Genomic DNA, 230,686 nt, shown 5'->3' with positions numbered 1-230,686 from the left:
CATGGTAAGCCGTTACCTTACCATCTAGCTAATAGGACGCATAGTCATCTTGTACCAATAAATCTTTAATTTAAAAATGATGCCATCTCTAAACATTATGGAGTATTAATCTTCATTTCTAAAGGCTATCCTCCTGTACAAGGCAGATTCTATACGCGTTACGCACCCGTTCGCCGGTCGCCGACATCTAGCAAGCTAGATTCGCTGCCCCTCGACTTGCATGTGTTAAGCCTGCCGCTAGCGTTCATCCTGAGCCAGGATCAAACTCTTCATTGTATAATCTTTAATATTATTAATGTTAAGTTCCAAAAGAATTTTATAATAGCTTAATCTCTTAAACTACTACCGGTAATTCTACTCTTTAATTACGCTGTCAATTTCAATATTTTCAATGAACTTGTGGCGAGTCACCAATGACAAGTTTTTACTTATCTTACGACTCATCCTCTTGTAGAAACACTAGACTCGAACTAGTAACTTATCGTCTTCCAAAATTTCTGTGATCGTACCGCTTTGTGAAAGCGGATGCAAAACTACAAACTCTTTTTAATCTGACAAAACTTTTTTTAAAGTTTTTTTTTCGTTTGATTTGCTACACTATTTTAATGAACTGCTTCCCTAAAATTCGGACTGCAAAGATACTTACTTTATTCCCTAATAAACAAGAATTTGTTAAACTATTTTTTAACCTTTTCTTTAAATATCTTACACCCCTATCTTAATGAACTTTTGCTAACTTTAAAACTTAGCGCTTCTCCGTTGGCGGGTGCAAATATAGATACCTTTTCCCACTTAACAAGCAATTTTTAAACCTTTTTTTTAAAATATCTATTAATACGTTATTATATAATTAGTTACACCCGAAAGTTTTTCTAACCAATCAAAACAATACCTACTCTTTTACTCTAAACACTCTATTACAAACCGTGACATTATACTTACTGCACTTACCTACATGAGCCCTAAAATAACTTGTATATACTATATATAATGTAACAAATCGCGTTAGGGATTGAAGTGACATCCTTTGTTTTTAGGTAAATTTAACTAATGTTATGATAAAAAGTATTTCAAATTTAGAGGGAGCAACAATTCTTAATCAAACAGCATGAGAGTTACTTATAACATTAAGACCACTCATATCTCTTCGAGGTGACAGTTACCGAAAAAGATTACTTAGTCATACCTCTTTTCTAAATAATCGAAATCAATAAACACCAACCACTTCGGAAATCCACATTTTTTTCTGCATATATCACCTTTTAAATCATTATTCCAACAAGTAATTTTGCATATATAAAATCATGAATTATGGAAGAAGTAGTTTTTAAAGCCTTATTAACTGATACTAAATTTAATAGAATAGATAATTTTATTCAAGAAGTAATTAACACTAACAAAAATAACGGAGCTACCTACGAGTCAGTAAGAGAGTCTATTATAAAATTGGTTTTATACCGATTTATTAAAATAGACACTAACGCTTCTAACGACTGTATTCTACGAGAGAATAATTTTTATCAAGCTCGTGAACTTGGTAGTGTGAGTTCCTGGTTAGAAAAAAGACGTACTTACGAGTATTCTTAATAAAGTTACTTACACACACTAAAGTCAAATTGGATAACAACCTAATCCAGTAAATCAAAAACGGTCATTTCGAACGGATACTGAGCGAAGTCGAAGTGGAAATCGACGTAATCCATTGAATGTGAACTAATCACAAACATACACTTTCATTTTGTCTTGATACAAAACGAAACAAAAAATCAAGACTTATTTTTCCTTTTTTGAATTCTACGTTGTATTCCGTATTCGAATCCAGACCGTAAACTCTTTGGATTCTCTTATACTCCATAACCTTGAATTCTAGCAAAATAAAAATAGGTCGGTTTTTACTCATAAGCCTTCTTTACTTTACAATGACAATAATAAAACGTCATTACGAACGGACACTGAGTCTTTCGACTATCGCTCAAGATAAACTATGATCGAAGTGGAAAGTGATGTAATCTCATGAATTAGGAGTTACTCATAACTTTAAGATTTCTCGCTATCGCTCGAAATGACGGGAAACAAAAAAAAGATTGCTTCGTCATACCTCCTCGCAATGACGATAATAAAACGTCCTCAGGAAGCAAGCCAAAAATTACATCTAACTGTCACTTCGAGTGAAATTCATAAAACATAATAAAAAGGAATTTTGTATCGAGAAGTATTTGGTAGTAACAAGGTTCTCGATACTATTTTGTTTCACTTGGTTACACAAAATCACTCGAACTGACATTTAAAACGTTATTACGAACAAACACTGAGCACAATTAAAGCGGAAAGTGACGTAATCTCATAACTTTAAGACCTCTTAACTTACTTCGTAAGCTATCTTCGAGGTGACTGAAACCAAGAAAAAGATTTCTCAGTCGTAACCTCCTTCGAAATGACCGTTATCAAGAAACTCCCCTCCTTTTGTTATTGCTTGTAAAAAACTCTTACGTCTTCTGCTTGTAATTTTAATAAGTCGTCTTTCACTCTAACTCTTATTAAATGCATTCCTTTTGAAAGGTTTTCAGATATTTTAAGCCTCCATAGGTGTTTACTTTTTGTAGTTGGTTTGGGCATTTTAGATAGTTTTTGTCCTTTATACCTTTCTAATTCTTGAAGTAAATAAAATCTTTTTAACTCTGGTGCTACTCCTTGATAATACTCCATAGATTGCCATGTTGTACCATCAAAAGAAACCTCAACTTTTGTAGATTCTCCTCCTGCAAACACATTCGCATATACATAAGGTTCATTTAAAATGTTCATTTCTGTATCCCATTCTTTGTTCTCTGGAACCCAAATATACATTTGCTTTTCTATAGGTGCTCCTGAAACCTTATAACTAAGATGATAATCTTTATCTTCTGTTTCTAAGAACCAATATCCTTTTGGAGTACCATCATACATCATCGCAAATGGAACTCCATGAATATCGTGCGCTCCTTGCCACCAAGCACCACAAACCGCTCCTCCTACTAACTGATGAACTGCTGGTTTCTGATTTCTTTGAAAGTAGCTATGGTATTGTGTATGTGTATGCCCCGCAGCAATCAATACTTTGTCAAAAGGATTCATTAATGATATGAATTCTTCCTTATTACTTGTATACTCCAAAGGGATATGCGTAAAAACTTTTATCGAGTTATACTTGGTTGCAAACTTCTTAGTAATGTGAGACACAAATGTTAATTGATCTTCATCAAACTTACCTATATACTCACGATTATTTATTGGGAAATTGTTGTTGAGCACCAAAAACAGGTTGTTTCCGTATTCAAAAGCATAGTACGAAGGTCCAAACGAAGCTTCGTAAGTTTTGTCTCTATTAGAAAGTTCTTGTTCTCCAAAGTTTAAATCGTGATTCCCTATTACATAAAACACAGGTACTCCAATCAACCCTAATGATTCTGATAGAGGTTTAAATATGTTAAGATTATCAAACGAAAGATCTCCTAATGGAATTATTAAGTCTGGTTTGTTTTTTACTAATTCTTCTGTTACTAACTTATTAACATGATGAATATCATCAATTACATCTGATTGAGGATCTCCTAACAACGCTATTTTCACCTTGTCTTTTTCCTTATTAATATATAACGGAAAATCAAATGATTTTTTATTGGTTAACTCTTGAAATAGATAGTAAAACTTCAAATTATTTTGTGGGGTACGTGGTGAAACGTACCCCTTTGGTTTGATAATAAATAGTGGATTATTCTCTAAAGTCTTTATTTTATAAATCCCTTTAGTATTTGTTGCTACAACATCTTTTCCATTGCTTACAAGTATACCTTTAAGGACTTTATCTCCTTTGTCATAAATTCCATTTTTATTCTTATCATGATAAACTCTTCCTGAAATTTTAGGCAATTGCCCTAAAGCTACTTGTACTATAAGTACTAATAAACCGAAAAGAAATCTTGATCTATTCATTAGTTTTTACCTTTAAGATTTCTAGAACCTTCCCTAAAAGATCGCTATTTTCATAAACTCCTTGTAATTTATCTGATTGTGGACCGTATGCAAACAAAGGCACCATTGCTCCTGTATGATCGTGAGTAGTAAAGTCTCCTTCAATCATATGGTTTTCTACATTTCCTTGTGGAATAGAAAACCCTGAAGTTTCATGATCTGCTGTAACAATTACTAAGGTATTTTTATTAGCATCTGCAAATTTTATCGCTTCAGTTACCGCCTTGTCAAAATCAATTCCTTCTGCTATAATTCCATGGGTATCGTTAAAATGTCCATAACTATCTATTTGAGCTCCTTCTATCATTAATAAAAATGGTTCTTTTTTCGACTTTAAAAAAGACAAACTACGTTGAGTTGCTTTTGCTAAAAAATTACCTCTTCCTTGCTTGATTCCTGGCATACCTCCTTCTGCTGTAAAAACTCCTACTTTTTCTTCATCATTAGCAATTTCTTCAATAGTATTTTTAATACTGAAGGGCATCGTTTGTTTATTTAAGAAGTGTTTTGCTCCACCACCTATAAACAATGAAATCTCACTTTTTTCAAGATCTCTTGCTATTTGTTGCATATGTGATCTATCTTTTTGATGTGCGTAAAAAGCCGATGGAGTTGCTCCTGTAATTTCATCAGTAGTAATTAAGCCAATATTATAATTGTGTTCTACTAATAACTCACTGATGTTTTTTACTGGTTTGCCATCTGGTCCTACACCAATTGCTCTATTGTATGTTTTAACTCCAGTTGCTATAGCAGTACCTCCTGCAGCAGAATCTGTTGTAAAATCGTCTGAAGATTGTGTTTTTAAAAACCCAACACTTCTTAATTGAGTTAATGTTAAATTTCCACCATTTGCTAAAGCTGCTGCTGAAATTTGAGATACTCCATTTCCATCACCAATTAATAAGATGATATTTTCTACTTTTTTGTTTTTTTGATCGTAGGCGAATGTAGGTTTGTAAACTTCTGATTTTTCTTTATTGAAGCTCACTCTTTTTGATAAGCTTTTTAGGTATTTAGTAGCTTCAAAAGGTTGATCGGTATTTATAAAATCAACTTTTAAATCTGTAAAAACTTTCCAAGCTGACTCTGAATCTGGTGCTCCCCAAAAACGAAAAGGCTTGTTTAAATTGTGTGCTGTTTCAATTACTTTTTTTACTCTTTTAAGATCATCTGCAACCATTCTTCCTTTTCCGTTCCATACAGAATAGTTTTTATAATCAACACTAATTAACCCAACCTTATTCCAAGCTTCTTGGTTTAAAATCTTAGTTAATTTTTGATGGTCGAATTGTATATAATCCGGATAGTCTACATAATCTTTGACCTGTGGTTTTCCACCTGAAATAACAAACTGTATATTTTCATTTTTAGTTAAATCAGGATACTTCTTTAATATTTTTACTAAACGATTTAGTGTACTATAAGGTTCTGACTTTACATCTATTAACAACTGTATTTTATGTGTAAGTTGAAGATCATTCTTTAAAGCAGTTCTTAAAGGATCTAAATAAAGCGACTCTATAGTGTGTTTGCTGATAATCTCAGCTGTTTCGTGTGCTACAAATAGGGTATTATCTTTGAATATTACATCTATTTCTAAAGAATGAACTCCCGCTGCATAGGCTTTCCAAAAAGGAACAGATTGTTTATAATCGTTGTGAGAATGTACTTTATAAGTATAGTTTGAGGTTTGTGCTTGTATAGCTCCTACCCCTAATATTAGGTATAAAAATATCTTTTGAATAAATTTCATTTTATGCATTTATAAAAAAGATGCCGCCTCAACGACATCTTTTTGTTAAACTTAAATTAAACTAAAAAAATGACTAAAATTACCATCCTATGTTTTGCTTGATTCCTGAAGAGATAATTGCTTCATTAGGAATTGGCCATACATGCATATAACTAGGGTCAAAATTTCTTGCTTGCCACACTTGTTCAACAGTGTAGTCTGAATCTGGGTTTGATCTATCTGTATGAATTCTACCATATAAAGGTTTACTATATACTTCAGCAGCATCTCCCCAACGTACTAAATCGTAATGTCTGTTAGCAAACTCACCAGCAAACTCAACTCGTCTTTCGTGCTTTATATCTTCTAATGTAGCATTGGTAACTGGAGCTAATCCTGCTCTTTCTCTTACGCTGTTTAAATCAGCATCTCCGTTTCCTCCTTGTTGTATTAATGCTTCCGACTTCATTAACAATATTTCTGCATAACGCAGTATTGGAGTATTATATAGTGTTGTTGGTGAGTTACCGTTGGAATTTATATACGTTCCTACTGGATTTTCAAATGTATACTCATACATGTATTTGTTGAACTGAAACCCTGATAGTGAGTTTTCTGATTGGTATCTTTTTGTTTCTCCAAAAAATTCAAACTCGTCTCCAAATTTTAAGATGGTTACTTCTCTTCTTGCATCGTTAGGTTCAAATTCGTTATACAAGCTTTCTGTTGGTGTATAATATCCCCAACCGTTATATTGCCCCCAGCCTTTATTTTCTAACATTACACCTGGTAAAATACTTCCGCCTTCAACACCTGAATTAGCAGACCAAATATATTCACTCGTCCAGTTATTAAGATGACTGTGTAACAACCTGAAATCTTTTTTAGGGTTATCTGTATCAATAAGTGCTCTACCCGATCCTGAATTTGTTACTGCATCACAATAAGTTACCACATCAGCATATTTAGAACTGTCGTATTGTGCCCAATACAAATAGGTTTTTGCAATGTAAGCTAAGGCTGCATCTTTATGTGCGCGTCCGTAATCACCTTCTCCCATTTCTGTAAAAAGAGGCAATAAGTTTGCCGCTTTTTTTAGGTCTTCAACAACAAATTCATAATTTTCTATGACGCTTTGTGGTCGTTTATAACTTCCTGCTTCATTGTTCATATTATCTTCGGTAACAATAGGGATACCTCCATTTTTATCATTATCTCCATAGGTATGTGCTAACCAGAAATAATGAAACCCTCTCATAAAGTAAGCTTCGCCTAACAAACGATTTTTAGTTGACTGACTAATATTCATTTGCGAAACATTTAAAATAACATCGTTCGCTCTCCTTATTATCTTATAACTTTGAGGATACATCCAAGAGGTATAACCTTCATCTCCAGTTATATTAAAATTTTTCACATTATCTGCTGTAGCATTTAGTCGTCCTGTTACCATATCGTCTGATGCATTGATATACCAAAAGAACCCTCTTCCAAACATATCATCATCTTTCATATAATAATATAAACTGTTTACTGCTTCCAGAGCATCTTGCTCTGTTTTCCAAAAGTTTTCATATGAAGTACTTCCTAATGGATCTAGATTTGTAAAATCATCTGAACAGGAAACAAATCCTACTTGAATACTTACGATGTATGCAATTAGTTTTATATATGTATTTTTCATCTTCTTATTTTTTATTTTGTTATAATGACAATGATATTCCTGCAGAGATAGTTCTTGCTGAAGGATATCTACCTACATCTAATCCCTTACCTCCTACTTCAGGATCCATTCCACTATAGTTTGTGATTGTAAACAGATTTTCTCCTGAAACATAGATTCTTAATGATGATTGACTTAATACAGAACTCATTTTACTTGTTGGTACTGTATAACCAAGTGTTACGTTTTTAAGTCGTAAGTAAGAAGCGTCTTCTAAATACCAACTAGATGTAGTTCCATAAGTTTGATTATTATCTTGTGTTGATAATCTTGGAATATTTGTGTTTGTATTTTCAGGAGTCCAAGCGTTTAATACACCATTATCTAAATTATATCCTTGTTGAGAAGCATTGAAAGCTGTAAACTTATATGCATTAAATACTTTAACACCTCCTACTCCTTGGAAATTCATATTTAAATCAAATCCTTTATAATCTAAATTTAATCCTAAGTTATAGGTTACTTCTGGTAAATAACTATCCATAAAAACACGGTCGTTATTATCTATTTTACCATCGTTGTTTGTGTCTTGAAACTTAAAATCTCCCGGTACTGCGTTAGGCTGTATTAATTGCCCATCTTTACTATGTGCATTGACTTCTTCTTGTGATTGGAAAATTCCTAAGTAAGGCACTAAGTAAGTTGAGTATAATTCTTTTCCTACTACAGATCTGTATGGGTATAATGTGCTTCTAACATTATCTGAGTGTGCTATATAATCAATTCCACTACTGTTATACCCATTAAGGTTCTTTAATTCATTATCAAGAAAACTAGCGTTTGCACTAATACTATAATTTAAGTCTCCTACATAATCTTTATACGAAACTGCAAATTCATATCCTGTGTTTTTAACTTCTCCTCCATTTACATCAGCAGCCGACGTTCCTTGGTGAATATCTTCTAGTCCAGGAATAATCATTCCTTTTGTGGTTTTCTCAAAATAATCAGCAACAATAGAAAGTCGGTTGTTGAATAAATTCATATCAATTCCAAAGTCTAAAGATTCTGAAATTTCCCATTTAAGGTTAGGGTTTGATTGTCTTCCTACATACGTACCTTTATCGTCTAAAGAACCATCTGCTCCTAAAATAACATTTGTGGTGTTTAAAGGAACATCAAAAGAGTAATACCCTACAGAGTTTATATTTCCTATTTGTCCCCAAGATGCTCTTACTTTTAAATTATTAATAGCTTCAATATTAAAGAAATCTTCTCCTGATATTTTCCATGCTGCTGAAGCTGATGGAAAATAATCTGCCTGATTTTCTTTAGCTAAACGTGAGGTTTCATCTCTACGAATACTTCCTGATAAGAAATACTTACCTTTATAGTTATATAGCACCCTTCCTATTGCAGAAGTTAAAGCATCCTCGTACACATCTGTCTCTGGAGTTCTAATTACTGATGCATTAGACATGAATTGATTGAAAGGTTCTTCACTACTAAATCCTTCTCCTTGCTGGAAATAGTATTCGTAATCGGTAAACTGTGACGAGTAAACAGCGGTAAGATCTAAATTATGATTTCCAAAACTCTTTTTATAGCTTAATTGATTATCCCATACCCAACGCTTAGTATCTGAGTAACTCTGATATAAATAATTATTTAAATTCGTTCTTCCTAACTCAGGAATTTTTGGAGAAAACTTTTTATATTTCGTATCCGTAGTACTATAGCTATAACTCGTTTTAAACTTTAATCCGTCCGTAATGTCGTAGTTAAGGTATACGTTAGCGTTTAAGTAATTAACAGGATTACTAATATCTGGACGTAACAACAAGGCTACAGGATTATATACGTCTCCGTAAGCTCCTGCATAATTTGATAAATTTTCTGGTACTACTCCACTAAAATTTCCGTTTGCATCACGTATTGGTGCTGATGACGGCATGTATAATGCATTTACAATACTACCTGAGTAAGAACTTGTTGAGTTTGTACCTACTGCTTCACTTCTTGAATAATACACATTTTCACCTATAGTAATATTATCTGTAAGGTGTATGTCTGTTTTTACTCTAAAAGAAAAACGTTCTGAATAGGTATTTAGTAATAATCCTTCTTTTTTATGATAACCAAAAGAGGTCATATAATTCATCTTATCAGTAGCACCACTTATATTCATATTGGTATTGTACATAGTTCCTGATCTAAAAATAGCATCCATCCAGTTAGTACGTGTTACTTGACCCCATGGATTTTGTTCTGCATCGTGAGCAGACTGTCTTGGAGCACCTGCATTATCTGCCGCCATATTGTATACATCTGCTTGTTGCTTTGCATTTAAAGGCGTAGGTAATTTAGCTGCTGATTGCACACCGCTATAAAAGTCAAAACTAATTCTTGGTTTTCCTTTTTTCCCTTTTTTAGTTTCAATTACAATAACACCAGAAGCTGCTTGTGCTCCGTATATTGCAGCAGCAGCTGCATCTTTTAAAATAGATACCGATGCGATGTCGTTAGGGTTAATTGCTGGCCCGTAATACGGTACACCATCTACAACTGTAAGAGGTTCTTCATTCGCAAAAGAACCGTACCCCCTAATTACTACTTTACCGTCTTCAGATGGATCTCCTCCTTGTTGTAAAACAGTTACACCAGATACACTTCCTTGTAAAAAATCATTCAACGTAGATACTGGCCTACTAGACATAGATTCTATGTTTTCTACTGTTGAAATGGCTGAAGTAAGATCTCCTTTTTTTGCACTACCATAACCAATTAGTACTACCTCATCTAAAACGCTCGACTCTTCATTAAGTGCTATTGAAAACTCTTGGCTTCCCGAGAAAGGAAGTTCTAGTGTTTGAAACCCTATAAAAGAAACTACTAAGGTTCCTTGATCTTTATTTACACTTAGCGTAAACTTACCATCAAAATCGGTAGCTGCTCCATTCTTACTTTGCTCTTTAATAAGAACAGTTGCTCCGGGAATGGGTTCTCCGTCTGTTTTAGACACAACGGTACCTTTTAAAATAGTTTGTGCTACCGTTCCGGAGACTACCCCGAAACATAATAACAATATAAATAAATAGTGTTTTTTCATTTGATAATTTAGGTTTTGATTCTGAGACGAATCTATTTCAAGATGCTTTTTAAAGAGGGTCAAATGGTTTCAAAAAGGAGTACTTATATTTCAAAAAGCCTCATAAAAACACCTTAATTCTTACACTTTTGTTTCAGTAACCTTCTGCTAACATTAGCCTAATCTGAAGCTAACTTTTATGCTACTACTTTTTGTTCTTTGTAAGCTTTAGGACTCATATTAAAATGCTTTTTAAATTGCCTGCTAAAGTATTTTGGATTGGCAAAACCGCACTCAAAACTAATTTCTGAAATGTTTAATACATTTTGACCTAATAGGTGTTGTGCTTTTTGAAGTCTTAGATTAATTAACACTTCTGAAGGAGATTGTTTGAGTATTTCTTTAAAAACACGGTAGCATTTTACTTTAGATATTTCTAATTTTTCTTGAAGACTTTCAATATTAAAAGTATGATCGTGCAAGCATTCATGCATATAAGTAAGTGCCTTTTTTACTAGCTTTTCGTTTGGTGATAGTAATTGCTCGTCTTTATGATTCTCAATCCAACCGATGTGACTTTCTGTTTCAAATAGTTTTTTTCTGCTGCTTAGTAAGTTGGTTAGCTTTGCTTGCAAAAAAGTTTTACTTACTGGAAGCTGAATGGTAACATCTATTCCTAATTTAGTAACTTCTTCCATTTGAAAGTATCCAATTTCTTCTGATAGGTATAATATAGGACAGTTAGATAGTTTTATATTTTCTTTACGGTTTTCTAAGAACTGTACTACTTTATTTGTAAGTTTTACATCATAAAAAACTATAGTATCTACATTGAGACTTGAAAGTGCTGAAAATAATTTATCTACATTGTTTTCAAATATTAAATGATAAGTTTCTTCTCCCAATAATGATTGTAATATCCCATAGTTCATTTCACTAGTCAATACCAACACTTTATGTTTGCCTTGTGGGAGCTCATTTATCATCCCTATATGATTCCACTGTATCATTGAGGCTTTTTCTGAGGTTACTTTGTGAAAGGGTACTTCTACTTTTATTGAAATAATTCCTTCTTCAGAATTATTTATATCCAACTTTCCATTTAATTCTAATAGTAAATCTTTCGCTGCTTTAAAATAAGGACTATAGCGTTGTAAACTTTTTATATTATTAACTAAAATACCACTATCAGAATTTACTTTTAGTATTAGTTTGTTTTCTTTTTCGGTATAGGTTATTTGTATGTTACTACCTTGATTACTATACTTTATAAAGTCATTGAAAATATATTTATAAAAAAGTTTAAAACGAAGTAAATCAATAGTTATCCACTTGTCTTCTACTTGGGTTTGATAGCTAAGATTTATTCCTGATTGTAGTAATTTTCGTTCTAAATTTTGGGTTAAATGATGTAAGAATGTATTGATTTTTATTACCGATTTTTCTGTAGTGTTTATTCGGTTTACTTGTTCTAAAAAATCCCACTCCGTTAATACATCTATCATGGTTTTCGCTTGACTAACTAATTTTGTTTGTATTTCATTTGGAATGTTATTTTGCTGACTATATTGTAGCATTTGCATTAATGGCTTTTTAAACTCTGCCAATACAAACGTTTTAAATTTATCTATTTCAAAATCTTCGTTTTTTAATTTGTGATGTAAAGCCAGTACTTCTTCTTTTTGTTTGATAATTTTTCGGTTTTGATCTTCGAGCTTTACATTAGCTTTTATTAAGTCTTTCTTCTGCTTATTAATTATAGCTGTTCGTTCATTAATTTTTTGTTTAAGTTTTTCTTGGTAAATTTTATCTTTACGAACTTTATACCCTAAACCTAAAATGAGTATAATTACCCCTCCTGATGCTAAACTCCATGCAAACCAAGAGGTTTTATAAAAGGGTGGGGCTATTACTATTTTTATAGAAAATATATTTGTTTTAGAAGCACTTAAACTATTTTTCACTTCTAAAACATATTCTCCATGTGGTATTTTCTTATATAAAATAGGGGTTGTTCTATACACTCTCCAATCTTTATCAAAGCCTTTCAACTTATATAAAATTAAATTTTCATGATTTTTTCGGTAGGATACAGGAGTTATACCTAGGCTGATATTATTTTCTGAAAATGTTTTTTCTACTACACTATTATTATTTTCTACCCCATCTATTTCTACAACTAATTGAGGGAGATTCTTATTAAACTCTATTAATTCAGGAGCGAAGTAATTAACTCCATTAATACCACCAAAATACAACACCCCCTTGTTATCTTTATAATAAGCTCCTTCTGAAAACTCTGGAGCTTGCCATCCTTCTTCTGGATGTAAGACATTTACTTTATAGTTTTTTCTATTTATTGAAGCAAGACCTTTAGTTGTACTCACCCATATGTGTTTTCCTTTAAGAATTACACTGTAAACCATATGGCTTGGTAAGTTTTCTTTCTCTGAAATAGTTTTTACTACTCCTTTTTTACGATCAAAAACTGTTACTCCCCCCAAAGTTGCTATCCAATACAACCCTGTTTCTTCATCTTTATCAATACTATATACACTATTACCTGTTAAACCATTTTCTGTAGTAAGGTGATGTTTTTCTCCATTATTCCTATTAAATAGGATCATTCCATTATTTTCTGTTGCTAAAGCCAGTTCTTCACCATTAACAAAAACGTCTCGAATATGATATGCTTTTAAAAACTCGCTTCCTTCAACATTTTCAAACTTATTTTTTTTTGTGTTGAACACTGCAATTCCTCCCCAACAAGCAAACCAAATTCTACCATTGTTAGTTTCTGTCATTGCATAAATCCTATTTGCTGGTAGTAAAGGATTCTCTTTTGCTTCGTAATAAGACACTTTTGTTTTATTTATGTGAATTAGTCCTGCATAGGTACCAACCCAAATAGAACCGTCTGTAGCTGTATATAAACTACGTATTCTTTCCCAATCTTTATTTTCTTTTGCTTTCTCTAATCGTTTTTTAATAAAACATTTGTCTGATTTACTATAGTTATATAATCCTTTGGTATAATAACCTAACCAAAGATTATTATCGTTGTCCATTGTTATAGCTCTTACAGTTTCATTAGGCAAATGCCTATATTCTACAGGATGGGGAGCAATAGTGTTTATATGTTCAGACCCAACGTAAGCCATACTTAATCCTCCATCTTTATGACCTAACCAGATGTTACCAAAGCTGTCTTCATAAATTTTTTCAATTTCATTTCCTGTAAAACTGTAAGGGTTATATAAATCGTAGGTATAGTGCTCTATTTTTGTTTCGTGAATATCTACCTGATTATTTCTTATTACATAAAGCCCACTTTTTCTTGTTGCATACCATATATTTCCTTTTCTGTCTTGATAAGATTCATTAATAATTACTTCAGGAAACTTGTTAAGTAATAATTGATCATTAATTAGTTGTTTGTTTGTTTTTACTTGTGTTTCGTTTACCTTCAGGAAACTCATTCCATCAAACTCTAAATATTGTCCACTTTTAGTTTCTACTATAAGATTATTTTTCTTTGACAGCTTTAGGTTAACGGGAGTTTCAGAAAAATAAAAATTTTGAAAGATTGATTGATTTACAAACCTACTTACGGTATTATTATCTGTTAAACACCAAATTGTTTTAGTCCCATCTCTTTGTAGACTATAAATTACATTTCCTGCAAGAGAAGTTGAGTCGTTATTTATATGTTTGAAAACTTTAAAATCTTTACCATCATAACGATTAAGTCCATCCCAAGTGGCAATCCATAGTCGTCCTTTAACATCACTTATAATATCATTTACTGAGTTATTGGAGAGTCCATCTTTTGTAGTTAATGTTTTAAATTTTAACGATTGACTAAGACTTGTAGTAACAATTAAAAAAAAGAAAAAAAACAACCTCATACCAAACAATTTCATCTTTTATAACCGACAAAACTACTTTAGAGAAAACACAGATTAACCATAGTAAAATTAAGTTTTGATTACCTAAATGTTAATATTCCAACCTACCATATAACTAAGGATTGTTAACTAATTATAAATTCTATTAATACTAAATTTTAGCCCTTTTTTATATAAATATAAAAAAGGGAAAGCCTTACTTATTTTACGGTTTTTAAAAAGTTTAAAGAGTACTAATATCCTATTTTTAAGAAATTTAAAACAACTAATTATGTTACAACACATTTCAACCTTAGGATTGACATTAACAAAAAAAGAACAAAAACTTGTTCTAGGTGGTGCATTACCAACATGTAGAGTGTGCTTTGATTATTGTAAATCTCAAAACTTTCAGACTAAAGAAGAGTTTAGTGCTTGTTTTCATGATTGTAAACAAGAGCTTTGTTAAATTTTAAAAGCGGACTTTCGTCCGCTTTTCTTTTATCTACATCTTTTAAAACACTTTTCTTATAAGTTTTTTATGTACTTATAAGGTAGTACTAAATTTGATAATTGTATTAATGGTAACTGAGTTTCGGTTACTTCAGAGAATACCGACAAATCAAATGAAAAATAGGCTTCTGTTGTTGTTGGTTTTTTATCTTCATACCACTTTTCTAATGCTTTTGCTAACTGACATACAAAAGGTGTATCAAAAGTAATTTCTTCTGAACATCCCTCAGTCGGTATTGTATAGTCTTCTGGAATTTTAAAAGAAAAAGGTGTGTATAATAACACTGGTAATTGAACCGGTGGTAAATCACTTTTAGCTGTTTCTTGTAAATAGTAATTCCAATAGCCTGTTATCTTAATTGTTTGTTGATGTAATTGATCGTACGTAAAAAATGTTTTAAAGAATGTTGCCAAATGTTCTGACAAAGACATACTGCTTCCATTCTCATCTAAGATTTTAGCTATATTAATTTTAGTATTATTACTTAACAACGGTATTAGTTTATTAGAAAATCTAATTAAAGGAGTTCTGTAAATGAACTTAGGATTTGTAGGGTTGTCTTCCACCAATCCTTCATTTCTAATTACTGCAATTCCTGCCCATGTATTTTGGAACTGCAATACATTTAACCCGTTTACCTCAACAGTTCTATTTGGTATTTCAAAAGAGCAAGGATATCCTAAATACTCCTTTACTTTGGCTTTAGGGTCTTTTACGTACCAATACGAATTTTCAATTGGTGCTCCAGATTCATCCGTTGCTTGTACTCTTGTATAATTATTTATGTTAATTAATGGAGCACTAGGAATCTCCGCCAGCTTAAATTCATTCATAAACAACTGCTTGTCTATTTCAGACATATCTTGAGGAAGCACTATACTTACTACCAAACGCTTACACTCTTCACCTCCTTGGCAATCACAAGTAGTAGTAAAATGTGGATCTTCTTTTTGTTGTATGATAAAATTATAAGCACTTGTAGTTTCTGTATCCCCCACTTGAGAAGCTTTATAAAGCATTGCTTTTTTATTATGTTCATCCCAAGCTAATGATAAATTATTAGTTAACTGCACCATAGCTTGCATTGCATAAAATGCTTTGTCAAGATTTGGATCAGTCTCATCAGATGTAGGAGATATTAGGGTTAAATATTTAGTCATATCATTTAATACTGATGACCATACGTTTACCATTTGAGCCATATCGTTGAATAGATTACGTGTACTACCACGTTTAGCTTGTAGGTTATTATCCTGACTATCAAAAGTATTAAACCTAACATCAGAATAAATTTGGTCTTGTGCTGCTTGATCTTCAGAATAAGTGTACGTGAAATTCCATTCTGAAGCTTTCTCTAGAACTTCTTTCGTTGTATCACCTACTACTGACACTGCTTTACCTTCTTGAGTTGTTAGCGTTGGTGGTTTTGGATAATTACGAAGAACTATAGGAATATCTACAGTACCTAAAGACTGCTGTAATGGAGATTTATCGAAATCAGGTCCTACTGTTTCAGCTAAATTAACAGGCACTATAAATGTTAACCATTTTGATGCTTGATATCCTTTTACATCTGGCACATCTGTAATATCAAATTCAACATGAGTAATTTGATAATCCATTCCTAGAGGCACTGTCGTAAACTCTTTTGTGTTTTTAGTAGAAAAGATAAAAGATATATCAGATGTTTTTTCTCCATCTTCGTAATCTAACTGTATTTTGGCATTAGAAATTGAATACAGTTTACTATCTCCTTCTGTACTACTAACAATACTTGGAGTACCATATAAACGAGGAGCTATCTGATTTTGACCTTCTCTTGCTATTCCTGATTCGGCAGTAACTTCCATTTGTACCACTGCATTAACAGAATAAGTATTTCCTAACTGAATAAGTAGTTGTTGTTTAAACTTTTCTTGAGCATTTAATTTTCTTGTTTCATTTACTTCTGGTGCTGTAAGAATTGGCTCTACCTTAGTTGAAATAGTTTCTGCCAGTAATGATTTAGCTTTGGTTATGGCTTCAAGGTAAGATGTAGCATCACTATTTAAAGATTTTAAAAACTCTTTTTCTTCTTCAGATTTTAATTCATCTACCAAAAATGCTGGCACTGCATATTCTGAACTTAAGAAAAGGTCAATTGCATCTAAACATTGTTTTCCCCAAATATCCATATCTACATCCGTAAAGTTCTTTACTGTACCTTTTTCACAATCTAGCCCTTTACCTGTTACATAAGAACATATTGGAACATCCTTTTTAGATACTAAGCTAGTGGAAATTGGTAAAGGCGCATAAAAAGATGCATTTAATAAACTATAAATATAGATCTGTATCTTATATGTGGTAAACTCTTCTTGGGTAAGAACTCCTTGTAACGCTTCATCAAAACTAGCTTTACTCATATATATAGTTCCTACTAACGGAGTAATCTTATCTACTACAGAACTAGGAACTCCTAGATTTGATAGTTTAGAAATTGAATCGTTTGTAAGTTCATAAGAACCTGCTGGCTCAACATTCCAATAAATACCATTGCCTGGTTTTAGTCCCATTCTTACAATGTAAATAGCTTCATTTTTCTGACTTCCAACCAACTCTTTATCTATACCTGTAGCTATTTTAAGTACGTATTCATTTTCTTGATAGAATGTTTTTTCAAAATTGACCGCAAATTTTGTTAATGAATGATTTTGAACTTTCTCACCTGTACTATTTTCTTGTTCAAGATTAGGAACATAAGTATTTGGCTGAACAACTGTATTGGTTGAAGTAACCGATGGGCTATCTTTAAAATCGTTGTTAACAAAAGAAAGATCTCTTTCCATACGTAATGCCACTGTTAACTCAAAAATAGAAGCTGTTTCCAAATTTTCTATTGCAACTGGTTGTTTTATTGAACTCATTGTTGGAGCTGTAGGAACCGATTGACAGTAAGCAATAGCATATAAATAAGCGTAAATTTCTTTTACAAAATTATTGATTGGTGCTAAGTCTACATCTGTTTCAATTCCTGGCAGCAATGAAGTGCTTAATGAAAGTGTAACCGTATTTTGATCTTCTACATAAGGATTAAATTGATTAATTTGATAGTATATGTTGGTATATACAGCTAAATCGTGTAATGCATTTTTTTGATACTCTGGTGCATCTGGATTATTAGGGTCAGATACGCAAGGTTTACCATCTGTATTTAGGTATCGTGTAACATCAAAAGAGAAATTTAATAACAATTCTCGGTCTGTATCATTTTCTAAGGTTACATCATAAGTGATAAACAAACTTGGCCATTGCGAGAACCCTTTTAATTCATCAAGGTATCCTACTTGCACTGGTGGATTATTAAGAGGTGATTTTGTATTCAACTCTGGATTACTAAACGGTGTTACCGTTTCATTACCGTAATAATCAACCCAATCAAAATGTATTTGTAATGTGTTACCTATACCTCTATATGGATTGTCTTCTTTTTGAGGGAATCCTACCGGGTAAGAATTATTAGGGTTATCAACCGCATACTGTGCAATAGGCATTACTTGATTATAAGTCCAAGGCGAATTAGTATTCTCTTCATTTTGGTCTTTATCATTCGCTGGACCCGAAGGTAAGCCTACAATACTTTTGTTAAAATATCTGTTAGCAACTACTTGGTAGCTTAATAAATTGTATAAGTTATTCAAATAGGTTTCTGCATATCCAGCATCACTTGGATTATCTGGAGGAGTTCCCGGATTTGTTCTACTTAACTCAAAACCTGCTGTACCTTGTTGTATTGATGATACTTTATGAACTACCTGATCAACTATAGCAAATGTTGTATTGACATTAAAAACAGCTGCATCTTTAATTATAAAAGATAATGTATCAACATCAATAAAATAATAATTAGCAATGCTCTGCATCGTATTACCTGGTGTACCTTCTCCTGTTGTTATTTTATAAGTAACTGTAGGTATTTCTACCAATTGCCACACAGGTAAACTATCCCAATTGTCAATACTTGGATTAAGGCTCTTAACATCATCTGGATTTACATTAAAATATTCTGCTATGGCTGTTAAGTTATTAGACGGTGTATCTGATGAAAGACCAACCTCATATTGCAATCCGTCCAATACAATTGGTTTTGCTGAGGTATTAAGTTTCACATCTGTTTCATTAAGGTTAGCGAGCTCGCTAATTAATATATTGTATTGAGATGAAATGCTTTGTAGCGTTTCATTTGCTGAAGTAGTTGTATAGCTTAAATCTTTTTGGGCTTTAGATTCTGCATAAACGATAGAAGATGATGTATCAATTTTGTCTCCCGTTATAGCACAGTTCATAAAATCTTTAAGAATATTATTATATGAATTGCTATAAGTAACCAATAATGATATTGTTCCATTTCCTGAACTATCAAAAATAGTATCAGGGAAACCAGTATTTCCTTCAATTTCGTTGTATAATAAATAGTATCCTCCAGATCTTGTAATACTACACTCCCATAACAGTTTTACAAAATCGTATAATGAATTTAAAACTCCATTAGGTTTTTCAGCTTCTTCTATTTCAAGACTTTTTTGTAATGATTTTAATTGTACTGGATTTGTTTCTGTTGATAAATTAGATTGAACTATAAATGTTTTCATATTTAGATTTCCAACAGAAAGTAATCCATCACTTCCTTCATACAACCATTGTATATCTTCAATTACTCCTTGATTATTAGAAGAAGAATTAGGGTCTAAAACTCTTAATAATCTTTCTAAAACCTGTGTTCCTGATTCATTCGCTCCTATTAACTCATAAGTAAATGCACTTGTACCCGGAGCAGTATCGTCAGCCTGCTTTTTAATGTCTATTTCTAAAAGTGTAGACCATCCATAATACTCAGAGTTTTTATAATCCATTGCTCCAGTTGTGGCATTATATGTTCCTATTTGAATATCCATAGCTGAACCAGCTCTTTTAGGTATGGCTATCTGTTGTAAAAGACCTGATGGGAAATTCCAAATTAGTGGAGATATTTCAGTTTGTCCTCCCAAACTACCATAAGGAAGGGTTACCTCTCCTGAGGTACTCCATTGGGTAACTGTTTGAAATGTATATTGAACAGGAATTAAGTTATAAGGCTTCATAGCTGCCAGTTTTAAAATATTTGGCTCAATACCTGTTTGCTGAGCATAAGTAACCACAGTAGCTATTTGTGATATGTCTTCTGGGGTTAACTGTATTGGTAGTGTCGCTTTTTTAGGATCTCCTGAAGGAACTTCTCCGTTAAATTGCAACCAACTTAATGTAGTGTTGATTAAATTAATCGTAAACCCTTCTTTAACGTCACTTGGTATTTCAAATTGCTGTCCAGTTAATCGATATAATGCACAATCATCACCTGTACATGGAGAGTTTGCATCGAGTGTTAAACCTGGTAAGGTAGTTGGCAACCTCATTCCATGAAGTTGGTATCTCGATACCATACCTGATAATTGTGTATATGATTGTTTTGCTTTGAAATAATCTAATATACTTTGTACATCTAAGCATCTTAATTCTGGTATGTTTGTTGTACTGTAATTATCTGAATCATAAAATAAATTATTGATTTGTTGGTTATGATAATTTGTTCCTAAAACCTCAGAGGTTGTGTTATATTTTTGAGCTATTTTACCTAAAGTTTCTGCATCATCTGGATTACTAAAAGTAGCAGTTGTGTGAACAAAAGGTTGAATTAATAATACCCCTAATGGTTGTACTTGCAATGATTGAACTTCTGCATCATTAGCAAGATCATTTACTGTTACTGTATTAGTAGGGGTATTTAGTTTTTTTGCAATCCCTATTAGAGTATCTCCAGGTACAATTTCATAGGTAATACTATCATAAACAAATGAATTACCTGATATAAATAATCCTGGAACAGATTGGTTTTGTAATAATAAATCAGCTACTGAAATATTATTAAATGTGGCACTAGCTATACTAGTAAAGGTATCTTCGCTTTTTGCTGTATAATTTGCAGCTGCAATAATCAAGTTTGCTTCCGTAGTTAAAAGTGTATTTTTCTGAAAGCTTGAATCATTCGCTAAATCTGCTACGGTAGTTTGCAATCCTGTAGCTACCTCGTTAATAGTATCAGTCGCTTTTACCGTATAAGTCTTGGCATCATACGTAATTTCTTGAACTTGTAATAATCCTGGAATGGCTGCATTTTGTGTAATCAGTAATGCTGTTTCTAAGGCGTATTTAGCTCCGATAGAAATAAAATTGTCGCCATCAAGAATAGTGTACATTACTCCAGTAATTTGAATGTCAATTCCACCATTTAAAGGATGAGATTGATTGGCCTTAGAAAGGTTACTTACCTCAACAGCATTAGTTGTTCCATCAGAAGTGCTTATACTATTAGCCCAGTTTGCCATGGCATTTAGACTGTTACCCTTAGATAATGGATATGTGTAATTTTTTAATGCATCTTCTGCGTATCCTATAAGTTGTTTTCCTATAAGTACAAAATAGTCTTCAAATACAAATGTTGATAAAGAATGTTCTACTGAGGTGCTTTTTTTCAGGGCTGCATTCGTGTTTTCTTCAGATACTTTTACAGCTAATTCATTAAACCACTTTTTAACTTCAGATAAATACGCATCTGTTGCCATATTATATGTGCTAAAATCAATATCAACTCCTGCATCTGGAACAGATAACTCTAAATCGAAAAACATTGGGAATACGGCTGCTGTTTCAGGTTTTGAACTTTCTGTAACGTTTTGAATGTTCACTGCCTCAAATGTATCTTCAAGGAATGATAATAGTTTATCTGTAGGAATTGGTAATGGAGTATCTTCATTTGATAACAAAGCTAGTAATAGCTGTAAATCGGCTTCAGAAACTGCTAATTCGTTTGCTGTAGCTCTCGTACTTTCTGTAGCTGTTTCATCTGCATAGTTTTGTATTAACCATCTAAAAAAGTCTTGACTTAAATATTCAAACGATGAAGTAACTGTACTATCTGGGTTTTCTGCATCAGGAGCATCAATCCAAAGTGAAGTGACATACTGAGCTGTTTGACTCTTTAAATCCCCACTTTCTGATCCAGCAACAGTTAAATGTGGAATAAAATAGATATTTAGTGTAGGTGACTTCTCTTCTGTACTTACCATTAATTTAGAGCTGTAATGCATGTCTTTGATCGGTAACTCCGATAATTGGCTTGATTTTGCTGCATATACCAAAGCTCTGTCATCAACAGAATCTGAAAGTTGTCTGTTCCATGGAGCCATACTTGTTTGATCTGTACCAATGGTAAGATCTGTTCGTATTTCTGCCTTGAAGCTAAAGTTAATTTTAATAGAGAATAACCCTAAGTTTATTTTTGCTGAAACTTGTACATCTACTGAAGCTACAATAGCCAGAGGCATTTTGTTATAAGCTTCTAAAGTTGCTTGTGCATATACTTTTACTGTTATATTTACAGATGCCGAAATAATTCCAAAATCTAAAGAACCATATAATTTACCAATTAACCCAAGAGTTCCTTGTAACCAATAGTAATAAGAAGTTTCGACTTCTGTCTTATTATTCTCTTGAAGAGTTCCTTGATATGGATGATATGTAGCAATTACCCCTTCTAAAATACCAAAAATTGTAATGCTAAATCCAGCTTTTAATACTCCGTAATTAATACTATAACCAACACCTACCTGTAAACCTATTCCAAAAACAATTACTGGATTAAAATTACCATAATTAGTTTGTGGTACTTTTTTGGTAGTAGCACTGCTCAGTTTTCCGAAGTAAAAACCTCCTGATCCCATTGCTGGAATTCCTGGTGGTACAATAGCCTGTAAGGTAAAAGATCTTGAAAAGTCAAGTTTATACGGAAATCCTATATCTACCATAAAATCACCATTAGTATAAATGGCTAATGCAATAGAAGGAAGTGTAATATTAACTGCTCCGAACTGCAAATATCTCAAGGCGTCTGGTAGTGTAAGTGCTATTTGGTATACTCCTACTCCATCTGAGATTTTTTTATACATAATCTCAAAATCTAAGCCTGCAAAAATTTTAGCTTTATCACCTGCCATGGCAATTCGTAAACCATATAAGTTAGGGTCATTGAATACGGCTTGCATTTCTAATGTCCAAACTGGTTTTTCTTTGGTACCAACATTAAGGATTCCAAAATCGGTACCTATTAACCAATTGGAGTTTTCATTAAATGAAAGTAACGAGTTTCCTGAACCAGGACCAATAGGTACTTTGCCTTTTTCTGGAGTTTCAAATGCTTTTTCCATAGCATCTGTAACTTCTTTTATTGATTGGTATTGAGCTGCATTATTTAGCTCAACATGTTGCCCCATAGCTAATAAACGTAGCTCAAAATATTGCGTTCCTTGTCCAGGAACCTCTGGCATATTTTTTACATCTTGTCCTTTTTCTTTATTAAAGACATTACTGTCGTTAACAGCTGGTACTACTGAACTACCATCAAATGCTATTTGAACACCTTGTGCATTTTTTGTTAGCTTAATACCATTGATTGTTATGAATATTAAATCAAGACTTTTTGGTAATTTATAATCTACTACTACCTCCTTAGTATCTAAATTATAAGTAACCTTAAATCCATCTAAACTTATTTTATTGAGAATATCCCAAGGAGCATCTAATTCAAAGTTAGGATCGAATAGCATTTTCATAAATGAGGTAAGTAACGATCCTACACTCCAATTTTTAATCTCAAAAATGATCGTTCTACTTTCTCCTGCAACATTATATTTCGCTATAAATCCTTCCCATTCAATCATTAATAATTGGTCATCACCATCAAAATTATAACCAATTTTAACTTCAGCATTAAAGTATTCAAGTAAAACACTTCCCATTACACCGCCAGAATATTGCTTTCCTGCTGCTTTGGTTGCATCATATTTTAAGGCTAACGCCGCTGCAATATCAATTTTCTGATTAATAATAGGGAAAGTAAACTTCCACTCCACACTCGTTTTAACTTCATAAGAGCCTTTTTCTGCTCCATTTGGAATATCTGCGGTTAAATCAAAACTAGTAATTGACAAATCTGCTGGTAAAAAACTAGTAGGCAACTCAAAGCCCACTTTTTTAAACAAACCGTCCATCAATTGTCCTAAGTTTAACTTGTCACCTGCAGGCATGTTTATACTTAAATCCCACCCTCCATCTTCTGTTGAAGAATTATAATTTACTGCTGATTGTAATCTTAAATCTCCTATAGAGAAAAGACCACTAATAGCAGCTGTATATACATTTGAACCTGTTCCTGTTACTGGAGAAGTAGAGGTAAGTTGTAATGCTGCATCAGTTAATGATATATTGGTAATAAGGTTCATTTCAATATCTCCTGATGCAAAAAATGCATAGTATTTACTATTGATATCCATATCAATACCAAACCCTGTAAATACTACACTTACCAAACTTTCTGGTATTTTTATAAAACCGCCTGTTATGGCTGCTAATAAATCATTAATTGAAACGGTTCCATCAAAAGCTGCTGATAAAGTAAGATCAGAAGTAATTTCTACATCAAAACCTCCTTTGAATATGGTTGGAAAAAAATTTACTCTTGATGTGAAAAAAATACTCTGAGCATTGATTGTTCCTGGTCCTAATATCCACCAATTTACATCAAACTCTTCAACCGAAAAATTATCAAAGAGGTTCCATGTACCAACTGACCCCACTTGTGCTGAAACACTATTTATTTGTACCCCATTAGTAAAGTTTAAGGAAGTTGTAAACCCTTTGAATGCAATACTATTTAAATACTGTTGCAATGTTGGAGGAATATTACTAAACCAATTATTACCAGCCATTAATGAGAACATATTTAATGGCGTAAGTGGTTTTTGAGGATCTGACGATATTGCAATATCAAAAGCTGATGATTTTGGAGCAACTGAAGTAGTGAAATCCATTTGAATATCTGTCCCAAGATGCAACTGTAATTGAAAAAATAAAGAAGGTGTTTGACTTATTTCTGTTGTTGATTCTGAATCTTCTTCTAAAACATCCTCTACAGATTCTATCTTGAAACCTACAGCAGGGTTACTTACTTCTAAAAACAAAAGAGATACAGGAGTAGCATTTATAGGTACAATAAGATTCATATCTGGATATAAATACTCCTTATTATCTACTTTTGATGGATCTAACATCCCTGTTAAAGGAAGTTTTGTACTTACCGACCATGATGTTAAAAAATCAACAACATCAGCTAACCAATCTGTAAGAGTTATCATAGCAGAGAAATTCTGCCCTTCAACTAAAGGGATGTCTGAATTTTGCCATTTAAAATTATCCTTTTGTTCTGTACTAAACATAAAAGATGGTGAAGTATAAGGTAACCCATCAAAAACACCTCCTGTCATATATTCCCAACTAGTCTTAAAAGTCCAATCACTTAATGCGATTTGTATAGTAAACTGAGCTTCTCCTTTCTCATCAACAACAACCTTTAAAATAACATCTGTATTAGTTTTTTCTACATTTAAAATGTTTGCTTTAGCATTACTTATGGTCAATGTATTCCCTGCTGGATCTGGAATAGATGTTTCTGACGTATCTATCAATAAAAAAGTTCCTTCAGCTAACTGATATCCTTTAGACAATAACTCATCTAAGTTTTCTGGAGGTGTTAATTGAGAAGCAGAAAAAGTAGCAGCATTAATAGTGATATTTCCATTATTAGCAGCTGCCTGATCTCTAAAAGTGGTTGTTAAATTATAAAGACTCATAATACGAGGTGTATATATTGTTATATATCTATAATTAAAGGAAGATGATCGCTGGTACTTCTTATATGACCATAATTTGACCATCCTTTAAACTGGCTAAGGCCTCCAATAGTTCCAGGTGCTATCCCTCCATTTCCTCCCGGACCATTAGGAGGAAGAGGTAACGCTACAGGTAATCCAGCATTTGGTGCTCCAATTGGTATTTGACTCATATTTGTAGCATATACATAATGACCTGCAGGAGCTCCTCCAGGAGTTGGCATCACCCTATTATAAGGGCTTCCAGTAACCCTATTAATTATGGTTATGTTTGCTGCGGGTCCCCCTGCTGCAGCTCCATATCGAGTTAAAATATTGTCAATACTATCATAGCCTTGAAAATTAGGATTACTTCCAACGTATTCATATCCAGGATATCCATTCGTAAACCAAGGTTTTGCTTTATTACTAGTTTTTATATGTGTAAAAACATACCCTTTATCTGGCCATCCGTTATTAGCTGTTGGATTTATGGCTCTAGTATATCCTGCACCTGCAGGTAAAAAACTAATGAGGTTATTATAGGCTATAGGCTCAAAGTAAGCATTGAAAATATTAACATTAAAATCTCCTACAATAATTCCTACTTCGTCTGCATTTAGATCATTTGTTATTTCTCTTACGTTGGAAAGCTGATTTGTACCATTTGCTGCTGCTACATTATTAGGAGGTGCATGATATGACAATAATTTTATAGTTCTATTATTAGCTGCCTCCCAAAATGTTGTTAAATATGGTGGTCGATTTCCAACTCCAGGAAATTGTAATCTATTCGGAGGCATTGCATTATCTGTAAAAAGCCATTGCCCTGCTAACCTATTAGAATTTATTCCTGCATTGATATTACCTCCAGGAACAGCTACTGCAGGTAAACAATTGTTCCAAGGAGCTGCGTAGGTCGCTAGATTTGGCGCTCCAATATTAGCTATAGAATCTGACGAATTTCCTCCACCTTGCCAACCCCACGGACCGCTAAAATTAAGATTAGCACTGTTATAGTAGACAGATATTCCTTCTGAAACACCTCCTACACCAAGAATCAGAGGAGGTACTAGCATCCAGTTTACCCCAAGTGCAGCTCTAATTCTATTTAATAAATCCAAAGCTCCTTGGCTACCTCCTGCTGTCACAAGAGTTCCTTCAGCTCCTCCTCCAGTAGAAGTCTCTACTATTACCAGAATATCTGGAGGATGGGCGACAATAGTATCCATAATATATTGTCTTCTATTTACAGATGCTGCTTGACCAGACAAAGAGCTTCCACGTTGCCTTTTTCTACTTGGGTTATTTATTTTATTAATACCAAACTGCTGTATATTCCAATAGAGTACTCTTGCCATAGCTTAAGGTTTTGTTTTGTTATATGCTGCATACCATCCTAAACTTTTGGCAGTAGCTCCTGGGTTTGGGTTACCAAAAAGTAAAAAATTGGTACTTCCTCCTGGTGGTAGTTTGAGAATTCCTAAAAACTTCAATGCTATTTTACTCAATGTCATTAAATATGATTGTTGAGCTTCTACATATTCTAATTTTAAAGTATCAATAGATAATTTTAAAACTCCTTGTAAACTAAGAAGTTTAGCGTTGCTGCTGGTTCCTGGAAGTTTTATTCCTACAAATGCGTTATAGGTAGTATCGGTAGCTTTATTCCCTGGGCTCCATGCAATCAATAAACTAGCATTAAAATCTAATGACGCCGCTAATTCACCGGGAGTTCCCATATTTAAGGTCATTTCTAATCCATACCAATTTTCTGAAAGCCCAGTAGTATTGATTCCTGGCAAACTTAAATTAAGATATCCTAAACTAGAAGGTTTGGTATCCTTATCTCCACTAACAAGGTTATTGATTTGTAGTGCAAAGTTAGGGTATAAACTTAGCTGTCTAGTTGTACTAAGATCTGAGTTAAATACTATTTTTGAAGCATCAAAAGCGTAATCTACTACTGTTGGTGTACTGATATCAAAAGCCATATCAATATATAAGTTGCTATAACTTAAACCATCTATGATGTCTGTATCTTTACCATTACCAAAAGAAAAAGCGTCCATGATAATTGTTTTTTCTTCAGTTTCATTTGTTTCAGGAGTGGTTGTTTGCATTACTGCATAGTTTAAATACCCCCACATAGCAAAACTAGATTCTATATAAGTTGCTTTTGGATCGGTTGTTAATGTATTAAACTGAATTTTGGTAATTTCTACATTTTTAAGAAGGTTGCTATCAAAATAAAATAAGTTATCATCCGTATTTTCAAACACATATACTGGTGTACCATCATGATCTTGATATGTACCATCAAGCACTACTGTATTTAAAGTTTTAGAACCATATTTATTATTGGTACCTATGACGGTATCAGAAAATAAATTGTTCATTGTTAATTGTACCTTACTCTGGAAAAATTTTATCGTTGTATTTTCAAAAAGAACTTGTAATTGAAGTACTTTAAAATCGTAAGTAGCTCCCGCTAAAGGAGGTACAGGCTTATTAGTATTTAACCCTTGTAATAATTGTTGCTGATAAGCTGTGTCTAGATAATTAATGAGTCCGAAAAGAGAACTCTTTTTTTGCATTTGAATTTCACCGTCAGCATTTACTTTATTGACTTCTATTCCAAAATGATGCGCATTAAATCTAGTCAAGTCAATACCAGAGATCAATCCTTTTAATTGTTGAGGAAATTCTTGTAAATCAATATCAGCTTTGAGCACCAATATTCCGTTCCAATCTTTATTGTTTATAATATTATGGAACTTTTCATACAGAATTGCCTGATTACTTTCTGGGTGTTCTAAACCATATTGATAAGCTTTTTCAGCATCTTCTATATAACTCTGTATCCATGATGAAATAGCTATTAACTGTTGATAAGCATTGGCTGGATCTTCAACTCCTTCTGTATTGAAAGTATTGGGTTGAGTCCAAGTTTTTGGATTTTTAACTCTATCTAATAAAGTCCCTTTACAAAATTTAAAAATAACTACGTTATTATAATCAGCATAAGTATTTGTTGTTCCTACATTAATATCAAATGGCCAATCTTCAATTGACATTTTGTTATTAAATATAGCCTCTGATGTAGTCTGCCCCCCTTGTTCTCCACTTTTAGAAAATAATGCTCCCAAATGATTGTTTTGAGTTGCTACTAAAAACTGCTGATTGGTTAAAAAAGCACTCTGTAATGTAGTGGATAGATTTACAAAGCTCATCTGGTACTGGGCTGGGTCAGTTGGTGTCTGGTTTTCAGGATACAAATATTCAGGTGTAGCCCCCTGATGAATATCATTTTGTCCTAAGTTGAGTAAACTCCAAGCTCCATTATTATTTACATTTGCTATTAATCCTTGCGGAGTTGTAGAACTTGTATAACTACCATCTACGTTACTCAAAAGTCTTTTTCTTTTGCTTACACTTTTTGATGCTCTTTGCGTAGTTAATTGTGCTGCAATAAGTGTTTTTCGTTCTTTACTAAGTACTTCAGATTCAAAACTAGTTAAATTATCGTTTCCTGGTTTTTGAGAATCTGCTTCTACTGCCAAGTATGGAACAATAGGAACATAAAAATTTTGTTGAGGCATATCTACACTAGGTTCATAAAAGCCTAGTAAATTAGATTTACCCGTAATAACTTGGCTTACTCCATGATCTTTAGCAAATAAAGAAGCGCCTTCAGGCTGAGAAACATATTGTACATTCTCAGCTACATCAGATATAATATTACACCATCCTGTTAAATATTTATTTTCTAAAGTTGGACTATTGGTTCCTGGGTTTACCAGTGAAAGTTCTTGTGCAGGAAAATTTGGAGCGTAAGCTGATTGTTTACTTTTAAATCGTAATACATCTCCTACAGGAGTTCCATCTTTAATGGAATAAGGTGTAAAAGAGATAGTTTCTGTTCCTGACAACCCTGGTAGAAAGTCAAATTGTCCATTTTCATCTACTTGATCTGATTCTGGGTCTAGAAAAAAATCGCCCTCAGGTTGTAAGTAAAATCGCTCTGTTTCATTAATATCTCTGGGAGAAATAAGTAACAAGGAACTATTAGGTAATGGAGTTAAATTGTTAGACGGATTCGTGTTTTCAATTAAATTAACTTTTGGCCATAAAGTAATAGAGTGCCCTGTATTTATTGAAAAAAAGCTAGGTAAATAGCAAGGTGTCGATTTTCCTGAAGTACTATTAAAAATGCTTCCTGTAAACGCAAAATAGGTATTTAACCCTTTTTTATTTCCTATATCTAAAGGATCAATAGCCGCTTGGGTCATTGCATACTCTACATCAGATTGAGGTTTAAAAATAGGATAACTATATTTTTCAATACTCTTGTCTGTTGGTTCTGTATGGTAATAACAAGTTTCTGAATAAAAGGCCTTAAAATCACTTTCTAAATTAAATCCTATTGGAAAACTAAATGCACCACAATTATATTGAGTAAATGCTATAGATATGTCTTTATTAAGCAACGTATCACTTCCAAATTCTTTACTGTTAAAAGATATATTGGGACTGTTTAAATCGTAACTTAATTGTATTTGTGTAGCTGCACCTTCTGGAATGAAAGATACTTCTGTATTATTTCTAATTGATAATGTTGCAAAACCATTTCCCATAGTGTAATTAAAAGTTTGGCTAACCTTAATTACATTCTGAGAGTTCACATAAAAATTAATTGCAATAACATTTTCATTGGTTGGTTTTGAATTTACATCTAACAACCAAGCAGTGGTAATATTATTTGAAAAGTTTTCTCTATACTTTTGTAAATAAGCTCTTACTTCGTTTATATATTTAGTAATATTTTCAGCATCAGGAGCATTTTCAGCAAAAAGAAAATAAACAGAAAGTTTTTTTGCTTTTGATAAAGTAAGTGTAGATTCTTTATAGGTAGAATCTTCTGGTAGTACTATGGCAGACCATTCATTAAGTTCTGGTGTTACGTTAATATACAATAACGGATCTCCAGAATTCACATTACTAAATAAAGTACCCTCAGTATCTTGTAGAGTTGAACCCATAGCATTAGAATAATATGTGTGTAAAATAACTTGGTAGTGCAATAAAGTATGAGTATCAAAACTGAGGAATTGACCCCCCCTTAAAAAAGCATCGTGATACACTATAAACTAATCATCCTTAGGACATAAAATAGATACAATTACTATTACATCGTAAGGTGATAAATTGGATACAATCAGTTGACTCCCTTTAAAATCAGCGACAGCTATAAGCTGCTGTCTAATCTTTAAAATATGAATACCATTAAACGAGGTACTGTCATTAAATTTTACATTATTAGTATCTCCTGTGTTAACAACAGTAGCTTGCTGAGCTTTACTAATATTATTAATATAACAAATACATTGAGACCCGTTATTGGTATCTAATACAGCATATTCATTCTTTAAAAGCACAATTGTATCCAGTTTGGATTTTGTAATACTTTGAGAAAATGCTGCATTACTCGCTAATACAAAAAAAGCAAGGATTGTACATACTATATACAATCCTTTTTTTTATTAACCTTGTGTAGTTTGTGCTTGAATTTCTGCAGTTGCATCATTCTGAGCATTAGTAATATTAGAAACGGTTACTTGCGAACCTGCAAAATCTCCATTACACACCACACTATAAGATGGTGAGTTTGGCGGAATATTAAATAATCCATTAGCTGGTTTCGTAGCTCCATTATCATAACAAGTAACACCTGTAGGTGCACCTGCTATTGTAAATGTTAGTGTATTAGCTCTACTAGAATTTGTAATAGTAAGAGTAGATTGTGAACCATTCGCTGTATTCCAGGTTGCAAACTGACCTGAATCTATAGCTGCTGAACCTTGTTGGTTAATTACTGGGTTTTGTGTTGCAGTAGTTGCCATAATTTAAAAGTTTAATTAGTTAGTGGTAACGAAGTTAAACTCTTATTTCCCTTTTTCTTTGAAAAAAACTATAAACGTAATAATACTAAGTATTAATGACTATAATTTTGATACAAGTGTTTTTTACCTATCCATACAAAAAAACATAACACACTGAAATAAATGGAATTAAAATAAAAAATCTTATAATAATTTAAAAACTCATTTTATTATATAAAGTATGAGAATACCTTACTTATTTTATGGTTTTTTACATAGTTTCCTTCTATTAACTTTTTATTTTTAGATTCTAAAAACTGGAAATATGATTAAAAACATTTTGAACTTAGGTTCTATCTTAAACAAAAATGAACAACAATTTATCAATGGAGGCGGTGATGATCCTGTAAAAGATTTATGCATTCCCGCCCCTAAAGAAGCTACTACTTGTCTGATGCCTATTAATGATGAGTGCTGTGGTTTATGGGCTTAAAACTAAAAGCTATAAAAACTGTTTTTGAACAGTTTTTATAGCTTTCTAAAATTAAGCTTAAGATAAAAAGTCTTCTTAAATTTAAAAAAATCTTGGTTTTTTATAAGTATCTTCTCTTAATTTAAAATCGAATAATAGTAAAAACTCGTGCGACCCTGAACTAAATTCTCCTAAGTTAGATATAGTATGATCATACGCATAACCTATTTGTAGATTTTTCTTTATTTTAAAATTAACTATTCCACTCCATGAATCATCTAACCTATGAGATACTCCGAATTCCACTTTATTATTCCACAATAGATTTAATGATAAGTCCAATGACAAAGGTGTCGAATCTGCGTACTTAACTAATGTTGATGGTTTTAACTGAAAGTTATTCTTTAAATCCACCACATATCCTACTGTTAAAAAACTGTGCATCTTTTCGGATGCTTTAGTTATTTTCCCGTTCGATCTTTCAAAATGTAATGTTTCTAATAAGTTAGGTATAGAAATTCCTACATAAAATTTTTCTTGATAATAAAACGCTCCCACTCCAAAATTTGGATGTGTTTTATTACTGTTCTGATTAAACTTAGGATCATTAGATTCTACTTGATTTAACGTTAACAGTCCTATTTGTTGAAAAGTTGCTCCTCCCTTTAACCCAAAAGCTAACTTGGCTTTTTCTGATGTGTTTATAGTAAAAGAAAAATCGGCATAAGCATGTGTTTCACTTACGGGACCTATTTTATCATGAAGTAAAGATAACCCCAACCCAACTTTTCTACTTACAGAACTATGTACAAATCCACTAAATGTCTTTGGAGCTCCACTAACACCTACCCATTGTGACCGTGCCAGTAGTCCTAAACTTATCCCCTCTTTACTACCTGCATAGGCAGGATTAATAACTGCCATATTATAAATATATTGAGTGTATTGAGGATCTTGCTGAGCTAAACCTTTACTACTTATGTTTATTAATAAAATGAGTAGTATTACATATGCTTTCTTTTTCATATAGCTATTTATTTAAATACAGCCAACCTTGGTAAGGCTTTGTTTTTCCGTCATTAAAATCTATTACATACCAATAAGTTGCAGCTGGCATGACTTCTGTATCTCCAGTTAATGTTAATTTACCTTGTGACTTTCCATTCCACCAAACTGGATTCAACTCATTATTATTACTATAATTATATACTACATTTCCATACCTATTGTATATTTTCATCTTAAATTTAGGGTATTTCTCTGCTAAATAAGGGATTACAAATTCATCATTAACACCATCGTCATTGGGAGAAAAAGAGTTAGAGGTAGAAAAATCTATAACAGGATCAATTGTTCCTCTTTTTTCTTCACAAGCCAATGTAAAAATGCCGTAACCAGAAACCCTGGCAGTTATACTTTTATCTGAAACATTTATGCTAATATTTTTTCTTTCTCTTATCCATTTCTCTCCGTTCCATCGTACTATCATTATTTTACTTGGATCTGAATAAATATCTTCTGGCGTGGTCACATCACTCCATGTTAGAGTTAATGCTACCAACTCGTTGTTTGATTTATTTTGAACTTCCCAGAACTCATTCATATCTATTAAACCAATATCTTCTTCTTTTTTATCGAAATTAATGTTTGCCTTTTCCCAATTAAAACAGACATAAAATTTTGTAGTTGGATCTGAAGGAGCAGAAATAGTTACCGTTCTTGGTATAAAAGTTTTTGACTGATAGTCTCCTACAGGAAAAGTAAAGCTTTCGTTTCCTATTTTTTGTGCTTTATTATTCACATAGCTTTTATTACTTACCCCCATGTTCGTTGCTCCATTTAAATAAGTAACTATCCCATTTTCTTCAACTTTCAAAATACCGTTTTCAAAAAATGTAGTTCCTACTATTTCTATTTCTTTACCTAAATTAAAAACTAATCCCTCTAATTCATTATTGAATTCTACAAACATAAAACTAGAGGTTCCTCTACCTGAAATAGCTTGATTTTCATTACCTACAAAACTTGTAAACCCAGTTATTTTGTTATTAGAAAACTTAAACTTTCCATTATTTGTAAAGTTTTTAAACAAGTACAAATCGCCATCGTTTGTAATTGCTCCATAATCATTTATAAGTACATCTTCATGAATACTTACCAATGTATTTTCAGAAACATAAAGAGATCCAATACTTGTTACTTGAGCTTTAACAGCCATAACAAAGCACATAATTATTGATGATATTATTTTTTCTTTCATAATTATCAACTTATTATAAAGAAGTACTATCAATTTTATACCAATAGTAATTGGTTCCATCAAAACCACATTGTATTGTTATAGAAGAGTTAATTCCTAACAAGGATATACCTAATGAGCTTAATCCAGACCCTTTTATAGAGCCACCTCCTATTATATTTAAATTTAAAGCTACTGAAAGTCCTATTAATAAGCCATTACCTGCTCTGTTTACAATCACCAATTTATTTCCTAGGTTACTACTATTGGGAGTTGGTATTGTTATATCTTCACCTAACCCGAGATTTAGTAATCCTGTTTGTTCAATAATTACTGTACCATCTGAATTAGTAATAGTTGTGGTGCTGGTAGGGTTCTTAACAACTCTTATACTATTTAATCTTGCTAAGTAAGAATTAATGTTTGCAATATTTGTTTGATTTGTTGTTGCTAAAGTATTATTTCCTGCTACATTTCCTGCTAAAGAAGAAGCTCCTATATCTACAGTTCCTCCGTTTACTAAACTAATAGTATTCCCACTTAAACTTAAATCTTGCGTGTCTGAATTTACAACACTCCATGTTATTCCATCACTAGTTTTATATAATATTCCTGAAGCTGTATCCGTATAAACTTGACCAGCAACACCTGTAACTGTTCCATTAGGGTTTCCCACCCCTGATAAAGTAGTATCCTGTCCTGCCGCTCCAGTATCTCCTTTTAATGAAGTGATAAAGTCGGCTTCGGTTCCACTGTTTCCAGCATCCAACCAAACTTGATAGGCTGATTTTCCGTCTACTCCGTTGGTTCCATTCGTTCCAGCAGCTCCGGTATCTCCTTTTAATGAAGTGATAAAGTCAGCTTCAGTTCCACTGTTTCCAGCGTCTAACCAAACTTGATACGCAGATTTTCCGTCTACTCCGTTCGTTCCTGCCGCTCCGGTATCTCCTTTTAATGAAGTGATAAAGTCAGCTTCAGTTCCACTGTTTCCAGCGTCTAACCAAACTTGATACGCAGATTTTCCGTCTACTCCGTTCGTTCCTGCCGCTCCGGCATCTCCTTTTAATGAAGTGATAAAGTCGGCTTCGGTTCCACTGTTTCCAGCGTCTAACCAAACTTGATACGCAGATTTTCCGTCTACTCCGTTCGTTCCTGCCGCTCCGGCATCTCCTTTTAATGAAGTGATAAAGTCGGCTTCGGTTCCACTGTTTCCAGCGTCTAACCAAACTTGATACGCTGATTTTCCGTCTGCCCCATTGGTTCCATTCGTTCCCGCAGCTCCGGTATCTCCTTTTAATGAAGTGATAAAGTCGGCTTCAGTTCCGCTGTTTCCAGCATCCAACCATGTTTGATACGCGGATTTTCCGTCTACTCCATTTGTTCCCGCAGCTCCAGTGTCTCCTTTTAATGATGTGATAAAGTCGGCTTCAGTTCCACTGTTTCCAGCGTCTAACCAAACTTGATACGCTGATTTTCCGTCTACTCCATTCGTTCCTGCAGCTCCAGTGTCTCCTTTTAATGATGTGATAAAGTCGGCTTCGGTTCCACTGTTTCCAGCGTCCAACCAAACTTGATACGCTGATTTTCCGTCTGTCCCATTGGTTCCATTCGTTCCAGCAGCTCCGGTATCTCCTTTTAATGAAGTGATAAAGTCGGCTTCGGTTCCACTGTTTCCAGCGTCTAACCAAACTTGATACGCTGATTTTCCGTCTACTCCGTTCGTTCCTGCCGCTCCGGCATCTCCTTTTAATGAAGTGATAAAGTCGGCTTCGGTTCCACTGTTTCCAGCGTCTAACCAAACTTGATACGCTGATTTTCCGTCTGCCCCATTGGTTCCATTCGTTCCCGCAGCTCCGGTATCTCCTTTTAATGAAGTGATAAAGTCGGCTTCAGTTCCGCTGTTTCCAGCATCCAACCATGTTTGATACGCGGATTTTCCGTCTACTCCATTTGTTCCCGCAGCTCCAGTGTCTCCTTTTAATGATGTGATAAAGTCGGCTTCAGTTCCACTGTTTCCAGCGTCTAACCAAACTTGATACGCTGATTTTCCGTCTACTCCATTCGTTCCTGCAGCTCCAGTGTCTCCTTTTAATGATGTGATAAAGTCGGCTTCGGTTCCACTGTTTCCAGCGTCCAACCAAACTTGATACGCTGATTTTCCGTTTGCCCCATTGGTTCCATTCGTTCCCGCAGCTCCAGTGTCTCCTTTTAATGAAGTGATAAAGTCGGCTTCGGTTCCACTGTTTCCTGCATCTAACCAAACTTGATAGGCTGATTTTCCGTCTACTCCGTTCGTTCCATTCGTTCCCGCAGCTCCTGTATCTCCTTTTAATGAAGTGATAAAGTCGGTTTCAGTTCCACTGTTTCCAGCATCTAACCAAACTTGATAGGCTGATTTTCCGTCTACTCCGTTCGTTCCATTCGTTCCCGCAGCTCCGGTATCTCCTTTTAATGAAGTGATAAAGTCGGCTTCGGTTCCACTGTTTCCAGCATCCAACCAAACTTGATAGGCGGATTTTCCGTCTACTCCATTCGTTCCCGCAGCTCCAGTGTCTCCTTTTAATGAAGTGATAAAGTCGGCTTCGGTTCCACTGTTTCCAGCATCCAACCATGTTTGATACGCGGATTTTCCGTCTACTCCATTGGTTCCCGCAGCTCCAGTGTCTCCTTTTAATGATGTGATAAAGTCGGCTTCGGTTCCACTGTTTCCAGCGTCCAACCAAACTTGATACGCTGATTTTCCGTTTGCCCCATTGGTTCCATTCGTTCCCGCAGCTCCAGTGTCTCCTTTTAATGAAGTGATAAAGTCGGTTTCAGTTCCACTGTTTCCAGCATCTAACCAAACTTGATAGGCTGATTTTCCGTCTACTCCGTTCGTTCCATTCGTTCCCGCAGCTCCTGTATCTCCTTTTAATGAAGTGATAAAGTCGGCTTCGGTTCCACTGTTTCCAGCATCCAACCAAACTTGATAGGCGGATTTTCCGTCTACTCCATTCGTTCCCGCAGCTCCAGTGTCTCCTTTTAATGAAGTGATAAAGTCGGCTTCGGTTCCACTGTTTCCAGCATCCAACCAAACTTGATACGCAGATTTTCCGTCTGTCCCATTGGTTCCATTCGTTCCAGCAGCTCCGGTATCTCCTTTTAATGAAGTGATAAAGTCGGCTTCGGTTCCACTGTTTCCAGCGTCTAACCAAACTTGATACGCAGATTTTCCGTCTACTCCGTTCGTTCCTGCCGCTCCGGTATCTCCTTTTAATGAAGTGATAAAGTCAGCTTCAGTTCCACTGTTTCCAGCGTCTAACCAAACTTGATAGGCTGATTTTCCGTCTACTCCGTTGGTTCCATTCGTTCCAGCAGCTCCGGTATCTCCTTTTAATGAAGTGATAAAGTCAGCTTCAGTTCCACTGTTTCCAGCGTCTAACCAAACTTGATACGCAGATTTTCCGTCTACTCCGTTCGTTCCTGCCGCTCCGGTATCTCCTTTTAATGAAGTGATAAAGTCAGCTTCAGTTCCACTGTTTCCAGCGTCTAACCAAACTTGATACGCAGATTTTCCGTCTACTCCGTTCGTTCCTGCCGCTCCGGCATCTCCTTTTAATGAAGTGATAAAGTCGGCTTCGGTTCCACTGTTTCCAGCGTCTAACCAAACTTGATACGCAGATTTTCCGTCTACTCCGTTCGTTCCTGCCGCTCCGGCATCTCCTTTTAATGAAGTGATAAAGTCGGCTTCGGTTCCACTGTTTCCAGCGTCTAACCAAACTTGATACGCTGATTTTCCGTCTGCCCCATTGGTTCCATTCGTTCCCGCAGCTCCGGTATCTCCTTTTAATGAAGTGATAAAGTCGGCTTCAGTTCCGCTGTTTCCAGCATCCAACCATGTTTGATACGCGGATTTTCCGTCTACTCCATTTGTTCCCGCAGCTCCAGTGTCTCCTTTTAATGATGTGATAAAGTCGGCTTCAGTTCCACTGTTTCCAGCGTCTAACCAAACTTGATACGCTGATTTTCCGTCTACTCCATTCGTTCCTGCAGCTCCAGTGTCTCCTTTTAATGATGTGATAAAGTCGGCTTCGGTTCCACTGTTTCCAGCGTCCAACCAAACTTGATACGCTGATTTTCCGTCTGTCCCATTGGTTCCATTCGTTCCAGCAGCTCCGGTATCTCCTTTTAATGAAGTGATAAAGTCGGCTTCGGTTCCACTGTTTCCTGCATCTAACCAAACTTGATACGCAGATTTTCCGTCTACTCCGTTCGTTCCTGCCGCTCCGGCATCTCCTTTTAATGAAGTGATAAAGTCGGCTTCGGTTCCACTGTTTCCAGCGTCTAACCAAACTTGATACGCTGATTTTCCGTCTGCCCCATTGGTTCCATTCGTTCCCGCAGCTCCTGTATCTCCTTTTAATGAAGTGATAAAGTCGGTTTCAGTTCCACTGTTTCCAGCATTCAACCAAACTTGATACGCTGATTTCCCATCTGCTCCATTGGTTCCCGCAGCTCCAGTGTCTCCTTTTAATGAAGTGATAAAGTCGGCTTCGGTTCCACTGTTTCCTGCATCTAACCAAACTTGATACGCTGATTTTCCGTCTACTCCGTTCGTTCCTGCCGCTCCGGTATCTCCTTTTAATGAAGTGATAAAGTCAGCTTCAGTTCCACTGTTTCCAGCGTCTAACCAAACTTGATACGCTGATTTTCCGTCTGCCCCATTGGTTCCATTCGTTCCCGCAGCTCCGGTATCTCCTTTTAATGAAGTGATAAAGTCGGCTTCAGTTCCGCTGTTTCCAGCATCCAACCATGTTTGATACGCGGATTTTCCGTCTACTCCATTTGTTCCCGCAGCTCCAGTGTCTCCTTTTAATGATGTGATAAAGTCGGCTTCAGTTCCACTGTTTCCAGCGTCTAACCAAACTTGATACGCTGATTTTCCGTCTACTCCATTCGTTCCTGCAGCTCCAGTGTCTCCTTTTAATGAAGTGATAAAGTCAGCTTCAGTTCCACTGTTTCCAGCGTCCAACCAAACTTGATACGCAGATTTTCCGTTTGCCCCATTGGTTCCATTCGTTCCCGCAGCTCCGGTATCTCCTTTTAAAGAAAGGATAAAGTCAGCTTCAGTTCCACTGTTTCCAGCGTCTAACCAAACTTGATACGCTGATTTTCCGTCTACTCCATTCGTTCCTGCAGCTCCAGTGTCTCCTTTTAATGAAGTGATAAAGTCGGCTTCGGTTCCACTGTTTCCAGCGTCCAACCAAACTTGATACGCAGATTTTCCGTTTGCCCCATTGGTTCCATTCGTTCCCGCAGCTCCGGTATCTCCTTTTAAAGAAAGGATAAAGTCGGCTTCAGTTCCACTGTTTCCAGCGTCTAACCAAACTTGATAGGCGGATTTTCCGTCTACTCCATTCGTTCCCGCAGCTCCAGTGTCTCCTTTTAATGAAGTGATAAAATCGGCTTCGGTTCCACTGTTTCCTGCATCTAACCAAACTTGATACGCTGATTTTCCGTCTGGTCCTGACGATGCAACTGAACTCCATAAACTACCATCAGAGCTATAAACATCTCCGGAATTAGTATCTACATATAAAACTCCTGTAACAGGATCTACAGAGTTATTAATAGGTGATCCTATACCAGTTAATAACTCATTCTCTTGCAAAAGAGATGATAAATCGACTGATTTAGAACTTGCATTTTCCAACTCAAGAGTAAGAATATTAGAGCTATTTAAGAAGAATTTTTCTATTTGTTGATTATCTACTTGTGTAGTAATCAGGTTTGAGACCGTGGTTATATCTACTAATTGTTCCCATAGCACTCCATTCCAATAATAAAATCCTTTTCCAGAATTTTTATTAGTGTTATAAACTAATAAACTTTCTTTAATTGTATTATTATTTACTGGTAATGATGTACTTAAATCATTAATATTTAATCTAGGTATTAATAAGCCTCTGGAATCTGATTTAATATCTAACTGAGCAGATAGACTAGGTGTTAAGGTTCCAATGCCTACTTGAGCAATAGTAGCTGTGCTTAAAACTAAAAGTATGAGGGTAGCTAATTTTTTCATTATTTACTTTGTTTGGGTGGGACTTCTTGATTATCATGTATAATATTTTATTAAATTGACTTTATTTTTTCTTAAGTATGATTAAATGCTTTTACTAGCACTGTATTAATAGTTAAAAGGTGACACCTGTAAAAAACACTTAAAGTAAACTGATTTACAATACTCTAACCTCTTACAATTTAATAAAAAAAAATAATTTAGGTAAATATTACTTTTACTCTTTTTAATTATCAGGTAAATTTCCCTTAAGAAATAACTCTTTTGAATAAAGAAATAATTGAACTTTTAAGTAGTTTGATAATTATAAAATGGAAATATTAATGAGTCATCCTAAAATAGGTTTACCTATTAAAAAATATATTTAAACCAGAGAAACTAGTTTATCTTATTTTTTGTTGTGTATAAAATTAAGTGTTTTCATATTCAAACCCACGTGTGGTCTTAGATTATTCTAAATATTTATTGACTTTTTAATGAGTTTTTTTAATTCCTTTTCTCTCTTACATTTATAAATTAAGGATTAATGTTTCAAAATTGCATTAATCCCTTCTGTTAAAGTATTTTGACGACAGTCGTATCCGTATAATCATTTATGATTGTATTCCTTTTCCAAGAACTTTACATCAATAACTCAGCATTTTTTCTCTATCTAAGAAAATGATTAGTCATTATTTTTTTTACTTGATATGTCAAATAAAATTATATCTTTACTTGATATATCAAACAAAATGAATTTTAATACACCAACCACCACAGTACTATACTCTATTGAGGAAGCTATAAAAGCATACCGCAAATTAAGTCAACATAATATCTCAGAAGTTGTACCTAGTATTACTGTAGATCAGGGTTTGATTTTATTATTACTTGAAAATAATGACAAGTCACAAACTGAAATTGCCGATTTAATTTTTAAAGACTACGCTTCAATGACACGAATTGTAAAATTGATGATAAAGAAAGATTATCTGATAAAATTTACAGACAATGAAGACAAACGAAAAGCTAAATTAGAAATTACAGAAAAAGGAAAAGAAATTATCAAGAAACTAAAGCCTGTAATACAAAAAAATAGAAAAACTGCCTTAAATACCATTTCTATTAAAGAGCTAGAACAGCTTTATAAAACCTTAAAAAAAATAACTAAAAATTGTAATCATTAAAATGAAAAAATTAACCTATTTACTTGTACTTTTAATTACTATCTCCTGTGCCAAGGAACAAGCTACTACTTTAAAAAAACCTAAAATCACTCAAATTGTAAATTATTTAGATTCTTTAGATAGATTTAGTGGAGCTATTTTAATTGCTAAAAACAATAACATTTTATTCAAAAAAGCATACGGTTACGCCCACATAGGTCATAAGATTAAAAATAATACAGAAACAAAATTCAATCAAGGTTCTATTGGTAAGTCATTTACTGCTGTAGCCATATTACAGTTAATACAAGAAGGAAAATTATCACTTCAAGACAATATCGGAAAGTTTATTCCAAATTACCCTAATAAAACTGTTAGAGATTCTGTAACAATAGCTCACCTTTTAACACATACAAGTGGACTAACTCATTTTTTTGTTAGGAAATCTTTCATTGAAGGATCAAAAGATTTATATAGGTTTTCAAAAGATTTTAGCTCTCTTTATGAAAATGAACCAATGGAGTACAAGCCAGGTGAAACATTTTCATATCGTAATACCAATTACGTTATACTTGGTAGAATTATTGAAGCCATATCTGGTAAAGAATACAATACTTATTTAGAAGATAATATCTATTCTAAAGCTTCTATGAAAAATACTGATAATTATGACTTGGATCATCCTATTGAAAATGCTGCTGAAGGTTATACCGTTTCTGATATTTATCCAAATAAACTAAAAATAAACTTTCACACGTATCCCGTAAGAGGTGGTGCTCATGGGGGCGGATATACCACCTTAGATGATTTGTATAAGTTTTCTAATGCTTTGAAAGACTATAAACTACTTAATAAAGAATACACTAAACTATTCACTATTCCTTTAAAAAAAGACAGTTACTATGGTTATGGAATGCAATTTCCAAACCCAAAAGAAGGTAATATATATGGTCATAGTGGAGGACATTATGGTGTGGGTAGCGAATGGCGAGTTTATAAACAAGAAGGATATACTGTAATAATTCTTACAAATAAAGATGCCAATAAAGGCTTTTTAGATGTACGCTATTTTATAGAAAAAACTATTTCTGGAAACACTCCCAAACTAGACAATTACTTTTTTACCAAAAAGGTAATTAAAACCTATTTAAATAGTGGCTTTAAAAAAGCTAAAGCCATGATTAAGGGCTCTAAATTTAAGCTTTCAGAAATTGAGCTAAATACTAAAGGTTATGAAATGATTAAAAGAGGTTTTTATGAAAAAGCTATTGACTTATTTACACTTGAAGTATTTTCTTTTCCCGAATCATATGACGCATACGACTCTTTAGGAGAAGCATATATGAAAGATGGACAAATAAGAAAAGCTATAAAAAATTATCAAAAGAGTTTAGAAATAAACCCTGAGAACTTAAATGGAAAGGAGAAGTTACGCGAATTATTGGCTATGAATAATTAGCCATAACAAAAACTCCGCCTTTCAGCGGAGTTTTTATTTTTATTCTTCTTCATCGTTAAATGAAGAATTCTTCTTTGCTTTTTTACTACCTTCATACAGTTCGTACTTTACAAAACGGCAATCTAAATCTGCATTTTTAAGCGGTATTCTTTTCGACGTTCGTAACCCTACAAACTTTAGCGCTTGAATATCCGACGTAATTAACCACGCAGTTGAATTTGGATAGTTATTCTTTAAGGTGTCTCCTATTTTTCTGTAAAATTCTTCTACATCAATATTTAAACGCTCTCCATAAGGCGGATTGAACAAAATTGTAGTTTTACCAAATACTTCTTTTTTAGAATTGAAAAAGTTTACGTGATGTACTCCTATAAACTCATTCAAATTAGCATTGATAATATTTTGCTGCGCTTTTCTAACTGCCGATGGAGCCTTATCAAACCCCATAATTTTGAAATGAGAACTTCGTATTTTCTTTAATAACGAATCTTGAATAACAAAGTATAAATCTTCATCATAATCCTTCCAGTTTTCAAAAGCAAAGTGCTTACGGTTGATATTTGCAGGAATTTGATTCGCAATCATTGCAGCTTCAATCAAGATAGTTCCTGAACCACACATCGGGTCAATAAAATTTTCTTCCCCTTTATATCCTGAAAGTAAAATTAATCCTGCTGCCAATACCTCATTAATCGGAGCAATATTCGTAGCACTTCGGTATCCACGTTTGTGTAACGATTCACCTGATGAGTCTAACGAAATAGTTAGCCATTCTTTGTGAATATGTACATGAACTTTTACATCTGGATATTTTAAATCTACATTCGGACGCTTTTTATACTTATGCATAAAATAATCAGCAATGGCATCCTTTGATTTTAAGCTAATATAATGTGAATTTGAAGTAAAGTTCTTTGAATTTACTACCGAACCTATCGCAAACGTTCCATCAACATCCAAAAAACGTTCCCATTTTACACGTTGAATTGCTTCGTATAAATCTTCTTCATCAAAAATTTTACTGCGTTTAATTGGTTTTAAAATACGAATAGCAGTACGTAAAGCTATATTTGCTTTGTACATAAAACCTTTATCACCTCTAAAAGTAACACTCCTTACTCCTTCTTTCACTTCCATTGCTCCTAGTTGACGTAACTCATCTGCCAAAACACCTTCTAAACCTGCCATGGTTATGGCGGTCATTTTAAAATCTTTTTCCATGTAACTGTAAAATTTCATTGCAAAAGTACAGCTAATTTTGGGTTGTTATGAATCTTTTCTACTTTGAATGTAAAAAACGTAAGTTTTGCGTATTTTTGCAGACCTTTATAATTATGAATACAACAGATTGGTTTACTTCGTGGTTTAACACACCATACTATCATATTTTATACAAGCATAGAAACGATGCCGATGCACAGTTTTTTATGCGTAATATCACTTCTTTCTTACAACTGCCTAAGTTAAGTCGTATTGCTGATTTACCCTGTGGAAAAGGACGTCATGCAGTATACTTAAACTCGTTAGGATATGACGTTGTGGGTGGTGATTTAAGTAAAAATAGTATTAAACATGCCAAACAGTTTGAGAATGACACGCTTCATTTTGAAGTTTGGGATATGCGAGAGCCTATTGAAAGTAAATATGATGCTATATTTAATCTCTTTACTAGTTTTGGTTATTTTGAAGATGATAACGAAGACATTGCTGTTTTAAAAAGTATTAAAAACGGATTAAAAGAAAACGGTGTATTTGTCTTGGACTTCTTAAATGTTGAAAAAGTAAAAAATACACTTATAAAAGAAGAAATAAAAACTATTGATGGTATTGAGTTTAATATTAAAAAAGAAATTAAAGACGGATTTATATTAAAACATATTTCTTTTACAGCTGAAGGAAAATCACACTCGTATACAGAGCGTGTAAAATTTTTAACTTTAGAAAAACTACAATCATATTTTAATAGTGTCAATTTACAAATAACACATGTTTTTGGCGATTACAGTCTTAATGAGTTTAATTCACAATCTTCTGATCGCTTAATTATTGTTGCTAAATGAGTTACTTTTTACTAATTGTTTCTGTTTTAGTAGGTGTTTTATTCGTTTTTACACTAAAACCTAGTAAAACCTTCGTTCGCTTATTATTAGCATTTAGTGGCGCTTATTTACTATCAGTAACTATCTTACATTTATTGCCAGAAGTATATCTCTACACTAATAACACAAGATTAGTTGGTATTTTAATTTTAGTGGGAATCATCATTCAATCGGTATTAGAGTCTTTTTCTAAAGGTGCTGAACACGGACATATACATTTACATTCTGACTCGTCTAAGTTTCCTTGGTTATTATTTATTAGTTTATGTGTACACGCTTTTTCAGAAGGATTACCTATTCATCATGCAGATGACAACTTATTATGGGCTATTGTTGTACACAAAATTCCTATTGCAATAGTTTTAACTACCTTCTTATTACATGCTAAGTATTCTAAAAAAACAGTCTTTTTATTTTTAACCTTATTTGCATTAATGAGTCCCTTAGGTATTTTAGTATCTAACAACGTTCTTTTAGTGAAACAATACCATACAGAAATTACAGCTTTAATAGTTGGAGTGTTTTTACATATTTCAACCATCATTCTTTTTGAAAGCACGGAAAACCATAAATTCAACTACCAAAAGTTTGCTGCTATTATTTTAGGAATATTGTTAACTATCTTCTCTATGCACCAACCCCATTGAGAAAGCAGGTAAACAAACTGCTAAATACTCACAGGGTTCTGTAAATGGATTAGAATATTGAACACGTGTCTTTTTTTCAATTTTAATCGATTGTCCTGCTTCTAACACCACAATTTCACCATCAATATTAAATTGCTTTTTTCCTTTGATTATATAAGTATATTCTTCAAATTCTGGTGTTTGAAAAGGCTCACTCCAGCCTGGAGGTGCTATCATGTGTGCTATACTTACTTTTGAATTTCCATCAGTAGCATTTCCAAAATGCTCTTCAATTAGTTTTCCATCTGTCGTTGGTACTACAAACGGGCTTTTTTGAATCTTATATTTTTTACTCATAAGTATTCTATTTATTATTATTTTTAGATTGGACTCAAATAACTTTTCGATTTATAGCTTAAAATTGTCTGTTCTTAAAATATATAAAAACACTTGAAAGAAATTTTCTTAATATGCAAAATAAATTTAATAGATAATTTAGCGATAAATCTTTTATAAATAACAATAACTAAAATAAAAAACTGTGTGTTAAATTATCAATCATAATATTAATATGTTTACAAGCTATAGTAACAACTTCATCATTAACAATTAGAACTTCACACAGAGAGTACTTTGACTTTCTATTCTTATAAATTTTCAAAAAAACAGATACTAAAAGTGCTAAAATCTTACTACTTTACACAACTAAAGTCTAGATTAAACGTATCTTTAAACTTTAATCGCAAATAATATTAATATGAATTTAAGAGGAGTTGTTTTTTTTATTTTTATACTCTCAAACTATTTGGCTTTTGCTAATGATACAATTATAAAACACCTACTTTTTACACCTCAAAAAATATCTATTAAGAAAAATACTATTGCTGTAGAACAAGCACAAATAATGTTTTTAGATAATTTTTTAAAAACAAGTAATAATGAAGCCTTTACAGGTAAACATATTATACAAACTAACAGAGGAAATTTTAAAGTTTGCTTTGAAATAGATAATAGTCTTCCAAATATAGATGCATATGAGCTAGAACTTAAAGCTTCAGAAATTAATTTATCTGCTAAAAATATAAGTGCTTTACGTTATGGTAAACAAACTTTAAACCAATTAATATCTTACGCTAAAGATAAGCACAACTCATTGCCTACCCTTAAAATTAGTGATTGGGCTGATTTTGAAAAGAGAGGTTACATGTTAGATATAAGTCGGAACAAAGTACCTAAAATGGAAAGTTTATATCAGTTAATAGATCAATTAGCAATATGGCGAATTAACGAGTTACAACTTTATACAGAACATACTTTTGCTTATCGTAATCATCCCATTGTATGGAAAAATGCGAGTCCGCTTACAGCCAGCCAAATTCAACAACTCGATTTTTATTGTTTAAAAAAAGGAATAGATTTAGTACCTAACCAAAATTCTTTTGGACATATGGAAAATTGGTTAAAACATGATGAATACTTAAGTTTAAGTGAGTGTGAAACCAATTGTAAAACAAAATGGGGTAATAAAAAAAGGACTGCCCTCGCCCCTACAAACCCTGAATCATTTAAATTAATACAAGAGTTATATGCAGAGCTTTTACCCAACTTTTCTAGCAATTATGCTAATATAGGAGGTGATGAAACTTTAGAGTTAGGTTTAGGTAAATCAAAATCATTATGCGACTCTATTGGTAAAGGAAAAGTATATTTAAATTTTTTAAAAAAGTTAAACACTGAGATTATAAAAAATGGAAAAAAAACTCAGTTTTGGGGTGATATTGTACTAAATCATCCTAAATTAATAAAGGATATTCCTAAAAATATGACTGCTTTAGTTTGGGGTTACGATGCTACTTATCCTTTCGATAAAAATTTAGCTAAATTCCATAAAGCTAACTTAAATTTTTACGTGTGCCCTGGTACGTCTAGTTGGCGTTCTGAAATTGGTAGAAACGCCAATGCCTTTATAAATCTTAAAAAAGCTGCAGTAGCAGGAAAAAAATATAAAGCCAAAGGTTATCTCATAACAGATTGGGGAGATTTTGGGCATTTTCAACCAAAATCTGTCAGTTATCCCTCCTTAATTTTAGGAGCTAATTATGCATGGAATTACTCTGATAAAACAGAAAAAAATTTAGCCTTTCTTTTAAACAAGTTTGTATTTAAAGATGCTACAGGTTATGCTGCCAAAGCTGTCTTAACTTTAGGAAATTCTTACTTAAAAGCTAAAATACCTGAAGGAAATGCTAACGCTTTTCATTTAATGATTAGACGATTTAGATGGACTATAAAAGGACATTACCAAACCAAACATATTACCAAAAGTGGTTTATTAGCTTCTAAAGTTGAAATTAAAAAAGGACTCGCATTATTACATAAAGCACAACCAACAGCTTTAGATTCTTTAATCGTTATTAAAGAACTAGAACAAGCTTCTAAACTGGCTCTTTTTGGAATTGATTTAGGTTTAGCAAGATTAACAGCTAAAAATACGGCTACAAAAAATATTCCACAGAAAAAAAGAAAGGAATTAGCTTCTGAACTTACAACTTTAATAGAAAACCATAAAACAATTTGGTTACTTAGAAACCGAAAAGGAGGGCTACAAGATTCTACCGAAAAACTAGAAGACTTACTAAATTATTTAAAAGGATGACAGAAAAACAAAAAATGCTAAATGGTGACTACTATAATTCAAGAGATCCTGAATTAATTAAAGTTTACCACAAAACCAGAAAGTTATTAAAAGAATATAATTTCTTAAATTCAGAGTTAACACTAGAACGAGATAGAATTTTATCTGAACTCTTTGCTTCAAAAGGTAATGGAGTTTGGATAGAAACGCCTTTTTTTTGTGATTATGGTGAAAATATTTCTATAGGAGAAAATACTTTTATAAACACTAACTGTATGTTTTTAGACAATAATAAAATTACCATTGGTAAAAATTGTTTAATAGCTCCTTATGTACAAATTTATACCGCTACACACCCCATAAAAGCTTCTGATCGTATTATTAACTCCAATAACACAACTCATTATCTAACTTCAACCAAACCAGTAACTATTGGAGATAATGTTTGGATTGGTGGTAATTCTATAATTTTTCCTGGAGTATCTATTGGAAATAATGTAACTATTGGTGCTGGTAGTACTGTTACTAAAAACATCCCCAGTGACGTGCTCGCTTTCGGCAACCCATGTGAAATAAGAAAAAAGTTAGATAGTTAACTATTAAAAAATAAAGAAGTTTATTCCTTAATATATTACGAAATCAATATTTTCAATATCTGATCCTCTAAAAGCTCCAGTAATACTATCTTCTAATTTTTGAGGTAAAGTTACCTTTTTTAACTTTTTGCTATCCTTAAAGGAGTCGCTCCCTAAGGTTGTTATGTGCTCTGGAATTGTAAGTTCTTCAAAATTATTTTCAGCAAAACAATCATTACATAATTTAGTGACCGATTTTGGTAAATCTATACTCGTAAGTGCATTTCCTACAAAGCAAAACATATGAATTGTTGTTAATGATCCTTTTATAATGAGTTTTTCAATTTTATTTCTTCCAAAAGCTCCACCTCTTATTTCTGTAACTTTTGACGGTATAACTAACTCTTTAATTTCATTTTTATAAAAGGCATCCTCGTCTATATATTCTAAAAATTTTGGTAAGATTACTGCTTTGAGCCCTTTATCATCAAAAGCCTCCCTTAATATATACGTTACAGGTTTATTGTTTATATAGTCGGGCATCACAACACTTGTTGATTGTCCTATATAATCTAAAATTGCAATACCTCCGTTGAACTCTCTAAAAGAATACTCTTCATTTTTTAAAATCGTAACCTGCTCTTTCATTCTGTTTATTTTGTTTTATTGATAATTACAAATACTAAAATTATATAGAAGAAAGTGATTTTTGAAAAGTAATTTGTTTTCGTTGCTATTGTTTTTATATTCGTTTCAAAAAATATTGTTTTATAGTATGAAAAAACTGCTCACAACAATATTTCTTATAATTTAAATTTTTCTTTTAGTTAATCCAGGAATCAGGCTCTGTAATAACTGATAGTAAAACAAAGGAAAAAATCCGGTATGTAAATTATTTAAATAGTTTAAGTAAAACACCGACACATTGTTAAAAAAGAAATAATAAACTTTTATCTATGAATAAAATTGAAATAGCAAAAAAATATATAATGCATCTCCTAAACGGAAACATAAAAGAGATTATTAGTTTATTTAATAGTAATGGGATTGTTGAATCACCTATTTATGAAATAAGAAAAGCCGACGAATTTTATCTTGAATTAAATAATGACACTTCTAACTCTGAACTTTTCATAAAAGGAATTTTTGAACAAAATAACTCTAATAATTTAGCACTCTACTTTACTTACAAATGGACTTTAAAGAATAATAAAAAAGTAGAATTTGATGTTGTTGATATTATTGAGTTTGATTCTGAGTACAAAATAATGAAACTAAAAATAATTTATGACACAGTGACTTCTAGAAAATTAGTCAATGAATTAAAAAAATAAAAACTATGAAATGAATACCATGATTTGCGGAATTGGAACGTCTAAAATTTTAAGTACTGAAATAGAAATAGTAAAGTACCCCTTTAAACCTTCATTAGTATTTCCTAATAAAAAAATTAAAGCTTGTGAAATAGACGCTATATGCTACCAATCTTATCCTCCTTTAATCAAAATTAAGGATGAAGTAATTTTTATCCAAAAAGAAAAAGCTGAACTTTTAAAAAGTTTTGTTAAAAAAAACAATATTACAACCTTTAAAGAGTCTAAAAACTGGAATTGGCTGTTAGAGCCTTACCTTGACACAGTTTATACACATGAAGATGATTTAAATATAATTAACTTGTTAAATACAAACGGTATTTCTACCCCTGAAATCTTGCAAATAAGAAATGAAGTAGGTAAACAAATGTATAAATACAATTTTAACACCATGCTTTGGAATTGGTTTACCTTAGGGCTGCCTGATGTTTTAGCTGCAATGAGAGTAAAATATAGAGAAAAAGAGTTTGCTAACTTTTATAAAAGAGCAATGGAAATTGAGTTAAGAAAGCCCTTATCTAATTAAATAGCATACCAAACTTTTAGGAACTAAATTAGTTAATACTATTTTCACGTAATATTAACACAATTAAATTGCGCGCAATTTAATTGTAAGGTATTTTTGTGTTGTTATTTAAGTAAATTATGTCAGAACAATTAAAATTAAAAAATCAAGTATGTTTTCCTGTATATACACTTGCCAAGGAAATTATTAGTTTATACAGACCTTTATTAAAAGAGGTAGACTTAACCTATCCTCAATATTTAGTAATGATGGTTTTATGGGAAGAAGGCAATCAAAGTGTATCTGAAATTGGCACTAAACTAAACTTAGACAGTGGCACTCTTACTCCTTTATTAAAAAGACTAGAGCAAAAACACCTTATAGAAAGGAAAAGAGAAACCACCGATGAACGTGTTGTAAAAATTAACCTTACAGATAAAGGTAAAAGCATACACAAAAAAGCAACTTGTATTCCTGATCAAATGATGACTTCATTAAATGTTTCTACAGAAAAATTAATAGAGCTTAAAAACACAATAGAATATATTTTAAATCAAATTAATAAATAATGAAAACAATTTATAATATCAGCGCCAAAGCAACTGGTGGAAGAAATGGACATGTAAAAAGTGAAAACGGAGTTTTAGAACTTGATGTTAGACACCCTAAAGCCCTTGGAGGCGCTAATGACGACTATCCAAATCCTGAAATGCTTTTTGCAGCAGGATATTCGGCTTGTTTTGACAGTGCATTAAACCTAGTTATTAAAAAATCTAAAATTAACACTGGTACAACTACCGTTAAAGCAACAGTAAGTATTGGCCAAATAGAAAATGGAGGCTTTGGACTTGCAGTAGCCTTAGATGTAAATATTCCTGAAGTTTCTTTAGAAGAAGCTAAAAATTTAACCGAAAAAGCACATCAAGTATGTCCTTATTCAAATGCTACAAGAGGAAATATTGAAGTAACATTAAATACAACAAATAATTAAATATTAATACAATGTCATTAATAGAAAACCTTAACTGGAGACATGCTGTAAAAGCTTTTGACCCAAATAAAAAAGTAAGCGAAGAACATATTGAAAAAATTATAGAAGCTGCTAGATTAGCACCAACCTCATCAGGACTACAACAGTTTAGAGTCATTTCAATATCTAATCAGGAAGTTAAAGAAAAATTAGTACAAGGAGCCTTAAACCCTGACTCTATGAAAGACTGCTCACATGTATTAGTTTTTGCTGCTTGGGATAACTATACCGCAGAAAGAATAGATAAAGTATATGATTTTACTACTGATGAAAGAGGTTTACCTAGAGGAAGATTTAGCAGTTATACAGATATGCTTAAAAAAGCATATTTAAATCTTCCTAATGAAGTTAATTTTGCACACACCTCAAGACAAACTTATATTGCTTTAGGCTTAGCTCTAGCACAAGCAGCAGAGTTAAAAGTAGACACTTGTCCTGCTGAAGGATTTGACAATAAAGTGGTTGATAAAGTTTTAGAGTTAGATAAAATAGGCTTAAAAAGTGTATCATTGATGTACATTGGGTATGCCGATGATGAAAAGGACTGGATTAAACCAATGAAAAAAGTTAGAATTCCTAGAGATGAGTTTGTTATTGATGTAAAATAGTACAGCAATAAACACCATTTTATTAAAAAGTAAAACACTTAACTAAATGCTTTTCTTACAGCTTTGCCTGTTTATAGAAAAGCATTTGTTTTTTATTAATATAAATTACATACTTCATTTTACAATGAAATAAGATATAAAAACGCCATGTACTTTTACACTCAAATAAACACGTAAGTAACTATAAACACTATAGAAAACACATTATTAATCTATTCAATAAAAAAAACGCTTTTTTGCTCATCAATATTTAGATTGGAGCAAAAGAGGACATCATATTGCAGGAGCATTAGGAGCTTCTCTTCTCGAAGCAATGATTAAAAAAGATTGGTTACATAAAAAACCAAACTCTAGAGAAATTATTATTACCTCTTTTGGTAGAATAGAATTGAAAAATAAGTTAAATTTAGAGGTATAAAACATAATACTAACTTCTTTGAAAAAACTACTTTACTTACTTCTCTTTCTTCAACTTCCAGTTCAAGCACAACAAATATTATTCGTTGGAAATAGTTTAACCTATATGAACAACATGCCTAAAATGTTGGAGTATATTGGTAAACAACATGGTGTTACTATTAAAACCAAGAGCTTATGTTACCCTAATTACGCTATTATTGATCATATTAACGAAGGAAAACTTCAAAAATTACTAGCTAAAAAACAATTCGATTATCTAATTATTCAACAAGGTCCTTCCTCACAAGCAGAAGGAAAAAGAATGCTAGTACAAGATGGGGCTACAATAAAAGCCTTTTGCGAGCAATATAACACCAAACTTGGTTACTTTATGGTATGGCCATCCGTTAGATATTACCATACTTTTGATAAAGTAATTAAAAATCACAAATCTGCCGCCAAACAAAATAATGCTTTGTTATTTCCTGTAGGTAATCTATGGAAAGAATACAATACTTATAAAGGCAAAGAGTCTTTATATAGCTTAGATAACTTTCATCCTTCAACAACTGGAAGTTTTGCAGCTGCCCTTACTATTTTTCATCAATTATATCCAACAAAAAACCTTCAACAACTCCCTTTTAAAAAGTATAAAAAATGGGTAGCTAATGAAGATTCTTTTAACTTGTTAGTTCAGTTAATAGAAAAGTATTAGGACTTCATACACTTTTTCAACACCTGTTCTGCCCTTTGTATATTAAATTTAGGATAAAATTTTTCTTTTATTTTTTCTTCCTTTCCTAGTTCAATGGCTCTTTTTACATTATTACAAAAAGGCTCTGTAGATTGTCCAAAAAAACGAGCTGCTCCCATATCTGACTCTGCTTTACTTAAAATAACTCTCGGATTATTAGGAGCTATTTTCAATGCTTTTTCATACAACGCCGCATTTTTCATAGACATCGTCATTCCATATTTCTGTCCATCAAAAGCCATATATGAAACATGTAATAATGCCTGTGTAATTAATATTTCAGGGTTTTCTGGTGAAATGGATTTTGCGATATCTAAAAACTCTTGTGCATTATTTAATTTAGCTATTAACGTTGCTTCTTCTTTTATTTGAAAACTTTCTAAAATGTTAATCATTCCTGCGTAATAAGACGGCAACCAGTTGTCTTTTTCTGCTTTAGAAATACGTTCGAATAATTGAGCTGCTTCCGTTGTTTCATTTGCTCCCCATAACTCAAATGCCTTTGTCATTCCTTTTTCGTATTTACTTTGTGCTGAAACACTTATTGTAAATATTAATAGTACTAATGTGATTATTTTTTTCATCTTTTAATCTTAATTGTTTTGTTTTTATTACTCTACAGGAAGTAGGATATCTTCAATACTCTATCAAGTAACTAATTCTTCTTTTGTTAATTTATATTAATTACTAATGATATGTCTTTATTTACCAAGAATTTGGCGTCTTTATATTTTGGAGGTCCCATAAATCCTTTTGCATCGTTAGAAACTCCTATTGGCTCTTTTGGTATTCCTATAAAGTTTGTATCCATTTTTTTATTATTATTTGTATCATGAAAGCAAGAAACCGCATATGTGCCTTTTGGAATATCGTGAAACTCAACCCTAGCCTTTTTATTAGTAATCTTTACGATCTCTCCCTTATACCCTTCTTTTAAAAAACTTTTCTCCGTATTGTATAATGCCACAAATAATGCACCTTTATCTGATTTTATCCCTTTAAAATCAATTGAAACTGTATGTGTATTTTGAGCTACCATAGCTGTTAAGCACCCAAATAAAATTATCATTGTTAAAATTGTTTTTTTCATCTGTCTCGTATTTATTTTAGATAATATTGATTATTATTTTGACTATTCAAATATCTTTTGATTTTCGTTAATTATATAAAAAAGAATACTGAATCGTTATTTTTAATTACTGAATTGTTGTTATAAGTTATTTAACTGGTTGTCCTTTTTATTATCACTAATCGTCCAAAAGAACCCTACAAAGAAGAAACTATCCGCTGATGGTATTATAGCTTGTCGATTAAAAGTCCCAGCTGGATTTGGTGTGTTTTTATAATTATATCCAAACACATTTTGTGTTCCTAAAACATTATTTACTGAGAAATACAAGATTTTTTGCTGACTAATTAAGTATGCCCAATTTAAGCTTACAGAATTATAATTTTTAGTTTTCTGATTCAGAAACCCACCTTTATTAGGGTTTGTATAACTTCGTCCAGATGCAAAATTATAACTCATTCCTACTTGACTTTTCCAATCTGCAATCCAATGTTTTGCTACGACTGATAAGTTGTGTTTTGATGCAAAGTTTGGTGTAGCTTTTACTGGGTAGTTTTTATAATCTCTTTCAGTATCTAAAAACGAATAGGAAACCCAATAATCTGTGTTTTTTACATTTTTATTATCTCTCCAAAAAATATCTATTCCTTTTGAATACCCTTCTCCTAAGTTTGAGAAATTTGAATAGGGTAATGCTCTATCAGTATCATATTTTACTAAATCTTGATACTTTTTATAATATCCTTCTATTCTTAAAATTTGTTTGTTTTTAACATACTGATAATTTGCTATAAAATGAGAAGTATTCTCTGCTTTAAATTGCGTGTTGAATTTTAGGTATTCATTTTTAGGATTTTGATAAAAGCGTCCGTAAGCAAATGAAAACTGTGCATTTTCTCCTGGTTTATAAGCTATAGAAGCCCTTGGTGAAATGGTGAACTCATCTAACAATTCAGAGTTTTCCATGCGTACTCCTACTTTCGTTGCTAACTTTTTACTAAAAAAGATATCTGCTTCAATAAAACTTCCAAAGATATTATTGTCAAATCCGTACGTAGTATTTCCATTCGTTTCACTTCTATAATCTTCAGAGAAATCGGTTATAAAATATTCTGCACCAAAATTCAGTTTAAATCGGTTTGAAAATCTCTTTTTCAACGTTGCCTTAACATGAGCTGAGTTTTCATTATCTACAACCTTATCATCCAATATGTTTATCTTTGAATTATCATTAGTAAACGATACTCCTCCTGTAACTGTCCAGTTATTAGCTAAATGTTGTTTATAAGATCCATTGAAATACAAGTTTCTATTTTTCAACCCAAAACGAAATCCATCTTCATAATTAATATCCTCTTGAATCATATCAAAATCAGTATAACTATAAGCTCCGTACAACTTCAACAAAGACTCATTTTTAAATCTAAAACGATATACAGCTTCACCGTTTAATGATTGCACTGGCTTATTCCAAGTATTCCTATCGGGAAATAATTTTTGATAGGGTGCTAAATTGATATAGGATGCGTTCACACTTAGTGAGCTTTTTCCAAATATCTGAGTGTTTCCTACTCCTAAACCAACTGTCATTAGTGAGATATCTGTCTTCTCTTTTACTGCTTCGTCATTCGTGTTTAGTAATAAAACACTTGACAATGCTTGACCGTATTCTGCTGAATATCCTCCTGTTGAAAACGTAATTCCTTTAAATAAAAACGGAGAAAATCGACCACGTGTAGGAATGTTACGTGCCGAAGGACTATACGGAGTAAACACTCGAACTCCATCTATAAAAATTTGTGTTTCCTCCGCCTCACCTCCACGCACAAACAAACGTCCATCTTCACTAACCGAAGAAGTCCCTGGCAAGGTTTGCAAGGCTCCAACAAAATCTCCCAGTGCGCTTGCGGTGGTTACTACATCTAAAGGTTTTAACGCTGTTACTTTGGCGTTATCTCCGGCTTCAAAAGTTCCAGCATTTATAGTTACTGCATCCAACGTATTTACATCTTCACGAAGTATTATTTTTAAATTTTTAAACGTTGATACTTCAGCTGTTTTTATATACGTTTCAAAAGAAATAAAAGACACTGTTAATGTTTGTTCTCCTTCTTCTGAAGTTGTAAAAGAGAAGTTTCCTTTTTCGTCAGACGAAGTTCCGTCATAAGTTTCCTCTAAATATACATTTGCTCCTTCAATAGGATTTCCTTTAGTATCAGTTACTTTTCCTTTAATAGTAGTTTGTGCAATTAATAATGTATGCGTTAAAAAACATACAATAAGTAATAAATGTTTCATTTTGTTCGTTTTTGACACCACAAAACTGCTTTCTTTTCAATCTTTAACACAAAAAGAAATACTCAACTGTATAATTTTACGGATGAATTGTTTTGCAAATCAAAACTAAGATTACTTAACTCTCCTTATTTTACCTTTCTTGCTTTTATTTATTCAAATCTTGCTAAATTTTAATATGTAAGGCCTACAATACTTTTGATAAAGTTGTACTTTTACATAGTATAAATTAACAATAATGGCACACGATTTAAGTGACTATAGAAAATCTTACGAAAAAAGAGAGTTACTAGAGAATAATTGTCCTAAGAATCCTATTGAATTGTTTAGGGATTGGTTTTTTGTTGCAGATGAATCTGAAATGGTAGAGGAAGCAAATGCTATGACGATTGCGTCTATCGGGTTAGATGGCTTTCCAAAAAGCAGGGTTGTTTTATTAAAAAAATACACTTGGGAAGGTTTTATTTTTTATACCAATTACAATTCAGAGAAAGGAAAGGCTATTTTAAATAACAATCATGTATGCCTATCTTTTTTTTGGGCTGGTTTAGAACAACAAATTATCATTAAAGGAAAGGCTGAGAAGCTTGCTGAGAATTTGTCTGACGGGTATTTTGAATCGAGACCAGATGGAAGTAAATTAGGTGCTTGGGCTTCTAATCAAAGTGAAGTAGTTACCTCTCGTAATGAGCTGGATAACAATCTTGCTTCTTTTGAAAAAAAGTTTGAGAATCAAGAAATCCCTAGACCTAAACATTGGGGTGGTTTTTTAGTAAAACCAGTTTCTATTGAGTTTTGGCAAGGGCGCCCTAACCGTATGCACGATCGCATTCGATACACCTTACAAAAAGATTTTTCTTGGAAACTTGAACGTTTAGCTCCTTAGTTTTATATTTACATAGCTTTTTATAATTAAATGAAAACACTTTATATTGTTCGTCACGCAAAATCATCATGGAAATATGAGAGCGTTAAAGATATTGACAGACCTTTAAAAGAACGTGGTATTAACGATGCCCATCTTTTATCTAAGTACCTAGCGGAAGAAATAAAAAGACCTGACGTATTTCTTTCTAGTAGTGCCAACAGAGCACTTCATACAGCTGTTATTTTTTGTGAGAACTTTGGATATCCTTTATCCAATCTTAAAATAAAACGTCAATTGTATAGCTTTAGTGATGGTTATTTAGTAAAAACAGTAAAAGCTCTTGACGATAGCTTTAACAGTGCTATTGTTTTTAGCCACGACCATGGTATAAATAGTTTTGTAAATAAATTTGGAAACAAACCTATTGCACATGTAACTACTTGTGGGGTTGTTGGAATAGAGTTTGATACAAAGCATTGGAAAGATATTAAAAAAGGAAACACAGTTTTAGTCGAGTTTCCTAAAAACCATAGATAAATTAGTACATTTTGAAGATAAAGAAGTACGGCGCTATTGATATAGGATCTAATGCAGTAAGGTTATTAGTAGCCAACGTTATTGAAGAAAAAAATAAAGAACCACAATTTAAAAAATCATCCTTAGTTCGTGTTCCTATTCGTTTAGGAGCGGACGCTTTTGTTTCTGGAAAAATATCAGAGGCGAATACTCAAAGAATGCTTGATGCAATGCAAGCCTTTAAATTAATCATGAAAATTCATGGTGTTGAAAAATACAAAGCCTGTGCTACCTCAGCAATGAGAGAAGCTGAAAATGGAGAAGAAGTTGCCGCTACTATTTTAGAAAATACTGATGTTAAGATTGATATTATTGACGGAAAAAAAGAAGCAGCTATAATTTCTTCAACAGATTTAAATCAATTAATAGAATCTGATGCTACTTACTTATATGTTGATGTTGGTGGGGGGAGTACAGAGTTTACTTTGTTTTCTAAAGGAAAAATTATTAACTCTAAATCTTTTAAAATAGGTACTGTACGTTTACTTAATAATACAAAACCTGAAAATAAAGCGCTTTTTAAAAAGGTTCAAAAATGGATTGAAGAAAATACTGGTGACTATAAACGTATTTCTTTAATTGGTTCTGGAGGAAATATTAATAAGCTATTTAAAATGTCTGGTAGAGATAGTGGTAAACCTATTTCATACATTTATCTTAATGCTCAGTACCAATTCTTAAAAAAGATGAGTTATCATGAACGAATCTCGGAATTAAGTTTAAACCCTGATAGAGCCGATGTAATTATTCCTGCTACAAAAATATACTTATCTGCCATGAAGTGGAGTGGTGCAAGAAAAATATACGTTCCTAAAATTGGGCTTTCTGACGGAATAATTAAAAGCCTATACTTTAATAAACTTTAGATTTACTATTACTTTTTATTTGTGACTCTTTTGGAATTATAGTGTCTTAATAAGTATAAGTAATATTTTATTTACTATACTTCTCTAACAAGTAATCAAAAAAAACCGAGCTATTTGCTCGGTTTTTTATTTTAGTTTCTTCTTATTTGTACTTTGTCTGTTTTCAACTCTTTCTGTATCCAACTTCTCAATTCGTTTTCATTTTTTACAAGAATAGAGTCCTTTAACTTTGCATTCCATTTTACTGATACTACTGTTGCTGTATCTACTTTTATAAAGTCGCTTGAAGATAGAACTTTAGCTAAACTCATTTCTTTTATATCATTGAATCTAATTTTTGCCTCTGTACTAATTTTACTAAAAGGAATTGAATTCTTATCTCTATATAAAGCTTGTTGTTCAATCGTTTGATTTAAATTAGATATGGTTCTTTTTAAATCATCAATCTCCATATGTAAACCTTTTATAACATTGTCTTTTTCATCCAATTCTTTTACAGCTCTATCATAAGCATCTACTACTCTATCAACACTTTTAGCTTTATTTTCATTTATAACTAAAGAATAAGAATCTATTTTAGGAAAAGCCTTTAATTCGTTACGTAAAAATGACTCTGTTGCATCACTTACATCACCATTAAAAAACAAGCTTATTGTTTTATCTTTAACTTCTAGTCTTTCACGCTGTAGCCATAAGTTAGGATTATCGTATACTTTTGCTTTTAAAAACCTTTTATAGTTTGCGTCTATTACACTCTCATTATACACTCCTACAAAAGTAAATACCGCTGGAACCATTACTAAAAAGGCTATAAAAGATGCTATTTGCGCTATTCTTTTACGTTTAGCTGAGTTTACATAACGAATCATAGTAAAACCTAACAGTTTTAATACTAAGAAAGTTGCTAAAGCGATAAAAATAGTATTAATTGTAAACAAGTACATCGCACCAAGAAAGTAGTCAAAATTACCTATTGCCAAACCATACCCTGCAGTACACAAAGGCGGCATTAAAGCTGTTGCAATTGCTACACCAAAGATTACAGAAGCAATTGTTCCTTTTTTGGTTCGTGCAATAATTAATGCTAAACCACCAAAAAAAGCTATTAATACATCTCGAATATCTGGTCTTACCCTACCTAATAACTCCGAAGTTTCTTCACGAAGTGGAAATATAAAGAAAAATAGAAATGCAGTTAATAAGCTCAATACAATCATAGTTGCTAAGTTTATTAACGATTTTCGTAATGTGTCAATATCATTAATAGCAATAGACATTCCTACTCCTAAAATAGGTCCCATTAGTGGAGATATTAACATGGCTCCAATTACTACTGCTGTTGAGTTTGCATTTAAACCAATAGATGCCACAAAAATAGAACAGATTAAAATCCAAGCTGTGGCTCCTTTAAAAGAAATATCACTTTTTATTGCTTCTATTGTTGCTTCTTGGTCTGTATCATCTCTAAAATCGAGTAACTCTAAAATAAACTTTTTTACTTTTTCCCATAAACCTTTTGCATCTTGCTGTATCGCTTGCTTCGATTGCTCCGCTGCTGCTTCTTGTTTATTTTCTTCCATAAATTCTAATTTTTGTTAACTTTGGAAAGATACGAAATTCAGTAATTAGTAAAGGCTAAAAAACTCTGAGAGACAAACTATTTTAGTTTACCTAAATAATTTCGTAACAAAGACTAATCTTTTTTAATAACCTCACTAAAAAAATTAAGGTTACTCTAAAATAAATAAATCGTTATTATAAACTATTTCTCTGATACCCAGTTTATATGGTAATATTTGTTCAGAGTACTCTTTGTATAAGCTAGGGTTTATTTCTCCTGTAAAGAGTAGCTTTCCTTCCTCGTTATATGTTTGTATTGTTATAATTTCGTCTACTTTACTCATTTTTAAGTATACTTCAGATTGATATCTAGAGTTGGCTTTTAAATATACTATTCCTGTTACTAATTTACCTTTTGAGAAAACTGCAGTATATTTAGGTTTGTTTTTTTCATATTGAACAACTTCTCCTTCTAATTGGTTATTTAATTCCTTATACGTTAATAGCAGCTGGTTTTGCATATTGTAAACAGTGGTACTCGTTTCTTTTTCTGATATATATTCGGTAATTATTTTTTGATTTTTATTTTGTTCTATTTTCTTTACTAGAGCACCATTTTTATATGTTTTTTTGGTTCCATAAAGGTCATTCTTTTGCCCTTCAAAAGGCTTTCCTTTCTTATATAATAATCGAGATATTTCTTTACCTTTTTCATCATAATAAATACTATATCCTTCTTTTTTATTTTCGTAATAATTTTCTTCTTTTTGTTTTTTACCTCTTTTATAATAAATAAAAGTTCCATGCTTTTTATCGTTAACGTAATTTCCAGTTTCCTTTAAAGTTTTTTCGTCGTATTCAAACTTTTTATAAACTCCTTCCTTTAATCCATTTTTTACATTTATTTCTATTCGATCTTTATAATCATACATAACCCCTGTAGGTTTTTGATTGGTAAAAGTCGCTTGCCCTATTAATTTTCCTTCTTTAGAGTAAAATTTAGCTTCCGAATTAACATCTATATCTTCTCTTAAAACATATTCATTATTCCTTGAGTTATATACTTTTTGATATCTTTTTGATTTTATAAGTTTTCCTTTATTTAACTCTTTAACTTCTTCTATTTGATCTGTTTTATAGAAATACTTGTATTCTGTTCCTGTTTTAGTTATAAAGTTATAATTAGCGATAACTTTTCCGCTTTTATCGTAATAAATTGCTGTTAACTTTTTTCTGTACGAATTAAGTTTATAGATTACTTCACTTTTTTTTCCTCCATTAATATAGTAGCTAATGATTTTTGATAAACTTCCATCTTCGTAGAATCTTGTTTCTTTATAAAGAGCGTTATCTTCTTTATAATCATACTTTGTTCTTTCTACTACTTCTCCATCTTTAAAGCTCTCTTTTTCTGAAATTTTGTTTCGATAGTTTTTCTTATACAGAGTACCTTCAATAGGAGTTGGCGAGTAATAACCTGCTTCTAAAGCTCTAGAGTTATAATAACCTTCTTTTAGCTTTACTTTTAGTCTTCCTAACTTCTTTCCTGAAATATCATAATAGGTAATTTCCGAATTTTTTAAATGCGAAAATACCAATGTAGTATCTTTATAATATTCTACTACTTCTTCTGCTATTCCATTTTTGTAAGTAATATCTTGTTTATTACCTCCTTTATTTTTTACAACTCTACCTTCTAATTTATCATTTATTTGTTCTAACACCCCTATTTGAGTACCTTGATCATCGTAGCTTATTACCTTAACAAGGTTCCTTTTATCTCCAAATTCTTCTTTTTTAATTAGAATACCTTGTTTGTTAAATGTTTCAACCTTTTTTAATTTTCCTTTTTCATAAGTATTTATTTTTTTTACCACTGCTGTCTTGGTGAAAAAAAACAAGTATTTCTTTCCTTCATAAGGAGTTTTATAATTTAATTCTTCTTCATACTTGTATTGTATAGCCCCTAACTTGGTGTTTTGTTCATCATAAAATGTTTCTGTTAAAGTACTTTTATTAAAACGATTACGAGTAATTCCATTATGATAAAAGTATTGTGTAAAAACTGGATTTCCTTGTTCATATTCTGCAATATATTTAACACTCATTGGGTTATAATAATAGCTTACTTTTTTCCCTTCTCTATATGCTCTTTTATCATAAGTTATCTGTCCTATTTTTTTTCCTTTTTTACCATAATATATTTCTTTAGTTATTTTTCCTTTATCATAGTAATGCTCATAACGAATATCATTTTTATCTCCTTCAAAAAATATTCTTTTTGTTATTTTTCCATTCTCGTAGGTAACCTCTTCGATTGCTATAGTCGTTTTTTTGTCCTTACTTTCTGTATAATAAGTAGATATTCCTTTTAGTTGCTTATCATCAAAACTCATTTTCTTTATAAGTTTTCCTTCTTTAGTATACCAAAAGGCTTGTTGCAAATAAATACTATCTTTATACTTAGAAAGTCCTGTCATTTGTAATGTACCATCAATATAAAAGTCATTAACACGATATAGTTTTCCCTCCTTTTGTATAGGGTTTCTATAAAAAGAAGCATTTTCTTTATTGGTTTCTTTCCAGTTTTTATCTAACCAAAGTGTGTCTTTTTGAGCTTTAGCTATAGTTATACAACACAATAATAAAGCAATTGTAAAAAAGGATTTCATATATTAATTTTATATGTTTTTAATTTAAATGTTAGTTGTGACGTGCAACATTTTTTTTGAGTTTCAAAAATACAGTAATTTCAGAACGTTATTAAAATATACGTAAACCATATTTAGTTACAAATCCAAAAATATAGGGCTTTTGAGTATTACCAAAAGCCCTATATTTATTATTGAAGTTCTACTAATTTTTATAGTAATGTTTAAAAACTATTAAATCTTTAACTTACTTTTTAAATTCGGTGAAACTGCATCTTTATGTAATAAAACAGATATTGTTTTTAATTTAAAATAAGGAACTGACATATATACATACCCCTGATTTCCTTGATTTTTACCCCAAGAGTTCTTTACTTTAAAATAGGTATTTCCTTTTTGATCTTTTACCAAACCTACAATATGCATTAAGTGATCGTCCGTTGTATTAAAGTTTTCAAATTCTGCTTGACGTAAACTTGGTGTAACAGTTCTTTCTTCAACTATTTCTGTTAGTGCTTTTTCATTTTCTGTACTACTTGCAGGAATTATTGCTACTCCATTTTTTGATGAAAATGTTTTTTCTGAAACATCACAGTCTAACTCTACGGTGTATCCTTTTTTAATTGCGTTTTCTGTTACTGCAACTAATTCATCTAAAGAAACATTATAAAATGCTCCGTTTGAAAAATTATCTGGAATATTTAAGATGAATTGATCATATTTTTTTGCATGCTCAAAAGAACTAATCGTTACATAGTTTGAAGGATCTATTTTTACATACTCTGCAAACGTTTTAGGAGTATATTTTTTTCCTTCAAAAGTAAATTCCTTTTTATTTTTTCCTAAGTATACATCCAAAACACTTTCTACTGATTGCTTCCACTTTGGACTTAATTCTCCTGCTGGATTTTTGATATAAGCATCCAACATCGATTTTAATACCGCAATCATTTCAGCGTGATTATGTCTATCTTGTCCTAAATCTAAACCAGTAAAAACTTGCTCAGGTACTAATCCGTATTTTTCTACAGAATTAATAACATCATGTGCCAAACCTCCTTCGCTAAATTGTGCTTTTCCTTGGCGGTATAAGTAATTATTTGCTTTATCTGAATACGTGTTGCGAACCGTATACATTTCAGATAAATCAATGCTTTTACCTGTCAATCTAATAATTTCTGATTCTAAAAAAGAGGTTGTAGAAAAGCTCCAACATGTTCCTGTTCTTCCTTGGCTTTTTACTTCTGTATCTTCAATGTCTTTTATTGTTGAGAATTGATATTTTTGTGCTGAAGTTGAAGTTATACTTAAAAAAGTGAATGCTGCTCCTAATAGAATTTTTTTCATATTTAAAAATCTTATGATAATTTAAGCAAGCAATTTACTCTTTTTAAAAGACTATTAAACTTCAAAACTGTTAAAAATCTACAATAACACCTACACGAGGTAAGGCTCTACCTGTTGTACTTTCTATTTCTTCTAGTAAATATCTTGAACTATCGTTAGGATCGGTCACTCTTCCATTTCCATCTTCAATAGGTAATAAAAATGGTTGCTGTTTAGAGCTACTAGCATATATATTTTGAACATCTAAATACAAGTTTATAGCCGCTTTTTTTAAGAACCATGTTTTATCTACACGTATATCTAATTGTGTATACGTATCTAATCTTTCTGTGTTTAGTTTGGTATAATCTAAAATTCCGCCGTTTTGCACATCATAATTATCTTTTAAAGAAGAAGCGTCTAAATCGTATGGCGTATAAGGTTTACCGCCAACTAATCGAAATTTCGTTCCTATTTCCCAGTTTCTATTTAATTTTTTACCTGCTGTAATTGTTAGTAAGTGCTTATTATCCCATGTTGAGGGAATATAGGCTCCTTGTGCATCTTTAAATTCACTTCTCACAAAAGTATACGACGCTATTCCGTACAATCCACTATACGATTTCTTTTGTGCTAACAACTCAAAACCATATGCTCTACCCTCAGAGGTTGAACTTACTGCTTCGTTTCCTATAATACCAAAATCAGCACCTAAGTTTGCTAGACTTATTTGGTTTCTTATTGAAAATGGATAGTTTTTATATCCTTTATAAAACCCTTCAAAAGTTATTTTTGAACTTGTATCAGGCTTATAACTCAATCCACTTACAAAATGATCTGATTGTATGTACTTCAATCCATTTATATTCTCAAACTCTCCTATATCGTTTTTATATCCTAATACTGTATACGATGGTAATTGATAATAACGACCTACTGAAGAACTCACCGTCCATTTTTCAGATAAATTATAACCTAACGACAATCGTGGTGAAAATTGGTTAAATGGATTTTTCATTTCTGAATTGTAATCAATCCCGTCCATTCTAAAACCAAAAGAAACTCCTAACTTTTCATCTAAATATCTTTTTGATACTTGTCCGAAAACTCCATATTTCACAAAGTCTATGGCTGAATTAAAATTATAAATAATAACTCCATCTGAATTAGCATTTTTTTGATAATTACTATTCGTATACCTCGCTGTTTCTAGATTAAAACCTAAGTTAAAATCAATTTTGTTAACAGTTTCAAAGCTATTTTCATATCGTAATTTATTCTCTATCTCTTTAGATGAATAATCTAACAATAAGTTTGCTGGTATTTCTTCATTTAAAAAATATTTCACCGCCTTGTTTTTCCACTCATTCCTACTTAACACAACCAAGTGTGTTGAGTTTGGTGCAAAGTACTTATAACTTGCTCCTACCGTATAATTCCATTGGCTGTTTACGGGAACAGCATTTAAAATAACTTTATTTCTCTTTATCGTTTCTAAATCTGTTTCACCATCATTTACCTCTTTATTAATTTCAAAATCATCAATAGCACCCAAAGCAACTATTGATAATTCACTGTTTTTTGATAATTGCGATTTAACATTTACTTGAAAATCGCTGTATGTTGGTAAAAAAGGAAGTTTTATCAACTTAAATAAAAACTGTAAATACGATTGACGTGCAGAAAACATAAAAGTCGTATTCTTCCCTAATGGACCATCTAAGGTAATTCCTGCGTCTGAAGTTCCAATAGTTGCTCTTGTATTTAGTGAATTTGGGTTTCCTCTTTTTTGAGTAAACTCTATAACAGAACTTAAAGAGTTACCCCTATTAGCAGGAAAAGCACTTGAATAAAAATCTACCTTACGAATTAAATCTGCATTCATAATTCCAACCGGTCCACCAGTTGCTCCTTGTGTTTGAAAATGATTTATTACAGGAACTTCAATTCCATCTAAATAAAACTTATTTTCAGAAGTTGCTCCTCCTCTAATAATAATATCATTTCTAAATCCAGGATTAGAGGCTACACCAGGAAAAGACTGAATTACTTTTAACACATCTCTATTACCTCCTGGGTTCTTTTCTATTTCTGCTATACCCAAACTTTGAAGCGATAAAGGGCTATCTACAGACTCTTTAAATAGTGGTGCTTGTATTTGAACTTCTTTTAACTGTGTTGCATCTTCAATTAACGCTAAGGTTATATATGGCGAATTATCTTTAGTAACTAAATACTCGTCAGAAATTAACGTTTTATAACCTACAAACGATGCTTGTATTTTATTGTACCCTAAAGGAACATTACTCAATACAAACTCTCCATTTTCATTTGAAACTGTCCCTATTTCTGTTCCGTGTACTAAAATATTTACAAAAGGAAGCACTTCTCTTGTTTTAGAATCAATAACCTTCCCTGAAATTCCTCCTTCATTTTGGGACATTCCAGTAAACGACTGAAGTAAAACTAAGAATATCAACACTTTTTTCATATCAAAATATTTAAGATTTAACAAAAATACACATTATGTTTAACAAAAAACAAAAAATATTAAACAACATAATTATACAAACAAAAAAACTCAATCGATATGATTGAGTTTTCGTGGGGAGAGCAGGATTCGAACCTGCGAAGTCGTAAGACAACGGAGTTACAGTCCGTCCCATTTGGCCGCTCTGGAATCTCCCCAAAGCTTTTTAAAAAAAGCTTCTCATTTATTAAGAGAAGCTTTATAGTGACCGGGCTGGGGCTCGAACCCAGGACCCTCTCCTTAAAAGGGAGATGCTCTACCAACTGAGCTACCCGGTCATTTTTTGCTTTTGCTATTCTGCGTTTGCGGGTGCAAATATAGAAGCTTTTATTGTTCCCACAAACATTTTTTAGAAGTTTTTTTGAAAATTTTTTAATGTTTTTTGTTACCTATTAATTAACAGAAAGTTACCTAAACATCATTTAAGTATGCTTTTCTTACTTTTTTAAATAAATTAGATGAATACACAAAATCTACCACTGCTTCATTATCTGTTTTGAAGATTTCTTTATGTGATCCTTCCCATGCTTTGACTCCATTTTTTAGAAAAACAATCTTATCTCCTATTTCCATCACCGAATTCATATCATGTGTATTTATTACTGTAGTAATTTTATACTCATCGGTAATTTCTTGAATTAGGTTATCTATAACAATAGACGTTTGCGGATCTAAACCTGAATTAGGTTCATCACAAAACAAATATTTAGGCTTCATTACAATTGCACGGGCAATTGCTACACGTTTTTGCATTCCTCCAGATAATTCAGCAGGAAACTTTTTATTTGAATTTTCTAAGTTTACACGGTTCAACACAAAATTCACCCTGTCTAGCATTTCACTTTCGGGTTGTTTGGTAAACATTTTTAAAGGAAACATTATATTCTCTTCTACTGTTTGAGAATCAAACAAGGCACTTCCTTGAAATACCATTCCTAATTCTTGACGAAATTGACGTTTATCTTCTATCGTCATATCAGTATTCGCAAGTCCATCATAAACAATGGTTCCTTGCTCTGGTGTGTGTAAGCCAATTAATGATTTTAAAAATACTGTTTTACCTGAACCACTCTGACCAATAATTAAACTTGTTTCTCCTGGTTTAAATGAAGTTGTTATCCCCTTTAAAATCTCAACACCATTAAATCCTTTGTGTAAATTGTTTACTTCTATCATTAGGTTAATAACATTTGAGTTAAGAAATAGTTCGCTATAACAATAAGCACTGTAGTCCAAACTACAGACTGTGTACTTGCTTTTCCAACTTCTAATGAACCTCCTTTTACATAATATCCATGATAGGAAGGCACTGTGGCAATTAAAAAAGCAAAAACCACTGTTTTTATCAACGCATAGGTTATAAGAAACGGATCAAAATCTAATTGAACTCCTGCTATATAATCTGCTCCGGAAAACAAACCCGATAATACCCCTGCCATCCATCCGCCAAAAATTCCTAAAAACATTCCTAGAATTATTAAAAACGGATAAAAGAAAACTGTAGCTATTATTTTAGGAAGCACTAAATAGTTTAATGAGTTAATTCCCATCACCTCAAGTGCATCAATTTGCTCTGTAACACGCATAGTTCCAATACTTGAAGTTATATACGAACCTACTTTACCTGCTAAAATAATAGAACAAAATGTAGGTGCAAACTCTAAAACTACTGATCGTTTTGCTGCAAAACCAATCAACGATTTTGGTATAAACGGACTTTCTAAATTCAATGCTGTTTGCAAGGCGATTACCCCTCCAATAAAAAACGATATAAAAGCTATAATTCCTATCGACTTATGCCCCAACTCATCTACTTCTCTAAATAAAGCTTCCCGAAATACTCTTGCTCTTTGTGGCTTTGAAAAAACCTGTTTTAGCATTGAAAAGTATTTACCTATATGCTCAATGTAATTCATTAAATGAAATATATTTTTTCTTTTTGCTAAAGTATTAAAAAACCATTAACTCATCGCCTTATTTATAAGTTTTAGCTTGCTTTTTATGTACCTTTGAGTTTTAATTTTCAAAAAACAAAATGAGAAAAATAGCTTTTTTAGCAGCTATAATATGTTTAACCAGCTGCTCTGTTAATAAAAAAACAAATACTCAAAAACCAAAACTAGTAGTTGGTGTTGTTGTTGACCAAATGCGTTACGATTACCTTACTCGTTTTGCTAATAGATATGGTAACGACGGTTTTAAACGTTTACTTAGAGAAGGATACTCTTTAGAAAACGCTCATTACAATTATATTCCTACTTACACTGCTGTAGGGCATACTTCTATTTACACAGGAACAACGCCTACTAATCATGGAATTATTAGCAACCATTGGTATGATAAATATTTAAAGAAAACTATTTATTGTGTTGATGATAATAACTACAACACTGTTGGTAATAACGGTGAAGGAGGTAAAAAGTCTCCTTACAGAATGTTAACTACTACAGTAACCGATCAGTTGAAACTAGCTCAAAACATGAATGGCAAAACCATTGGTATTGCCATAAAAGATCGCTCAGCTATTTTACCTGCAGGACACACAGCTAATGCTGCTTATTGGTTTGACGGTGGTGATAAAGGGCAATGGATTTCTTCTTCTTTTTATTTGAATGAATTACCAACTTGGGTACAAGAATTTAATGCTTCTGGAAAAGCTGATGAATATTTAAGTAAACCATGGGAAACTTTATATGATATTAGTACGTATACCCAAAGTATTGATGATGATAATAACTTTGAAGTAACTTTCAAAGGGGAGGAAAAGCCAGTTTTTCCGCACGACATTCCAACGTTAAGAAAGAGTAATAATAATTACAGTATAATAAAAGGGATTCCTGCTGGTAATTCTATCACAACTGATTTTGCTAAAGCGGCTATTATTGGTGAAAACTTAGGAAAATCTGAGTACACCGACTTTTTAGCGGTTAGTTATTCTTCAACCGATTATGTTGGACATCAGTTTGGAGTAGCTTCTAAAGAAATTGAAGATACGTATTTACGCTTAGATCAAGATTTAGCTGATTTATTTAAGTTTTTAGACACACAGGTTGGAAAAGACAACTACACATTATTCTTAACTGCCGATCATGCTGCCGTGCAAGTTCCTTCATACTTAGAATCTTTAAAAATACCTGCTGGTTATGTAAAGCCTGTTGCTTTCAAAAACTTTTTAAATGAAATTACCTTAAAACATTTTAAATCGGATGAAATCATTGAAAACTTTTCTAACTTCCAAGTTTTCTTAAATAAAGATAAGATTAGAGAGTTAAACCTTAACTATGAAAACGTAGCACAAACCATAGCGGATGAAGCTATTAATCATAAAAAGATTTATAAATCGGTAACTGCTAGAACCATGCAAACTACTACGTTTACTAACGGAATTTTACATGTTTTACAAAACGGTTATAACCAAAAATTTTCGGGTGATGTTATTTTAATCCCTAATCCGTCAACTATTGCTAGTAGTTCAAAAAAAGGGACTACGCATGGTTCTGGATACTCGTACGATACACACATTCCGATGATTTTTTATGGAAACGGAATTAAGCAAGGTGTTTCTAAAAAGAAATACGAAATTGTAGATATTGCTCCAACGATTTCTAATTTATTACAGATAGAATTCCCTAACGGATGTTCTGGAAAGATTATTGAAGAGGTTCTTGAATAGGAAACTTAGAAATGAGAAAACAGAGACTAGAGAATAGACCGTAAAAAAAACTCCAATTTGATTTCATCAAATTGGAGTTTTTTCATTGATACATTTTCAAATTACCAAATTGCTACATTACACAAAACTAATTTGGATTGTTTAATATAATTAGCGCTGCTATAACTCCTGGGACCCATCCACAAAGTGTTAATAAAAACACTATTATAATTGATCCACAACCTTTACCTATCACTGCCAACGGTGGAAAAAATATTGCTAATAAAACTCTTAATAAACTCATAGTACTTTTTTAGTTAGTATACTTAAAAGACGAGTTAATTAGAATTTTGTTACACTTGTGTTAAAAACATATAAGTTTACTTAATCTAACTAATATATTCTGCTAATGCATGCAAACTGCTTTAAAAGGAAATTATTTGCTGTGATATAGGAATGTCAATATATTTGAGAATTATTTAAATTTAAATTCAAAAAAATTGACATTTTCGAAAAAGAATATTTTGTATCTATTAAGAGTATTTTGTAGGTACTACATTGCCCTTCAAATGTTTTCTTATGCATTTGCTAAAATCCTTAAAACACAATTTAATTTAGGTTTTTCATCAACCATTGATGAGAATGTAAACAGCTTTAATGGTTTAATGCTCACTTGGCATTATTATGGTTATTCTAGAACTTATGGATTAATCATTGCTGGCGTTCAAATAGCATCAGCTTTATTCTTATTATTTAGAAAAACTGAACGTATTGGAGTCATACTTTTTCTCAGTTTCATGGTTAATATCTTATTGATAAATTACTTTTATGAAATTGATGGCGCTAAACCTATGTCAATTAGATTGACAATCATGGGGTTCTTCCTTTTGCTTTCAGATTGGAAAGCCTTGACAAACTACTTTTTAAAATCTACCTCAAAAGAGTCTCTTATTCCTGAATTAATACCTACTAAACTAAAAGTTTTTTATTGGGGTAAATTTCTAATCATTCCTTGTATGATACTATATGGGTATATACACATCAATAACCTCAAAGAAGAATACATGGTTAAAAACGAGCTTTTTGGAGTATGGGAGATTACCCCAAGAAATACTAAAACCAAAATTGACAAACTTTATATTGAATTTAACAATAGAGTAAAGGTTAGGGATACATCTGATAATTTCTATTATGGAAAAATAGAACTCGATGATAAAAACAAAAATTTAAAGCTAAAAGTAAAACATTACTCCGATAGAGCCTATAACTTTATTCAAGATAGTTTAAAAAAATTGACTATTAAAGAAGATAATCTTAAAGAAACTAAGAGTAATATTCGAGAGTATTATAACTCCAGAAAAAATACGCTACCCATAGAACTGTGTTTTAAATATGAGTTAAAAAATGATTCTTTGAATTTAATTGGAAAAAGAAGAAACACTTATTTAAATATTACTCATAAGTATAAAAATTAATACTTTATCAACATAAATAATAGCTGCTTAATTTTAAGCAGCTATTACACTACTAGTTTATATCCACCTAGCCTACACAAACCACTACATCAACTTTCCAAAGAAGATCGCATTTATCAATAGTTTATTCGTTCCAAACCAAAAACCTCTAAAATTGGTATTGTCTGTAAAAACGATTACCCTTCCACTACCTAAGCGTCCTGCTTTAAATGGAACGGTGTTTTTCAATTCCTTTAAATTTTCTTTTGAAATATAACCACTCAATAACGGATTGCTTGTATACTGAATTGGATTGTTAAAACTCTTCGCATCTGGTTGAATAAACTGTTTTGTATTTCTAAACAAAGCTATTTTATCATTTTTGTATCCAAAATTGATTGGATGTGAACGATCAATCTTTGCTTCAAAAATTGCTCCTCCAATTACTTGCGCTCCAAATTGTAACGAACGATTTTCAAATGATACATTATTTACAGAATCTATTTTAGCTTTATTAAACTTTACATTAATAAACCCTCTGTTAGACAACCAATTTACTGTATTTCTATACCCGATTAGCACTCCTCCATTACGTACCCATACTTTTAGTTTCTCTACTAAATTCTTATCAATAGAGCGACTATTCGGAACAATAATCGTAGTATACTTATCTAGATTTACTCTCGAAGCATAATCGGTATCTAACTTTGTTAGTTTCATGTCGTAACGTTGATCTAATAAATGCCAAATTTCTCCTGCATCATAACTTGTTACTCCTTTTCCAACCAACATCGCTACTTTTTGCTTTTTTACAGCTTCAAAGTTTCTACTTCCTAAATCAATTCCTTCATTTAATCCTGTAGACACACCTTTAATTTCAATATAATTTTCATTGGCTACTTTTCCTAAGAAATCGAACAACTCATTTCCATTTAATTTTTGATTTTGAGCTGGAATAAAAATAGTTCCGTAATCATACGAATTACCATCGTTTACAAACTCTTTCATCGCTACCTTCGCTCGCAATCCTTTTTCTAAAATCGTATTTAACGCTTTAGGTGTACTATACTCATTCCAAGAAAATAAGTAGCCTACACTACTTTTTTGTTGAATTGTTCCTTGTTTTGGTTGTAATTGAGTCACCTCAGCTCCTGCTTTCGATAATGATACATTATCCGCATAATCAACTCCAAATGCATAATTAAAGGTCCAAGCAGATACATCATAAAACAAACTATCTTTAAATGTAGTTCGTACATCAAACATTGCTTTTACCAACCTGTGATTTTTTTGGTTCATAGGTACTACGTAGCTATACCCTTTTTTGAAACGTTTTCCATTCGATGTAAAATCTTCTTTTAACTCGTGGAGTTTTATTTGATGACGTTGTAAAACCTCAGCTAAGTGATTTGTTTTCGTCGCATCTTTTTCATCACCAAATACTATCGCTTTGTTTGTTTCTGAGCTTCTTGAATTTTTATAAAAACCTTGTTGATACTGTAAGATTTTAGTTCGCATGTTTTTAGCAGCTTCTAGTGTTGACAATGCTGCTGTAAACTGATTTCGAATAGTAAATGGAAACGTTAAAACTCCGTTTTCACTTTCTTGTGCATGCCCACGAGAACTTCCTTGTTCAAACAAAATCCCGATTCCTCCATTAATATCTGGAAAAGTTGACCCTTTTCCGTAGTAAAAATCATCAAAACTTTCCTCTGAATAATAGGTTGAACCTATTTTATCGAATGCTTTTGCATGATAGGTTGCTATTTCTTTAGTTAACTCCTGATTCATTTTTGGAGTTAACGGATTTGTTCTACTCGGAATTCCTGGTTGGAAAAAAAAGGTAGAATTTGTTCCCATTTCATGATGATCGGTTAAAATATTAGGCAACCACTTGTGGAATGTTTTAATTCGTGCTCTACTCTCAGGTAATTGAACTGGCAACCAATCACGATTCATATCAAACCAATAATGATTAGTTCTTCCCCCTGGCCAAACTTCGTGATATTCTCTATCATTTGAATCTGGATTAATATTATTTGCCTTATTTGTATTTGCCCAATATGCAAAACGTTGTAAACCATCTGGGTTCATTGCTGGATCAAAAAGTATTACTGAGTTATTTAATAATTCCTCTATTTTTTGTCCTTCTGCTGCTGCTAAATAATACGCTGCTGCCAAGGCTGCATTTGAACCACTTGCTTCATTTCCGTGAATTGAAAACCCTTGATATACCACAATTGGACTATTAGAAACATCTATAAAAGCATCGTTTGTTGCTTTTATATGATTTTCTCGTATTTCTTCTAAATTTTGATGGTTTTTAGAGGAAGTAATTGTTAGCAATACTAAAGGTCTTCCTTCATAAGTTGTTCCTCTGTTTTCAAGCACTACTCTATCTGAAGCATTCGCAAGTGCTTTCATATATTCTACCAACTTATCATGTGTAACATGCCACTCTCCTACTTCATGTCCTAAAACAGATTTTGGAGTAGGAATGTTTTGGTTATAAGAAACATTTTTTGGTAAATAATAACTCAAATCGACAGTTTGAGCTGTTAATGTAGCACTGATAAATAGTAGTGATAGTAAAAATTTCTTCATTATTTTCTTGGTTTCATTTTACGATTCGTTATAAAATTAGGTAATTAATAGCACTAATAGACAAAATCCCGCATAAACCGCGGGATTTATTAGTTTTAAATATTTAACTGTTAATTATCTGTTTCTTTTATCTTTAATAGAGCAACCTATTGCTCTTGTATCAGTCTTTGTTGGTTTTTCTCCTTTTATCAAAGCATCTACAGCATTTTCAACAAAACGTTCTTTTACATTCTTTTCATCTCGAGAATTATCGTCAATAGCTCCAATATATTCTACAATTAATTTATTATTTACTTTATTTAAAATATAAACATGTGGGGTTCTTGTTGCTCCATATTTAGGATATACTTTTTGTCCTTCATCAAACAGATAAGGAAATGTAAATCCTTTTTCTTTGGCACGTACCTTCATTGCTTCAAAACTATCTCCTTTTGATACTTCTGGGTCATTTGGGTTGATAGCTATGACAGGAAAGCCTTTCTTTTTATATTTTTTATCTAGAGCAATTAATCTATCTTCATTAGCTACAGAATACGGACACATATTACATGTAAACACAACAATAAATCCTTTTGCGTCTTTATAATCTGCCAAAGAAACCATTTTATCATCTATATTTTTTAATGTAAAATCAGAAGCTTCATCTCCTACTTTATAACCTCTAGAGTTATTACTAGTAAATGCTGAAATAGATGCCACCACCAATAACATCAATATTATTTTAATTGTCTTCATAATTATTTAGTTTAAAAAGGTTTGTAATTCGTTTTGTAACTCTACATAGCTAAAAGTTCGTTCATAAAATTTTCTTTTTTGCTTATTGTAAATTAGGGTTGCTGGTATTGAACCTGACCAGCTTTCTGCAATATCTCTAATCCAAAACTGCTCATTTGAATCTTCAAAATGAAGTATTTTAGATTGTAGTTTTTTCTTTTTGATAAATGGTATCAAATTCGTTTCTATTTGCTTAGAAAAATCTAAACTTACCAAAACAACTTCAACATTTTTATCTTTATATTTCTTATGAAGTTTTTCAAAAGCAGGTAACTCTTTTACACAAGGCATACACCATGTAGCCCAAAAATTAACTACATACGTTTTATCGTTGCTTTTATGTAAAAATGGTTTTAACTCTTCGTAATTTAACGTAGTAATTTTAACTTTTTTAGATGTGTCCTTTACCTGAGCTTTGGCTGTTGTTCCACTAAAAAAAGCGGTTATTATAAGTATGAGTAAGAATTTACTTCTATGCATTTTAAAACGATTTCTCTCAAAATTAACTGTTTATCGTATTAAAAAGATAGAATTAACTAAATATTAACAAGAAAAAAGCTCGGAAAATATATTTCCGAGCTCTTTATTTTATCACTGTATTTTGTTGTACTAACTAAAAATTTCATTTAGTAATTTAGCTAAACGCAAACCTCCTTTTTGTAACTGTTCTCTCACTACAGGAAAGTATACATACGAATAACGGTAACGTAAGTTCTCTCCTACTTCAGCAGATTTGTATACTTCTTTAGTAATCTTATGTGTATCATGTAGCCAATCTACAACAGTTCCTTTTTGAATTACTTTGATTTGTTCTTTAGATAAATCTCTTGCATTATCAGCTAATTCAACATAACTCATGTCCCATTTATTAATTAAATCTTCATCCCAAACTCTGTGTAAATTAGAGCCTTTTCCATGCCACTGAACCTGAATTTTATTGCCTCCTAAATCTTCTTTTTGCCCAACATGCATGGGTTGATGTAAATCACCTACCAAGTGTACTAGCATTTTTAAGTAAAAACGTTTGTCTTCAATTGAACTATTTTCATCTTTTAATACTTTTACACATTGCTCTATACCAGTAATCATATCTCCTTTCGGATTTTTTTCGGTATCTTCATAACGAGCGTCTAATGGCATGTTTACATAATGCCAAGTATAAAACTTTCCATATTTCTTTCTATCAGACTTTATTTCATCTGCAAAAGTAGATACAAATGCTAAGCTCTCACCTTGTAGTAATTTTTCAATTTTCTTTCTAGCTTTCTTAGTCAAATGTTTTTCTGCAATTTTTCCAGTAGCTCTGTGACCTGTTGGGCCCCAAACATCTTCGTTATTAGCTATTGATGAAATACTCACTAACAATGCAACTAGTACTATTAAAAATTTTGTTTTCATGAATGGTTTAAATTATAATCGGAAGCTAAATTATAAAATATAATCATCAAAAATTTGGATTTAACAAAATTTAATTTATATCTTTATGATATCATTTTAACATCAATTTAATTAAAACAAATATGAAGGCAGAAAAAATTATCAAACCAGCAAATGGGTACCTAATGTTTTTTATTGTACTTATTCTTTTTATTGGCGGAATTGCTTTAACCGTTAAAACCGAAAATCCAATATTTATATTAATGTCTGTAATAGCATTTATTTTGGCATTGGGCTTTATTTTAGTAAACCCTAATTCTTCAAAAGTTTTGTTATTCTTTGGAAAATATGTAGGTACTGTGAAGCAAAATGGTTTATACTGGGCTAATCCATTATACAAAAAGAAAACTGTTTCGTTAAGAGCTAGTAATTTTGATAGTGAGCGTTTAAAGGTTAATGATAAACTAGGAAACCCGGTAATGATAAGTACTATTTTAGTTTGGAGAGTTACCGAAACCTATAAGGCTGCTTTTGATGTTGATAATTATGAGAATTTTGTTCGTGTACAAACAGATGCTGCTGTACGAAAACTAGCTAGTATGTATCCATACGACAATTTCGCAGATGAGGGGCACGAAGAAGATATTACACTACGATCTAGTGTAAACGAAGTAAGTGAAGCTTTGGAAAAAGAATTAGAAGAACGATTAGCTATTGCAGGTATTGAAGTTTTAGAAGCACGAATTGGTTATTTAGCCTATGCACAAGAAATTGCAAGCGCTATGCTAAAACGTCAACAAGCTACAGCCATCGTTGCTGCTCGACATAAAATTGTGCAAGGTGCGGTGGATATGGTGGACATGGCTTTAGAAGAGCTAAACAAAAAAGAAATTGTGGAGTTAGACGAAGAACGCAAAGCTGCCATGGTTAGTAACTTATTAGTTATTTTATGTGGAGACAAAGAAGCGTCTCCTGTGGTAAATGCTGGTACTTTAAACCATTAAGTTATCAACACAAAATCAATTAACGTGGTACAAATTATAAACACTATTATAGTATATATCTTAATTTTTATGAGCTCTTTACTATAAACTAAAAGAATTTTGAAATTGTATTTTTGTAACCATTTTTGCGTTTCAAAAAACACTATTATAAAACACAACATGGCAAAAAAGAAAGCTTTTGCACTCCGTATTAATGAAGAAATGTTAAAAGCCATTGAAAAATGGGCTTCCGATGAATTTCGATCTACCAATGGACAGATTGAATGGATGCTTATGCAAGCCCTTAAAGAAGCTAAAAGAGAGCCAAAAAAGAAAGAAGAAGAATAACAAATCTTAAGAACTTGTTAAAAAAAACGTCCAATTTTATTGGACGTTTTCTATTTTGTACATTGTACAACCTTAAATTACAAGCAACTAACTCTTATGAAAAACCTTTTTTATCTACTATTTATAACCTTCTCTTGCGCTACTTTTTCTCAAGAATTCTCAATGGATTTAGTCAAAAACATGAAACCGAGAAACATTGGTCCAGGTGGAATGAGTGGACGTGTCACAGCCATTGATGTTGTTGAATCCAATCCTGATATTATGTTTGTTGGTACAGCTTCTGGAGGTATTTGGAAATCTACTTCAGGAGGCATTAAATGGGAGCCTATTTTTGATAAAGAAGTTACAGCCTCTATTGGTGCTTTGGCCATACAACAATCAAACCCTAGTGTAATTTGGGCAGGAACTGGTGAAGGAAATCCTCGTAATAGTTTAAATGGTGGTTATGGAATTTTCAAATCTCTTGATGGAGGAAGATCGTGGAAATCGATGGGGTTAGAAAAAACACGTCATATACATCGTGTAGTGATACATCCAGACAATCCAGACATTGTTTACGTTGGTGCTATTGGATCACCTTGGGGTGAACATAAAGAACGTGGTGTATACAAAACTACCGACGGCGGTAAAACTTGGAAACAAATTTTATTCAATAATAATAAAACCGGTGCTGCAGATTTAATTATGGATCCATCCAATCCAAACAAACTAATAGCTGCTATGTGGGAACACAAACGTGATCCTTGGTTTTTTAAATCAGGAGGTAAAGGAAGTGGTTTATACATTACCCATGATGGTGGAGAAAACTGGAAAAAAATTACCGAAAAAGAAGGTTTTCCAAAAGGAGAATTGGGGAGAATTGGAGTAGCAATCGCTCCCTCTAACCCAAACACTGTTTATGCTTTGGTAGAAGCAAAGAAAAACGCTTTATATAAAAGTGAAGATGGTGGTTTTTCTTGGAAAAAAATTAATGATAAAAAAGGCATTGGAAATCGCCCTTTTTATTATTCAGAAATTTATGTAGATCCTCAAAACGAACATAAACTATACACTGTTTTTACCTATGTAAATGTTTCTATTGATGGAGGAAAGAACTTTAAGCAACTCATGCCTGCTTATGGTGTTGATAATGGTATTCACCCAGACCATCACGCTTGGTGGATTCATCCTAAAAATGGAAAATTCATGATTGATGGAAACGATGGTGGAATGAATGTTACCAAAGATGGAGGTAAAACTTGGCGTTTTATTGGGAATTTGCCTGTTGCACAATTTTATCATATTAATGTAGATAATGAGTTTCCTTACAATGTGTATGGTGGTATGCAAGACAACGGTTCTTGGCGTGGACCTGCTTATGTATGGAAAGACCAAGGAATACGAAATTCTTATTGGCAAGAGATTAGTTTCGGTGATGGTTTTGATGTTATTCCTGACAAAGACGACTCGCGTTATGGTTGGTCTATGAGTCAACAAGGTTATGTATCTCGTTACGATTACAAAACAGGTAATAATTACACTGTTCGTCCAACACACCCTGATGCTACTATAAAACTACGCTTCAATTGGAATGCAGCTATTAATATTGACCCGTTTGATAACAGCACTTTATATTTTGGAAGCCAATTTGTACACAAATCAACCGATAAAGGTTTAACGTGGAAAGTAATTTCTCCAGACTTAACTACAAATGATAAAAGCAAACTCAAGCAATCAGAAAGTGGTGGGTTAACCATGGACGCTACCGGAGCAGAAAACCACTGTACTATCTTAGTAATTGAACCTTCTCCCCTAGAAAAAGATATGTTATGGGTTGCTACGGATGATGGACAAGTACATATTACTAAAAATGGAGGTACAACTTGGACAAATGTTGCCAAAAACTTGAAAGGTTTACCTGAAAATAGTTGGATTACGCAAATAAAAGCATCTAATAAAAATAAAGGAGAAGCTCTACTAGTTGCTAACGATTATCGTCGTTTTAACTATAAACCTTATGCATACAGAACAAAAGATTACGGAGCAACATGGGAACGTATTGTTGATGAAAGCGATGTAAAAAGCTTTACACAATGTATTATCGAAGACCCAATTGAGCCAAATTTAATGTTCTTAGGAACTGATGACGGTTTATATATTTCTATCAACGCAGGAAAAAAATGGACAAAATGGACGGAAGGGTTCCCTACTGTTCCTGTAAAAGATTTAGTAATTCACCCAAGAGAACACGATTTAGTTATTGGTACTTTTGGTAGAGCTGCTTGGGTGTTAGATGACATTCGTCCGTTAAGAGCAATAGCTAAAAACAAAAACATTCTTACCAAAAATATTGAGTTATTCACACCTCCAACAGCATATCAAGCAGCATACCAACAACCCACTGGTAGCCGATTTGGTGCTGATGCTATGTTTAATGGAACTAATAGAAGTCGTGGTGCTTTGGTTCAATTTTATGTGAATAAACCGAAATCAACAAAAAAACCTGAAGTAAAAGGCAAAGATTCTATTAAAAAAGAAGACGAGAATACCATAAAATGGGATTCTATCAAATTTGAAGTTTTTGATGGTAACAGACTTATTAGAACCTTTAAAAGAAAAACTCCCAAAGAAAATGGTATTCATAAAGGTGTTTGGTTTATGAGTGAAAAAGGTGTTGCCAGACCTTCTAGAACTATCAGGAAACAAAAAAGAGAACCTAGAGGTGTTAGAGTAAAACCTGGAATCTATAAAATAAAAGCTTCGTTTGGTAACCAAACATCAGAACAAAATATTACTGTAAAGTTTGACCCAAGACTGCATATTTCTCAAAATGCAATCGATCAAAAATATGCAACAGCCAAAGATCTAGAGGCTCTGCAAAAAATTATAGCTGATGCAGTAAAACAGTTAGTTGAGAGTAAAAATATTGCAAATAGTTTCAACCAAAAACTATCTAAAAAAGACAAAAAACTTTATAAAGAATCAATTAAAGATTCTAAAGATATTATTAAGAAAATAGATACACTTTTAGCTGTTTATTTAGGAAAGGTAGATAAAAGACAAGGGATTACACGAAACCCAGAAGTAAATGTTATGCAGCGTTTAGGGACTGCTAATAGATATGTGAATAGTAGATTTGGCGAACAAACTTCTACAGAAAAACAGTTAATTATTCAATTTAAAGAAGCATTAAAACCTGCTTTAGAAAAAACCAATGCTTTCTTTAATAAAGATTGGAAAGAGTATAAGGCAGAAGTTGAGAAAATAGATTTATCTCCTTTTAAAGAAACCAAGCAGTTTAGCTTAGAATAACAAACCCTATCAAAAAAACGAAATTAATAACCCAAACACACACTTATGAAAAAACATTTCTTATTACTTGCCATTGCCGTTTCGGTAATTGCTTGTAAAACGGATAAAAAAGAATCTGTTAAAACCAGTACAGCTCCCAAAAAATATTCTATTGAGCAAATGATGGATAACGAAAACGTTTTTGGTGGAAGCTTTTCTCCTGACAACTCTAAATTACTAGTAACTAGTAATCGTTCAGGAATCTATAACATGTACACCGTTTCAACATCTGGAGGAGAATTTGAACCTATTACAAAATCAGATAGTTCTTCCGTTTTTGCAACATCTTATTTTCCAAAAGATGAAAGAATGTTATTTAGAATGGATAATAATGGAGATGAAATTTATCATATCTTTTTAAGAGAACTTAACGGTGATATTAAAGATTTAACACCAACTAAAGGTGCCAGAGCAGGCTTTTTTGGTTGGGCTAAAGATGAAAAGAGTTTCTTTTTTACTTCAAACGAAAGAGACAATCGTTTTATGGATCTCTATGAGATGGATGTGGAAACGTTTACTCCAAAAATGATTTATGAAAATAAAGAAGGTTATAACGTAGCAGCAATATCAAACAATAAAAACATACTAGCCCTAAGCAAAACGGTTAATACTAACGATAGTGATTTATTTTTATTTGATAGGACCACCAAAGTAATCACCAAAATTAACCTAAGATTAAGTGGTAATTCTGCTGCTGATTTTTCTATTGATGATACAGAGTTCTACTATACAACAGATGCTGAAGGTGAATTTGCTACTTTAATGAAATATACAATTAGTACTAACGAAACAGAAAAAGTATTAGCCAAAGATTGGGATATTTCCGGAAGCTACTTTACAAACAATGGTACCTATAGAGTAACATACATTAATGAAGATGCTAAAAATGTAATTGAAGTTTATGATGTTAAAGCCGGTAAAAATATTGAGCTTCCTAATGTTGATGGAAAAAGTATTACTAGCGTTGGTTTTTCTAGAGACGAAAGTATAATGCGTTTTTATGCTGGTGGTTCTAATACTCCTTCAAACTTATATGTGTATGACTTAAAAACAAAAAAACAAACGCAGCTAACCGATGTGTTAAATAAAGAAATTAATCCTGCTGATTTAGTAAAAGCGAAAGTAATTCGTTACCCTTCTTTTGATGGAGTAACTATTCCTGCAATTTACTATGTACCTCATCAAGCTTCAGAAGATACTAAAGTTCCTGCTTTAGTTTGGGTTCATGGAGGTCCTGGAGGACAATCACGTCAAAATTTCAGTTCTAGAATTCAATATTTAGTAAACCACGGATATGCTGTTTTGGCTGTTAATAATCGTGGAAGTAGCGGATACGGTAAAACCTTTTTTACTATGGATGATTTAAACCATGGAGAAAAAGATTTGCAAGATTGTGTAGAAGGGAAAAATTGGTTAGCAAAACAACCAGAAATTGATGCTGAAAAAATAGGTATTATTGGAGGATCATATGGTGGTTATATGACCATGGCTGCTTTAACATACACTCCTGAGGAGTTTGCTGTTGGAGTAAACATTTACGGAGTTACAAACTGGATGCGTACCTTAAAAAGTATTCCATCTTGGTGGGAATCTTTTAGAGAGGCTTTATATAAAGAACTAGGAGATCCACACTCTGCAGACTCAGTAAGGTTGAAAAGAATTTCTCCTTTATTCCATACAGACAAAGTAACCAAACCATTAATGGTATTACAAGGAGCTAAAGACCCAAGAGTTTTGCAAGTAGAATCTGATGAAATTGTAGCTGGAGTTAAGAAAAATGGAGTTCCTGTAGAATATGTGCTGTTTGATGATGAAGGGCATGGTTTTGTTAAAAAGGAAAATCAAATAGAAGCTAATAGTAGAATCTTACAATTTTTAGACACCTACTTAAAGAAAGAAGAACCTATAAAAAACGACCAATTATAAATAAACTCGAAGAACTTTAACAATATAACTTTTCATAAAAATTATTGAGTTTATATTTTTGTCAATACAACATAAAATCTCCCGTATATTTATTTATGTGGGAGATTTTTAATATGACAAAGAACTACAACACTATTATTATGCGAAAATTATTCTTATTAATTGTCTCTTTACTTTCATTAAACAGTTTTTCACAAAATCAACCTGATCCAACCAAAGAATTAGGGGTTTGGTACATGTATAACGGATCACACCAAATTTCAGATAAATTTGGTTTAAAATCTATGGCACATTTTCGCTTTTTTGAAGTTGGAGATGACATGCAGCAATTTATCGGGCGTTTGGGAGCTAATTATAAGTTCAATAAAAATATCAACGCTACTATAGGGTATGCTTTCTTAAACACTGATGAAACTTTTAATGTTAATGCAGGCGACTTTAACGAACATCGTATTTATGAAGACCTAAATGTAAATCATAAAATAGCTAGTTTAAACCTGGCACATCGTTTTAGAGGTGAACAACGTTTTTTTAAATCAACTACCAGTAATTTCTTTCGATATCAACTTGCATTGGGACATCCTATCAATGAAAAATGGTCTACATACCTATACAATGAAACCTTTTTAGATTTTGAGGGAGAAGCTTATAATCAAAACTGGTTTGGAGCTGGTTTTAAATATAAAGTATCTGACGTAGTTAAGCTTCAAGCAGGATATCAACTAATACATGTAAACGAGGTTGGTAACTTTAATAGAATTCAATTAGGAGTTGCAATAAGTACAGATCATAGAAAATAGAACTAACTAATATTTCATACTTTAGCGACAAATTATTTTTAAATGGAAGCACCTCTTTTTACAAACGATGCAATCGTATTTGGTATTTTAATGATTTCGTTAGGTTTTGTATTTTATACAGAATCAAAAACCTCAGGATTTTGGCCTAAGTTTTATAAAATAGTCCCAGGTTTATTCATGGCTTATTTTATCCCTGCAATATTTACTACTTTAGGAGTTATTTCTCCAGAATGGGAAACTACCAGTGCTGCTGGCGAAGTCGTAAAAAACAAATCACAACTATACTATGTTTCTAGTAGGTTTTTATTACCTGCTGCCTTAGTTTTAATGACATTAAGTATTGACTTAAAAGCTATTTTCAACTTGGGCTCAAAAGCTTTAATCATGTTTTTTACAGGAACTGTCGGTATTGTTATTGGAGGACCAATTGCCATTTTATTAATTTCTGCTGTTTCACCAGAAACAGTAGGAGGAGCTGGATTTGATGCTGTTTGGAGAGGACTTTCTACCTTAGCTGGTAGTTGGATTGGTGGTGGAGCTAACCAAACTGCTATGCTAGAAATTTATCAATACAATCCAGCTAAATATGGAGGAATGGTGTTTGTTGATATCGTAGTAGCTAATATTTGGATGGCTATCATTTTAATTGGAATTGGTAAAAAAGACAAAATAGATAAATGGTTAAAAGCTGATACTTCAGCTATTGAAGATTTAAAACAAAGAGTTTCTAACTTTACACAAAGTGTAAAAAGAACTCCTACTTTAACCGACTTTATAATTATGCTTGCCATTGCTTTTGGTACTGTTGGTTTTGGTCATTTTGCAGGAGCGTATTTAAGTGACGTTTTTGCTTCGTTAACAGCAACTATGGAATCTCAAACTACAAAAAACATTTTCTCTTTCTTAGGATCAAACTTTTTCTGGTTAATTAGTATATCAACAATTGTTGCTGTTGTTTTATCTTTTACGAAAGCTAAAAATTACGAAGGTGCCGGTGCTAGTAAATTAGGAAGTATTTTTATTTACGTACTAGTAGCAACTATTGGTATGAAAATGGACTTAACGCTAATTTTTGATAATTTCAATTTAATTTTTATTGGTTTGGTATGGATGGCAATTCATGCTGGATTATTAATCTTAGTAGCTAAATTAATTCGCGCTCCATATTTCTTCTTAGCTGTAGGAAGTCAGGCAAATGTTGGTGGGGCTGCATCTGCCCCAATCGTAGCGCAAGCTTTTCATCCTTCTTTAGCAACTGTAGGTGTTTTATTAGCTGTTTTCGGATACGCTATCGGTACCGTAGGCGCAATCCTATGTACAATTTTAATGGAAATAGCCTCAAAAGTTTAGGAGAAATCTGCATATTTGCAACAGACAAATTTTGAATTCAATGAAGAAAATTATTGCTCTTTTCGCAATTGCACTTGTTGCTTTTGCTTGTTCCTCTAAAAAAGAAGGAAACATGGTTGTTAAAGGTCAGATTAAAGGATTAAAAAAAGGTACTTTATATCTTCAAAAGATGAAGGACACATTATTGGTATCTGTTGATTCTATGGCGTTGTTAGGTGATGATAAATTTATATTAACAGATAATGTCGAGTCTCCTGTAATGTATTACTTAACTTTTGATGGTAATACAACAGATAAACACATTATGTTTTTTGGGGAAGAAGGTGAAATTACCATCAACGATAAAATTGAAGAGTTTGGTTTTAAACCTGAAATTAAAGGTTCTAAAAACCAAGAAGTAATGAATGAGTATCGTAAAATAAACCAACGTTTTATGGAGCAACGTCTAGATTTTGTAAAAAAAGAAGTAGAAGCTCGTCAAGCTCAAGATGAGGTACAATTAGAACAAGTAGAAGCAGATTATAAGAAAATGGTACGTCGTCGTTTCTTATTCTCTACAAACTTTGCTATTGCAAACGCTGATAGTGAAGCTGCACCATACATTGCATTATCTGAACTATATGATGCTAACATTCAGCTTTTAGATACTATTAATAATAGTTTAACTGATAAAGTTAAAAATTCTGAATACGGTAAACGTTTACAAAAGTTTGTAGATGATATAAAAACTAAAGAAGGAAAGTAAATATTCTTTTCTTTAAAAGAAGTAAAAAGCTCATTCAGTTTGAATGAGCTTTTTTACTTTTATATTCTAAATTTTAAAAGACAATACTGGTAACTTACTGTGATTGGCAATATCTTCTGAAATACTACCTTCAAAAAAGTGTGCTATTCCCTTTCTACCATGCGTAGCTACTACTAAAACATCTGAGTTTATTTTGTCTGCGTAATAGAACACTCCCTTTTCTACAGAATAATCAGAAATTATTTTTACTTTATAAATGTTTTCATCATAGCTTTCATTTGTTTGATTAAAAAAATGCTTCATTCTTTCTTCTAACTCTTCGGTACTTTTAAACTTAGACGTTGGTGTACTTACATATACCAGCTCCATATCTGCATTAAACTTCTTAAGAAACTCTTTCGCTTCCATATATGGTTTTACATCGTCATCAGAAAAATCACAAGCAAACAGTATCTTTTCTATCTGTTTTACTATCGGTTCCTCTTTTATTACTAATACAGGTACATGCGCATAACGGATTACCTTTTCTGTATTAGAACCAATAAACATTTCTTTTAAACCACTAGCTCCTTTAGATCCCATAACAATCAAATCTGCTCCTTCATTTCTTGCCAACTGGTCTATTTCGCTAAAGATTTTAAAATGCTTTATAATTGGAGTTACTTTTATACCCGATAAATACTCTTTCTCTAAAAATTCTGCTAACTTTTTCTCAGACATTTGTAAATAAAACAACATTTCTTGTTGTAAATAACTTTCTGATCTACTTAAAACAGCATTAGATAACTCAAGCATATGTACTACCAACACCTCAGCATCTGACTTTTTTGCTAAAAAAGCTGCTGTTTGTAAAGCATTTTCAGAATATTCAGAAAAATCAACTGGGACTATAATTTTTTTCATGATTAATTACTTTTAGGTTCTACGTCTTCTATAAAGTTACCTAAATTTTGTCAGTAAAGCTATGATTTTTGTCACTTTATAAACCACTATATATTCTATACATTTGCTTTCTTAAATTTTACATTTGTTATGGATAAAAACTCTTCTAAATTTGTAGGCGTTGTTGTACGTGCCTTTATTTCTTTAATGGTCGTTTCTATTTTAGGTATTTTATTAAAGTTTTTTATTACCATACCCAATCGTATTTTTTTTAATAGATCTATAGCATATACTAGTACACATTATTCATATAAACCAGGACAAAATGGATGGACTTTTGATTTTTTTGTATTAAACAATGATGGTTTATATGTAGCCTTACCCTTACTTCTAGTGATTTTTATTGCTTTAGTTTTTTACTTTGGAGTATTTTCTGCTATTGCAACATTTTTAAATTTTAAAGCACAAAACACGCAATTAGCCAAAAGAGATTTTATTTTAACACTACTTGTTGTTAGCTTCTACTTTATGCCCAAATACATAAATATTGATTCTTTTTTAAACATCAATGAAAGAGGTGATTATGTACTTAAAGAGCGCATATATAATCCTAATAATGAAATTTGGGAAATAGGTGTTCAAAAAATAAGAGGTAACTATATTAAAGAACATAAAACCGTAAGCAATGACTCTTCATTTTTAGTTGTAAGAAAATTTAACACTAAAAAAATAGATACAGTTTTATTTGAAAAATTAGTTATTCCAGGCAATAATGTTTACGTTTTTAGTGCAAAAGATACCTTATGGTTATTTGAAGCTTCTAATAATTATATAAAAGCTTTTAACATGGTTAACAGCAACATGGTTATAAAAAACAAAGAAGATTTAAACCGTATGATGCCCAAAAAACATCAAAAAAGTGGTATTGCCGAATTAAGTTATTCTCCTGCTCAAAAAAATAGTGTCTATGTAAAAACTAATTACGGTGAGGTGTTATACTTGCATACAGATGATAATTTAATTACTGATAGATACAAATACACTAACAGCACATACTATCTAAGACGCATAAACGAACATAGATATAAATTATATGCAAAAAAGAAACAGCTAGCTACTACCTTACAAGAAACTATCTTTTTAAATGCTGAAATTATTTCTTACAGAAATAATGTTGTTGTTATTAGACACAAAGTCAACATAAAAAAAGAAACTCCTTATATCATTTCAGCATATGATACTATAACAGGAAATAAACTATGGGATTTTAATGAAGAAAACAATCCTTTTTTAAATAATGCTTATGGTAAAGTTACTGTGAATGCAACTTTTTTACCAAACAAAACAATTCTTAGTTTTTATGATGTTTTTACATTAAAAGGAAATGTAATAATAGACAATCAAGGAAACTATATAAAACAGGAAATTAACATAACCAACTATTAAACAAGTTTTTTACACTTTTCAAAATTATGATTAATGGCAACCTTCAACTGAATTATGAAGATCAGATACAGGAAGTGGAGAAACATAAGGTATTCCTAACCCTAGTCCTCTAAGAATAAACAATACTCCAATAATAATTACAACATAAGGTATTGCTTGTTGAATTCTTTTTCGCACCAAACCATTTGCAAAATTCCCTACATAAACCACTGCCGTCATTAATGGTATTGTTCCTAATCCGAAGAGAAACATATATAGGCTTCCTGATAACATATTAGTTGTACTCAACGCTCCAAAAACTGCCATATAAACTAATCCACAAGGCAAAAATCCATTTAGAAAACCGATGGTAAAAAAAGTATCGTTTCCTTTTTTTTTCAACTCTTTTCCTAAAGAAGATTTTACTTTCATTACCAACCTATTTATTGGATTTGAAAAGTTATACCTTTGAAAGGTTTTTGGTACAAGGATTGCCAAAATCATTAACACTCCTACAATAATAGAAAGTTGTTGCTGAAACCCGAAGAAATAAAACCCTTTACCTAGTAAACCAAATAAAAAGCCTATTAAACTATAAGTAAATAAGCGTCCTAAATGATAACTAGTTATTTGAAAAAACTGTTTTACTTTATTCGTTCTGTCTACAGGTAACATAAAGGCTATAGGACCACACATGCCTATACAGTGAAAACTACCTAATAAACCAAATATGATTGCTGAAAGAAACATTAAAACACTAACTCTTTCTGAAATAAATAATCTTTATTTTTGTAGTTCCAGGAAACTGTTATGTTCCAACGACCACCCAACAAACGTTTCTCAGGCACGAGCAAATATGTTTCGGAAATCGAAATAGGTATTTCGAAATCCAATTGTTTATCAGATGGTCTGTATAGGAACACTTTTCCTTTTATATCTTTAGGGTTAAAGTCCGTTGGAAAATGGACTTTAATTCCTTCAGTTACTTTTTCTATTTTAATATTCTTTTTTAATGCTTTCGCATTTTTAGTAGCATCTAATTTGTTCTGAAATTCTAATTCTTGTTGGTAGTATTTTTCAGTTACTAAATCGTGATTAAAGTTTTTACCTGTACTCATCGTAATTACGAAATACATAATAAAGCCTATAAATCCTATTATTGCTATTACTATACCCGTGCCCCAGTTTAGTTTCATTTTAATTTGTTTTTAGTCTTTGGTTCTTAATCTTTATTCATACTTACTCCTAAAAGCTAATGAACTTTAGACTGATTTATCTATAACTTCTTGGTCCTAAAAAGTTGGTTGTAGTAGTTTCAATAAGTTTATCACCACTATACACTCCTATTTTTAGTTTTTCTTTTTCATTTTTCATTTCAGACTGATGTAACTCTATAAATAAGGTTCCTTCTGCTAATCCTTGTTTAGGTACTTCAAAATCTTGATGTGTTACTGTTTCTATTTTTCCTTTATGAGATAACAATTTATAACTCACATTATCTATTTGTTTTGTTGTTTTATTTACTACTTTAAAAGTGTAAATATTACTAATAACTCCGTTTTCTTTGTGTTGATACAACTGCCCTGGCAATCGTAAAATTGTTGCTTCTACATCGTTCCTCAAAAACAGCATCCCTATTAAAATTCCTATTAAAATAAACAAAACTGCTGAGTACCCTTTCATTCTTGCAGTGAATTTAAAAGGTGCTTTCTTTACAATATTTTCTTCACTTGCATAACGAATAAGTCCTTTTGGCAATCCTACCTTTTCCATTATATGGTCACATTCATCAATACAAGCTGTACAGTTTACACATTCTAATTGCGTACCGTTTCGAATATCTATTCCTGTAGGACATACATGCACACATTGAAAACAATCTATACAATCTCCTTTTCCAGACGCTGCTCTATCTTCTTTTTTATTAAACTTTCCTCTCCCTGCTTTTCCTTCTCCTCTTACATGATCGTAAGCCACATTAATAGTTTTATTATCTAACAGCACTCCTTGCAGTCTACCATAAGGGCAAGCTATAATGCAAACTTGCTCTCTAAACCATGCAAAAATAAAATAGAAAACTCCTGTAAAAATTAGCAATGATATTAAAGTACTAATATGGTCTAATGGGTTACCTGTTATGTAACTTATTAATTTATCACTTCCTATTAAATATGCTAAGAAAACGTTTGCTATAATAAAAGAGATGATAAAAAAGACTATCCATTTTAAGACTCTTTTTCTTATTTTTTCTGCATTCCAAGCTTGTTTTGCTAAACGAATTTGTTTTCCTCTATCTCCCTCTATTAAATATTCAATTTTCCTAAAAACCATTTCTAAGAAAATAGTTTGCGGACAAATCCAACCGCAAAAAATTCGACCAAAAACAACAGTAAATAGAATGATAAACACCACTCCTATTATCATTGAAATTACCATTAAATGAAAGTCTTGTGGCCAAAAAGGAAATCCGAAAATGTTAAATTTACGTTCTAAAACATTAAATAGTAAAAACTGATTTCCGTTAATTTTAATAAACGGTGCTAGTAATAAAAACGCTAATAAAAAATAGCTTATATAACTTCGATACTTATAAAACTTTCCGCTTGGTTTTTTTGGAAACACCCAAGCCCTTTTTCCTTCATCATTTATAGTACCAATACTATCTCTGAATTGTTCGTTTTTGGGTGTTTCCATAATCAACTATTAAAAACTAATTTGTAACTTCTATTTTTTTATTGAATACTATCTTTTACTTGCTCTTCTACTGGTTCTGCAACAGTTGATGCTTGACCTTCTTCTTTATATAACTCTCCTTGAGGTTCTTTTGGTTTTGCTGGAGTAGTTCCTTGTAAAGAAATTATATAACTCGCAACCTTTTGAATGTCTTTAGGTTTTAATGTTTTGTTCCAAGCAACCATACCTTTACCGTCTCTACCTCCATTAGCAACTGTATTAAAAATATTCTTCATTCCTCCTCCTAAAATCCAATACTCATCTGTCAGATTAGGTCCTATACCTCCTCCTCCATCAGCCATATGACATGCTGCACAGTTTAAATTAAATACAGCTTTACCTCTACTTAAATCGGCATCAGAAGTTAATACTGTAGCAGTTTCAGCATCAATAATAGCTTCCTTTGAGTTTGATTTAAATGCTGCTAATTCTCTTTTAGCTTCTGCTACTGCTTGAGCATACTCCATTTCTTGGTTATCTGCTCCTAATACATGATATCTTACTAAATATACTGCTGCAAAAATGATTGTTGCATAGAACATATATAGCCACCATGGTGGTAAGTTATTGTCTAACTCTTTAATTCCATCATAATTATGATCAAGAATAATTTCATCTTCTTGCTCAATTGCTTTAGCCTCTGTCCATTTACTAATAAGTTTTTTAGCCCAAGCCCATTTATCAACTTCTTCTGGTTTAATTCCATCTTTTTCCATTTGAAGTTGCTCTGCTCTTTGCTGAGCCACAATATTTAAAACTTCTTTTAAAACGACAACAGTTATAAGCCCTACAATCGCTATCCAAACTAATGGGTGTTCATATAGACTAAATGGATTTTGATATGATTTAATTGCAGTAGCAATAGCAAAAAAGGTTACTGCAACAAAAATGATATATACTATAGACTGAAAATATTTTTTCATCTTTTTAAATTTTACTAATTATCTAAAGGCAATTCACTTACCCTACTTATATATTCTTTCTTGGCTGTAAATACCCACCAAAACAACACTACAAAAAATGTAAAGAATATGGTTAGTGAAATAATTGGGTATATTTCAATACCTGCAATAGTTTCCATATGATTTTTTACAAACTTTAACATAATTTCTAGTTTTTAGCGCTTAATTGGTCTTGAACATCTTTAATCTTAATATCGGTACCTAATCGTTGTAAATAAGCGATTAAGGCTACGATTTCCCTATCTTTCATTTCTATGAAAGTTTGTCCATTTTCTTGAGCATACTTTTTATCTGCTTCATAGTTTGTTGCAAAGTCTGGATCAGCATACAAGTTCTCTTGAATTTTAGCTCCTTGCTCTTCCATGCTTGTTTGTGCATTTGCAATATCTTCTTCCGTATAAGGAACTCCTAAGCTAACCATTGCTTTCATTTTGCTTTCGGTATCACTCTTATCTAACTTATTTCTTACTAACCATTGGTATGCTGGCATAATAGATCCTGGAGATGTACTTTGTGGATCATACATATGATTTAAATGCCAACTATCGTTATACTTTCCTCCAACTCTTAATAAATCTGGACCTGTACGTTTAGAACCCCATAAAAACGGATGGTCGTATACAAACTCTCCTGCTTTTGCAAATTCTCCATAACGTTCTACTTCCGATCTAAATGGACGTACCATTTGTGAGTGACATCCCACACATCCTTCACGGATATAAATATCTCTACCTTCTAATTCTAGAGGAGTATAAGGTTGTACGCTTGTTATTGTTGGAATATTAGATTTTACTAATAATGTTGGAATAATTTGAACAACTCCTCCTATTAAAATCGCCACTGTAGCATATATAGTTAATTTTACAGGCCTTCTTTCTAACCAAGTATGCCAACCTTCTTTAGAAGTTCTGTATTTAGATACTTTTGTTAATGCCGCTGCTTCTGCTAGTTCATCTGTTACTCCACTTCCTGATCTTACCGTTTTAACAATGTTATATAACATTACAAATGCTCCAAGGATAAATAAGCTTCCTCCAATAGCACGCATCCAATACATTGGAATAATTTCGTTTACTGTTTCTAAGAAGTTACCATAAGTTAACGTTCCATCTGGATTAAACTGTTTCCACATTGAAGCTTGTACAAATCCTGCAACATACATTGGTAGCGCATACATAATAATACCTAAAGTTCCAATCCAGAAATGGAAGTTAGCCAATGCTGTAGAATATAATTTTGTTTTGAACATTCTTGGTACTAACCAGTATAACATACCGAAAGTTAAGAATCCGTTCCAAGCTAAGGCTCCTACGTGTACGTGAGCGATAATCCAATCACTAAAGTGCGCAATTGCATTTACATTCTTTAATGATAACATTGGTCCCTCAAAAGTTGCCATACCATAACCTGTAATTGCAACTACCATGAATTTTAATACTGGATCTACTCTTACTTTATCCCAAGCTCCACGAAGAGTTAACAATCCGTTAATCATACCTCCCCAAGATGGTGCAATTAACATTACTGAGAACGCAACTCCTAAATTTTGAGCCCAATCTGGTAATGATGTATATAATAAGTGGTGAGGCCCTGCCCAGATGTAGATAAAAATTAATGACCAAAAGTGCACAATAGATAATCTATATGAATATACTGGACGATTAGCCGATTTAGGAACAAAGTAATACATTAATCCTAAGAACGGAGTCGTTAAGAAGAATGCCACAGCGTTGTGTCCGTACCACCATTGTACCAGTGCATCTTGAACCCCTGCATACACAGAATAACTTTTCATGAAACTTACTGGCAACTCTAAACTATTAAAAATATGTAATACTGCTACGGTTACAAAAGTTCCTAGGTAAAACCAAATTGCTACATATAAATGACGTTGTCTTCTTTGTAAGATTGTCCAAATCATGTTAGCACCAAAAGCCACCCAAACTAGGGCTATGGCAATATCGATTGGCCATTCTAATTCAGCGTATTCTTTTGAAGTGGTATACCCTAGCGGAAGTGTTATGGCTGCTGCAACAATTATTAACTGCCATCCCCAAAAGTTAAAGTTACTTAAAAAATCACTCGCCATACGGGCTTTCAGTAATCGCTGTAGTGAGTAGTAAACTCCTGCAAAAATGGCATTTCCAACGAATGCAAAAATTACTGCGTTCGTATGTAATGGTCTTAAACGTCCAAAACTTAACCACGAAATACCGTCAGTTAAATTTGGGAATAAAAACATAAAAGCCAATAACAATCCCACTGAAAAACCTACTATTCCCCATAGTAAGGTTGCGTAGATGAATTTTTTTACGATCTTATTATCGTAATAAAATTGTTGCATTTCCATAATCTATTTGAATTTAATATCTATTGTTAATTGTTAGTTCTTTGTTTCCTCTTTTACCAATTCATCATCAAACAACATGCGAACCGACGGCGTGTACGAATCATCGTACTGCCCTTTTTTTACTGAAACAATAAATGCTATAAAAAAAATAATAGCCACTAAAATACTTAGTGATAATAGTAAGTAAATAACGCTCATATCTTGCCTGATAATTATAGTTCAAAGATACTTGTGAAGATTTTCTTAAAATATGACTTTTGTCATGTTTCAAGTTTTTTACACAAAAAAACTCGAAGAAAAATATTCGAGTTATTTGTTGTTTAAATTGTCATTGAAAACAGTTGGGTTTCAGGTTGTTTTTTGTGTAACTTTTTATCAAATGCCATACAAATATTACGCACATAGGGTCTTGCCTTTTCTGGAACGGTTAACTTACTCCCTTTTATAGAAACCAAACCATCAGCCATCATTTCTTCTAATTTTTCTATATGTGTTTCTATATTTTCAATCTGTAACTGCTCTTCTTCCCACGAAGTGGAAAAGTGACACATGATATTTAAAATATGTTTTCTAATTTTTAAATCTTCTTCAGATAATATATGCCCTCTAAACACAGGAATTTCTCCTTCGTTTACAACGCTTTCATACTCTTTTACCGTTTTTACATTTTGTGCAAACCCGTACCAAGAATCAGATATTGACGACATTCCTAAACCAATCATTAATTGTGTTTTATTGGCGGTATACCCCATAAAATTACGATGCAACGTTTTCTTTTTTGTGGCTTCATACAAGCTATCAGTAGGTAATGCAAAATGATCCATTCCTATTTCTATGTAACCCATTTCTGCAAACAATTTCTTTCCTATTTCATACAACTCTCGCTTTTCTTCATTTTTTGGTAGGTCATCTTCATTAAATCCTCGCTGTCCAACTCCTTTTACCCACGGAACATGCGCATAACTATAAAACGAAATTCTATCAGGTTCTAGCTCTTTTGTTTTATTAATAGTATGAATTACATTTTCCTTGGTTTGAAACGGAAGTCCAAATACCAAATCGTGACTGATAGATGTATATCCTATTTCTTTTGCCCAATTATGTACGTTTTGAACATTTTCAAAAGGCTGAATTCGATGAATTGCTTCTTGTACTTTTGGATTATAATCTTGTACTCCAAAACTTACTCGTGTAAATCCTAAGTCATACAAAGTTTGTAGGTGTTCTTTTGTGGTGTTGTTTGGATGCCCTTCAAAACTAAATTCATGATTGGGATGTTTTTCTGCGTTCATAAAAATCCCATCAATTAATCTTTTTAATTGTTTTTCTGAAAAGAATGTTGGAGTCCCTCCTCCTAAATGGATTTCTTTTATTATAGGTGTTTCATCTACCAAATTAACATATAACTTCCATTCTTTTAAAACAGTTTCTATATACGGATCTTCCATTTCATGACGTTTTGTTATATGTTTATGGCATGCACAAAACGTACATAAACTCTCGCAAAATGGTAAGTGAATATATAAGCTAATTCCTTCTGATGAGTTACTTTCGATAAACGATTGTTTAAAAGTTTTAATCCATTTTTCTTTTGAGAAGCTATCATTCTCCCAATACGGAACGGTTGGATAACTTGTATATCTTGGTCCTGGAATATTATATTTTTGAATAAGTGAATTCATATTCTATGCTACTGTTTTGTTTCATTCTTCATCAAAACCTTTTAAAATGACGATTAAGCCAATTCTAAAGCGATTTCAATCATTTCTTTAAAGGTTTGTTCTCTTTCTTCAGCGGTTGTTCTTTCTCCAGTAACTAAACTATCTGAAATGGTTAAAATTGACAGTGCATTTACTTTGTGTTTTGCTGCAACAGTATATAATCCATTTGTTTCCATCTCAACACAAAGCACCCCATAATCTGCCCACTTTTTATAGCTTTCAAATTCATCAGCATAAAACTCATCTGAACTTAAAATATTTCCTGATTTTAGCGGAATTCCTTTGTTTTTTGCTACATCAACTGCTTTTTGGAATAGTTCAAAACTTGCTGTCGGCGCATAGTCGGCTCCGTTGAAACGTATGGTATTTAATCCAGAATTTGTCGATGCTGCCATGGCTATAACAATATCTCTAATTTTTACATCTTCTTGATAAGAACCAGCTGAACCTACTCTTATTAAATTTTTAACTCCATACTCTGTAATTAATTCATGACAATAAATTAATGTGGAAGGAATTCCCATTCCAGTTCCTTGAACAGATATTCGCTTTCCTTGATACGTCCCTGTAAAACCTAGCATTCCACGAACATCATTGTAACACGTTGGATTTTCTAAAAATGTTTCTGCTATCCATTTTGCGCGCATAGGATCACCTGGTAATAAAACAGTTTCTGCTATTTCTCCTTTCTTTGCTTCTATATGTACGCTCATTCTTTGTTCTTTTAGATTTTGAGTTATTAAAAACTTATTTTAATACTGATTCTTATCTGAAATACCACTCGTTACTAATGAAACACCTGACGAGGTTCCTAAACGAGTTACTCCCATTTCTATGTACCTCTTAGCTGTTTCAATATCTCTAATACCACCAGCTGCTTTTATCTGTGCTTTTCCATCTACAACACTATCCATTATCGCTACATCTTTAAAAGTAGCCCCTCCAGTACCAAAACCTGTAGATGTTTTTACAAAATCAGCCCCGGCTTCTACCGCTAATTGACTTGCTATTTTTATTTGTTCCTTAGATAGATAACAGTTTTCAAAAATTACTTTTAATATATTTTCTCCTATTTCTTCTTTAATCAATCGAATTTCTTTTTCTACATAATTTTCTTCACCATCTAACAACTTACCAATATTAATAACCATATCTATTTCAGAAGCTCCATTTTTTATACATTCTTTGGCTTCAAAAATTTTAGTTTTGGTAGTCATTGCTCCTAAAGGAAAACCTACTACAGCTGCTATTTTTACATCCGAATCTTTTAACTCTTTAGCTGCCAATTCTACATAACATCCATTTACACAAACTGCATAAAAGTTATATTTTTTGGCCTCATTACACAGCTTTACTATATCTGCTTTAGTTGCTGTAGGTTTTAATAAAGTATGATCTATATATTTATTAATCTGCATCTTTTTATTTTATTTTTCTACCTAAAATATTGGTAGCTATTGTTGTAAATACTACTACACTAATTGAACTCAACGGCATCAAAATAGCTGCTATTACTGGCATCAACTGCCCCGTTACCGCAAAATAAAGTCCAACAACATTATACATTAAAGATAATAAAAAACAATACTTAATAATTTTTATCGCTTTTTGCGATGCTTTTATATAGTTTCCTATTTCACTAAACTTTGTGGCATCTAAAATAGCATCGCAAGCAGGTGAAAACACATTGATATTTTCCGATAAAGCTATTCCTACATTGCTTTGAGCTAACGCTCCTGCATCATTTAATCCGTCACCAATCATCAATACACTTTTGTTTTTTTCTTGTAGTTCCTCTACATAATGTAGCTTATCTTGCGGTTTTTGATTGAATAAAAATGTTGTTTCTTTAGGTAATAACTCTTCTAAAAACTTCTTTTCCCCTTCATTATCTCCAGAAACTACAGATAATTCATATTTTTTATTTAAGCTTGAAAACAGGTTTTCAACTCCTTTTCTATAAGCATTTTTAAACACAAACTTTCCTTTATACTCTTCGTTAACACTAATATGAACAGAAGTATCAAAATTTAATCGTTCTTCTGCATTTTTTACAAAAGAAGACGAACCTATTTTTAATCTTGTTTGTTGATAACTTGTCTCAATTCCCTTTCCTACATACTCTTGGTAATTATCAACTGGTAACATTTCTTCTTCTAAAGAAGCATATAACATTCTACTTAGTGGATGATTTGAGGCTCTTAATGAGCTTTTTAATATCGCTTTTTGGAGTTTATTTAGATCTTCACCTTTATATGTTATCGTATTTTCTTTATTGGTGGTAAGCGTACCTGTTTTATCAAAAATAATTGAGTTTATAGCTGCTAATTGTTCTACTACTGTAGCATTCTTTAAATAAAATTTCTTTCTCCCAAAGATTCGTAGGATATTCCCTAAAGTAAACGGTGCTGCTAAGGCTATGGCACAAGGACATGCAATAATTAGTACTGACGTAAATACGTTTAATGCTACACTTGAATCATAGTATAACCAAAATGCTGTAGACAAAAACGCTATTGACAATACGATGATGGTAAAATTCTTACTGATTTTATCAGTTAGCGTTTTAAACGATGAATTTTTATCTTTTTGAAATACATCATTACTCCACAACTGTGTTAAATAGCTTTGTGAAACCGAAGCTAGTACCTCCATCTCTATACTTCCTGACAGTTGCTTTCCTCCTGCAAATAATTTATCTCCTGACTTTTTATTTACAGGTACAGCCTCACCTGTAACAAAGCTGTAATCTATTTTCGCTTCTCCATTAATTAAAATTCCATCAACAGGAATTAATTCTTGGTTTCTAATTAATAATCTGTCTCCTTTATTGACATCATAGATTTGCGTGTTTTCTTCTTTTTTATCCGTAGTTATTCTTGTTACTGCAATTGGGAAGTACGATTTGTAATCGCGTTCGAATGACAAGAAATTATAAGTTTTTTGTTGAAAAAACTTCCCTAGTAATAAGAAGAACACTAGCCCTGTTAAACTATCAAAAAAGCCTGTCCCTAAATCCAACATAATCTCTGCTGTACTACGTACAAATAGCACTAAAATTCCAAGAGCAATAGGAACATCAATGTTTAAAATTTTAGAGCGAATTCCTTTGTATGCTGAAATAAAATAATCAACTCCAGCATAAAACACTACAGGTAACGAAAATATAAACATTAACCAACGGAAGATTCCTTTGTATTGCTCTAACCAATATTCTGATACTTCAAAATACTCCGGGAATGATAAAAACATAACATTTCCAAAAGCAAAACCTGCTATTCCTAGTTTATAAATTAAACTACGGTCTACCTTCTTTTTCCCTACCTCATAATCTTCAAGGCTTATGTAAGGTTCATAACCAATAGAACTTAATAGTAATACTATTTCTTTAAGTGATGTTTTTTCGGAATTGTAAGTAATTCGTACTGTTTTCTTTGGGAAATTAACTTGAGATGAAGATACAAACTCTTGTAGTTTGTGTAAGTTTTCTAATACCCAAATACATGAACTACAATGTATATGTGGAATGTATAAATTTACCACTTGTACATTACCATCGTTAAACTCTAATAGTTTATCTACAATGGATTCATTATCCAAGAAATCATATTTTCCTTGTATCTCTTCAGGTATTGCTCCTGGGTTGTTTTGAAAATCGTAATAACAAGTTAAATCGTTCTCTGAAAAAATTTCATAAACCGTTTTGCATCCATTACAACAGAAAAATTTATCTTCTTTTGTAATTGTTTTTGTGTCGCACTCGTTACCACAATGAAAACATGTTGTGCTTTCCATATTTACTCTTTTGCCTAGTACAAATGTCGGATAACATCTCAAATTAAAACATGATAATTGTCAGGTTTTCCGTATATTTGAGTAGCAAAAAAAAGGGCATATCTATGAGCAAGTGTGAGCAATGTATCATCAGAGAATTTAATTCTTTAAAGGCTTTAACAAAAGATGAATTGATAAGAATAACAGGATGTAAAACGTCTAAAAAAATAAAAAAAGGAGAAGTTCTCTTTGATGAAGGCGAATACATAAATGGTGTTTTTTGTGTTAAAGACGGTGTTTGTAAAGTGTCTAAAATGAGTGATAATGGTAGAGACCAAATTATTCATTTAATAAAAAAAGGAGATATTTTAGGAGAGCGAAGTTTGATTAACAATGAAGCTTCCAATTTAAAAGCTATTGCCGTTAATGATATGGAAGTATGTTTTATTCCTAAAGAAGAAATTATTAGAGATTTAGAAAACAACTCTAACTTTTCTATGGACATTTTGAAAAAAATGGCCAATTCTTTAAAGAAAGCAGATGATATTATAGTAGATATGGCTCAAAAAACCGTAAAACAACGTTTAGCTGCTACTCTTTTGCTTTTAGACTCTAAGTTTGACAAGAACGAAAATGGCTCTATAAATATTAATTTATCTCGAGAAGATATGGCTAATATTATTGGAACAGCAACGGAAAGTGCTATTCGTTTACTTTCAGAGTTTAAAAAGAAAAAACTAATTGATTTAAAGGGTAAAGAAATTTTTATAACCGATTTAAAAGCTTTAAAAGAGCTTTCAGAAGGTTTTTAAAACAAAAAAATCGTCTATATAGACGATTTTTTTTTAAGCTTCCCCTGTGGTTCCACCAAAGTTCATTGGAATTGGTGGTTGCTCATAATCTTTTATTTCTCCATGTGCTTGTTCAAACTTACGAATATTATCTGCTAATGCTTTCGATAAACGTTTAGCATGCTGTGGTGTTAAGATTATTCTTGATTTTACTTTTGCCTTAGGAACTCCTGGCATAATATTAATAAAATCTACTATAAACTCAGAAACTGAATGGTTTATAATAGCTAAATTACTATACGTTCCTTCTGCTATTTCTTGGTCTAGCTCTATATTTAATTGCGGCTCTTTCTTATTGTCTTCCATAATTAAGTCTCTTAATATATTTTAGTTAAAAAAATAAGGGTTTAGAGTTCTAAGAACTCTAAACCCTTGATATTATTTATAAACTTAAGTTTTTATAAACTTTGTTCAATCTCATCCTTAGGTCCAACTACGATATCTTCGTAAGCTCTCATTCCTGTACCTGCTGGTATACGTTTACCAACAATTACGTTTTCTTTTAATCCTTCTAAGGTATCAATTTTACCATTTACAGCGGCTTCATTTAATACTTTAGTTGTTTCCTGGAATGATGCAGCTGAGATAAATGACTTCGTTTGTAACGATGCTCTTGTAATACCTTGTAATACTTGCTCAGCTGTTGCTGGTTGAGCATCACGTGCTACTACTAAGTTTTTATCTTCTCTACGTAATAAAGAGTTTTCATCTCTTAATTGACGGGCTGAAACTATTTGTCCTGGTTTCAAGTTAGCAGAATCTCCTGAGTCTTCAACAACTTTCATTCCGTAAATAGCATCATTTTCTTTGATGAAATCCGTTTTATGAACTAATTGATTTTCTAAGAATAAAGTATCTCCTGAATCAATAATCCTAACTTTACGCATCATTTGACGTACTACTACTTCAAAGTGCTTGTCGTTAATTTTTACCCCTTGTAAACGGTATACTTCTTGGATCTCGTTTACTAAGTATTCTTGAACTGCTGAAGGTCCTTTGATATTTAAGATATCAATAGGAGTAATTGCTCCATCAGATAATGGCATTCCTGCTTTGATAAAGTCGTTTTCTTGAACTAAGATTTGATTAGATAACTTAATTAAGTATTTCTTAATCTCTCCTGTTTTAGATTCGATAATAATTTCACGGTTACCACGCTTAATCTTACCAAATGACACAACTCCATCAATTTGTGCTACTACAGCTGGGTTAGAAGGGTTACGCGCTTCGAATAACTCAGTTACACGTGGTAAACCTCCTGTAATATCTCCTGCTTTACCAGACTTACGAGGAATCTTAACTAATGTTTTACCAGTTTCTACTTTATCTCCATCATTTACCATTAAATGAGCTCCTACAGGTAAACTATACGAACGTAAAGCATTACCATCAGCATCTTCAATAATTAATGAAGGAATGATTTTTTTATTCTTAGAATCTGTTATTACTTTTTCTTGGAATCCTGTTTGTTCATCGACTTCTACAGAATAGTTAATTCCTTGTTCTAAATTGTCGAACTTAACTTTACCTCCAAATTCAGAAACAATAACTCCGTTAAATGGATCCCATTGACATACTGCATCTCCTTTCTTGATCGTCTTTCTTTCTTTATCAAAGATAATAGAACCGTAAGGAATTATGTTAGTACTTAATACGATGCCTGTTTTCTTATCAGTAATTTTAATTTCTGCAGTACGAGAAATTACGATATCTACTTCTTCGCCTGCTGAATCTTTACCTTTTACAGTACGTAAGTCATCAATAGTTACAGAACCGTCGAATTTTGCGATTAACTTATTGTCTTCAGAAATGTTTCCTGCTACCCCTCCAACGTGGAATGTACGTAATGTTAACTGTGTACCTGGTTCTCCAATAGACTGTGCAGCAATTACACCAACTGCTTCACCTCTTTGAACTTTTTGACCTGTTGATAAACTTTGTCCGTAACATTTCTCACAAATTCCTCTTTCAGATTCACATGTTAATGCTGAACGAACTTCAACTTTATCTACGCCTGATGCTTCAATTTTGTCAGCTAAAATTGGAGTAATCAACTCTCCTGCTTCAACTAATAATTCATCTGTAGTTGGAGCATAAACATCATATAATGCTGTACGTCCTGAAATTCTTTCACTTAAAGGTTCAACGATTTCATCGTTTTTCTTTAAGGCAGAAACTTCTAATCCTCTTAATGTACCACAATCTTCTTCGTTTACGATAACATCTTGAGATACGTCTACTAAACGACGTGTTAAATATCCTGCATCGGCTGTTTTTAATGCGGTATCGGCAAGTCCTTTACGTGCACCGTGCGTAGAGATAAAGTATTCTAAAATTGATAACCCTTCTTTAAAGTTCGATAAAATTGGGTTTTCAATAATTTCTCCACCTCCTGCGGTCGATTTTTTAGGTTTTGCCATTAATCCACGCATACCAGTTAACTGACGAATCTGCTCTTTCGAACCACGTGCTCCAGAATCTAACATCATAAATACTGAGTTAAACCCTTGCTGGTCTTCACGTAAACGCTTCATAGATAATTCAGTTAATCGGTTGTTGGTAGATCCCCAAACATCAATTACCTGATTATAACGTTCTTTTTGCGTTAACATACCCATGTTATAATTCATAACAATTCCATCCACTTCTTCGTTCGCTTCAGCAATCATGGTATGTTTTTCTTCCGGAATAATGATATCTCCTAATGAGAAAGATAAACCACCTTGGAAGGCAAATTTATACCCCATTCCTTTGATATCATCTAAGAACTTACCTATTGATGGAATATCTGTTACTTTTAGGATATTACCAATAATTCCACGTAATGATTTCTTTGTTAATACCTCATTAATATACCCTGCTTGTTCAGGTACCACTTCGTTAAATAATACTCTACCAACAGTAGTTTCTATTAATTGAGTTACTAACTCACCATTCTCGTTAAAGTCTTTAGTTCTTACTTTTATTCCAGCATTTAAGTCTACTTGCTCCTCATTATAAGCAATAGTTACTTCTTCTGGAGAATAGAAAGTTAACCCTTCACCTTTAATAGGTACTTCTGGAGTTGACTTTCTTTCTTTTGTCATATAATATAACCCTAAAACCATATCCTGAGATGGTACCGTAATTGGTGCTCCATTTGCAGGGTTTAAAACATTATGAGAAGCTAACATTAATAACTGTGCTTCTAAAATTGCTTCTGGTCCTAATGGTAAGTGAACCGCCATTTGATCCCCATCAAAATCGGCGTTAAATGCCGTACATACTAATGGGTGTAAACGAATTGCCTTTCCTTCAATTAATTTTGGTTGGAAAGCTTGAATACCTAAACGGTGTAAGGTAGGGGCACGGTTTAATAAAACAGGGTGTCCTTTAATTACATTTTCTAAGATATCCCAAACAACTGGTTCTTTTCTGTCAATTATTTTCTTTGCAGATTTAACTGTCTTAACAATTCCTCTTTCGATTAACTTACGAATAACGAAAGGTTTGTACAATTCAGCTGCCATATCTTTTGGCAATCCACATTCGTATAATTTTAATTCTGGTCCAACAACAATTACCGAACGTGCAGAGTAATCAACACGCTTACCTAATAAGTTTTGACGGAAACGTCCTTGCTTACCTTTTAAACTATCAGATAATGATTTTAATGGTCTGTTAGACTCTGTTTTTACAGCTGATGATTTACGTGTGTTATCAAATAATGAATCTACTGATTCTTGTAACATACGTTTTTCATTACGTAAAATTACTTCTGGTGCTTTAATTTCCATTAATCGTTTTAAACGATTGTTACGGATAATTACACGACGATATAAATCATTTAAGTCAGAAGTAGCAAAACGACCTCCATCTAATGGTACTAATGGACGTAATTCTGGTGGAATAACCGGAATTACCTTCATAATCATCCATTCTGGATTGTTTTCTCTATTTTTTTGAGAATCTCTGAATGCTTCTACAACATTTAGACGCTTTAATGCTTCATTTTTACGTTGCTTAGAAGTTTCAGTGTTTGCTTTATGACGCAATTGGTATGATAACTCGTCTAAATCGATTCTTTCTAATAAATCAATTAAACACTCTGCACCCATTTTAGCGATAAACTTATTAGGGTCAGAATCTTCTAAATACATATTTTCTTGTGGAAGCTCATCTACGATATCTAAGTATTCTTCCTCAGTTAAGAAGTCCATTTTTTGTAATGGTTCTCCTTCGGCATTCTTAGCAATACCTGGTTGAATTACTACGTAACGTTCGTAGTAAATAATCATATCTAACTTCTTAGATGGTAACCCTAAAAGGTATCCCATTTTGTTAGGTAATGATCTAAAGTACCAAATATGTGCAACTGGTACTACTAAGTTAATATGACCTACTCTATCTCTACGTACTTTTTTCTCAGTAACTTCAACACCACAACGGTCACAAACGATACCTTTATATCGAATTCTTTTATATTTACCACACGCACACTCATAGTCTTTTACAGGACCAAAGATACGCTCACAAAACAATCCATCTCTTTCTGGTTTGTGTGTACGGTAGTTTATAGTTTCTGGTTTTAACACCTCTCCTTTAGAAGCCTCTAAAATAGACTCAGGTGATGCTAAACCTATTGAAATTTTGTTAAACTTCTTAACAGTGTATTTTTCGTTTTTTCTTGCCATGATAATGGATTCGAATTAAAAATAAATGTCTTATAATAAGACTGATATTGAAAAAATGATTTGCCTCAGAGCTTACACTCTGAGACATTTCACTGTGATTATTCTTCTAATTTAACGTCTAATCCTAAACCTTTAAGTTCGTGCATTAATACGTTAAATGATTCTGGTAAACCTGGTTCTGGCATTGCTTCTCCTTTAACGATAGACTCGTAAGTTTTTGCTCTACCTAATACATCATCAGACTTAACAGTTAAGATTTCTCGTAAGATACTTGATGCACCATATGCTTCAAGTGCCCATACCTCCATCTCACCAAAACGCTGACCTCCAAACTGTGCTTTACCTCCTAATGGTTGCTGAGTAATTAATGAGTAAGGTCCAATAGAACGCGCGTGCATCTTATCTTCAATCATGTGACCTAACTTAATCATATAAATTACTCCTACCGTTGCAGGCTGATCGAAACGTTTACCTGTACCTCCATCATATAAATATGTGTGTCCGTAACGTGGTATTCCTGCTTCATCAGTTAAAGCATTGATTTGATCAATTTTTGCACCATCAAAAATTGGTGTTGCATACTTTTGACCTAATTTTTGACCTGCCCATCCAAGAACAGTTTCATAAATCTGACCAATGTTCATACGAGATGGTACCCCTAATGGGTTTAATACGATATCTACTGGTGTTCCGTCTTCTAAGAAAGGCATATCTTCTTGACGTACAATACGTGCAACAATACCTTTGTTTCCGTGACGTCCTGCCATCTTATCCCCTACTTTTAACTTACGCTTCTTAGCTACGTAAATTTTAGCAAGTTTTAAGATACCAGCTGGTAATTCGTCTCCTACAGAGATTGTAAATTTCTCACGACGTAAAACTCCTTGTAGGTCGTTTACTTTAATCTTGTAATTGTGAACTAATTCTACAACTAATTGATTTAAGTCTTTATCAGTAGTCCAAGTTCCACTTAAATGTGTAAAGTCTTCTACAGAGTTTAACATTTTTTGTGTAAACTTTTTACCTTTTGGCAATACTTCTTCTCCTAAGTCGTTATACACTCCTTGAGAAGTTTTTCCTGATACTAAGTTGAATAACTTTTCAACTAAAACATCTTTTAATTCTTCAAACTTAGACACATAAGATGCTTCTAAAGCTGCTATTGCTTCTTTATCACGAGCACGCTTATTCTTATCTTTTACTGCGCGTTTGAATAATTTTTTGTTAATTACAACTCCTCTTAATGATGGAGACGCTTTTAATGATGCATCTTTTACATCTCCTGCTTTATCACCAAAGATAGCACGTAATAACTTTTCTTCTGGGGTAGGGTCAGATTCTCCTTTTGGTGTAATTTTACCAATTAAAATATCACCAGGATTTACTTCTGCTCCAATACGAATCATTCCATTTTCATCTAAGTCTTTTGTAGCCTCTTCAGAAACATTAGGAATATCGTTTGTTAATTCTTCAGCTCCTAATTTAGTATCACGAACATCTAATGAATATTCATCAATATGAATAGAAGTAAAGATATCTTCACGAACTACTTTTTCAGAAATCACAATCGCATCCTCAAAGTTATACCCTTTCCAAGGCATAAAGGCTACTTTCATATTTCTACCTAAAGCTAATTCTCCTTTTTGTGTTGCATATCCTTCACAAAGTACTTGACCTTCTTCTACTCTATCACCTACTTTTACAATCGGTTTTAAGTTGATATTAGTACCTTGGTTTGTTTTTCTAAACTTAATTAAGTCGTACGACACTTCATCAGAATCAAAGCTAACCATGCGCTCTTCTTCTGTCCTATCGTACTTAATTGTTATTTTATTGGCGTCTACATATTCTACAACTCCTGCTCCTTCAGCATTGATTAAGATACGAGAATCTTTTGCTACTCTACGTTCTAAACCAGTACCAACAATTGGAGACTCTGGACGTAATAATGGAACTGCTTGACGCATCATGTTCGATCCCATCAGTGCACGGTTCGCATCATCATGCTCTAAGAAAGGAATTAATGATGCCGAAATCGAAGCAATTTGATTAGGAGCAACGTCCATATAATTAATTGCTTCAGGGTTTTCCACTGGAAAATCTCCTTCTTCACGTGCAATAACTCTTTCGCTCTCTATTTTACCATCATTTGCTACTGGTAAATTAGATTGAGCAATTTTCATTCCTTCTTCTTCTTCTGCTGATAAATAAATTGGTTCTTCAGAAGAGACTGAACCATTATCTACCTTTTTGTATGGAGTTTCAATGAATCCCATATTATTTACTTTAGCATAAACCGCTAAAGAAGAAATAAGTCCAATGTTTGGTCCTTCAGGTGTTTCAATCGGACATAAACGACCATAATGCGTATAGTGAACGTCACGAACCTCGAAACCTGCTCTTTCACGTGATAAACCTCCAGGTCCTAAAGCTGATAAACGACGCTTATGAGTAATCTCTGCTAATGGATTTGTTTGATCCATAAATTGAGATAACTGGTTGGTACCAAAGAAGGAGTTAATTACTGAAGATAACGTCTTAGCGTTAATTAAGTCGATTGGAGTAAACACCTCATTATCACGAACATTCATTCTCTCACGAATAGTACGTGCCATACGAGCTAAACCTACACCAAATTGACCTGCTAATTGCTCACCAACAGTTCTAACACGACGATTAGATAAGTGATCGATATCATCTACTTCAGCCTTTGAATTGATTAATTCAATTAAATACTTAATGATTGTAATGATATCATTCTTAGTTAATACTTTTTGATCTAAATCTTCATTTAACTGAAGTTTAGTATTCATTCTAAAACGTCCTACTTCACCTAAACTATAACGTTGCTCTGAGAAGAATAATTTTTCAATAATACCTCTTGCAGTTTCCTCATCTGGCGGTTCAGCATTACGTAATTGTCTATATACATGCTCTACAGCTTCCTTTTCAGAGTTTGTAGGGTCTTTTTGTAATGTATTGTGAATGATGGCATAATCTGCTTGCTGATTGTCTTCTTTATGTAACAAGACTGTTTTTGCACCTGCTTCAATTATTTCATCAATATGTTCTTTTTCTATGATAGTATCACGGTCGAAAATGATTTCGTTACGCTCAATAGAAACAACTTCTCCTGTATCTTCATCTACGAAATCTTCATGCCAAGTTTTTAATACTCTTGCTGCTAATTTACGCCCTAATACTTTCTTTAATCCAGCTTTAGAAACTTTTACTTCTTCAGCTAAATCAAAAATCTCTAAAATATCTTTATCTCTTTCAAAACCTATGGCTCTGAATAACGTTGTTACTGGTAATTTTTTCTTTCTATCAATATAAGCATACATTACTTGATTGATATCGGTAGCAAATTCAATCCAAGAACCTTTGAATGGAATTACTCTTGCAGAGTATAACTTGGTTCCATTAGCGTGGAAAGATTGCCCAAAGAATACACCTGGTGAACGGTGTAATTGTGACACTACAACTCTTTCTGCACCATTAATAATAAAGGTACCAGAGTTTGTCATATAAGGAATTGTACCTAAATACACATCTTGAACGATTGTTTCGAAATCTTCGTGTTCTGGGTCAGTACAATATAATTTTAAACGTGCTTTTAGAGGTACACTGTGAGTTAATCCACGCTCGATACATTCTTGAATGCTATACCTTGGAGGATCTACAAAGTAGTCTAAAAATTCTAATACAAATTGATTACGTGTATCTGTAATCGGGAAGTTATCCATGAAAGTTTTATACAAACCTTCTTCTCCTCGCTCTTCAGCTTTAGTTTGCAATTGGAAGAAATCTTGAAAAGACTTCACCTGAATATCTAAAAAGTCTGGATAATCAGCTCCTAACTGCGATGACGCGAAGTTAATTCTTTCAGTAGTATTTATCGTTGCCAAAAGAGATGCTATTTTTAATTAAAAATATTATTTTTGAAACTTAATTGTTTCAATACTGCAATTTTAATTGCTCTTACTGATTAAAAATCAGCACTTTATAATCGTAAATTCACAAATACAAAAAATGTGAAAAATAAAGAACGAATATATACACAAAATGGTTTAGGCCTAAAAACATGAGTCTTTAGTACCTAAACCTTTATTGTTTTTTCCCGTTTTCTATAATTCGGGAGTATAGCTTACTTAAGCTCTACCTCAGCTCCTGCTTCTTCTAAAGACTTTTTAAGACCTTCAGCCTCATCTTTAGATACACCTTCTTTGATTGGTGCTGGTGCGCTATCTACAATACCTTTAGCTTCTTTTAATCCTAATCCAGTTAATTCTTTAACTAATTTTACAACTGCTAATTTAGATCCTCCAGCTGCTTTTAAGATTACATCAAACTCAGTTTTCTCTTCTGCTGCATCTCCACCACCTGCTGCTGGTCCTGCTACTGCTACTGCTGCTGCTGCTGGCTCAATACCATACTCTTCTTTTAAAATATCAGCTAATTCATTAACTTCTTTTACTGTTAAGTTAACTAATTGTTCTGCGAAATCTTTTAAATCTGCCATTTTAATTGTTTTTTAAAAATTTTATTTATTTAGTTTATTAGTGCGCGAAATTATTTTTCTGATAATGTCTTTAAGATACCTGATAATTTACCTCCACCTGACTGTAATGCTGAAACAACATTCTTAGCAGGAGATTGTAATAAGGTAATAATATCTCCAATAAGTTCTTCTCTAGATTTGATATTTACAAGAGCATCTAATTGGTCATCTCCAATATAAACTGCCTCTTCTACATACGCCCCTTTTAATAAAGGACGATCTTTTGATTTTTTTCTGAACTCTTTGATAACTTTTGCTGGTGCATTTGCTGCTTCAGCAATTAACATTGAAGTGTTACCTTTTAATACCTCTGGTAATTCTCCGAAATCTTTATCAGAAGCTTCCATTGCTTTTGAAAGCAATGTGTTTTTAACAACAGCCAATTGTACGTTCGCTTTAAAACATGCTCTACGTAAGTTAGATGTAGTAGCTGCATCTAAACCAGAAATATCTGCTAAATAGATCGTGCTAGTATCTGCTAATTGTGCTGTTAAATCTTGTATTACTTGTGATTTTTCCTCTCTAGTCATAATTAAAAAGTTTTAACTGCCTTACGATACTGTTTTAACATCTACAGCTACACTAGGACTCATAGTAGAAGACATAAAAATACTTTTAATATAAGTTCCTTTAGCCGCTGTTGGCTTTAATTTAATTAATGTTTGAATTAACTCGTTTGCATTTTCTTCAATCTTTGCAGCATCGAAAGATGCTTTTCCGATTGCAGCGTGTACAATACCAGTTTTATCTACTTTAAAGTCGATTTTACCAGCTTTTACTTCTTGTACTGCTTTTGCAACATCCATAGTTACTGTACCAGTTTTAGGGTTAGGCATTAAACCACGAGGACCTAATACACGTCCTAAAGGACCTAATTTACCCATTACGCTTGGCATAGTAATAATAACGTCAACATCAGTCCAACCTCCTTTAATTTTTTGAAGGTACTCATCTAATCCAACGTAATCAGCACCAGCTTCTTTAGCTTCTGCTTCTTTATCTGGAGTAACTAATGCTAAAACTTTTACATCTTTACCAGTTCCGTGAGGTAATGTTACAACACCACGAACCATTTGATTAGCTTTACGAGGATCTACTCCTAAACGTACTGCTAAATCTACAGATGCGTCAAACTTTACGTTTGTAATCTCTTTAACTAATGCTGATGCATCTTGTAAGCTATAAACTTTAGAGCTATCTACTTTAGCACGAGCTTCTTTTTGCTTTCTAGTAATTGCCATTTCTAAATATCTTTTAAAGTTTAAGCAGGTGCATCACCTGTTACTGTTAATCCCATAGAACGAGCTGTTCCAGCAATCATTCTCATTGCAGACTCTACTTCAAAGGCATTCATATCTACCATTTTGTCTTCTGCAATTCCACGAATTTGATCCCAAGAAACGCTTGCTACTTTTTTCCTATTAGGTTCTCCTGAACCTTTCTTAATTTTGGCCGCTTCTAATAACTGTACTGCAGCTGGTGGAGTTTTTACAACAAACTCAAATGATTTGTCTGTATAAACTGTAATAACAACAGGTAATACTTTACCTTGTTTGTCCTGTGTACGAGCATTAAACTGCTTACAGAACTCCATGATGTTAACACCGGCAGCACCTAAAGCGGGTCCAACTGGTGGCGACGGATTCGCTGCACCTCCCCTAACTTGTAGTTTAACTAATTTACTTACTTCTTTTGCCATTGTTTAAGATTTAACGATGTGTTTAAATTGGAAGCTTAAACCCATCAAAATATAGGTGTAACAATTATATTTTCTCTACTTGCATATAGTTTAACTCTAATGGAGTTTTTCTTCCGAAAATCTTTACCATTACTTCTAACTTACGCTTTTCTTCATTTACCTTTTCAACAGTTCCATCAAACCCATTGAAAGGACCATCAATTACTTTTACAGTTTCTCCAACTGAATAAGGAATTGCAATATTTTCATCTTTAACAGAAAGTTCATCAACTTTACCTAGCATTCTGTTTACTTCTGATTTACGCATTGGTACAGGGTCACCTCCTTTTGTTTCTCCTAAGAAACCAATAACACCTGTTACTGATTTAATTACGTGAGGAACTTCCCCTGCTAAATTAGCCTCAACCATTACATAACCAGGAAAGTAAACTCTTTCTCTGTTTATTTTCTTTCCGTTTCTTACTTGAATAACTTTTTCTGTAGGAACAATTACTTGGTTCACAAAATCAGACAACCCATGACGAGCAATTTCAGTCTCAATGTAAGTTTTCACTTTATTTTCTTGACCTCCAATAGCTCTTACCACATACCACTTCATCACCGAATCAGCCATCATTAAAACATTTTAAAGAAGTTATCTAACCCTGTTTGAAAAACCTTATCTATCCCCGCTACAGCTAAAGCAAATACGATTGTAAATGCTGCAACTACTACAGTAGACTTTTGAGCTTCTTCACGAGAAATCCAAGTCATGTTGGTATTTAATTCTTCAAAAGAATCTTTAATGTATTGTATAAAGTTACTCATATTTTATCCTTTTAACGAGTTGCAGTATTCACCACAACTCGTTTTAGTTTTGCACGGGTTGAGAGGCTCGAACTCCCGACACCTGGTTTTGGAGACCAGTGCTCTACCAACTGAGCTAAACCCGTATTTTAAAGGAGTCTCTCTTTAAAAAGAGACTCCTTATGCTTTATTATTAAACTATAATTAGTCTAAGATTTCAGTTACCTGACCAGCTCCTACTGTTCTACCTCCCTCACGGATTGCGAACTGTAAACCTGTGTTTAATGCGATAGGTTGGATTAAGTCAACAGTAATAGTTAAGTTATCACCTGGCATTACCATTTCAACTCCTTCTGGTAAGTTAATGTTACCTGTTACGTCAGTTGTACGTACGTAGAACTGTGGACGGTAGTTGTTGTGAAATGGAGTGTGACGTCCACCTTCTTCTTTCTTTAAGATATACACCTCAGCTTTAAACTTAGCGTGTGGAGTAATAGAACCTGGCTTACAGATTACCATTCCTCTCTTAATTTGAGTTTTTTCAATACCTCTTAATAAGATACCTGCGTTATCTCCTGCCTCACCTCTATCTAAGATTTGACGGAACATCTCGATACCAGTTACAGTAGATGTTAATTTTTCATCTCCCATACCGATAATCTCAACAGGATCTCCTGTATTAATGATACCAGTTTCGATACGTCCAGTTGCTACTGTACCACGACCAGTAATAGAGAATACATCCTCGATTGGCATTAAGAAATCTTTTTCAGTATCTCTTGGTGGCTCTTCGATCCAAGTATCAACAGCTTCCATTAACTCTAATACTGTATCAACCCACTTTTGCTCTCCGTTTAATGCACCTAAAGCAGAACCAGAAACTACAGGACCATTATCTCCATCATACTCATAGAAAGATAATAAATCTCTCACTTCCATTTCTACTAACTCTAATAACTCTTCGTCATCAACCATATCAACTTTGTTTAAGAAAACAACGATACGTGGAATACCTACCTGACGACCTAATAAGATGTGCTCACGAGTTTGTGGCATTGGACCATCAGTAGCAGCTACTACTAAGATAGCTCCATCCATTTGCGCAGCACCAGTTACCATGTTCTTTACGTAATCGGCGTGACCTGGACAGTCAACGTGCGCGTAGTGACGGTTAGCTGTTGCATACTCTACGTGAGAAGAGTTAATTGTGATACCTCTTTCTTTTTCTTCTGGAGCGTTATCGATTTGATCAAAAGCTCTCTGCTCAGAAAATCCAGCATCTGCTAATACTTTAGTAATTGCAGCAGTTAAAGTAGTTTTACCGTGATCTACGTGACCAATAGTACCTACGTTTAAGTGCGGTTTCGAACGATCATAAGTTCCTTTTGCCATGATTATTAATTTTAATTCTTAGTTAAATATATTTAGTGTTATTTTTAAACTCTTGTCAAATAAACTCTAAAATAGAGCCAACAACGGGATTTGAACCCGTGACCTCATCCCTACCAAGGATGCGCTCTACCAACTGAGCTATGTCGGCAACGAATTTAGAGCGGGAGACCAGGTTCGAACTGGCGACATTCAGCTTGGAAGGCTGACGCTCTACCAACTGAGCTACTCCCGCAATAAAATTTCATTAAGATAGTGGGGAGAGCAGGATTCGAACCTGCGAAGTCGTAAGACAACGGAGTTACAGTCCGTCCCATTTGGCCGCTCTGGAATCTCCCCTAAACCTTAAATAATATTTTAATGAACTTTTATTTTTTAGAGCCGATGGAGGGACTCGAACCCACGACCTGCTGATTACAAATCAGCTGCTCTAGCCAGCTGAGCTACATCGGCTTTTGTTATAAAAAAACAATCCGCTATTTCTAACGGACTGCAAATGTAAAAAGTAATTTTTAATTTTTAAAACTTTTTTAATTATTTTTTATCGTTTTTATGAGACTAAGGCATCCTTTGATTTTTCTTTTGATTTTTGCAACTGTCTTTTTAAAGATTCTACAGACACACTAATACCTTCCTCAAAGGTCTTAGTTTGCTTTTTCACCATTAATTCGCTTCCTGGTATATTAATTTTTACTTCAGTTATTTTATTCTCCTTTTCACTCGTTTTTTGCACTTTTAAAAACACTTCTGCATCAACGATCTTATCATGAAACTTCTCTAATCCTCCTATTTTTTTCTCAATGAAGTCTATTAATTTTTGGTCTGCTGAGAAATTTACTGATTGTGTGAATACCTTCATAATTCTTCGATCTTTTAATTTGACCCTCTAGGGTGAGTCTTGTTATACACTTTTTTTATTTGCTCCAAGCTATTGTGCGTATAAACTTGGGTAGAGGCTAAACTTGAATGCCCTAGTAATTCTTTAACCGAATTTAACGACGCACCGTTGTTAAGTAAATGTGTAGCAAAAGCATGCCTTAATATATGGGGGCTTTTTTTTGCTTTTGTTGACACTCTACTAAAGTACAAATTTATTATTCGGTAAACAAGGGTTTCATAAATTTTAACGCCTTTTTTAGTCACTAAAAGCACCTCTAGATCTACATCCTCAATTCCTCTTTTTTGTCTTAAATATTCTTGTAAAGTTTTATACACTGACGGCAAGATCGTTACATACCTTTCTTTATTTCTTTTTCCTAATACTTTTATTGTTCTACTAGTATGATCTATATCTTTTTCTTTAACATTTATCAACTCAATCCTTCTCATTCCAGTTGAATACAACATTTCCACAATCAACCTATCTCTTACTGATTCAAAATCTGATCTCTCTTTTATTAGTTTTAAAACTTCTTCTACTTCATTTTGATCAAAGGGAGTTTGTATTTTTTTTTGAACTTTTAGCGCCTTATGATTTGAAAGCGGATTCACTGTTACTTCCCCTATTTTTTGCAGAAACTTATAAAAGGTCTTTAAAGAGCTTACTTTTCTATTTACGCTTCTATTTGATATATTATCATTTACCAAACTAACAATCCATGTTCTAATTTGGTTATAATGAATACTCTCTAAATCCTCTTGATCAAACTCAACCTCACAAAAATCTTTAAACGCTATTAAATCCGTTTTATATGCTTGAATTGTGTTTTTTGAATACTTTTTCTCAAACTCTAAATACTCTAAAAAAGCTTTTATTAGCATTATCTATCTTATTTATTAATTGAAGATACAAAAAAAACCTGTATTGATATCAATACAGGTTTTTCACTTTTTAGGATGATTACTATCCTACTTCTTCTTGAGTTCTTAATCTCTGAACATAAGATGCTTTAATCATTTGAGCTCGTTTTGCCACAGATGGCTTAGTAAACTGCTTTCTGTTACGTAATTGCTTCATCGTTTTTGTACGATCAAATTTACGTTTATAACGTTTTAACGCTCTATCGATATTCTCTCCTTCTTTAACTGGAATGATTAACATATTTTTGCACCTCCTTTCATCGTAGTTTCTATATCTTTAAAAATTGACAACGTTCAGTATATCAATTAATTATATTATTTTATTTCATTTTTGGACGGCAAAGATACAAAGTATTCTTTAAAAACACACTATTTTATTTCTTTTTAGTTTAAAAATGAGGCAAATAAAAATCCTGCTTTCACAGGATTTTTACTTAAATATTTATCAAGAATCATTTTTACAAAATAGGAGGCATTAGGTAGCTGGTCTATATTCTTTCTTATCTATTACCATTTTTGCAATAATTTCTTTCAATATTTCTGAAGTACCTCCCCCTATCGGTCCTAATCGACTGTCACGTAATAAACGTGCCATTGGATACTCTTCCATATAACCATAACCTCCTAGTAACTGTAAAGCATCGTATATAACCTCATCTGCCATTTTAGTAGACAATAGCTTACTCATACTTGCTTCTTTTACCACATAAATACCATCATTTAATCGTTTTGTAATGGAATAGTTATATTCTCTACACATATCTACTCTACTGGCCATTTCTGCTACTTTATGACGTAAAGCTTGAAATTTATCTAATGTTTTTCCAAAAGCTTCACGTTCACTCATATATTGTACTACATAATCAACAGCATATTCCGCACGCGCATGAGCATTGATTCCCATTACTAATCTTTCTAAAGCAAAGTGTTGCATTATATATGGAAATCCTTTTCCTTCTTCCCCCATTAAGTTTTCAGCAGGTATTACCACATTATCAAAAGCTATTTCAGCAGTATCTGAAGCTCTCCATCCTAATTTATCTAACTTAGTTGACGATATTCCTGGAGTATCTCTATCAACTATAAAAATACTCATTCCTTTATGTTTATCATCAGGGTTAGTTTTAGCTGCTACTACTAAGTAATCAGAATATACTCCATTTGTGATAAACGTTTTAGATCCATTAATCACATATGAATCTCCTTTTTTTATTGCTGTAGTACGCATTCCTGCTACATCACTTCCTCCAAAAGGTTCTGTAATACATAAACACCCTATTTTATCTCCTTCTATACTTGGTGTTAAATATTCATTCTTAATTCGATCATCTCCTTCTTTATTTACATGTGTCATTGCTAAATAAGCATGTGCCCACATATTAGCTGCAAAACCTCCTGAGTTTATTTTTTGTAGTTCTTCTAAAAAAATAACTGTATAAAAAAGATCTAAACCTAATCCTCCATATTCTTCAGGTTGATTTAAACCAAAGTATCCCATTTCACCGAACTTCTTCCAGATAAAACGCTCTACCGTACCTTCTTTCTCCCATTTATCTATATGAGGAACTACCTCTTTTTGTAAAAAATCTCTAAAACTCTGACGAAAGGCTTCATGCTCTTCGGTAAAGTACATACTATTCATAGTGGTTTGTTTATTAAATTTTGTTGCTTGTTTATTCTGCTTTCAAATATAAGATTATTCTATCGTATTTATTTAGTGGAAAATCTTTAATATTTCTTAATTCTGATATATCTTGTAGTTCAGCTACTTCATCTCGATATTCAAATATCTTTTTACATAACTCATAATCAATATATGGATTTTTTAACACTTCTTTGAATTTGGCTGTATTTACATTTACTTTTTTAATAGTTGGTTTTTTAATTACAGTAAAAGTTTGCATGACTTTGTTTGCTGCAGCTTTATTTATTCCCCAAACTTCATATAATTGTTTTGAGAATGAATACCCTTGTAACTTCTTTCTATACTTTATAATTCGAGAAGATAATACTTCTCCAACACCACTAATAGTTTCAAAATCTTGTTGAGTGGCTTTATTAATATCATTAGTAGAAATTTTATATACCTTATTATATGTATGCCTTTCACTTAAACCTAACTCTATTTTACTTTTCTTCTTTTGGTTTTCTTCTTTTACAACCCAATCTGGAAATTTAAAATAAGGAGCTATTCTGTTCAAAAGACTATCAGATATTTTTGTTACTTGTTTAAAATCTTTAGCCGAGTTAATCCATTTATTTTGTTTTCTGTAATTGTGTAATCTATCTATTTCCTCTACAGACATTCCTAGTTGATAACCTTTAAAGTCTGTTATATAATTTGGATTGAATGGATATCGTTTAGGTTTTCTTTTAATCAATTCAATTCTTTTCAAACTATCAATAGTATTTTGAAGAGCTACTAGCTCTTTCTTATTTATACCCTCTATTTTTTCTGAAGAAAAATCTATGTACACATATATAAATTGTAAAACAACTATTAAAAATAATAAAAAGAAAACCCCATTTCTTTGGCGTTTATTATACCAGAAATGGGGTTTAAATATTTTCATTCGTTTTGTTTTTTATTCTTCTACTGCTTCTTTTTTAAGGTTAATAGCATCTAAATATCTTTTTAGTTGCTTTTTAACCACTGGCATCAATAAGTATAAACCTACCATGTTAGGGAACACCATTGCAAAAATCATTGCATCTGAAAAATCCCAAATAGACTTCATACTCGCTGCTGCTCCAATTACTACGAAAGTTAAGAACAAAATTTTATATGTTAAATCTGCTTTTTTTCCTCTACCAAATAAAAATTTCCAAGACTGCAATCCGTAATACGACCAAGAAATCATTGTAGAAACTGCAAATAAAACAACTGCTACAGTTAAAAATACATTTGAGTATGGAATGTAAGCTGCAAATGCTCTTGAAGTAATTCCTGCTCCCTCATAAGCCACACCGTCAATAAATACAGATCCTGTACCATCTCCTCCATATTCAAAAGCTCCTCCAAAATTAAAGATAATAATTACTAAAGCTGTCATTGTACAAATTAATACAGTATCAATAAACGGCTCTAATAATGCCACTAAACCTTCTGATGCAGAATATTTTGTTTTCACTGCAGAGTGCGCAATTGAAGCCGAACCTGCTCCAGCTTCATTAGAAAAAGCTGCTCTTTTAAACCCTACTAATAAAACACCTATAACACCACCAACACCTATCGCTGTAGGATTGAAAGCTTCTGTTATAATTAAAGAAATAGCATCATCTATTAAAGAGAAATTAACCCCTAAAATATACAAACAAGCCAATAGGTATAGCAATGCCATAAAAGGAACTACTTTTTCTGTTACAGAAGCAATTCTTTTGATACCTCCAATAATTATAATACCTACTAAAATGGCTAGTACAATACCTATGATAGCTCCAGCTGCTGTACTCTCTAAACCTAACAACTCTTTAATAACTATTGTTGCTTGGTTAGATTGAGCTGCATTACCACCTCCAAAAGAACCTCCAATACAGAAAACTGCAAATGCTCCTGCTGCTATTTTTCCTAGTGTTGCAAAACCTTTTTCTTTTAATCCTTTAGATAAATAATACATAGGACCTCCATACACTGTTCCGTCTTCTCCTACATCACGATAATGTACTCCTAATGTACATTCTACAAATTTTGTTGACATCCCTAACAAACCGCAAATAATCATCCAGAAAGTTGCTCCCGGGCCTCCTAAAGCAATTGCTAATGCAACTCCTGCAATATTACCATTTCCAACTGTACCAGAAACCGCTGTTGCTAATGCCTGAAAGTGAGAAACTTCACCTTCATGACTTTCATCGCGAATAGTATCTTTAATATCTCCATCAATTTCTAAGTCACTATGTAAGCTCTCTATATTTTCAATATGCTCCTCAATATCGTCAACTTCATTCATATCTACTCCTTGAGCTATACCATCTTCACCATACAATAATTGCGCGCCATGTTTTTCAATATCTTCATATTTCCCTCTTACAACATTTATTGCAGTAAAGAAGTGACGGATATTTGGAAATCCAAAATAGAGCGTAAAAAAAGCGGCACTAGCCACTAACAAAATCAATACAAAAGGGGTACCAAATACTGGAAAAAAAATCACACTACTAAAAAAATCAGAAAAAGGTTTAAACGCTTCATCAATCATTTGATCAATTCCTTTTTCCTGTGCAAATGTTAACATTGGTGTTATTGAAAACAGCAATGCAAGTAGTTTTTTATTCATAATATGTATTAGATTTTTGAATTAGTAGCCCGCAATATCATAAAAAAATGCACTTACAACAAGTTTTCGTTGTTAAATATGGTTTTTACATTAGCTTTTCTTTAAATTTATGTAAATCTTCTTTAAAAGATTTTGGTCGCAATCCTAATTCTGTTTGGGCTTTTGTTAAATCAAAACCCGTAATAGCAGGCCGTAAGGCTGTTTGATTTAAAACAGCTGTAGAAATTGGTTTTATTAAGCTTTTATCTAACCTAAAAGCTTCTGCTATTTGTTGTGCAATTTCATAAATACTCATCATTCTTTTTGAGGAAATATTGAAAATTCCTAGTGCTTTTTTATCTATTGATAATTTACACGCTAATGCCAAATCTTCTACATAAGTTGGCATACGAAATTGGTCATCTACTATAGTTATTTCTTTCCTGTCTTCCAACATTTTCTTCACCCACAATACTATATTAGTGCGCGACATATCATATACTTTTCCATATACTAATATGGTACGTAAAATAGCATAATTTACCTTAGACTTTATTAATAATTCTTCTGATTTTAATTTGGAGAGCCCATAATAATTCAACGGGTTTGGCTTATCACTCTCTTTGTATGGTCCATTTTTCCCATCAAAAATAAAATCAGTTGAAATATGTATTAAATGAGTTTTATTTTCTTCTGAATAGTTTTTAAGATATTGAACTACATCTATATTTAGATTATCACAAGCTTGTTTATTTGTTTCACAAGCATCAACATTTGTCATTGCTGCTGTATTCACAATAACATCTGGCTTATATTCAGACAGTTTTTTGTAAAGCAAATCTTCATCTGTAATATCAATTGAAACATAATTAAAGTCACCTCTACCACTTCTATTTTCTCCTCTTGAAAAACCTATTACCTGATATCTTTCTTTTTCTTCTAATAAAAGGCTTACTAAAGTTTGCCCAAGTAAACCATTACTTCCAGTTATTACAACTTTCTTCATTAAAAAACTTTTCTAAGTGTTTCTATCTGTTCAGGACGTCCTAAAACAATCAAATTTCCTCCTATTTCTAATTTCACCGAAGCTTCTGGGTTGATAATGTAATCTTTATTTGGAGTACGATACCCTATAATTGTACAACCTGTTTTTTTTCGTAAATCTAAATCTAATATTGTTTTATCAATGTATTTTTCTGGCAAGTCATTAATTGCTACTTCTTCTAAGTTAGCAGTTGTTTCTCCTTCAATAGTTAGCCTATCTACAAACTCAATAACATCAGGAGTTACAACTAAAGATGCCATGTGAGAACCTCCTAATTTATCTGGCATAATTACATTATCTGCTCCTGCTATTTTTAACTTACTATATGATGTTTCTTTAGATGCTCTACTAATTACTTTACAATTTTTATTTAATTGTTTTGCTGTTAGCACTACAAATAAATTATCGGCATCAGAAGGCAACGCTGTTATTAGATTTTCTGCATTCATAATACCTGCTCTTAATAGAGTCTCATCAAGCGTTGCATCTCCTTGAATAGTTAACACTCCTTTTTCATCTAACTGCCTCACTACATCATTAAATTTTTCAACCACTACAACTTGTTTCTTGTAGTTTTTCAATTTCGAAATAGCTTGTTTACCATTTCTACCATAACCACAAACTATGGTATGACCTTGTAACTGCTCTATTTGTTTTTGCACTTTTTTTATTTTTAACTGATGAAAAAATTGCCCACTAATTAAATACTCTGAGAATGAAGAAACTGCATAACCAAAAACAAACAAACTAGATATTATCAATCCGATAGTAAATAGTTTTTCCCCCGTACCAAAAGGATGTACTTCTCCAAAACCAATGGTACTAATGGTTATAATCGTCATGTACAAAGCGTTAATAAAGGAATAATCAAAAAGTAACATATAACCTGTTACTCCTAGCATAACTATTAAGACAGAATAAATTATAGCTCTATATAACCTTGATTGAAACACTGTGTTTATCATAAATCAAAAACAGATGTTCTTTTAGTATAAATCATATCTTTTAATCTTAGTAAAAAAGCCATTGTTAAATATAATCCAAAAGACAAACCTACTGTTACAAATGATATATAAATAAAAAACAAACGTACATTAGTGGCTCGCATACCCAATCTATCAGCAAACCTGGAAGACACGTTAAAACCATGGCGCTCAAAAAAAAGCCTTACAAAATCTATAAATTTCATTTATTAATTAAGTTTTATTCGCAATATACTATTTTCAGTTTATTTGTTGATAATCGCTGCTTCAAAATAAATTTGGTTTTGGTAACTTTGCTGTTTTTGGTAAAATCCTCACTTTGAAAGAACAAGAATACATAGAAGTTTACGGAGCTCGAGCTCATAATTTAAAGAATATTGATGTTAAAATTCCTCGTGAAAAGCTAGTTGTAATTACTGGCTTAAGTGGTAGCGGGAAATCTTCTTTAGCTTTCGACACGATTTATGCTGAAGGACAACGTCGTTATATTGAAACTTTCTCTGCATATGCACGTCAATTTTTGGGCGGATTAGAAAGACCTGATGTTCATAAAATTGACGGACTTTCTCCTGTAATTTCTATTGAACAAAAAACAACAAACAAAAGCCCTCGTTCTACTGTAGGAACCATTACTGAAATTTACGATTTTCTTCGTTTACTATTTTCTCGTGCAGCAGATGCTTATTCATACAATACAGGTGAAAAAATGGTAAGTTATTCTGACGAACAAATTAGAAAATTAATTTTAAAAGATTTTGACGGCAAACGTATTGCCATTCTTGCACCATTAATTAAATCAAGAAAAGGGCATTATCGTGAACTATTCGAACAAATTTCTAAACAAGGTTTTGTTCGTGTTCGTGTGGATGGAGAAATTAGAGAAATTGAAAAGGGCATGAAACTCGATCGTTACAAAACGCACGATATAGAAGTCGTTATCGATCGATTAGCCGTGAATGATGCTGCTGAAAAACGTCTAGAAGAGACTATTAAAACTGCCTTGTACACGGGTGATAATATTTTAATGGTAATTGATGTTGATGATGAAAAACCTCGTTATTTTAGTCGTGAACTCATGTGTCCTACTACGGGAATCGCTTACCCTAATCCTGAACCTAACACTTTTTCGTTCAACTCACCAAAAGGAGCTTGTTCTCACTGTAACGGACTAGGGATTACCAACGAGATAAATCATCAAAAAGTAATTCCAGACGATAGCATTTCTATCAAAAATGGAGGAATTGCACCTTTGGGTGAGCAAAAAAACAGTTGGATTTTTAAACAACTTCAAACTATTGCTGAGCGTTATAACTTTAAACTAACCGACCCTATAAAAAGTATTTCTAAAGAAGCTATGGAGATTATTCTTCATGGAGGAAAAGAAAAATTTGAAATTCAATCAAAAACTGCGGGAGTTACCAGAAATTATGAGATTGATTTCGAAGGTATCATTGCCTTTATTGAGAATCAATATAAAAACTCAGAAAGCACATCAATCAAACGTTGGGCAAAAGGTTTTATGGATGAAGTTACTTGTTCGGTTTGTGATGGAAAGCGTTTAAAAAAAGAAGCGCTTCATTTTAGAATCACTGATAAAAATATTAGTGATTTAGCCCAAATGGATGTGCTAGAGTTGGCTAATTGGTTTCAGGAAGTTGGCACAAAATTATCAGAAAAACAATTAACTATTGCTTCTGAAATTTTAAAAGAAATTCGCACACGCATTCAATTTTTATTGGATGTTGGGTTAGATTATTTAACATTAGACAGAACTTCAAAATCTCTTTCTGGTGGAGAAGCCCAACGTATTCGACTTGCAACACAAATAGGTTCACAACTTGTAGGTGTTTTATATATTTTAGATGAGCCTAGTATTGGTTTACATCAACGTGATAATCAAAAATTAATTGACTCTTTAATTAAACTTCGTGATGTTGGAAACTCTGTTTTAGTGGTTGAACATGATGAAGATATGATTAAGAATGCTGATTTTGTTTTAGACATTGGTCCAGGTGCAGGTAGACATGGAGGAGAAATTGTTAGCGAAGGCAACTTTGACGATTTAAAAAGTCACGATACCCTTACTGCTGACTATTTATCGAGAAGAAAAGAAATTGAGGTTCCTAAAAAACGTCGTGAAGGAAACGGAAAAACAATCTCATTAAAAGGCGCTTCTGGAAACAACTTAAAAAATGTTTCCGTTGAATTTCCTTTAGGTAAAATGATTTGTGTCACAGGTGTTTCTGGTAGTGGGAAATCTACCTTAATTAATGAGACCCTATACCCTATTTTAAACGCGCACATTTACCGAGCAGTAAAAAAACCAATGCCTTACAAAAAAATTGAAGGCTTAGAACATATTGATAAAGTTATTGATATTGACCAGTCTCCTATTGGTAGAACTCCACGTTCAAACCCTGCTACTTATACAGGAGTGTTTAGCGAAATACGTAGTTTATTTGCAAAAACTCCAGAAGCCTCTATCAGAGGGTATAAACCCGGTCGTTTTAGTTTTAATGTAAAAGGTGGACGTTGTGAAACCTGCCAGGGTGGTGGTGTTCGTGTAATAGAAATGAATTTCTTACCAGATGTTCACGTAGAATGTGAAACTTGCCAAGGAAAACGTTTTAACCGAGAAACTTTAGAAATTCGTTATAAAGGAAAGTCAATTTCTGATATTTTAGAAATGACAATTAACGAAGCTACAGCATTTTTTGAACATATTCCTAAAATCTATAGAAAGTTAAAAACAATTAAAGATGTTGGTTTAGGATACATTACACTCGGACAACAATCTACTACTCTTTCCGGAGGAGAAGCCCAACGCATTAAATTAGCTTCTGAATTATCAAAAAGAGATACTGGAAATACCTTTTATATATTAGACGAACCAACAACTGGGCTTCATTTTGAAGATATCCGTGTATTAATGGAAGTATTAAACAAGTTAGCAGATAAAGGAAACACCGTTTTAATTATTGAGCACAACTTAGATGTTATCAAACTCGCCGATTACATTATTGACATTGGTATGGAAGGTGGTAAAAAAGGCGGTAAAGTTTTAACATTTGGAACTCCTGAAGAAGTTTCCATCCACAAAAAAAGCTATACAGCAAAATTCTTAAAAAAAGAGTTAAAAAAGTAACATAACTACATTTTTAATAAGTAGATAATTTGTTTTTTATATATTTTTTTTTGATTTCAAATTAATTTATATAAATTTATGAACTGATTTAAAAAAAGAAATCAGTTAAATAGTATTTCCCCCCGAAATTATTTAAACATGAGAAAAGAAAAACAATCTGCTTTGTTAGCAGATAATTGCCCGCTTATTTGTGAAACGTACAAGAACATAATATCTAAAATAGCTAGGTTAAACCCAAGTTTTAATTTTAACACAGACATTACCTATAATTGTAATGGAGCTTACGACATTATAAAAAAAACAATTGAAAAAGAAACTTCACTTAGCTTTGTTGTTTTAGACTTAAAACTTTCTCCTGCTAAGAATAGAAAAATCTTATCTGGTGAAGATTTAGGGCTTTTAATAAGAAAATTACTTCCAAACACAAGACTGATTGTTTCTACTGATTGTAATGATAATTACAGAATTTATAACATTTTTAAAAGCTTAAATCCTGAAGGTTTTCTTATTAAGAACGATTTAACTTCAAAAGAGTTAAAAAATGCAATAAAAAATGTAACAAACAATATACCTTATTATAGTAAAACTGTCTTAAGCCTCTTAAGAAAAGAAGTTTCTAATAATTTTTCCATTGACGCAATAGACAGACAAATACTATACGAACTTTCATTAGGCTCTAAAATGAAAGATATGCCGAATTACATACCTCTTTCCGCAGCTAGTATTGAAAAAAGAAAACGACATCTAAAAAAAATATTCAATGTTAAAGCTAAAGGAGACCGAGAGTTAATATTAACAGCCAAAGAAAAGGGCTTTATTTAAAAAAAAACGATTACGGTTTTCCCTTACTTTTTTTATGGTTTTTTCTATAAAAAAACAACTATCAAAATATAGCTTTGGGGAAACAGAAAATAACTATCCTTAAAACCTTTTTACTTTTGAAAGACACATTAATCAATTTAGTACAAAATTTACTTAAGAAAAATAGTATTTCTTTTGATAAGGAAGAATTGGCTTTTCAAATTCAAAGTCACCCTTCTTACCCTAGTTTACATGCAATTACTGGAGTATTAGACCATTTTAACATTGAAAATGTGGCAGCTGACGTTCCTGTTAATTCAGAAACACTTTTACAACTCCCCGGCTGTTTTATTGCTCAAATAAACAGTGAACATGGTCAAGATTTAATTGTAGTAGAAAGAAAAAAATCAGATTATATAATTTATGATTCTGAAAACAAAAAAACGAAGTTATCTGAAAATGAGTTTCTAAGTAAATTTACAGGAATTATTGTTGCTGTTGAAGAAACTGAAGGTTATCAAACAACTAAAAATAACTCCAAATTAGTTAAAACTATCGGTTTTTCTCTTCTTAGTATTTTTACGTTATTTTTTGTTTTTTATAGTTCAACTTCATGGTACAATACTTTTTATTTCTTACTATCAGTAACAGGATTAATTATCAGTATCGCAATTGTAAAACAAGAACTTGGATTGAAAACCGCTATTGGTGATGCTTTTTGTTCAGGAGCTGATGATAAAAAAGATTGTGACGCTGTATTAACCTCAAAAGGAGCGGAAATTTTAAAAGGATATAAATTAAGTGACTTTAGCATGCTTTATTTTATTGGGTTATCTCTTTTAACTTTTACTCAAATTTCTAATCCTGTAATTTCATATACTATTAGTTTACTTGCTATACCTATTACTCTATACTCGCTATATTATCAATATGCAGTAGTAAAAAAGTGGTGTCTTTTATGCTTAAGTATAGTTGGAGTTCTTTGGCTACAAGCACTGGCTCCAGTATTGACAAATAATTACATTAACACCTTTATAATTAAAGATTTTGTCACCTTGGGTATCGTTGCTTCTTTTACGTGGTTAGCTTGGAATTATATTAAACCTTTATTTACTGAAGTTCAAGAACTCAAAAAAGAAAAGATAGCAAGTGTTAAATTTAAGAGAAACTATGCTTTGTTTGATAGTTTATTACAAAAATCACCTCAACTTGACACTCAATTAACTGATAGTAAAGAAATTGTTTTTGGAAACCCTAACTCCAGCCTTGAAATTACAATAATCACCAATCCTTTCTGTGGACACTGTAAACCTGTTCACGCTCATGTTGATGAAATTATTAAAAGATACCATAACAATGCAAAAATTAAAGTACGCTTTAATGTAAGTGTAGAAAAAAAAGATAGTGATGTCGTTAAAATTACCAGTAGACTCATAGAAATATATAATACACAAGGAGAAAAAGAATGTCTTCAAGCCATGGATGCTATTTATGAAGGGCAAAAACCAGCTGCTTGGTTAAAAAAATGGGGTGAGTGTTCTAATAAAGAAACTTATACATTGGAGCTAGAAAAAGAAAAGAATTGGTGTAATCAAAATGGCATCAACTTTACTCCTGAAATTTTAGTAAACGGTAAATCATTTCCTAAGGAATATAACAGAACTGATTTAATTTTATTTATTGAAGATTTAGAAGAAAATATAGAAGCTTCTGATGTTTCATTAAAAACAGTATAAAAAGACAAAGCCCAAAAAGGGCTTTGCATTTTGAACAAAATTCTCTCGCGAAGAATAGACACATTGGTGAGTGTCTTTAAATGTTCGCCGCAAAAGTAACCTTAATATTTTAATTATGAAAAAACAAATTCTAAATTTAGGTAAAGCTTTAAAAAAAGCGGAACAAGCTCAAATTAACGGAGGTAGAATGCAATGTGATGTCAACAGAGACCGTGTTTGTGAAGACTTCGGTTGGAAATGTGCAGAAACATATTGTCGCATATTAATGCCTTTATAATTATGAAAAAGAAAATTTCAAACTTAGGCAAGGCTTTAAAAAAAACAGAACAAGCTCAAATTAACGGAGGCAGAAAACAATGTGATAAAAATAGGGATGGTATCTGTGAAGACCATGGAAGACACTGCGCAGAGTTTTATTGTAGTTTTGTTTCATAATAAAATTTTAATCATGAAGAAGCTAATTTTAAACTTAGGTAAGACTTTAAATAAAACAGAACAAAAAACAGTTAATGGTGGTAATGCCATTTTCTGTGACGCAAATGGCAACTGTCCTATAGGTAGTTACTGCGATGGTCATTTATGTATAGATAACGGTTCTGGCAATGGGGGAAGCGACCCTAATAAAGACTGTAGAAACCCTCACAGGTTTTGTATTGACGAATTCGACACTTGTTGTATCTACTAAAAATATTTCTTATGAAGAAATCAATTTTAAACTTAGGTAAAATTCTAAACAAGAAAGAACTAAAATCAATTAACGGTTCTGTTATTATTGCCTGCTATAGTCATGCCGAGTGTCCCCAAAAAATGGGATGTTGTAAAAACCCTCCTTATATTGGAATATGTATGGAAGGAGAAGCCTATAGAAGATTATGTAATAATTAATAACTTCAAATAAGTTAGAGGGTTAACTCTCTAACTTATTTCATATCTAAACTGAACTTGAAAAAATTCCCAAACTATAAACAGACAGAAGCAAAAGATTGCGGACCTACTTGTATTAAAATCATAGCCAAACACTATGGTAAAACTATCAATACTCAACAATTAAGAAACCTAAGCGAAACAACACGTGAAGGCAGTAGCTTATTAGGTCTTAGTGAAGCTGTCGAGTCTATAGGCTTTAAGTCTTTAGGTATAAAATTAGCCTTTAACAAACTTAAAGAAGCCCCATTTCCTTGTATTATTCATTGGAATAAAAATCATTATGTGGTTCTTTACAAAATAAAAAAAGATGTTGTTTATATTTCTGACCCAGCTCATGGGCTCATCTCTTTTACTAAAGAGGAGTTTATCCAACATTGGATTGGTAATAATGCCGATGAAAATACAGAAGAAGGTATTGCCTTATTAATAGAACCAACTCCCAAATTCTATCAAGAAGAGTTTGAAGAAGATGAAAAATTTGGTTTTTCATTTATTTTCAAATACTTATATAAATACAAAAAGTTTATAGTTCAATTAATAATTGGGCTCCTAGCTGGTAGTTTATTACAATTAATCTTACCTTTTTTAACTCAAAGTGTTGTTGATGTTGGTATTAAAAACCAAGATTTAAACTTTGTATACTTAATCTTATTTGCTCAATTATTTTTATTCATAGGAAAAGCTTCTTTAGAAATTATTAGAAGTTGGATTTTACTTCATCTTAGTACTCGAATCAACATATCTTTAATTTCAGATTTTTTTATCAAATTAATGAAATTACCTATCTCCTACTTCGATGTAAGAATGACAGGAGATTTATTACAAAGAATCAACGATCATAAGCGTATTGAACGAATTTTAACCACTTCTTCTTTAACTGTTTTATTCTCTTTTTTCAATCTCATAATTTTTAGTTTAGTTTTAGGGTATTATAGCATGCAAATTTTTGGTGTTTTTGTGTTAGGAAGTGTTTTATATTTTGGTTGGGTATTATTCTTCTTCAAAAAGAGAAAAGAGCTTGATTATAAACGTTTTTCTCAAGTAAGTCAAGAACAAAGTAAAGTAATTGAACTTATTAATGGAATGCAAGAGATAAAGCTTCACAATGCTGAAAGACGCATGCGATGGAATTGGGAATATGTACAAGCTCGTTTATTTAAAGTAGCTACTAAAAGCCTTGCTCTTGAACAAACACAAAGTGTAGGTTCTAACTTTATCAATGAACTTAAAAATATGTTCATTACTATACTTTCTGCTAAACTAGTAATAGATGGACAAATTACCTTAGGTATGATGATGGCTATTAGCTACATTGTCGGACAACTAAACGGACCAATTACACAACTAATAAACTTTATGAGAGATATACAAGATGCACAAATCTCCTTAGATAGATTAGGTGAAATACACAACATGGAAGATGAAGAAAAACCTAGTGATGAAAAAGTAACCATCATTCCAGATAACGCATCTATAAAACTAAATAATATTTCATTCAGGTACACTGGTGGTTTAGAGCCTGTTTTGAAAGATTTATCTCTTGAAATTCCTGCAAATAAAACAACCGCAATTGTAGGGGTTAGTGGAAGTGGAAAAACCACATTAATGAAATTACTTCTTGGTTTTTATCAAGTTGACCAAGGAGATATTATGATAAACAACTTCAACTTAAAAAACATTTCTCAAAAAGAATGGAGAAGAAACTGCGGTGTTGTTATGCAAGAAGGATATATCTTTAATGATTCTATAGCTAAAAACATTGCTGTGGGTGAAGATTATGTTGACAAGGAAAAGCTAGCTCACGCAATAGACGTAGCAAATATCAACGATTATATTGAGGGATTACCGCTAGGATATAATACCAAAATTGGTAGTGAAGGTAGTGGATTAAGTACAGGTCAAAAACAACGATTACTTATTGCTAGGTCGGTATATAAAAACCCAAAATTCTTGTTCTTTGATGAAGCTACTAGTGCACTTGATGCAAATAATGAAAAAATTATTATGGGTAAGCTTAATCAATTCTTTGCTGACAAAACAGCTGTTGTAATAGCACACCGACTAAGTACTGTAAAAAACGCGCATCAAATAGTTGTCCTTGAAAAAGGAAAAATTATTGAAAAAGGAAATCATGAAGAATTAATCAAATTAAAAGGAAGTTATTACCATTTAGTCAAAAACCAACTAGATTTAGGTAAATAAAATATTCACTCGCGAAGAATAGACATAACTCTTGAGTGTCTTTAAACTATTCAAGGGTTTTATCAAACTTAAATTATTTTAAAATGAAAAAATCAATTTTAAATTTAGGAACACCTTTAAACAAATCTAAGCAACAGTTAATTAATGGGAGTAGTAATCAACCTTGTCCCTCAATTAATTGTTACTACGGAAATATCGATACACAACTTTATGGTAGTGCAGTTTATTGCGGTAGTTGTAGCGACTACACTAACCTCCCTAGTATCTGTAAAAACAGAGTTAGAGTTGGGGTTTATTGCTCTGGTGTTTAATCTAAAAAAAAAGTGAAATTAAGTAAATAGAACAACAAATTAAAGTAAGTATCCATTGTGGCTCTGAAATTGATTGTTATGATCAACCATTAGTAAAACCTTTTAAGGATAATTAATAGAGATGTCATGCAGGAAACTGTGTCTTAACATAATTAATATTTATTTCATCGGTGCTCTTCTACTACAAGGGTACCTTTATACACTCTAAATATGCCCGATAATTCTCAAAATATAGAAATTCGAAGTGAAGAAGTTCAAGAAATTTTAACCCATGTGCCTAACTGGATGATTCGTTGGGGTAATACTTTACTACTTGCACTTATATTAATGTTATTATTCATTTCATGGTTTGTAAAATATCCTGATATAATTTCTACAGAAGTAATGGTTACGACCTCTACTCCACCTGAGAAAATTTATGCAAAATCAACAGGACAATTTGAAACTTTCTTAACTACTGAAGGCAAAAAAGTTTCTGAAGGTGATGTTTTAGCAGTTATTGAAAATAGTGCTTCTTTTAAAGATGTTTTACTATTAAAAAGTATAATTGATACAATTGAAATAAACCAACAAAAATTCTTTTTCCCTATTGATAAAGTTCCTCCACTAATTTTAGGAGATATAACCTCTAGCTACTCTCAATTTGAAAATGATTATTCTGAATATACCTTAAACGAAAAACTAACTCCGTTTAAATCGGAAAATTTCGCTAACCAAATGTCTGTTATAGAAGCTAGAGGCAGACTACAAATTTTACTTTCTCAAAAAGATTTAAATCTTAAAGAACTAGAATTTAAAGAGAAAGATCTTGATCGTAGTAGAAAAATGTTTAACCAAGGGGTTATATCTGCTAAAGAAAAAGATCAAAAAGAAATTGAATACTTACAAGCAAAACGCTCATATAAAACCCTTGAATCATCAATTTCTCAAATAAGAGAATTAATCAATAACTCTGCTAAAAACCTAGAAGGCACTTCTATAAAAAAAACACAACAAGATACTCGTTTAAAAAAGAAAGCTATTCAATCTTTTTTATACTTAAAAAAGGCTATTAAAGACTGGGAAAAACAATATGCTCTAACTTCTTCAATAAATGGTAAAGTATCCTTCTTATCTTTTTGGAATAAAAATCAAACGGTTAATACGGGTGATTTAATATTCACCATTATTCCTAATAAAGGGAATTCATTTATCGGTAAAATTGAAGCTCCTGCTGCTAATTCTGGTAAAATAAAGAAAGGTCAAAAAGTTCAGATTAAACTTTTAAATTATCCATCTGATGAATTTGGCGAATTAAATGGAAGAGTTAAATCAATTTCTTTAACTCCTGATGAGGAAGGTAATTACTTAATTAATGTAGAGTTACCACAAAAATTAATAACAACATACAATAAAACTATTCCTTTTAGACAAGAAATGAAAGGTGCTGCGGATATAGTAACGGAAGATTTACGTTTAATAGAACGTTTCTTTTATCAATTAAAAAATATTATCAAATAATAAAAAACAGACATAAACCTTGAGTGTCTATAAATGTTCAAGGAATTTATTAACCCTCGAAATTTTTCTATTATGAAAAAATCAATTTTAAATCTAGGAAAAGCTTTAACTAAAGCTGATCAAAAACAAGTTAACGGAGGTACTGGTTGTGTAATTTATACACCAGCAGAGTGCTTTGCTTGTGGTGGTTTCTCTTTACCTAACGGATGTTGCTTAGGATCGTATGAAACACATGCTTGTTTAGGAGAAGATGTTCCTCAATAAGAGAGTTCATTTACTATTATTTTAATTGAATCATTCCTAGGTTTAAACCAATTAAGAATAAAGTAGGTTTAAACCTAGGATAAATTTAGATTATACACAAGTAGACTATCAAGCCAATATAGATTATAAATTTACCCTAATAGAACAACTCATTATTAATAATATTTACTCGCGAAGAATAGACACAAAACCTTGAGTGTCTTTAAATAATTCAAGGATTATTAAATATTTAAATTTTTTAATCATGAAAAAATCAATCTTAAAATTAGGTAAAGCTTTAGAAAAAGCCAATCAAAAACAAATTAATGGAGGTGCTGCCAATAGTTGTTATCAAGATGGTAGAAAATGTTGTCAAACTAGTCCAGGAGGACATACTATATGTGATGCTGGTAGATGTGACAGATTTGGATGTATTTGGTATTAAATTTAAAACTTTTAAGTTATGAAAAAATCAATCTTAAACTTAGGAAAAGTTTTAAATAAAACTACTCAAAAGAATACCTTTGGAGGAAGAGTTCCTAGATGCTGTTTAGACTGGGATCCAATTCAACGCCACTGCTACAAATGGCAGCCAAACTGTTTATAAGCTTTTTAATTAAAGTTATATTAATTACAAACAGCTAGAATCATAACTTCTAGCTGTTTGCTTATTGAAAAAATATAGTCTTGTTAAAAAGCATAATACTAGTAAAATTTCTTTTACAAAGAATAAACACAAAACCTTGAGTGTCTTTAAAGAATTTAACAACTAATCAATTTTAACTTATTATCATAAAAAATCAATTATAGGATTAGAGAAAGCGAAAAAGTCGAGGTAAATAAAACAGTAATTTTCTTGGTTCAGTTGTGTAACTAACTGTTTTTATGTGAGAAATTTTCTTTTTATTACTTCTAAAACCTCGTGTTTATGCTAATGAATCTTATAAAGCTCAAACTTGATTAAAGTTTTACGTATAAAAAGCTACCTTGATTTCAAGGTAGTTTTTTATTTTTATCTTGTATCTATCCATAAAAAACCACTAAATTAGCAAGCTTGCTAAAAATTAAATTTTAGCTATTTAATTTGTTATTTAATATAAAAGTAGAAGAATTATGAGTCCGAATGATGACAGAAAAATTAGAGAAAAACTACAACAAAAAACTTGGAATGAAATAAAAACCAACGATTCTTGGGCTATATTTAAAATTATGTCTGAGTTTGTTGATGGATATGAAAAACTAAGTAAAATTGGTCCTTGTGTATCTATTTTTGGTTCTGCCCGTACAAAAACAGACGATCCTTATTATAAATTAGCAGAAGAAGTTGCTTTTAAACTAACTCAAAGCGGATTTGGTGTTATTACAGGAGGAGGTCCTGGTATTATGGAAGCTGGTAATAAAGGAGCGCACCGAGGAAAAGGAACCTCTGTTGGTTTAAATATTGAACTTCCTTTTGAACAACATGACAATCCATGGATTGACCATGACAAAAACTTAAACTTCGATTACTTTTTTGTTCGTAAAGTTATGTTTGTTAAATACTCACAAGGTTTTGTTGTTATGCCTGGTGGATTTGGTACTATGGATGAACTTTTTGAAGCTATAACACTAATACAAACTAACAAAATTGGACGTTTCCCTATTGTACTTATGGGTAAAAAGTTTTGGGGAGGCCTACTTGATTGGATTAAGAACACATTATTAGAGGAAGGAAATATTAGTGAAAAAGATTTGAATTTATTTAGAGTTGTTGACACTGCTGATGAAGCAGTTGAACACTTTAATAAGTTTTATGCTAAATATCAGCTAAAACCAAATTTCTAAAAATTTTTATCTTTAAAGCTCGTTGTATTTACAACGAGCTTTTTTATTTTCACAAAGTTTATGAAACTTAATGTTTTCTGTAAAACTTTTAAACTCGCATTATATAATATTGAAACAGAAAATACTCCTTTTAGTATGTACTTCCATCTTGTATTGCTTTAAAATAGTAGCACAAGAAAACTCTGTTGAAATAAAAGCTAAATTAGATATAGGCAACGATGTTATTCATATTCTACAAAAAACAACTTTTTACAATCACTCTTCTTCTAATCTAGATTATATTTTTTTACATAACTGGGCAAATGGTTATAAAAACGATGATACTCCCTTAGCAAAACGGTTTATTGAAGATTACAAAAAAAACTTTTACTTTTCAAAAGAAAAAGATAGAGGCTACAGTAAAATAAAAAACTTAACTGTTAACTTTAAACAAGTTTCATTCAAAGAGAATAAAAATCAACAAGATATTATTAAAGTACTACTCAACAAACCTTTAAAACCAAAAGACAGCTTAATAATACGTACCTCATATTCTGTGAAAATTCCAAATGCAAAATATACAGGATATGGAAAAACAAAAACTGGATACCATTTACGTTTTTGGTATCTAACTCCTGCCGTATATGATAAAAAATGGCAACTGATGAGTAACTTAAATTTAGACGATCTATACGAGGAGCTCTCTAATTACTCTATTTCTATAGATATTCCTAAGAGTTATCATATTGAAAGTAATTTGTATCAATATAAAACTGAACACAATAGCTATACAAACTATTATTTAGTTGGCGCCCAAAAAAAGGATATTATACTCCATATTGACACTATTAAAACTTTTAAATCTTTTAAGCTAAAAGATAAAGAAATTAAAACTGATGCCTATCTTAAAAAAATCACGAATGAAGAGACTACCAAAATTATAAATAAACAAATACAATTTATAGAAAACTTTATAGGTAAACACCCTCATCCTGAAATTTTTGTAGATTCTCGAACTATTAATAAAAATTCATTACATGAAATTTATGGGCTTCCAAGCTGGTTGAAACCTTTCCCTAAAAACTTTAGATGGGAAACTGGGTTCTTTAAAGCTCTTACCCAGAAATATTTCGACGATATTATTATTCAAAACCCAAGAAAAGATTATTGGCTTACTGATGGCTTGCAAACTTTTTTAATGATGGAGTATGTAAAAAAATACTATCCTGAAATTACTTTTCTAGGAAAATACTCTAAGTATTGGCCAATAAAAACATATAACATTGCTCAATTAAAGCAGAATGACAAATACCCTCTAGTATATCAGTTTAGCTCTCGAAAATTTTACGATCAATCTTTAATAACCTCTAGTGATTCTCTTTCTAATTTTAACAGAAAAGTTGTTAGTAAATACAAAGCAGGTTTAGGTATTAAGTATTTACACGATTTTGTAGGCGATAGTATTTTAAAAAAATCAGTAAAAGAATTTTATATTCAAAATCAATTAAAGCCCTCAAGTAGTAAATACTTTGCTCATATACTTCAAAAAAACACTTCAAAAGATTTGCAATGGTTCTTTGGAGATTATCTTACTACCGATAAAAAAATTGATTACAAAATAAAAAAGGTAGCTTATACCAAAAATAAAGACTCTCTAATTGTTACAATTAAAAATAAAAGAACGTTTAAAGCTCCTGTTGCACTATATGGCATCCAAAATAAAGATATAAAATTTAAAACTTGGATTACTAATATAGACTCTACCAAAACAGTTAAAATTAAAAGAGGCGACTTCAATAAACTAGCTTTAAACTATGAAAACAACTATCCTGAATTTAACTCTCTTAACAATTTTAGAAATGTAAATAATAGCTTTATAAGCAAGCCTCTCCAATTTCGTTTTTTTAAAGATTTTGAAAACCCCTATTATAATCAGTTATTTTATTATCCTGATATTAAGTATAATTTGTATGATGGTTTAATACTTGGAGTAAATATAAATAATAAATCACTGGTTAATCATAATTTTCAATTTAGTTTAACCCCAAACTATAGTCTAAAAAGTAGAAACTTTACAGGATCTTTTTCTGTAGCATATAATCATTTTTTAAGAGACTCTAAGATTTATAAAATACGATATGGAATTTCAGGAAGTAACTTTCATTACGCACCTGAATTAGGGTATAATACTTTAAGTCCATTTATTAATTTTCAATTTAGAAGAAATACACTCCGCGATATAGGTTCAAAATTTTTAATAGCTCGAATGGTTAGTATTAATAAAGAAGTTGAACCTAACAATACTCAGAGTGATCAAGACAAGTATAATATTTTTAACCTTCGCTATATCAACAACAAATTTGATGCTATACGCAGAATACAGTATGCTGCTAACCTTGAAATAAACTCTAATTTCAGTAAAATTTCAACCGATTTTCGTTATAGAAAGTTCTTTACTGCTAATGAAAGTTTTGAAGTCCGATTTTTTGGCGGACTCTTCTTATCAAACAAAACAGAAGGAAATTACTTTAGCTTTGGATTAAATCGCGGAAATGATTACTTGTTTGAGCAAAATTTATTTGGTCGCTCAGAAAGTGAAGGTATCTTTAGTCAGCAGTTTGTCGTTGGTCAAGGAGGTTTTAAATCTAAATTTAAAGAACCATACTTTGCTAATCAGCTTATAACATCTATTAATACCAGTGTAAGCGTATGGAAGTGGGCAGAAATTTATAATGACGTTGCCATGTTAAAAAACAAAAATACCTCTCCAAAGTTTTTTTATGAAAACGGTATTCGATTGAACTTCCTTCCTGAAATATTTGAATTTTATCTTCCTATTTACACCAATGAAGGTTTTGAAATCAATAAAAGAGCCTATCCTTCAAAAATTAGATTCATCATTACAACAGATATTGATAGAATTTATAATTTTATTAGAAGAGGTGTATTATAAATATCTCAATAATTACTTTATTTTAGTTGTTTTTTTGAAGAATATTCAACGAAAATAGAAATTTTTAAATATCAACTAAAAAACCTATCTTTGTAACCATACCTAAATTAGATGATTATGACGCAAAATACCGAAATAGTTAATACTCAACAGCTTTCTTTTCAAGATTTTAAAAATGAAGTTTTAAAGGACTATAGAATTGCTCGTATTAGTCGAGAATGTAGTTTATTAGGAAGAAGAGAAGTTTTAACAGGTAAAGCTAAATTTGGAATTTTTGGAGATGGTAAAGAAGTACCACAGTTAGCTATGGCTAAAGCTTTTCAAAATGGAGATTTCAGATCAGGTTATTATCGTGACCAAACCTTTATGATGGCTATTGGAGAATTAACTCCACAACAATTTTTTGCAGGATTATACGCACATACTGATATTGATATTGAGCCTATGTCTGCCGGTCGTCAAATGGGAGGACATTTTGCAACACATTCTTTAGATGAAAACGGTAACTGGAAAAATTTAACCGCTCAAAAAAATTCATCATCAGATATCTCTCCTACTGCAGGACAAATGCCTCGTTTATTAGGATTAGCACAAGCATCTAAAATCTATAGAAATGTTAAAGGTTTAGAAAAGCATACTAACTTTTCAATCAACGGTAACGAAGTTGCTTGGGGTACTATTGGTAATGCTAGTACAAGTGAGGGATTGTTTTTTGAAACTATCAATGCTGCTGGTGTTTTACAAGTTCCAATGATAATGAATGTTTGGGATGATGAGTACGGAATTTCAGTTCATGCACGTCATCAAACTACTAAAGAAAGTATTTCAGAAATATTAAAAGGATTCCAGCGTGAAAATGAAAGTAATGGGTATGAAATTTTCGTAGTGAATGGTTGGGATTATGTTCAGTTAATTGACACTTACAACAAAGCTTCTAAAATTGCTAGAGAGCAACATATACCTGTATTAATTCATGTAAAAGAATTAACACAACCTCAAGGACACTCTACTTCAGGTTCTCACGAACGTTACAAATCGAAAGAACGTTTACAATGGGAACAAGAGTTTGATTGTATTGCTCAAATGCGTAAGTGGATTTTAGAATTTGAACTAGAAAATGAAGATGGAGAGACTTTAAAATTTATTGATTCTGAAGAAGATTTAATCAATATTGAAAAAGAAGCGAAAAAAGAAGTTAGTAAAGCTAAACGTGATGCTTGGAGCGCATATACAAACGAAATAAAAGCAGAAGTAGCCGAAGCTATTGCTTTGTTAGATACCATTGCACAAAAAAGTAACAACGGTTCTTTCATTTCAAAATACAAAAACGATTTAGCGGCAATTGCTGAACCTATCAGAAAAGATATTTTAGTAGCAGCACGTAAAACGTTACGTTACTTAAGAGATGAAGATTTCACTGAAAAAACTGCACTTCAAAACTTTATTAAAACTTCAATTGATAAAGCTGCTGTAAAATATTCAGCTCATTTATTAAGTGAAACTGAATTAGCTACTGAAAATATTTCTGCCGAAGCTCCAACCTATGCTTCTGAAAAAAATATGGTAGATGCACGTATTATTATGCGTGATAACTTTGATGCTATTTTAGCAAAACACCCTGAAGTGTTAATTTTTGGGGAAGATGCTGGGTATATAGGTGATGTTAATCAAGGGTTAGAAGGTTTACAAGAAAAGTTTGGTGAGTTACGTGTTTCTGACACAGGAATTCGTGAGGCGACTATTTTAGGTCAAGGTATTGGTATGGCAATGCGTGGTTTGCGCCCAATTGCTGAGATTCAATATTTAGATTATTTACTGTATGCTTTACAAATTATGAGTGACGATTTAGCTACGTTACGTTACCGTACGTTTGGTAAACAAAAAGCTCCTTTAATTATCCGTACTCGTGGGCATCGTTTAGAAGGAATTTGGCACTCAGGTTCACCAATGGGTGGAATTATAAACAATATTAGAGGTATTCATGTATTAGTTCCTCGTAACATGACTAAAGCCGCTGGGTTCTATAACACTTTATTGGAAGGAGATGATCCTGCCTTAGTCGTAGAATGTTTAAACGGATACCGTTTAAAAGAAGAATTACCAACAAACTTAGGAGATTTTAAAACTCCAATTGGTGTTGTTGAAACTATCAAAGAAGGAAACGATATCACCATTGTTTCTTATGGTTCTACCCTACGAATTGTTGAAGAAGCTGCTAAAGATTTAGCACAAGTAGGTATAGATGTAGAAATTGTAGATGCTCAAAGTTTATTACCTTTTGATATTAATCACGATACAGTTAAATCAGTGGCTAAAACAAATCGTTTATTAGTTGTTGACGAAGATGTTCCTGGAGGAGCTTCAGCTTATTTATTACAAGAAATTGTTGAAAATCAAAATGGTTATAGACATTTAGATAGTAAACCACAAACATTAACAGCAAAAGCACATAGACCTGCTTATGGTACCGACGGAGATTACTTCTCTAAACCATCTGCAGAAGATATTTTTGAAAAAGTATACGAAATTATGAACGAAGCAAACCCTTCTAAATTCAAGAGTTTGTATTAATAATTAATTTTAAAATAATTAAAATAAAAAAAACGATTTTAGAATATTCTAAAATCGTTTTTTTATTCGCTTTTTTATATAATTATTCAGCTACTTTTTCTGCTACCGCCTCAGTAGCCGCTTCTGCTTCCTGCGTATCTAAAGGCTGATTTTTTGACTCGTAATCTTCTATTTTATTCTCTATAACTGGGATAAACTTAGAAGAAGATAGATCTGAATTATTTATAACATCTTTCAATGCCTTTATTCTTTCTGTCATTGTTGGTTGAGTATTTGCTATTCCTGCAAATTTAGCTGTTGCTATATCAACTTGATCATTTGTAATATTAGAAGTTTTTACCCAACCTTCTTCTATATACTTCCCTTCAGATCTTTTTCCTTTAACTTTAATCCAATCGCCTTGAGTTTCAGTCACAGCAATAATATCCATAACGCTGTACTTTTTTTCTGTTTTAGTAAGTAAATCTGGCCTTTTGTAAACTACTGCCTCTTCTAACATAGCTCCCACTTTACCATTAACAGCTAAAAAGGTAGATCTAGTCCATCCTTCTTTTCCGTCAATCAACTTTACTTTGTAATACTCTTTCTTAGAAACAGAATCTATAGTTTCTTCTCCTGTTAAGGTTACTTTTTCTCCTAAACTAATAGAAGTTATCCATTTCCCTTTTGCAGAAGCACTTTCTCTAATAGATAATTTATCTAATAAACAAATTGCTGAAGTAGACTTTTCTTCTTTTTCACTAATAGATTTTTCAGTTGTTGAAGTACCTCCTTTGTTTTCTGAGTTTTTGTCGTCTTTACAACCTATACAAATAGTAGACACTAATGCAATAGCAATTAATATTTTTTTCATTATTATAAATTTTTTACGCAAATATATCATTTATTAATTAAATAATTTAACATGCTTTATTTACATTATTTGTTTAAAATAAAATTCCCAACATTACAGCTTAAACATTTTTTGTTTTGGCAATAATTATTTTTCAACTCTAATAAAGCCTGAGATTCAAAAGCATTTTTTGCTTTAATTTTTAACTCATCAAACTTATTTATAATTGAATTTTTTTCTGGGTGTAATTGTTGTATCAATTTTAACAAACTTTCTTCATTAACCTCTCCTCTAGCTTGTTCATAAACAAACTTTAAAGGAATAATTGTATTAATAATCAACAAGTCAATAAATGATTTTGTAAGTATTTTAACTGATTTTTTTGACTCAGAACCAAACGTATAATGAGTTTTCCAAAACTCATTTACTTCAACTGTAAATAAATTATAAAAACCCTCTATTTTATTTACATCCATTAACCTTGAAAATAAGCTTTCATATTTATTATATAAAGCCACTAATTGCGCTATTCTAATCGTAGGAAAGTTATTGGGGCGCATTCTAAAAAATTGAAAACGATGTTTTATTAATGATTGTAGCCTGTATTTGTGCTTTATGTAAACATACTCATTTTTAAGTTGCTCATAATAACTCTCTTCTATTTCATCAACTAAAAAACCTGCCTGTCCAAACAGTAAAGCAGATAGCTGCTCTTCGTTAAATCGAACTTTACGTAATACAGAAAAATCAAACGATTGTGCTAGTTCTAGAAAGGCTGCTCCATTAACTTTCAATCCGAAATTCTTAGCTAATAACTGAAACAACACCGCTTCATAATCATTATTTGATTTTTGTAACAGCTCTTTTATTACCACCGATTTATTCTCTAATCGTTCAAAATACAAACGTTCTAACCAGTTATTTAATAAAAAAGAATTGATTTCTCCTATCTGCTTTTCACAAGGAATCCATCGTCGTTCTTTTAAAAACAATTTTCTATAATTTACCAATACATCTTCTTGAACAATTTTTTGTAATTCAACCGTTGGTAATGGATGATTATTTTTCATAAACACATCAGAATCATGTTCCCACACAACATGTAAAATAACCGCATCATAATTCACATCTTTTTCATGATGATGCGCATACCAATCTGATGACTTTATATGAATTTCAACATTTCCAACCCATAGCTGCCCATCAATCTTCAATTTTGTATTCAAAAAATCAGGTCCTGAATTCGTATTATGACTCCCTGTGTTTAATACTTCAACGATTTCTCCTTTTACTGATATTAAATTTGCTTTGCTAAATAGTTTATACTGCCAAATAAAGTGCAAGAACTCTTCTTTCATACATTTTTTTATTTTCAATGTACAAAATATTTTTATGATACTATCAATATTAATTATTCGAAGTATTTTTAGACTACTTTTTATTCTTCTATTTTTGTCAAAATAAATTACTATAGGTAAACTTACAGGATAACAATGTAAGGGCACGTTTTTAATTTAGAGATAAACCTTGAAGTATTTTAACTCTCAATTATCGAGTAAAAATTAAACCACATGAATAGTATAGAAAATTTACAATGGCGTTACGCTGTTAAAAAATTTGACGAGCATAAATTTCTTTCCGAAGAACAAATTAATCTTTTAAAAGAAGCATTTAATTTAACTGCTACTTCTTATGGATTACAACCTGTAAAAATGGTTGTGGTTAAAAACAAAGATTTACAACAACAATTGGTGGCACATTCTTGGAATCAACACCAAGTTGCACAGGCTTCTCATTTATTGGTATTGTGTACCCCAAAAGAACTTACTACTAAAGATGTTGAGAGCTATTTTAAATTAGTAAAAGACATAAGAAACACACCCGATGAAGTTTTAAATCCTTTCAAAGAGTTTTTAACTAACGATATAGAGAATAAATCTCCTGAAGTATTGTTCCATTGGATGAAAAACCAAGCATATATTGCTTTAGGAAACTTAATGACTGTTGCTGCAAATGAAAAAATTGACAGCTGCCCTATGGAAGGTTTTGTTCCTGAAAAATATGATGAAATTTTAGAATTAGATAAATACAACTTACAATCAGTTTTAGTATTACCTGTTGGTTTTAGAGCAGAAGATGACTACATGAAAGACTTAAAAAAAGTTCGTAGAAAAACAGAAGATGTCGTTATTGAGCTTTCTTAGACAACACTAATTATGAATTACGATTGATAATTTTAGTACATTCGTAATTCATAATTTAACTATATGCAACCGTTACATATACTACTCCTTATTTTAGCCTATTTTGGTGTATTAATTCTTATCTCATACATCACAGGTAAATCGGCAAACAATCAAACATTTTTTAAAGCAAACAACTCATCTCCTTGGTATTTAGTTGCCTTTGGTATGATTGGAGCATCATTATCTGGAGTTACTTTTATTTCGGTTCCTGGTTGGGTTGAAGGTGACAAAATGAGTTATATGCAAATGGTACTAGGGTACGTATTAGGTTATGCCGTTATTGGATTGGTACTACTTCCACTCTATTACCGATTAAATTTAACTTCAATTTACACCTATTTAGAAGGACGTTTTGGTAGATATTCGTACAAAACTGGGGCTTCTTTTTTCTTACTTTCAAGAACTATTGGTGCTGCCTTTCGCTTGTTTTTAGTGGCAAATGTATTACAGTTAATTTTGTTTGATGCTTATGGAATTCCGTTTTGGGTAACAGTAACAATTACCATTTTACTTATATGGCTATATACTTTTAAAGGAGGCATAAAAACTATTGTATGGACAGACACTTTACAAACGTTGTTTATGCTAATTGCTGTTGGAGTTTGTATTGTAATGATAAAAGATGAAATGCAAATTGATAATTTGTTTTCGTATGTAACAGACAATAGCTTATCTAAAACTTTCTTTTTTGACGATGTAAAGGCTGGTAACTATTTTTGGAAACAATTCTTTTCAGGAGCTTTTATTTCAATTGTGATGACAGGTTTAGATCAAGACATGATGCAAAAAAACTTGACTTGCCGCAATTTAAAAGATGCTCAAAAAAACATGTTTTGGTTTACTATAGTACTCGTTATTGTTAACTTCTTTTTCTTAGCTTTAGGAATCCTGTTAACTGATTACGCTACAGTAAATGAACTAAACGCTCATAAAGACAACTTATTTCCTACCATAGCTATGAGTGGTGATTTAGGTATAGCTACTTCCCTATTCTTCCTTCTCGGTTTAATAGCAGCAGCATACTCAAGTGCTGATAGTGCTTTAACTTCGTTAACTACTTCTTTTAGTATTGATATTCTTGAAATTGATAAAAAAGATAATGAGCAAGAAAGAGAAAAAACACGAAAGAAAATTCATGTGCTGTTTTCATTTATTTTAGTGGCTACTATCTTAATTTTTAAATATTTTATTGCTGATGAGAGTGTAATTGCTAAAATATTCCAATTTGCTGGTTATACTTACGGGCCGTTACTAGGTTTATATGCTTTCGGACTGTTTACTAAATTAAACATAAAAGACAAGTTAGTTCCTATCATTTGTTTAATGGCTCCTATTATAACTTATATTATTAGCTTTTACAGCAAGGAAAAGTTTGGGTTTGATTTTGGTTTTTTTGTATTGATATTAAACGGATTCTTAACTTTTTTAGGATTACTTTTGATAAGTAATAATAAACAAAGTAAATCAGCAATTCTGCCTATAATTATGTCTCTTCTTGGTTTTCTAAGAGCTATATTGAATGGATTTGAAGACTGGAGAGCTATATTATTCCTAATTTTAGGTTTTACTTGGCTCAGTATTATTATCTCTAGATTAAAAAGCAAGCATAATGCCTAAAAAAGGAAAAGCTAAAAATACTGTAAACAAAGCGAAACATACACGCTTAATGAAGCAGAAAGAAAACAAACTTCGTTTGGAAAAACAACGTACTAAAGAACGTTTAAAAGCCATTATTAAAAAAGTTAACGAACAAAAAGAAAATGACAGCTCAACAAATAATTAAAAAGTTTGACTTAACGGAACATCCTGAAGGTGGATTTTATAAAGAAACCTATAGAAGCAACGGAATTATTAAAAACAAACACTTAAATTCTAACTTTGTAGGTGATAGAAATTACAGTACTTGTATTTATTTTTTATTAACTTCTGAAAAATTTTCTGCCTTTCATAAAATCAATCAAGATGAAATTTGGCATTTTTATAAAGGAAGTACCTTAAAACTACATATGATTTCTCCCAAAGGAAACTATTCTTTTGTATTGATTGGAAATAATATAGAAAATGATGAGCAACCACAATTTGTAGTTCCGGCTGGTTACTGGTTTGCTGCTGAAGTTAGTAAAGAAAACTCATATGCTTTTACTGGTTGTACTGTTGCTCCTGGGTTTGACTTCAACGATTTTGTTTTACCTAAAAGAGAAGAGTTAATACAACTATTCCCACAACATAAAGAAATCATAACTAAACTAACACATTTTTAAATAATTCTTCCTCACTACCTATATACAAATCTACTATATAGTGTATAAGAAGTAAGATTCTTTTACATTTCCTTTTCATCTATTAATTGATTAAATTTGTTACTTAGTATTACCTATCTACAGATACTAAAAAAAACTTCAATTATAAAAGTAACGAAATACTTAGCCGTTATTTTACTTAAAAAAAATGAAAAATAATACATACAAAAAGCTATCTATTTGGTATAAAAAATTCCAAATTAGCAAAACACCTCAAATGAATTTAGTTTGGGGATTCTTCTTATATACCTTTATCGGTTTTATTTTACTATCAATTCCTCTGTTTCATAAAGCAGATGTATCTTTTTTGGACAATCTATTTATCTCAACATCAGCAATATCAACTACAGGGCTAGTTACTATCAGTATTTTTGATTCCTATAATTTCTTCGGACAGTTTATTATAATGATGCTCATACAAATTGGTGGAATTGGCTACATGACACTAACAACCTACTACTTGTTATTTATCACAAAAAAAATAACGCATTGGCATAGTAAATTATTAGGAACTGAATTTACGTTACCTAATAGTATTAAAATAAAAGATTTTATTAAAAGTGTTATTGTCTTTACTTTAATTATGGAAACTATTGGAGTTATACTGTTTTATATTGCTTTTACCAATTCTGGTATGCAAAACTTAAAAGCCATTTGGTTTGCTATTTTCCATAGCGTTTCATCTTTTTGCACTGCGGGTTTTGGTTTATTCAACAATGGCTTTGAAGAATACCACGATAACGTTTTTATAAATACAACAATCTCTATTTTAGCTATAGCAGGTTCTTTAGGTTTTATTGTTGTTACCGATTTATGGTATCGTCTTTCTGGAAAGACTAAAGAAATATCCTTCACAACAAAAATTATTGTCTACGGATTTATATTCTTATTACTTTCAGGAACATTACTTACGTACCTATCAGAATCTTCTTTAAACCTAAACTCCAACCATTCGTTAATGACTTCTTTTTTTCAAACAATGTCTGCAATGACAACAGTTGGTTTTAATACTGTACCTATTGGTGGTTTTTCTTTACCAATATTATTACTACTTACTTTTTTAATGTACATAGGTGCATCACCATCTGGAACAGCTGGAGGAATGAAAATCACAACTTTAACAGCAATGATTTCTATATTAAAAAGTAGATTATTAGGACAGAAAAAGATTACGTTTTTAAACAGGATTATACCTTTTGATAGAATTTACATAGCAACCTCTACTTTTATGTTATATACCAGTTTAATTTTTTTATTCTCTTTTTTACTTTCATATAGTGAAAGCTTCTCTTTTGACAAAATATTGTTTGAAGTTGCTTCTGCTCTTGGCACCGTTGGATTAAGTACTGGAATTACTGGGGACTTATCAAACCTAGGCAAATTCCTCATAATTATTCTAATGTTCATAGGAAGAGTTGGTGTTTTAACTTTTGGTTTTGCTTTATTACAACAGAAACAAAACGAATTAGAAAAAATAAAATCTGACGATTTAGCCGTATAATTTTTTAACCGATAGCGAAATAATAATCGCTATCGGTTTATAATTTTACATAAACGCTATCTGTAAGCCCATCAATACAAATATTACACCTGAAATTTTATTTAACCTTACCCCTATTCTTTCATTCTCTTTAATCTTAGTTGAAAATATCCCAGCAAACGATGTTAAAACCAAATACCAAATGGTAGTCATTACCGCATAAATTACTCCCATTATTATAAAAGGAACTGGATTTTCTATCTCTGTTGGGCTTATAAACTGCGGAAAGAACGCTATAAAGAATAATGCAACTTTCGGGTTTAATATATTTGTTACAAACCCTGATGTAAAACTGCTTTTTGCTGAATTTTTCTTTTGTTCTTCGTTTGTATTAGCAATCAGCCCTTTTTTTGACATCACTTTTGTTACACCTAAATAAATTAAATAAGCTGCTCCTAAATACTTAATCAATGCAAAGAATATTGCTGATTTAGCTACCATAATCGATAAACCTAATGCTCCAAACAAAGTATGTACTAGAGCCCCAGTGTTTAAACCAAAACTAGTATATACACCAGATCTTCTTCCTTGGCTAATTGACTTGTTAATTAAAAAGACGGTTTCTATTCCTGGTGTCAAAACAAAAAGAATAGTTGCTACTAAAAATGCTATAAAATTCTCAATTCCCATTTCGTTACTTCTTTAAAAATGATTACAAAGTTTTTTATGCAAAGCAACAGCAGTTCTCTTTATTAAAAAATACTTATTTTTGACTGATTAATGCAAAAAACGCATTAAAATGACTATTCAACAGATTCGATATTTTTTAATTCTAGCAGAAGAATTACATTTTTGGAAAACAGCAGAAAAAGTTTACACCTCTCAATCGTCATTAAGTAGGCAAATTCAATCTTTAGAAGAAGAATTAGGTATTACTTTATTTGAGCGAGATAAAAGAAATGTAAAACTTACTGAAGCTGGTGTATTCCTTAAAAAAAAATGGGATGTTCTATTAGACGAGTTCGATCGTACACATCAACATGCTAAAAAAATTGATGAAGGTTCTTCTGGACTTGTTAGTATTGCCTACCCTGGCTCTATCTCTTACAACTATTTACCTGAATTACTCAAAATATTTTCAGAAGAGAAACCAGATTTAAAAGTAGAACTTATGGAGCCTACTGATATTACACTTGAAAAATTACTTTCTAGTTATCAAATAGATTTTGCTTTTAGCAGAAATGAAGTTCTAAATGCTTCTATTTTATCTGAAAGATTGTATGCTGAACCCGTTTGCCTTGTGGTTCCAAAAGATCATTGGATAACAGAAGATTCTTTTGTTGATTTAAGAGACGTAAAAGACGAAAAATTTATCCTTTCTGGTTTACATCATACTACTTATTTTTCCTCATTACTACGCAATATTTTTAACACTTATGGTTTTGAACCTCAAACTCATATTGAATCTGATTTTGGGAGTATGATATTAAACTTAATTGGTAGAGGTTTAGGAATATCTATTTTACCTTACTCATATCAGTTTTCTTTAAATACGAACATACGGTTTATTACACTACCCGAAAGCACAGAATTATATATCAATTGGCGCAAGAACGACCATAGAAAAGTAATTAAAAGTGTTATTGAATATTCTGTAAAATTAGGCAAAAACTACAACCGAAAGTTTGTATAAAACAAAAACCTGAACATTAGAAAATGTTCAGGTTTTTGTTTATTTGTATACGTACAAGTAACTATTTATCAATCGAACCTAAAACACGTTTCATAAAATTATTTAACGCTTCTTTTTTAGGTGTTCCATCTTTAATCATTTTATTAACTTCAATTGCTCCGTACATATTAGAGATTAACTCTCCTATAACGTCTAGCTCTTCATCTTTTAACGATGGAACCTCTGTTAAAGCTTCAAGCGTCTCAATAGTTTCTAGTACATAATCTTGGTCATTTTCTTCAATAAATGAAGTTAAATGTTTAATTACTGGTAATTTCATAACTAAGCTACTTCATTTACTAAATCCTTCAATACATCAAACTTATTGGTTTGAGTTTGATTTACTAATTTTCCATCAATATAAGTAGCAAAAGTAGGCAAGTTACTCACATCAGCAAGTTTTCTACTCTCTGGAAATTTTTCGGCATCAGCTATTACAAAAACCATATCTTCATTCTCAGAAGACAACTTTTTAAATTTAGGTTTCATAATACGGCAGTTACCACACCATGAAGCTGAAAACTGAACTACAACTTTTTTATTACCTGCAACAACTTCAGATAAATTGTCTTGACTTAATTCTTGTACCATTTCTTTAATTATTATCCATTTCGAAAGGAGCTCGTGCTCGACCCCTTCACTTATCTCACACGAACTTGTTTCCTTTCTTTAATTATGTCTAATTAGTTTGCTGCTAAATATTCTGCTGTTGCTTTTGCATTAGCTTGCATTGCTTCTTTACCTTCTTCCCAGTTTGCAGGACATACCTCACCTTTTTCTTGTACGTGAGTATAAGCATCTACTAAACGTAAATATTCATTTACATTACGACCAACTGGCATATGGTTTATTCCTTCATGAAAAACAGTTCCTTCTTCATCTATTAAATATGTAGCTCTATAAGTTACATTATCTCCTTCAACCTGTACAGTTCCTGTAGCTTCATCATAAACCTCGTTAGAGATGTCTAAGATACCTAAAATAGATGATAAATTACGATTACTATCAGCTAATAATGGGTAAGTAACACCTTCAATACCTCCATTATCCTTAGATTGGTTTAACCAAGCAAAGTGTACTTCAGGAGTATCGCAAGAAGCTCCAATTACAATGGTATTTCTTTTTTCAAATTCTGGTAATGCAGCTTGAAAAGCATGTAACTCAGTTGGACAAACGAAAGTAAAGTCTTTCGGATACCAAAACAACAACACTTTTTTCTTGTTTTTAACTGCTTCTTCTAATACATTTAACTTAAACGTGTCACCCATTTCGTTCATTGCATCTACGTTTAAACTTGGAAATTTTTTTCCTACTGCTGTAGCCATTTTATAGTTTTTTATTGATTAATATTTTTTTACAGGCACAAATGTATTTTGTTTCTTCTCATTTAAAGTGTGAATCTAAAAATATTTTTTTATTTCACTATAACTATAACCAATAGTTAACATATTTTTAAATCACTAAAAAAAATATACCTTTATATTCCAACACATTATAAAACACAAAAACAAAAACTATAGTTATTTATTATTTTAAAATAAAAAATATAGATAAAAATTATTCATTGTTTTATAGTAGCTTTGCCCTATTCTAACCTATTAAATTATAATAAAATGAAAAACACAAACTCACATTCTTCGAAAGGTAAATGCCCCTTTTCACAAGGTGCAAACACAGAAATACATGATAACATCATGGAGTGGTGGCCAAAATCATTAAACTTAGATATACTACATCAACACGATACCAAAACCAATCCTTTAGACAGTAATTTTAATTATGCTGAAGAATTTAAAAAATTAGATTTAGAAGCAGTTAAAAATGACCTTAAAGACTTAATGACCGATAGTCAAGATTGGTGGCCTGCCGACTGGGGACATTATGGTGGTTTAATGATTCGTATGGCGTGGCATGCTGCTGGTACCTATAGAGTTGCTGATGGTAGAGGTGGTAGTAATACAGGCAATCAACGCTTCGCTCCATTAAATAGTTGGCCTGATAATGGTAATTTAGATAAAGCAAGACGATTGTTATGGCCTATCAAGAAAAAATACGGAAACAAACTATCTTGGGCAGATCTTATAATTTTAGCTGGTAATATGGCTTATGAATCAATGGGCTTCAAAACTTTTGGTTTTGCCGGCGGACGTGAAGATATTTGGCATCCTGAGAAAGATATTTATTGGGGATCTGAAAAAGAATGGTTAGCGCCAACAGGGAGTAAAGGTTCTCGATATTCTGGAGACAGAGACTTAGAAAACCCATTAGCTGCTGTAATGATGGGATTAATTTATGTAAACCCTGAAGGGGTTGACGGAAAACCCGATCCTTTAAAAACCGCAAAAGACGTAAGAGAAACCTTTAAGCGCATGGCAATGAATGATGAAGAAACCGTTGCTTTAACTGCCGGTGGACACACTGTAGGAAAAGCACACGGTAATGGTGACGCAGGAGCCTTAGGTGAAAGCCCTGAAGGTGCAGAAGTTCAAGATCAAGGCTTTGGCTGGATAAACCCTAAAGGGAATGGAAATGCTGCAGATACTGTTACTAGTGGTTTGGAAGGAGCTTGGACAACTACCCCCGATAGATGGAACCATACGTACTTTCATTTGTTGTTAAATCATGATTGGGAATTAACAAAGAGTCCTGCTGGTGCTTGGCAATGGGAACCTGTTAATATTGATGAGGCAGATAAACCTGTAGATGCTCACAATCCGAACATTAAAAGAAACCCAATAATGACTGATGCGGATATGGCAATGAAAATGGACCCTGAATACAGAAAAATATCTGAAAAATTCTATAAAGATCCAGCCTATTTTGCTGACACCTTTGCACGTGCTTGGTTTAAACTAACACATCGTGATTTGGGCCCTAATACACGTTATTTAGGGGTTGATGCTCCAACAGAAACACTTATCTGGCAAGATCCTGTTCCTACTGTAGACTATACTTTAAACGATACTGAAGTTGAAGAACTAAAAGAAAAACTATTAAACAGTGGACTTACTCGTACTGAACTTATCAATACTGCTTGGGATAGTGCTAGAACTTATAGAGGATCAGACTTTAGAGGTGGTGCTAATGGAGCACGCATTCGTTTAGCTCCTCAGAAAGACTGGGAAGGAAATGAACCTACAAGACTAAAAAGAGTATTAGATAAGCTTGCTGAAATTCAAGCTAGTTTAAGTAAAAAAGTTAGTATTGCTGATTTGATTGTTTTAGGAGGTAGTGCTGCTATTGAAAAAGCTGCTAAAGATGGTGGTGTTGACATTAAAGTTCCTTTTACCCCTGGAAGAGGTGATGCAACTGCTGAAATGACAGATACTGAATCTTTTGATGTTTTAGAGCCTCTACATGACGGATACAGAAATTGGCAAAAGAAAGATTATGTAGTAAAACCTGAAGAATTGTTATTAGACAGAACACAACTTATGGGGTTAACCGCTCCTGAAATGACTGTTCTAGTTGGGGGAATGCGTGTGCTAGGAACTAACTACGGAGGAACTAAACATGGTGTATTTACAGAAAATGAAGGTGTATTAAGTAACGACTTCTTTGTTAATCTTACCGACATGAAATACTCATGGAAGCCTTCAGGGGAAAACTTATACAATATTGTTGATCGTAAGACAGGAAACACTAAGTGGACAGCTACACGAGTGGATTTGATATTTGGTTCTAACTCTATTCTTCGTTCGTATGCAGAAGTATACGCACAAGACGACAACAAGAAAAAGTTTGTGAAAGATTTTGTAACTGCCTGGACTAAAGTAATGAATGCAGACAGGTTTGATGTAGTATAAATCACAACTAAATAATAATATTTTAAGCTAGATTTTTTTTTAATTAAAGAATCTAGCTTATTTTTTTACACTCTAATCACCACTCCCTCTTTCTTCCTCATAAGTCATTAATAGCAATTGAGTTAACATTTAAATTTATTGAGCTAAAGAAACATCAGCTATCAAAGTATTTTTGTTACAGAAATCATTTAATAATTAAAAAACAAATATATTATGAGCAACGATAAAAGTATTTTAGGCTTATTAGCAGGAGTAGCTGTAGGAGCAGGATTAGGTATATTATTTGCCCCTGACAAAGGGAGTAATACACGAAAAAAAATAGCAGACGGAGCAGCCTCTGCAAGAGACACTATTACTTCAGAAGCAACACACCTTAAAGAAGAAGTTAAGCATAAAGCTGAAAGCTTAAAAAATAATGTGGCTGAATCTCTTAGCAGCAAAACAAACTCATTAGAAGAAAAATTAGAAACTATTGTAACTGATGCTAGCTATAAAGCTGAAGATGTTATAACCCAATTAGAACAAAAACTAAAAGTATTAAAGGCTAAAAACAAAAAATTACAAACTAAATAATGTCGATATTCAAATCAATACATACCAACTCTGAAAAAGCAATTGAAAAAGGCGAAAGCTTTATAAAGAATTCTGAAGAATACTTTAAATTAAAAATATTTTATATACTAACCTCTTCTTTAAGCATGATTTTCAATTTTGCTATTATAGGTATATTCCTACTTATTGCTTTTGTTTTTTTGGCTGTAACAATATCGGCAACCATAGGTAATTATTTAAACAATGTTGTTTTAGGATACTTGTTAGTAGCTTTACTTTTTATGATTTTCGCTTTAATAGCATATAGTATGAGAACAAATGTAGAGAATTTTGTAATTAAAAATTTATCTAAAAAGTATTTTGACGATGAAGAAAACCTATAATAATAGTAAAGAAATAACTAAAGAACTAAAATTACTGAAGCTTAAAAGAGATATTTCTTTAGAAGAAATTAAACTTGTAAAAGAACAATTTAAAGAAGATTTATCTGTAGGGAATTGGTTTCAAACTATATTTGAAACAGTTGGTAAGTTTGGAATATATACTTTAGCTAGGAAATTTTTAAAATAATCTTTTTTCAACTCAATCTTGAATAGCTACAAAGCTTTAATTTAGGTGTAAAACATATAACTTCTTTCCTCTTATAATTAAAAAACTATCTTCTTCAGATGGTTTTTTAATTATAAGCTTTACTCATTACGTACTCAATATTGTTTCATATTTATTTTCTTTTTTTGTGTTTTTTTTTAAAAAAAAAGCTTCATACCCCCTTAATTCTGTTAGCTTTTATGAACTTTTACAAAACAACAAAGATGAAATTGTATTAGCTTCTTCCTAATACAACCTCACCTTTATTTATATAACAATTATTGTAAACTACTTACTATAACTTACAGTTTACCATCCAACGTATATTAAATTTATCGGTACAAGCCCCATACAGTGCGTTCCATTCCGTTTCCAATAGTTCAGTATGAACTATACCTCCGTTAGACAACTCATTAAAAACAACAGTAGCTTTCTCCTCATCATCTAAATCAACACTCATTTGAATATTATTACCACTATTTAGCGGAGTATCTGGAGAAACATCATACGCCATAATGTGAATCCCCTTCCCTTTCAATTCTGCATGTTGTATTTTATGCCTGTAATCTTCTGGAATATCTCTCTTTGAGTCTTTGTACGTTTGTTTGTTTACAATTTTTGCATTAAATAAGTCTGCATAAAAATTTAATGCGTTTTGACATTCTCCTCTGAATGCTAAGTATGCTTGTATGTTCATAATTTTTATTGTTTTGTATAAAAATAAAAACAAGCATCTATATAAATTAACTCTATTGCTGTGATTATTAACTCAAAAATTTAAAACGTTATTAATTATTTACTAGCAAATAATTTTACATCATTTTTAGAAACTTCTTTTTCTCCTAAAATAAGTAAACGTTCAACTACATTTCGTAATTCTCTAATATTTCCTGTCCAATCATACTCTTGTAACAATTTAATAGCATCTTCCGAGAAACCTTTCTTAGGCATCCCTTGTTCTTCAGAAATTTTCTTGGCAAAGAAATCTACTAATAACGGTATATCTTCTCTTCTATCGTTTAATGCAGGAACTTTAATTAAAATCACTGCTAAACGATGATATAAATCTTCGCGGAAACGTCCTTCTTCTATTTCCTTCTTTAAATCTTTATTTGTTGCAGCAACTACACGCACATTTACTTTTATATCTTTATCCGAACCTACTCGTTGAATACGATTTTCTTGTAATGCTCGTAATACTTTCGCTTGTGCCGACAAACTCATATCTCCAATTTCATCTAAGAAAATGGTTCCTCCATTAGCTGCTTCAAACTTTCCTGCTCTATCTTTGTTAGCTCCTGTAAAACTCCCTTTTACATGCCCAAACAATTCACTTTCTATTAACTCAGAAGGTATAGCTGCACAGTTTACTTCAATCATAGAACCTTTAGAACGGTCAGATTTTTCGTGTAACCAATGCGCTACTAACTCTTTTCCTGTTCCATTAGGTCCGGTAATTAAAACTCTTGCCTCTGTTGCAGACACTTTTTCAATAATATCTTTAATATGAGTAATAGCATCGCTCTCTCCAATCATTTCATAATTCTTACTCACCTTCTTTTTTAAACGCTTATTTTCTACTACCAACTCCTTTTTATCTAGAGCATTTCTTACAGTATTCAATAATCGATTTAAATCTGGCGGTTTAGAAATATAATCAAAGGCTCCTAAGCGCATGGTGTTTACTGCAGTATCTAAATCACCATGACCAGAAATCATTACCATTGGTATTTCAGGTTTTAACTTTCTAGCTTTTTCCAACACCTCAACACCATCCATTTTTGGCATTTTAATATCACACAAAACCAAATCGTAATCTGTTTTCTTTATCATTTCAATTCCTTGCAAACCATCTTCAGCTTCTTCTACTTCATAGGAATCGTTTTCTTCAGAAATAATTTTTTTTAATACTCTGCGAATTGCAGCTTCATCTTCTATTATTAATATTTTACTCATATTTTTTTAGTCTTTTAGATATTAAAAAGGCTAGTTTAATAAATTCTTGAAATCAGAAATCATTTTTTGGAGCTCACCTACTTCGTTTTCTGAACCTATTAACGTTACTTTATTAACACATTCTTTACAACAAGAAAGAACCATTCGTGGTTACAACTCAAAAAGCAAGCCAAACATTTTTCAGCTTAATTATTTAGTTCTTCTTTAGAATTTCCTTCCTCTTTACCTTCAATTTCTTTCTGATTGTTTTGGAGTACCTCTTTTTTTGGAGGTTCAAAATGCAACCCTTTTGCATCTACAATATGTATATCTCTTTGAGGGAACGGAATACTTATATTATGCTCTCTAAACAGCTCGTCTATTTTAAACCGTATATCACTTTTTGGTATCGCTGCCTGAAAACTATCATTTAACGTAAAAATTAATTTAAAATTTAACGAACTATCTCCGAAATTTTCAAAAAGTACTAAAGGAGCTGGATGCTGGTATACTTTTGGATGTTCACTGGCCGCTTGCAACAATAATTTTTTCACTAAAGCTACATCACTACCATAGGCCACACCCACTGTTACACTTTCTCTAGTTGTAGTACCATTTTGCGTCCAGTTATATAGGCTGTTAGATAAATACTTGTGATTAGGAATAACCAATACTTTATTATCGATTGTTACGGCTCTAGTGGTTCTCAGTTTTATCTCTTCCACCCTACCAACTTTTCCATCTAGTTCAATAATATCCCCCACATGAACACTTTTATCAAGAATAATAAAAACTCCAGAGATTATATCTTGAAAAAAGGTTTGTAACGCCAAACCAATACCTATTAACAAAGCAGAAGACGCTACTAAAATCGCACTTAAATCGACTCCTGCTGAACTTAAACCTATTGAAAAAACAATTACATATACTAACCAACTAGTAAATGAGAAAATAGTATCAAATTTATTTTTGTCTTCCTGTTCTAGTTTACTTTTTGCTAGTACTTTTAAATATTTCAACAAAAGCTTCACTAAAAGTAAACCTACTATTAAAAACAAAATTGTTTTTACTGTAAACTCGATATCTTTTCCTCCTATTGGTATTCTATAGTTTAGAAAATCCGTTATTTCTTTTATTATTTCTTTCATCCTAGTTTATGTTATAATCGTTACACACAATTTATAATCAACACTTTTAAACAATATTAAGTAATTTCATAAAAGTGTTAATTACCCATTATAACGAATCCATTTCCATAAATCTTTGTAGGTTGGTTTTTTACCGTACATTAAAATACCTACACGATAAATTTTAGCGGCAATCCATACAATTACCATAAAAGTAAGAATTAATAGCAACATAGAAATGGCTATTTCCCACCAAGCAACTCCAAACGGGATTCTCATTAACATCACTATTGGAGATGTAAAAGGTATATAAGAAAATATTACTGAAACCGGACCATGAGGATCGTTAATAACCGTTGCAAAACCTACATAAACTGCCAAAATTAACGGTAGCATAATAGGCATCATAAATTGTTGTGTATCCGTTTCATTATCTACCGCTGCACCTACTGCTGCAAACAACGAGCTATATAACATATACCCTCCTAAGAAGTAGAAAATGAATAAGAAGAACATTTTTACTAAAGGCAATCTGAAAATTTCTTGCACAATCATTTCACCTTTATTGGCTGCTGTTTGTTGAATAGCTTCCATTTGTTCTGGTGATACTTTTGCCGACTGCATTTCCATCATATCAACTCCAAAGAAAGAAGATGCTACTAGGCTAAACACTAAAAACAAAATCCCCCAAATAAAGAACTGTAACAATCCAGCTGATGCATTTCCAATAATCTTTCCTAACATTAATTGAAAAGGTTTTACTGAAGAAACGATTACCTCAATAATTCTACTTGTTTTTTCTTCAATAACACTACGCATTACCGATGTCCCATAAATCATTACAAACATCATCAATAAATATCCTGCGATAGCTCCTACACCAATCTTTAATCCGTTGATTAATTTTGATGATTTTTCCCCAGAGAAATTCAACATTTTAATTTCTGATGAAATTTTAGACTCTTCTATATGCGCAATATCAATTCCGAAGCTTGTTAGTTTTTTATGACGTAACTCCTTATCAATTTTATCTTCTAAACGTTCCATGATAGACATACTTGGCGAATCTTTAGAGAAAAACTCAATCGATTTTGCCAACATTTCTAAACTATCTTGTTTCGGAATGTATAAAGCTCCGTAGTAATCTCCTTCTTCGACCTTCTTTTTAGAGTTTTCAATTCCTAAGGCTGTAAAATCTTCATACTTTACTGTTTTTGAATCTTTAAAAATATCTTTAGAGAACATTCCAGACTCATCAACATATACTATCTTCTTAACCTTTTCATCGTTCTTTTTCATTAAAAAAAATACTAAAGCCCCCATACCAATCATTAACAATGGACTTAAGAAAGTCATAACGATAAACGACTTATTTCTAACCTTAGCAATAAACTCGCGTTCTATAATTAATCGTAATCTTTTCATTGCTTAACTGTTTTTATGGATTGCTTGAATAAAAATATCGTTGGCACTTGGCACTAACTCTACAAAATGTTGTACTTGTCCCTGAGTTGTTAAATACGATAACAAATCGTTTGGAGAACTTCCGTTGGTAAGTTTTACATTTAATTTTAACCCTTCATTTAACAATTTAAAATCTGCTGGTAAAACCTCAAAGTTTTCTTTTAGCTTTTGCTCCACTTCTTTTGAATTAGAAGTAGCCAATCCAACCTGAAAAGTATTAGTTCTAAACTCCTTTTTAATATCTTCTAGCTTACCATCTAAAATTTTATTCGATTTATTAATCAACGCTATATAATCACACATCTCCTCAACAGACTCCATTCTATGGGTAGAAAAAATGATGGTAGCTCCTTCATCACGCAACTGTAAAATTTCTTTAGCTATTAGTTGTGCATTGATAGGATCGAACCCCGAAAAAGGCTCATCAAAAATTAATAATTTAGGCTGATGTAATACCGTTACTATAAACTGTACCTTTTGAGCCATCCCTTTAGACAACTCTTCAATCTTTTTATTCCACCAAGCTCCAATATCAAATTTATCAAACCAATATTTCAATCGTTTTTTTGCTTCCGATTTACTCAACCCTTTTAATTGAGCAAGATATAGTGCCTGCTCTCCTACCTTCATACTTTTATACAATCCTCTTTCTTCAGGTAAATATCCTATATGTTCTATATGATTTGGAGCTAACTTCTCTCCATCTAAAATAATTTCACCTGCATCAGGCATTGTTATTTGGTTGATAATTCTAATAAGCGAGGTCTTTCCTGCACCGTTAGGCCCTAACAAACCAAAAACACTACCTTTAGGAATGTGCATTGAAACATTATTTAATGCAGTATAATCGCCATAACGCTTTACTACATTATTAATTTCTAATAAATTGTTCATAGATTTATAGTTGATTAATTACCGTTTATTTAAAAACAGTAGTGACAAACTTACATATTTTTATACTCAATTAGTATACGCTTCTCTCTAAACGTTACAAGATTAATTTTTTGTTAATTTTATTATGCATGCATAACTTTTTTATAAAATACTATGCATGCATAATAAAATTTTATATATTTGGCATTCATGGATAAGGATAAATCAATAGATCACCAATTAAGAGCCACGTGGCAAGCCGTTGCTAAAATGTATAACGAGCAAGCTGCAAAGCATGATAGCACAATGGCTACGGCTTTTGCTTTATTGAATATAGATTTTGAAAACGGTACTCCTTCAACTGCTCTGGGACCGTTAATGGGAATGGAACCTACAAGTCTTTCTCGTTTGTTAAAGACAATGGAAGACAAAGGAGTTATATGTCGCGAGAAAAATCCTAATGATGGCAGAAGCGTTATTTTAAAGCTTACTAAATATGGTAAAGAAATGCGTGAAGTTTCAAAAGGGCATGTATACCAATTCAATAATAAAGTAAGAGAACATATTACTGAAGAAGAATTAGAAACCTTCTTCAAAGTAACAACAACAATAAACAAACTAATTACAGATAAGTTAATATACGAAGAAGAAAATATTGACAATAAAGCTGTATAAAACAAACCAACAAACAAATGGCAAGAAGAATTAAAAAAGTAGCAATTATCGGTTCTGGTATCATGGGATCAGGTATTGCATGTCATTTTGCTAACATTGGCGTTGAAGTATTGCTTTTGGACATCGTTCCAAGAGAGCTTAACGACAAAGAAAAAGCAAAAGGATTAACCTTAGAAGACAAAGTAGTTCGTAACCGTTTGGTAAATGATGCTTTGACTGCTTCATTAAAGTCGAAACCATCACCTATCTACAATAAAAAATTTGCAGATAGAATTACTACTGGGAACCTTGAGGACGATTTACACAAAGTAAAAGATGTAGATTGGATTATGGAAGTAGTTGTTGAACGCTTAGACATTAAACAAAGTGTTTTTGAGCAAGTTGAGAAATACCGTACACCTGGTACTATTATTTCTACCAACACTTCAGGTATTCCTATTAAGTTTATGAACGAAGGACGTAGTGAAGATTTCCGTAAACACTTTGCGGTTACACACTTTTTTAACCCTCCTCGTTATTTAAAATTATTTGAAGTTGTTCCAGGACCTGACTGTAAACAAGAAGTAACTGACTTCTTAATGGATTATGGTTCTAAATTCTTAGGAAAAACTTCAGTATTAGCTAAAGATACACCAGCATTTATTGGAAACCGTATCGGTATTTTCGGAATCCAATCGTTATTCCACCAAGTAAAAGAATTAGGACTAACTATTGAAGAGGTTGATAAATTAACAGGACCAGTTATTGGACGCCCTAAATCAGCTACTTTCCGTACTGTTGATGTTGTTGGATTAGATACTTTAGTACACGTTGCTAACGGAATCTACGAAAACTGTCCTAACGACGAAGCTCACGACTTATTTAAGTTGCCAGATTTCATCAACACGATGATGGAAAATAAGTGGTTAGGAAACAAAACCAAACAAGGTTTTTACAAAAAAACAACCAATGCTGAAGGAAAGCGTGAAATTTTAGCCTTAGATTTAGATACGATGGAATACCGTCCGTCTAAAAAAGCAAAATTTGCTACCTTAGAATTAACAAAAACAATTGATAAGCCAATTGACCGATTTAAAGTATTAGTTGGCGGAAAAGATAAAGCAGGAGAATTCTACCGTAAGAACTTCGCAGCAATGTTTGCGTATGTTCAAAATAGAATTCCAGAAATTTCTGATGAATTATACAGAATTGACGATGCCATGAAAGCTGGTTTCGGATGGGAAAATGGTCCTTTCGAAATTTGGGATGCTGTAGGAGTTGAAAAAGGTATCGAATTAATGAAAGCTGAAGGAAAAGAGCCTGCTGCTTGGGTTACTGAAATGGTAGCTAAAGGAGAAAAATCTTTCTATACAGTTAAAGACGGTGCAACATATTACTACGATGTACCTGCAAAAGCACAAGTTAAAAAGCCAGGACAAGATTCATTTATCATCTTAGACAACATTCGTAAAACTACTGAGGTATTCAAAAACTCTGGAGTTGTTATTGAAGATTTAGGAGACGGAATCTTAAACTGTGAATTCCAATCTAAAATGAACACTATTGGTGGTGATGTTTTAGCTGGATTAAACAAAGCAGTTGATTTAGCTGAAAAAGACTTCCAAGGGTTAGTAATTGGTAACCAAGCTGCAAACTTCTCAGTAGGTGCCAACATCGGAATGATTTTTATGATGGCTGTTGAGCAAGAGTACGATGAGTTAAACATGGCTATCAAATATTTCCAAGATACCATGATGCGTATGCGTTACTCTGCAATTCCTACGATTGCTGCTCCTCACGGAATGGCGTTAGGTGGTGGATGTGAATTATCATTACACGCTGATAAAGTAGTTGCTGCTGCTGAAACCTACATCGGATTAGTAGAGTTTGGAGTTGGAGTAATTCCTGGTGGTGGTGGATCTAAAGAAATGGCGTTAAGAGCTCAGGACTTATTCCACACTGGTGATGTTCAATTAAACGTATTACAAGAGCACTTCTTAACTATTGGTATGGCTAAAGTGGCAACTTCAGCTTATGAAGCATACGACTTAAACCTACTACAAAAAGGAAAAGATGTCGTCGTTGTAAACAAAGACCGTCAAATAGCAGAAGCTAAAAAGCACGCTGTGTTATTAGCTGAAGCAGGTTATACACAACCAGTAAAACGTAAAGATGTTTTAGTATTAGGTAAGCAAGCCTTAGGAATGTTCTTAGTAGGAACCGACTCTATGGAAGCTTCTAAATATATTTCTGAACACGATCAGAAAATTGCAAACAAACTAGCCTATGTAATGGCTGGAGGAGATTTATCAGAACCAACAAAAGTTACTGAGCAGTATTTATTAGACCTTGAGCGTGAAGCTTTCTTAAGTTTAACTACTGAAAGAAAAACGTTAGAGCGTATTCAGCATATGTTAAAAACTGGTAAACCTTTACGCAACTAAAAGTTGCGAGTTATTAGTTTTCAGTTATAAGTGATCAATTAATAATCACTAAAAACTTAAAACTAAACACTAAAAACTTAAAAGTATGAAAACAGCATATATAGTAAAAGGATATAGAACCGCCGTAGGGAAATCTAAAAAGGGTGTGTTCAGATTTAAAAGAGCTGACGAATTAGCTGCTGAAACCATCAAGTATATGATGACAAAGTTGCCAGAATTCGACGTAAAGCGTATCGACGATGTTATTGTTGGTAACGCGATGCCTGAAGGGTCTCAAGGATTAAACATGGCAAGAATTATTTCGTTAATCGGATTAGATTCTGTAGATGTTCCTGGAGTTACCGTAAACCGTTTCTGTTCATCAGGATTAGAAACTATTGGTATGGCAGTAGCAAAAATTCAATCTGGAATGGCAGAATGTATTATTGCTGGTGGAGCAGAAAGCATGAGTTCTGTACCAATGACAGGTTTTAAACCAGAATTAAACTACGATATCGTAAATGCAGGTCACGAAGATTACTATTGGGGAATGGGTAATACTGCAGAAGCAGTAGCGCAACAATACAATGTATCTCGTGCAGATCAAGATCAATTTGCATACGAATCGCACATGAAAGCTTTAAAAGCATTAGATAGTGATCGTTTCCAAGATCAAATAGCTCCAATTGATGTAGAAGAAACTTACATTGATGGAAACGGAAAACGTGCTACAAGAAATTACACAGTTACTAAAGACGAAGGTCCACGTCGTGGAACCAGCGTAGAAGCCTTAGCAAAATTACGTCCAGTATTTGCTGCTAACGGTTCTGTTACCGCTGGTAACTCATCACAAACAAGTGATGGAGCTGCCTTTGTAATGGTAATGAGTGAAGATATGGTAAAAGAGTTAGGTATTCAACCAGAAGCTCGTTTAGTAAGTTATGCAGCAGCAGGAGTACCACCTCGTATTATGGGAATTGGTCCTGTAGCAGCTATTCCAAAAGCATTAAAACAAGCAGGTTTACAACAAAGTGATATTGAATTAATTGAGCTAAACGAAGCGTTTGCTTCACAATCGTTAGCAGTTATTCGCGAATTAGGATTAAATCCGGATATCGTTAACGTAAATGGTGGAGCAATTGCTTTAGGTCACCCATTAGGATGTACTGGTGGTAAACTATCTGTTCAGTTATTTGATGAAATGCGTAAGCGTAACATGAATAACAAATACGGAATGGTAACCATGTGTGTAGGTACTGGTCAAGGTGCTGCTGGTATTTTTGAATTCCTAAATTAAGAAACAAGACTATTAGAATCAAGAAACAAGACGATGCACAATTTCAAAAAATTAAAAATTTGGACTGAAAGCATGAATTTAGTTTCTGATTCTTATAAATTAACTAGAACCTTTCCAGACTTTGAAAAGTTTGGCTTGGTTTCTCAGATGAATAGATGTGCTGTTTCTATTCCTTCTAACATAGCTGAGGGTTCAAGTAAAAGCACTAACAAACATTTTAATAAATATTTAGAAGATAGCTTAGGTTCTTCATTTGAATAGGAAACACAATTAATTATTGCTTTTAATGAAAGCTATCTATCTGAAGAAAAGTTTAAAGAATTAGAACAAAAAATTAAGTCAATACAAAAAATGATTTCAAGTTTCCAATCTGGTCTGAATAAGTCTTGACTCTTGGCTCTTGAATCTTAAAATCTAATATACTATGTCAGAATTAACAAAAGATCTTTTACGCGGAGGGCAGTTCCTAGTAAAAGAAACAAAATGTGAAGATATATTTACTCCTGAAGATTTTTCAGAAGAGCAAACAATGATGCGTGATGCGGTTAAAGAATTTAACGACCGTGAAATCATTCCTCATAAAGAACGTTTCGAAAAGAAAGATTATGCACTTACCGAAGAAACTATGCGTAAAGCTGGTGAATTAGGATTTTTAGGTGTGGCTGTTCCTGAAGCTTATGGCGGATTAGGAATGGGATTCGTTTCTACCATGTTAACATGTGATTACATTTCAAGTGGAACAGGATCTTTTAGTACAGCTTTTGGTGCGCACACAGGTATTGGTACCATGCCAATTACTTTATACGGTACTGAAGAGCAAAAGCAAAAATATGTTCCTGCTTTAGCAATGGGAGAGCGTTTTGGAGCTTACTGTTTAACAGAACCAGGAGCAGGATCGGATGCTAACTCAGGAAAAACTACTGCTGAGTTAACCGAAGACGGAAAACACTACAAAATTAACGGACAAAAAATGTGGATTTCGAATGCAGGTTTTGCTGAAATCTTCATCGTTTTTGCTCGTATCGAAGACGATAAAAACATTACTGGTTTTATCTTAGAATATGATAAAAACAATCCTAACGGAGTAACTTTAGGAGAAGAAGAACACAAATTAGGTATTCGTGCATCATCTACTCGTCAGGTATTTTTCAACGATACCTTAGTTCCTGTTGAAAACATGTTATCTGTTCGTGGTGGTGGATTCAAAATTGCCATGAATGCTTTAAACGTTGGTCGTATTAAGTTAGCTGCTGCTTGTTTAGATTCTCAAAGAAGAATTGTAACTCATGCTGTAAACTATGCAAACGAGCGTAAGCAATTTAAAACTCCTATTGCTGAGTTTGGAGCTATTAAAATGAAATTAGCTGAAATGGCTACTAACGCTTATGTTGGTGAGTCTGCATCATATAGAGCAGCTAAAAATATTGAAGACAGAATCGCTATTCGTGAATCTGAAGGAAACACGCATCAAGAAGCAGAATTAAAAGGTGTTGAAGAATACGCTATTGAATGTTCTATCTTAAAAGTAGCAGTTTCAGAAGACGTACAAAATTGTGCTGATGAAGGAATCCAAATTTTTGGAGGTATGGGATTCTCTGAAGAAACTCCAATGGAGTCTGCTTGGAGAGATGCTCGTATTGCACGTATCTACGAAGGAACTAACGAAATTAACCGTTTATTATCGGTAGGAATGTTAGTTAAAAAAGCAATGAAAGGTCATGTAGATTTATTAAATCCTGCAATGGCAGTTCAAAACGAATTAATGGGAATTCCTTCTTTCGATACTCCAGATTATTCTGAATTATTCTCAGAAGAAAAAGAAATTCTTGCTAAACTTAAGAAAGTATTCTTAATGGTTGCAGGAGCTGCGTTACAAAAATTTGGACCAGAGTTAGAGCAACACCAACAGTTATTAACTGCTGCTTCAAATATTTTAATTGAAATATATATGGCAGAATCTGGAATTTTAAGAACAGAAAAGAACGCGAAGCGTTTTGGTGAAGAGGCTCAAAAAGAACAGATTGCAATGGCTAAGTTATACTTACACAATGCTGTTGAAATTATTACCAAAAGTGCAAGAGAAGGAATTATTTCTTTCGCTGAAGGTGATGAGCAACGTATGATGTTAATGGGACTTAAGCGTTTTACAAAGTATGCAAACTACCCTAACGTAGTTGAATTACGTAATACAATCGCAGAAAAATTAAAAGCAGAAAATAAATACTGCTTCTAAACATATTAAAACTACCTAATGTTGCTAACAAGCATAGGTAGTTTTTTAAAACTTTCTTCAACTTTTATAGGTTTTAGAATTTAGTTGTTTGTTTAAAAGATCGTCAAATTAGGTTTTGGCGGTCTTTTTTTATGCCCTCAAAAAACGTTATTAAACCTATACGCTACAATATCAACCTACTAAAAAACAAGAATCTTAAGGTTTTCTTAAAACGTTTTTTCATATCTTTAATGGTATATTTATTGTTATTTAGAAGCAAAAAACATAAAATAGCATGATAAAACTTACCAATTCAGCACTACTAGTAATAGCATTTTTAGCCATCGTTAGCTGTAAAAACGAAGCAAAAAAAACAGATACACAAGAAACCACAAAACAAGAAACTGTAGCTACAATTACTGATGTTACAGGAAACTACGTTTCTTCAGAATATGAAAAAAGAAACGAAGGGTACGATTGGGTTTCAGTTGCTGTAAAACCTGCCGCAAATGACAATATAAAAATTGCTGTTCGCTCACGTGCTGACAAGAAAAAACCTACTTGTACTTTTGACGCTCTTGCTAAAAAAGCAAATGACAGCACGTATACAACTGACATAAATGGTAAGACTGTAGTATTTTCTTTTAAAAACAAACAAATTTCTATTGCAACGGCAAACAAAGAAGATAACGGTTTATTAAACTTTTACTGTTCAGGTGGAGGAAGTCTTGCAGGTTCTTATCATAAAATTGAAGGAAACCTTGACCAAACACAGATAGACAAAACCATTTTTAGAAAAAATGTAACCTTACAAGGAATTAGTTTTAGCATTGCTACTCAAAAAAATGGAATGGAAACTGAATTAACAGTTACTCCTTACGGATTAGAAATTGACAATTCTGCCGTTACTCAAACAATTGATGGTAGTGTTGTTGATGCTGAAATTGAAGATTTAAACTCTGATGGTTCTCCAGAAATATTAATCTATACAAAATCTGACGGAAGTGGAAGCTACGGAAATGTAATAGGATTTTCAGTAAACAATAAAAAATCGATGAGTCAAATATACTTCCCTCCTATTACCGATAATAAAGAATTAAGTAAGGGATATATGGGGCACGATGAATTTACCATTATTGAAACAACCTTAGCGCAACGTTTTCCTATTTATAAAGAAGAAGATTCTAATGCTAACCCAACAGGAGGTACCAGACAAATTACATACAAATTGGTAGATGGTGAAGCATCAAGAAAATTTGTAGTAAAAAACTCAACTGAATTTAATACTAATAACTAAACTTACATATTATGAAAAAACTATCATTTGTATTCGCAGTAATTCTATTAATTACAGTGTCTTGTGCTAAAAAAGATACTGCTGAACAATTATACGGAACCGCTTGGGAACTAGAATACATCTCTGGACCTAGAATTGCTTTTGAAGGATTGTTTCCTGATAAAAAGCCACAACTTACGTTTGATAAAGAAACAAAGAAAGCTACAGGAAATAATGGTTGTAACGGTTATGCTGCTGAATTTACGTTAGGAGAAGAAAATGCGATTTCTTTTGGAGAACCAGGACCAACAACTATGATGTACTGCGGACAAGGAGAACAAGAGTTTTTAAAAACCATTAAAAAAGTAAACAAGTATAGTTTTGACTTAGAAGGAAAACTAAACTTATTAATGGACGATGTAACCATGATGCGCTTTAAAAAAGTAACTACTGAAAAATAATTCACGATAGTTGTTACTTTAAACGAATTAATAACTTAGGGGAAACCTCATACTATACAGCCTTTTTTTGGTTTGTTGGTATGAGGTTTATTTTTTACTGCCAAAGGCAACGTCCGCTAATAAGTATACAGTGAATGTTGGGTTGAATCTGTACTGATGTAAAAGCAGAGAGCATGCCGTGATATTAGCGACCCATGCCGCGGTGTCTGCGGAGCACGCCGTAATATCAGCGACCCGTGCCGCGGTGTCTGCGGAGCATGCCGTGATATTAGCGACCCGTGCCGTGGTGTCAACGGAGTACGCCGTGATATTAGCGACCCATGCCGTAGTGTCTTCGGAGCATGCCGTGATATCAGCGACCCGTGCCGTGGTGTCTGCGGAGCACGCCGTGATATCAGCGACCCATGCCGCGGTGTCAACGGAGCACGCCGTGATATCAGCGACCCGTGCCGTGGTATCTTCGGAGCATGCCGTGATATTAGCGACCCATGCCGCGGTGTCTGCGGAGCACGCCGTGATATCAGCGACCCATGCCGTGGTGTCTTCGGAGCATGCCGTGATATTAGCGCCCGATTAACGGGGAGTATTCAATAAAGTGTGTCAACTTGTTTAAAGTTGCTCCTATTACTGAAGAAGGAAGACAACCGATTAGGCTTCGTTTGTAGTCCCGATAAAAAAGTTGCACTTTTTTATCTTATTTCTTTATATTTGAAAGTGTTAATAAAATTGCTAAAAGTTCCGCATATCTTACCGTAAAAGGAATATATAAGTAATTTTATTACGTATATAAACTAGTTGTGCATAATGCAAAAAACCGTGCTAAAATTGAACATTTGAACTAAAAAAGCCAACCGCACAAACAGCACATTTATTTTTTTCCAACCGCAAAAAGCCACCGCTGAAAAAAATAAAAGAGCTGTTTTTCGCCAACGCTCGAAAAAAATGATACATTAGGAAAATGCAAACCGAAGAAGAAATCCTAAAAATAAAAAAAGTGAAAAACACCGCAGTCAGAACTGTGGTTTTACGTCATCTTTTGAGCCAAGAAAAAGCCCAATCTTTAAAAGATATTGAAAACGCATTGGCATACATGGACAGAAGTTCGATTTTCAGAACACTCAAAACATTTGAGGAAAACAAAGTCATCCACAGCATTGAAGATGGTTCTGGAATGACCAAATATGCGGTTTGTGCCAAAGGCTGTAACTGCGACCCAAAGGATTTGCACTATCATTTTTATTGCACAAACTGCGATAAAACATTCTGCCTTTTTGATGTTCCTATTCCAAAAATTCAACTTCCCGAAAACTTTAAGTTACAACAAGCAAATATGGTCGTAAAAGGCTTGTGCGACAACTGCAACAAGTAATCTTTGCAATCGAGTTGCAGTAAATCCTAAATACATTTGCATTATTCTTTTAAACCAGAATAAGCAGATGAAAAACATATTTTTAAACACATTATTTCTATTCGTATCAATTATATCTTTCGCACAGACGAGCGATATTTCCATTTCTGTTAGCGATGCAGAAACCAACGAACCATTATTGGGTGCTACGGTCTATTTTGAAGAATTAGAAAAAGGAGCAGTAACAGATTTTGACGGAATTGCCACATTTACAGAAATCCCAAATGGAAACCATATTATAAAAATTTCATACATAGGCTTCAAAACCATAGAAACTACTATTGATGTTGGAACAAAAAAGGAGTTCGCTTTCAAGCTCGAATCTGGAGGTAATGAACTTGACGAAGTTGTCATACAATCTTCAAGAAGTACACGAACTGTTAGAAAAATTCCAACTCGAATTGAATTTATTGGAGCGGAAGAATTAGGCGAAAAAGCGGTAATGAACCCAACCAATATTTCAATGGTACTTCGGGAAAGTACAGGAATACAGATGCAACAAACTTCTTTAAGTAGTGCGAATACCAACATTAGAATTCAAGGTCTTGATGGACGTTACACACAACTTTTACGAGATGGATTTCCACTTTATGGCGGATTTTCAAGCGGTTTGAGTATTCTGCAAATTCCGCCATTGGACTTAAAACAATTTGAAATCATTAAAGGAAGTTCATCAACACTTTATGGTGGTGGAGCAATTGGAGGTTTGATAAATATGGTATCAAAAACACCTGACGAAGAGCCAACTTTGGATATTATGTTGACACAAACACAAGCATTAGGAAGTACAGCTAATGTATTTTATAGCAAACGAAATGAAAAATTTGGAGTTTCATTATACGGTTCAGGTCATTATCAAAAGGCTTACGACCCAGAAGATGATGGCTTTAGTAATTTACCACAAACAACATCTATTTCTTTCAACCCAAAATTCTTTTATTATCCATCAGAAAAAACAACATTTTGGTTTAGCTTAAACGGAACGTATGACGACAGAATTGGTGGCGACATCACAAAAATTGAAAGTGGCGCAAATGGCATCCATCAATATACCGAAGAAAATCTATCAAAAAGGTTGAGCAGTCAAGCGGTTTACGAAACTCAATTAGATTCGGTTAGTTCATTAAATATTAAAAACAGCATCTCATTCTTTGATAGAAAACTAACCATTCCCGATTTTGTTTTTGATGGTAAACAAACCAATACATTCACGGAAATAAACTATCAAAAGTCCGCCAATAAAACAGATTGGATTTTTGGTGCAAATCTCTATACTTCTGCTTTTGATGAAAATAATAATGTGACTTTGCAACGTGACCAAACAGACATAACATTCGGAGCATTTGTAAATAATATTTATGACATTTCGGATAATTGGATTTTGGAAACAGGATTACGAGCAGATTACAATACTGATTTTGGATTCTTTCCGCTTCCAAGAGTTTCATTGCTATACAAAAACGATAGTGGATTTTCGAGCAGAATTGGTGGTGGATTAGGTTACAAAATTCCAGATATTTTTACAGAAGAGGCGGAATTTATCAATTTTAGAAATGTACTTGGTATTGATAAATCTTCACTAAATGCGGAACGTTCTTATGGTGTAAATCTTGATTTCAACTATCAAACACGTTTATTTGAAACTGTTGGTTTTTCTATTAATCAACTGTTTTATGTAACTGCGATTAATGATGCATTACTGTTAAATTCAACTGATAATGGATTTTTCCAATTTGAGAATGCAACAGATGAAATTTTGAGCAAAGGTGCTGAAACAAACATCAAGTTTACCTATAAAGATTTTAGGTGGTTCCTAAATTATGCACTCATTGACACAAGGTTGAACTATTTAGCTGGCAATCCTCAAAAACCTTTGACAGCAAAACATAACGCAGGAAGTGTTTTGATGTACGAATCTGAAAAATGGCGAATCGGTTATGAAACGTTTTACACAGGAAAGCAATTTTTGTCTAATGGAACAGAAACAACCGACTTCATAACAATGGGTTTTGTGGCAATGCGAAATTTTAAATGGGGAACAACTTTTGTGAATTTTGAAAACTTTACCGATAGAAGACAAAGCAGGTTCTCGCCTTTGGTTTTGCCACCACACGACAATCCAGAATTTCCCGAAATATATGCACCAACAGACGGTTTTATATTTAGCGTTGGAGTAATTATCAAACCTTTTGGAAACGAAGATGACGACTAAAATGAACAAAACGATATTTGAAATCAGTAAGATGGATTGTCCTTCAGAGGAAAATCTAATCCGAATGAAACTGGACGGAATTCAAGAAATCAAAAATCTTGATTTTGACATTCCAAACCGAAAATTGACCGTTTTTCACGATGGTCATAACGACCAAATTGAAAAGTCAATTATCGAATTAAAATTAGGCGGAAAGAAAATCTCGACCGAAGAAACCAACGAAAAAGATTTTGTAGAAAACACCAACCAAAAAAAGCTACTTTGGATTGTACTGGCGATAAATTTTGTCTTTTTTATTATCGAAATGACAACAGGAATAATCTCAAAATCAATGGGACTTGTTGCCGACAGCCTGGATATGCTTGCCGACAGTTTCGTTTACGGAATTAGCTTGTTTGCAGTTGGCGGAACGTTGATTAAGAAAAAGCGGATTGCAAAACTTGCTGGATATTTTCAAATCACACTTGCGATTATTGGATTTGTGGAAGTTTTAAGAAGATTTTTCGGAGACGAGAAACTTCCCGATTTTTCGACAATGATTATCGTTTCGATTTTTGCACTTATCGCAAACGGAATTTGTCTTTACATTTTGCAAAAGTCAAAAAGCAAAGAAGAGGCACATATGAAAGCGAGTATGATTTTTACCTCGAATGACGTGATTATCAATTTAGGAGTTATAATCGCTGGACTTTTGGTAAATTGGTTAAGTTCGAGCAAACCTGATTTGATTATTGGAACCATTGTTTTTGTTTTAGTAATTCAAGGAGCTTTTCGAATTTTAAAACTAAGTAAGTAAAGACAAGGCTACATTGATAGAGTTTGATAGCTCTTTTTTATCTCCAAAAGTATCATATAAACTAGCCCTATTAATTCCTAAATGGTAAACCAAATCTTAAACAAAAGTTGCTGAATAGCCTTCGTTTCCAAAACAAACACATTGCTTTGGTTAATGCTTCTTCTTCATTAAATGATTTAACTCTTGGCATATAAAAAATGTGGAAGTATAAATAACTTCCACAGAATTAGTTTATTTATTAAACTAAAAATGTTAAAACTACGAACAGACTTGTCTGTTCTTAAAAATTCATATAACTTTGACAAAAATTAAGAATATGAGTAGCCCTAGAGAACGTATATTAGAAACTGTAGCGCATTTATTTCATCAACAAGGTTATAACAGCACGGGTATTAACCAAGTTATTAAAGAAGCTAAAGTAGCCAAAGCAAGTTTTTATCAGCACTTTAAATCAAAAGATGCTTTGTGTGTCGAATTCTTAAACAATAGACACGAATTTTGGTTTAAAGAACTATTTAAGTTTACTTCAAAAAGTAAAAATTCAAAAGACACAATACTCCTTTCTTTTGATTTTGTAGCTCATATGAATACAAAAGAGGATTTCAGGGGGTGTAGTTTTTTGAATATTCTATCAGAAATATCAAAAGAGCAAGAAACTATACTCATAGTGATTCAATCTCATAAAAAAGAATTGAATAATTTTTTTCAGGAGTTAACAGATAACGAATTACTAGCTACCCATATTTACCTACTTTTTGAAAGTGCTATCATAGAAAGTCAACTCTTCAAATCAAATGAAATAGTATATAAATCAAAAAAAATAATACAAAACTTACTATAATTATTATGGAACAGAAACATCCACTCCCTCCTTTTACTCTTGAAACAGCTAAACAAAAAATTCAACTAGCAGAAGATGCTTGGAACTCTCAAAATCCTGAAAAAATTGCATTAGCTTACACTATAGATAGTGAATGGAGAAATAGAGACACTTTTGTAAATGGTAGAGAAGAAATTATTAACTTCCTGAGTAAAAAGTGGCAAAATGAGCTTAATTATAAACTAAAAAAAGAATATTGGGCTCACAGTGAAAATAGAATTGCTGTACGCTTTGAATATGAATATCAGAACAAAGAAGGCAAATGGTATAGAGCTTATGGTAATGAAAACTGGGAGTTTGACAATAACGGACAAATGAAAAAAAGATATGCCAGTATTAATGATCTTGAAATAGAGGAAACTGATAGGTATCTTTAATATCCTTAATTTTTTTAGCATAAAAATAACAGTGGCTCTGATAAATCATCAGAGTCACTTTTTGTATTTTTATAACTTGAATAAAAATTGGAAAAGTTAATTTAAAAAACTCCTATTCCTAAATCTTACTCGCTGTATTTTGCTCCTAAAAATTAAAATAATAACAATATCTCATAAATTAAAACTACGCTTAAAAAATTAAACAGCTTATGAAATCTTTATTTTTAAAATATAAAATTGCTTACACTACACTTGTCTTAGCTCTATTCCTTTTTTCCTCTTGTTCTAGTGACGATGAGACTCCTGATACTGGAAATGATGTTTATATTAGCATACCTGATAAACATTTTGAGGCAATATTAGTAGAACAAAAGTTAGATAGTGACGGTAGTATTAATCAAAAAATATCAATAGAAGATGCAAAAAAAATTACTCGTTTAAACTTAAACTTAGATCGTAGTTTTGGTGAAACGAGTGACTTAACTGGTATTGAAGCTTTTTCAAACTTAACGTATTTATCTGCTGCTGGACAAAAGATTAAAGCTATTAACCTAAGCTCTAACACAAAGTTAGATACCTTATATTTAAACGCAAACTACTTAACTACTATTGATCTTAGTAATAATCCTAATCTTCTTTTAGCAGATATTCATTCTAACGACCTTACGACTATTACAGGCTTGGAAAAAGCTGGTAAGCTTAAAATATTAAATTTATCTTTTAATAAATTAACTCATTTAAATATATCTAATAATTCTTTAGAAGAATTAACGGTAACTAACAATTTACTAACTTCATTTAAAACAGAAGACACCTCAAAATTAAAAAGTGTTGTATTAACAAGTAATAAAATTACTTCTATTAGTATTGATGACATTAGCCCTTTAGAAACATTTTTAGCTTCAGATAATCAAATAAATACTATTAATATCCATTCATTTATCAATTTAAAACATCTGTACATCACTAGTAATTTACTTACTAATTTAGATGTTAGTTCTAATTTGAAACTTGAAGATTTAAGAGTAGACAGAAATCCTGATTTAACTTGTATTGAAATTAATGCAGACCAAGCAATACCAACTGTTTATAAATCTGATAGTCAAAAATTAAGTGACACTTGCTTATAAATTACAAATGGTTAGAATAAAAGAGGTAACTTTATAAAAATGTAACACTTAGGAAAAAAATTCTACTTTTTTGTAGTTTTACAATATACTAACTCAAACTTTTATAAACATAGGTCTATGGAAACAGTTACTACTAGGACAAGTAATGCTTTTAGTGATCGTATTAAGCTACCTCTTAACTTTAATACCGCTAAAATGCTTGAAGAGGCTAAAGCTTTACAGCTAGATAATTTTGAATATTATGATGTAATTCCTTTACGGTCACCTGCACATTTAGTGGATACCTCATTACCTTTTCCGCCTCCTGCTGAAGATTATGCTGATGGTTCTTGGACAGATTGGCTAGATACTAATGCCTTAAAAAAGTCTCCGTATTTAACTAGTGTTATCGATTTTTTTAAAGAGAATACTACTGTTAATTTAGTTAGGTTACTTCGACTAGCACCACACTCAACAGTTAAAGAACACACAGATCCTACCTTAGGTTTGGAGGTTGAAAAATCTGTAATTAGACTTACTATTCCTATCTTAAATAATGAAAATGTAACTTTTTATTTGAATAACACTCCGGTACTCATGAAACCTGGGGAATGCTGGTATATGCGACTTACCGATCCTCATAAAGTTATTAATAATGGTGATGAGGAACGCATAAACCTTACTATTGATATGATTCCTAATGATTGGATTCGACAGCTTATTCGTGAAAGCGAACAAAATTCTAAATAAAATAAAAAGGGTACGCTAATACGTACCCTTTTTTAATTTTATATACTTTATGTTTTATTCTAATGCTCCTAAGTAACGTTCAGCATCTAAAGCCGCCATACATCCTGTACCTGCGGCTGTTACAGCTTGACGATATTCTTTGTCTTGCACATCACCTGCAGCAAAAACTCCTGGTAAATTAGTTTTAGTAGATTTTCCTTTAGTAATTAAATAACCTGTTTCATCCATGTCTAAAACATCTTTAAACAATTCAGTATTTGGTTTGTGCCCTATTGCAATAAATACACCTGTTACTGGAATCTCCGTTTTTTCACCTGTTTCATTATTCACAGCACGAACTCCTTCAACAACATTCTCACCTAATACCTCATCAATTTCAGTGTTATACATAACAGTAATATTTTCTGTTTTGTTTACGCGGTGTTGCATTGCCTTTGAAGCACGCATATAATCTTTACGAACTAACATGGTAACTTTACTACAAATGTTAGCTAAATAGGTTGCTTCTTCTGCTGCGGTATCACCTGCTCCAACAACAACAACATCTTGTCCTTTATAAAAGAACCCATCACAAGTAGCACAAGCAGAAACTCCACCACCAATTAAACGTTGCTCACTTTCTAAACCTAAATATTTAGCAGTAGCTCCTGTAGAAATAATAACAGTTTGAGCTTCTATTTCTGTTGATTCATCCACAATTACTTTATGAATTCCTCCTTCTTCGTTAGAAAACTCTACTTTAGTTACCATTCCAAAACGTACATCTGTTCCAAAACGCTCTGCTTGACTTTTTAAATCTTCCATCATTGCTGTACCATCAGTACCTTTTGGATAACCTGGAAAATTATCAACTTCTGTAGTGGTTGTTAACTGTCCTCCCATTTGCATTCCTGTGTACATAACTGGTTTCATGTCTGCCCTTGCTGCATATATTGCTGCTGTGTAACCTGCTGGACCAGACCCAATAATCAAACATTTAATTTTTTCTGCCATTATCTTGAATTTTTTGAAGTTACAAATGTAATTTTTTTTTATTTCTAGTTATATCCTTTTAAATATATTTTAACTATTACCTTATAAGGTCAAATTATTTAATAATTGTTTCTTTTTTTTATTTGTAGTTCACTTTTTTTTTCTACATTTGCAGTCCCAATTAAAAACAGAGGTGTAGCCTCTCGTTTTAATCGAGATAAACTACATTATGATTTTTACACTTTTCGGGGTGTAGCGTAGCCCGGTCATCGCGCCTGCTTTGGGAGCAGGAGGTCGCAGGTTCGAATCCTGCCACCCCGACTTAAAAGTCCTATGAATTATATAATTTATAGGACTTTTTTATTTTTTAGAATTACTTATTATTCCTTGCTCTTTTTCTACTTAAATTTGTATTACATTAGTTAGATTCTAACCTCATGAAAACCATCCCTGTAAGACATTTAAAAACTTCTCAAAAAGAACCTAACCTATCTGGTGATTTTATGATTAAAAATCTTCAGGAACTTCTTAATGGAAAAGATATGGTTCACGAGCTTCATAGACATGATTTTTTCTTCTTTTTAGTATTGAAAAAAGGCACTGGAAATCACGAAATAGATTTTGTTAATTATGATGTTACAGATCATACTATTTTTATAATCCGACCTGGTCAAGTGCACGAATTAGAACTAAGAAGTAATAGTGAGGGTTTTATGATTCAGTTTAATACTGATTTTTACTATCCTTTTAATAAAAGAATGAATTCTCTATTACAAAAAGTAAGCGCTTCAAATTATTATCAATTAGAGGAAGACCTTTTTTCAAAAATTAATTTTTTATTGACATCTATTTTTTCAGAATACAAGGATAAAACTGAAGCATATAAAGAAGTTATAAAATCTAATCTTCATATTTTTTTTATAGAATTACTGAGGCTAAGAAATACCAACAATAAAACTCCTAACACTAAAGATCTGTATATTCAAGAATCTCTTGATAAATTTTTACATTTATTAGAAACAAACATTACTAGTATAAAACAAGTTTCAAAATATGCTAGCATGTTAAATCTATCTAACTATCAATTAAACACTATAACAAAACAGACTTTAGGTAAAACAGCTTCAGAACTTATAAACGAGCAAATTATATTAGAATCCAAAAGATATCTTTTAGCATCTTCCAATCAAATAAACCAAATAGCATATCACTTAGGTTATGATGATGTTTCTTATTTTATTAGATTTTTTAAAAAACATACAGGTTATTCTCCTGATGCATATAGAAAAAAACTAAAATAAGTACAATACTACTTTACATTTATCCTATCATAAAATTTTAAACTCACTATACTTTTACATCATATAATTTAAATCAAAATATGATGAAAAAAAGCGATATAAAATATACAGCATTTTGGGATGAAAGATATCAAAACTTAGATTTTGCTTATGGTAAAGAGCCTAACTTATTTTTTAAAGAAGAACTTCAAAAATTAAAAACAGGAACTATTTTACTGCCTGCTGATGGGGAAGGTAGAAATGGTGTATATGCTTCCAAATTAGGATGGAATGTTACTGCTACCGATTTAAGTATTGAAGGAAAGAATAAGGCTCAAAAATTAGCCAACGAATCAGGTGTGCCTCTAAAATATATAGTAGGCGATATACAAGATCTTGAATTTCCAAGAGAGTCTTTTGATGTTATTGGTTTAATTTACGCACATTTTTCTGCTTGGAAAATTTCTAGTATTCATCAAAAATTGACTACACTTCTTAAACCTAATGGGCATATAATTTTTGAAGCTTTTAGTAAAAATCATCTAAATTATCAGAAAAACAATCCTAAAATAGGTGGTCCAAAAGATGTAGACATGCTTTTTTCTTTAGAACAAATACAACAAGATTTTACTGGTTTTGAAATTCAATTTTTAGAAGAAAAAGAAGTCTTTTTGAATGAAGGAAATTCTCACAACGGTAAAGGAAGTGTGATTCGTTTTATAGGTAAAAAACTCTAGACAATGATGAAAAAATTACTAGCTACAGTATTTTTATTTGTAATTTTTAAGAGTTATGCCCAAAAAGTCGACCAGTTTAATTCATGGTGGTATTATTCTGGTAAGTACCAATTAACTAAAAAGTTCAATATTGAAACGTTATACTCTTGGAGTAGACATAATTTTGTTAAGGATTGGCAGCAATCAAAGTTAAGGATTGGCACAAGTTATGACTACTTAAAAAATCTAAGTTTTGGTGCTGGATATGAATGGGTAGTGCTCTTTCCTTATGGAGCACATCCCGTTCCTACAAAAAGAACTGAACATCGTATTTATGAGTACTTCACCATAAAAAATAAAATTAAAAAAGTTTCCGTCAATTATGGAATGCTACTAGAACAGCGTATTATGGAAGACAAAACAAGACATAGATTACGATTAATATTTGGTGCAAAAACACCAATCATACGATCTAAAGAGGGTAAAACAATAATAGGCTTGTCATTCTCTAATCAAGTATTTCTAGATGTTGATAGATACGCAAATAATAAAAATTTTAGTCAAAATAGAATTTATGGAGCTTTCGATATTCCCCTAGATGCTTCTTTTACATTAAGTTTAGGATACATGAATCAATACATAATCATAAAAGAAAACCGTATTGAAAACGACCATACTTTAATGATTAAACTTTCTCACAAAATTGATTTTAGAAAAAAACTTTAACATATTCTCTTATAATATAAATTATTACCTCTTAAATATCTCTTTTTAATGTTTTTTGAGATTGTTTTTTTTAACTAAGCAATACATACTTATATATAAAGATTTTATTATTTTAGTCATTAAAATAACACATAGCTTGAAACGCTTTAAAGCACATATTGCCCTTATTTTCTTAACAGTCTTTATTAGTGTTAAGCTGGTTGGATTACATGCTCTTACTCATGAAGATAGTACAGTGGAGGATTGTAGCAGTTGTGAATACGTTATAGTAGGTAATAAAACTCCTATTATTTGCCTTCAAACAATCACTATAAATTTCACTGCTGTAAATAAACCTATTTTTAATAGTGTTTTTTTCAAAATTACTATATACTTCAAAGACTTTATAAACTATTCTCTTTTTTCCAGGCCCCCTCCTATTTATTAGTTCTTTATTAAAATACAGAATTAAACACTGGTAGTTTATCTTAAAATAAGATACTAAAAAACAAAACATTACTACATAATTAATATTTCTATTTTTTAGAGTTTATTAATTACTGTAGTAGTACTAGATATTAATAGAATTAGTTACTTAAAACTTACATATACATGATACAAACAAACAAGCTGACAAAAAAATATGGTGATTTTATTGCTGTAAATAATTTAGACTTACAGGTTAATGAAGGTGAAATCTTATGTTTACTTGGTGCCAACGGTGCTGGTAAATCTACAACAATTAACATGTTATTAAACTTTATTAATCCTACATCTGGAATTGCAAAAATTAATGGTTTGGAGGTTACTAAACATCCAATCAAAACTAAAAATTTCATTACTTATATTCCAGAAAATCTAATGCTATATGCTTCATTATCTGCTATAGAAAATTTAGATTATTTTTTAAAACTCTCTGGAAAAAAAATTGACAAGCCTGAACTTAGTTTATTTTTAGAAGAAGCAGGTTTACAAAAAGAAGCTCATAATAAATATGTCAATACATTTTCTAAAGGAATGCGACAAAAAGTTGGAATTGCTTTAGCAATTGCTAAAGAATCTAAAGTTCTACTTTTAGATGAACCTACATCGGGTTTAGATCCTAAATCTAGTAATGAATTCTCTGATCTTTTATTAAAAATGAAATCTGAAGGAGTTGCTATTTTAATGGCTACTCATGATTTGTTTCGTGCAAAAGATATTGCTACTCACATAGGCATTATGCGTAATGGCACACTACAAAGTACTAAAGCTTCTGATGAAATAACATTATCAGAATTAGAGAAATTGTACTTAGATATTATGAATTTTAAAAATGTAATAGCTTAATTATGAAAACTATTATTTGTAAAGAACTTACTGAACTACGGAGAGATGGACGCTTTGGGTTTTCAATAATCATAATACTTATACTCCTTTTAATTGCTGGTATTACTAGTTATAATCAATTTAAAACTATAAATAAACAATATAGTATTTCTAAAGAAAAGGAAAGGAGTATGTGGGATACACAAGGAGATAAAAATCCTCACTCTGCTGCTCATTACGGCACATATGCTTTTAAACCTAAGTTTGCTTTATCATTATTTGATAATGGTGTGAATAAATATACAGGAAACTCTATTTTCTTAGAAGCTCATAAAAGAAATGAAGCTGCTTATAGTGAAGCTTCGGATCAAACAGAACTAGCAAGGTTTGGTACATTATCTCTCAACTTTGTACTGTTATATTTGATTCCTCTGCTTATATTATTAATGGGCTACAATACTTTTACTAAAGAAAAAGAATTAGATACACTACGTTTGTTAAAAAGTCAAGGTGTTTCACCTGTAAAACTAGCTTTAGGTAAATGGTTTTCTATCTTTATTCCAGTTTTCATATTAAATACAATAGTTTTTCTTGTTGTTGGCATATTCCTTTCTTCCAACAGTTTTACAGGTCTTTTTAGTTGGAACAATTTAAGTCTACTTTATACCTCTTACTTAGTTTATTATATGATTATTGTTACCATAACTATACTTATATCATCAATTAGTAAATCTTCAGGAATTTCTTTAGTTGTAAATATGTCTTTATGGATTCTGTTTTGCTTCATTACACCGAAAATAGCTACCAACTTAGCAAACGACTTTCATCCTTACCCAACGAAACAACAATTTCAAGCTAGCATTAAACAAGATAAAGAAAAAGGACTAGATGGTCATAATCCATGGAGTAAAGAGGCTCAAATTTTAAAAGAAAAAACATTAAAAGAGTACGGTGTAGATAATATTCAGCAACTGCCTTTTAATTACGATGCTTACAGAATGCAAAAAGGAGAAGAACATGAAGCTAGAGTTTACAAAAAACATTATGGTTTTTTAAAAGAGGTTTTTGAAAATCAAAACACTACTTATCAAAAACTAGCCGTAATTTCTCCTTTTATACCTATTAGGATTCTTTCTATGGATATTGCCAATACTGGTTATATAGCGCATTGGAACTTTACCGATGCAGCCGAAAGTTATAGGGTTAGTACTCAGAAGTTTTTAAATGATGATTTCAAAAACAATTCAAAAACAGGAGACTGGAGCTACAAAACCGAAGCTGATAAGTTTTCAAAACTACCCGAATTTAAATATCATCCTCCAAATTTATCTACTATCATTACCTGGAACTTTAAGAACTTTTTTATTCTTTTTATTTGGTTGCTTGTACCTTTTTATTTACTAATTACTTTCTCTAAAAAATTATAATTATGTTTTTCCAAACCATAAATTACGAATTGAAAATTTTATTTAGAAATGGATGGATTACACTTTTAACTGTAATACTTCTTTCTATTATAGGTTTTGCTACATATAATGGACAAAAAAAAGTAAAACAACGTACCGACGATATTATTAAAGTAAAACAAAACTTAGTAGAGAGTGATACTAAAATGCTAAAAAACATTCTTGATATTGAAAACGGTATAGACACAGGACTCCCTTATTGGATGCTCCCTAACAATCCTTCAACTGTTGGTACAAGACACCCTAGGGTTGTTGCTATGGATGCTCAACCTCTATCTTTTATTGCTACAGGTCAAAGTGATTTATACACTCATTTTATGAAGCCAAGCATATTTGGCAATAATTTTGCACTAGATTATACAGAAATTGCTAACCCTGTCCAATTATTGTTTGGTACGTTTGATATTTCTTTTGTATTTATTTTCATACTACCATTATTAATCATTGCATTTACCTATAATATTTTATCCCGAGAAAAAGAACTAGGTACATTAAGGCTTATCGGATCTCAACCTTTAACAATTAGAAAGTGGTTGATTCAAAAATTAGGTTTTCGTTTTATTTTATTTGCTAGTATTTCTTTAGTTGTTTTTTTAGTTTGTATTTTAATTTTTACAAAAAATGCTCTTTTAAACTTTTCTCAATTATTTGCTACTATTATGTTATTAATTGCTTACGAAGCTTTTTGGTTTTCGCTAGCAGGTATTGTTAATTTAAAGATCAATAATTCTTCTAAAAATGCTTTATCTCTTATTGGTCTGTGGTTACTAATTGTTTTAGTTATTCCTGCAACTGCTAATCAAATTAGTACCTCTATATACCCTACACCTTCTCGCTTAAATATGATTAATGAGATTAGAGAAGCAAATAGAGAAATTGAGAAAAAACAAGATGAAATTTTAGATGGGTATTTACGAGATCATCCTGAGTTAGCTAATAAAGAAAATAAAAATTTTACTTTCTGGCATCGTTATTTTGCCTCACAAGATTTACTTGAACAACAACTTTCTCCTTTATTATTAAACTATAATAAGGCTTTAAAAAAACAACAACAGGTTGTTGATTATTTTAAATATACATCTCCAGCTATTCTCATGCAAGAAGCTTTAAATAAAATTGCTGGAACCTCAGCTAACGATTACGAAAATTATAAACAACAAGTAGTATCTTTCTCCAATAAATGGAGAGACCACATTGTTCCGCTTTTATTTAAAAACAAAAAATACACAATAGAAACCTATGAGAGTCGTCCTACTTTTATATTTAAACCTTTAGAACAGAAAACAACAAAAAACTTAATAGCTATTTTAATGTTGACTTCTGTAGTGATACTCACTGGTTTTCTTATTAAGAAAAAAACATCTTATTTTAGTTAGTCTTTTACCTTCCTAAAAAAGGGTATAGACTTCATTAGTATAAAAATTAAAAAACCTTGGAAAGTACCAAGGTTTTTTTGGATAAACTAAATATTTTAATAATACTCCTATAATAAAAACAATATTAATTTGCAGGATCTAATTTATTAATTGCTGTAATCGTTCCTCCTTCTACTTCGATTCCCTGTGTAGCTTTTGCTGTTCTAGCATCTATATTGTAAACATAGCTCCCGTTTTTTGTTGTTATACCAATATAAACTATTCCTTCAGCTTTAGACACATAATGCCCTTTTGATGCAATACTTTCTATTTCTTCTTTTGTAGGAAGCCCAGTTACATCTGTTAACGTTTTTGCATATACATCTACAATAGCCAAATCTTTCCCAGAACTATATGTCCCTTTTGAAGCTGTATCGTGCAAGTTTACTAAAAATTTACCATTTCCTAAATATAAATGAGAAGTAACATATCTATTACCTGAAGCTTCTTCAATGTTATAATAAAAAGCTTGGTCAAATGCTGTTTCTCCTTTTTTTATTCTTGTTATTGCTGATGGTTTTGTAGATGTTATTTCTCCATTAGTTGTTGCTACAGAAGAAGAAAAAGCATATGTATCTCCTTTTTCATCTACAGACAAACCATTGTTAAAATAACGTCCAATATGACTAGTTCTATCGTCATGAATCGTTTTTACATACTCCATTTCTGGATAAGAATACACTGCAATATTGGCTTCGTTAGGGTAGTTCGTTCCAAATCTATCTGTAGAATTTCCTTTAATTGTAAAATAGGGCAAATACACATAATCACCTACTTGAGTTATCCAAGTAAAGAAAGCTAACTCACCATTTTCCTTATTTGCTAAGTCCTTAGTATTAATTTGTCCTTCGGCTACAAATTGTGATGTTCTGGTATCAAGACGGTACCAAGAAGCTATAGGGGAGTCAGAATTTCTTGATATTTTTATTAATAGTAAATCGTCTTTAACTGGCGCAAACGCTTGTACAGTTTCTGATTGGAAGTTAGATAACTTTTCTAATGCTCCTTTATCGTCTAACTGATAGGTTGTAACAGCTCCTGGGTTTCCTTGTCCGTATAATAAACTAAAAAACTTATTATTACTAGTTACATAATAACGATATGTTCCATCTTGCTCAATACCGTTTCCTACTGTGCTAATTTTTCCTTGGGTTAAATTATCTGTTGTAAGTATATAATCTGCAACTCCTTCTGATGCTTTTGGTGTCGCAGTTATTAAGTATTTTGCTCCTTTTTGAGGTGTTTCTCCCTGTTTTGGAGTATTATCATCACTACATGACGTAAAAATTGCCGCTGCAATAAATAAAGCTGAATAAAGGTTTTTGTACTTCATTTGTTTTAATTTATAATTGTTATTTAATTATCTTCTATATATGTGTTCTTAAAAAAAAGTGTATTTAATTTTTCCTGTAAAATTTCTACTAGGTTTTTGTAAACTAAAATTGTCATAAAGCTCAGCATTTAACAAGTTTCTACATTCTAAAGTAAATTGTAGTTTCTTGTTTAATGAGTATGTAAAACTTATATCATGTGATATTTGTTGAGGAATTTCAAGTTTATTACTCCCTAAACTTGGCCAGTACAAATAAAAATCATGAACAAACAACAAGTTATAGGCTACATTTAATTTGTCTTCTTTATTCCATAGATTAGAAAAAGTGTAGCTCGCGTCAGCATTTCCAAATAAATAAGGCTCGTTAGGAACTCGATCTTTGTAAACAACACTAACTTCTGTTTGATTATCTTCATATTTTGTGTTATTTCTTAAGTTTTGATAAGTTATGTTTGCTCCTAGTGAGACTTGATTATTAAAGTTATATCTTGCCTCTGCTTCTACACCAAGGTTGGTTACACTCGCTAAATTATCCATAACTTGCCTACTTTGATTTTTATTAAGTGTAGGTCTAATGAAATCTTTTGCATCTCTATAAAAACCATTTGCATTAAAATTAAAAGAGTGATTACTGCTTGTATGCTTCCAAAGACTAACTCCTAAATTATAATTATTACTACTTTCTGGTTTTAGACTTAAGTTTCCTTCTAAATTAATTACATCTCCATAAAGTTCATTTGCTTCTGGTAAACGATAACTTTTTTCATAAGAAGCTTTTAATTGTATATCATCGTTTACAAAATATGTTGCAGCAAGCCCATACCCTGTATGATTAAACTTATTAACTTGATTTCTATACGCTACATCTCCGTAGTTTCCACTAGGATTATATGCCTCTGCAAACTTATTACGTTGATAGTATTTTTTTATAAAAGCTGAAGTATTCCAGTTTGAACTTTTAAAATCATAGCCTAAACCCATCACATTTTTCATCACTTTTTTGGGGTGTTCGTAAATTTCGTTATCTGGATTTAACTCATTATGCCCTACTCTATCAAACGTATTAAGAGTATTACTAAATGTAATTTTATGCTTATCATTCAACTTATAGTTTAAGCTTGTTGTTGTAATACCTGCGTTATTTTTGTATTTATATAAAGAATACGAACGTTCTCCTCCAGGGCCATCATATTCTTTAAAATCTCCAAACCAATTGTAACGCCTATGTAACGTATCAATATTTTTTTCTTCTCCCAAGTTGATATTAGCGGTTAACTTAAAATCTAAGTTTTTAAATATAAAGTCGTTCTTTTTATACTTTACACTAGGCATTATAATATTACCTTTTGTATGCCAAGCCCCAAACACGCTTACCATTCTTGCTCCTGTTTGAATTTCTCTATAACTCTGTCCTAGGGTTATACCAAATAATAATTGATCTGCGAACTCAGTATTTACAAAACCTACATTAAAAATGGCTACTTCGTTATGGTAAGTATCATTAAAACGTTTTACTCTTTGGTTGGGAAAATATTCTCCGGTGTTTAAATCAGATACATCAACGTTTACTTTATAATTGTTATCAGAATAGTTTTGAAAAGCATTTAATTGCGCAGTAAACCCAGATTTTGCTACATAAACAGCATTTACATGTGATCTATGAGTATTAAACGAACCAAAAGAATACGAAGCCTCTAAATGACTTTTTTTATGCTGTTGTGTTATAATGTTTACAGCTCCTCCCAATGCATCTGCTCCTAAACCTATAGGTACTACTCCTTTATATATTTCTATGCGTTCTGCTAAACTTATTGGAATGTTATTAATTTGTAGAGATGAACCAAAATTATCCATGGGTAATCCATCAATAAAAAATCGAACTTGATTTCCTCTAAAACCGTTAAGTGAAAAATTCATTCGAGAACCAACTCCTCCACTTTCTCTAATGCGTACTCCTGCTACTCTATCTAACGCATGTCCTAAATCTAAAGAGGTATGATGTAACTGCTTAGCATCAACAACACCTACATTATATGCTTTTTCTTTTACTTTTTTTACGATACTTTTTCCTGTTACAAGTACCTCATCTAACTCTACTGATGATTCTTCTAATTGTATTGATAATACTAGTTCTTCTCCCTCTTCTATCTTAAAAAATAGTTCCTTAGTTTTAAAGCCTACAAAAGAAACTTTAAGTACATATTTTCCTTTAAGCTTACCTTTAAAAAGAAAATGACCATTTATATCAGTTGAAACTCCTTTATTCGTGTCTTTTATAATAACTGTTGCTCCAGGAATTGGTTTTTTCCACGCATCTACTACTGTTCCGGATAATTTAGATTGTGTATATCCTACGAATAAAAATAGAAGGTTAATCGTTATAAAACTTATTGATTTCTTAAATATATTCACTTTGTTTTTATTTAGACTTAATTGAAATTAAAAACAAAATTACTCCTATAAAACTGTAAGCTTTATACGCTAAACGGATAATTAGCTACGCTAAACGGAGTAAATAATACTGATTATTAAGATGATTCTTTTAAAGCTTTTTATTTCTTTTTATTTTGAAGAAAATACTAAATGATGTTATTGAAAGTAGCAACCAAAAAGCATCTACCACAAAAATTTGTGAATATCCTTTTTGCCAAGAAACCCATAGCCAATTGCCTGTAATAGCACCATTTGAGATAGGTACTAGAAATCCTAAAATACTTCCTAATAAAAGTGATATTTTATTGGTAAAGTAATTGTCTTTTTTTACGATAAAAAGTGAGCTTAGTATAAGCCATCCCCAGAAAAATATCTGATAAATAAATACTTTTCTATTGTCTCCATTGCTGTTTGAAAAACATTTAACGGTAATAAAAACAAGAGCAGTTATTGGATATAAGCTTAAACATATAGCCATATAAATATTTACTAACCAAGTGTTGAATTTACGTTTGTAACTAGGTACGCTTTTTTTATCTCTTGCAACTAACCAAATAAGTACACCAGATATGATTACAAAACAGGTGATAAAACCCAAAACCAAGTAAATTAATTTCATTCCATAACCACCAAAATCTCCAAAGTGTAATCTTTTTAAAAGATTTGTAGCTCCTTCTATATATGATAAGCTATTTTTTGAATCTTTTGTTTTTACTATATATCCATCTGAAGCTTTGAATGTGATTGACCCTGAACTTAAAAAGTTATCCTTATACTTTGGGTATCCTCCTACTTTTACATGCATATTTGCATCTCCATAATTAAATATTTCGACACTATTTAATTGTAAGCTAGGGTATTCTTTTTTTGTTTTAACTAAAAAATCATTAATAGAAATAGTTTTTTCTAATTCTACTGCTTTGTACTCATAATTTATATCTTTTTCGTAATTCAATGCTTCGGTTAAAGCTTTAGAATTATCATTAAAAATATAGTTTTGCACAGGTGCTAGCATTACCATATAACCAATAATTAGGTATGCGCCTGTAACAGCAAATATAAACTGATATGGTAGTCCTATTACACCCAGTGCAACATGCGCATCTGTCCAAATAGTTTTCCATTTGGTTTTTGGTCGAAATTGGTAAAAATTAGGTACTATTTTTTTCCAGTGAACGATAATTCCTGTTATAATTGCAAACAAAAAGAAAAAAGCTATTAAACCAGCAAAAACATACCCAGATCGTCCATAAAAATTTAATTGTGCAAAAAAATGTAGCCTGTAAAAAAATTCTCCTAAAGAATAGTTTTGGTTATAATTTGCTTTTTTAAAGGTTTTTAAATTTGTATAAAAAAAAGCTCTTTTAGGCTCTTTTTTTGGTACCAATGTATCTTTAGACTGCCCCATTCTGGTGATTACATTTTGTCCTTCTATATTTCTATAAAAAGAAATGTCTCTACCTTTTAGGTAATACTCTTCTCCTAAATTATTTAATAAAGCATCAAAATCTCCTTCTAAAAAAAAGTTTTTTTCAACGGGCTCATTTCTTTCCCAAGCTATTATTTCATCTCTTAAAAAAGAAATAGATCCTGTAAAAAAAATTACATATAATGCTGCACTTATAACAATACCACTAATGGTATGTGTATGAAACATTATATTATATACTCTCTTAGCCATAATGGTATTTTAATATTTTATTATAATTGATTTGGATTATTTAAGTAAATGACTATAATAAATAGAAGACTAACAAGGGTATAAAGTGCCCATATTTTCCATGCACTTTTGGCTAAAAAGGCTAAAATCATTAAAACCGCCCACATAATAAATCCAAAAAAACGTAGTGTCATTATTACATTTGGTATGTTAAAAAAAGTCATTAACATGATGTGAAAGGTTTCTGTTACAACATATCCTCCTACAAAACCAGCACTTATTTTTGCAATACGCTGGATAGGTGAACTTGTCAAATATTTTTTATTTGCTGGCATAATTATTTAAGATAAACTTCAAGTAATAGTGATAAAATCATCATAACAACTAATATTGAGAATTTTAAAAAGCGTAAAGGTTCAATTAAAACAACTAAACTTGACACTAACATTAATAGAGTTAAATATGAAAATATTCCTGCGCCAAAACCTAAATATAAAATCGCGCTAGTTAAACCAATAATTAACAAGACTACACCTATATACTTTCCTTTTATTTTATTCTCATTAATCCATTTTTGAAGAGGTAAATAAAATGTTAAATCTGCTCTATTTGAAGTACTGTATAAAAAATAAAAACCTATGAGAGCTAAACAGCCTATAATTGTTAACATGCTATTTTTTTTTATAAGTTATAACTAAAATCGATTTTGTCATTTTTTATGTTAAAACTAATTTTACTTATTAAGACTAAATAAAAATAAATTATTTTTGTCTTCTGCAAAACTAATTTTTATTCGAAAATCGGGGGATACGTTAAACGGATAAAAAACATACGTTAAACGGAATAAGAAAGCATGAAGGTTACCATATATAATAATGAAGAAGCTATTTTTGATAAGCTATCTAATATTAAAAATATAAATGATAATTTTTACAAAACCTTAGTAACTAACTTTAATGAAAATAATTTTAAAGGTTGGTATAAGGAGCATGTATTTGAAAACTTCAAAATAGGTTTTGGCTCCATAAAAACTATAAAAGGCTATAAAATATCTTTTAATATTAAAGGAGAAAGTATAGAAATGTTATTTAACTTAAAAGGGAAGTTTACTATACATATACCTGAAATAGAAAGTAAGTATTTTTTTAACTCTAACTCACATAATATTAACTTTTATAGCAATACAAAAGGCTTTTTAGAGTGTGAATCTTCAGAATCTTTTATTGTACGCCTTAACTTATCTCCTTTATTCTTCATTCAGTATTTACCCGATGATATTAGGTTTGATGATTTTAAAAAAATCATTAGTGATAAAAAATTTGGTAAACTTAATTCAGAAAACTGCTTAATAAATTCAAGAATGCATTTTTTGATAAAAGAAGTTATTGCCTCTGAATGGGATAATCATTTTCGAAAAATACATATTACCTCTAAAATATTAGATCTTCTTTTATTACAACTTTATCAGTTTACACCTAGTACTCCTAAAAAAAACACAACAAAGCTAACTACTACTGAAGCTAATAAAATTGAAAGGGTTTATGAATATATACTTAATAATTATACATCTCCGCTAACCTTATCTTTGTTATGTAAAGAAATTGGCACCAATGAATATGCCTTAAAAAAAGGGTTTAAAACCACATTTGGTATTACCGTATTTAAATTTATTGCTAATTTAAGAATGAATAAGGCTAAAGAACTATTATTAAAAGGCCATACCGTAAATGAGGTTTCTGAAAAGGTAAGTTATAAAAACCCACAACACTTTTCTACTGCCTTTAAAAAGAAGTTTGGTACTTCTCCTAGTAAATTTTTAAGTGAACTAAGTTTTTATGATATAAAAAATTAATAAATGTCAGTTTTTAATAAAAAAACCCGAAACTTTTTTTGTTTATTTTTTTACTAATTTACTTCTAATTAATAACTACTTGTAAGTGTATTAGCATAGCAGAAATTTTCTAGGGTTTTAAAATTTATACCCTAGAAAAGTTAAAAAGTCGAAGTTTAAATCTTTATTAAAATTAAGGAGTGCTGTTCCTACACCAATTATTCCATGCGACATGGAAAGTTGAGCATTAATATCAAACTTATTAAAAGTTGTGTCAAATCCAGCCCATTCATTATCATGTCTTTTATGTTCTTTTGTTTTTGTATACCAATAGTTTATAGAATCATTAAGAAAATCTTCTTCTAATTCTTTTCTAAACTTTTTTAGTAAAGAAGCAATTCCTAATGAACCATAAAATAAATTAGCATCTGTTAAGTATTTATTTTCATCATCTTTAAAATTAGCTGCGTTTTTTAATGTTTGATTAATTACCTCTTTGTAAACTTCTAAATTACACGCCTTAACTGCTTTATGAATTCCATAGGCAATTCCGAGATCTCCGTAATTTAAATTGAAAGAAAAAGATACGGCATCTTTAACGTTATTTGTACAAAAAGGAAAAAGAAATGTTTTGTCCTTTAACTTAGACTCAACAACATATTTTATAGCTTCATTTATTAGTTTCTTTGTCCTTTTTTTCTCAAATCCTAACCCATATAATTCAACTAAAAAATCTACAATTCCAATGACTCCATGTTTTACTCCTAACTCTACTAAATATCGCCCTTCTCTTTCAATGGTAGAAACCCAATAAATTCCAGTCGTTTTTTTATCTTTTTTTGCTAGTTTTTCTATTTTAGAAAGAATTAATGAAAATAATTCATCGTAATTTTTTCCGGAATGCTTGGCTCTATTTATAAAATAATTACCATACTTCAATATTCCTGTAACTGGGTTTAGATTGTCTTCTTTTAATTTATCTATTAAAAGTTCTTGAAGAATTGAGTCATAGTTATCGAAGTAAAATGCTACTTCTTCTTTTTTTATAACACCTTCTTTGATGTAAAAATCAAGCAGAATTCCTATTTCTATAATATCTGCTATAATATCATTTCCTTTATAGTCTTCATTTAAACCACTGATTGATTTCTCTAAAAAAGAGAGACACTTATCCTTATTATCCTTATAATGATAAAAAAGAGAAACTCCTGCTAATCCATTAACAACTCCCATAGAAGTTAAAATTCCATAATTATTGTTAATTGATTTTTCTATTTCTAAAATTATATTATTTGTATCCATTTCTAACTTCCTAATTCTAATTGATTTTTTACTAAACTAAAATAGTCTCCTTTCTTACCTACTAATTCATCATGGTTTCCTACTTCACTTACTTTCCCTTTCTTTAACACTACTATTTGATCTGCGTGTTTTACTGTACTAAGCCTATGAGCTATTATTACAACTGTTCTTCCTTTAAAGAAGTTGAATAAATTATCATGAATCTTCTTTTCATTTTCTGCATCTAACGCTGAAGTTGCTTCGTCAAAAAACATGTAATGTGGGTTTTTATAAACCGCTCTTGCTATTAATATTCGTTGCTTTTGTCCTCCAGAAAGTCCACTACCTGAGGCTCCAATTTTTGTATCATATCCTTGAGCTAACGAATCAATATACTCATCAATATTCGCTATTTTTGCTGCCTCTCTTAACCTTTCATAATCAATTTCTTCATCTGATGTCGCTATATTTCTTTTTATTGTATCAGAAAAAATAAATCCATCTTGCATTACTACTCCACAATGTTTTCTTAGACTTCTAGGTGAAATATTTAAAATATTTTGGTCATTATAACTAATATAACCTCCTATAGAGTTATAAAACCTTAACAATAACTTCATTAATGTAGTCTTTCCACTTCCGCTTGCCCCAACGATGGCTGTAACTTTTCCGTCCGGAATGTATAAATCAATATTATTAAGAACAAAAGGAGACCTGGGACCTTCATACTGAAAAGAAACATTACTCAACTTCACACCTGTATTAGTACCATTATTTGATAACTTTAACTCAGAGTATGATTCTTTTTCTTCTGGATCTTCATTTTGTACTTCATTTAACCTTGATAAACTTAATTTTGCGTCTTGTAATGATCTTATAAAATTAATCAATTGATCTACAGGAGAATTCATCATACCTATTATGTATGAAATACTTAATAAAACACCTAAAGTCATGTCTCCGTTTACTACTAAAATTGCTGTATAAAAAGATACTAGTATATTTTTTACGTGGTTTATAAACGTGAAGCCTGATGATTGAATTTGATCTAATCTTAATATTTTTAAATTTATATTAAACAACCTATCTTGAACTGTTTTCCATTGGTTACACTTATACTCCTCAAAAGAGTTCAATTTCATTTCTGTTACTCCATTTAGTATCTCGTATATCGTTTCTTGATTGTTACTGTTTTCAATAAATCTGTTATAATCTAATATTTTTCTTTTCTTTAAGAAATAATGAGACCACAACACAGACAGAAGTGTTAATGATGTATAAATTAATAGTATTGTTATATTATAGTAAGCCAATACTCCAAAGAATACTGAAAAAGTAATCATTGAGAAAAATGTAGTTATTGATTGTGATGTTAAAAAGTATTCTATCCTATCATTATCTTGTATTCTTTGTTGAAAATCTCCAATAAGCTTTGAGTCGAAAAACTTTAAAGGTAAGTCTAGTGTTTTTAACAAAAATTCTGAAATTATTTTAATACTTATTTTGGTTCCTACCACTAATAATGACCAGTTTCTAAATATCTCTATAACAATTACTCCTAGGTACAAACTTAGCTGAGAGAATAAAATATATTCAATATAGTTTACATCTTTTTTATCAATTCCTTTATCTATTAAGTACTGTGTTAAAAAAGGGAAAACCATATTTATTAAACTTCCTAGAAGCATTAAAATGAATACAAATACCAACTTTTTTTTATGGCTTTTAAAAAAGTCTATAAAGTATTTTAATGATATTTTTTCTGGTTTTTTAAATTCTGTATTTACAAACTTATTTTGTGGTTTTAAGAACAATGCAACTCCTTTTCCATTTTCACCTAACCATGATTTGGAAAATTTCTCATCATTTAAATTTACAAAACCATGTGCTGGATCTGCTATTTGCCATTTCTTTTTCCTTGCTAATAAATGTGGTCTTTTATGTTCTTTTAGAACTACAAAGTGATTATTATTCCAATGCAAAATACATGGATAATTTAAATTATCTATATCTTTTAACTCTTGTAGTCCTAGAGTAGCTGAAAAAGTCTCAAAACCTAACTTTTTTGAAGCTTCATCTATTCCTAATAAAGAAACTCCTTCCTTTGTTATATAACACTTTTCTCTTAGGTAATTTAGTGATATTTCTTTTCCGTAATGACTTGCAACCATTCCTAAACAAGATGGGCCGCAATCCATTTTATCATATTGTCTAATAAGCTTCATTTTCAACTTGTTTTTGGTTATACTTTCTCTTACCAATCTCTTGGTTATAATATCTTTCTAAAATTCCATACATTATAAGTTCATGAAACCTAGGATTTGCTTGCACAAATCTATTTACATGCATGTGAATATAGCTCCATAACAAATCATCTAAATTTTCCTTAGCTTCTATACTTAATTGAACTTCTTTTAATGCTGAATACCTCTCTTTATATATGTTTTTCACCTCAATTTCTGGTGTGTTTAATATGCTGTTTATATCTTTTACATATTTTCTAAACTTATTGTTTACATCTTTTTTTATAGTTTTTACTTTACCATACTCAACCCAAAAGCTATTAAACATAGTATTTATAATTTGATGTCTTTTAGCTAAACTAATGTCAAAAACATTAAAAAAATCATCTATTGATTTTAAAATAAAAAGCCACCTTCTACTCTCTCCATTATCTTTTAGATATTTTAACATGTTTACGGTGTACTCTGAATCTATATGAAATATAGTTTCAGAACTCTCTATATTTTGCCAATAATACCTTTCCAACTCTCTGTTGTATGTTGACAAGTCTAACTTCCATATTTTTTGTTCTTCTAATAAATGTGATAATTCATTATGAATAATCTTAGACATCTCTGAGTAGTTTTTTTCATTTTTTAAATGAAATCTTAACCTTAAGTGAAAATCTGGATCGGTAAAGCGAATAAAAAACCACTTATCTATTATGCCTAATGCTTTTAATTTTGTTGCTATTCTAGAAATGTTTTCAATTAAAAGTTGATCTGATGTTATTCTTCCTGTATAAAGCTTAAAATATACCCATTCATCACCGTAAATAAAGGTTCTCTTTACATTATTGTTTTCAATTTTATGTGTAGTAGAAATATTTTTAAATATATTTAATTCTTTTTGAGATTTAACAACTCCAATATATTCATTCGCATAGCTTTCAGGTGTTTCATTATTATGCATATCGTAAATACATTCTGTAACTCTTAAAATTTTATTTTTTTCTATTTCTTGATATAGTATGTTAAGTGTATTGTAGTTTTCAATATCAATAATCATCTTATCTTCACCACCACTAGTTATATAAATATACCTTGGGACACTTTTCTTTATTAAATCTGCTTTTAGGCTTTCTATTCCTTTGTAGTTATCTTTCTTTAATAACCATGTTGCTTTTCTTAGAATTACATCTTTACCGTATGTTAACCTTGGACAATATTCTAAATCCCCTATATTAAACCCTCCAAAGTTTATTGAATAATCATTATGACGATCTTGTGATTGTAAGTCGCATAAAAAATGATAAATAGGCAATGAATTGTAATGATAATTTTGAGCTGAGCTTAAAAAAGGAACAACTTCTTTATTCTCTTTTTTTGATCTAAGAACAATTCTATTTCTTTTCAAGCTAATGTATAAGTCATTTACATCTATAACTTTGGTATTACCAGAAGCTTTTGATATTATACTTATTTCTGCATCTCTATTTACTTTTCTTATTAGTATGTTTCCTGCTCTGTTATTAGGTAGGTGAATAACTTCTGCTACAATTTTATTTTTAAGTAACGACTTTTCAAAATCTGTTACATAATTAATAATCTCTTGAACTTCTGTATCACTATTACTAAATCTTCCTATTAGATTGGTTCCTGTTGTTCCTCCAATGTGTTTAAGATATATTTTATCTTTAGTGTATGAATAAGAAATAGAAAAGGCACCATTTTTTGCTTCATTTTCCTCTTTGAAAATGGTTAAATCTTCTTTTGCTAAATTTATTTCTTTCTTTTCAGGGTTTCGAAGTAATAAATTAAGCCAAAAATTATGAACTTTTGTTTCTACTTTTCTTTCTGATGTAACTTTTCGAACTTGTGGCATAGTCACATCATCTATTAAATCAGAAAATATTACTTCCTCTTTTAAGTGGGGTAAATACCCTATTCCCAACTCATTATCTAAAGCTTCAACTAATGCTACTTCTTTATCTTCATACCTATTATAAAAACTCCTTTTAAATACAGTTAAATTTGAATCTTCTTTTATGTTTTTTTTAGATACCTTAGATAAAACACTCATTAATTTATTTAACTTTATATCTATATTTTCTGTATCATTTATACTTTTGGGAATCTTTTTTAAATTTGAATTAATGACAAATTTTTCTTTAAAATCAACTCCTATTTTTCTTAAATCTTTAAAGATTTCATTATAAATATCTATTGAATTGAAAACTTTTTTATCTAATTCTATCAGCTTTTCTTTAACTTTTATTAATGATGAAAATATTTTTTTTAACTCTTCATCTGTATCTATTTTGGAACTATTTTCTTTATAAAAATTAATTACTTGATTTAAAAGGTCTTCTTCATTTAATGTAGCTTCAAATGAGCTTATATATATTTTTGAATTTATTAAATCTAATAAATAGGCAGTCACCTCTTCTTCTTCTACTCCATCTACTAAATTTAATATCATATTTTTTAATTCTTCAAAAGTCATTGTGTCATTTTCATGTGACACTAAGTAATCTATTAACTCATCACTATCTATTGAAGAAAGTGTGTAACTTATATTTCCTTTAGAAAATTTTGGTTCTATATACCTATACTTGTCTCCTATTTTATATATAGTATTGTTTCTTCTATATTTTACTGTTTGTATAATAATCGGATATTGATTAAGGTGATTTAATAAGTTTAGCAAATACTCTAAATCAATACTTGAATACCTCTTATACTTTTTTTCGTTATCTAAACTACTATTTGAGCTTAAAGTAGTGTAAGAAGTAAAAAGACCAAAAGGCACTGTATTTGAAACTGATCTTAAAAAGTATTTTAGTATAGCTTCGTTTATTTTTCCTCTTTCTTTCTCTTTTTTTACTACTTTTTCCCATTCTTTATATAAACTAGGAGATGATAAATAAACCGCTTCAGAGAACTCCTTATTAAAAAATAAAGAATCTATAAAACTATTTAGCTCTTTTTCTTTTTCAGGAATTTGATTGTATTTATTTAAAGATAATAATGGTTGTCTGATTATTTTGTTTGGTAATAAACTAATATTTTTCATCTTAAAACGTTTTAAGTACTTGCTGTGTTGTTAATTCTTTTATTAATTCTAAGTTTTCTAACTTAGCTTCTATATCTTTTTCGGTATCGCATATTATGACTTCATTTACCCCATATGCTTTTTGAATTTTCTCTAATTTTTCTAAAAAAGTATATTCATTAACCGGAATAATTTTCAAGCCCTCTCTTTTGTTTTTATATTTCTTCTCTTCTTGCTCTACTTCTTCTTTTGTTTTTGAAAAAGTAACTGCTATTGCTATAGCTACTTCTGGAAGTTGCCCGTTCGTTTGATAATACTCTTCTTTATATTCTTGTAACCCTTTGAGGTCTTCATCGTATTCAAAAACATCTAAACCGTGCATTAGAGACCTACATATGTTTAATTTATTTTTTATTGCTAAATCTTTTTTCCTATAACTGTTAGATAGATACCATAAGGAAGGTGCAATTCCTTTAAATGGAGGAAGTACAATCTTGCTTTCATTGTATTTTTTTTCTTCTTCATGCAGTAGTTCACATATCGCTTGAAGGTTTTTCTCGTACATCGTATTTTCAAATGTGCTATTATTTAAATTGAAAAAATTATGTTGATGTGCGTTTTCTGGACGTCCTTTAGACAAACCAAAATCAATTCTGTTATTATAAATATTATTAAGTAGTTTATAATTTTGCGCCAAAGAATATGGCGAGTAATAACCTATTAGAGATCCTGCAGATCCTATCCTAATATTTTCTGTCATACCCGCAATTAGGGTCATTAAGATCTCTGGGTTATTGTATGGATGTACAGCACTAGCTCTGTGGTGCTCTGTAAGCCAAAATCTAGAAAAATTTAACTCATCTGCTCTACATGCATAAGTAAAAATATCTTCTATAGCATGCATTGAATTTTGTTTATTGCTAGCTGCAAACTCTAGTATTCCAATTTTTAAAATATCGTTTATCATAATAGTAGTATTTTGGACCAGTTAAATTCTTCTTCTCTTTCAAACTCTAAAAGAGATAAAGCTGTAGCCGGCAGATTATTTAAAAAATTAAGAGGATGTTCTTTTATAGTACTTTCAGTAAGAAAGTTTAATGTTTTTTTATACCAAAAGTTAGATGCTTCTTTATACTTTGAGTTTCTAGTTTTTTTATATAAGAACATGTATGTTTTTAACACTCCTGAACTCCCAAAGTAAAACCTATGATCCCAAATTCTTGTATGTTTCTCTTCTCTTTTTTCAAGGCTTTCTAAAGCTATTTTATTAGCAATAGTTAGTAGCTCATTAGTTTTAAATTTTTCATTTAATGAATATATTAATGTAGAAAAATTCACATCACAATTAGACCAGGCTAGCACAGCTCTATAATTTAAGCCTTTTTCAAACTCATCTCCTTTGTGAATACTTCTAGGCAAGTAGTATTTCTTGTCTTTGATTATTTGATATTCATTCTTTTTCATAATATTCATTAGTCTATCTAATAAATATCTTACGAAATACTCTGCTCTTTCATCATTTATATCATTTAAAACTTTTATTATCGCACATAATCCGTGGGCATAACCAATGTGCACGCCTTCTATATATGTGTATTCATTATAAAATAAAAAGTTTTTATCCTCTTTTAACTTTTCAAACAAAGCTTCTAAAACTCTATTAACAAGAGGTTTGCTATCTACATAATTTAGATAAAATAAAATTCCAAAAGGACCTCTAACGAAATCATAATTATTATTTTGAATTAACTCAATAGCTTGATCTACTACTATGTTATTTATTTCTTCTAGTTGTGAATTGTAACCTTCATCTATTATTTTTTCTTCAATTAGTAACTGTAAAACATACCCTAAACCACTCAAACCATTTTCTAATGTAGAATCATACATTAAGCTAGAAACACCTTTTTCAATATTTGTAAAAACAGACTCTAAGTTTTTTTCTATTCTTTGTAAATGATCTTCTTTATTAAAAACCTTATAAAGACATAAGTAGTAATAAACAAGTCCTAACTTTCCATTTAATAAACTATCTGACTCTAAATCTTCTCTTTTTATTTTATCTATATTTTCTATTAATTTATGTGCTTCTTTCATTTTGTATGACTTTAAAATACAGCAGCAATTAAACTGCTGTATTTATTATTATTTTAATAGAGTTATATTTACTTTGCAATTTCATTTTAGTTTAAAACTTGATCTGCAGATCCATTACACGTTCCTGTATCACAAGACGCATTACATGTAAAATTTAAACAAGAAATACTTGCTGCGTCTCTAACCCCTCCTTTTAATTGAGACATTTGAGCTTCTTGAAGTTTTGTAATTGCTTCTTTATTTAACTTTAATCCTTTGTTTAGTGTGATTTTTTTCATCTTTATTTATTTTTAGACAAGGTTCTTTTAGGTTAAAAAGAACCTTGTTCTATTAATTACTATTTAATTAATAACTTGATCTTTACAAGAGTTTCTATTACAAGATTTAATACAAGATCCATTTGCACAAGTAAGACCTTCTGCTTCTCTTACTCCTCCTTTAAAAGAAGACATTTGTGAATCTTGAAGCTTTGTAATTGCTTCTTTATTTAACTTTAATCCTTTGTTTAATGTGATTTTTTTCATCTTTTTGTTTTTTAATTAATTACTTGATCTGCTCCTCCTTTACAAGAGTTTTTATTACATGATTGTATACAAGATCCATTTGCACAAGTAGCTCCTGCTGCTGCATTTATACCTCCTTTAAAAGAAGACATTTGAGAATCTTGAAGCTTTGTAATTGCTTCTTTATTTAACTTTAATCCTTTGTTTAGTGTGATTTTTTTCATCTTTTTGTTTTTTTAATTAATTACTTGATCTGCTCCTTTACATGAATTTTTATTACATGACTTAATGCAAGATCCATTTGCACAAGTAAGACCTTCCGCGTCTCTAATTCCTCCTTTGAAGGAAGACATTTGTGAATCTTGAAGCTTTGTAATTGCTTCTTTATTTAACTTTAATCCTTTGTTTAATGTGATTTTTTTCATCTTTTTGTTTTTATTATTGTATTCGGTTAGCATTACAAGAATCCTCATTACACGACTTAATACAAGATCCATTTGCACAAGTAAGACCTTCTGCTTCTCTAACTCCTCCTTTAAAAGAAGACATTTGTGAATCTTGAAGCTTTGTAATTGCTTCTTTGTTTAATTTTAACCCTTTGTTTAATGTGATTTTTTTCATCTTTATTTGTTTTTATTATTAATGAATAACTTGATCCGCTCCTTTACAAGAATCCTCATTACACGACTTAATACAAGATCCATTTGCACAAGTAGCTCCTGCTGCTGCATTTATACCTCCTTTAAAAGAAGACATTTGTGAATCTTGAAGCTTTGTAATTGCTTCTTTGTTTAATCTTAATCCTTTGTTTAATGTGATTTTTTTCATCTTTTTGTTTTTTAATTAATTACCTGGTCTGCTGATCCATTACAAGAGTTTTCATTACAAGATTTGATACACGATCCGTTTGCACAAGTAAGTCCTGCTGCTCTAATACCTCCTTTAAAGGTTGACATTTGAGAGTCTTGTAACTTTGTAATTGCCTCTTTGTTTAACTTTAATCCTTTGTTTAGTGTGATTTTTTTCATCTTTAAAATTTTATATTGAATTAATTATCAGTTATATTTTTAAGACTTTAACTGTTTTTCGGTCTGTAAACCTTGGCCTTGGTTATTTTATATACTCAATTATTATTGAGCCCTATTTTGTATATCTCTATTACCTGATCTATCTCTTTTTGTTCTAATATTTTTATTTCCAAATGTGTATCTTACTATAAAACTTAATGATCTTGAATCGTAATAGTTATTATAAGTTGTTTTAACATTGTTATAATAACCTGTCACAGTAGTTACACTTGTTTTTAAAACATCATTAGCATACATCACTAGGTTTAAATCTCCTTTTAGTAGTTTTAATCTAAGAGATAAGTCTAAAGGACCGTAACCTCCATGTCTTGAAACATTTTGTTTTGCTGCAAAAACATGGTAATAATTAACCCCTAGTGATAGCGTTTTTTTAGAATTTAATTTTATATAGTTCTGAGTTTGTACAAAGGCATTAAACCCTTCTTGTTCTCTAATAGTTTCAGGTATTGATGAAGACATTTTAGAATACCCTATATCTATCGTGTTGTATGAAGTCAACCATTTTAATTTATCAAAGATATACGTATCTGTTATTCCGTAATTTTCTATATCTAAATGATTATAATACGTATAGTTTACCACTTTACTTACAGGATCTAACTCTGAAATTTGCTCATACCCTTCTGTAATCTTTTGACTATATACCTTTAATTCGTTCTTTTTAGAATTAAATATTAGTTCTGTGTTAGTAATAAATGAAGGTTGTAAAAACGGATTACCTTGTATTGTTTTAAAGGGATTTACAACTATCTTAAAAGGATCTAAACTTTCAAATCTAGGTCTATTTAATCTCCTACTTACATTAAACGATAGTGACTGTTCTCCCTTTAATTTGTATGTAAGGTATAGTGTAGGAAAAAACTTAGTATATTTATTTTCGTTCGATTGGTTATTTGATTTAGAGTATGATTTAGTTACTGTGCTCTCTAATCTAAGTCCTGCTTTTGCACTAAACTTTTCTGAAATTTTCTTAGTTCCTGATACATATGCTGCATAAATATGCTCGTCATAATTAAATACATTAGATTGATTCTCATCTAAAACTGGGGTTCCATTAAAGCTGTCATAAAACTTAAAGTCATTATTAGTTTGAGAAAAAGACACTTTACCTCCTAACTTTATATCTATTGAATTATAGGGTAACGATACGTCTATTTTTCCTGAAATATTTTCAAAATCATAATCTATACTCGTATTGTTTGAAAAAGTAGGAGTTATCGTATTTTGTTCTCTCCTTTCTCCTTTATTTTCACCTTCTTTAAACGAAGTAGACTTATAATAATCTACATCTAACGAAATCTTTTTCCCTAAACTATCTAGTTTAATTGTATTGTAAAAATTTAACGCATGGCTCTTGGCATCTTTGTTAGAAACTCCATCAGATAATAAGGAATACTTTAACTCATCCTTTAAATCGTAAATCAAATCTTTATTACCTGTCGAAGAAATTATATCTGAGTTTGTTCCTGAGTATCCTAACCCTAATTCCCATTTTTCAGTTAAAGTTTGAGTAAATGACAATCTATAATTTAAATACTCGTCCTCATATTCTGAAGGTCCATTACCCCTCCATGTTTCATTTGAAAAAAAGTTATTATTTCTAAAAATGTTTCTTTTTAAATAAAGTCCATTAGAAATATTTACAGTTAAATATGTATTTTTCTTTTTGTAATTTAGAGCTAAACTTCTTCCGTAGGAAAATAATGTTCTCTGGGTACTTGACATGCGGGCTACGGCACTCCAAAAATCTTTCTTTTCTTTTTTAAGAACTATATTAATTACTCCTCCATTTCCTTCAGCCTCAAACTCTGAAGGTGGCACTGTTATTACCTCAACTCTAACAATATCAGAGCTATTAATACTGGCTAAGTACCCTCTTAAATCATCTCCCGTCAACGGCAACATTTTACTATTAACCATCACTCTTACAAAACTTTTTCCAAGCATTGTTAATTGATCATCTCTAATAACTATATTTGGTGTTACCCTCAATACTTCTACGGCAGAACCTAACTCTTGAGCAACTGTTTTATCTATATTAAAAACTAAACGATCGTTTTTCCTAACTAATGTTTGTTTTTTACTAGTTATTATTACTTCTTTAAGTAAGCTTGTGTCCTCTTCTAAAACAATATTACCTAAATCATTAGTTGTTACATTGATTTTCTTGGTTTTAAAACCTAAAAAACTTATTTCAATAAAAAATGAAGTTTTTTCTTTTACTTTTAATCTGAACTCCCCTCTATCATCAGTAGTTACTCCATCTATAAGTTTATTATTTATAGAATCATATAAAATTACATTGGCTAGAGAAATTGGCTGTTTTTCTGTATCAACAACCACCCCATTGTACGTTATTTGTGAGAGGATATTTGTACACATTAAAAGCAAAATCATATTTAAAACCTGTTTCTTCATTTCTTTAATTTATTTTATTATACTTCAAATTTAAATGACCTCTACATCTATCTCATTACACTAAAGTGTAGTTAACCAACTGACTGTCAACAACTACACTTTTAGGTAGTTTTGATTTTTTTACTGAACTAACGTCTATTGATTTAAATATCAAATGCTTATTTTTTCTATAAAACCCTATTAAACCTGAATAAGTCATACACACAGGTATAGTCTCTGAGCCTAAATAGTTCACTGCCTCACCAACCACAGTAGCTTCTATTCCTAAAATTCTTAAAACTCTTAACAACTTACTATCACACTCAGCGAAAGCAACAGAGTTTTCTTTTTCACAAATTGGACTTATTGCACAAATCATTAGTTTTTTAAAAAGGTTTATATCACTAACCTCTTTTTTTATTGCGAATCTACCTATGTGCCAAATTGTTTTTAAAGGAGACATACCTGCAATTTCTATCGGGTTAATTCCAAATATTTTTTGAATTGGTAACTTTCTTGAGTAATCCCATCTTAGCACTCTTATAGCACCTTGAATTTCTCCTTTGTTATTTTTTGAAACAAATACTTTTGAGTTCTTAGAAAAACCTAGCTCTTCTTTATAAATAGATTGAATACTTGAATAATAATTACTTGGTAAGCTTCCTTTAGTGTGATGTTTAAAATTCTCTTTAACTATGAATTCAGCTAAATTTATCATTTCACTTGACGATAATATTTCTAAGGATTTGTTTTTAAAAGTCATAACATTGTGTTTTATACTCTCAAAACTATCTATAGACTACTGCTTTTCAATTACACAAAAGTGTAGTTAAAGTGTTGATGGCCAATAAACTACACTAAAGTGTAGTTTTATTAAACATAATAATATACTTTTTAGTAGATTTGTTAGAACTCTTCAATATTTTTAATTATGGAAAACAACATCAATGATTTTTTTTCAATGAAAAACACTGTTGATAATATTTCTGAAAATGAACTTCTTAAAACATCTGATTATTTAGCTCCTATAAAAGCTTTTGCAAGAACTACTTATAAAAGTATTTATATTATTGACTATCAAAAGAAAGGATTTGAATATGTTTCTGATAACCCCTTATTCTTGTGTGGTCATACATCTGAAGAAGTAAAAGAAATGGGATATGCCTTTTACTTTAAGTATGTTACACCTCCCGATTTAGATTTACTTTTAAAGATAAATACAGTAGGGTTTGATTTTTTTGAAAAACTGCCTATTGAAGAAAGATTATTCTACACAATTTCTTATGACTTTAATATCAAAAATCAAGAGAAAAAAACCATTTTAATAAACCAAAAATTAACTCCTTTATTTTTGAATAATGATGGTAAAGTTTGGAAAGCTATATGTATTATCTCTTTATCTACAGAACAACACTCTGGAAATATCAAAATATACAAACAAGGAGACAACAAAATGTTTACTTATAATCTAGAAGGTAAATATTGGAAAACAGAAGAAAAAATAACACTTACAAATAGAGAAAAAGAAATATTACAGTATTCTGCAAGAGGTTTTAAAATCAATGAAATAGCTGAATCTATTTTTGTATCTCCTGATACTGTTAAATTTCACAGAAAAAAATTATTTGACAAATTAGAAGTTGCTAACATAACAGAGGCAATTTCTTTTGCTACCAATAATAGACTTATTTAACTATTAATTGACGACAAGTAAAATTCAGGAAATTTTTTCACAGGTTTCCCCACTGAAATATTAAACAGCAAGTGCGTACAAATAGACGCTACTAACCATGAGGCTACAGATAGTTGAGGAGGAGGTAATACTTCCTTCTCTTTTTTATATTCTTCTATAACATCTTCTATCCATTTCTGAGGCTTTCCCCAAAACTTCATATAACTTACTGCGTATTCTACCATTTTTACTTCGTTAAACTTCTCTTCTTCTTTGGCTATTGATTCTAACGATAAACTATCTGGTGTGATTACAGAAACTAAAGCTCCCCAGCCTAAATTATATGGATGAATAATTGGCACCCCTTTATCTCTACAAATCTTATCAAACATTAATGGTATGTCAGACGTAAAATCTAAAGCATTTACCGCTACTTTATGTCCTTCAATTATTGAATGTATATTTTCTTTTGTAATAAAACAATTATGAACCGTAATATCTGCTTTCGGATTAATTGATAACAATCTTTTAGAAAGCGCTTCAACTTTATCCGTTTTAATATCATCTTCAGTATAATTTTGCCTATTCAAGTTTGATAGCTCAACCTCATCACCATCAACTATAGTAATTTTTTCAAAACCTAACCTTAATGCACATTCAGCAATATTACTACCTATACCACTACCGCCTAATAAGATTGGATAATTCTTTATCAGTTCTTGCTCTTCTGGTTTAATATATATTCTATTTCTACTATACATTGATTTTTTCTAAGATTTATTTAAACAAAAATAATTAAACATACCTAATCAAATCTTACACTAAAGTGTAGTTATTAAAAGATTAAAGCTCATAATATTTTTTAAAACAAAAAAAACCTTGGAACTACATGATTCCAAGGTTTTACAACTAACTCTACAAATCTAACATACTTGCTTAACAAGAATGCTATTCTTTTAATAAGACTTCATCAAAAAATTTGTCTTTAAGTTTTTGATAAGCTTCTAAATTATTTTGATAATTCTCACGTAACCTATCGTACTCTTCTAAATAAGCCATATCGCACTGTATATCGTCACATTCTGCTACATTTACATAGGTATTTGAATATGATAAAACAGTTTTATAAAGCTCATTATTTACTTTTTTTCTCTTAGAAAAGAGTTCTAGTATTTCTTTAGAAATAGTTTTATTGACTAAAGAGTATTCATGCAAGCTTAAAAGGTTCTCAATCTCTTTATTAATATACTGTAACTGATCTACCCATCCTTTTAATTCTACATGGTTGTATTTATGTACTACATCTATATCGCTACCGTGATTATTAAGTGTCATTTTTTTATCTTTAAATTAAGGTGCTGAAACTTTCGTTCTTTTTTTCTTGAACTACTTTTAAAATTTTAACTTCTTTCTTCCCTCCTGGTAAATCCCAATGAACTACATCATTTAGAGCATAACCAAATAAAGCTATACCTATTGGCGTTAAAATAGAAACCTTGTTGGTTTTCAAATCCTTTTCAGTTGGTCTTACAATCTGAATAGTTTTTTCCCAAACATCTCCAGAAGCTATAGTCACAACAGTATTTAAGCGTATGACATCATCAAACATTTGTTCTTCATCTAAAATTTTTGCTGTTTTTAACTCCTCAGCAAACTTGCCTAATGATGTTTGTACTTTACTTTCTTCAGTATGCGCTGAAACATTAAGTAAACTCTTAATGTACACATACTCTTTTTTCTCTAAAACTAAACTTCCGTGTTTCATTTTACTCCTTTTTATGGAAAAATACCTCGTTGAACATACGCTTTTTCAATACGTTGTATCGCTATACAGTAAGCTGCTTTTCGCATATCAACACCTTCTAACTTAGCATAATCTGAAACTCTAGTATAGGAGTCTTTTAGCTTCTTGTCTAATCGCGTAATTACTTCTTCCATATTCCACAACTCTCCGTTACGGTTTTGAAGCCACTCGAAATAACTAGTGATTACTCCTCCTGAATTACATAGTATATCAGGAATAATTGTTACTCCTTTTTCTAAAAGAATTTTTTCTCCTTCAACATTTATAGGTCCGTTTGCTCCTTCAGCTATTAAATTAGCTTTGATTAAGTGTGCATTATCTTCAGTTATCTGATTACCCAATGCTGCTGGTATACAAATATCACAGTCAGTAGCAAAAAAATCTTCCTTCTCTATTGCTATTGATTCTGGGTACTCTACCAAACTTCCATTATTAGCTTTTGTATAATTGAAAAGGTCATCTACTTTAATTCCGTTCGTATTTTGAATACTTCCGTAAGCATCTTGAACCCCTATCATTTTTGCTCCTTCTTGTTCTAAAAAGTAAGCCGCCCAATACCCAACGTTTCCAAACCCTTGAACAATAAAAGTTTTTCCTTCTAAAGTTTGGTTATTTTCTTCTACCCAAAACTTGATGGTTAAGAAAACTCCATAACCTGTAGCTCTGTCTCTTCCTTCTAGACCTCCACTACCTATTGGTTTTCCTGTAACTACATGTTGATTCATTGAACGTTCAGCTGGTGCTTTTGTGCTCATATAGGTATCAGCCATCCACGCCATTGTTTGAGCGTTTGTATTAACATCTGGAGCAGGAATATCATGCTCTGGTCCAATATTATCTCCTAATGCAAACGTAAAACGTCTGGTAATACGCTCTAATTCATCTTTTGAATATTTTGCTGGGTCTATTTGAATTCCTCCTTTACCTCCACCGTATGGTAAGCCAGCAAGAGATGTTTTCCATGTCATCCACATAGCTAATGCTCTGGCTGCATCAATATCTACCGTTGGATGGTAACGTAAACCTCCTTTATATGGTCCCAAAGCATTGTTATGCTGTACACGATATCCTTGAAAAATTTCAACGTCTCCATTATCCATCTTTACAGGAAAATTAACAATAATTTCGTTATTCGTAATGCTTAATATTTTACGAATATTAGGGTGTAAACCAATTTGATCAGACGCACTATTAAATTGCTCTAGTACATTATCAACCATCCCTCTAGCATTCTTTCGCTTCACTGGTTTTTTTAATTCCTTAGTTAAAGTCATCTCACTTTTGTTTGAATTTATGTTGCTTTTAATTTTTTCTGTTTTTATACAGCTTGCATTTCTTTTTCTATAATTACTGCCTGTTTTTTTTCTTTTTTTACATCTACCTCATTATACTCACTACACGACCATACCTTTTCTTTAAATTTGGTTAACACACATATATTTATCTCTGTACATGATGGACAAATATTAAAAGGGTTAGCATTCATAAATTATATTTATTTTATTCTCTCTCTTAAAAGCAAATGATATACCGTTAATGATGCCAAAAAAAGAAAAACTCCCAACCCCTTGCAAACAAGAGGCTCTGGAAGTTTTTATAAATTTTTACTTAAAATAAAAGCGGGTAATTTCTCCTCAAGTGGAGAAAAAACACCCAGAAAAATTTTTGTTATTCTTTCAGCTTTTCTCGTAATGTCTTACGGTCTATTTGAAGAATTTTTGCTGCTTTTGTTTTATTGTTATTAGTAGCATTTAGCACATGTTGTATGTGACGTTTTTCCATTTCTTTTAAAGATATTAATCCTTCTTCTGAAAAATCGACATTATACTTTAGTGAATCAGGTAAATGCTCTACTTCTACTATACGATCACACATAATTACCGCACGCTGTATTATATTTTCTAACTCTCTAATATTCCCTGGCCAATTATATCTTTGTAGTATAGCTAAAGCTTTAGGGCTTATTTTTACGAAACTATCTTTATATTCTACCCCATATTTAAACAGAAACTTTTCTACTAACATAGAAATATCTTCTTTTCTTTCTCGTAAAGGTGGTACTTCTATTTCTACTACTGTCAACCTATAAAATAAGTCTTCTCGAAATGTTCGTTTTTGAATCATTTCTTTTAGGTTATTGTTAGTCGCTGCAATAATTCTAACATCTACTTTCTCTGCTTTTTGAGCTCCAACCTTTACCACTTCTTTTTCTTGTAAAGCCCTTAATAACTTTGATTGTACATTTAATGAAGCATTTCCTATTTCATCTAAAAAAATAGTTCCTCCATTAGCCGCTTGAAAAAAACCATTTCTGTTACTATCTGCTCCTGTAAAAGCTCCTTTTATATAACCAAATAACTCAGACTCTAATAAATTCTCAGGAATAGCTCCACAGTTTACCGCTATGTATGGTCCTTTAGCAAATTTCCCTTCATAATGTATTGCACGAGCCACTAACTCTTTACCTGTTCCACTTTCTCCTTTAATAGAAACTGTTGCTTTATTATTTTTTACTCGATCTATTATTTGAAAAATTTCATTAATCTTTTCTGAAGCCCCTATCATATCTCCATAAAAGTCCTTTTTCTCTTTTTCTTGAGTAGTTTTTTTATGACTTTTTTCTGCTTTTTTTAAAGCATCGTCCATTGCCGTTTTCAACTCATCTTTTGTAAAAGGCTTCGTTAGGTATGCTACTACTCCTGACTTAATGGCTTCTAATGAATCTTGAACAGATGGATATCCTGTTACTATAAGTTTAGGTAACTTTGGATAGTGTTCTGAAACAAATTTTACAAGCTCAAAGCCATCCACTTCTGGCATTTTTAAATCGGTTATTAGCAAATCAATTGGGGTATCTCTTAAAATTGTAACTGCTTCTTTAACTGATACTGCCTTGTAGGTATGATAATTCCAAGATTGTAAATGTCGATGTAACAACTCTAAGATATGAACATCATCATCTACTATTAATATATTTTCCTTTTTTAACGGCATTTCTTTTATTTTGGTAATCTAACCTCAAAGATAGCACCTTTTTCAATGCCATTTTTAGCTGTTATTGTTCCTTTATGACTCAATACAATACCATGCACAACACTTAACCCTAACCCTGTTCCTTCTCCTGTTGGCTTCGTTGTATAGAAAGGCTGAAATACTTTTTCAAGACCTTCGTCACTTAATCCTATCCCTTCATCAGAAATTCTTAATATCACTTCTTTATCCGTTTGAAATGTTTCAATAGTAACCAGTCCTTTTTTAGGTGAAAAGTAAATAGCATTAATAATAAGATTGAAAATAATCTGAGTAAGTTGAACCGTATCTGCCCGTAACCACAACTCAGATTCTTCCACTTTCACTAGGTATTTTACAGACTGTCTTCTAAAAGTAGCATCCAATAAGTTTATTGCATCTTTTATACTCGGAATAATGTTTACTTTTTTCATTTCTTGTGGCATTTCACAAGCAAAATACATGAGTTTTTTTACTACTTCTCTTGAAAAAATTGTACTTTGAATAATTTTATCTACATCTGCCAAAGCCTTTTCATTACTAGACATATCTGCTTTCAATAATTCTGAGTAACCTAAAATATTAGCTAGCGGGGTATTTAATTCATGGGCAATACCAGCGGTTAATTCTCCTAAGATTGATAAACGATCGGCGTGTTCCATTTTACGCCTCATCGACAGCTCATTGTTCTTTATTTCAATACGCTCTAAAAGTCCCCCTATTTTTATAGCAACTGTATCAAATAATTCTTTTTCCTCTTTTAAATATAGATTATCCTTAAGTTCTTTTCCTTTTATAAATGCTGATATTTTTCCTTTAGGTATATTAAATACCAGAATAGTACTTGAAATTATACAAAGCTCTTTCTTTGTTTTACTTTTCTCTTCAGAATACTCTTCTATATCGATAAAAACTTGGGTGCTTTTTGGAAACTGTAATGCTTTTTTTAAACTTTTCGTTATTGCTTTTAAAGTTACATCAACTTGATCAAGATTAGCGTTTATTATTAAAGATGTTACCTCATAAAGACAGGTTAACTCTTTTATACGCTCTTTTAGTTCTTTTTCTGTTGTACTTACTGACCTCATTGATTAGTTTTTATTAAGCTCTGATAAACTCTTGCTCTTTCTGGGAATAAAAATACAAAATAACTCTCCTTTGCTCACTTTGTCTTTAAAAACTCTTACATTATATATTCTTTTTTATGCTTTACCTATTTTATGTAAATTCGTAGTTATGGAATTACTTTTTATAGGTTTGGCAGGAGGAGCCATTATATCCTATTATATTTTTAAAAAATTCACCTCAGTAAAAAGAAAAAATTTGACCGAAAAACAATCGGTAGTTTTGTTAGATAAAATAAAAAAAGTATCTAAATTAATTACTGTTGAAGGAGAATTTGCCGAAATATATCACCATGAAAACACCAAAGAAAAATTTTTAGGACTTGTTACCAGTAAGAAAAAAGCCATTATTCTAATTAATGCTAAAGTGCATATTGGTTTTGATTTTAGGAAAATAAAAATGCATACAGATACTAAGAAAAAAGTATTAGTTCTTTCTGAATTTCCCCAACCTGAAGTATTTTCAATAGAGCCTAATTTACGTTTCTATGATATTCAAAACGGATTACTTAACAAGTTTAGTTCTGAAGATTTAACTGAAGTAAATAAAGAAGCGAGAGAACACATTCTTCAAAAAATACCTGAAAGTAATTTAATGCAAACAGCAAACAAAGAAGCCCTAGAAGCAGTTACCTTAATGCAAAATTTAGTGGAAACTATTGGATGGAAACTAGACTACACTGCTTTAAAAATTCCTGAATCAACTCAAAATTTAATTGAATAATGAATATTGAAGAATTTCGTAACTATTGCATTACCAAAAAAGGAGTAACTGAACATTTTCCGTTTGATGATAATGTTTTAGTATTTAAAGTAATGAATAAAATGTTTGCTTTATCGGGTTTAGATAGTTGGGAGCAACATGAACCTAAAATTAATCTAAAATGTGAGCCTGAGCGTGCTTTAGAATTACGAGCTGAATATGAAAGTATTAATCCAGGATTTCATATGAGTAAAAAACATTGGAACACAGTTACTTTGAACAATGATGTTTCTGATACTTTTGCTTTTGAATTGATTGACCATTCATACGAACTTATAGTGAAAGGATTAACAAAAAAACTTCAAGAAGAATTAAAATCGTTGTAATACAATGCTTAAATCCGACCTTAGAAAACTATACAAACAAAAGAGAAATACGCTTACTCAAACAGAAAAAGAAAAATTACAAGAGAGCATTTACCAACAAATATTCGAGTTACAAACTGATGATATTCATACTGTACATTTGTTTTTATCCATGCGAAAGTTTAATGAAATAGACACGAAGCCCATCATTGATTTTTTTAGAGGCAAAGGAAAAAGAATTATTGTTAGTCGTTGTAATTTCGAAGATGATACTCTTTCACATTTCTATTTTGAAAAAGACACTGAGCTAGAACTCAATAAATTTGGAGTTCCTGAACCTATAAATGCGGAAGAAGCTAATGTAATAGATATTGATTTAGTTTTTGTTCCTATGTTAATTTCTGACGAACAGAACTGTAGAGTTGGTTACGGAAAGGGCTTTTATGATCGATTTTTATCTGAATGTAGAGAAGATACTCGTACCATTGGACTTAACTTCTTTCCCCCTATCAAAAAGATAAAAGATACTCATAAGTTTGACGTTCCATTAGACTTTGTGATATATCCAAAATAAAAAAATCCCACATCTAGCGGGATTTTTTTATTTTATATAAACTAACGACTATCCGTTCATTGAAATCAAGAACTCCTCGTTATTTAAAGATCTTTTAATTCTGTCTTGAATAAACTCCATCGCTTCAATAGGGTTCATATCAGCTAAATACTTACGTAATACCCACATACGTTGTACAGTCTTTTCATCTAATAATAAATCATCACGACGTGTACTCGACTTAATTAAGTCAATTGCAGGATAAATTCTGCGATTAGCAATATTTCGCTCTAATTGTAACTCCATATTACCCGTACCTTTGAATTCTTCAAAGATAACCTCGTCCATTTTCGAACCAGTTTCAGTAAGCGCAGTAGCAATAATAGTTAAAGAACCTCCATTTTCAATGTTACGAGCTGCCCCAAAGAAACGTTTTGGTTTGTGTAATGCATTAGCATCAATACCTCCTGATAAAATCTTCCCAGATGCTGGTGCCACGGTGTTGTATGCTCTTGCTAAACGTGTAATAGAATCTAATAAAATTACTACATCATGTCCACACTCTACTAAACGTTTTGCTTTTTCCAACACAATATTAGCTACACGAACATGTTTATCCGCTGGTTCATCAAAAGTAGATGCAACCACCTCACCACGTACACTACGTTGCATATCAGTAACCTCTTCTGGGCGTTCATCAATTAATAAAACAATCTGATAAACTTCAGGATGATTTGCTGCAATTGCTTTTGCTACATCTTTTAACAATACTGTTTTACCCGTTTTAGGTTGCGCCACAATCATACCACGTTGTCCCTTTCCTATTGGAGAAAACAAATCAATGATTCTAGTTGACAATGAACTTCCTTTTTCTGCTAAGTTAAACTTTTCATTAGCAAATAATGGTGTTAAGTGTTCAAAAGATACACGATCTCTTACGATGTTAGGATTTAATCCATTAATTTTTGATACTCTAATTAACGGGAAGTACTTTTCGCCTTCCTTTGGAGGACGTACGTTACCTCTAACTGTATCACCTGTTTTTAATCCAAATAACTTTATTTGAGACTGTGACACATAAATATCATCAGGTGATGATAAATAGTTGTAATCTGAAGAACGTAAAAAACCATATCCATCAGGCATCATTTCTAAGACACCTTCACTTTCAATAATACCATCAAACTCAAAATCAGGGTCACGGTACTTATTACCACTTTTGTGATGCTGCTTATTAGTATTCTGGTTTTTATTATGCTTATTACCTCTATTATTGTGGTTTTTATTATGCTGCTGCTTTTGCTGTTGAGGTTGTTGCTTTTTATCCTCTGAAGCTTGAACTTGCTTCTTCTCTTCTTGTCTTTTCTTAGGCTTATTAACAACTTCCTTTTTTTCTGGAGTTACTTTTTCTGGAGTTTTTTTCACTTCAGTTTCGTTAACAACCTTTTCTGGATTTTCTGCAGTAGTTTTAGCTTCTGTTTTAGCTATTCTTTTCCTTTTAGGCTTGTCTGCTTTAGGTGCAGCAGGTTTAGGTTTAGCCTCATTAGCACTTGCTTCTGCTTGCGCATCTAAAATTTTGTATACTAAGTCTAGTTTTTTTAGTTGACTAATCTTTGTTAATCCTATTGATTTGGCAATAACTTGTAAATCAGCTAATTTTTTAGTTTTTAATTCCGAAATATCGAACATTCGTTAAATAATTAAGTTACTAAAATTCCTTATTTGTAAAGAATTGTTTTGTATTAAGTTTTGTTTTGAGTGCTAATTATATAGGGGCTATATAATAATTTTGTGCGGTTACATACAAGGCAAATATATACAAATATTTTAACTTCTAATATTTCTTTTTAAAAAAAGAAGTATTACATTTGCTACCCGATAAAAAATTATGATACAAAGAATACAATCTATATACCTATTAGTAGCAGGAATTATCTCTGGAGGATTGACTTTTATAGTTAGTCTTTGGAGTAACTCCCAAACTAGTACTATTTATGTTTTAGATTTATTTTCTGGGAACTCAATCTTACAAAAAAGTATTCCTGTTTTATTTTTTATTTCGGCTTTAGTAGCTATTGTAACAATATTTCTATTTAAAAATCGTCAGTTACAATTTGTACTAAACCGGTTAAACATATTGATAAACCTTTTTTTATTAGGACTATTGATTTATTTATCACAAACATTATCTGGAGAAGCTTTGGTTTCTGAGAAAGGTATTGGGATGTTCTTTCCTATCATTGTTATTTTGCTATTAGTTTTAGCAAATAGAGCCATTAAGAAGGATGAAGATCTTGTAAAATCTGTAGATAGATTACGATAAACCTAACATCTTAGTATATTTAGTGCGAAAAAAACCGAGATTTAATTCTCGGTTTTTTATTTTTGATTCCGTAGGCTATTCAAGCCCTCTAGCTTTAAATGTTAAAGAAATGTTAAAAAAAACTCAGGGTTTTCCCTGAGTCACTAATAAAACAATTAGGGATACTGTGTATTGTACACACTCTTTTAACCTCATAAATTTGTAACTGTAATAACAATCATGAATTACAACAAGATAAAAGTTCACATAGCAGATGACCATAAGATATTAATAGACGGTGTCATTGCTTTATTAAATACTGAAGATAACATTGAAGTTGAAGGCTATTCTTTAACTGGTAAGCAAGTAGTAAATTGGTCTTCAAAAAACACAGCTGATGTATTAGTTTTAGACATAAACATGCCTGAAATGGATGGTATTGAAGTTTTAAAAACGTTTAGAAAACGTAATACAACTATTAAAACAATAATTCTTTCTGGTTTGAGTGATCCAAAACTTGTTCAAGAAATGATTGCATTAGGAGCCAATGGTTTTGTTGATAAAAGTCGAGCTAATGAGCAAATAATTGACGCTATAAAAGTCGTTCACAATGGTATACAATACATTAGCGAAGACATAAAAGTAAAGTTGTTAGACTCATATGCTTCAGATGCAAAAGACGAAGATGAACCAGAGTTTTTGCATGGAGATTTAACCGAGAGGGAAATTGCTGTATTAAGATTAATCGCAAAAGAAAAAAGCTCTAGTGAAATAGCAAAAAAACTAAATGTTAGTATTAAAACAGTAGAAACATATAGAAGTAATTTATATAAAAAATTAAAAGTAAAAAATGTAGTAGGTTTAGCGATGTATGCTGTGAGAAACAAAATAGTGTAAAGACATAATCAACCCTTCAAATTTTCTTTAGTCCCCCAGATTAAGAAGAAGCCCCCCGAGTCTATACACTTCATGCATCGCTAATCAACTGCTACTAATAATAAACCCAATAGCGATGTACGCGTTATTTAACATAGTATAGAAAACCCCTTCATTTTGTTTTCTTTTATCCCCTAAGAGATATTGTCCCCCGTCTCTTAACATCTATCCTAAGTACATCGCTATTTTAAAAAAAAATCTAATCTCAATAAATATATAAGTCATGAAAAACTTTACTCCTTATTTACTAGCTTTGAGTCTTAGTGTTATTTTTGCTTCTTGTTCTTCTAACGAAGCAGAAGTTATAGAGAATAATCCTGAAAAATTATTACAATCATATACACTTAAAAGAGATGCAACTGGGGCCTACTCTATTGATTTTAATACAGCTAATAATACTGATGTAACTACATTGACTAATACAGACAATTCTAAAGAGATTATTTTAGCTGAAACTGCACAAAAAACATCTACAAAACACTCTAATGATTTTTCTATTGAAAACAATCATTTAAAAATTGGTTTTTTAGAAGCTAATAGAGGGAAAAAAACTGAAATATATATTGAAGATGAAAACATTACCTTTGCTAAGGGTATTACCGAATTTTTGAACTCATATAGTATTACAGCAAATGAAGATGGTACATATCAATTAAATTTTACTATTAATAATAATGTTACTACAGATTTTGTATATAATAAAGGGATTGAAACTTACGAAGTGCATTTATCAAACGGTACCTCAACTCAAAAAACATTTTCTAGAGAATTAGAAATGAATCCTGAGTCTAAAATATTAAGATTAGATTTTGTTAATCATAAATATGTTGGTAGAATGGAAGTTGAATCTGTCGACAGAAAACCAAGATCTATTATTGTGGATCACACTATAATATAATAAAAATGTACAAAAGCTCTTTGCTCTTTTTCCTAATAACTACTATAACCTTTACTTCTATTTCTTCTCATAGCCAGAAAAAAAAGCATCCTTTATTTGATGAATATAATAAAGCTGAAGAACTCTTTAATGAAGAGAAATATAGTATTTCATTAGAAAAAAGTCTAAAAATACTTTCTGAAATAGATTCATCAGGTCATTTTGAATTAAAATATAAAACTTCATTTTTAATTGGAGATATTTTCAGGCAAATAAACGACCATGAAAAAGCTATTACGTACTACAAAAAAGCATTAGCTAACTTTAAATATAACTCTTCTTTTAAAAAAGAGCACTCGAATATAGTTGAAAATAATTTCAAAATAAACAAAATATTGTTACGTATTGGAGGACAATTTCATATTTCCAAAAAGAAAGACAGTGCTATTAAGTACTACAAAAAGATACTAGCTAGTAACTCATTTAACCAGCAAGACCTTACAACCAAAGCAAGCTCATACACCAACCTTTCTAATATATACAGAGAAGACTCTATTTACGATTTAGCCAAGGAGTATTCTTTAGAAGCTATAAAAATTTATAGGAATTCAAATAAGAAAGTTTTAGAGTCCGCTGCACTCGGTAATTTAGCTAGTATTTATCTTGAACAAAAGGATTATGAGAAAGCAAAAAAAATATACTTAGAAGGTTTAGATTTAATAAAACAAGACTCAAGCAATAGAGCTACAAAATATAAAGAGTTTCTATATTTCAACCTAGCATATACTTTATATCTACAAAAAGACTACAGAGCTTATGATTATCAAGAAAAATCTTATAATATCAAGGACGACTTTAGGGATATTGAAATAAGAAGAATTGTCGATGAAATTTACACAAAACACGAACTTAACTTAGAAAAAGAAAAAACAGCCTTAGTTGAAGAACAACGTAAACTAGAAGAAGCCCAAGAAGCTAAAACCTCTATGCTCTTTGGTGCTTTAAGTTTTTTGGTATTAATTGTTTCAGGAGTAATTATATACAATTATAAGCTTCGTCAAAAAAACTTACGCCTCAAGTTATCTGAAAGTAAACTTATACAACAACAAAACCTTGAGAAAGTAAGATCCGAAGCTCAAATTAAGATTCTTAATGCTACGATTGACGGAAAAGAAACTGAACGAAAACTTATCGCAGAAATATTACACGATAATGTTAGCGCACTACTTTCATCGGCAAACATGCACTTAACAGCTACAAAAAAACAATTTAACGGAGATACACCACAAGAAATAGAAAAAACACAAGCTATTATTTCAGAAGCCTCTCAAAAAGTTAGAGACTTATCTCACAACTTAGTTTCTTCTATCCTTTTAAAATTTGGGCTAGAATATGCTATTAAAGATGTTGTTAAAAAATATTCTAATAGCCAATTGAAGCTTGAGGTTTCCGCAAAAAACATCAATAGATATAATCAAGAATTTGAAATAAAAATATTTAATGTGATTCAAGAATTAATCAATAATATCTTGAAACATAGTAAAGCCAAACATGCACAAATAGATTTAAAAGAAGAGAAGAATCAACTAACCGTTCTCGTTAAGGATGATGGGGTAGGATTTTCTACCTCGTCTTCTTCTTTTTCTGATGGTATTGGACTTAACCAAGTTGAAGCTAGAGTTCACATGATGGATGGTAAGCTAACTATAAAGTCTCAAATAAATGTAGGCACTACAATACAAATTATAGTTCCAATATTAAGAAAAGAAAACAACTTTAACAAGTTAACCTCTGTTAGCTAACTCAATAATTTCCATATTTTTTATATTACTATTATCTATTTCAAAACGTAGCATCGTTCTAACTTTATGAAATCCATGATTTCCTGCTGCTCCTGGATTTAAATGTAACAAATTCAGCTTCTTATCATACTGAACTTTTAATATATGCGAATGTCCACAAATAAACAGTTGTGGTGTATTACTTTTTAACTCTTCTCGAACCCTTTGATTATATTTATTCGGATAGCCTCCAATATGAGTTATCCAAACCGAAACACCATCTATTATAAATTTATTATCTAACGGAAATTCTGCCCGAGCACTTTTATCATCAATATTTCCATACACTGCTCTCAGTGGTTTTAGCTTTTTTATACTATCAGTAACTTGTAGGTTTCCAATGTCACCTGCATGCCAAACCTCATCAGCTTGTTTTACAAACTTTAAAATTTGTTCATCTATAAAACTATGTGTATCGGAAAGTAATAAAATTTTCTTCATTGAAACAAAACTAATAAAAATCAAACCAACACATTATTAACTTATAAGTATTTTAGCAAAACTTAAAACATTATTTTACCTCATATCTAGTACATTTCAAGTTATAATTTTATAATTTAGCTATTTAAAATCTTTACACTTCTTGAGGTATTTCATTGAATTAGCATACAACGGAAAAAATTATCATGGATGGCAAATACAACCACACGCAATATCCGTTCAAGAAAAAATAAATAAGGCTATTAGCACTATTTTAAGAAAAGAAATAATTATCGTAGGTGCAGGAAGAACAGATGCTGGCGTACATGCATCTCAAATGTTTGCTCATTTTGATGTAGAAACCCCACTAAACAGTAATTTCACCTACAAGTTAAACGCTATTTTACCTAATGACATCGTTATCTTTAATACTCAACTAGTACATAACGATGCTCATGCTCGTTTTGATGCACTTAGTAGAAGCTATGAGTACAAAATTTGGCTAGGTAGAAATCCTTTTTTATTAAATACTACTTGGCAATTACACCACCAGCAATTAAATATAGAGTTAATGAATAAAGCCGCTGCAACTCTATATGATTATGAAAATTTTGAATGCTTTTCAAAAGTAAAGACAGATGTACATACATTTAACTGTACTGTAACCAATGCTAAATGGATTAAAAATGGTAATGAGTTAACGTTTCATATCAGTGCCAATCGTTTTTTAAGAAACATGGTTCGTGCTATTGTTGGAACTTTAATTGACGTTGGTTTAGAAAAAATAACTGTAAATGATTTCAAAAAAATCATAGAAAGTAAAAATCGAAGTAAAGCAGGCGTATCTGTTCCTGCAAAAGGTTTATTTTTAACAAAAGTAAAATACGAATATATATAGTGAGTAAAACAACAGGAAAAGCATTCGATATTAAAATTTTTGCACGACTAATGAGTTTTGCAAAAAAGTATCGCATACGATTTATAATTGCAGCATTATCTACTATTTTACTAGCAGGGTTTGCTGTGCTAACCCCTGTCATTTTAATGGCTGCCATAGATGACTTTATTACAAACAAAGATTTTTCTAGACTATTGTATTTCACAATAGCCATGATTGTGGTTTTATTAATTCAAGTCTTTTTCCAATTTAGTTTTATTTACTACGCTAACTGGGTTGGACAACATATTATTAGAGACATAAGAGCTATCACTTTTAGAAAAATACTCCAATTTAAAATGGGATATTTTGATAACTCTTCAGTTGGAAAATTAGTAACTCGTGTTGTTTCTGATATAGAAACTATTGCTAATTTTTTTACACAAGGTGTTTTTATGATCGTTAGCGATGTTTTGAAAATGATTGTGGTAATAGTCGTAATGCTATATACCAATTGGAAACTAGCAATAATAGCACTTGCAACCTTACCTGTTTTAATTTATGCTACTAAATTATTTCAAATAGCCATAAAATCTACTTTTCAAGATGTAAGAAACCAAGTAGCAAACCTAAACAGCTTTGTTCAGGAAAGAGTTACGGGAATGAAAATAGTTCAGCTTTTTAATAGAGAAAAGATAGAGTATAAAAACTTTATTGATATTAATAACAAACATAAAAAAGCACATGTTAAAACAGTTTGGTATTATTCTATTTTTTTCCCTATCGCAGAGATTTTATCTTCAATTGCAATAGGTTTAATTGTTTGGTATGGTGGTTTACAAGTAGTTGAAAACAAAGCTGCAAGTGTTGGTGCCATTATTGGTTTTATAAAAATGGCTCAAATGCTTTTTAGACCCTTAAGACAAATAGCTGACAAATTTAATCAGTTACAAATGGGGATTGTTGCTGGTGAACGTGTTTTTAACATAATAGACACAGAGAGCTCTATAGATAAGAATGGATCAATTATTGCTAACAACATACAAGGAGCTATTAACTTTAAAGATGTAAAATTTAGCTATATAAAAGGGGAAGAAATTTTAAAAGGTATTAATTTTAGTGTTAAAAAAGGACAAACCGTTGCCATTGTTGGGGCTACAGGAGCCGGAAAATCAACTATAATTAATCTTATAAATCGTTTTTACGAAATAGATAGTGGTGAAATATCTATTGACAATATTCCTGTTCAAGATTACAAAATAACTTCTTTACGTCAAAAAATAGCTGTGGTATTACAAGATGTTTTTTTATTTTCTGATAGTATTTTAAACAACATCACTCTTAAAAATGATAAAATTTCTCTCAAAGAAGTACAAACTGCCGCTAAACAAATAGGAATTCATGAATTTATTATGAGTCTTCCTAACAATTACTATTATAATGTAAAAGAACGTGGTGGTATGTTATCATCTGGTCAACGCCAATTAATTGCTTTCTTACGAGCATATGTTAGTAAACCTAGTATTTTAATTTTAGACGAAGCTACTTCTTCAGTTGATGCACATGCAGAACAAATGATTCAATATGCTACGGATGAAATTACAAAAAATAGAACTTCTATTGTAATTGCTCATCGTTTAGCAACTATTAAAAAGGCTGATATGATTATAGTTATGGACAAAGGATCCATAGTCGAAAAAGGAAATCACATAGAGTTATTAAAAAAACACGACGGCTATTATAAGAATTTGTACGAAAAACAGTTTAATAATGAAACGGTAGTGTAAATAAATTTGTTTACATCAATCAAAATAGTACATTTGTTATTCAATCTAAAAATTAAAAATCAAAAACGATGAAAAAAGTAATTTTATCTGCATTTGTAGTTGCTTCTTTATTAGCAACCTCTTGTAAAAACACAAAAGAAGAAGCTAAAGACGTTAAAAAAGAAGCTGTTGAAACAGTAGACAAAGCTACTGAAGAAGCTAAAGAAGCTGCTAAGGAAGTTGAAGAAACTACTGAAGAAGCTGTTAAAACTGTAGAGTCTGCAATTGAAGGTATCGAAATTCCTGAATTTGAAGATCCAAAAGTAGGTGAATACTTACAGTCTTATACTGAGTATGCTAAAACATACATAGAAGCAAAAGGAGATGTAGTAAAAAACTCTGAATTAGCTCAAAAAGGTGTTGAATTAGCTAGTAAATCACAAGAAATTCTTGGTAATTTAAGTCAAGATGATGCTGTTAAGTTTAGCCAAGTTATGACTGCTATTCAATCTAAAATGGCTCCTGCTCAATAATCTTTTTTGGACAGAACATAAAAAAAGCTCGCAAGTTGCGAGCTTTTTTTATGCCATAACATCTTTTTCTAATTTTTTACGAAGTTCTTCCAGCGACTTATACAACACAAATTCACCATCTTTTATATAAGAAAGCTCACCTGTTTCTTCTGAAACCAATAAACAAAGGGCATCTGTTTTCTCACTAACCCCAATAGCTGCTCTATGGCGTAACCCAAACCTAGAAGGTATTTTAGTACTACTAGAAATAGGTAGTATTACTCGAGTAGCTACAATATAATTATCACGAATAACTGTTGCTCCATCATGTAACGGGCTATTTTTATAAAAAATACTCTCTATAATTGCTTCATTCACCAAAGCATTCATTTTATCTCCCGTATTAATTAAAAAATCAAGGTTGTTTGTTTTTTCAATGACTAATAATGCCCCTGTTTTAGTTTTTGACAAGTTAACACAAGCTGTTAAAATAGTTTCAACATCTGTTTCGGAATGAATTTCAGTTTTTAGAAACTTCAACTGATTTAAAAACCCCTTTTTAGTAGAAAAATTAGTAGTTCCTATCATTAATAAAAACTTACGAATTTCTTGTTGAAACACAATAATCAATGCTATAACACCACCAGAAAGTAAATAACCTAAAATACCACTTAACATCTCCATGTGCAAGGCTTGAGTAACTTTCCATATTAAAAATATAAATGCAATTCCTATTACAATGTTAATCGCTACGGTTCCTTTTAACAACTTATAGATATAGAAAAGCAATACAGCTACCAAAAAAATATCTAACACATCAAGAAACGAAAAGTTGATGAAATCTAAATTCATTAATTTTTTGAAGTTTTTTAACTTTAAAACAAGCTTTTAGGCATTTTGTCTTTACCTAATAAGTAAATGTAAGGATTTTATTACAACTGTTCCACAATTTTAACCGCCTCAACTGCTTCTTTTACATCGTGCACCCTTAAAATGTGTGTTCCGTTTAGCAAAGCAATTGTATTTGCTACAGTAGTAGCATTTAGAGCTTCTTGCGATGTAATTCCTAACAATTTATATAACATAGATTTTCTAGAAACCCCAGTTAAAATAGGAACATCTAAACTTTTAAACATTGATAACCTTTTAAGCAACTCATAGTTTTGATTAAGTGTTTTACCAAAACCAAAACCAACATCTATAATTACATCATTCACCTTTAGCTGGCGCAATTTAAAAAGCTGTTCTGCAAAAAAAGAAACCACTTCTGTAACCACATTTTCATATTGAGGATTTTGTTGCATATTTTGCGGTGTTCCCTGCATATGCATCATAATATATGGAACTTGTAATTTTGCCACTGTCTCAAACATTTTCACATCCATCTTTCCACCAGAAATATCATTTATAATTCCAGCACCTGTATTTATCGACTCTTCCACTACTCTACTTCTAAATGAGTCTACCGAAATAATAATTTCAGGAAAATTTTTAACCAACAACTCCACCACAGGAAGCATTCTTTGTAGTTCCTCTTCTTCCGAAATATGCTTTGCTCCTGGTCTTGAAGAATATGCACCTACATCAATAAACGTAGCCCCTTCACTCAACATCTTTTCTGCCTGTACAAGGATATCTCGTTCATTTTTATACTTTCCTCCATCAAAAAAAGAATCAGGAGTAACATTTAAAATCCCCATAACCTTAGGCTTAGTTAAATCCACCAAGGTTCCTTTACAATTAATTGTCATCATGCTAAATTTCCAAGTAAAAATAAATGAAAAGCTTGTAATATTTACTATTTTTGGTCGAATACTTTTAAACAGGAAAGATGCAAGATACCTCAAAACAGTATGATGCTGTAGTTGAAGAATGTAAAAGTTTATTTATAAAAAAAATGAGCGATTATGGTAGTGCTTGGAGGATTTTAAGACTTCCATCGCTAACCGATCAGATATTTATCAAAGCTCAACGTATACGTCAATTACAAGAAAATACTGAGCGAAAAGTTGATGAAGGAGAAAAATCAGAATTTATAGGCATTATTAATTATTCGGTAATGGCATTAATTCAAATTGAGTTAGGTATTGTTGAGCAACCTGATTTAACTACCGAAGAGGCTACTACTTTATACGATAAACACATAAAAATCACCAAAGAGTTAATGGAAAACAAAAACCATGATTATGGTGAAGCTTGGAGAGACATGAGAGTTTCTTCGTTAACCGATTTAATTCTGCAAAAACTACTTCGTGTAAAACAAATTGAAAACAATCAAGGCAAAACTTTAGTTTCTGAAGGAATTGATGCTAATTATCAAGATATGATTAATTATGCTATTTTTGCCATGATTCACCTTTCTGAATCAGATAATTAACCTAAAAAACACCCCTATGATTTTAAAAATGCTAACTCATATTTCAAGAGTACTTGTAGGACTTCTTTTTATTTACTCTGGATTTGTAAAATTGATAGATCCAATCGGATCTCAATATAAATTTGAAGAATATTTTGGCGCCGATGTATTAAATTTAGAATTCTTAATTCCTTTCGCTTTACCTTTTTCAATTCTTTTAATTGTTACCGAATTGGTTTTAGGTATTATGCTTTTAGTAGGTTACAAACCTAAACTTACTGTTTGGAGCTTATTTGGTTTAAACCTAGTTTTCTTATTTTTAACTTGGTACTCTTATACCTACAACAAAGTTACAGATTGTGGATGTTTTGGTGACGCTTTAAAACTTACACCTAAAGAAACATTTTACAAGAATGTTGTTTTTATGGTTTTTATTGTGATTCTTATTATTGGAGTTAAACACATTAAACCTTTAGTTTCAAATAAATTTGCTTCTTTAACAACCTTTAGCTCTGTTTTTCTATCATTAATTATAACTTATTATGTTTTACAACATTTACCAATTATTGATTTTAGAGCTTATTCTATAGGTACAGATATTGCCAAAGGAATGGAATACCCAGAAGATAGCGACGAACTTCCTCCTATACATGATTTCATGATAGAGACAGACGAAGGAGATAAGTTAGAAGAAATGCTTGCAAAAGAAAAAGCAATGCTTGTTATTATGTCTAATTTAAAGAAAACAGAAAAAGAAGGTATCGCTGATGTTTCTAAGATTGCAAAACAAGCTAGCGAACAAGGTTATGAAATTTATGTATTAACCGCTTCTTACATTGAAGATTTAGCTGCTACCCAAAAAGAATATGGCCTTCCTTACACCTTTGGTTTTTGTGATGAAACTGCTCTAAAAACCGTAATCAGAGCTAACCCTGGTATTGTTACTGTAAAAAAGGGAATCATTTCAGGAAAATGGAATTGGACAGATGCTGACGATGTAGAACTATAAACCGCTATAACATATATATAAAGAAAACCTCACAAATTTGTGAGGTTTTCTTATTTTCGCAATGACATGAAAAGCTCCTTTAGAGATTCTTACAACATCTCATTCAATAAAAGAGCAAAATTTGGCTATTAACCCAAAAGTATTTTTTGTGAAACAGTTATTATTAGTTTTTATAGGTGGTGGAGCAGGAAGCGTTTTACGATATATTATCGGAAAAGCTCTAAACAGCTCTCAAACAGGAATTCCGTACGGAACTTTTGTTGCTAACATTCTTGGTAGTTTACTTATTGGAATTATTTTAGGACTTGCTACTAAAAACGAAACCATAACACAAAACCACACTTTATTATTAGCTACTGGTTTCTGTGGCGGATTTACAACTTTTTCAACCTTTGCCTATGAAAATCATATCTTTCTAAAATCTGGAGATTTCGCCTCTTTTGCGCTATATACTGTTACTAGCTTTATCATCGGATTTTTAGCTGTTTTCGCAGGAATTTACTTAGTAAATTATTTTTGGACGAATTCACAAACTATTTAAACTACACTTTACCCTAAAAACAAATCTCACTTTGTGAGTAAATTTATATAACAAATGAGTGAACTTATACAATACAAATCAGAAGAAAACTATGTAATCATCACTATTACTAACGGAAAAGCTAATGCTATTTCTCATGAAGTGATTGATGCTTTAAACACCTCTTTTGACAAAGCTGAAAAAGAAGAAAAACCAGTAATACTAACAGGACAACCAGGAATATTCTCTGCTGGTTACGACTTAAAAAGCATGACTCAATCTCCTGAATCAGCTTTAGAATTGGTTACCAAAGGCTCTAATTTATCGCATAGAATGTTGTCTTTTCCTTACCCTATAATTGCTGCCTGTTCTGGTCATGCTGTGGCAAAAGGAGCTTTCTTACTCCTATCTGTTGACTATAGACTAGGAATTGAAGGTGATTTTAAAATTGGATTAAACGAAGTTTTAATCGGTATGACCATGCACAATGCCGGTATTGAAATAGCTAAAGCACGTTTAACCCCTGTTTATTTTGAAAGAAGTGTTAGTTGCTCTGAAATTTACAATCCACAAGATGCTATTACCGCTGGTTTTTTAGATAAAATTGTTCCTCAAGAACATCTATTACCTACTGCAATCAAAGTAGCTTCAATGTTTTCTAAACTAAACAAGAAAGCTCATAAAGAAACTAAACTCAAGGTAAGAAGACCATATTTGGATTCGTTAATAAAAGCAATTAAACAAGACAGTGAAGAAGGTTTAACACCTCCTTCAAAATAAAAGTGTCCTGCAATTGCAGGACACTTTTATTTTGGTTTTTTATATGCCATTACCCCTGCTTTAATTTCTGTATTTAGGTAATTATCACTTGGCGTAATTGGACAAGAATACCTATCACTGTAAGCGCAGTAAGGATTGTAAGCTTTATTAAAATCTACCTCTACAGTTCCATCTTCCTGTATATCGGTCGTATAAATATCTATAAAACGACCACCTTTATACGATGTTTTTCCATTTGTTTTATCTAAAAAAGGTAAAAACAAATGATTTGCATACTCAGGAGTAGGATTTACATCTTGATAAATAGTAAGCTTAAAGTCTTCTCCATCAATAGAAAAAGATAAAACTCCATATTTTCTATACATTACCACCCTGTTTGTTGTTGTAGGAAAATTAGTAATAGGAGTATTAAACGTCTTTTCTAAGTTAGCTTTTACAGTGTACTTTTTATCAATAGGAAAAAAATCTAAGCCTTTAAATTTCTTTAACCCTTTTTTTGTAAGCGGAGATCTTGAAGCATCTTTAAACTTAGCATTCATTTCCTTTTGAAAATCAGAATCTCCTAAAACACTTCTTTTTCCTTGACTGTTACAAGAAAATATTAAAACAACAAAAATTAAGAATAATAACTTTCTCATGTTCCTACTTTAACGTCTATATAAACGCAAAAGTACTGCATAATAACTAAAAACTCTCTCATTCCTTAAAAATTCACTAAATTAATCAGCTAAAACTGTTAATTTTCTATTAATAATTTGAAATAGCAAAATAAAATCGTTACTTTTATATTTATAGATAATACTTATAACTGATAATACGATAATGCTAAAAAATATTTTAGTCTTATAAGAAAAACTTATTAACTAATAAACCAAATTGATAAGCTTATTTGTTTAGAAACAGAAAGTTTCCCATATATTTGTCGCCCCAGTTATTTTTAGGCACATATCTTTTTTATCAGACAAAACCTAATAAAGAAATTTTAAATTAAATTGGTAAATTTTATGAATTCAGAATTAATCAATAAGGCGGAAGAATTTGAAAACAGAAAATTCAAGTTTATTACTACTAGTGATAGAATACTAGCCGCTAGAGAAGCAAAAGCTCTTATACTAGAGATTAATGAGGTATATAAACAAACAAAAGACAGCGCATTAATGGATTTAATGAAACGGTTAACAGCTGTAAAACAACGCATTGAAAAACGTTTAAAAGGAAAACCTTTAACAGCTTAAACAATAAATAATGTTTAAGCTCGTTTACAGTATACACAATAGGAATAGTAGTTTCATCAACTACCACTCTCATTATAATATTTATTCTTGATAAAGTTCTAAGTAAAATTACTTAGAACTTTTCTTTTTTAAATATATTTGTAACATCGGGATGTAGCTTAGTCCGGTTAAAGTGCTGGTCTGGGGGACCAGAGATCGGTGGTTCGAATCCACTCATCCCGACTTCTTTTATTTTTTTTCAAAAAAATTCTACCTCTCTAAATAATCAAAACAAACTAAAATTCAACAACTTAAAAAACTTCTAAAATCATTACAAAAAACACCTTTTAAAAAAAATAAAAAAAAGTTTTTTCAGTTTCAAAAAACATTATATATTTGCCACGCTTTTGAGGCAAACGCCGATGTAGCTCAGCTGGCTAGAGCAGCTGATTTGTAATCAGCAGGTCGTGGGTTCGAGTCCCTCCATCGGCTCAAAACTAAAAGCGCTAACAAAAAGTTAGCGCTTTTTTTATGCGCTTATTTTGCTAAATTTGTCATAACTCTATTTTTACAAAAACTTAATGAAGAATATATTTGTTATTGGTATTGCTGGAGGTACAGGAAGTGGAAAAACCACGGTAGTAAACCAAATTATTAACGAACTTCCTGCAGATGAAGTTTGCGTTATCTCTCAAGACTCCTACTACAAACAAACAGACAACCTAACTTACGAAGAACGTACTAAGATTAATTTTGACCATCCTAGAGCAATTGACTTTGATTTAATGGTAGATCACCTATCTGAATTAAAAAATGGATGTATTATCGAACAACCTGTTTATTCTTTCGTTGCTCACAATAGAACCAAAGACACCATAAAAACACACCCCAGAAAAGTTATTATAATTGAAGGTATTTTAATTTTTAATAGCAAAGAACTTCGTAACTTGTGTGACATAAAAGTTTTTGTTCATGCTGATGCTGACGAACGCTTGATTAGACGTGTAAGAAGAGACATTAAAGAACGAGGTAGAGATGTTGATGAAGTTTTAAACCGTTACCAAAGCACTTTAAAACCTATGCACCAACAATTTATCGAACCTACAAAAAATTATGCTGATATCATTATACCTAACGATAGATATAATACCGTAGCTATAGATATTGTAAGAACTGTAATTAACGACCGTTTATAAAATGAGTTTAAAATCAATTAAAAACAAACCTTCCTTTAAAATAGTCACTAATATTTACGTGATTATACTCACTGTTTTTGTGGTTTGGATGCTTTTTTTTGATGAAAATTCTTACCTTACCCATAGAGAGTTTAATAAAGAGATTAATGAACTAAAGAGCTGGATTGATTATCATGAAAAAAAAATCAAGAAAGACAAAAAAACCATCCAACAACTACAAGACTCTCTTCAACTAGAACGCTATGCTAGAGAAAAGTACTTAATGAAGAAAGAAGATGAAGATATTTATATTATTGAATTTGATACCATAAAAAAGTAATGAGTAACTATTTATTTGACGAATTTCAAGGTGTTACCCCTGCAGAATGGAAACAAAAAATACAAGTAGACCTTAAAGGTGCCGATTATAACGATACACTTTTATGGAAAACTGAAGAAGGTATTACTGTAAAACCTTTTTACACTAAAGAAGATAGAACCAATATTCAGATTAATACCCCAAATAAAGGTTTTGCAATTTGTCAATCTATTAACATTGAGAATGAAGAAGAAGCAAATACATTTGCTATCGACTCAATTAAAAGAGGAGCAAACGCCATAAAATTCAGCGCAAAAAAAGAGTTTGACTACAATACCTTATTAAAAGGAATTGACACTCAAAAAACCTTACTTTACTTTACTTTTAATTTTTTATCATCACAATTTGTAAAAAAACTAGCTGATTTCACAAACTCGGACAAGTGCTACTTCAATATAGATGTTATAGGAAACTTAGCTAGCTCAGGAAACTGGTATTCTAATCTTAAAAGCGATCATACACAATTAGAAGAAATAGCAAAAGCTACTCAAAATGCTATTTGTGTTAATGCTTCCATTTATCAAAATGCAGGAGCAACCATCGTTCAACAATTAGCATATGCACTTGCACACGCAAACGAATACTTGAATCATTTTGGAAGCTCAATTGCAAACAATATTCACTTTAATTTTTCTGTAGGAAGTAATTACTTTTTTGAAATTGCCAAACTAAGAGCTTTTAGAGTTTTATGGAATGCTCTTTTAAAAGAATACAATACCGAAGCAACTGCTCATATTTTTACACAACCAAGCACACGTAACAAAACTATATACGACTACAATGTAAACATGCTACGGACTACCTCTGAATGTATGAGCGCTATTTTAGGAGGAACAAACACTGTAGCCAATAACTCTTACGATAAGATTTTTCATCAACCGAACGAGTTTGGAGAACGTATATCAAGAAATCAACTATTAATTCTACAGCAAGAAAGCGAGTTAGCAGAAGCCCAAAATATTGCTGACGGTGCATACTACATTGAAACAATTACTCAACAACTTGCCCAAAAAGCACTAGAAGTTTTTAAATTAATAGAAAAAGGCGGTGGTTTCTTAAAACAACTAAAAGAAGGAGTTATCCAACGAAAAATAAAAGAATCTGCAGATAAAGAACAACAATTATTTGACTCAGGAGAATTAGTTTTACTTGGAACAAACAAAATTCAAAACGAAAATGACAAGATGAAAAACGATTTAGAAGTTTCGCCTTTCTTGAAAATTCGTAACGAAAAAA

The 230,686-nt window shown here is 31.6% G+C and carries 200 protein-coding genes, 10 tRNA genes and 1 rRNA gene (2 of these 211 only partly in view); 99 read left to right on the top strand and 112 right to left on the bottom strand.

Annotated elements, in window-relative coordinates:
- Positions 1-276, bottom strand: a 16S ribosomal RNA gene (locus AC3VJB_RS01300) (it extends 1,246 nt beyond the left edge of the window).
- Between the two features lie 1,035 nt (positions 277-1,311).
- On the opposite strand from AC3VJB_RS01300, the gene AC3VJB_RS01295 reads away from it, so the two are divergent.
- Positions 1,312-1,587 carry a hypothetical protein gene (locus AC3VJB_RS01295; RefSeq protein WP_159495380.1) on the top strand — a complete coding sequence of 92 codons (276 nt, stop codon included), beginning with the start codon at positions 1,312-1,314 and terminating at the stop codon, positions 1,585-1,587.
- Between the two features lie 879 nt (positions 1,588-2,466).
- Here the strand turns inward: AC3VJB_RS01295 and AC3VJB_RS01290 are convergent.
- The 5 genes from AC3VJB_RS01290 to AC3VJB_RS01270 form a co-directional block, all read right to left on the bottom strand.
- Complete coding sequence (locus tag AC3VJB_RS01290) at positions 2,467-3,972, bottom strand: calcineurin-like phosphoesterase C-terminal domain-containing protein (protein WP_497666648.1); 1,506 nt, start codon at positions 3,970-3,972, stop codon at positions 2,467-2,469.
- On the bottom strand, positions 3,965-5,767 hold the full coding sequence (locus AC3VJB_RS01285) for an alkaline phosphatase (protein ID WP_497666647.1): 1,803 nt from the start codon (positions 5,765-5,767) through the stop codon (positions 3,965-3,967). The genes AC3VJB_RS01290 and AC3VJB_RS01285 overlap by 8 nt, the downstream gene beginning before the upstream one ends.
- 79 nt (positions 5,768-5,846) lie before the next feature.
- Positions 5,847-7,430 carry a RagB/SusD family nutrient uptake outer membrane protein gene (locus AC3VJB_RS01280; RefSeq protein WP_497666646.1) on the bottom strand — a complete coding sequence of 528 codons (1,584 nt, stop codon included), beginning with the start codon at positions 7,428-7,430 and terminating at the stop codon, positions 5,847-5,849.
- Between the two features lie 19 nt (positions 7,431-7,449).
- Complete coding sequence (locus AC3VJB_RS01275) at positions 7,450-10,518, bottom strand: SusC/RagA family TonB-linked outer membrane protein (protein ID WP_497666645.1); 3,069 nt, start codon at positions 10,516-10,518, stop codon at positions 7,450-7,452.
- A 176-nt stretch (positions 10,519-10,694) separates the two neighbouring features.
- The gene (locus AC3VJB_RS01270; RefSeq protein ID WP_497666644.1) at positions 10,695-14,405 is read right to left on the bottom strand and encodes a two-component regulator propeller domain-containing protein; all 3,711 of its coding nucleotides are present in this window, start codon (positions 14,403-14,405) and stop codon (positions 10,695-10,697) included.
- A gap of 271 nt (positions 14,406-14,676) precedes the next feature.
- Between AC3VJB_RS01270 and AC3VJB_RS01265 the strand changes: the two genes are divergently transcribed.
- Complete coding sequence (locus tag AC3VJB_RS01265; protein ID WP_497666643.1) at positions 14,677-14,853, top strand: hypothetical protein; 177 nt, start codon at positions 14,677-14,679, stop codon at positions 14,851-14,853.
- A 59-nt stretch (positions 14,854-14,912) separates the two neighbouring features.
- On the opposite strand, the gene AC3VJB_RS01260 is transcribed toward AC3VJB_RS01265, so the two are convergent.
- The 5 genes from AC3VJB_RS01260 to AC3VJB_RS01240 form a co-directional block, all read right to left on the bottom strand.
- Entirely contained in the window at positions 14,913-25,658 is a 10,746-nt protein-coding gene (locus AC3VJB_RS01260; protein WP_497666642.1) for a LysM peptidoglycan-binding domain-containing protein, read from the bottom strand.
- 20 nt (positions 25,659-25,678) lie between these two features.
- Positions 25,679-27,037 (bottom strand): endonuclease/exonuclease/phosphatase family protein, encoded by a 1,359-nt coding sequence (locus AC3VJB_RS01255; RefSeq protein ID WP_159495378.1) that lies wholly within the window; start codon positions 27,035-27,037, stop codon positions 25,679-25,681.
- Between the two features lie 3 nt (positions 27,038-27,040).
- Positions 27,041-30,718 carry a hypothetical protein gene (locus AC3VJB_RS01250; RefSeq protein WP_497666641.1) on the bottom strand — a complete coding sequence of 1,226 codons (3,678 nt, stop codon included), beginning with the start codon at positions 30,716-30,718 and terminating at the stop codon, positions 27,041-27,043.
- 108 nt (positions 30,719-30,826) lie between these two features.
- Positions 30,827-31,207, bottom strand: a complete 381-nt coding sequence (locus AC3VJB_RS01245; protein WP_125064387.1) for a hypothetical protein — start codon at positions 31,205-31,207, stop codon at positions 30,827-30,829.
- A 12-nt stretch (positions 31,208-31,219) separates the two neighbouring features.
- On the bottom strand, positions 31,220-31,579 hold the full coding sequence (locus tag AC3VJB_RS01240; protein WP_173360739.1) for a hypothetical protein: 360 nt from the start codon (positions 31,577-31,579) through the stop codon (positions 31,220-31,222).
- Positions 31,580-31,883: 304 nt separating this feature from the next.
- Between AC3VJB_RS01240 and AC3VJB_RS01235 the strand changes: the two genes are divergently transcribed.
- The gene (locus tag AC3VJB_RS01235; protein WP_159432127.1) at positions 31,884-32,051 is read left to right on the top strand and encodes a hypothetical protein; all 168 of its coding nucleotides are present in this window, start codon (positions 31,884-31,886) and stop codon (positions 32,049-32,051) included.
- Positions 32,052-32,132: 81 nt separating this feature from the next.
- Here AC3VJB_RS01235 and AC3VJB_RS01230 read toward each other — a convergent pair whose 3' ends face one another.
- From AC3VJB_RS01230 to AC3VJB_RS01220, 3 genes are read right to left on the bottom strand one after another with little or no spacing between them, the layout of a single operon-like run.
- Positions 32,133-33,056: a PorP/SprF family type IX secretion system membrane protein gene (locus tag AC3VJB_RS01230; RefSeq protein WP_497666640.1), complete on the bottom strand. Its 924-nt coding sequence runs from the start codon at positions 33,054-33,056 to the stop codon at positions 32,133-32,135.
- Positions 33,057-33,060: 4 nt separating this feature from the next.
- A complete protein-coding gene (locus AC3VJB_RS01225; RefSeq protein ID WP_173360741.1) occupies positions 33,061-34,290 on the bottom strand; it encodes a T9SS type B sorting domain-containing protein in 1,230 nt (409 codons plus the stop codon).
- Positions 34,291-34,303: 13 nt separating this feature from the next.
- Positions 34,304-40,333: a beta strand repeat-containing protein gene (locus AC3VJB_RS01220; protein ID WP_497666639.1), complete on the bottom strand. Its 6,030-nt coding sequence runs from the start codon at positions 40,331-40,333 to the stop codon at positions 34,304-34,306.
- A gap of 728 nt (positions 40,334-41,061) precedes the next feature.
- On the opposite strand from AC3VJB_RS01220, the gene AC3VJB_RS01215 reads away from it, so the two are divergent.
- Positions 41,062-41,496 (top strand): MarR family winged helix-turn-helix transcriptional regulator, encoded by a 435-nt coding sequence (locus AC3VJB_RS01215; RefSeq protein WP_053056741.1) that lies wholly within the window; start codon positions 41,062-41,064, stop codon positions 41,494-41,496.
- 1 nt (position 41,497) lies between these two features.
- The gene (locus AC3VJB_RS01210) at positions 41,498-42,934 is read left to right on the top strand and encodes a serine hydrolase (protein WP_437824051.1); all 1,437 of its coding nucleotides are present in this window, start codon (positions 41,498-41,500) and stop codon (positions 42,932-42,934) included.
- Positions 42,935-42,973: 39 nt separating this feature from the next.
- Here AC3VJB_RS01210 and AC3VJB_RS01205 read toward each other — a convergent pair whose 3' ends face one another.
- On the bottom strand, positions 42,974-44,155 hold the full coding sequence (locus AC3VJB_RS01205; RefSeq protein WP_281980369.1) for a THUMP domain-containing class I SAM-dependent RNA methyltransferase: 1,182 nt from the start codon (positions 44,153-44,155) through the stop codon (positions 42,974-42,976).
- A gap of 113 nt (positions 44,156-44,268) precedes the next feature.
- Between AC3VJB_RS01205 and AC3VJB_RS01200 the strand changes: the two genes are divergently transcribed.
- Positions 44,269-44,994, top strand: a complete 726-nt coding sequence (locus tag AC3VJB_RS01200) for a class I SAM-dependent methyltransferase (protein WP_047790155.1) — start codon at positions 44,269-44,271, stop codon at positions 44,992-44,994.
- Positions 44,991-45,680 carry a ZIP family metal transporter gene (locus tag AC3VJB_RS01195; RefSeq protein ID WP_047790154.1) on the top strand — a complete coding sequence of 230 codons (690 nt, stop codon included), beginning with the start codon at positions 44,991-44,993 and terminating at the stop codon, positions 45,678-45,680. Before AC3VJB_RS01200 ends, AC3VJB_RS01195 begins: the two co-directional genes overlap by 4 nt.
- Here the strand turns inward: AC3VJB_RS01195 and AC3VJB_RS01190 are convergent.
- A complete protein-coding gene (locus AC3VJB_RS01190) occupies positions 45,648-46,016 on the bottom strand; it encodes a cupin domain-containing protein (RefSeq protein WP_047790153.1) in 369 nt (122 codons plus the stop codon). The two genes, AC3VJB_RS01195 and AC3VJB_RS01190, sit on opposite strands and share 33 nt — an antisense overlap.
- Before the next feature lie 400 nt (positions 46,017-46,416).
- Between AC3VJB_RS01190 and AC3VJB_RS01185 the strand changes: the two genes are divergently transcribed.
- Together AC3VJB_RS01185 and AC3VJB_RS01180 are read left to right on the top strand one after the other, a co-directional pair.
- The gene (locus AC3VJB_RS01185) at positions 46,417-48,315 is read left to right on the top strand and encodes a beta-N-acetylhexosaminidase (RefSeq protein ID WP_047790152.1); all 1,899 of its coding nucleotides are present in this window, start codon (positions 46,417-46,419) and stop codon (positions 48,313-48,315) included.
- Positions 48,312-48,890: a sugar O-acetyltransferase gene (locus AC3VJB_RS01180; protein WP_047790151.1), complete on the top strand. Its 579-nt coding sequence runs from the start codon at positions 48,312-48,314 to the stop codon at positions 48,888-48,890. Before AC3VJB_RS01185 ends, AC3VJB_RS01180 begins: the two co-directional genes overlap by 4 nt.
- 27 nt (positions 48,891-48,917) lie before the next feature.
- Here the strand turns inward: AC3VJB_RS01180 and AC3VJB_RS01175 are convergent, their stop codons facing one another.
- Positions 48,918-49,517 (bottom strand): leucine-rich repeat domain-containing protein, encoded by a 600-nt coding sequence (locus AC3VJB_RS01175; RefSeq protein ID WP_073184449.1) that lies wholly within the window; start codon positions 49,515-49,517, stop codon positions 48,918-48,920.
- A 308-nt stretch (positions 49,518-49,825) separates the two neighbouring features.
- Here AC3VJB_RS01175 and AC3VJB_RS01170 point away from each other — a divergent pair, with 308 nt between their 5' ends.
- The 6 genes from AC3VJB_RS01170 to AC3VJB_RS01145 all read left to right on the top strand — a co-directional run bounded on the left by AC3VJB_RS01170 (position 49,826) and on the right by AC3VJB_RS01145 (position 53,499).
- Complete coding sequence (locus tag AC3VJB_RS01170; RefSeq protein ID WP_497666638.1) at positions 49,826-50,203, top strand: nuclear transport factor 2 family protein; 378 nt, start codon at positions 49,826-49,828, stop codon at positions 50,201-50,203.
- Positions 50,204-50,213: 10 nt separating this feature from the next.
- Positions 50,214-50,768, top strand: coding sequence for a hypothetical protein (locus AC3VJB_RS01165; RefSeq protein ID WP_053056739.1), 555 nt, complete (start codon positions 50,214-50,216; stop codon positions 50,766-50,768).
- A gap of 119 nt (positions 50,769-50,887) precedes the next feature.
- Positions 50,888-51,316 (top strand): MarR family winged helix-turn-helix transcriptional regulator, encoded by a 429-nt coding sequence (locus tag AC3VJB_RS01160; RefSeq protein ID WP_047790148.1) that lies wholly within the window; start codon positions 50,888-50,890, stop codon positions 51,314-51,316.
- Positions 51,316-51,738 (top strand): organic hydroperoxide resistance protein, encoded by a 423-nt coding sequence (locus AC3VJB_RS01155; protein WP_047790147.1) that lies wholly within the window; start codon positions 51,316-51,318, stop codon positions 51,736-51,738. Before AC3VJB_RS01160 ends, AC3VJB_RS01155 begins: the two co-directional genes overlap by 1 nt.
- An 11-nt stretch (positions 51,739-51,749) precedes the next feature.
- On the top strand, positions 51,750-52,385 hold the full coding sequence (locus AC3VJB_RS01150; RefSeq protein WP_047790146.1) for a nitroreductase family protein: 636 nt from the start codon (positions 51,750-51,752) through the stop codon (positions 52,383-52,385).
- A gap of 436 nt (positions 52,386-52,821) precedes the next feature.
- Positions 52,822-53,499: an SGNH/GDSL hydrolase family protein gene (locus AC3VJB_RS01145; RefSeq protein WP_159613918.1), complete on the top strand. Its 678-nt coding sequence runs from the start codon at positions 52,822-52,824 to the stop codon at positions 53,497-53,499.
- Here the strand turns inward: AC3VJB_RS01145 and AC3VJB_RS01140 are convergent.
- The 3 genes from AC3VJB_RS01140 to AC3VJB_RS01130 all read right to left on the bottom strand — a co-directional run bounded on the left by AC3VJB_RS01140 (position 53,496) and on the right by AC3VJB_RS01130 (position 56,905).
- Positions 53,496-54,122: a hypothetical protein gene (locus AC3VJB_RS01140; RefSeq protein WP_437824043.1), complete on the bottom strand. Its 627-nt coding sequence runs from the start codon at positions 54,120-54,122 to the stop codon at positions 53,496-53,498. The genes AC3VJB_RS01145 and AC3VJB_RS01140 overlap by 4 nt on opposite strands.
- 86 nt (positions 54,123-54,208) lie before the next feature.
- Positions 54,209-54,628 carry a DUF2141 domain-containing protein gene (locus AC3VJB_RS01135; protein WP_082118675.1) on the bottom strand — a complete coding sequence of 140 codons (420 nt, stop codon included), beginning with the start codon at positions 54,626-54,628 and terminating at the stop codon, positions 54,209-54,211.
- Positions 54,629-54,748: 120 nt separating this feature from the next.
- Positions 54,749-56,905 (bottom strand): TonB-dependent receptor, encoded by a 2,157-nt coding sequence (locus tag AC3VJB_RS01130; protein ID WP_437824041.1) that lies wholly within the window; start codon positions 56,903-56,905, stop codon positions 54,749-54,751.
- Between the two features lie 235 nt (positions 56,906-57,140).
- Here AC3VJB_RS01130 and pdxH point away from each other — a divergent pair, with 235 nt between their 5' ends.
- From pdxH to AC3VJB_RS01115, 3 genes are read left to right on the top strand one after another with little or no spacing between them, the layout of a single operon-like run.
- Entirely contained in the window at positions 57,141-57,788 is a 648-nt protein-coding gene (gene pdxH / locus AC3VJB_RS01125) for a pyridoxamine 5'-phosphate oxidase (protein WP_047790142.1), read from the top strand.
- Positions 57,789-57,818: 30 nt separating this feature from the next.
- Positions 57,819-58,307, top strand: coding sequence for a SixA phosphatase family protein (locus tag AC3VJB_RS01120; RefSeq protein WP_047790141.1), 489 nt, complete (start codon positions 57,819-57,821; stop codon positions 58,305-58,307).
- Between the two features lie 8 nt (positions 58,308-58,315).
- Positions 58,316-59,212, top strand: coding sequence for a Ppx/GppA phosphatase family protein (locus AC3VJB_RS01115; RefSeq protein WP_073184470.1), 897 nt, complete (start codon positions 58,316-58,318; stop codon positions 59,210-59,212).
- Positions 59,213-59,343: 131 nt separating this feature from the next.
- Here AC3VJB_RS01115 and AC3VJB_RS01110 read toward each other — a convergent pair whose 3' ends face one another.
- The 8 genes from AC3VJB_RS01110 to AC3VJB_RS01075 form a co-directional block, all read right to left on the bottom strand.
- A complete protein-coding gene (locus AC3VJB_RS01110; RefSeq protein WP_047790139.1) occupies positions 59,344-60,792 on the bottom strand; it encodes a DUF389 domain-containing protein in 1,449 nt (482 codons plus the stop codon).
- Positions 60,793-60,942: 150 nt separating this feature from the next.
- Positions 60,943-63,444: a toxin-antitoxin system YwqK family antitoxin gene (locus AC3VJB_RS01105; RefSeq protein WP_497666637.1), complete on the bottom strand. Its 2,502-nt coding sequence runs from the start codon at positions 63,442-63,444 to the stop codon at positions 60,943-60,945.
- A 213-nt stretch (positions 63,445-63,657) separates the two neighbouring features.
- Complete coding sequence (locus AC3VJB_RS01100) at positions 63,658-64,770, bottom strand: C1 family peptidase (protein WP_437824036.1); 1,113 nt, start codon at positions 64,768-64,770, stop codon at positions 63,658-63,660.
- Between the two features lie 70 nt (positions 64,771-64,840).
- The gene (locus AC3VJB_RS01095) at positions 64,841-67,240 is read right to left on the bottom strand and encodes a TonB-dependent receptor (protein ID WP_437824034.1); all 2,400 of its coding nucleotides are present in this window, start codon (positions 67,238-67,240) and stop codon (positions 64,841-64,843) included.
- Positions 67,241-67,354: 114 nt separating this feature from the next.
- Positions 67,355-67,437, bottom strand: a tRNA-Tyr gene (locus AC3VJB_RS01090).
- A 47-nt stretch (positions 67,438-67,484) separates the two neighbouring features.
- Positions 67,485-67,557 (bottom strand) — tRNA-Lys (locus tag AC3VJB_RS01085).
- 133 nt (positions 67,558-67,690) lie between these two features.
- Positions 67,691-68,455 (bottom strand): ABC transporter ATP-binding protein, encoded by a 765-nt coding sequence (locus tag AC3VJB_RS01080; RefSeq protein ID WP_047790135.1) that lies wholly within the window; start codon positions 68,453-68,455, stop codon positions 67,691-67,693.
- Positions 68,455-69,195: an MlaE family ABC transporter permease gene (locus tag AC3VJB_RS01075; RefSeq protein WP_437824030.1), complete on the bottom strand. Its 741-nt coding sequence runs from the start codon at positions 69,193-69,195 to the stop codon at positions 68,455-68,457. Before AC3VJB_RS01075 ends, AC3VJB_RS01080 begins: the two co-directional genes overlap by 1 nt.
- A gap of 119 nt (positions 69,196-69,314) precedes the next feature.
- Between AC3VJB_RS01075 and pafA the strand changes: the two genes are divergently transcribed.
- Positions 69,315-70,952: an alkaline phosphatase PafA gene (gene pafA / locus AC3VJB_RS01070; RefSeq protein ID WP_497666636.1), complete on the top strand. Its 1,638-nt coding sequence runs from the start codon at positions 69,315-69,317 to the stop codon at positions 70,950-70,952.
- A gap of 127 nt (positions 70,953-71,079) precedes the next feature.
- On the opposite strand, the gene AC3VJB_RS01065 is transcribed toward pafA, so the two are convergent.
- Positions 71,080-71,235 carry a YqaE/Pmp3 family membrane protein gene (locus tag AC3VJB_RS01065; RefSeq protein WP_073184478.1) on the bottom strand — a complete coding sequence of 52 codons (156 nt, stop codon included), beginning with the start codon at positions 71,233-71,235 and terminating at the stop codon, positions 71,080-71,082.
- Positions 71,236-71,500: 265 nt separating this feature from the next.
- Here AC3VJB_RS01065 and AC3VJB_RS01060 point away from each other — a divergent pair, with 265 nt between their 5' ends.
- Complete coding sequence (locus tag AC3VJB_RS01060) at positions 71,501-72,406, top strand: hypothetical protein (RefSeq protein WP_053056737.1); 906 nt, start codon at positions 71,501-71,503, stop codon at positions 72,404-72,406.
- Between the two features lie 84 nt (positions 72,407-72,490).
- Here AC3VJB_RS01060 and AC3VJB_RS01055 read toward each other — a convergent pair whose 3' ends face one another.
- The 4 genes from AC3VJB_RS01055 to AC3VJB_RS01040 form a co-directional block, all read right to left on the bottom strand.
- Positions 72,491-74,989: a M14 family metallopeptidase gene (locus AC3VJB_RS01055; RefSeq protein WP_497666635.1), complete on the bottom strand. Its 2,499-nt coding sequence runs from the start codon at positions 74,987-74,989 to the stop codon at positions 72,491-72,493.
- Between the two features lie 114 nt (positions 74,990-75,103).
- Positions 75,104-75,724 carry a thioredoxin family protein gene (locus AC3VJB_RS01050; RefSeq protein ID WP_281980382.1) on the bottom strand — a complete coding sequence of 207 codons (621 nt, stop codon included), beginning with the start codon at positions 75,722-75,724 and terminating at the stop codon, positions 75,104-75,106.
- A gap of 6 nt (positions 75,725-75,730) precedes the next feature.
- Positions 75,731-76,243: a TlpA disulfide reductase family protein gene (locus AC3VJB_RS01045; protein ID WP_239180106.1), complete on the bottom strand. Its 513-nt coding sequence runs from the start codon at positions 76,241-76,243 to the stop codon at positions 75,731-75,733.
- A 129-nt stretch (positions 76,244-76,372) separates the two neighbouring features.
- A complete protein-coding gene (locus AC3VJB_RS01040) occupies positions 76,373-77,161 on the bottom strand; it encodes a S1/P1 nuclease (RefSeq protein WP_497666634.1) in 789 nt (262 codons plus the stop codon).
- A 122-nt stretch (positions 77,162-77,283) separates the two neighbouring features.
- Between AC3VJB_RS01040 and AC3VJB_RS01035 the strand changes: the two genes are divergently transcribed.
- The 7 genes from AC3VJB_RS01035 to AC3VJB_RS01005 all read left to right on the top strand — a co-directional run bounded on the left by AC3VJB_RS01035 (position 77,284) and on the right by AC3VJB_RS01005 (position 86,622).
- Positions 77,284-78,144 (top strand): SPFH domain-containing protein, encoded by an 861-nt coding sequence (locus tag AC3VJB_RS01035; RefSeq protein WP_349265124.1) that lies wholly within the window; start codon positions 77,284-77,286, stop codon positions 78,142-78,144.
- A 159-nt stretch (positions 78,145-78,303) separates the two neighbouring features.
- Positions 78,304-78,471: a type II toxin-antitoxin system antitoxin gene (locus AC3VJB_RS01030; RefSeq protein ID WP_073184483.1), complete on the top strand. Its 168-nt coding sequence runs from the start codon at positions 78,304-78,306 to the stop codon at positions 78,469-78,471.
- Positions 78,472-78,567: 96 nt separating this feature from the next.
- Positions 78,568-81,762: a WD40/YVTN/BNR-like repeat-containing protein gene (locus AC3VJB_RS01025; protein WP_497666633.1), complete on the top strand. Its 3,195-nt coding sequence runs from the start codon at positions 78,568-78,570 to the stop codon at positions 81,760-81,762.
- Between the two features lie 45 nt (positions 81,763-81,807).
- On the top strand, positions 81,808-83,727 hold the full coding sequence (locus AC3VJB_RS01020; RefSeq protein ID WP_497666632.1) for an alpha/beta hydrolase family protein: 1,920 nt from the start codon (positions 81,808-81,810) through the stop codon (positions 83,725-83,727).
- 140 nt (positions 83,728-83,867) lie between these two features.
- Positions 83,868-84,527 (top strand): DUF2490 domain-containing protein, encoded by a 660-nt coding sequence (locus tag AC3VJB_RS01015; protein WP_073184598.1) that lies wholly within the window; start codon positions 83,868-83,870, stop codon positions 84,525-84,527.
- A 42-nt stretch (positions 84,528-84,569) separates the two neighbouring features.
- Positions 84,570-85,877, top strand: a complete 1,308-nt coding sequence (locus AC3VJB_RS01010; protein ID WP_159613885.1) for a DUF819 family protein — start codon at positions 84,570-84,572, stop codon at positions 85,875-85,877.
- Positions 85,878-85,917: 40 nt separating this feature from the next.
- Positions 85,918-86,622, top strand: coding sequence for a DUF4369 domain-containing protein (locus tag AC3VJB_RS01005; protein WP_047790124.1), 705 nt, complete (start codon positions 85,918-85,920; stop codon positions 86,620-86,622).
- Positions 86,623-86,688: 66 nt separating this feature from the next.
- Here the strand turns inward: AC3VJB_RS01005 and AC3VJB_RS01000 are convergent, their stop codons facing one another.
- Positions 86,689-87,525 carry a universal stress protein gene (locus AC3VJB_RS01000; protein ID WP_497666631.1) on the bottom strand — a complete coding sequence of 279 codons (837 nt, stop codon included), beginning with the start codon at positions 87,523-87,525 and terminating at the stop codon, positions 86,689-86,691.
- 129 nt (positions 87,526-87,654) lie between these two features.
- Between AC3VJB_RS01000 and AC3VJB_RS00995 the strand changes: the two genes are divergently transcribed.
- A complete protein-coding gene (locus AC3VJB_RS00995; RefSeq protein ID WP_497666630.1) occupies positions 87,655-88,950 on the top strand; it encodes a hypothetical protein in 1,296 nt (431 codons plus the stop codon).
- A gap of 30 nt (positions 88,951-88,980) precedes the next feature.
- Here the strand turns inward: AC3VJB_RS00995 and AC3VJB_RS00990 are convergent, their stop codons facing one another.
- The 11 genes from AC3VJB_RS00990 to AC3VJB_RS00940 form a co-directional block, all read right to left on the bottom strand.
- Entirely contained in the window at positions 88,981-89,679 is a 699-nt protein-coding gene (locus AC3VJB_RS00990) for a sulfite exporter TauE/SafE family protein (protein WP_239180094.1), read from the bottom strand.
- Positions 89,679-90,125: a FixH family protein gene (locus tag AC3VJB_RS00985; RefSeq protein WP_047790120.1), complete on the bottom strand. Its 447-nt coding sequence runs from the start codon at positions 90,123-90,125 to the stop codon at positions 89,679-89,681. Before AC3VJB_RS00985 ends, AC3VJB_RS00990 begins: the two co-directional genes overlap by 1 nt.
- Before the next feature lie 76 nt (positions 90,126-90,201).
- Positions 90,202-91,623 (bottom strand): cytochrome c oxidase accessory protein CcoG, encoded by a 1,422-nt coding sequence (gene ccoG, locus AC3VJB_RS00980; RefSeq protein WP_073184494.1) that lies wholly within the window; start codon positions 91,621-91,623, stop codon positions 90,202-90,204.
- A 38-nt stretch (positions 91,624-91,661) separates the two neighbouring features.
- Entirely contained in the window at positions 91,662-92,585 is a 924-nt protein-coding gene (locus tag AC3VJB_RS00975; RefSeq protein ID WP_047790118.1) for a cbb3-type cytochrome c oxidase N-terminal domain-containing protein, read from the bottom strand.
- A 14-nt stretch (positions 92,586-92,599) separates the two neighbouring features.
- Positions 92,600-92,767 carry a cytochrome c oxidase subunit IV gene (locus tag AC3VJB_RS00970; protein ID WP_047790117.1) on the bottom strand — a complete coding sequence of 56 codons (168 nt, stop codon included), beginning with the start codon at positions 92,765-92,767 and terminating at the stop codon, positions 92,600-92,602.
- Positions 92,768-92,772: 5 nt separating this feature from the next.
- Entirely contained in the window at positions 92,773-94,974 is a 2,202-nt protein-coding gene (ccoN, locus tag AC3VJB_RS00965) for a cytochrome-c oxidase, cbb3-type subunit I (protein ID WP_497666629.1), read from the bottom strand.
- Positions 94,975-95,007: 33 nt separating this feature from the next.
- Positions 95,008-95,172 carry a cbb3-type cytochrome oxidase assembly protein CcoS gene (gene ccoS / locus AC3VJB_RS00960; RefSeq protein WP_073184498.1) on the bottom strand — a complete coding sequence of 55 codons (165 nt, stop codon included), beginning with the start codon at positions 95,170-95,172 and terminating at the stop codon, positions 95,008-95,010.
- Positions 95,173-95,294: 122 nt separating this feature from the next.
- Positions 95,295-96,656 (bottom strand): oxygen-independent coproporphyrinogen III oxidase, encoded by a 1,362-nt coding sequence (gene hemN / locus AC3VJB_RS00955; RefSeq protein ID WP_437824006.1) that lies wholly within the window; start codon positions 96,654-96,656, stop codon positions 95,295-95,297.
- Between the two features lie 53 nt (positions 96,657-96,709).
- Positions 96,710-97,408, bottom strand: a complete 699-nt coding sequence (deoD, locus tag AC3VJB_RS00950) for a purine-nucleoside phosphorylase (protein ID WP_159613869.1) — start codon at positions 97,406-97,408, stop codon at positions 96,710-96,712.
- A 39-nt stretch (positions 97,409-97,447) separates the two neighbouring features.
- Entirely contained in the window at positions 97,448-98,113 is a 666-nt protein-coding gene (gene deoC, locus AC3VJB_RS00945; protein ID WP_047790114.1) for a deoxyribose-phosphate aldolase, read from the bottom strand.
- A 4-nt stretch (positions 98,114-98,117) separates the two neighbouring features.
- A complete protein-coding gene (locus AC3VJB_RS00940) occupies positions 98,118-100,490 on the bottom strand; it encodes a heavy metal translocating P-type ATPase (RefSeq protein ID WP_437824004.1) in 2,373 nt (790 codons plus the stop codon).
- 104 nt (positions 100,491-100,594) lie between these two features.
- Here AC3VJB_RS00940 and AC3VJB_RS00935 point away from each other — a divergent pair, with 104 nt between their 5' ends.
- Positions 100,595-101,281: a Crp/Fnr family transcriptional regulator gene (locus tag AC3VJB_RS00935; protein ID WP_159493735.1), complete on the top strand. Its 687-nt coding sequence runs from the start codon at positions 100,595-100,597 to the stop codon at positions 101,279-101,281.
- Between the two features lie 33 nt (positions 101,282-101,314).
- Here the strand turns inward: AC3VJB_RS00935 and AC3VJB_RS00930 are convergent, their stop codons facing one another.
- The 24 genes from AC3VJB_RS00930 to AC3VJB_RS00815 form a co-directional block, all read right to left on the bottom strand.
- Positions 101,315-101,626, bottom strand: a complete 312-nt coding sequence (locus AC3VJB_RS00930; protein WP_047790111.1) for a DUF3467 domain-containing protein — start codon at positions 101,624-101,626, stop codon at positions 101,315-101,317.
- Between the two features lie 92 nt (positions 101,627-101,718).
- Complete coding sequence (gene rpoC, locus AC3VJB_RS00925) at positions 101,719-105,993, bottom strand: DNA-directed RNA polymerase subunit beta' (RefSeq protein WP_047790110.1); 4,275 nt, start codon at positions 105,991-105,993, stop codon at positions 101,719-101,721.
- A 98-nt stretch (positions 105,994-106,091) separates the two neighbouring features.
- Complete coding sequence (gene rpoB, locus AC3VJB_RS00920; protein ID WP_047790109.1) at positions 106,092-109,901, bottom strand: DNA-directed RNA polymerase subunit beta; 3,810 nt, start codon at positions 109,899-109,901, stop codon at positions 106,092-106,094.
- 239 nt (positions 109,902-110,140) lie between these two features.
- Positions 110,141-110,515, bottom strand: a complete 375-nt coding sequence (gene rplL / locus AC3VJB_RS00915; RefSeq protein ID WP_047790108.1) for a 50S ribosomal protein L7/L12 — start codon at positions 110,513-110,515, stop codon at positions 110,141-110,143.
- 50 nt (positions 110,516-110,565) lie between these two features.
- The gene (gene rplJ, locus AC3VJB_RS00910; protein ID WP_047790107.1) at positions 110,566-111,084 is read right to left on the bottom strand and encodes a 50S ribosomal protein L10; all 519 of its coding nucleotides are present in this window, start codon (positions 111,082-111,084) and stop codon (positions 110,566-110,568) included.
- Positions 111,085-111,105: 21 nt separating this feature from the next.
- Positions 111,106-111,795, bottom strand: coding sequence for a 50S ribosomal protein L1 (gene rplA / locus AC3VJB_RS00905; protein WP_047790106.1), 690 nt, complete (start codon positions 111,793-111,795; stop codon positions 111,106-111,108).
- Positions 111,796-111,815: 20 nt separating this feature from the next.
- The gene (gene rplK, locus AC3VJB_RS00900) at positions 111,816-112,253 is read right to left on the bottom strand and encodes a 50S ribosomal protein L11 (protein ID WP_047790105.1); all 438 of its coding nucleotides are present in this window, start codon (positions 112,251-112,253) and stop codon (positions 111,816-111,818) included.
- Positions 112,254-112,317: 64 nt separating this feature from the next.
- Entirely contained in the window at positions 112,318-112,866 is a 549-nt protein-coding gene (nusG, locus tag AC3VJB_RS00895) for a transcription termination/antitermination protein NusG (protein ID WP_047790161.1), read from the bottom strand.
- A 2-nt stretch (positions 112,867-112,868) separates the two neighbouring features.
- On the bottom strand, positions 112,869-113,060 hold the full coding sequence (gene secE / locus AC3VJB_RS00890) for a preprotein translocase subunit SecE (protein WP_073184511.1): 192 nt from the start codon (positions 113,058-113,060) through the stop codon (positions 112,869-112,871).
- 52 nt (positions 113,061-113,112) lie between these two features.
- Positions 113,113-113,185: transfer RNA gene (locus AC3VJB_RS00885), tRNA-Trp, on the bottom strand.
- 58 nt (positions 113,186-113,243) lie between these two features.
- Entirely contained in the window at positions 113,244-114,431 is a 1,188-nt protein-coding gene (gene tuf / locus AC3VJB_RS00880) for an elongation factor Tu (RefSeq protein WP_047790103.1), read from the bottom strand.
- 75 nt (positions 114,432-114,506) lie between these two features.
- Positions 114,507-114,579, bottom strand: a tRNA-Thr gene (locus tag AC3VJB_RS00875).
- Positions 114,580-114,590: 11 nt separating this feature from the next.
- Positions 114,591-114,663, bottom strand: a tRNA-Gly gene (locus tag AC3VJB_RS00870).
- Positions 114,664-114,684: 21 nt separating this feature from the next.
- Positions 114,685-114,767: transfer RNA gene (locus AC3VJB_RS00865), tRNA-Tyr, on the bottom strand.
- A 40-nt stretch (positions 114,768-114,807) separates the two neighbouring features.
- Positions 114,808-114,881 (bottom strand) — tRNA-Thr (locus AC3VJB_RS00860).
- Positions 114,882-114,978: 97 nt separating this feature from the next.
- Entirely contained in the window at positions 114,979-115,287 is a 309-nt protein-coding gene (gene hpf, locus AC3VJB_RS00855) for a ribosome hibernation-promoting factor, HPF/YfiA family (protein WP_047790102.1), read from the bottom strand.
- Between the two features lie 14 nt (positions 115,288-115,301).
- The gene (locus AC3VJB_RS00850) at positions 115,302-116,189 is read right to left on the bottom strand and encodes a tyrosine-type recombinase/integrase (RefSeq protein WP_159613859.1); all 888 of its coding nucleotides are present in this window, start codon (positions 116,187-116,189) and stop codon (positions 115,302-115,304) included.
- Between the two features lie 82 nt (positions 116,190-116,271).
- Positions 116,272-116,469 (bottom strand): 30S ribosomal protein S21, encoded by a 198-nt coding sequence (rpsU, locus tag AC3VJB_RS00845; protein ID WP_028892869.1) that lies wholly within the window; start codon positions 116,467-116,469, stop codon positions 116,272-116,274.
- Between the two features lie 234 nt (positions 116,470-116,703).
- A complete protein-coding gene (locus AC3VJB_RS00840) occupies positions 116,704-117,870 on the bottom strand; it encodes an acyl-CoA dehydrogenase family protein (protein WP_497666628.1) in 1,167 nt (388 codons plus the stop codon).
- A gap of 31 nt (positions 117,871-117,901) precedes the next feature.
- Entirely contained in the window at positions 117,902-118,801 is a 900-nt protein-coding gene (locus AC3VJB_RS00835; RefSeq protein WP_073184518.1) for a helix-hairpin-helix domain-containing protein, read from the bottom strand.
- A 12-nt stretch (positions 118,802-118,813) separates the two neighbouring features.
- Complete coding sequence (locus tag AC3VJB_RS00830; RefSeq protein WP_047790098.1) at positions 118,814-120,505, bottom strand: alanine/glycine:cation symporter family protein; 1,692 nt, start codon at positions 120,503-120,505, stop codon at positions 118,814-118,816.
- 85 nt (positions 120,506-120,590) lie between these two features.
- Complete coding sequence (locus AC3VJB_RS00825; protein WP_167714192.1) at positions 120,591-121,490, bottom strand: SDR family oxidoreductase; 900 nt, start codon at positions 121,488-121,490, stop codon at positions 120,591-120,593.
- Positions 121,490-122,494 carry a potassium channel family protein gene (locus tag AC3VJB_RS00820; protein WP_047790096.1) on the bottom strand — a complete coding sequence of 335 codons (1,005 nt, stop codon included), beginning with the start codon at positions 122,492-122,494 and terminating at the stop codon, positions 121,490-121,492. Before AC3VJB_RS00820 ends, AC3VJB_RS00825 begins: the two co-directional genes overlap by 1 nt.
- Complete coding sequence (locus AC3VJB_RS00815; protein ID WP_047790095.1) at positions 122,491-122,718, bottom strand: hypothetical protein; 228 nt, start codon at positions 122,716-122,718, stop codon at positions 122,491-122,493. Before AC3VJB_RS00815 ends, AC3VJB_RS00820 begins: the two co-directional genes overlap by 4 nt.
- 113 nt (positions 122,719-122,831) lie before the next feature.
- Here AC3VJB_RS00815 and uvrA point away from each other — a divergent pair, with 113 nt between their 5' ends.
- The 16 genes from uvrA (at position 122,832) to AC3VJB_RS00735 (ending at position 140,704) form a co-directional block, all read left to right on the top strand.
- Positions 122,832-125,657, top strand: a complete 2,826-nt coding sequence (gene uvrA, locus AC3VJB_RS00810; protein ID WP_497666627.1) for an excinuclease ABC subunit UvrA — start codon at positions 122,832-122,834, stop codon at positions 125,655-125,657.
- 138 nt (positions 125,658-125,795) lie between these two features.
- Entirely contained in the window at positions 125,796-126,479 is a 684-nt protein-coding gene (locus tag AC3VJB_RS00805) for a response regulator transcription factor (protein ID WP_047790093.1), read from the top strand.
- A gap of 116 nt (positions 126,480-126,595) precedes the next feature.
- Positions 126,596-128,194 carry a vitamin K epoxide reductase family protein gene (locus AC3VJB_RS00800; protein ID WP_159493728.1) on the top strand — a complete coding sequence of 533 codons (1,599 nt, stop codon included), beginning with the start codon at positions 126,596-126,598 and terminating at the stop codon, positions 128,192-128,194.
- A 115-nt stretch (positions 128,195-128,309) separates the two neighbouring features.
- Positions 128,310-128,471, top strand: a complete 162-nt coding sequence (locus AC3VJB_RS00795; protein ID WP_159432123.1) for a hypothetical protein — start codon at positions 128,310-128,312, stop codon at positions 128,469-128,471.
- A gap of 2 nt (positions 128,472-128,473) precedes the next feature.
- A complete protein-coding gene (locus AC3VJB_RS00790; RefSeq protein ID WP_156167085.1) occupies positions 128,474-128,629 on the top strand; it encodes a hypothetical protein in 156 nt (51 codons plus the stop codon).
- Between the two features lie 13 nt (positions 128,630-128,642).
- On the top strand, positions 128,643-128,879 hold the full coding sequence (locus AC3VJB_RS00785; RefSeq protein ID WP_167714194.1) for a hypothetical protein: 237 nt from the start codon (positions 128,643-128,645) through the stop codon (positions 128,877-128,879).
- Between the two features lie 11 nt (positions 128,880-128,890).
- Positions 128,891-129,079 carry a hypothetical protein gene (locus tag AC3VJB_RS00780; RefSeq protein ID WP_156167083.1) on the top strand — a complete coding sequence of 63 codons (189 nt, stop codon included), beginning with the start codon at positions 128,891-128,893 and terminating at the stop codon, positions 129,077-129,079.
- Positions 129,080-129,136: 57 nt separating this feature from the next.
- Entirely contained in the window at positions 129,137-131,323 is a 2,187-nt protein-coding gene (locus AC3VJB_RS00775; protein WP_047790089.1) for a peptidase domain-containing ABC transporter, read from the top strand.
- An 83-nt stretch (positions 131,324-131,406) separates the two neighbouring features.
- On the top strand, positions 131,407-131,634 hold the full coding sequence (locus tag AC3VJB_RS00770; protein ID WP_125064392.1) for a hypothetical protein: 228 nt from the start codon (positions 131,407-131,409) through the stop codon (positions 131,632-131,634).
- 210 nt (positions 131,635-131,844) lie between these two features.
- Positions 131,845-133,134 (top strand): HlyD family secretion protein, encoded by a 1,290-nt coding sequence (locus AC3VJB_RS00765; protein ID WP_047790087.1) that lies wholly within the window; start codon positions 131,845-131,847, stop codon positions 133,132-133,134.
- 72 nt (positions 133,135-133,206) lie between these two features.
- Positions 133,207-133,398 (top strand): hypothetical protein, encoded by a 192-nt coding sequence (locus AC3VJB_RS00760; RefSeq protein WP_047790086.1) that lies wholly within the window; start codon positions 133,207-133,209, stop codon positions 133,396-133,398.
- Positions 133,399-133,642: 244 nt separating this feature from the next.
- Positions 133,643-133,822: a hypothetical protein gene (locus AC3VJB_RS00755; RefSeq protein WP_073184533.1), complete on the top strand. Its 180-nt coding sequence runs from the start codon at positions 133,643-133,645 to the stop codon at positions 133,820-133,822.
- Between the two features lie 18 nt (positions 133,823-133,840).
- Positions 133,841-133,984, top strand: a complete 144-nt coding sequence (locus AC3VJB_RS00750; RefSeq protein WP_159432124.1) for a hypothetical protein — start codon at positions 133,841-133,843, stop codon at positions 133,982-133,984.
- Between the two features lie 506 nt (positions 133,985-134,490).
- Entirely contained in the window at positions 134,491-135,201 is a 711-nt protein-coding gene (locus AC3VJB_RS00745) for an LOG family protein (RefSeq protein WP_047790084.1), read from the top strand.
- 109 nt (positions 135,202-135,310) lie between these two features.
- Positions 135,311-138,133, top strand: coding sequence for a gluzincin family metallopeptidase (locus AC3VJB_RS00740; protein ID WP_437823984.1), 2,823 nt, complete (start codon positions 135,311-135,313; stop codon positions 138,131-138,133).
- Positions 138,134-138,250: 117 nt separating this feature from the next.
- Positions 138,251-140,704: an alpha-ketoacid dehydrogenase subunit alpha/beta gene (locus AC3VJB_RS00735; RefSeq protein WP_437823982.1), complete on the top strand. Its 2,454-nt coding sequence runs from the start codon at positions 138,251-138,253 to the stop codon at positions 140,702-140,704.
- A gap of 82 nt (positions 140,705-140,786) precedes the next feature.
- Here AC3VJB_RS00735 and AC3VJB_RS00730 read toward each other — a convergent pair whose 3' ends face one another.
- Together AC3VJB_RS00730 and AC3VJB_RS00725 are read right to left on the bottom strand one after the other, a co-directional pair.
- A complete protein-coding gene (locus AC3VJB_RS00730) occupies positions 140,787-141,557 on the bottom strand; it encodes an SH3 domain-containing protein (RefSeq protein ID WP_159613822.1) in 771 nt (256 codons plus the stop codon).
- Positions 141,558-141,622: 65 nt separating this feature from the next.
- Positions 141,623-142,894, bottom strand: a complete 1,272-nt coding sequence (locus AC3VJB_RS00725) for a DUF2851 family protein (RefSeq protein WP_497666626.1) — start codon at positions 142,892-142,894, stop codon at positions 141,623-141,625.
- Between the two features lie 213 nt (positions 142,895-143,107).
- Here AC3VJB_RS00725 and AC3VJB_RS00720 point away from each other — a divergent pair, with 213 nt between their 5' ends.
- From AC3VJB_RS00720 to AC3VJB_RS00700, 5 genes are all read left to right on the top strand, one after another.
- Positions 143,108-143,740 (top strand): NAD(P)H-dependent oxidoreductase, encoded by a 633-nt coding sequence (locus tag AC3VJB_RS00720; RefSeq protein ID WP_497666625.1) that lies wholly within the window; start codon positions 143,108-143,110, stop codon positions 143,738-143,740.
- Positions 143,741-143,803: 63 nt separating this feature from the next.
- On the top strand, positions 143,804-145,399 hold the full coding sequence (locus tag AC3VJB_RS00715; RefSeq protein WP_083574845.1) for a sodium:solute symporter: 1,596 nt from the start codon (positions 143,804-143,806) through the stop codon (positions 145,397-145,399).
- The gene (locus AC3VJB_RS00710) at positions 145,392-145,565 is read left to right on the top strand and encodes a hypothetical protein (RefSeq protein ID WP_164505159.1); all 174 of its coding nucleotides are present in this window, start codon (positions 145,392-145,394) and stop codon (positions 145,563-145,565) included. Before AC3VJB_RS00715 ends, AC3VJB_RS00710 begins: the two co-directional genes overlap by 8 nt.
- Complete coding sequence (locus AC3VJB_RS00705; RefSeq protein ID WP_047790079.1) at positions 145,543-146,043, top strand: cupin domain-containing protein; 501 nt, start codon at positions 145,543-145,545, stop codon at positions 146,041-146,043. The genes AC3VJB_RS00710 and AC3VJB_RS00705 overlap by 23 nt, the downstream gene beginning before the upstream one ends.
- A gap of 187 nt (positions 146,044-146,230) precedes the next feature.
- Positions 146,231-147,583, top strand: coding sequence for a TrkH family potassium uptake protein (locus tag AC3VJB_RS00700; protein ID WP_159493720.1), 1,353 nt, complete (start codon positions 146,231-146,233; stop codon positions 147,581-147,583).
- A 45-nt stretch (positions 147,584-147,628) separates the two neighbouring features.
- Here the strand turns inward: AC3VJB_RS00700 and AC3VJB_RS00695 are convergent, their stop codons facing one another.
- Positions 147,629-148,252, bottom strand: coding sequence for a LysE family translocator (locus tag AC3VJB_RS00695; RefSeq protein WP_497666624.1), 624 nt, complete (start codon positions 148,250-148,252; stop codon positions 147,629-147,631).
- 109 nt (positions 148,253-148,361) lie between these two features.
- On the opposite strand from AC3VJB_RS00695, the gene AC3VJB_RS00690 reads away from it, so the two are divergent.
- The gene (locus AC3VJB_RS00690) at positions 148,362-149,255 is read left to right on the top strand and encodes a LysR family transcriptional regulator (RefSeq protein ID WP_047790076.1); all 894 of its coding nucleotides are present in this window, start codon (positions 148,362-148,364) and stop codon (positions 149,253-149,255) included.
- Positions 149,256-149,316: 61 nt separating this feature from the next.
- Here the strand turns inward: AC3VJB_RS00690 and AC3VJB_RS00685 are convergent, their stop codons facing one another.
- The 3 genes from AC3VJB_RS00685 to AC3VJB_RS00675 form a co-directional block, all read right to left on the bottom strand.
- Positions 149,317-149,574, bottom strand: coding sequence for a DUF6952 family protein (locus tag AC3VJB_RS00685; RefSeq protein WP_047790075.1), 258 nt, complete (start codon positions 149,572-149,574; stop codon positions 149,317-149,319).
- A 2-nt stretch (positions 149,575-149,576) separates the two neighbouring features.
- Positions 149,577-149,885 (bottom strand): thioredoxin family protein, encoded by a 309-nt coding sequence (locus AC3VJB_RS00680; RefSeq protein WP_047790074.1) that lies wholly within the window; start codon positions 149,883-149,885, stop codon positions 149,577-149,579.
- Between the two features lie 92 nt (positions 149,886-149,977).
- Positions 149,978-150,619: a peroxiredoxin gene (locus AC3VJB_RS00675; protein WP_047790073.1), complete on the bottom strand. Its 642-nt coding sequence runs from the start codon at positions 150,617-150,619 to the stop codon at positions 149,978-149,980.
- Between the two features lie 288 nt (positions 150,620-150,907).
- On the opposite strand from AC3VJB_RS00675, the gene katG reads away from it, so the two are divergent.
- The 4 genes from katG to AC3VJB_RS00655 all read left to right on the top strand — a co-directional run bounded on the left by katG (position 150,908) and on the right by AC3VJB_RS00655 (position 154,222).
- On the top strand, positions 150,908-153,100 hold the full coding sequence (gene katG, locus AC3VJB_RS00670; RefSeq protein WP_253057077.1) for a catalase/peroxidase HPI: 2,193 nt from the start codon (positions 150,908-150,910) through the stop codon (positions 153,098-153,100).
- A gap of 213 nt (positions 153,101-153,313) precedes the next feature.
- A complete protein-coding gene (locus tag AC3VJB_RS00665; protein ID WP_047790071.1) occupies positions 153,314-153,673 on the top strand; it encodes a YtxH domain-containing protein in 360 nt (119 codons plus the stop codon).
- Positions 153,673-154,035 (top strand): hypothetical protein, encoded by a 363-nt coding sequence (locus AC3VJB_RS00660; RefSeq protein ID WP_047790070.1) that lies wholly within the window; start codon positions 153,673-153,675, stop codon positions 154,033-154,035. Before AC3VJB_RS00665 ends, AC3VJB_RS00660 begins: the two co-directional genes overlap by 1 nt.
- A complete protein-coding gene (locus tag AC3VJB_RS00655) occupies positions 154,019-154,222 on the top strand; it encodes a hypothetical protein (RefSeq protein ID WP_047790069.1) in 204 nt (67 codons plus the stop codon). Before AC3VJB_RS00660 ends, AC3VJB_RS00655 begins: the two co-directional genes overlap by 17 nt.
- A 313-nt stretch (positions 154,223-154,535) precedes the next feature.
- Here AC3VJB_RS00655 and AC3VJB_RS00650 read toward each other — a convergent pair whose 3' ends face one another.
- From AC3VJB_RS00650 to AC3VJB_RS00630, 5 genes are all read right to left on the bottom strand, one after another.
- Positions 154,536-154,937: a VOC family protein gene (locus AC3VJB_RS00650; RefSeq protein ID WP_047790068.1), complete on the bottom strand. Its 402-nt coding sequence runs from the start codon at positions 154,935-154,937 to the stop codon at positions 154,536-154,538.
- 95 nt (positions 154,938-155,032) lie between these two features.
- Complete coding sequence (locus AC3VJB_RS00645; protein ID WP_047790067.1) at positions 155,033-156,196, bottom strand: sigma-54-dependent transcriptional regulator; 1,164 nt, start codon at positions 156,194-156,196, stop codon at positions 155,033-155,035.
- 185 nt (positions 156,197-156,381) lie between these two features.
- The gene (locus tag AC3VJB_RS00640; protein WP_073184568.1) at positions 156,382-157,323 is read right to left on the bottom strand and encodes a mechanosensitive ion channel family protein; all 942 of its coding nucleotides are present in this window, start codon (positions 157,321-157,323) and stop codon (positions 156,382-156,384) included.
- Positions 157,324-157,404: 81 nt separating this feature from the next.
- Entirely contained in the window at positions 157,405-158,727 is a 1,323-nt protein-coding gene (locus AC3VJB_RS00635; RefSeq protein WP_073184570.1) for an ABC transporter permease, read from the bottom strand.
- A 3-nt stretch (positions 158,728-158,730) separates the two neighbouring features.
- Complete coding sequence (locus AC3VJB_RS00630) at positions 158,731-159,660, bottom strand: ABC transporter ATP-binding protein (RefSeq protein WP_073184572.1); 930 nt, start codon at positions 159,658-159,660, stop codon at positions 158,731-158,733.
- Between the two features lie 189 nt (positions 159,661-159,849).
- Between AC3VJB_RS00630 and AC3VJB_RS00625 the strand changes: the two genes are divergently transcribed.
- The 15 genes from AC3VJB_RS00625 (at position 159,850) to AC3VJB_RS00555 (ending at position 175,494) form a co-directional block, all read left to right on the top strand.
- On the top strand, positions 159,850-160,314 hold the full coding sequence (locus AC3VJB_RS00625; RefSeq protein WP_047790064.1) for a MarR family winged helix-turn-helix transcriptional regulator: 465 nt from the start codon (positions 159,850-159,852) through the stop codon (positions 160,312-160,314).
- A 17-nt stretch (positions 160,315-160,331) separates the two neighbouring features.
- Complete coding sequence (locus tag AC3VJB_RS00620; RefSeq protein WP_125066917.1) at positions 160,332-162,737, top strand: 3-hydroxyacyl-CoA dehydrogenase/enoyl-CoA hydratase family protein; 2,406 nt, start codon at positions 160,332-160,334, stop codon at positions 162,735-162,737.
- Positions 162,738-162,822: 85 nt separating this feature from the next.
- Positions 162,823-164,013 (top strand): acetyl-CoA C-acyltransferase, encoded by a 1,191-nt coding sequence (locus AC3VJB_RS00615; protein WP_125344664.1) that lies wholly within the window; start codon positions 162,823-162,825, stop codon positions 164,011-164,013.
- A 33-nt stretch (positions 164,014-164,046) separates the two neighbouring features.
- Positions 164,047-164,274: a four helix bundle protein gene (locus AC3VJB_RS00610; protein WP_439655281.1), complete on the top strand. Its 228-nt coding sequence runs from the start codon at positions 164,047-164,049 to the stop codon at positions 164,272-164,274.
- 163 nt (positions 164,275-164,437) lie between these two features.
- Positions 164,438-166,246, top strand: a complete 1,809-nt coding sequence (locus AC3VJB_RS00605; protein WP_464848699.1) for an acyl-CoA dehydrogenase FadE — start codon at positions 164,438-164,440, stop codon at positions 166,244-166,246.
- A 274-nt stretch (positions 166,247-166,520) separates the two neighbouring features.
- Positions 166,521-167,522, top strand: coding sequence for a PliI family lysozyme inhibitor of I-type lysozyme (locus AC3VJB_RS00600; RefSeq protein ID WP_253057080.1), 1,002 nt, complete (start codon positions 166,521-166,523; stop codon positions 167,520-167,522).
- An 11-nt stretch (positions 167,523-167,533) separates the two neighbouring features.
- On the top strand, positions 167,534-167,962 hold the full coding sequence (locus tag AC3VJB_RS00595; RefSeq protein ID WP_253057081.1) for an META domain-containing protein: 429 nt from the start codon (positions 167,534-167,536) through the stop codon (positions 167,960-167,962).
- 178 nt (positions 167,963-168,140) lie between these two features.
- Positions 168,141-168,539 carry a hypothetical protein gene (locus tag AC3VJB_RS00590; protein ID WP_462098486.1) on the top strand — a complete coding sequence of 133 codons (399 nt, stop codon included), beginning with the start codon at positions 168,141-168,143 and terminating at the stop codon, positions 168,537-168,539.
- Between the two features lie 381 nt (positions 168,540-168,920).
- Positions 168,921-169,331 (top strand): Fur family transcriptional regulator, encoded by a 411-nt coding sequence (locus AC3VJB_RS00585; RefSeq protein WP_073184592.1) that lies wholly within the window; start codon positions 168,921-168,923, stop codon positions 169,329-169,331.
- Positions 169,332-169,398: 67 nt separating this feature from the next.
- Positions 169,399-171,582, top strand: coding sequence for a TonB-dependent receptor (locus tag AC3VJB_RS00580; RefSeq protein ID WP_173359715.1), 2,184 nt, complete (start codon positions 169,399-169,401; stop codon positions 171,580-171,582).
- 1 nt (position 171,583) lies between these two features.
- Positions 171,584-172,378 (top strand): cation efflux transmembrane domain-containing protein, encoded by a 795-nt coding sequence (locus AC3VJB_RS00575; protein ID WP_253057082.1) that lies wholly within the window; start codon positions 171,584-171,586, stop codon positions 172,376-172,378.
- A gap of 316 nt (positions 172,379-172,694) precedes the next feature.
- A complete protein-coding gene (locus tag AC3VJB_RS00570) occupies positions 172,695-173,219 on the top strand; it encodes a TetR/AcrR family transcriptional regulator (protein WP_497666623.1) in 525 nt (174 codons plus the stop codon).
- Between the two features lie 5 nt (positions 173,220-173,224).
- Entirely contained in the window at positions 173,225-173,635 is a 411-nt protein-coding gene (locus AC3VJB_RS00565) for a nuclear transport factor 2 family protein (protein ID WP_047790170.1), read from the top strand.
- 209 nt (positions 173,636-173,844) lie between these two features.
- Positions 173,845-174,765, top strand: coding sequence for a leucine-rich repeat domain-containing protein (locus AC3VJB_RS00560; protein WP_497666622.1), 921 nt, complete (start codon positions 173,845-173,847; stop codon positions 174,763-174,765).
- 117 nt (positions 174,766-174,882) lie between these two features.
- Positions 174,883-175,494, top strand: coding sequence for an aspartyl/asparaginyl beta-hydroxylase domain-containing protein (locus AC3VJB_RS00555; protein ID WP_349265098.1), 612 nt, complete (start codon positions 174,883-174,885; stop codon positions 175,492-175,494).
- A gap of 54 nt (positions 175,495-175,548) precedes the next feature.
- On the opposite strand, the gene trxB is transcribed toward AC3VJB_RS00555, so the two are convergent.
- Entirely contained in the window at positions 175,549-176,487 is a 939-nt protein-coding gene (trxB, locus tag AC3VJB_RS00550; RefSeq protein WP_047790172.1) for a thioredoxin-disulfide reductase, read from the bottom strand.
- Between the two features lie 225 nt (positions 176,488-176,712).
- On the opposite strand from trxB, the gene AC3VJB_RS00545 reads away from it, so the two are divergent.
- The 7 genes from AC3VJB_RS00545 (at position 176,713) to AC3VJB_RS00515 (ending at position 183,317) form a co-directional block, all read left to right on the top strand.
- A tRNA-Pro gene (locus AC3VJB_RS00545) sits at positions 176,713-176,787 on the top strand.
- A 116-nt stretch (positions 176,788-176,903) separates the two neighbouring features.
- Entirely contained in the window at positions 176,904-177,767 is an 864-nt protein-coding gene (locus tag AC3VJB_RS00540; protein ID WP_047790173.1) for an AraC family transcriptional regulator, read from the top strand.
- An 80-nt stretch (positions 177,768-177,847) separates the two neighbouring features.
- Entirely contained in the window at positions 177,848-178,483 is a 636-nt protein-coding gene (locus AC3VJB_RS00535) for a class I SAM-dependent methyltransferase (RefSeq protein ID WP_437823952.1), read from the top strand.
- Between the two features lie 3 nt (positions 178,484-178,486).
- A complete protein-coding gene (locus AC3VJB_RS00530; protein WP_047790175.1) occupies positions 178,487-179,188 on the top strand; it encodes a DUF2490 domain-containing protein in 702 nt (233 codons plus the stop codon).
- A gap of 591 nt (positions 179,189-179,779) precedes the next feature.
- The gene (locus AC3VJB_RS00525) at positions 179,780-180,496 is read left to right on the top strand and encodes an ABC transporter ATP-binding protein (RefSeq protein WP_073184623.1); all 717 of its coding nucleotides are present in this window, start codon (positions 179,780-179,782) and stop codon (positions 180,494-180,496) included.
- Positions 180,497-180,498: 2 nt separating this feature from the next.
- Positions 180,499-181,902, top strand: a complete 1,404-nt coding sequence (locus AC3VJB_RS00520; protein WP_253057086.1) for a DUF3526 domain-containing protein — start codon at positions 180,499-180,501, stop codon at positions 181,900-181,902.
- A gap of 2 nt (positions 181,903-181,904) precedes the next feature.
- Complete coding sequence (locus AC3VJB_RS00515; RefSeq protein WP_349265095.1) at positions 181,905-183,317, top strand: DUF3526 domain-containing protein; 1,413 nt, start codon at positions 181,905-181,907, stop codon at positions 183,315-183,317.
- A gap of 124 nt (positions 183,318-183,441) precedes the next feature.
- On the opposite strand, the gene AC3VJB_RS00510 is transcribed toward AC3VJB_RS00515, so the two are convergent.
- The 5 genes from AC3VJB_RS00510 to AC3VJB_RS00490 form a co-directional block, all read right to left on the bottom strand.
- Positions 183,442-184,689, bottom strand: a complete 1,248-nt coding sequence (locus AC3VJB_RS00510; RefSeq protein WP_047790180.1) for a DUF4374 domain-containing protein — start codon at positions 184,687-184,689, stop codon at positions 183,442-183,444.
- Positions 184,690-184,737: 48 nt separating this feature from the next.
- On the bottom strand, positions 184,738-187,101 hold the full coding sequence (locus AC3VJB_RS00505; RefSeq protein ID WP_437823947.1) for a TonB-dependent receptor: 2,364 nt from the start codon (positions 187,099-187,101) through the stop codon (positions 184,738-184,740).
- A 130-nt stretch (positions 187,102-187,231) separates the two neighbouring features.
- Positions 187,232-188,803 (bottom strand): PepSY-associated TM helix domain-containing protein, encoded by a 1,572-nt coding sequence (locus AC3VJB_RS00500; protein WP_437823945.1) that lies wholly within the window; start codon positions 188,801-188,803, stop codon positions 187,232-187,234.
- 20 nt (positions 188,804-188,823) lie between these two features.
- Positions 188,824-189,117, bottom strand: coding sequence for a hypothetical protein (locus AC3VJB_RS00495; protein ID WP_047790182.1), 294 nt, complete (start codon positions 189,115-189,117; stop codon positions 188,824-188,826).
- 2 nt (positions 189,118-189,119) lie between these two features.
- On the bottom strand, positions 189,120-189,452 hold the full coding sequence (locus AC3VJB_RS00490) for a hypothetical protein (protein WP_239180025.1): 333 nt from the start codon (positions 189,450-189,452) through the stop codon (positions 189,120-189,122).
- Between the two features lie 183 nt (positions 189,453-189,635).
- On the opposite strand from AC3VJB_RS00490, the gene AC3VJB_RS00485 reads away from it, so the two are divergent.
- Positions 189,636-190,634, top strand: coding sequence for a helix-turn-helix transcriptional regulator (locus AC3VJB_RS00485; protein WP_253680806.1), 999 nt, complete (start codon positions 189,636-189,638; stop codon positions 190,632-190,634).
- Positions 190,635-190,751: 117 nt separating this feature from the next.
- Here the strand turns inward: AC3VJB_RS00485 and AC3VJB_RS00480 are convergent, their stop codons facing one another.
- The 14 genes from AC3VJB_RS00480 to AC3VJB_RS00415 form a co-directional block, all read right to left on the bottom strand.
- Complete coding sequence (locus tag AC3VJB_RS00480) at positions 190,752-191,915, bottom strand: lanthionine synthetase LanC family protein (protein WP_073184639.1); 1,164 nt, start codon at positions 191,913-191,915, stop codon at positions 190,752-190,754.
- A gap of 2 nt (positions 191,916-191,917) precedes the next feature.
- Complete coding sequence (locus AC3VJB_RS00475; RefSeq protein WP_437823941.1) at positions 191,918-194,119, bottom strand: peptidase domain-containing ABC transporter; 2,202 nt, start codon at positions 194,117-194,119, stop codon at positions 191,918-191,920.
- Positions 194,106-197,192, bottom strand: a complete 3,087-nt coding sequence (locus tag AC3VJB_RS00470) for a lantibiotic dehydratase (protein ID WP_437823939.1) — start codon at positions 197,190-197,192, stop codon at positions 194,106-194,108. The genes AC3VJB_RS00475 and AC3VJB_RS00470 overlap by 14 nt, the downstream gene beginning before the upstream one ends.
- 1 nt (position 197,193) lies before the next feature.
- Positions 197,194-198,138: an LLM class flavin-dependent oxidoreductase gene (locus AC3VJB_RS00465; protein WP_437823937.1), complete on the bottom strand. Its 945-nt coding sequence runs from the start codon at positions 198,136-198,138 to the stop codon at positions 197,194-197,196.
- Positions 198,135-199,268: a lanthionine synthetase LanC family protein gene (locus AC3VJB_RS00460; protein ID WP_159495266.1), complete on the bottom strand. Its 1,134-nt coding sequence runs from the start codon at positions 199,266-199,268 to the stop codon at positions 198,135-198,137. The genes AC3VJB_RS00465 and AC3VJB_RS00460 overlap by 4 nt, the downstream gene beginning before the upstream one ends.
- An 86-nt stretch (positions 199,269-199,354) precedes the next feature.
- Complete coding sequence (locus AC3VJB_RS00455; protein ID WP_047790188.1) at positions 199,355-199,546, bottom strand: class I lanthipeptide; 192 nt, start codon at positions 199,544-199,546, stop codon at positions 199,355-199,357.
- Positions 199,547-199,609: 63 nt separating this feature from the next.
- The gene (locus AC3VJB_RS00450) at positions 199,610-199,792 is read right to left on the bottom strand and encodes a class I lanthipeptide (protein WP_047790189.1); all 183 of its coding nucleotides are present in this window, start codon (positions 199,790-199,792) and stop codon (positions 199,610-199,612) included.
- A gap of 11 nt (positions 199,793-199,803) precedes the next feature.
- Positions 199,804-199,995, bottom strand: a complete 192-nt coding sequence (locus AC3VJB_RS00445) for a class I lanthipeptide (RefSeq protein ID WP_047790190.1) — start codon at positions 199,993-199,995, stop codon at positions 199,804-199,806.
- A 12-nt stretch (positions 199,996-200,007) separates the two neighbouring features.
- Complete coding sequence (locus AC3VJB_RS00440) at positions 200,008-200,196, bottom strand: class I lanthipeptide (RefSeq protein WP_125064394.1); 189 nt, start codon at positions 200,194-200,196, stop codon at positions 200,008-200,010.
- 13 nt (positions 200,197-200,209) lie between these two features.
- Positions 200,210-200,392 carry a class I lanthipeptide gene (locus AC3VJB_RS00435; protein ID WP_047790192.1) on the bottom strand — a complete coding sequence of 61 codons (183 nt, stop codon included), beginning with the start codon at positions 200,390-200,392 and terminating at the stop codon, positions 200,210-200,212.
- Between the two features lie 18 nt (positions 200,393-200,410).
- Entirely contained in the window at positions 200,411-200,599 is a 189-nt protein-coding gene (locus tag AC3VJB_RS00430) for a class I lanthipeptide (RefSeq protein ID WP_047790193.1), read from the bottom strand.
- 11 nt (positions 200,600-200,610) lie between these two features.
- Positions 200,611-200,799 carry a class I lanthipeptide gene (locus tag AC3VJB_RS00425; protein WP_047790194.1) on the bottom strand — a complete coding sequence of 63 codons (189 nt, stop codon included), beginning with the start codon at positions 200,797-200,799 and terminating at the stop codon, positions 200,611-200,613.
- 102 nt (positions 200,800-200,901) lie between these two features.
- Positions 200,902-203,277, bottom strand: a complete 2,376-nt coding sequence (locus AC3VJB_RS00420) for an outer membrane beta-barrel family protein (protein WP_253680814.1) — start codon at positions 203,275-203,277, stop codon at positions 200,902-200,904.
- A gap of 55 nt (positions 203,278-203,332) precedes the next feature.
- Positions 203,333-204,019 (bottom strand): hypothetical protein, encoded by a 687-nt coding sequence (locus AC3VJB_RS00415; protein WP_497666621.1) that lies wholly within the window; start codon positions 204,017-204,019, stop codon positions 203,333-203,335.
- A gap of 168 nt (positions 204,020-204,187) precedes the next feature.
- Between AC3VJB_RS00415 and AC3VJB_RS00410 the strand changes: the two genes are divergently transcribed.
- Complete coding sequence (locus AC3VJB_RS00410) at positions 204,188-204,949, top strand: response regulator transcription factor (RefSeq protein ID WP_047790196.1); 762 nt, start codon at positions 204,188-204,190, stop codon at positions 204,947-204,949.
- Here the strand turns inward: AC3VJB_RS00410 and AC3VJB_RS00405 are convergent.
- The 7 genes from AC3VJB_RS00405 to AC3VJB_RS00375 form a co-directional block, all read right to left on the bottom strand.
- Positions 204,946-205,689, bottom strand: coding sequence for a ThiF family adenylyltransferase (locus AC3VJB_RS00405; RefSeq protein WP_073184649.1), 744 nt, complete (start codon positions 205,687-205,689; stop codon positions 204,946-204,948). The genes AC3VJB_RS00410 and AC3VJB_RS00405 overlap by 4 nt on opposite strands.
- 187 nt (positions 205,690-205,876) lie before the next feature.
- Positions 205,877-206,263: a hypothetical protein gene (locus AC3VJB_RS00400; RefSeq protein WP_047790198.1), complete on the bottom strand. Its 387-nt coding sequence runs from the start codon at positions 206,261-206,263 to the stop codon at positions 205,877-205,879.
- 10 nt (positions 206,264-206,273) lie between these two features.
- Positions 206,274-206,693, bottom strand: a complete 420-nt coding sequence (locus AC3VJB_RS00395; RefSeq protein WP_047790199.1) for a GreA/GreB family elongation factor — start codon at positions 206,691-206,693, stop codon at positions 206,274-206,276.
- Between the two features lie 11 nt (positions 206,694-206,704).
- Positions 206,705-208,006, bottom strand: coding sequence for a Glu/Leu/Phe/Val family dehydrogenase (locus AC3VJB_RS00390; RefSeq protein ID WP_047790200.1), 1,302 nt, complete (start codon positions 208,004-208,006; stop codon positions 206,705-206,707).
- 44 nt (positions 208,007-208,050) lie between these two features.
- Positions 208,051-208,218 (bottom strand): hypothetical protein, encoded by a 168-nt coding sequence (locus tag AC3VJB_RS00385; RefSeq protein ID WP_156167091.1) that lies wholly within the window; start codon positions 208,216-208,218, stop codon positions 208,051-208,053.
- 182 nt (positions 208,219-208,400) lie between these two features.
- Positions 208,401-209,726: a sigma-54-dependent transcriptional regulator gene (locus AC3VJB_RS00380; protein WP_437823929.1), complete on the bottom strand. Its 1,326-nt coding sequence runs from the start codon at positions 209,724-209,726 to the stop codon at positions 208,401-208,403.
- Between the two features lie 5 nt (positions 209,727-209,731).
- Complete coding sequence (locus AC3VJB_RS00375) at positions 209,732-210,829, bottom strand: sensor histidine kinase (RefSeq protein ID WP_159494557.1); 1,098 nt, start codon at positions 210,827-210,829, stop codon at positions 209,732-209,734.
- Between the two features lie 148 nt (positions 210,830-210,977).
- Between AC3VJB_RS00375 and AC3VJB_RS00370 the strand changes: the two genes are divergently transcribed.
- From AC3VJB_RS00370 to AC3VJB_RS00360, 3 genes are read left to right on the top strand one after another with little or no spacing between them, the layout of a single operon-like run.
- Positions 210,978-211,589, top strand: a complete 612-nt coding sequence (locus AC3VJB_RS00370) for a DUF4230 domain-containing protein (RefSeq protein ID WP_047790203.1) — start codon at positions 210,978-210,980, stop codon at positions 211,587-211,589.
- Positions 211,589-211,954, top strand: coding sequence for an MmcQ/YjbR family DNA-binding protein (locus AC3VJB_RS00365; protein ID WP_281980519.1), 366 nt, complete (start codon positions 211,589-211,591; stop codon positions 211,952-211,954). The genes AC3VJB_RS00370 and AC3VJB_RS00365 overlap by 1 nt, the downstream gene beginning before the upstream one ends.
- A 4-nt stretch (positions 211,955-211,958) precedes the next feature.
- Positions 211,959-212,507 carry a 5-formyltetrahydrofolate cyclo-ligase gene (locus tag AC3VJB_RS00360; protein WP_437823926.1) on the top strand — a complete coding sequence of 183 codons (549 nt, stop codon included), beginning with the start codon at positions 211,959-211,961 and terminating at the stop codon, positions 212,505-212,507.
- A 48-nt stretch (positions 212,508-212,555) separates the two neighbouring features.
- On the opposite strand, the gene rho is transcribed toward AC3VJB_RS00360, so the two are convergent.
- Positions 212,556-214,175 (bottom strand): transcription termination factor Rho, encoded by a 1,620-nt coding sequence (gene rho / locus AC3VJB_RS00355; RefSeq protein ID WP_047790207.1) that lies wholly within the window; start codon positions 214,173-214,175, stop codon positions 212,556-212,558.
- A 199-nt stretch (positions 214,176-214,374) separates the two neighbouring features.
- On the opposite strand from rho, the gene AC3VJB_RS00350 reads away from it, so the two are divergent.
- From AC3VJB_RS00350 to AC3VJB_RS00335, 4 genes are all read left to right on the top strand, one after another.
- Complete coding sequence (locus AC3VJB_RS00350) at positions 214,375-214,809, top strand: DUF4293 domain-containing protein (protein WP_437823924.1); 435 nt, start codon at positions 214,375-214,377, stop codon at positions 214,807-214,809.
- 219 nt (positions 214,810-215,028) lie between these two features.
- Entirely contained in the window at positions 215,029-215,685 is a 657-nt protein-coding gene (locus AC3VJB_RS00345; RefSeq protein WP_047790209.1) for a response regulator, read from the top strand.
- A 262-nt stretch (positions 215,686-215,947) separates the two neighbouring features.
- The gene (locus AC3VJB_RS00340; RefSeq protein WP_497666620.1) at positions 215,948-216,622 is read left to right on the top strand and encodes a hypothetical protein; all 675 of its coding nucleotides are present in this window, start codon (positions 215,948-215,950) and stop codon (positions 216,620-216,622) included.
- 5 nt (positions 216,623-216,627) lie between these two features.
- Positions 216,628-218,403 (top strand): tetratricopeptide repeat-containing sensor histidine kinase, encoded by a 1,776-nt coding sequence (locus AC3VJB_RS00335; RefSeq protein ID WP_053056747.1) that lies wholly within the window; start codon positions 216,628-216,630, stop codon positions 218,401-218,403.
- Here the strand turns inward: AC3VJB_RS00335 and AC3VJB_RS00330 are convergent.
- Positions 218,386-218,883, bottom strand: coding sequence for a metallophosphoesterase family protein (locus AC3VJB_RS00330; protein WP_047790211.1), 498 nt, complete (start codon positions 218,881-218,883; stop codon positions 218,386-218,388). The genes AC3VJB_RS00335 and AC3VJB_RS00330 overlap by 18 nt on opposite strands.
- 142 nt (positions 218,884-219,025) lie before the next feature.
- On the opposite strand from AC3VJB_RS00330, the gene truA reads away from it, so the two are divergent.
- The 3 genes from truA to AC3VJB_RS00315 all read left to right on the top strand — a co-directional run bounded on the left by truA (position 219,026) and on the right by AC3VJB_RS00315 (position 222,038).
- Positions 219,026-219,760, top strand: coding sequence for a tRNA pseudouridine(38-40) synthase TruA (gene truA / locus AC3VJB_RS00325; protein ID WP_047790212.1), 735 nt, complete (start codon positions 219,026-219,028; stop codon positions 219,758-219,760).
- Positions 219,760-221,526: an ABC transporter ATP-binding protein gene (locus AC3VJB_RS00320; protein ID WP_073184669.1), complete on the top strand. Its 1,767-nt coding sequence runs from the start codon at positions 219,760-219,762 to the stop codon at positions 221,524-221,526. Before truA ends, AC3VJB_RS00320 begins: the two co-directional genes overlap by 1 nt.
- A gap of 68 nt (positions 221,527-221,594) precedes the next feature.
- Complete coding sequence (locus AC3VJB_RS00315; RefSeq protein ID WP_497666619.1) at positions 221,595-222,038, top strand: hypothetical protein; 444 nt, start codon at positions 221,595-221,597, stop codon at positions 222,036-222,038.
- A 48-nt stretch (positions 222,039-222,086) separates the two neighbouring features.
- Here AC3VJB_RS00315 and cdaA read toward each other — a convergent pair whose 3' ends face one another.
- Complete coding sequence (cdaA, locus tag AC3VJB_RS00310; RefSeq protein WP_047790215.1) at positions 222,087-222,869, bottom strand: diadenylate cyclase CdaA; 783 nt, start codon at positions 222,867-222,869, stop codon at positions 222,087-222,089.
- An 80-nt stretch (positions 222,870-222,949) separates the two neighbouring features.
- The gene (gene folP / locus AC3VJB_RS00305; protein ID WP_497667311.1) at positions 222,950-223,768 is read right to left on the bottom strand and encodes a dihydropteroate synthase; all 819 of its coding nucleotides are present in this window, start codon (positions 223,766-223,768) and stop codon (positions 222,950-222,952) included.
- 80 nt (positions 223,769-223,848) lie between these two features.
- Here folP and AC3VJB_RS00300 point away from each other — a divergent pair, with 80 nt between their 5' ends.
- The 4 genes from AC3VJB_RS00300 (at position 223,849) to AC3VJB_RS00285 (ending at position 226,682) form a co-directional block, all read left to right on the top strand.
- Positions 223,849-224,394 carry a DUF1599 domain-containing protein gene (locus tag AC3VJB_RS00300; protein WP_047790217.1) on the top strand — a complete coding sequence of 182 codons (546 nt, stop codon included), beginning with the start codon at positions 223,849-223,851 and terminating at the stop codon, positions 224,392-224,394.
- 16 nt (positions 224,395-224,410) lie between these two features.
- Positions 224,411-225,382 carry a BT_3928 family protein gene (locus AC3VJB_RS00295; protein WP_159494548.1) on the top strand — a complete coding sequence of 324 codons (972 nt, stop codon included), beginning with the start codon at positions 224,411-224,413 and terminating at the stop codon, positions 225,380-225,382.
- 148 nt (positions 225,383-225,530) lie between these two features.
- A complete protein-coding gene (crcB, locus tag AC3VJB_RS00290; protein ID WP_047790268.1) occupies positions 225,531-225,923 on the top strand; it encodes a fluoride efflux transporter CrcB in 393 nt (130 codons plus the stop codon).
- 54 nt (positions 225,924-225,977) lie between these two features.
- Positions 225,978-226,682 carry a crotonase/enoyl-CoA hydratase family protein gene (locus AC3VJB_RS00285; protein WP_159494547.1) on the top strand — a complete coding sequence of 235 codons (705 nt, stop codon included), beginning with the start codon at positions 225,978-225,980 and terminating at the stop codon, positions 226,680-226,682.
- A 26-nt stretch (positions 226,683-226,708) separates the two neighbouring features.
- Here AC3VJB_RS00285 and AC3VJB_RS00280 read toward each other — a convergent pair whose 3' ends face one another.
- A complete protein-coding gene (locus AC3VJB_RS00280; RefSeq protein WP_437823914.1) occupies positions 226,709-227,320 on the bottom strand; it encodes a DUF1684 domain-containing protein in 612 nt (203 codons plus the stop codon).
- A gap of 366 nt (positions 227,321-227,686) precedes the next feature.
- Here AC3VJB_RS00280 and AC3VJB_RS00275 point away from each other — a divergent pair, with 366 nt between their 5' ends.
- From AC3VJB_RS00275 to AC3VJB_RS00250, 6 genes are all read left to right on the top strand, one after another.
- Positions 227,687-227,917 (top strand): hypothetical protein, encoded by a 231-nt coding sequence (locus AC3VJB_RS00275; protein ID WP_047790221.1) that lies wholly within the window; start codon positions 227,687-227,689, stop codon positions 227,915-227,917.
- Positions 227,918-228,064: 147 nt separating this feature from the next.
- A tRNA-Pro gene (locus AC3VJB_RS00270) sits at positions 228,065-228,139 on the top strand.
- 175 nt (positions 228,140-228,314) lie between these two features.
- Positions 228,315-228,388: transfer RNA gene (locus AC3VJB_RS00265), tRNA-Thr, on the top strand.
- Positions 228,389-228,486: 98 nt separating this feature from the next.
- A complete protein-coding gene (gene udk / locus AC3VJB_RS00260; protein WP_047790269.1) occupies positions 228,487-229,092 on the top strand; it encodes a uridine kinase in 606 nt (201 codons plus the stop codon).
- A 1-nt stretch (position 229,093) separates the two neighbouring features.
- The gene (locus AC3VJB_RS00255; RefSeq protein ID WP_047790222.1) at positions 229,094-229,411 is read left to right on the top strand and encodes an FtsB family cell division protein; all 318 of its coding nucleotides are present in this window, start codon (positions 229,094-229,096) and stop codon (positions 229,409-229,411) included.
- A protein-coding gene (locus AC3VJB_RS00250) for a methylmalonyl-CoA mutase subunit beta (protein WP_437823912.1) crosses the window boundary here: on the top strand, positions 229,411-230,686 show its 5' portion. It continues 71 nt past the right edge of the window; only the first 1,276 of its 1,347 coding nucleotides appear in the window; it begins with the start codon at positions 229,411-229,413; its stop codon lies beyond the right edge, outside the window. The genes AC3VJB_RS00255 and AC3VJB_RS00250 overlap by 1 nt, the downstream gene beginning before the upstream one ends.

Source organism: Tenacibaculum sp. TB-53, from assembly GCF_059716285.2.
This window is presented reverse-complemented; position numbering and strand designations above follow the sequence as displayed.

Excerpts from the sequence above, each read along its gene's own strand:
- pdxH (WP_047790142.1), top strand. The coding sequence starts at position 57,141 with ATGGCACACGATTTAAGTGACTATAGAAAATCTTACGAAAAAAGAGAG.
- AC3VJB_RS00705 (WP_047790079.1), top strand. The coding sequence starts at position 145,543 with ATGACAGCTCAACAAATAATTAAAAAGTTTGACTTAACGGAACATCCT.
- AC3VJB_RS01250 (WP_497666641.1), bottom strand. The coding sequence starts at position 30,718 with ATGGGTTCAACTCTACAAGATACTGAGGGTACTTTATTTAGTAATGTG.
- AC3VJB_RS01295 (WP_159495380.1), top strand. The coding sequence starts at position 1,312 with ATGGAAGAAGTAGTTTTTAAAGCCTTATTAACTGATACTAAATTTAAT.
- AC3VJB_RS00515 (WP_349265095.1), top strand. The coding sequence starts at position 181,905 with ATGTTTTTCCAAACCATAAATTACGAATTGAAAATTTTATTTAGAAAT.
- AC3VJB_RS01235 (WP_159432127.1), top strand. The coding sequence starts at position 31,884 with ATGATTAAAAACATTTTGAACTTAGGTTCTATCTTAAACAAAAATGAA.
- AC3VJB_RS00835 (WP_073184518.1), bottom strand. The coding sequence starts at position 118,801 with ATGAAAATATTTAAACCCCATTTCTGGTATAATAAACGCCAAAGAAAT.
- AC3VJB_RS00525 (WP_073184623.1), top strand. The coding sequence starts at position 179,780 with ATGATACAAACAAACAAGCTGACAAAAAAATATGGTGATTTTATTGCT.
- AC3VJB_RS00610 (WP_439655281.1), top strand. The coding sequence starts at position 164,047 with ATGCACAATTTCAAAAAATTAAAAATTTGGACTGAAAGCATGAATTTA.
- AC3VJB_RS01280 (WP_497666646.1), bottom strand. The coding sequence starts at position 7,430 with ATGAAAAATACATATATAAAACTAATTGCATACATCGTAAGTATTCAA.
- AC3VJB_RS00625 (WP_047790064.1), top strand. The coding sequence starts at position 159,850 with ATGGATAAGGATAAATCAATAGATCACCAATTAAGAGCCACGTGGCAA.
- AC3VJB_RS00785 (WP_167714194.1), top strand. The coding sequence starts at position 128,643 with ATGAAGAAGCTAATTTTAAACTTAGGTAAGACTTTAAATAAAACAGAA.
- AC3VJB_RS00465 (WP_437823937.1), bottom strand. The coding sequence starts at position 198,138 with ATGATAAACGATATTTTAAAAATTGGAATACTAGAGTTTGCAGCTAGC.
- AC3VJB_RS01265 (WP_497666643.1), top strand. The coding sequence starts at position 14,677 with ATGTTACAACACATTTCAACCTTAGGATTGACATTAACAAAAAAAGAA.
- folP (WP_497667311.1), bottom strand. The coding sequence starts at position 223,768 with ATGACAATTAATTGTAAAGGAACCTTGGTGGATTTAACTAAGCCTAAG.
- AC3VJB_RS00495 (WP_047790182.1), bottom strand. The coding sequence starts at position 189,117 with ATGCCAGCAAATAAAAAATATTTGACAAGTTCACCTATCCAGCGTATT.
- AC3VJB_RS01040 (WP_497666634.1), bottom strand. The coding sequence starts at position 77,161 with ATGAAAACAAAATTTTTAATAGTACTAGTTGCATTGTTAGTGAGTATT.
- deoD (WP_159613869.1), bottom strand. The coding sequence starts at position 97,408 with ATGAGCGTACATATAGAAGCAAAGAAAGGAGAAATAGCAGAAACTGTT.
- AC3VJB_RS00450 (WP_047790189.1), bottom strand. The coding sequence starts at position 199,792 with ATGAAAAAAATCACATTAAACAAAGGATTAAAGTTAAATAAAGAAGCA.
- AC3VJB_RS00295 (WP_159494548.1), top strand. The coding sequence starts at position 224,411 with ATGATTTTAAAAATGCTAACTCATATTTCAAGAGTACTTGTAGGACTT.
- AC3VJB_RS00530 (WP_047790175.1), top strand. The coding sequence starts at position 178,487 with ATGATGAAAAAATTACTAGCTACAGTATTTTTATTTGTAATTTTTAAG.
- AC3VJB_RS00970 (WP_047790117.1), bottom strand. The coding sequence starts at position 92,767 with ATGTTAAAGTTTGTAAAAAATCATATGGAAACTATTGCAGGTATTGAA.
- AC3VJB_RS00790 (WP_156167085.1), top strand. The coding sequence starts at position 128,474 with ATGAAAAAGAAAATTTCAAACTTAGGCAAGGCTTTAAAAAAAACAGAA.
- AC3VJB_RS00825 (WP_167714192.1), bottom strand. The coding sequence starts at position 121,490 with ATGAAGAAAGTTGTAATAACTGGAAGTAATGGTTTACTTGGGCAAACT.
- AC3VJB_RS01230 (WP_497666640.1), bottom strand. The coding sequence starts at position 33,056 with ATGAAAAAGAAAGCATATGTAATACTACTCATTTTATTAATAAACATA.
- AC3VJB_RS00315 (WP_497666619.1), top strand. The coding sequence starts at position 221,595 with ATGAAAAAAGTAATTTTATCTGCATTTGTAGTTGCTTCTTTATTAGCA.
- AC3VJB_RS01060 (WP_053056737.1), top strand. The coding sequence starts at position 71,501 with ATGTTTTCTTATGCATTTGCTAAAATCCTTAAAACACAATTTAATTTA.
- AC3VJB_RS00445 (WP_047790190.1), bottom strand. The coding sequence starts at position 199,995 with ATGAAAAAAATCACACTAAACAAAGGATTAAAGTTAAATAAAGAAGCA.
- AC3VJB_RS00600 (WP_253057080.1), top strand. The coding sequence starts at position 166,521 with ATGATAAAACTTACCAATTCAGCACTACTAGTAATAGCATTTTTAGCC.
- AC3VJB_RS01255 (WP_159495378.1), bottom strand. The coding sequence starts at position 27,037 with ATGGCAAGAGTACTCTATTGGAATATACAGCAGTTTGGTATTAATAAA.
- AC3VJB_RS01150 (WP_047790146.1), top strand. The coding sequence starts at position 51,750 with ATGTCATTAATAGAAAACCTTAACTGGAGACATGCTGTAAAAGCTTTT.
- tuf (WP_047790103.1), bottom strand. The coding sequence starts at position 114,431 with ATGGCAAAAGGAACTTATGATCGTTCGAAACCGCACTTAAACGTAGGT.
- AC3VJB_RS00570 (WP_497666623.1), top strand. The coding sequence starts at position 172,695 with ATGAGTAGCCCTAGAGAACGTATATTAGAAACTGTAGCGCATTTATTT.
- ccoN (WP_497666629.1), bottom strand. The coding sequence starts at position 94,974 with ATGGAAATGCAACAATTTTATTACGATAATAAGATCGTAAAAAAATTC.
- AC3VJB_RS00280 (WP_437823914.1), bottom strand. The coding sequence starts at position 227,320 with ATGAGAAAGTTATTATTCTTAATTTTTGTTGTTTTAATATTTTCTTGT.
- AC3VJB_RS00940 (WP_437824004.1), bottom strand. The coding sequence starts at position 100,490 with ATGGAAAGCACAACATGTTTTCATTGTGGTAACGAGTGCGACACAAAA.
- AC3VJB_RS01270 (WP_497666644.1), bottom strand. The coding sequence starts at position 14,405 with ATGAGGTTGTTTTTTTTCTTTTTTTTAATTGTTACTACAAGTCTTAGT.
- AC3VJB_RS00385 (WP_156167091.1), bottom strand. The coding sequence starts at position 208,218 with ATGAATGCTAACCCTTTTAATATTTGTCCATCATGTACAGAGATAAAT.
- AC3VJB_RS00630 (WP_073184572.1), bottom strand. The coding sequence starts at position 159,660 with ATGAACAATTTATTAGAAATTAATAATGTAGTAAAGCGTTATGGCGAT.
- AC3VJB_RS00405 (WP_073184649.1), bottom strand. The coding sequence starts at position 205,689 with ATGTATAGTAGAAATAGAATATATATTAAACCAGAAGAGCAAGAACTG.
- AC3VJB_RS01190 (WP_047790153.1), bottom strand. The coding sequence starts at position 46,016 with ATGAGTAAAAAATATAAGATTCAAAAAAGCCCGTTTGTAGTACCAACG.
- AC3VJB_RS00285 (WP_159494547.1), top strand. The coding sequence starts at position 225,978 with ATGAGTGAACTTATACAATACAAATCAGAAGAAAACTATGTAATCATC.
- AC3VJB_RS00725 (WP_497666626.1), bottom strand. The coding sequence starts at position 142,894 with ATGAAAGAAGAGTTCTTGCACTTTATTTGGCAGTATAAACTATTTAGC.
- AC3VJB_RS01135 (WP_082118675.1), bottom strand. The coding sequence starts at position 54,628 with ATGAAAAAAACAATTTTAACAATGATAATTTTATTTGGGTGCTTAACA.
- AC3VJB_RS00460 (WP_159495266.1), bottom strand. The coding sequence starts at position 199,268 with ATGAAAGAAGCACATAAATTAATAGAAAATATAGATAAAATAAAAAGA.
- hpf (WP_047790102.1), bottom strand. The coding sequence starts at position 115,287 with ATGAAGGTATTCACACAATCAGTAAATTTCTCAGCAGACCAAAAATTA.
- AC3VJB_RS00640 (WP_073184568.1), bottom strand. The coding sequence starts at position 157,323 with ATGAAAGAAATAATAAAAGAAATAACGGATTTTCTAAACTATAGAATA.
- AC3VJB_RS00555 (WP_349265098.1), top strand. The coding sequence starts at position 174,883 with ATGGAAACAGTTACTACTAGGACAAGTAATGCTTTTAGTGATCGTATT.
- AC3VJB_RS00500 (WP_437823945.1), bottom strand. The coding sequence starts at position 188,803 with ATGGCTAAGAGAGTATATAATATAATGTTTCATACACATACCATTAGT.
- AC3VJB_RS01210 (WP_437824051.1), top strand. The coding sequence starts at position 41,498 with ATGAAAAAATTAACCTATTTACTTGTACTTTTAATTACTATCTCCTGT.
- AC3VJB_RS01275 (WP_497666645.1), bottom strand. The coding sequence starts at position 10,518 with ATGAAAAAACACTATTTATTTATATTGTTATTATGTTTCGGGGTAGTC.
- AC3VJB_RS01010 (WP_159613885.1), top strand. The coding sequence starts at position 84,570 with ATGGAAGCACCTCTTTTTACAAACGATGCAATCGTATTTGGTATTTTA.
- AC3VJB_RS01215 (WP_053056741.1), top strand. The coding sequence starts at position 41,062 with ATGAATTTTAATACACCAACCACCACAGTACTATACTCTATTGAGGAA.
- AC3VJB_RS00300 (WP_047790217.1), top strand. The coding sequence starts at position 223,849 with ATGCAAGATACCTCAAAACAGTATGATGCTGTAGTTGAAGAATGTAAA.
- AC3VJB_RS01205 (WP_281980369.1), bottom strand. The coding sequence starts at position 44,155 with ATGGAAAAAGATTTTAAAATGACCGCCATAACCATGGCAGGTTTAGAA.
- AC3VJB_RS01080 (WP_047790135.1), bottom strand. The coding sequence starts at position 68,455 with ATGATAGAAGTAAACAATTTACACAAAGGATTTAATGGTGTTGAGATT.
- AC3VJB_RS00745 (WP_047790084.1), top strand. The coding sequence starts at position 134,491 with ATGAGTCCGAATGATGACAGAAAAATTAGAGAAAAACTACAACAAAAA.
- AC3VJB_RS01260 (WP_497666642.1), bottom strand. The coding sequence starts at position 25,658 with ATGAGTCTTTATAATTTAACAACCACTTTTAGAGATCAGGCAGCTGCT.
- AC3VJB_RS00985 (WP_047790120.1), bottom strand. The coding sequence starts at position 90,125 with ATGAAACTAAACTGGGGCACGGGTATAGTAATAGCAATAATAGGATTT.
- AC3VJB_RS00660 (WP_047790070.1), top strand. The coding sequence starts at position 153,673 with ATGTCGATATTCAAATCAATACATACCAACTCTGAAAAAGCAATTGAA.
- AC3VJB_RS00850 (WP_159613859.1), bottom strand. The coding sequence starts at position 116,189 with ATGCTAATAAAAGCTTTTTTAGAGTATTTAGAGTTTGAGAAAAAGTAT.
- AC3VJB_RS01290 (WP_497666648.1), bottom strand. The coding sequence starts at position 3,972 with ATGAATAGATCAAGATTTCTTTTCGGTTTATTAGTACTTATAGTACAA.
- rplA (WP_047790106.1), bottom strand. The coding sequence starts at position 111,795 with ATGGCAATTACTAGAAAGCAAAAAGAAGCTCGTGCTAAAGTAGATAGC.
- AC3VJB_RS00820 (WP_047790096.1), bottom strand. The coding sequence starts at position 122,494 with ATGATAAACACAGTGTTTCAATCAAGGTTATATAGAGCTATAATTTAT.
- AC3VJB_RS00750 (WP_159432124.1), top strand. The coding sequence starts at position 133,841 with ATGAAAAAATCAATCTTAAACTTAGGAAAAGTTTTAAATAAAACTACT.
- AC3VJB_RS00680 (WP_047790074.1), bottom strand. The coding sequence starts at position 149,885 with ATGGTACAAGAATTAAGTCAAGACAATTTATCTGAAGTTGTTGCAGGT.
- AC3VJB_RS01005 (WP_047790124.1), top strand. The coding sequence starts at position 85,918 with ATGAAGAAAATTATTGCTCTTTTCGCAATTGCACTTGTTGCTTTTGCT.
- AC3VJB_RS00795 (WP_159432123.1), top strand. The coding sequence starts at position 128,310 with ATGAAAAAACAAATTCTAAATTTAGGTAAAGCTTTAAAAAAAGCGGAA.
- AC3VJB_RS01055 (WP_497666635.1), bottom strand. The coding sequence starts at position 74,989 with ATGAAGAAATTTTTACTATCACTACTATTTATCAGTGCTACATTAACA.
- AC3VJB_RS00690 (WP_047790076.1), top strand. The coding sequence starts at position 148,362 with ATGACTATTCAACAGATTCGATATTTTTTAATTCTAGCAGAAGAATTA.
- ccoS (WP_073184498.1), bottom strand. The coding sequence starts at position 95,172 with ATGAGCGTTATTTACTTACTATTATCACTAAGTATTTTAGTGGCTATT.
- AC3VJB_RS01165 (WP_053056739.1), top strand. The coding sequence starts at position 50,214 with ATGAATACCATGATTTGCGGAATTGGAACGTCTAAAATTTTAAGTACT.
- AC3VJB_RS00720 (WP_497666625.1), top strand. The coding sequence starts at position 143,108 with ATGAATAGTATAGAAAATTTACAATGGCGTTACGCTGTTAAAAAATTT.
- AC3VJB_RS00470 (WP_437823939.1), bottom strand. The coding sequence starts at position 197,192 with ATGAAAAATATTAGTTTATTACCAAACAAAATAATCAGACAACCATTA.
- AC3VJB_RS00365 (WP_281980519.1), top strand. The coding sequence starts at position 211,589 with ATGAATATTGAAGAATTTCGTAACTATTGCATTACCAAAAAAGGAGTA.
- AC3VJB_RS00830 (WP_047790098.1), bottom strand. The coding sequence starts at position 120,505 with ATGAATAAAAAACTACTTGCATTGCTGTTTTCAATAACACCAATGTTA.
- AC3VJB_RS00435 (WP_047790192.1), bottom strand. The coding sequence starts at position 200,392 with ATGAAAAAAATCACATTAAACAAAGGGTTAAAATTAAACAAAGAAGCA.
- AC3VJB_RS00440 (WP_125064394.1), bottom strand. The coding sequence starts at position 200,196 with ATGAAAAAAATCACATTAAACAAAGGATTAAAGTTAAATAAAGAAGCA.
- AC3VJB_RS00760 (WP_047790086.1), top strand. The coding sequence starts at position 133,207 with ATGAAAAAATCAATTTTAAATCTAGGAAAAGCTTTAACTAAAGCTGAT.
- hemN (WP_437824006.1), bottom strand. The coding sequence starts at position 96,656 with ATGAATTCACTTATTCAAAAATATAATATTCCAGGACCAAGATATACA.
- AC3VJB_RS00510 (WP_047790180.1), bottom strand. The coding sequence starts at position 184,689 with ATGAAGTACAAAAACCTTTATTCAGCTTTATTTATTGCAGCGGCAATT.
- nusG (WP_047790161.1), bottom strand. The coding sequence starts at position 112,866 with ATGGCTGATTCGGTGATGAAGTGGTATGTGGTAAGAGCTATTGGAGGT.
- AC3VJB_RS01220 (WP_497666639.1), bottom strand. The coding sequence starts at position 40,333 with ATGAAAAAATTAGCTACCCTCATACTTTTAGTTTTAAGCACAGCTACT.
- AC3VJB_RS01120 (WP_047790141.1), top strand. The coding sequence starts at position 57,819 with ATGAAAACACTTTATATTGTTCGTCACGCAAAATCATCATGGAAATAT.
- AC3VJB_RS00535 (WP_437823952.1), top strand. The coding sequence starts at position 177,848 with ATGATGAAAAAAAGCGATATAAAATATACAGCATTTTGGGATGAAAGA.
- AC3VJB_RS00360 (WP_437823926.1), top strand. The coding sequence starts at position 211,959 with ATGCTTAAATCCGACCTTAGAAAACTATACAAACAAAAGAGAAATACG.
- AC3VJB_RS00410 (WP_047790196.1), top strand. The coding sequence starts at position 204,188 with ATGGAAAACAACATCAATGATTTTTTTTCAATGAAAAACACTGTTGAT.
- AC3VJB_RS00475 (WP_437823941.1), bottom strand. The coding sequence starts at position 194,119 with ATGAAGCTTATTAGACAATATGATAAAATGGATTGCGGCCCATCTTGT.
- pafA (WP_497666636.1), top strand. The coding sequence starts at position 69,315 with ATGAGAAAAATAGCTTTTTTAGCAGCTATAATATGTTTAACCAGCTGC.
- AC3VJB_RS01050 (WP_281980382.1), bottom strand. The coding sequence starts at position 75,724 with ATGAAGACAATTAAAATAATATTGATGTTATTGGTGGTGGCATCTATT.
- AC3VJB_RS00615 (WP_125344664.1), top strand. The coding sequence starts at position 162,823 with ATGAAAACAGCATATATAGTAAAAGGATATAGAACCGCCGTAGGGAAA.
- AC3VJB_RS00620 (WP_125066917.1), top strand. The coding sequence starts at position 160,332 with ATGGCAAGAAGAATTAAAAAAGTAGCAATTATCGGTTCTGGTATCATG.
- AC3VJB_RS00455 (WP_047790188.1), bottom strand. The coding sequence starts at position 199,546 with ATGAAAAAAATCACACTAAACAAAGGATTAAAGTTAAATAAAGAAGCA.
- AC3VJB_RS01160 (WP_047790148.1), top strand. The coding sequence starts at position 50,888 with ATGTCAGAACAATTAAAATTAAAAAATCAAGTATGTTTTCCTGTATAT.
- AC3VJB_RS01035 (WP_349265124.1), top strand. The coding sequence starts at position 77,284 with ATGAAGGCAGAAAAAATTATCAAACCAGCAAATGGGTACCTAATGTTT.
- AC3VJB_RS01075 (WP_437824030.1), bottom strand. The coding sequence starts at position 69,195 with ATGAATTACATTGAGCATATAGGTAAATACTTTTCAATGCTAAAACAG.
- rplK (WP_047790105.1), bottom strand. The coding sequence starts at position 112,253 with ATGGCAAAAGAAGTAAGTAAATTAGTTAAACTACAAGTTAGGGGAGGT.
- rplJ (WP_047790107.1), bottom strand. The coding sequence starts at position 111,084 with ATGACTAGAGAGGAAAAATCACAAGTAATACAAGATTTAACAGCACAA.
- AC3VJB_RS00840 (WP_497666628.1), bottom strand. The coding sequence starts at position 117,870 with ATGAATAGTATGTACTTTACCGAAGAGCATGAAGCCTTTCGTCAGAGT.
- AC3VJB_RS00480 (WP_073184639.1), bottom strand. The coding sequence starts at position 191,915 with ATGGATACAAATAATATAATTTTAGAAATAGAAAAATCAATTAACAAT.
- AC3VJB_RS00715 (WP_083574845.1), top strand. The coding sequence starts at position 143,804 with ATGCAACCGTTACATATACTACTCCTTATTTTAGCCTATTTTGGTGTA.
- AC3VJB_RS00695 (WP_497666624.1), bottom strand. The coding sequence starts at position 148,252 with ATGGGAATTGAGAATTTTATAGCATTTTTAGTAGCAACTATTCTTTTT.
- AC3VJB_RS00520 (WP_253057086.1), top strand. The coding sequence starts at position 180,499 with ATGAAAACTATTATTTGTAAAGAACTTACTGAACTACGGAGAGATGGA.
- AC3VJB_RS00370 (WP_047790203.1), top strand. The coding sequence starts at position 210,978 with ATGGAATTACTTTTTATAGGTTTGGCAGGAGGAGCCATTATATCCTAT.
- AC3VJB_RS01100 (WP_437824036.1), bottom strand. The coding sequence starts at position 64,770 with ATGAAAAAAATTCTATTAGGAGCAGCATTCACTTTTTTAAGTATAACT.
- AC3VJB_RS01140 (WP_437824043.1), bottom strand. The coding sequence starts at position 54,122 with ATGAAAAAAATAATCACATTAGTACTATTAATATTTACAATAAGTGTT.
- AC3VJB_RS00400 (WP_047790198.1), bottom strand. The coding sequence starts at position 206,263 with ATGACACTTAATAATCACGGTAGCGATATAGATGTAGTACATAAATAC.
- AC3VJB_RS00580 (WP_173359715.1), top strand. The coding sequence starts at position 169,399 with ATGAAAAACATATTTTTAAACACATTATTTCTATTCGTATCAATTATA.
- AC3VJB_RS00275 (WP_047790221.1), top strand. The coding sequence starts at position 227,687 with ATGAATTCAGAATTAATCAATAAGGCGGAAGAATTTGAAAACAGAAAA.
- AC3VJB_RS00595 (WP_253057081.1), top strand. The coding sequence starts at position 167,534 with ATGAAAAAACTATCATTTGTATTCGCAGTAATTCTATTAATTACAGTG.
- cdaA (WP_047790215.1), bottom strand. The coding sequence starts at position 222,869 with ATGAATTTAGATTTCATCAACTTTTCGTTTCTTGATGTGTTAGATATT.
- AC3VJB_RS01015 (WP_073184598.1), top strand. The coding sequence starts at position 83,868 with ATGCGAAAATTATTCTTATTAATTGTCTCTTTACTTTCATTAAACAGT.
- rho (WP_047790207.1), bottom strand. The coding sequence starts at position 214,175 with ATGTTCGATATTTCGGAATTAAAAACTAAAAAATTAGCTGATTTACAA.
- AC3VJB_RS00930 (WP_047790111.1), bottom strand. The coding sequence starts at position 101,626 with ATGGAAGACAATAAGAAAGAGCCGCAATTAAATATAGAGCTAGACCAA.
- AC3VJB_RS01195 (WP_047790154.1), top strand. The coding sequence starts at position 44,991 with ATGAGTTACTTTTTACTAATTGTTTCTGTTTTAGTAGGTGTTTTATTC.
- AC3VJB_RS00420 (WP_253680814.1), bottom strand. The coding sequence starts at position 203,277 with ATGAAGAAACAGGTTTTAAATATGATTTTGCTTTTAATGTGTACAAAT.
- AC3VJB_RS00995 (WP_497666630.1), top strand. The coding sequence starts at position 87,655 with ATGGATAAAAACTCTTCTAAATTTGTAGGCGTTGTTGTACGTGCCTTT.
- AC3VJB_RS00560 (WP_497666622.1), top strand. The coding sequence starts at position 173,845 with ATGAAATCTTTATTTTTAAAATATAAAATTGCTTACACTACACTTGTC.
- AC3VJB_RS00780 (WP_156167083.1), top strand. The coding sequence starts at position 128,891 with ATGAAGAAATCAATTTTAAACTTAGGTAAAATTCTAAACAAGAAAGAA.
- AC3VJB_RS01025 (WP_497666633.1), top strand. The coding sequence starts at position 78,568 with ATGAAAAACCTTTTTTATCTACTATTTATAACCTTCTCTTGCGCTACT.
- AC3VJB_RS01170 (WP_497666638.1), top strand. The coding sequence starts at position 49,826 with ATGAATAAAATTGAAATAGCAAAAAAATATATAATGCATCTCCTAAAC.
- AC3VJB_RS00415 (WP_497666621.1), bottom strand. The coding sequence starts at position 204,019 with ATGACTTTTAAAAACAAATCCTTAGAAATATTATCGTCAAGTGAAATG.
- AC3VJB_RS00330 (WP_047790211.1), bottom strand. The coding sequence starts at position 218,883 with ATGAAGAAAATTTTATTACTTTCCGATACACATAGTTTTATAGATGAA.
- AC3VJB_RS01200 (WP_047790155.1), top strand. The coding sequence starts at position 44,269 with ATGAATACAACAGATTGGTTTACTTCGTGGTTTAACACACCATACTAT.
- AC3VJB_RS01110 (WP_047790139.1), bottom strand. The coding sequence starts at position 60,792 with ATGGAAGAAAATAAACAAGAAGCAGCAGCGGAGCAATCGAAGCAAGCG.
- AC3VJB_RS00990 (WP_239180094.1), bottom strand. The coding sequence starts at position 89,679 with ATGTTTCTTTCAGCAATCATATTTGGTTTATTAGGTAGTTTTCACTGT.
- trxB (WP_047790172.1), bottom strand. The coding sequence starts at position 176,487 with ATGGCAGAAAAAATTAAATGTTTGATTATTGGGTCTGGTCCAGCAGGT.
- AC3VJB_RS00765 (WP_047790087.1), top strand. The coding sequence starts at position 131,845 with ATGCCCGATAATTCTCAAAATATAGAAATTCGAAGTGAAGAAGTTCAA.
- AC3VJB_RS00430 (WP_047790193.1), bottom strand. The coding sequence starts at position 200,599 with ATGAAAAAAATCACATTAAACAAAGGATTAAGATTAAACAAAGAAGCA.
- AC3VJB_RS01045 (WP_239180106.1), bottom strand. The coding sequence starts at position 76,243 with ATGCATAGAAGTAAATTCTTACTCATACTTATAATAACCGCTTTTTTT.
- AC3VJB_RS01130 (WP_437824041.1), bottom strand. The coding sequence starts at position 56,905 with ATGAAACATTTATTACTTATTGTATGTTTTTTAACGCATACATTATTA.
- AC3VJB_RS00575 (WP_253057082.1), top strand. The coding sequence starts at position 171,584 with ATGAACAAAACGATATTTGAAATCAGTAAGATGGATTGTCCTTCAGAG.
- AC3VJB_RS00975 (WP_047790118.1), bottom strand. The coding sequence starts at position 92,585 with ATGAAAAAATATTTTCAGTCTATAGTATATATCATTTTTGTTGCAGTA.
- AC3VJB_RS00255 (WP_047790222.1), top strand. The coding sequence starts at position 229,094 with ATGAGTTTAAAATCAATTAAAAACAAACCTTCCTTTAAAATAGTCACT.
- AC3VJB_RS00395 (WP_047790199.1), bottom strand. The coding sequence starts at position 206,693 with ATGAAACACGGAAGTTTAGTTTTAGAGAAAAAAGAGTATGTGTACATT.
- AC3VJB_RS00710 (WP_164505159.1), top strand. The coding sequence starts at position 145,392 with ATGCCTAAAAAAGGAAAAGCTAAAAATACTGTAAACAAAGCGAAACAT.
- AC3VJB_RS00805 (WP_047790093.1), top strand. The coding sequence starts at position 125,796 with ATGAGAAAAGAAAAACAATCTGCTTTGTTAGCAGATAATTGCCCGCTT.
- AC3VJB_RS00665 (WP_047790071.1), top strand. The coding sequence starts at position 153,314 with ATGAGCAACGATAAAAGTATTTTAGGCTTATTAGCAGGAGTAGCTGTA.
- AC3VJB_RS00390 (WP_047790200.1), bottom strand. The coding sequence starts at position 208,006 with ATGACTTTAACTAAGGAATTAAAAAAACCAGTGAAGCGAAAGAATGCT.
- AC3VJB_RS00380 (WP_437823929.1), bottom strand. The coding sequence starts at position 209,726 with ATGCCGTTAAAAAAGGAAAATATATTAATAGTAGATGATGATGTTCAT.
- AC3VJB_RS00490 (WP_239180025.1), bottom strand. The coding sequence starts at position 189,452 with ATGTTAACAATTATAGGCTGTTTAGCTCTCATAGGTTTTTATTTTTTA.
- AC3VJB_RS01180 (WP_047790151.1), top strand. The coding sequence starts at position 48,312 with ATGACAGAAAAACAAAAAATGCTAAATGGTGACTACTATAATTCAAGA.
- AC3VJB_RS00635 (WP_073184570.1), bottom strand. The coding sequence starts at position 158,727 with ATGAAAAGATTACGATTAATTATAGAACGCGAGTTTATTGCTAAGGTT.
- AC3VJB_RS01000 (WP_497666631.1), bottom strand. The coding sequence starts at position 87,525 with ATGAAAAAAATTATAGTCCCAGTTGATTTTTCTGAATATTCTGAAAAT.
- AC3VJB_RS00585 (WP_073184592.1), top strand. The coding sequence starts at position 168,921 with ATGCAAACCGAAGAAGAAATCCTAAAAATAAAAAAAGTGAAAAACACC.
- AC3VJB_RS00565 (WP_047790170.1), top strand. The coding sequence starts at position 173,225 with ATGGAACAGAAACATCCACTCCCTCCTTTTACTCTTGAAACAGCTAAA.
- rpsU (WP_028892869.1), bottom strand. The coding sequence starts at position 116,469 with ATGTTAATCATTCCAGTTAAAGAAGGAGAGAATATCGATAGAGCGTTA.
- AC3VJB_RS00700 (WP_159493720.1), top strand. The coding sequence starts at position 146,231 with ATGAAAAATAATACATACAAAAAGCTATCTATTTGGTATAAAAAATTC.
- rpoC (WP_047790110.1), bottom strand. The coding sequence starts at position 105,993 with ATGGCAAGAAAAAACGAAAAATACACTGTTAAGAAGTTTAACAAAATT.
- AC3VJB_RS01240 (WP_173360739.1), bottom strand. The coding sequence starts at position 31,579 with ATGGCAACTACTGCAACACAAAACCCAGTAATTAACCAACAAGGTTCA.
- AC3VJB_RS01095 (WP_437824034.1), bottom strand. The coding sequence starts at position 67,240 with ATGAAAAAAGTGTTGATATTCTTAGTTTTACTTCAGTCGTTTACTGGA.
- AC3VJB_RS00335 (WP_053056747.1), top strand. The coding sequence starts at position 216,628 with ATGTACAAAAGCTCTTTGCTCTTTTTCCTAATAACTACTATAACCTTT.
- AC3VJB_RS01225 (WP_173360741.1), bottom strand. The coding sequence starts at position 34,290 with ATGAAAGAAAAAATAATATCATCAATAATTATGTGCTTTGTTATGGCT.
- ccoG (WP_073184494.1), bottom strand. The coding sequence starts at position 91,623 with ATGGAAACACCCAAAAACGAACAATTCAGAGATAGTATTGGTACTATA.
- AC3VJB_RS00685 (WP_047790075.1), bottom strand. The coding sequence starts at position 149,574 with ATGAAATTACCAGTAATTAAACATTTAACTTCATTTATTGAAGAAAAT.
- AC3VJB_RS00770 (WP_125064392.1), top strand. The coding sequence starts at position 131,407 with ATGAAAAAATCAATTTTAAATTTAGGAACACCTTTAAACAAATCTAAG.
- secE (WP_073184511.1), bottom strand. The coding sequence starts at position 113,060 with ATGAGTAACTTTATACAATACATTAAAGATTCTTTTGAAGAATTAAAT.
- AC3VJB_RS00675 (WP_047790073.1), bottom strand. The coding sequence starts at position 150,619 with ATGGCTACAGCAGTAGGAAAAAAATTTCCAAGTTTAAACGTAGATGCA.
- AC3VJB_RS00375 (WP_159494557.1), bottom strand. The coding sequence starts at position 210,829 with ATGAGGTCAGTAAGTACAACAGAAAAAGAACTAAAAGAGCGTATAAAA.
- AC3VJB_RS01065 (WP_073184478.1), bottom strand. The coding sequence starts at position 71,235 with ATGAGTTTATTAAGAGTTTTATTAGCAATATTTTTTCCACCGTTGGCA.
- AC3VJB_RS00755 (WP_073184533.1), top strand. The coding sequence starts at position 133,643 with ATGAAAAAATCAATCTTAAAATTAGGTAAAGCTTTAGAAAAAGCCAAT.
- AC3VJB_RS01175 (WP_073184449.1), bottom strand. The coding sequence starts at position 49,517 with ATGAAAGAGCAGGTTACGATTTTAAAAAATGAAGAGTATTCTTTTAGA.
- AC3VJB_RS01030 (WP_073184483.1), top strand. The coding sequence starts at position 78,304 with ATGGCAAAAAAGAAAGCTTTTGCACTCCGTATTAATGAAGAAATGTTA.
- AC3VJB_RS00345 (WP_047790209.1), top strand. The coding sequence starts at position 215,029 with ATGAATTACAACAAGATAAAAGTTCACATAGCAGATGACCATAAGATA.
- AC3VJB_RS00815 (WP_047790095.1), bottom strand. The coding sequence starts at position 122,718 with ATGAAATTTATAGATTTTGTAAGGCTTTTTTTTGAGCGCCATGGTTTT.
- katG (WP_253057077.1), top strand. The coding sequence starts at position 150,908 with ATGAAAAACACAAACTCACATTCTTCGAAAGGTAAATGCCCCTTTTCA.
- AC3VJB_RS00935 (WP_159493735.1), top strand. The coding sequence starts at position 100,595 with ATGAGCAAGTGTGAGCAATGTATCATCAGAGAATTTAATTCTTTAAAG.
- AC3VJB_RS01155 (WP_047790147.1), top strand. The coding sequence starts at position 51,316 with ATGAAAACAATTTATAATATCAGCGCCAAAGCAACTGGTGGAAGAAAT.
- deoC (WP_047790114.1), bottom strand. The coding sequence starts at position 98,113 with ATGCAGATTAATAAATATATAGATCATACTTTATTAAAACCTACAGCA.
- AC3VJB_RS00485 (WP_253680806.1), top strand. The coding sequence starts at position 189,636 with ATGAAGGTTACCATATATAATAATGAAGAAGCTATTTTTGATAAGCTA.
- rplL (WP_047790108.1), bottom strand. The coding sequence starts at position 110,515 with ATGGCAGATTTAAAAGATTTCGCAGAACAATTAGTTAACTTAACAGTA.
- AC3VJB_RS00350 (WP_437823924.1), top strand. The coding sequence starts at position 214,375 with ATGATACAAAGAATACAATCTATATACCTATTAGTAGCAGGAATTATC.
- AC3VJB_RS00540 (WP_047790173.1), top strand. The coding sequence starts at position 176,904 with ATGAAAACCATCCCTGTAAGACATTTAAAAACTTCTCAAAAAGAACCT.
- AC3VJB_RS01285 (WP_497666647.1), bottom strand. The coding sequence starts at position 5,767 with ATGAAATTTATTCAAAAGATATTTTTATACCTAATATTAGGGGTAGGA.
- AC3VJB_RS01185 (WP_047790152.1), top strand. The coding sequence starts at position 46,417 with ATGAATTTAAGAGGAGTTGTTTTTTTTATTTTTATACTCTCAAACTAT.
- AC3VJB_RS00605 (WP_464848699.1), top strand. The coding sequence starts at position 164,438 with ATGTCAGAATTAACAAAAGATCTTTTACGCGGAGGGCAGTTCCTAGTA.
- AC3VJB_RS00730 (WP_159613822.1), bottom strand. The coding sequence starts at position 141,557 with ATGAAAAAAATATTAATTGCTATTGCATTAGTGTCTACTATTTGTATA.
- AC3VJB_RS00650 (WP_047790068.1), bottom strand. The coding sequence starts at position 154,937 with ATGAACATACAAGCATACTTAGCATTCAGAGGAGAATGTCAAAACGCA.
- AC3VJB_RS00655 (WP_047790069.1), top strand. The coding sequence starts at position 154,019 with ATGAAGAAAACCTATAATAATAGTAAAGAAATAACTAAAGAACTAAAA.
- AC3VJB_RS01020 (WP_497666632.1), top strand. The coding sequence starts at position 81,808 with ATGAAAAAACATTTCTTATTACTTGCCATTGCCGTTTCGGTAATTGCT.
- AC3VJB_RS00645 (WP_047790067.1), bottom strand. The coding sequence starts at position 156,196 with ATGAGTAAAATATTAATAATAGAAGATGAAGCTGCAATTCGCAGAGTA.
- AC3VJB_RS00425 (WP_047790194.1), bottom strand. The coding sequence starts at position 200,799 with ATGAAAAAAATCACACTAAACAAAGGATTAAAGTTAAACAAAGAGGCA.
- AC3VJB_RS01105 (WP_497666637.1), bottom strand. The coding sequence starts at position 63,444 with ATGAAATCCTTTTTTACAATTGCTTTATTATTGTGTTGTATAACTATA.
- AC3VJB_RS00735 (WP_437823982.1), top strand. The coding sequence starts at position 138,251 with ATGACGCAAAATACCGAAATAGTTAATACTCAACAGCTTTCTTTTCAA.
- AC3VJB_RS00340 (WP_497666620.1), top strand. The coding sequence starts at position 215,948 with ATGAAAAACTTTACTCCTTATTTACTAGCTTTGAGTCTTAGTGTTATT.